The 230,686-nt window shown below is 50.5% G+C and carries 198 protein-coding genes, 1 pseudogene and 1 riboswitch (1 of these 200 only partly in view); of the genes and pseudogenes, 169 read left to right on the top strand and 30 right to left on the bottom strand.

The features are described from left to right. The first annotated feature begins 14 nt into the window (after positions 1–14). The 21 genes from NNL21_RS15850 (at position 15) to NNL21_RS15750 (ending at position 28,415) form a co-directional block, all read left to right on the top strand. Positions 15–812, top strand: coding sequence for an ABC transporter permease (locus NNL21_RS15850; protein ID WP_204818535.1), 798 nt, complete (start codon positions 15–17; stop codon positions 810–812). A 55-nt stretch (positions 813–867) separates the two neighbouring features. After that, complete coding sequence (locus NNL21_RS15845) at positions 868–1,860, top strand: aromatic acid exporter family protein (protein WP_204818236.1); 993 nt, start codon at positions 868–870, stop codon at positions 1,858–1,860. A gap of 179 nt (positions 1,861–2,039) precedes the next feature. Continuing rightward, a complete protein-coding gene (locus tag NNL21_RS15840) occupies positions 2,040–3,173 on the top strand; it encodes an FtsW/RodA/SpoVE family cell cycle protein (protein WP_204818235.1) in 1,134 nt (377 codons plus the stop codon). Between the two features lie 429 nt (positions 3,174–3,602). Continuing rightward, on the top strand, positions 3,603–6,824 hold the full coding sequence (locus NNL21_RS36255; protein ID WP_204818234.1) for a right-handed parallel beta-helix repeat-containing protein: 3,222 nt from the start codon (positions 3,603–3,605) through the stop codon (positions 6,822–6,824). A 320-nt stretch (positions 6,825–7,144) separates the two neighbouring features. Further along, on the top strand, positions 7,145–7,702 hold the full coding sequence (locus NNL21_RS15830) for an outer spore coat protein CotE (protein WP_204818233.1): 558 nt from the start codon (positions 7,145–7,147) through the stop codon (positions 7,700–7,702). A 186-nt stretch (positions 7,703–7,888) separates the two neighbouring features. Next, a complete protein-coding gene (locus NNL21_RS15825; protein WP_204818232.1) occupies positions 7,889–9,334 on the top strand; it encodes a putative amidoligase domain-containing protein in 1,446 nt (481 codons plus the stop codon). Positions 9,335–10,282: 948 nt separating this feature from the next. Further along, positions 10,283–13,072: a DNA mismatch repair protein MutS gene (gene mutS, locus NNL21_RS15820; RefSeq protein WP_204818231.1), complete on the top strand. Its 2,790-nt coding sequence runs from the start codon at positions 10,283–10,285 to the stop codon at positions 13,070–13,072. Positions 13,073–13,103: 31 nt separating this feature from the next. Then, complete coding sequence (mutL, locus tag NNL21_RS15815) at positions 13,104–15,194, top strand: DNA mismatch repair endonuclease MutL (protein ID WP_204818230.1); 2,091 nt, start codon at positions 13,104–13,106, stop codon at positions 15,192–15,194. Then, positions 15,191–15,961: a class I SAM-dependent methyltransferase gene (locus NNL21_RS15810; RefSeq protein ID WP_204818229.1), complete on the top strand. Its 771-nt coding sequence runs from the start codon at positions 15,191–15,193 to the stop codon at positions 15,959–15,961. Before mutL ends, NNL21_RS15810 begins: the two co-directional genes overlap by 4 nt. Next, positions 15,958–16,965, top strand: coding sequence for a tRNA (adenosine(37)-N6)-dimethylallyltransferase MiaA (gene miaA / locus NNL21_RS15805; protein WP_204818228.1), 1,008 nt, complete (start codon positions 15,958–15,960; stop codon positions 16,963–16,965). The genes NNL21_RS15810 and miaA overlap by 4 nt, the downstream gene beginning before the upstream one ends. Beyond that, positions 16,962–17,204 carry an RNA chaperone Hfq gene (hfq, locus tag NNL21_RS15800; protein ID WP_204818227.1) on the top strand — a complete coding sequence of 81 codons (243 nt, stop codon included), beginning with the start codon at positions 16,962–16,964 and terminating at the stop codon, positions 17,202–17,204. The genes miaA and hfq overlap by 4 nt, the downstream gene beginning before the upstream one ends. A 201-nt stretch (positions 17,205–17,405) precedes the next feature. Next, complete coding sequence (locus NNL21_RS15795) at positions 17,406–20,060, top strand: transglycosylase domain-containing protein (RefSeq protein WP_204818226.1); 2,655 nt, start codon at positions 17,406–17,408, stop codon at positions 20,058–20,060. Between the two features lie 23 nt (positions 20,061–20,083). Beyond that, a complete protein-coding gene (locus tag NNL21_RS15790; RefSeq protein WP_204818225.1) occupies positions 20,084–20,749 on the top strand; it encodes a peptidylprolyl isomerase in 666 nt (221 codons plus the stop codon). 202 nt (positions 20,750–20,951) lie between these two features. Further along, positions 20,952–21,509 (top strand): ribonuclease FAU-1 family protein, encoded by a 558-nt coding sequence (locus NNL21_RS15785; RefSeq protein WP_204818224.1) that lies wholly within the window; start codon positions 20,952–20,954, stop codon positions 21,507–21,509. Beyond that, positions 21,506–22,177, top strand: a complete 672-nt coding sequence (locus tag NNL21_RS15780; RefSeq protein ID WP_204818223.1) for a YdcF family protein — start codon at positions 21,506–21,508, stop codon at positions 22,175–22,177. The genes NNL21_RS15785 and NNL21_RS15780 overlap by 4 nt, the downstream gene beginning before the upstream one ends. Before the next feature lie 151 nt (positions 22,178–22,328). Continuing rightward, positions 22,329–23,330: an AAA family ATPase gene (locus NNL21_RS15775; RefSeq protein WP_204818222.1), complete on the top strand. Its 1,002-nt coding sequence runs from the start codon at positions 22,329–22,331 to the stop codon at positions 23,328–23,330. A 30-nt stretch (positions 23,331–23,360) separates the two neighbouring features. Then, positions 23,361–24,683 (top strand): GTPase HflX, encoded by a 1,323-nt coding sequence (hflX, locus tag NNL21_RS15770; RefSeq protein ID WP_204818221.1) that lies wholly within the window; start codon positions 23,361–23,363, stop codon positions 24,681–24,683. A 72-nt stretch (positions 24,684–24,755) separates the two neighbouring features. Next, positions 24,756–25,991 carry a methionine gamma-lyase family protein gene (locus NNL21_RS15765; protein WP_256555301.1) on the top strand — a complete coding sequence of 412 codons (1,236 nt, stop codon included), beginning with the start codon at positions 24,756–24,758 and terminating at the stop codon, positions 25,989–25,991. A 62-nt stretch (positions 25,992–26,053) separates the two neighbouring features. After that, entirely contained in the window at positions 26,054–26,464 is a 411-nt protein-coding gene (locus NNL21_RS15760) for a MerR family transcriptional regulator (RefSeq protein WP_204818219.1), read from the top strand. A gap of 30 nt (positions 26,465–26,494) precedes the next feature. Continuing rightward, positions 26,495–27,823 carry a type I glutamate--ammonia ligase gene (glnA, locus tag NNL21_RS15755; RefSeq protein WP_204818218.1) on the top strand — a complete coding sequence of 443 codons (1,329 nt, stop codon included), beginning with the start codon at positions 26,495–26,497 and terminating at the stop codon, positions 27,821–27,823. 109 nt (positions 27,824–27,932) lie between these two features. Continuing rightward, positions 27,933–28,415 carry an SRPBCC family protein gene (locus tag NNL21_RS15750; RefSeq protein ID WP_204818217.1) on the top strand — a complete coding sequence of 161 codons (483 nt, stop codon included), beginning with the start codon at positions 27,933–27,935 and terminating at the stop codon, positions 28,413–28,415. A 138-nt stretch (positions 28,416–28,553) separates the two neighbouring features. Here the strand turns inward: NNL21_RS15750 and lexA are convergent, their stop codons facing one another. Beyond that, positions 28,554–29,174: a transcriptional repressor LexA gene (gene lexA / locus NNL21_RS15745; RefSeq protein WP_204818216.1), complete on the bottom strand. Its 621-nt coding sequence runs from the start codon at positions 29,172–29,174 to the stop codon at positions 28,554–28,556. Positions 29,175–29,363: 189 nt separating this feature from the next. Between lexA and NNL21_RS15740 the strand changes: the two genes are divergently transcribed. From NNL21_RS15740 to NNL21_RS15720, 5 genes are all read left to right on the top strand, one after another. Further along, positions 29,364–29,738: a LysM peptidoglycan-binding domain-containing protein gene (locus tag NNL21_RS15740; RefSeq protein ID WP_204818215.1), complete on the top strand. Its 375-nt coding sequence runs from the start codon at positions 29,364–29,366 to the stop codon at positions 29,736–29,738. 104 nt (positions 29,739–29,842) lie between these two features. Beyond that, entirely contained in the window at positions 29,843–30,028 is a 186-nt protein-coding gene (locus NNL21_RS15735) for a DUF896 domain-containing protein (RefSeq protein ID WP_204818214.1), read from the top strand. Between the two features lie 41 nt (positions 30,029–30,069). Then, positions 30,070–31,056 carry an aldo/keto reductase gene (locus tag NNL21_RS15730; RefSeq protein ID WP_204818213.1) on the top strand — a complete coding sequence of 329 codons (987 nt, stop codon included), beginning with the start codon at positions 30,070–30,072 and terminating at the stop codon, positions 31,054–31,056. 64 nt (positions 31,057–31,120) lie between these two features. Continuing rightward, positions 31,121–31,642, top strand: coding sequence for a hypothetical protein (locus NNL21_RS15725; RefSeq protein WP_204818212.1), 522 nt, complete (start codon positions 31,121–31,123; stop codon positions 31,640–31,642). A gap of 27 nt (positions 31,643–31,669) precedes the next feature. Continuing rightward, on the top strand, positions 31,670–32,455 hold the full coding sequence (locus NNL21_RS15720; RefSeq protein WP_204818211.1) for an HAD family hydrolase: 786 nt from the start codon (positions 31,670–31,672) through the stop codon (positions 32,453–32,455). Between the two features lie 90 nt (positions 32,456–32,545). Here the strand turns inward: NNL21_RS15720 and mtnD are convergent, their stop codons facing one another. Further along, a complete protein-coding gene (gene mtnD / locus NNL21_RS15715; RefSeq protein WP_204818210.1) occupies positions 32,546–33,094 on the bottom strand; it encodes an acireductone dioxygenase in 549 nt (182 codons plus the stop codon). Between the two features lie 149 nt (positions 33,095–33,243). Between mtnD and metH the strand changes: the two genes are divergently transcribed. Then, the gene (gene metH / locus NNL21_RS15710; protein WP_204818209.1) at positions 33,244–36,702 is read left to right on the top strand and encodes a methionine synthase; all 3,459 of its coding nucleotides are present in this window, start codon (positions 33,244–33,246) and stop codon (positions 36,700–36,702) included. 127 nt (positions 36,703–36,829) lie between these two features. Continuing rightward, entirely contained in the window at positions 36,830–37,759 is a 930-nt protein-coding gene (rnz, locus tag NNL21_RS15705) for a ribonuclease Z (RefSeq protein WP_204818208.1), read from the top strand. Between the two features lie 26 nt (positions 37,760–37,785). Here the strand turns inward: rnz and NNL21_RS15700 are convergent, their stop codons facing one another. Further along, positions 37,786–39,651: a diguanylate cyclase domain-containing protein gene (locus tag NNL21_RS15700; protein WP_204818207.1), complete on the bottom strand. Its 1,866-nt coding sequence runs from the start codon at positions 39,649–39,651 to the stop codon at positions 37,786–37,788. Between the two features lie 302 nt (positions 39,652–39,953). Here NNL21_RS15700 and NNL21_RS15695 point away from each other — a divergent pair, with 302 nt between their 5' ends. The 13 genes from NNL21_RS15695 to NNL21_RS15635 all read left to right on the top strand — a co-directional run bounded on the left by NNL21_RS15695 (position 39,954) and on the right by NNL21_RS15635 (position 55,282). After that, positions 39,954–42,239: a DEAD/DEAH box helicase gene (locus NNL21_RS15695; protein WP_204818206.1), complete on the top strand. Its 2,286-nt coding sequence runs from the start codon at positions 39,954–39,956 to the stop codon at positions 42,237–42,239. Continuing rightward, the gene (locus NNL21_RS15690) at positions 42,236–43,621 is read left to right on the top strand and encodes a ribonuclease H-like domain-containing protein (protein WP_204818205.1); all 1,386 of its coding nucleotides are present in this window, start codon (positions 42,236–42,238) and stop codon (positions 43,619–43,621) included. Before NNL21_RS15695 ends, NNL21_RS15690 begins: the two co-directional genes overlap by 4 nt. Then, positions 43,618–44,712, top strand: coding sequence for a Gfo/Idh/MocA family protein (locus NNL21_RS15685; protein ID WP_204818204.1), 1,095 nt, complete (start codon positions 43,618–43,620; stop codon positions 44,710–44,712). Before NNL21_RS15690 ends, NNL21_RS15685 begins: the two co-directional genes overlap by 4 nt. Further along, positions 44,709–45,503 (top strand): 5' nucleotidase NucF, encoded by a 795-nt coding sequence (gene nucF, locus NNL21_RS15680; protein ID WP_256555273.1) that lies wholly within the window; start codon positions 44,709–44,711, stop codon positions 45,501–45,503. Before NNL21_RS15685 ends, nucF begins: the two co-directional genes overlap by 4 nt. A 104-nt stretch (positions 45,504–45,607) precedes the next feature. Continuing rightward, the gene (locus NNL21_RS15675) at positions 45,608–46,423 is read left to right on the top strand and encodes an Fpg/Nei family DNA glycosylase (protein WP_204818203.1); all 816 of its coding nucleotides are present in this window, start codon (positions 45,608–45,610) and stop codon (positions 46,421–46,423) included. Positions 46,424–46,429: 6 nt separating this feature from the next. Further along, positions 46,430–47,263 (top strand): deoxyribonuclease IV, encoded by an 834-nt coding sequence (locus NNL21_RS15670; protein ID WP_204818202.1) that lies wholly within the window; start codon positions 46,430–46,432, stop codon positions 47,261–47,263. 2 nt (positions 47,264–47,265) lie between these two features. After that, a complete protein-coding gene (locus tag NNL21_RS15665) occupies positions 47,266–47,568 on the top strand; it encodes a cyclic-phosphate processing receiver domain-containing protein (protein ID WP_305880822.1) in 303 nt (100 codons plus the stop codon). A gap of 72 nt (positions 47,569–47,640) precedes the next feature. After that, positions 47,641–48,426, top strand: coding sequence for an ABC transporter ATP-binding protein (locus NNL21_RS15660; RefSeq protein ID WP_204818201.1), 786 nt, complete (start codon positions 47,641–47,643; stop codon positions 48,424–48,426). Further along, positions 48,423–49,448: a 23S rRNA (cytidine(2498)-2'-O)-methyltransferase RlmM gene (locus tag NNL21_RS15655; RefSeq protein WP_256555272.1), complete on the top strand. Its 1,026-nt coding sequence runs from the start codon at positions 48,423–48,425 to the stop codon at positions 49,446–49,448. The genes NNL21_RS15660 and NNL21_RS15655 overlap by 4 nt, the downstream gene beginning before the upstream one ends. A 103-nt stretch (positions 49,449–49,551) precedes the next feature. Then, positions 49,552–51,210 carry a serine/threonine-protein kinase gene (locus tag NNL21_RS15650; protein WP_204818200.1) on the top strand — a complete coding sequence of 553 codons (1,659 nt, stop codon included), beginning with the start codon at positions 49,552–49,554 and terminating at the stop codon, positions 51,208–51,210. A 96-nt stretch (positions 51,211–51,306) separates the two neighbouring features. Next, on the top strand, positions 51,307–52,863 hold the full coding sequence (locus NNL21_RS15645) for an ABC-F family ATP-binding cassette domain-containing protein (protein WP_204818199.1): 1,557 nt from the start codon (positions 51,307–51,309) through the stop codon (positions 52,861–52,863). A gap of 362 nt (positions 52,864–53,225) precedes the next feature. Continuing rightward, positions 53,226–53,924: a response regulator transcription factor gene (locus NNL21_RS15640; protein ID WP_204818531.1), complete on the top strand. Its 699-nt coding sequence runs from the start codon at positions 53,226–53,228 to the stop codon at positions 53,922–53,924. After that, a complete protein-coding gene (locus NNL21_RS15635) occupies positions 53,921–55,282 on the top strand; it encodes a HAMP domain-containing sensor histidine kinase (RefSeq protein ID WP_204818198.1) in 1,362 nt (453 codons plus the stop codon). The genes NNL21_RS15640 and NNL21_RS15635 overlap by 4 nt, the downstream gene beginning before the upstream one ends. A gap of 93 nt (positions 55,283–55,375) precedes the next feature. Here NNL21_RS15635 and NNL21_RS15630 read toward each other — a convergent pair whose 3' ends face one another. Next, entirely contained in the window at positions 55,376–55,864 is a 489-nt protein-coding gene (locus NNL21_RS15630; protein ID WP_204818197.1) for a C40 family peptidase, read from the bottom strand. A 166-nt stretch (positions 55,865–56,030) separates the two neighbouring features. On the opposite strand from NNL21_RS15630, the gene NNL21_RS15625 reads away from it, so the two are divergent. From NNL21_RS15625 to NNL21_RS15605, 5 genes are all read left to right on the top strand, one after another. After that, on the top strand, positions 56,031–56,894 hold the full coding sequence (locus NNL21_RS15625) for a carbon-nitrogen hydrolase family protein (RefSeq protein WP_204818196.1): 864 nt from the start codon (positions 56,031–56,033) through the stop codon (positions 56,892–56,894). 3 nt (positions 56,895–56,897) lie between these two features. Then, the gene (locus NNL21_RS15620) at positions 56,898–57,572 is read left to right on the top strand and encodes a GNAT family N-acetyltransferase (protein WP_204818195.1); all 675 of its coding nucleotides are present in this window, start codon (positions 56,898–56,900) and stop codon (positions 57,570–57,572) included. A 35-nt stretch (positions 57,573–57,607) separates the two neighbouring features. Then, the gene (locus NNL21_RS15615; RefSeq protein ID WP_204818194.1) at positions 57,608–58,276 is read left to right on the top strand and encodes a GNAT family N-acetyltransferase; all 669 of its coding nucleotides are present in this window, start codon (positions 57,608–57,610) and stop codon (positions 58,274–58,276) included. Then, on the top strand, positions 58,276–59,076 hold the full coding sequence (locus NNL21_RS15610; RefSeq protein WP_256555271.1) for an MBL fold metallo-hydrolase: 801 nt from the start codon (positions 58,276–58,278) through the stop codon (positions 59,074–59,076). Before NNL21_RS15615 ends, NNL21_RS15610 begins: the two co-directional genes overlap by 1 nt. A gap of 450 nt (positions 59,077–59,526) precedes the next feature. Next, positions 59,527–61,497: an endonuclease MutS2 gene (locus NNL21_RS15605; protein WP_204818193.1), complete on the top strand. Its 1,971-nt coding sequence runs from the start codon at positions 59,527–59,529 to the stop codon at positions 61,495–61,497. 45 nt (positions 61,498–61,542) lie between these two features. Here NNL21_RS15605 and NNL21_RS15600 read toward each other — a convergent pair whose 3' ends face one another. Next, positions 61,543–62,184 (bottom strand): thiamine diphosphokinase, encoded by a 642-nt coding sequence (locus tag NNL21_RS15600; protein WP_204818192.1) that lies wholly within the window; start codon positions 62,182–62,184, stop codon positions 61,543–61,545. A 297-nt stretch (positions 62,185–62,481) separates the two neighbouring features. Between NNL21_RS15600 and NNL21_RS15595 the strand changes: the two genes are divergently transcribed. Both NNL21_RS15595 and NNL21_RS15590 read left to right on the top strand, forming a co-directional pair. Next, positions 62,482–63,165 carry a trimeric intracellular cation channel family protein gene (locus NNL21_RS15595; RefSeq protein ID WP_204818529.1) on the top strand — a complete coding sequence of 228 codons (684 nt, stop codon included), beginning with the start codon at positions 62,482–62,484 and terminating at the stop codon, positions 63,163–63,165. Further along, positions 63,162–63,656 (top strand): low molecular weight protein-tyrosine-phosphatase, encoded by a 495-nt coding sequence (locus tag NNL21_RS15590; protein WP_204818191.1) that lies wholly within the window; start codon positions 63,162–63,164, stop codon positions 63,654–63,656. The genes NNL21_RS15595 and NNL21_RS15590 overlap by 4 nt, the downstream gene beginning before the upstream one ends. Positions 63,657–63,751: 95 nt before the next feature. On the opposite strand, the gene NNL21_RS15585 is transcribed toward NNL21_RS15590, so the two are convergent. Next, positions 63,752–64,492, bottom strand: coding sequence for an alpha/beta hydrolase (locus tag NNL21_RS15585; RefSeq protein WP_204818190.1), 741 nt, complete (start codon positions 64,490–64,492; stop codon positions 63,752–63,754). A gap of 282 nt (positions 64,493–64,774) precedes the next feature. Between NNL21_RS15585 and pdhA the strand changes: the two genes are divergently transcribed. The 11 genes from pdhA (at position 64,775) to NNL21_RS15530 (ending at position 77,512) form a co-directional block, all read left to right on the top strand. Next, positions 64,775–65,842 carry a pyruvate dehydrogenase (acetyl-transferring) E1 component subunit alpha gene (gene pdhA / locus NNL21_RS15580; protein ID WP_204818189.1) on the top strand — a complete coding sequence of 356 codons (1,068 nt, stop codon included), beginning with the start codon at positions 64,775–64,777 and terminating at the stop codon, positions 65,840–65,842. A gap of 232 nt (positions 65,843–66,074) precedes the next feature. Next, entirely contained in the window at positions 66,075–67,052 is a 978-nt protein-coding gene (locus tag NNL21_RS15575) for an alpha-ketoacid dehydrogenase subunit beta (protein ID WP_204818188.1), read from the top strand. 76 nt (positions 67,053–67,128) lie between these two features. Continuing rightward, positions 67,129–68,484, top strand: a complete 1,356-nt coding sequence (locus NNL21_RS15570) for a dihydrolipoamide acetyltransferase family protein (protein ID WP_204818187.1) — start codon at positions 67,129–67,131, stop codon at positions 68,482–68,484. A 4-nt stretch (positions 68,485–68,488) separates the two neighbouring features. Continuing rightward, entirely contained in the window at positions 68,489–69,901 is a 1,413-nt protein-coding gene (gene lpdA / locus NNL21_RS15565; protein ID WP_204818186.1) for a dihydrolipoyl dehydrogenase, read from the top strand. A 170-nt stretch (positions 69,902–70,071) separates the two neighbouring features. Further along, a complete protein-coding gene (locus tag NNL21_RS15560) occupies positions 70,072–70,518 on the top strand; it encodes an acyl-CoA thioesterase (RefSeq protein WP_204818528.1) in 447 nt (148 codons plus the stop codon). Positions 70,519–70,570: 52 nt separating this feature from the next. Then, the gene (thyA, locus tag NNL21_RS15555; RefSeq protein WP_305880821.1) at positions 70,571–71,365 is read left to right on the top strand and encodes a thymidylate synthase; all 795 of its coding nucleotides are present in this window, start codon (positions 70,571–70,573) and stop codon (positions 71,363–71,365) included. A 17-nt stretch (positions 71,366–71,382) separates the two neighbouring features. Then, positions 71,383–71,883: a dihydrofolate reductase gene (locus tag NNL21_RS15550; protein ID WP_204818184.1), complete on the top strand. Its 501-nt coding sequence runs from the start codon at positions 71,383–71,385 to the stop codon at positions 71,881–71,883. 216 nt (positions 71,884–72,099) lie between these two features. After that, positions 72,100–73,587, top strand: a complete 1,488-nt coding sequence (locus tag NNL21_RS15545; protein ID WP_204818183.1) for a glutamate synthase subunit beta — start codon at positions 72,100–72,102, stop codon at positions 73,585–73,587. A 126-nt stretch (positions 73,588–73,713) separates the two neighbouring features. After that, the gene (locus NNL21_RS15540) at positions 73,714–74,037 is read left to right on the top strand and encodes a hypothetical protein (protein ID WP_204818182.1); all 324 of its coding nucleotides are present in this window, start codon (positions 73,714–73,716) and stop codon (positions 74,035–74,037) included. 49 nt (positions 74,038–74,086) lie between these two features. Next, complete coding sequence (locus NNL21_RS15535; RefSeq protein ID WP_204818181.1) at positions 74,087–75,220, top strand: glucosaminidase domain-containing protein; 1,134 nt, start codon at positions 74,087–74,089, stop codon at positions 75,218–75,220. Between the two features lie 12 nt (positions 75,221–75,232). Continuing rightward, positions 75,233–77,512, top strand: a complete 2,280-nt coding sequence (locus tag NNL21_RS15530; protein WP_204818180.1) for a DNA topoisomerase 3 — start codon at positions 75,233–75,235, stop codon at positions 77,510–77,512. A gap of 70 nt (positions 77,513–77,582) precedes the next feature. Here NNL21_RS15530 and NNL21_RS15525 read toward each other — a convergent pair whose 3' ends face one another. Next, a complete protein-coding gene (locus tag NNL21_RS15525) occupies positions 77,583–78,320 on the bottom strand; it encodes an HAD family hydrolase (protein WP_204818179.1) in 738 nt (245 codons plus the stop codon). Between the two features lie 125 nt (positions 78,321–78,445). Here NNL21_RS15525 and NNL21_RS15520 point away from each other — a divergent pair, with 125 nt between their 5' ends. Further along, positions 78,446–78,583, top strand: a complete 138-nt coding sequence (locus tag NNL21_RS15520; RefSeq protein WP_204818178.1) for a hypothetical protein — start codon at positions 78,446–78,448, stop codon at positions 78,581–78,583. A gap of 74 nt (positions 78,584–78,657) precedes the next feature. Here NNL21_RS15520 and NNL21_RS15515 read toward each other — a convergent pair whose 3' ends face one another. Next, positions 78,658–78,879, bottom strand: a complete 222-nt coding sequence (locus NNL21_RS15515) for a hypothetical protein (RefSeq protein ID WP_204818177.1) — start codon at positions 78,877–78,879, stop codon at positions 78,658–78,660. 149 nt (positions 78,880–79,028) lie between these two features. Here NNL21_RS15515 and NNL21_RS15510 point away from each other — a divergent pair, with 149 nt between their 5' ends. The 11 genes from NNL21_RS15510 to NNL21_RS15460 all read left to right on the top strand — a co-directional run bounded on the left by NNL21_RS15510 (position 79,029) and on the right by NNL21_RS15460 (position 89,632). Continuing rightward, positions 79,029–79,754 carry a phosphonate ABC transporter ATP-binding protein gene (locus NNL21_RS15510; RefSeq protein WP_204818176.1) on the top strand — a complete coding sequence of 242 codons (726 nt, stop codon included), beginning with the start codon at positions 79,029–79,031 and terminating at the stop codon, positions 79,752–79,754. A gap of 75 nt (positions 79,755–79,829) precedes the next feature. Beyond that, positions 79,830–80,441, top strand: coding sequence for a DUF3298 and DUF4163 domain-containing protein (locus NNL21_RS15505; protein WP_204818175.1), 612 nt, complete (start codon positions 79,830–79,832; stop codon positions 80,439–80,441). Between the two features lie 90 nt (positions 80,442–80,531). Continuing rightward, complete coding sequence (locus tag NNL21_RS15500) at positions 80,532–81,101, top strand: response regulator (RefSeq protein ID WP_256555270.1); 570 nt, start codon at positions 80,532–80,534, stop codon at positions 81,099–81,101. Positions 81,102–81,108: 7 nt separating this feature from the next. Continuing rightward, positions 81,109–81,399: a hypothetical protein gene (locus NNL21_RS15495; protein ID WP_204818174.1), complete on the top strand. Its 291-nt coding sequence runs from the start codon at positions 81,109–81,111 to the stop codon at positions 81,397–81,399. Positions 81,400–81,476: 77 nt separating this feature from the next. Next, complete coding sequence (locus tag NNL21_RS15490; protein WP_204818173.1) at positions 81,477–83,150, top strand: amino acid permease; 1,674 nt, start codon at positions 81,477–81,479, stop codon at positions 83,148–83,150. 221 nt (positions 83,151–83,371) lie between these two features. Then, on the top strand, positions 83,372–84,049 hold the full coding sequence (locus tag NNL21_RS15485) for an MOSC domain-containing protein (RefSeq protein WP_204818172.1): 678 nt from the start codon (positions 83,372–83,374) through the stop codon (positions 84,047–84,049). A gap of 164 nt (positions 84,050–84,213) precedes the next feature. Next, a complete protein-coding gene (locus NNL21_RS15480; protein ID WP_204818171.1) occupies positions 84,214–85,122 on the top strand; it encodes a polysaccharide deacetylase family protein in 909 nt (302 codons plus the stop codon). A 207-nt stretch (positions 85,123–85,329) separates the two neighbouring features. Further along, positions 85,330–86,337, top strand: coding sequence for a 2-oxoacid:ferredoxin oxidoreductase subunit gamma family protein (locus tag NNL21_RS15475; RefSeq protein ID WP_204818170.1), 1,008 nt, complete (start codon positions 85,330–85,332; stop codon positions 86,335–86,337). Positions 86,338–86,371: 34 nt separating this feature from the next. After that, complete coding sequence (locus tag NNL21_RS15470) at positions 86,372–88,678, top strand: thiamine pyrophosphate-dependent enzyme (RefSeq protein WP_204818526.1); 2,307 nt, start codon at positions 86,372–86,374, stop codon at positions 88,676–88,678. Between the two features lie 103 nt (positions 88,679–88,781). Further along, positions 88,782–89,075 (top strand): hypothetical protein, encoded by a 294-nt coding sequence (locus tag NNL21_RS15465; RefSeq protein ID WP_204818169.1) that lies wholly within the window; start codon positions 88,782–88,784, stop codon positions 89,073–89,075. A 41-nt stretch (positions 89,076–89,116) separates the two neighbouring features. Next, positions 89,117–89,632, top strand: coding sequence for a hypothetical protein (locus tag NNL21_RS15460; protein WP_204818168.1), 516 nt, complete (start codon positions 89,117–89,119; stop codon positions 89,630–89,632). 45 nt (positions 89,633–89,677) lie between these two features. Here NNL21_RS15460 and NNL21_RS15455 read toward each other — a convergent pair whose 3' ends face one another. After that, a complete protein-coding gene (locus NNL21_RS15455; RefSeq protein ID WP_204818167.1) occupies positions 89,678–90,688 on the bottom strand; it encodes a YpdA family putative bacillithiol disulfide reductase in 1,011 nt (336 codons plus the stop codon). Positions 90,689–90,876: 188 nt separating this feature from the next. On the opposite strand from NNL21_RS15455, the gene NNL21_RS15450 reads away from it, so the two are divergent. Then, positions 90,877–91,410 (top strand): ADP-heptose synthase, encoded by a 534-nt coding sequence (locus NNL21_RS15450; protein WP_204818166.1) that lies wholly within the window; start codon positions 90,877–90,879, stop codon positions 91,408–91,410. Positions 91,411–91,503: 93 nt separating this feature from the next. On the opposite strand, the gene NNL21_RS15445 is transcribed toward NNL21_RS15450, so the two are convergent. Beyond that, a complete protein-coding gene (locus NNL21_RS15445) occupies positions 91,504–92,055 on the bottom strand; it encodes a hypothetical protein (RefSeq protein ID WP_204818165.1) in 552 nt (183 codons plus the stop codon). 148 nt (positions 92,056–92,203) lie between these two features. On the opposite strand from NNL21_RS15445, the gene NNL21_RS15440 reads away from it, so the two are divergent. From NNL21_RS15440 to NNL21_RS15430, 3 genes are all read left to right on the top strand, one after another. After that, complete coding sequence (locus NNL21_RS15440; RefSeq protein ID WP_204818164.1) at positions 92,204–92,767, top strand: hypothetical protein; 564 nt, start codon at positions 92,204–92,206, stop codon at positions 92,765–92,767. 74 nt (positions 92,768–92,841) lie between these two features. Further along, the gene (locus tag NNL21_RS15435; RefSeq protein WP_204818525.1) at positions 92,842–93,864 is read left to right on the top strand and encodes a M42 family metallopeptidase; all 1,023 of its coding nucleotides are present in this window, start codon (positions 92,842–92,844) and stop codon (positions 93,862–93,864) included. A 111-nt stretch (positions 93,865–93,975) separates the two neighbouring features. After that, a complete protein-coding gene (locus NNL21_RS15430; RefSeq protein WP_204818163.1) occupies positions 93,976–94,569 on the top strand; it encodes a thymidine kinase in 594 nt (197 codons plus the stop codon). A gap of 39 nt (positions 94,570–94,608) precedes the next feature. On the opposite strand, the gene NNL21_RS36525 is transcribed toward NNL21_RS15430, so the two are convergent. Next, a complete protein-coding gene (locus NNL21_RS36525) occupies positions 94,609–96,537 on the bottom strand; it encodes a PAS domain S-box protein (protein ID WP_204818162.1) in 1,929 nt (642 codons plus the stop codon). A 280-nt stretch (positions 96,538–96,817) separates the two neighbouring features. On the opposite strand from NNL21_RS36525, the gene NNL21_RS15420 reads away from it, so the two are divergent. The 6 genes from NNL21_RS15420 (at position 96,818) to NNL21_RS15395 (ending at position 102,136) form a co-directional block, all read left to right on the top strand. Beyond that, a complete protein-coding gene (locus NNL21_RS15420) occupies positions 96,818–97,855 on the top strand; it encodes a Gfo/Idh/MocA family protein (protein WP_204818161.1) in 1,038 nt (345 codons plus the stop codon). 162 nt (positions 97,856–98,017) lie between these two features. Next, positions 98,018–98,347: a hypothetical protein gene (locus NNL21_RS15415; RefSeq protein WP_204818160.1), complete on the top strand. Its 330-nt coding sequence runs from the start codon at positions 98,018–98,020 to the stop codon at positions 98,345–98,347. A gap of 244 nt (positions 98,348–98,591) precedes the next feature. Beyond that, positions 98,592–100,565 carry an acyltransferase family protein gene (locus tag NNL21_RS15410; protein WP_204818159.1) on the top strand — a complete coding sequence of 658 codons (1,974 nt, stop codon included), beginning with the start codon at positions 98,592–98,594 and terminating at the stop codon, positions 100,563–100,565. A 159-nt stretch (positions 100,566–100,724) separates the two neighbouring features. Next, positions 100,725–101,222, top strand: coding sequence for a sugar phosphate isomerase/epimerase family protein (locus NNL21_RS36520; RefSeq protein WP_256555269.1), 498 nt, complete (start codon positions 100,725–100,727; stop codon positions 101,220–101,222). Then, on the top strand, positions 101,215–101,556 hold the full coding sequence (locus NNL21_RS15400) for an IolE/MocC family protein (RefSeq protein WP_256555268.1): 342 nt from the start codon (positions 101,215–101,217) through the stop codon (positions 101,554–101,556). Before NNL21_RS36520 ends, NNL21_RS15400 begins: the two co-directional genes overlap by 8 nt. A 13-nt stretch (positions 101,557–101,569) precedes the next feature. Further along, on the top strand, positions 101,570–102,136 hold the full coding sequence (locus NNL21_RS15395; protein WP_204818158.1) for an NUDIX domain-containing protein: 567 nt from the start codon (positions 101,570–101,572) through the stop codon (positions 102,134–102,136). 145 nt (positions 102,137–102,281) lie between these two features. Here NNL21_RS15395 and NNL21_RS15390 read toward each other — a convergent pair whose 3' ends face one another. Further along, a complete protein-coding gene (locus NNL21_RS15390) occupies positions 102,282–103,709 on the bottom strand; it encodes an NAD(P)/FAD-dependent oxidoreductase (RefSeq protein ID WP_204818157.1) in 1,428 nt (475 codons plus the stop codon). Positions 103,710–103,809: 100 nt separating this feature from the next. Continuing rightward, positions 103,810–103,909, bottom strand: a riboswitch (purine riboswitch). 382 nt (positions 103,910–104,291) lie between these two features. Here NNL21_RS15390 and NNL21_RS15385 point away from each other — a divergent pair. From NNL21_RS15385 to NNL21_RS15345, 9 genes are all read left to right on the top strand, one after another. Then, positions 104,292–104,807 (top strand): hypothetical protein, encoded by a 516-nt coding sequence (locus NNL21_RS15385; RefSeq protein ID WP_204818156.1) that lies wholly within the window; start codon positions 104,292–104,294, stop codon positions 104,805–104,807. 194 nt (positions 104,808–105,001) lie between these two features. Continuing rightward, positions 105,002–107,260, top strand: coding sequence for an AraC family transcriptional regulator (locus NNL21_RS15380; RefSeq protein WP_256555267.1), 2,259 nt, complete (start codon positions 105,002–105,004; stop codon positions 107,258–107,260). A 201-nt stretch (positions 107,261–107,461) separates the two neighbouring features. Next, positions 107,462–108,385, top strand: a complete 924-nt coding sequence (locus tag NNL21_RS15375; protein WP_204818523.1) for an ABC transporter permease — start codon at positions 107,462–107,464, stop codon at positions 108,383–108,385. A gap of 12 nt (positions 108,386–108,397) precedes the next feature. Then, the gene (locus tag NNL21_RS15370) at positions 108,398–109,297 is read left to right on the top strand and encodes a carbohydrate ABC transporter permease (protein ID WP_204818155.1); all 900 of its coding nucleotides are present in this window, start codon (positions 108,398–108,400) and stop codon (positions 109,295–109,297) included. Positions 109,298–109,419: 122 nt separating this feature from the next. Next, positions 109,420–111,132 (top strand): ABC transporter substrate-binding protein, encoded by a 1,713-nt coding sequence (locus NNL21_RS15365; protein WP_204818154.1) that lies wholly within the window; start codon positions 109,420–109,422, stop codon positions 111,130–111,132. Positions 111,133–111,170: 38 nt separating this feature from the next. Next, on the top strand, positions 111,171–112,415 hold the full coding sequence (locus tag NNL21_RS15360; protein WP_204818522.1) for an alpha-L-fucosidase: 1,245 nt from the start codon (positions 111,171–111,173) through the stop codon (positions 112,413–112,415). Between the two features lie 296 nt (positions 112,416–112,711). Then, positions 112,712–113,218 (top strand): metallophosphoesterase family protein, encoded by a 507-nt coding sequence (locus tag NNL21_RS15355; protein WP_204818153.1) that lies wholly within the window; start codon positions 112,712–112,714, stop codon positions 113,216–113,218. Positions 113,219–113,233: 15 nt separating this feature from the next. Continuing rightward, complete coding sequence (locus tag NNL21_RS15350; protein ID WP_204818152.1) at positions 113,234–114,634, top strand: aldehyde dehydrogenase; 1,401 nt, start codon at positions 113,234–113,236, stop codon at positions 114,632–114,634. 47 nt (positions 114,635–114,681) lie between these two features. Then, on the top strand, positions 114,682–114,951 hold the full coding sequence (locus NNL21_RS15345; RefSeq protein ID WP_204818151.1) for a hypothetical protein: 270 nt from the start codon (positions 114,682–114,684) through the stop codon (positions 114,949–114,951). A 125-nt stretch (positions 114,952–115,076) separates the two neighbouring features. Here the strand turns inward: NNL21_RS15345 and NNL21_RS15340 are convergent, their stop codons facing one another. Beyond that, positions 115,077–115,691, bottom strand: a complete 615-nt coding sequence (locus NNL21_RS15340) for a biotin transporter BioY (protein WP_204818150.1) — start codon at positions 115,689–115,691, stop codon at positions 115,077–115,079. A gap of 96 nt (positions 115,692–115,787) precedes the next feature. On the opposite strand from NNL21_RS15340, the gene NNL21_RS15335 reads away from it, so the two are divergent. After that, positions 115,788–116,630, top strand: a complete 843-nt coding sequence (locus tag NNL21_RS15335) for an energy-coupling factor ABC transporter ATP-binding protein (RefSeq protein ID WP_204818149.1) — start codon at positions 115,788–115,790, stop codon at positions 116,628–116,630. Further along, positions 116,627–118,315, top strand: coding sequence for an ATP-binding cassette domain-containing protein (locus NNL21_RS15330; protein WP_204818148.1), 1,689 nt, complete (start codon positions 116,627–116,629; stop codon positions 118,313–118,315). The genes NNL21_RS15335 and NNL21_RS15330 overlap by 4 nt, the downstream gene beginning before the upstream one ends. A gap of 37 nt (positions 118,316–118,352) precedes the next feature. Here NNL21_RS15330 and NNL21_RS15325 read toward each other — a convergent pair whose 3' ends face one another. Then, positions 118,353–119,267 carry an AraC family transcriptional regulator gene (locus NNL21_RS15325; RefSeq protein ID WP_204818147.1) on the bottom strand — a complete coding sequence of 305 codons (915 nt, stop codon included), beginning with the start codon at positions 119,265–119,267 and terminating at the stop codon, positions 118,353–118,355. Positions 119,268–119,434: 167 nt separating this feature from the next. Between NNL21_RS15325 and NNL21_RS15320 the strand changes: the two genes are divergently transcribed. Next, on the top strand, positions 119,435–121,186 hold the full coding sequence (locus tag NNL21_RS15320) for a glycoside hydrolase family 35 protein (protein WP_204818146.1): 1,752 nt from the start codon (positions 119,435–119,437) through the stop codon (positions 121,184–121,186). Positions 121,187–121,241: 55 nt separating this feature from the next. Here NNL21_RS15320 and NNL21_RS15315 read toward each other — a convergent pair whose 3' ends face one another. Further along, positions 121,242–122,066: an ABC transporter permease subunit gene (locus tag NNL21_RS15315; RefSeq protein WP_204818145.1), complete on the bottom strand. Its 825-nt coding sequence runs from the start codon at positions 122,064–122,066 to the stop codon at positions 121,242–121,244. A 1-nt stretch (position 122,067) separates the two neighbouring features. Further along, positions 122,068–122,976, bottom strand: a complete 909-nt coding sequence (locus NNL21_RS15310; RefSeq protein WP_204818144.1) for an ABC transporter ATP-binding protein — start codon at positions 122,974–122,976, stop codon at positions 122,068–122,070. 214 nt (positions 122,977–123,190) lie between these two features. On the opposite strand from NNL21_RS15310, the gene NNL21_RS15305 reads away from it, so the two are divergent. Beyond that, on the top strand, positions 123,191–125,152 hold the full coding sequence (locus tag NNL21_RS15305; protein ID WP_204818143.1) for an ATP-dependent DNA helicase: 1,962 nt from the start codon (positions 123,191–123,193) through the stop codon (positions 125,150–125,152). A gap of 218 nt (positions 125,153–125,370) precedes the next feature. Here NNL21_RS15305 and NNL21_RS15300 read toward each other — a convergent pair whose 3' ends face one another. Together NNL21_RS15300 and NNL21_RS15295 are read right to left on the bottom strand one after the other, a co-directional pair. After that, positions 125,371–126,117, bottom strand: coding sequence for a class I SAM-dependent methyltransferase (locus NNL21_RS15300; RefSeq protein WP_204818142.1), 747 nt, complete (start codon positions 126,115–126,117; stop codon positions 125,371–125,373). Between the two features lie 105 nt (positions 126,118–126,222). Beyond that, a complete protein-coding gene (locus NNL21_RS15295) occupies positions 126,223–126,588 on the bottom strand; it encodes a VOC family protein (RefSeq protein WP_204818141.1) in 366 nt (121 codons plus the stop codon). 277 nt (positions 126,589–126,865) lie between these two features. On the opposite strand from NNL21_RS15295, the gene NNL21_RS15290 reads away from it, so the two are divergent. The 14 genes from NNL21_RS15290 to NNL21_RS15225 all read left to right on the top strand — a co-directional run bounded on the left by NNL21_RS15290 (position 126,866) and on the right by NNL21_RS15225 (position 143,199). Continuing rightward, positions 126,866–127,555, top strand: coding sequence for a response regulator transcription factor (locus NNL21_RS15290; protein WP_204818140.1), 690 nt, complete (start codon positions 126,866–126,868; stop codon positions 127,553–127,555). Beyond that, positions 127,543–128,832 carry a sensor histidine kinase gene (locus tag NNL21_RS15285; protein ID WP_204818139.1) on the top strand — a complete coding sequence of 430 codons (1,290 nt, stop codon included), beginning with the start codon at positions 127,543–127,545 and terminating at the stop codon, positions 128,830–128,832. The genes NNL21_RS15290 and NNL21_RS15285 overlap by 13 nt, the downstream gene beginning before the upstream one ends. A 134-nt stretch (positions 128,833–128,966) precedes the next feature. Then, the gene (locus NNL21_RS15280) at positions 128,967–129,659 is read left to right on the top strand and encodes an ABC transporter ATP-binding protein (RefSeq protein WP_204818138.1); all 693 of its coding nucleotides are present in this window, start codon (positions 128,967–128,969) and stop codon (positions 129,657–129,659) included. Next, positions 129,656–132,181 (top strand): ABC transporter permease, encoded by a 2,526-nt coding sequence (locus NNL21_RS15275; RefSeq protein ID WP_204818137.1) that lies wholly within the window; start codon positions 129,656–129,658, stop codon positions 132,179–132,181. Before NNL21_RS15280 ends, NNL21_RS15275 begins: the two co-directional genes overlap by 4 nt. An 830-nt stretch (positions 132,182–133,011) precedes the next feature. Beyond that, a complete protein-coding gene (locus NNL21_RS15270) occupies positions 133,012–133,665 on the top strand; it encodes a futalosine hydrolase (protein ID WP_204818136.1) in 654 nt (217 codons plus the stop codon). Further along, entirely contained in the window at positions 133,665–134,513 is an 849-nt protein-coding gene (locus NNL21_RS15265) for a 1,4-dihydroxy-6-naphtoate synthase (protein WP_204818135.1), read from the top strand. Before NNL21_RS15270 ends, NNL21_RS15265 begins: the two co-directional genes overlap by 1 nt. Positions 134,514–134,521: 8 nt before the next feature. Next, entirely contained in the window at positions 134,522–135,559 is a 1,038-nt protein-coding gene (locus NNL21_RS15260; protein WP_204818134.1) for a LacI family DNA-binding transcriptional regulator, read from the top strand. Positions 135,560–135,986: 427 nt separating this feature from the next. Beyond that, positions 135,987–137,186, top strand: a complete 1,200-nt coding sequence (locus tag NNL21_RS15255; protein ID WP_204818133.1) for a Gfo/Idh/MocA family protein — start codon at positions 135,987–135,989, stop codon at positions 137,184–137,186. 21 nt (positions 137,187–137,207) lie between these two features. Then, the gene (locus NNL21_RS15250; RefSeq protein ID WP_204818132.1) at positions 137,208–139,181 is read left to right on the top strand and encodes an alpha/beta hydrolase; all 1,974 of its coding nucleotides are present in this window, start codon (positions 137,208–137,210) and stop codon (positions 139,179–139,181) included. A gap of 69 nt (positions 139,182–139,250) precedes the next feature. After that, complete coding sequence (locus NNL21_RS15245; RefSeq protein ID WP_204818131.1) at positions 139,251–139,988, top strand: glucosamine-6-phosphate deaminase; 738 nt, start codon at positions 139,251–139,253, stop codon at positions 139,986–139,988. Positions 139,989–140,233: 245 nt separating this feature from the next. Then, complete coding sequence (locus tag NNL21_RS15240; RefSeq protein WP_256555266.1) at positions 140,234–141,049, top strand: aminoglycoside phosphotransferase family protein; 816 nt, start codon at positions 140,234–140,236, stop codon at positions 141,047–141,049. A 155-nt stretch (positions 141,050–141,204) separates the two neighbouring features. Continuing rightward, positions 141,205–142,059 (top strand): sugar phosphate isomerase/epimerase family protein, encoded by an 855-nt coding sequence (locus tag NNL21_RS15235; protein WP_204818130.1) that lies wholly within the window; start codon positions 141,205–141,207, stop codon positions 142,057–142,059. A gap of 85 nt (positions 142,060–142,144) precedes the next feature. Continuing rightward, positions 142,145–142,642 carry a GNAT family N-acetyltransferase gene (locus NNL21_RS15230; protein ID WP_204818129.1) on the top strand — a complete coding sequence of 166 codons (498 nt, stop codon included), beginning with the start codon at positions 142,145–142,147 and terminating at the stop codon, positions 142,640–142,642. Between the two features lie 23 nt (positions 142,643–142,665). Next, positions 142,666–143,199 (top strand): GNAT family N-acetyltransferase, encoded by a 534-nt coding sequence (locus NNL21_RS15225; RefSeq protein ID WP_204818128.1) that lies wholly within the window; start codon positions 142,666–142,668, stop codon positions 143,197–143,199. A gap of 168 nt (positions 143,200–143,367) precedes the next feature. Here the strand turns inward: NNL21_RS15225 and NNL21_RS15220 are convergent, their stop codons facing one another. Beyond that, positions 143,368–144,060: a chymotrypsin family serine protease gene (locus NNL21_RS15220; RefSeq protein ID WP_256555265.1), complete on the bottom strand. Its 693-nt coding sequence runs from the start codon at positions 144,058–144,060 to the stop codon at positions 143,368–143,370. Between the two features lie 603 nt (positions 144,061–144,663). On the opposite strand from NNL21_RS15220, the gene NNL21_RS15215 reads away from it, so the two are divergent. Both NNL21_RS15215 and NNL21_RS15210 read left to right on the top strand, forming a co-directional pair. Further along, the gene (locus tag NNL21_RS15215; protein ID WP_204818126.1) at positions 144,664–145,089 is read left to right on the top strand and encodes an SRPBCC family protein; all 426 of its coding nucleotides are present in this window, start codon (positions 144,664–144,666) and stop codon (positions 145,087–145,089) included. Then, positions 145,089–145,442: an ArsR/SmtB family transcription factor gene (locus tag NNL21_RS15210; protein WP_204818125.1), complete on the top strand. Its 354-nt coding sequence runs from the start codon at positions 145,089–145,091 to the stop codon at positions 145,440–145,442. The genes NNL21_RS15215 and NNL21_RS15210 overlap by 1 nt, the downstream gene beginning before the upstream one ends. Before the next feature lie 198 nt (positions 145,443–145,640). On the opposite strand, the gene NNL21_RS15205 is transcribed toward NNL21_RS15210, so the two are convergent. Both NNL21_RS15205 and NNL21_RS15200 read right to left on the bottom strand, forming a co-directional pair. Next, entirely contained in the window at positions 145,641–146,297 is a 657-nt protein-coding gene (locus NNL21_RS15205; RefSeq protein WP_204818124.1) for a YwrJ family protein, read from the bottom strand. 15 nt (positions 146,298–146,312) lie between these two features. Beyond that, positions 146,313–147,644: an arsenic transporter gene (locus NNL21_RS15200; protein ID WP_204818123.1), complete on the bottom strand. Its 1,332-nt coding sequence runs from the start codon at positions 147,642–147,644 to the stop codon at positions 146,313–146,315. Positions 147,645–148,189: 545 nt separating this feature from the next. Here NNL21_RS15200 and NNL21_RS15195 point away from each other — a divergent pair. The 13 genes and pseudogenes from NNL21_RS15195 to NNL21_RS15135 all read left to right on the top strand — a co-directional run bounded on the left by NNL21_RS15195 (position 148,190) and on the right by NNL21_RS15135 (position 167,189). After that, on the top strand, positions 148,190–149,593 hold the full coding sequence (locus tag NNL21_RS15195; protein WP_204818122.1) for a sulfatase family protein: 1,404 nt from the start codon (positions 148,190–148,192) through the stop codon (positions 149,591–149,593). 330 nt (positions 149,594–149,923) lie between these two features. Then, positions 149,924–151,864 carry an ABC transporter substrate-binding protein gene (locus tag NNL21_RS15190; protein ID WP_204818121.1) on the top strand — a complete coding sequence of 647 codons (1,941 nt, stop codon included), beginning with the start codon at positions 149,924–149,926 and terminating at the stop codon, positions 151,862–151,864. A gap of 33 nt (positions 151,865–151,897) precedes the next feature. Beyond that, complete coding sequence (locus tag NNL21_RS15185; protein ID WP_204818120.1) at positions 151,898–152,896, top strand: ABC transporter permease; 999 nt, start codon at positions 151,898–151,900, stop codon at positions 152,894–152,896. After that, the gene (locus NNL21_RS15180) at positions 152,893–154,062 is read left to right on the top strand and encodes an ABC transporter permease (protein ID WP_204818119.1); all 1,170 of its coding nucleotides are present in this window, start codon (positions 152,893–152,895) and stop codon (positions 154,060–154,062) included. Before NNL21_RS15185 ends, NNL21_RS15180 begins: the two co-directional genes overlap by 4 nt. An 11-nt stretch (positions 154,063–154,073) precedes the next feature. After that, on the top strand, positions 154,074–155,084 hold the full coding sequence (locus NNL21_RS15175; RefSeq protein ID WP_204818118.1) for an ABC transporter ATP-binding protein: 1,011 nt from the start codon (positions 154,074–154,076) through the stop codon (positions 155,082–155,084). Positions 155,085–155,185: 101 nt separating this feature from the next. Next, positions 155,186–156,205: an ABC transporter ATP-binding protein gene (locus NNL21_RS15170; RefSeq protein WP_204818117.1), complete on the top strand. Its 1,020-nt coding sequence runs from the start codon at positions 155,186–155,188 to the stop codon at positions 156,203–156,205. Beyond that, a complete protein-coding gene (locus NNL21_RS15165; RefSeq protein ID WP_204818116.1) occupies positions 156,202–156,612 on the top strand; it encodes a hypothetical protein in 411 nt (136 codons plus the stop codon). The genes NNL21_RS15170 and NNL21_RS15165 overlap by 4 nt, the downstream gene beginning before the upstream one ends. A gap of 152 nt (positions 156,613–156,764) precedes the next feature. Next, positions 156,765–157,957: pseudogene (locus tag NNL21_RS15160) on the top strand (GntR family transcriptional regulator). A 214-nt stretch (positions 157,958–158,171) separates the two neighbouring features. Beyond that, positions 158,172–160,364: a hypothetical protein gene (locus NNL21_RS15155; RefSeq protein ID WP_204818115.1), complete on the top strand. Its 2,193-nt coding sequence runs from the start codon at positions 158,172–158,174 to the stop codon at positions 160,362–160,364. 56 nt (positions 160,365–160,420) lie between these two features. Next, positions 160,421–163,513 carry an alpha-mannosidase gene (locus NNL21_RS15150; protein ID WP_204818114.1) on the top strand — a complete coding sequence of 1,031 codons (3,093 nt, stop codon included), beginning with the start codon at positions 160,421–160,423 and terminating at the stop codon, positions 163,511–163,513. A gap of 139 nt (positions 163,514–163,652) precedes the next feature. Beyond that, the gene (locus NNL21_RS15145; protein WP_204818113.1) at positions 163,653–164,564 is read left to right on the top strand and encodes an ABC transporter permease; all 912 of its coding nucleotides are present in this window, start codon (positions 163,653–163,655) and stop codon (positions 164,562–164,564) included. Between the two features lie 12 nt (positions 164,565–164,576). Further along, positions 164,577–165,470: a carbohydrate ABC transporter permease gene (locus NNL21_RS15140; protein ID WP_204818112.1), complete on the top strand. Its 894-nt coding sequence runs from the start codon at positions 164,577–164,579 to the stop codon at positions 165,468–165,470. Positions 165,471–165,524: 54 nt separating this feature from the next. Continuing rightward, positions 165,525–167,189: an extracellular solute-binding protein gene (locus NNL21_RS15135; protein WP_204818111.1), complete on the top strand. Its 1,665-nt coding sequence runs from the start codon at positions 165,525–165,527 to the stop codon at positions 167,187–167,189. Positions 167,190–167,246: 57 nt separating this feature from the next. On the opposite strand, the gene NNL21_RS15130 is transcribed toward NNL21_RS15135, so the two are convergent. Beyond that, a complete protein-coding gene (locus NNL21_RS15130) occupies positions 167,247–168,152 on the bottom strand; it encodes a DMT family transporter (protein WP_256555264.1) in 906 nt (301 codons plus the stop codon). Between the two features lie 144 nt (positions 168,153–168,296). On the opposite strand from NNL21_RS15130, the gene NNL21_RS15125 reads away from it, so the two are divergent. From NNL21_RS15125 to NNL21_RS15090, 8 genes are all read left to right on the top strand, one after another. Continuing rightward, positions 168,297–169,823, top strand: coding sequence for an NAD(P)H-hydrate dehydratase (locus NNL21_RS15125; protein WP_204818110.1), 1,527 nt, complete (start codon positions 168,297–168,299; stop codon positions 169,821–169,823). Positions 169,824–169,908: 85 nt separating this feature from the next. Continuing rightward, positions 169,909–170,781, top strand: coding sequence for a sugar phosphate isomerase/epimerase family protein (locus NNL21_RS15120; RefSeq protein WP_204818109.1), 873 nt, complete (start codon positions 169,909–169,911; stop codon positions 170,779–170,781). Positions 170,782–170,993: 212 nt separating this feature from the next. Next, positions 170,994–173,486, top strand: coding sequence for a WG repeat-containing protein (locus NNL21_RS15115; protein WP_204818108.1), 2,493 nt, complete (start codon positions 170,994–170,996; stop codon positions 173,484–173,486). A 137-nt stretch (positions 173,487–173,623) separates the two neighbouring features. Further along, complete coding sequence (locus NNL21_RS15110; RefSeq protein WP_204818107.1) at positions 173,624–174,304, top strand: FadR/GntR family transcriptional regulator; 681 nt, start codon at positions 173,624–173,626, stop codon at positions 174,302–174,304. 124 nt (positions 174,305–174,428) lie between these two features. Further along, positions 174,429–175,766: an ABC transporter substrate-binding protein gene (locus NNL21_RS15105; RefSeq protein ID WP_256555263.1), complete on the top strand. Its 1,338-nt coding sequence runs from the start codon at positions 174,429–174,431 to the stop codon at positions 175,764–175,766. Positions 175,767–175,847: 81 nt separating this feature from the next. Next, a complete protein-coding gene (locus NNL21_RS15100; protein WP_204818106.1) occupies positions 175,848–176,729 on the top strand; it encodes a carbohydrate ABC transporter permease in 882 nt (293 codons plus the stop codon). Then, the gene (locus tag NNL21_RS15095) at positions 176,729–177,556 is read left to right on the top strand and encodes a carbohydrate ABC transporter permease (RefSeq protein WP_204818105.1); all 828 of its coding nucleotides are present in this window, start codon (positions 176,729–176,731) and stop codon (positions 177,554–177,556) included. Before NNL21_RS15100 ends, NNL21_RS15095 begins: the two co-directional genes overlap by 1 nt. 35 nt (positions 177,557–177,591) lie before the next feature. Further along, positions 177,592–178,779: a trans-sulfuration enzyme family protein gene (locus NNL21_RS15090; protein WP_204818104.1), complete on the top strand. Its 1,188-nt coding sequence runs from the start codon at positions 177,592–177,594 to the stop codon at positions 178,777–178,779. Between the two features lie 82 nt (positions 178,780–178,861). Here NNL21_RS15090 and NNL21_RS15085 read toward each other — a convergent pair whose 3' ends face one another. After that, the gene (locus NNL21_RS15085; RefSeq protein WP_204818103.1) at positions 178,862–179,818 is read right to left on the bottom strand and encodes a hypothetical protein; all 957 of its coding nucleotides are present in this window, start codon (positions 179,816–179,818) and stop codon (positions 178,862–178,864) included. Positions 179,819–180,039: 221 nt separating this feature from the next. Here NNL21_RS15085 and NNL21_RS15080 point away from each other — a divergent pair, with 221 nt between their 5' ends. The 13 genes from NNL21_RS15080 to NNL21_RS15020 all read left to right on the top strand — a co-directional run bounded on the left by NNL21_RS15080 (position 180,040) and on the right by NNL21_RS15020 (position 198,767). Continuing rightward, on the top strand, positions 180,040–180,555 hold the full coding sequence (locus NNL21_RS15080) for a C40 family peptidase (protein ID WP_204818102.1): 516 nt from the start codon (positions 180,040–180,042) through the stop codon (positions 180,553–180,555). A gap of 240 nt (positions 180,556–180,795) precedes the next feature. Beyond that, positions 180,796–182,139, top strand: a complete 1,344-nt coding sequence (locus tag NNL21_RS15075) for a sulfatase family protein (RefSeq protein WP_204818101.1) — start codon at positions 180,796–180,798, stop codon at positions 182,137–182,139. 60 nt (positions 182,140–182,199) lie between these two features. Continuing rightward, a complete protein-coding gene (locus NNL21_RS15070) occupies positions 182,200–183,651 on the top strand; it encodes a sulfatase-like hydrolase/transferase (protein WP_204818100.1) in 1,452 nt (483 codons plus the stop codon). A 283-nt stretch (positions 183,652–183,934) separates the two neighbouring features. Continuing rightward, entirely contained in the window at positions 183,935–185,230 is a 1,296-nt protein-coding gene (locus NNL21_RS15065; RefSeq protein WP_204818099.1) for a histidine--tRNA ligase, read from the top strand. A 270-nt stretch (positions 185,231–185,500) separates the two neighbouring features. Further along, positions 185,501–187,006 carry a glycoside hydrolase family 43 protein gene (locus NNL21_RS15060; RefSeq protein WP_204818098.1) on the top strand — a complete coding sequence of 502 codons (1,506 nt, stop codon included), beginning with the start codon at positions 185,501–185,503 and terminating at the stop codon, positions 187,004–187,006. A gap of 368 nt (positions 187,007–187,374) precedes the next feature. Continuing rightward, positions 187,375–187,506, top strand: a complete 132-nt coding sequence (locus NNL21_RS15055) for a hypothetical protein (protein WP_256555262.1) — start codon at positions 187,375–187,377, stop codon at positions 187,504–187,506. A gap of 327 nt (positions 187,507–187,833) precedes the next feature. Next, positions 187,834–190,854 carry an extracellular solute-binding protein gene (locus NNL21_RS15050; RefSeq protein ID WP_204818097.1) on the top strand — a complete coding sequence of 1,007 codons (3,021 nt, stop codon included), beginning with the start codon at positions 187,834–187,836 and terminating at the stop codon, positions 190,852–190,854. Further along, positions 190,851–191,765 carry a carbohydrate ABC transporter permease gene (locus NNL21_RS15045; protein ID WP_204818096.1) on the top strand — a complete coding sequence of 305 codons (915 nt, stop codon included), beginning with the start codon at positions 190,851–190,853 and terminating at the stop codon, positions 191,763–191,765. The genes NNL21_RS15050 and NNL21_RS15045 overlap by 4 nt, the downstream gene beginning before the upstream one ends. A gap of 3 nt (positions 191,766–191,768) precedes the next feature. After that, positions 191,769–192,626 carry a carbohydrate ABC transporter permease gene (locus NNL21_RS15040; RefSeq protein ID WP_204818095.1) on the top strand — a complete coding sequence of 286 codons (858 nt, stop codon included), beginning with the start codon at positions 191,769–191,771 and terminating at the stop codon, positions 192,624–192,626. 11 nt (positions 192,627–192,637) lie between these two features. Continuing rightward, positions 192,638–194,740 carry a YIP1 family protein gene (locus NNL21_RS15035; RefSeq protein ID WP_204818094.1) on the top strand — a complete coding sequence of 701 codons (2,103 nt, stop codon included), beginning with the start codon at positions 192,638–192,640 and terminating at the stop codon, positions 194,738–194,740. Beyond that, positions 194,730–196,994: a DUF5696 domain-containing protein gene (locus NNL21_RS15030; RefSeq protein ID WP_204818093.1), complete on the top strand. Its 2,265-nt coding sequence runs from the start codon at positions 194,730–194,732 to the stop codon at positions 196,992–196,994. The genes NNL21_RS15035 and NNL21_RS15030 overlap by 11 nt, the downstream gene beginning before the upstream one ends. Beyond that, entirely contained in the window at positions 196,991–197,842 is an 852-nt protein-coding gene (locus NNL21_RS15025; protein WP_204818092.1) for a carbohydrate ABC transporter permease, read from the top strand. Before NNL21_RS15030 ends, NNL21_RS15025 begins: the two co-directional genes overlap by 4 nt. After that, entirely contained in the window at positions 197,823–198,767 is a 945-nt protein-coding gene (locus tag NNL21_RS15020; protein ID WP_204818091.1) for a carbohydrate ABC transporter permease, read from the top strand. Before NNL21_RS15025 ends, NNL21_RS15020 begins: the two co-directional genes overlap by 20 nt. 58 nt (positions 198,768–198,825) lie before the next feature. Here NNL21_RS15020 and NNL21_RS15015 read toward each other — a convergent pair whose 3' ends face one another. After that, a complete protein-coding gene (locus tag NNL21_RS15015) occupies positions 198,826–199,872 on the bottom strand; it encodes a LacI family DNA-binding transcriptional regulator (protein ID WP_204818090.1) in 1,047 nt (348 codons plus the stop codon). A gap of 341 nt (positions 199,873–200,213) precedes the next feature. Here NNL21_RS15015 and NNL21_RS15010 point away from each other — a divergent pair, with 341 nt between their 5' ends. Further along, the gene (locus NNL21_RS15010) at positions 200,214–201,578 is read left to right on the top strand and encodes an ABC transporter substrate-binding protein (RefSeq protein ID WP_204818089.1); all 1,365 of its coding nucleotides are present in this window, start codon (positions 200,214–200,216) and stop codon (positions 201,576–201,578) included. 368 nt (positions 201,579–201,946) lie between these two features. Continuing rightward, entirely contained in the window at positions 201,947–203,320 is a 1,374-nt protein-coding gene (locus tag NNL21_RS15005; RefSeq protein WP_204818088.1) for an ABC transporter substrate-binding protein, read from the top strand. A 75-nt stretch (positions 203,321–203,395) separates the two neighbouring features. Here NNL21_RS15005 and NNL21_RS15000 read toward each other — a convergent pair whose 3' ends face one another. Beyond that, on the bottom strand, positions 203,396–204,559 hold the full coding sequence (locus NNL21_RS15000) for a cation:proton antiporter (RefSeq protein WP_204818087.1): 1,164 nt from the start codon (positions 204,557–204,559) through the stop codon (positions 203,396–203,398). A gap of 191 nt (positions 204,560–204,750) precedes the next feature. Here NNL21_RS15000 and NNL21_RS14995 point away from each other — a divergent pair, with 191 nt between their 5' ends. Then, a complete protein-coding gene (locus NNL21_RS14995) occupies positions 204,751–205,446 on the top strand; it encodes a hypothetical protein (RefSeq protein ID WP_204818086.1) in 696 nt (231 codons plus the stop codon). Between the two features lie 429 nt (positions 205,447–205,875). Here NNL21_RS14995 and NNL21_RS14990 read toward each other — a convergent pair whose 3' ends face one another. After that, positions 205,876–206,472 (bottom strand): YitT family protein, encoded by a 597-nt coding sequence (locus tag NNL21_RS14990; protein ID WP_204818085.1) that lies wholly within the window; start codon positions 206,470–206,472, stop codon positions 205,876–205,878. 216 nt (positions 206,473–206,688) lie between these two features. On the opposite strand from NNL21_RS14990, the gene NNL21_RS14985 reads away from it, so the two are divergent. The 11 genes from NNL21_RS14985 to NNL21_RS14935 all read left to right on the top strand — a co-directional run bounded on the left by NNL21_RS14985 (position 206,689) and on the right by NNL21_RS14935 (position 214,996). Next, positions 206,689–207,426 (top strand): GTP pyrophosphokinase, encoded by a 738-nt coding sequence (locus NNL21_RS14985; RefSeq protein ID WP_204818084.1) that lies wholly within the window; start codon positions 206,689–206,691, stop codon positions 207,424–207,426. A 148-nt stretch (positions 207,427–207,574) separates the two neighbouring features. Next, a complete protein-coding gene (locus NNL21_RS14980) occupies positions 207,575–207,838 on the top strand; it encodes a hypothetical protein (RefSeq protein WP_204818083.1) in 264 nt (87 codons plus the stop codon). 122 nt (positions 207,839–207,960) lie between these two features. Further along, complete coding sequence (locus NNL21_RS14975) at positions 207,961–208,881, top strand: aldo/keto reductase (RefSeq protein ID WP_204818082.1); 921 nt, start codon at positions 207,961–207,963, stop codon at positions 208,879–208,881. A gap of 130 nt (positions 208,882–209,011) precedes the next feature. Then, positions 209,012–209,629, top strand: a complete 618-nt coding sequence (locus tag NNL21_RS14970; protein WP_204818081.1) for an NUDIX hydrolase — start codon at positions 209,012–209,014, stop codon at positions 209,627–209,629. 125 nt (positions 209,630–209,754) lie between these two features. Next, a complete protein-coding gene (locus tag NNL21_RS14965; RefSeq protein ID WP_204818080.1) occupies positions 209,755–210,252 on the top strand; it encodes a hypothetical protein in 498 nt (165 codons plus the stop codon). A gap of 16 nt (positions 210,253–210,268) precedes the next feature. After that, entirely contained in the window at positions 210,269–210,922 is a 654-nt protein-coding gene (locus NNL21_RS14960) for a response regulator transcription factor (RefSeq protein WP_305880819.1), read from the top strand. Then, positions 210,915–212,030: a PAS domain-containing sensor histidine kinase gene (locus NNL21_RS14955; protein ID WP_204818079.1), complete on the top strand. Its 1,116-nt coding sequence runs from the start codon at positions 210,915–210,917 to the stop codon at positions 212,028–212,030. Before NNL21_RS14960 ends, NNL21_RS14955 begins: the two co-directional genes overlap by 8 nt. 83 nt (positions 212,031–212,113) lie before the next feature. After that, positions 212,114–212,683: a hemerythrin domain-containing protein gene (locus tag NNL21_RS14950; protein ID WP_204818078.1), complete on the top strand. Its 570-nt coding sequence runs from the start codon at positions 212,114–212,116 to the stop codon at positions 212,681–212,683. Between the two features lie 192 nt (positions 212,684–212,875). Beyond that, positions 212,876–213,523, top strand: a complete 648-nt coding sequence (gene mobA, locus NNL21_RS14945; RefSeq protein ID WP_204818077.1) for a molybdenum cofactor guanylyltransferase — start codon at positions 212,876–212,878, stop codon at positions 213,521–213,523. A gap of 104 nt (positions 213,524–213,627) precedes the next feature. Further along, on the top strand, positions 213,628–214,338 hold the full coding sequence (locus tag NNL21_RS14940) for a Crp/Fnr family transcriptional regulator (RefSeq protein WP_204818076.1): 711 nt from the start codon (positions 213,628–213,630) through the stop codon (positions 214,336–214,338). A 235-nt stretch (positions 214,339–214,573) separates the two neighbouring features. Continuing rightward, positions 214,574–214,996 (top strand): hypothetical protein, encoded by a 423-nt coding sequence (locus tag NNL21_RS14935; protein WP_204818075.1) that lies wholly within the window; start codon positions 214,574–214,576, stop codon positions 214,994–214,996. Between the two features lie 3 nt (positions 214,997–214,999). Here NNL21_RS14935 and NNL21_RS14930 read toward each other — a convergent pair whose 3' ends face one another. After that, positions 215,000–215,422, bottom strand: a complete 423-nt coding sequence (locus tag NNL21_RS14930; RefSeq protein ID WP_204818074.1) for a cupin domain-containing protein — start codon at positions 215,420–215,422, stop codon at positions 215,000–215,002. Positions 215,423–215,721: 299 nt separating this feature from the next. Between NNL21_RS14930 and NNL21_RS14925 the strand changes: the two genes are divergently transcribed. The 5 genes from NNL21_RS14925 to NNL21_RS14905 all read left to right on the top strand — a co-directional run bounded on the left by NNL21_RS14925 (position 215,722) and on the right by NNL21_RS14905 (position 220,622). Continuing rightward, positions 215,722–216,237, top strand: coding sequence for a DnaJ family domain-containing protein (locus NNL21_RS14925; RefSeq protein ID WP_204818073.1), 516 nt, complete (start codon positions 215,722–215,724; stop codon positions 216,235–216,237). Positions 216,238–216,338: 101 nt separating this feature from the next. Further along, a complete protein-coding gene (locus NNL21_RS14920) occupies positions 216,339–217,652 on the top strand; it encodes an ABC transporter substrate-binding protein (protein WP_204818072.1) in 1,314 nt (437 codons plus the stop codon). A 180-nt stretch (positions 217,653–217,832) separates the two neighbouring features. Beyond that, positions 217,833–218,480, top strand: a complete 648-nt coding sequence (locus tag NNL21_RS36510) for an effector binding domain-containing protein (protein WP_204818071.1) — start codon at positions 217,833–217,835, stop codon at positions 218,478–218,480. A 170-nt stretch (positions 218,481–218,650) separates the two neighbouring features. Further along, complete coding sequence (locus NNL21_RS14910) at positions 218,651–219,313, top strand: HD domain-containing protein (RefSeq protein ID WP_204818070.1); 663 nt, start codon at positions 218,651–218,653, stop codon at positions 219,311–219,313. A 67-nt stretch (positions 219,314–219,380) separates the two neighbouring features. Beyond that, positions 219,381–220,622: an MFS transporter gene (locus tag NNL21_RS14905; protein WP_204818069.1), complete on the top strand. Its 1,242-nt coding sequence runs from the start codon at positions 219,381–219,383 to the stop codon at positions 220,620–220,622. A gap of 90 nt (positions 220,623–220,712) precedes the next feature. Here NNL21_RS14905 and NNL21_RS14900 read toward each other — a convergent pair whose 3' ends face one another. After that, entirely contained in the window at positions 220,713–221,387 is a 675-nt protein-coding gene (locus tag NNL21_RS14900) for a lysoplasmalogenase (RefSeq protein WP_256555261.1), read from the bottom strand. 61 nt (positions 221,388–221,448) lie between these two features. Next, complete coding sequence (locus NNL21_RS14895) at positions 221,449–222,630, bottom strand: ATP-binding cassette domain-containing protein (protein ID WP_204818068.1); 1,182 nt, start codon at positions 222,628–222,630, stop codon at positions 221,449–221,451. Between NNL21_RS14895 and NNL21_RS37035 the strand changes: the two genes are divergently transcribed. After that, the gene (locus NNL21_RS37035; RefSeq protein WP_507176558.1) at positions 222,529–222,816 is read left to right on the top strand and encodes a DUF8580 domain-containing lipoprotein; all 288 of its coding nucleotides are present in this window, start codon (positions 222,529–222,531) and stop codon (positions 222,814–222,816) included. The genes NNL21_RS14895 and NNL21_RS37035 overlap by 102 nt on opposite strands. 245 nt (positions 222,817–223,061) lie before the next feature. On the opposite strand, the gene NNL21_RS14890 is transcribed toward NNL21_RS37035, so the two are convergent. Continuing rightward, entirely contained in the window at positions 223,062–224,282 is a 1,221-nt protein-coding gene (locus tag NNL21_RS14890; RefSeq protein WP_204818067.1) for a nitrate/nitrite transporter, read from the bottom strand. Between the two features lie 386 nt (positions 224,283–224,668). Here NNL21_RS14890 and NNL21_RS14885 point away from each other — a divergent pair, with 386 nt between their 5' ends. The 5 genes from NNL21_RS14885 to NNL21_RS14865 all read left to right on the top strand — a co-directional run. Next, the gene (locus NNL21_RS14885) at positions 224,669–224,869 is read left to right on the top strand and encodes a hypothetical protein (protein WP_204818066.1); all 201 of its coding nucleotides are present in this window, start codon (positions 224,669–224,671) and stop codon (positions 224,867–224,869) included. Between the two features lie 50 nt (positions 224,870–224,919). Next, on the top strand, positions 224,920–227,082 hold the full coding sequence (gene nirB / locus NNL21_RS14880; protein WP_204818065.1) for a nitrite reductase large subunit NirB: 2,163 nt from the start codon (positions 224,920–224,922) through the stop codon (positions 227,080–227,082). Next, a complete protein-coding gene (nasC, locus tag NNL21_RS14875) occupies positions 227,060–229,204 on the top strand; it encodes an assimilatory nitrate reductase catalytic subunit NasC (RefSeq protein WP_204818064.1) in 2,145 nt (714 codons plus the stop codon). The genes nirB and nasC overlap by 23 nt, the downstream gene beginning before the upstream one ends. A gap of 763 nt (positions 229,205–229,967) precedes the next feature. Next, positions 229,968–230,330, top strand: a complete 363-nt coding sequence (locus NNL21_RS14870; protein ID WP_204818063.1) for a GntR family transcriptional regulator — start codon at positions 229,968–229,970, stop codon at positions 230,328–230,330. Continuing rightward, a protein-coding gene (locus NNL21_RS14865) for an ABC transporter ATP-binding protein (protein ID WP_256555260.1) crosses the window boundary here: on the top strand, positions 230,330–230,686 show its start. It continues 519 nt past the right edge of the window; only the first 357 of its 876 coding nucleotides appear in the window; the start codon lies at positions 230,330–230,332; its stop codon lies off the right edge, out of view. Before NNL21_RS14870 ends, NNL21_RS14865 begins: the two co-directional genes overlap by 1 nt.

Here is a 230,686-nt window from a genome sequence, read left to right as displayed (position 1 = left end):
CTAACGAGGATTGGATGTCTGCGCTCTATCGCAGACATCTAGCCCGTTCACGGAAAACGGCATGGGCCGTTCGATCAACCCAAGGCTTGCTCCTGATTCTCTTCTTTGGCTTATGGGAGGCAGCCGGACGCAATCGCTGGATTGATGTGCTGTTGTTCAGCTACCCCAGCAAGCTGCTCGATCAGCTGTGGCGCACGCTGCTGGACGGATCGCTGCTCCCTCATACCGGCGTAACGGTGATGGAGACGGCTGTGGGGTTCGTGCTCGGCACGCTGCTCGGTACGGCTATCGCGGCGCTGCTCTGGTGGTTTCCCTTCGTGTCGCGCGTATCGGATCCGTATCTCGTCGTGTTGAACAGTATGCCGAAGGTTGCTTTAGGGCCGCTGTTTATCGTCGGCTTCGGGCCGGGGCTTATGGCGATAGTAGCCACGACCCTGTCCGTCACGGTCATCATAACGACGCTGTCGATCTATAATCGTTTTCGCGAGGTCGATGCGGGATATGTGAAGGTTGTCCGGCTGTTCGGCGGAACACGCTGGCAGACGTTCCGGCACGTGATTTTGCCGGATTCTTTCGCGACCATCGTCGCCACGTTGAAGGTTAACGTCGGACTTGCTTGGGTCGGCGTCATCGTCGGCGAATTTTTAACTTCGAAATCGGGTCTGGGTTATCTGATTATATACGGCTTCCAAGTGTTCAACTTTACGATTGTGCTGTCGAGCCTGCTCGTAATCGCGGTCGTCGCCACCGTTATGTACCAGATTGTCGCGGCTCTGGAGCACCGGTTGACGCGCAGACGCCGGGAACGGTAGGATAAAGGAAAAAGCCGGATGGTCCGCAATCGGACCGTGGAAAGGTAACCTGCCGATGGGAATACGTGTCATCAAGACAGCGCTCGCCGCACTTGCCGCGCTCTATACCGCTACTTATATGGGCCTCGAGACGCCGTTATCGGCGGGGCTGCTTGCTATTCTTGGTGTCGAAGTTACGCGGATGAAAGGCCTTAAGAGTGCCTTCGTCCGGTTTGTGGCTTCGGTGCTGGGACTTTTTTTTGCTTCCATTATATTCGCTTTACTAGGGTTTCACCTCTGGACGGTATCCTTATTTATTCTCATCGCATTTCCGCTGCTATCCCGCGTCCATTTAAAGGATGGCATTGTTACCAGCGCGGTCATCGTCTTCCATATCTATGCGAAGGGCGAGGTTACCGGGGCATTAATTAGCAATGAAATTATGCTGCTATTGATCGGTCTTGGCTGGGCAACGGTGATCAATCTGCTCTATATGCCGAAGGAAGACAAGCGGTTGAATGAGCTGCGGCATCTAACCGAGCAGAAGTTTGGCGAGATGTTCGAGCACATGGGGACAACGCTTCGTAATCCGTCTCATATCTGGAACGGTGAGGAGCTGCTTGAGGCTGGTGATGCTATTGAAGAAGGGCTGCGCCGCGCCGAGCTGAAGATGGACAACCGTCTTTGGGGTCAGGATATGAATACGGTCCGGTATTGGCAGACATATTTCGAGATGCGCCGTCAGCAGATGGATTCCATTCAACTGATGCTCGTGCAGCTATCGTTCGTCTACGAGAAGCTTCCGCATGGGGAGCTGGTTGCTGTCTTGTTCGAGCATTTGGCCCATGATGTGAAATCCGATGTCTATGAAGGGAACGTGGAACGGAGCTTGACGGATCTTGAGGCCCGTTTTCGCGTCATGGATCTTCCTGTAAGCCGGGAGGAATTCGAGGTTCGGGCGGCTCTCCTGCACGTTATGCAAGAGCTGGAGCGGTGCCTTGCCATCGCTAAGCGTTGGAAGAAGCATAAGAGAGGCATGAAGCAAGAGATTCGCAATCAGATTGTATAATCTGCCAAACTTTTTCTGCCATGAATTCGTTACTATATGAACATACCACTGTTGACCGTCATATCTGCCGAGGACAGCGCAGCTAATAAGCGGCCGGGACAAAAGAGCTCTCTCCCCGAGGGGGCTTTTTGCGTTATGCGATTATTTGGTGGTAGAGAATATAGAGTAGAGAGGTAGTCATGTTTAGCATTCGAAAATTTAAGCAGATCGATACCGTCATGTTATTTATTGTCGCTTGTTTGATTGGGATTGGCACCGTTGCGATTTATAGTGCTACCGAGGGTACCAAGTATGAGGGGCTTCATAGCAACAACATCATGCTGGCAGGCGCGCTTATCGTTCCGCTTTTACTAATCAGTGTTGTGGATTACCGGATCATCGTGAATAAATTTGCTTATGTTCTTTATGGAATAGGGATTCTTACGCTTGCGCTGGTTCTATTCAATGGAACGGACATTAATGGTGCCGAACGCTGGCTCTCCATCGGAAGCGTGCAAATTCAGCCATCCGAGATTGCCAAGATTACGACGATTATAATGGTCGCCCACATGCTGCACAAGCGTAACGGCAAGAAGCTGCGCTTACTGAAGGACATTGTTCCGATCTGTCTTGTTTTTCTGCTGCCAGTCTTATTCATTCTGAAACAGCCCGATCTAGGAACGTCTATTGTGTTTGTCGGTATGATGATCGGCATGATTTGGATGGGCAATATTCGCGCTTCCCAGATGATCGTTGCCATCATAATCGGCGTTGTGGTCGTCGGGACGGTCATTTGGATGTTCTATGCCAAGAACGAAACCTTATCCAAGGTTGTTAAGCCCCATCAGATGGCTAGAATTCAAACGTTTCTCGACCCTGCCAGCGACCCGGATAAGGCCTGGCATGTGGTCAATTCTAAGAATGCCATAGGCAGCGGCGCCATGCAGGGCGAAGGCTTTAAGAATGGCTTCTACATTCGGAACGGTTTTATTCCATATGCCTATTCGGACTCCATCTATGTCGTCATCGGAGAAGAGTTCGGCTTCTTGGGTTCCGCGGTGCTGCTGCTGCTCTATTTTGGCCTCATCTATCGAATGGTCCTGATTGCAGTCGAGAGCAAGCATTTATCGGGTTCGTATATTATTGTAGGCGTCATATGTATGCTCGTGCTTCAAACATTCGAGAATATCGGCATGCATATCGGACTGCTTCCGCTAACGGGGATTGCGCTGCCGTTTATCAGTTACGGCGGAAGCTCGCTGCTGACGAATATAATTGCGATCGGGCTTGTTCTCAGTGTGAAAATTCATCGAAACGAGTATGTGAGTGGATAAAACGCTTGCCTGCCTATACGCGCAAATAACAAATCAGCGGTTGTTGCTACAGCTCGCTCGTATAATGAAGCGCCCGCATCTCTTGAGCGGGCGCTTTTCACGTGCGTTCCAGAGGGGAGTTAACGTTGAAGCAGGCGGCGTACGTGCACGGAACCTTTTTTGAGCAATTATTGGCTGCTTAAAGCGTTTGACTATTTGCCTCGTAAACCCGAACCTAGTAGACAAACATACAATCGAAGAGAGCCCTTTATGCATATGAAGTAGAGTACACTGCCGATGACTAACAACTCTGATTCTAAGCCGGGGCATGAGGTATAGCTTGTATGCGCTTCCGACGTGAGCGGCGTCGGGCATAAATCGAAGCAGCCGTCCGGCAGACGGACGTTTCGCTGTATGCGGAATCATTATAATAGAAAGGAGTGGTAATCAATGGGAACGACGGAAACCAGAGTATATTTGGGCCCAACCTTACAGCAAGAGAATCTGTCCAAGTACACGATATTTATGGAAGGGATTCCGGCTAATCTACAAGAGTTATATAACGGATCGACCGACATTCAATTGCTGATCGTTGCGCTCTCCGATATGACATTGACAGAAATCGCGATCAAGACGTCCGGGACGACTCATAATGCTGCTTATCGAAGACTTCTGCATCTAGCTTCCAGCGGTACGATAGGCGATGGGGGCAGCGTCGAACCTGGAATCCCTGGTCCGCAGGGTCCGCAAGGTCCGCAAGGCGAGAAAGGGGCTACAGGCGAACAAGGGATACAGGGCGCTGCTGGTCCGCAAGGACTACAAGGTCCAAAAGGAGACAAAGGGGATAAAGGAGACCAAGGAGCAGCCGGTGCGACAGGCGCGGCCGGAGCGGCAGGTTCTGCAGGAATGACGGGTGCTGCAGGATCCAAAGGAGCGACAGGCATGACAGGAGCAACAGGAGCAACAGGAGCAACAGGAGCAGCAGGAGCAACAGGAGCAACAGGTACAACAGGTACAACAGGAGCAACAGGAGCAACAGGTCCCGCAGGTGCTGCTGGGGGGATTGGAGCTGCCGGTCCGCAAGGAATTCCAGGCCCTCAAGGAATCCCTGGGCCAAAAGGTGATCCAGGCACTCCTGGCAGCATAGGAGCGACTGGCGAGAAGGGCGACAAAGGGGACAAAGGAGATCCAGGGTCTGGCGGCACTGTTCTCATCAGCGAGAATATGGATGTACAGATCACGAATCTTACCGACGGCGATGCATTGATTAGTGAAAGCGGCATATGGAAGAATAAGCCGATTATTACTTCAGCTTCAAGTGCTTATGTGGTTGAGCTGCCGCGCTGGGGAATAACGGCTGGAATGCCGTCACCTCCTTATATCACTGCGGATTACACAAGGGCGATGGCCAACGTCACCGGATTGCAAAATGCTTTGAACTGGGCACGCTCGGCAGGCTACAGCGAAGTGGTAATGCCTTTAGATGTATATCCGATTTGTTACCCCACCGAGATCACGATCCCGAGCTACATGACATTCAACGCTAATGGCGCGACTTTCGACGTGATCTACGATTCGGATAGAAAGTCGCCGTACGATACGCGGACGACGACGGACTATTATAACTTTGGCGGCATTAGCTTCTCATTCCGCAACTGCAAGCATGCTCATATCGTGAACTTGAAGCTCATCGGCTGCCGCTTGAAAAGAAGCTTTGCCAACCCGAATGAACGTGCGTTCGAGCAATCCTACGGTGTGAAGTTTAATAAGGGTGCTCAATTCTGTTCCCTCCGCAATTCGGATATTGGGCATTACATGGGTGATGGCGTTATACTTATTAACTCGACCGAAAACTCTTATGTAGAATTTGCACAAGGACTCACGCTGCAGAACCTGGATTACACGACAGGATTGCCCATCGCTTCGACGAATACGTTGATCTCGAAACATCTTACGCTCCCAGCGGTTGTGCCGGACAACACGATCATGGTCACGGGCTCAGGGTACACACGTCAGCTGAACACGAATTCGAAAGAGATGGATATTTTCTTTTATACCTCTGCCGATCAATACATTGGCGCAGCGCGAAACAAGCGCATCTATACGCCAATCTCTGTTCCCATCAACGCCCAGAAGTACCGCATCAAATATTACGATGAGACAGACGTGAATAAAGTGTTTGACATCTGTATCAATTTTGGTGCTCCTACCAATCATTGCTCCGTCGAATACAACGATATCCATGACTCGCATCGCGGCGGAATACAGGGCGGCGGTTCGTATATGGTCATCGCCAATAACGTAATACGAGATAATGGGAAGTCCAATTATACGTTCCTTGATGGACGGCCGGGATTTAATGATCCAACAGCGTATGGAATTAATCAAGAAGATTCGTATGGGGACCGCTGTATTATCCGAGATAACCTTATCTATGGAAGCAACCAAGGGATCCTCGTTGGATGCTACTCCATTGAAATTACAGGCAATCATGTCTATAACGTTCCGGTGATGGGAATCAATTTGTACACGATGTTCAATGCTCGCGTGCAAGGTAATTTCTTATATAAATGCGGGATGGCACTGGGGATCATGACTTCGCACTTTAAAAATGCCACCGCTGTAATATCAGACAATGTAGTGGTTGGAGGGACGAACGGGTTCACGGCTACCTCGCCTGACGGATATTCCGTAATCCTGGAAAACAATACGTTTATTGATGTGAGCAATATTAATATTCCGGATAATGAGAACTACCTCTTCATGCGGAACCAAATCCGTTACACGAGCTATTACTCAGCAGCAATGCCGACACTCACATTTAATAGGGTCAAGGATTGCATCTTCTGGTCCGATAACACTGCCCAGTTCCAGCTCAACTTCAAAGTTTATGAGATCAGGGATTGTGTATTTACCAATTTCAACGCAAGGCTCTCCGGCCGTAATGGAGTTACAAGGAGCGAGGATGTGTTGGTTGCTTCCTGCGTCTTCAAAAATTGTCAGCTGGTGAACTATACGGTTAACGCGATTAAAGGACACACGGTGACGATACAAGAGTCTCTTCTTACCGATACCAAAGTCATAACCTTGAACACCAATCAACCTCTTGAAACGGCTGTAGTTCGTGTTGTTGATTGCGATATCGTTGCAAGCACCATCGACCATTTGTTGAGATGCGAATCCAACACCGTTAATAATATCACGATTCTGGAACGCAGCAGATTAACCATCAACAACGCAACATTCCTGCGCCTAGCCTTCAGTGCGGTTACCGTGAACGCCAATCTATGGTCCATCATCATCCGTAACTGCTTAATTAAATACACGGGGAGCTCGCCATTAGTACTGGGGTACTACAATTCCAAGAATCCAATTTTGAAATTTGTGTTTGCCGACAATACGCTAACGAATATCACGCTGCCTGCGCCAGATGCAGACAAGTTTGTTGGATATGACGATTCGTATAAATTCAAACGGTCTGCAGCCCTTCTAGCGGATGGAGCTGGCTTCTCAGCTACGATTACGCACAACCTCAACACCATGGAGCCGTTTGTCTTGGTTACCTCAGGTACAGCAGTCCTCCAGGCTGCTGTCGATATCGTGAATGCAAATACGGTCAAGATCAAGTATTCCACCGCGGCGACGGCTAACGTTACGGTTGTGAAACTATGACCATTCAATAAAGAGATGCAGTTCTCCATATAATTTCAAATTAGAAGCACCTTCGTTTGATTGTTCTTCGCGAAGGTGCTTCTAATGAATGCTGAGTGTCATACGTATGAAGGATGACACTCTTTATTTTGTGTAAAAAGACGATATTCACGCCGTTAACACTCGCTTTCATAGCACTCTAAATCGGTCGTCCTTGCGAGTAAACCCAGTAAAATCAACGTGTCCGCAACAATATATTTTTGTTCATCTTAGATTAATCAACAAATGCCTATGTCCTGCATACACTTTAATTGAATGATTGTATGGAGGAGGTTAAATCGATGACTATTGCAGATAAACAGCTTCAACGTAGAGAGATTATAACGAAAGCTGTCTGCGGCAAAGGTCGTAAGTTTTCCACAGTAACCCACACCGTTACGCCGCCTCATCATCCCACGAGCATCTTGGGCGCATGGATCATAAACCACCAATACGAGGCGGTGCGTTCGGGCGACGGGATCGAAGTAATCGGTACTTACGATATCAACATTTGGTATTCTTACAACAAAAACTCGCAAACCGACGTAGCAAAAGAAACGCTCTCTTACGTCGAGCATGTGCCGCTTTCTTACATCGATCCGAAGCACCGGTCTTCGACGGAAGAAGTGGCGGCCGAGTCAACGCAAGAGCCGAACTGCATCGAAGCGAATATTTCTTCGAGCGGAACGAGCGTCGTTATCCGGGTAGAGCGCGAGTTCGCGGTGGAAATGATTGCCGAAACGAAGGTGTGTGTCGCCGTATTTCCTGGCGGTATCGATGATCTGGACGGTAAGGACATCGACTACGGCGACGGTGATTTTGAAGATTTGGATCCGGATCTTCTCGACGACGAGCTGTAATTTTAAGGGCTACAGTCAGCGTACAGTATCGTATGCGGAAGCAGCACGGAATTCGAGGGCGGGAGCCCTCTTTTTTTTCGAAAAAATATTGCATACGCCCTTGCAGGCATACAAGGCCAGGGACCGGTCTTTTCATTGCCGATGAATCCTTGACCGCAGTAAGAACCATAGGCGGGCGATTCCTTAATGGCGGTGAAGACAATGAGCGTTACAGTCTGGTTATGGGGAGCTGTCAGAGAGGTCGCGGCGAATCATCCAATCGCTTGGGTGGATGGCGAGCCGGAATCAGGCGATGCTGTTGTTGTATGGGGAGCCGAGCCTCTGCCTGAGGGATGGCGTGATCATGGGCAGCCGTGGGTGCTTAACAGCGGGGCGTCCAGTTTCGCCAAGCTGGATGGAGCGGCGCTCAAGTATCGTCTGGAGCGTGCTGGAGCTGCTGTGGCAGAGAAAGAATCCGGAGCAGCTGCACGCCGCTCGAACCCTATAGCAGCCCGAGGCTGGAGCAACCGTAGGCGTCTGATCGTGAACTTATTTCAGCTTGAACCGGTAAGCATCGAGCTGGTACCGGCCACTGCTATAGGGGGGAGTGGGTACGGCGCTGCCCGGTTGCTGCCTTCCGATGTGCCGCTGTATCGCCGGGCGAGCAAGCTCTCTGTCAGGGCTTTGTATGCGGCGGGCCTGGATTGCGGCATCGTTGAAGCTGTGGTCCAAGATGACGGCAGCTGCTCCGTAACTTCGATTCGTCTGCCAGAAGATGGAGCGCTGAGAGCGGGAACGGTATGGCATACGGCACTGCGCAGGTTTACCGATGAGTGGCGAAAGCCAGGGGGGGTCGCTGCGAATGAAAGTGAATCTGGCATATTGCTTGGTGCAGACCCGGAGTTTCTGCTTGTGGCAGACAACGGAAAGGTCGTATCGGCATCGCGCTACCTGGAAGGCGGACATGGAAGCGGGTGTGACGCGGTAGTCATCGGCGGACGCGTGAGGTACCCGATTGCGGAACTGCGTCCTGCCCCGGCAGCTTCGCCTGACAGGCTTACCTCTCATATACGCCAGCTTCTCTTATTAACCTCGTCGCGAGTCACCGATCCATCGCTTCGCTGGCTGGCCGGGGGAATGCCGGTGCGGGGATTTGCGCTAGGTGGGCATATCCATCTGAGCGGCGTCCGCCTTACGAGCCGCCTTCTTCGCCAGCTCGACAGCTATGTTGCATTCCCGCTTTCTATGGTGGAGTCGGATGAGGACCGCAAGCGGAGGCCTCGTTATGGCGCACTTGGGGATTTCCGCAAGCAGCCGCATGGGGGCTTCGAGTACCGGACGCTGCCTAGCTGGCTTGTGTCGCCGATGGCCACGAAGGCTGCGCTTGCCTTGACCCTTCTCTGTGCTCTGGAAGGCGAGGCACTCACATACCTTCCCACGGATGAAGAACGGTTTGTAGAGGCGTATTATGCGGGCGACCTGACGCGTCTTCGTGCGTGCATCGACCCTCTTGCTTCCGTCATGGCTGGGACAGCTTCTTGGCGGAAGTTAAGTATATGGATTGAGCCGTTCCTGAACGCGATTCAACGCGGCGAACAGTGGGATGAACGGGCAGACATCCGCATCAAGTGGCGAATTCCCCCGTATGCGTAGAGTCGACATTGTACCTTTCAAGTCCTATGCGTTGCGGGGGAGTCGGAGGTTGGAGAAGCGCGCTTTTCGTCCAAGCACCGAATACATTTTGCGCTCCTGAGTCTGCATCCAGCTGTAACGCCTAAAAACGGCGTAACAGAGCGTGAATTTCCCGAAACGTCAGCTGTAAGACCGAAAATGTCTCTTACAGCGCCGGAATCGGAGATGCTGCATCTGAACGAGCATCTGTAACGCCTAAAAACGGCGTAACAGAGCGTGAATTTCCCGAAACGTCAGCTGTAAGACCGAAAATGTCTCTTACAGCGCCGGAATCGGAGATGCTGCATCTGAACGAGCATCTGTAACGCCTAAAAACGGCGTAACAGAGCGTGAATTTCCCGAAACGTCAGCTGTAAGACCGAAAATGTCTCTTACAGCGCCGGAATCGGAGATGCTGCATCTGAACGAGCATCTGTAACGCCTAAAAACGGCGTAACAGAGCGTGAATTTCCCGAAACGTCAGCTGTAAGACCGAAAATGTCTCTTACAGCGCCGGAAGCGGAGATGCTGCGTCCAAACGAACATCTGTAACGCCTAAAAACGGCGTAACAGAGCGTGAATTACCCGAAACGTCAGCTGTAAGACCGAAAATGTCTCTTACAGCGCTCGAATCGGAAATTCATGTTCTTCCCGTGCCCTTAGACACGATGCACACCTCTAACATAAACACTCCGACTGAAATCCCCCATCCATCCATCCATCCATTGCACGACCACTCGAAACCAACGAAACCAACGAAACGAGCATATCTCAATCTTACTGAAGCCAGCCCCTTTTATCCCGATAGACCGATGCTTCTTTTCCAGAAAGGGGCTCTTTCGTTCCTGCAACTCGCCAGCGTTTTCTGTTATAATGATATTCTGGTGTTTAGAAGGTTATCGTACGTTAATATGAAGCAGGAGGGGCGACATGGCAGCATATACCCCGATGATACAGCAGTATCTGGCCATCAAGGAGGAAGCAAAGGACGCATTCCTGTTCTTTCGATTGGGCGATTTTTATGAAATGTTCTTCGACGATGCGATATTGGCGTCGCGTGAGCTTGAAATTACATTGACAGGCCGCGAAGGTGGCGGAGAATCCCGTATTCCGATGTGCGGTCTTCCTTATCATGCGGCAGAAGGATATATTGCCCGTTTGATCGAGAAAGGCTATAAAGTTGCGATCTGCGAGCAGGTAGAGGATCCAGCGGCAGCCAAAGGCGTCGTCCGCCGCGAAATCATTCGCGTAGTCACGCCTGGCACCGTGATGGAGACAAAAGCCGTGTCGGACAAGGCCAACAATTTTATCGTTGCAGTCGCAAGCGGTAACGAGTCGTTCGGTCTTGCGGCTTGTGATTTGACGACGGGCGAGCTTTATGTCACTTCGTTCGCACGGTCAATTGACGTGCTGTCCGACGAGGTTAACGTCTATCATCCTGCCGAGATCGTCGGCGACGAAGAGGTGCTGGAGCTGTTGAAGCCGCTGGCTGCCGGTTGGAATCGTCCCGTGTTGTTCACAACTCGCGAACCTATGGATGCCGGCCGGTTGGCTCTGCAATTCGAGGAAGCGGAGCTTAAGCCGCTCTCACTGATACGCGAACGGGCGGTAAGCCTCCTGACTGGTTACCTGGACGAAACCCAGAAGCGCTCGCTTAGCCACGTACGGCGGATCCGCGTGTATGAGCCCAATCAATATATGATTCTGGATCCTTTCACGCGGCGCAATCTGGAGCTGACTGAAACGGTGCGCGACCGCAGCAAGAAAGGCTCGCTCTTATGGCTTCTCGATCGGACAAAAACCTCGATGGGCGCTCGTCAGCTGCGGCGTTGGATTGATAAGCCGCTGCTGTCCAAGTCGCCGATCGATGAACGGCTAGAGGCCGTGGACAAGCTGTACCGGGATTTAATCTTCCGCGATGAGCTGAGAAGCGAGCTTGGTGAGATCTACGATCTGGAGCGATTGGTGGGACGCGTGGCGTTCGGAAGCGCGAACGGCAGAGATATGAACGCATTGAAGACATCACTCCAGCATGTTCCGGCACTGGCTGCGCTTTGTGAGGGCTCGAAATCCAGCACGCTGCGCGAGCTAGTCGCAGGGGTAGACGACTGCGCCGACCTGGCCCATATGATTGAAACGGTCATCGTAGACGATCCGCCTGTGTCTGTGCGCGACGGCGGTCTGATCAAACCGGGCTATGACGAGTATTTGGATCAGCTGCGCGAAGCCAGCGTTAGTGGCAAGAAATGGCTGGCAGATCTTGAGCGTCAGGAACGCGAAGCGACAGGGATAAAGTCGTTGAAAATCGGATACAACAAAGTGTTCGGCTATTACTTGGAAGTGTCCAAAGCGAATTTACATATGCTTCCGGAAGGCCGCTACGAGCGCAAGCAGACGTTGGCGAATGCAGAGCGCTATGTAACCCCCGAGCTTAAGGAGAAGGAAAGGCTCATTCTCGAAGCAGAAGAGAAAATGGTCGATCTGGAATATGCGCGTTTCGTCGAGCTAAGGGAGCATCTGTCCGCGCATCTTCACCGCCTGCAGAAGCTCGCGGAGACCGTGGCCACGCTTGATGTTTATCAATCGTTTGGCACAGTCAGCGCAGAGCAGCGATTCGTGAGGCCAGAAGTAACGGATTCCTATAACTTCGTCGTGGATGAGGGTCGGCATCCTGTCGTTGAAGCCGTTCTGGAAGGTGCGCCTTTCATTGCGAACAACACCTCGTTAACGCAAGAAGAATGTTCCATGCTGCTTATTACCGGACCGAACATGGCTGGCAAGAGCACCTATATGAGGCAGGTAGCTTTAATCTGCATTCTTGCCCAGATCGGGTGCTTCGTACCGGCGAAGAAGGCCGTTGTGCCGCTGATCGACCGCATCTTTACCCGTATTGGCGCTGCCGACGACTTGATTGGCGGACAGAGCACCTTTATGGTTGAGATGAAGGACATCCAGACGATGACGGAGAAAGCAACGAGCCAGAGTCTGGTGATCATTGACGAGCTGGGGCGCGGCACTTCTACCGCTGAAGGGATGGCCATTGCGCAGGCGGTTATCGAGTTCGTGCATCACGAGGTTGGCTGCAAAGCGCTCGTCTCGACGCATTTTCACGAGCTGGCGCATCTGGAAGAGACTCTCCCGTCACTGGCTAACGCCTGCATGGCTGTGCAGGAGACGGGCGACAATGTCACCTTCCTGCGCAAACTCGTACCCGGGGCAGCCGGGAGCAGCTATGGCATCTATTGCGCGCAGCTGGCGGGATTGCCTCAGGGTATTATTAAGCGGGCATACACCCTGCTTGAATCGTTGGAGCAGCCTGCAGCAAGACAGGCGCCTGCTGGCGAAATTTCTGTGATCGGGAACAAAGCTGATGCCGCTTCTGCTGCCGGGAGTCTCGCGAAATCGAACGGAATACGGCTTCCGGGGAATGCCGCAGCCACGCGAACGAACGAGCTTAGCGATATGGCTCGTGAAACAGCGGTAGCCTATGAATCCTTCGAGGCTGAGGTCACTTCCTCTGCTCCGGAGGAGAAGAAGGAAGTCGTGCAGCTGTCGATCTTCGAGGAGACCCGCCCTGAGCCGGCCAAGCCGCGCAAAGCGAGTCCGAAAGCAGAGATGCTTGCTGATCAGCTCAAGCGTCTTGATTTATTTAACCTCACGCCAATGCAGGCCATGCAATGGCTCAATGATATGAAGCTTAAACTGCAGGACGACAAATGATATTGAATTCTTGGTCAGGGAGGACGCGTTAATGGGTAAAATAACAGTCTTGGACGAACAGCTTGCTAACCAGATAGCAGCCGGCGAGGTAGTCGAGCGTCCTTCTTCGGTCGTCAAGGAGCTTGTCGAGAATGCGGTTGATGCGGGCGGATCGACGATCGACATCACGATCGAGGAGGGCGGACTTACGCTCATTCGAGTCGTTGATAACGGTTCGGGTATCGAGGATGACGATATGAAGATGGCTTTCTTCCGCCACGCGACCAGTAAACTAAAAACAGGCAAGGATTTGTTTCGCATCGCGAGTCTCGGATTCCGCGGTGAAGCGCTGCCCAGTATCGCGGCCGTTGCGAAGGTGGAATGCCTCTCTTCACCCGAGACGACTGGGCTTGGCAAGCGTCTTGTGATCGAGGGCGGCAAGATCACCGTGTATGAAGACGCCAACACGCCGCAGGGAACGGATATTGCAGTGCGCGATCTGTTCTATAATACGCCGGCCCGGCTTAAATACATGAAATCGATCCAAACGGAGATCGGTCATATTGCCGACTTTGTTAATCGTTTGGCGCTGGCACATCCGGGCATTGCCTTTACGCTTAAACATAATGGAGGTCTGCTGCTCCGGACGCTTGGCAGCGGGGAACGGCTGCAGACATTCGCTGCCGTATACGGAACGAGTGCAGCCAAGGCCATGCTTCCTGTAGAAGGCGAGCATCCTGATTATGATTTACGCGGTTATATCTCCAAGCCTGAGCTGACACGGGCTAACCGGAATGGAATCACGGTTGTCGTCAATGGCCGCTACATACGCAGCTTTATCATTAATCAAGCGATCATGCAGGCGTATCATACGCTGCTTCCGATCAACCGGTTTCCGCTTGCCGTGCTCGAGTTTGGCATGCATCCCTCGCTGCTGGACGTCAATGTTCATCCATCCAAAATGGAGGTTCGCTTCAGCAAGGAACCGGAGCTGCGCCAGTTCATCGAAGAATGCATCGGGAACGTTCTTGGTCGACAGCGGCATATTCCCGGCCCGGCTCCCGCCGAACGCTCTAAGCCGTTGTTCGTACAGGATCAGATTTCGTTCCATCGGCCGGAACCTTCGTCCTCACCGGAAGCAGCTCCCTCGTCAAGTAGAGAAGACCGCAATGAAATGAAGCGTCCTTATTCAGATGTCAGAGGATCGACAAACGGTGGAATGGCTGGCGGTATACAGCAGCCGTGGCAAGCTAGCCGGCCAGCCGTACCGAAGGACGCAACCGAGCGGCTGTATGCGCCTCCGAATTTTACTGCGGATCCCCAAGCTGTGAGGGAAACAGCGGCGGGGGCAGCCTTCGTGGCAGATCCTGCGGCTTCGCAGCATCGTCAAGAGGATCCGTCATACACTGAGAATGCCACCACGGAGTCAAATGCCGCTATCACCGCTTCAGCAAACGGCGATCCGTCTTCATCACCGGATACAGTTCGTGATAGGACTACATCCGACAGTAATCGTCCTCCTGATGTCAATGGGGATTATGAGGCCCCGACGCCGACGTTTCCAGAGCTTTACTGGATTGGACAGCTGCACGGAACCTATATCGTCGCTCAGAACGAAGAGGGGTTATTTCTGATCGACCAGCATGCAGCCCATGAACGAATCAATTATGAGTATTTTCTGGAGAAATTCGGGCGTCCTGTACAAGCCAGCCAGCAGCTGCTCGTCCCGCTTACGCTTGAATTTACGGCGACCGAAGCGGCTGCCCTCCGTAATCGTCTTCCCCTGCTGCAGGATGCCGGTGTGGAGCTGGAGCCCTTCGGAGCCAATACGTTCCTCGTACGCGCCTACCCCGAATGGCTGCCGAGCGGCGACGAGCAGGCTGTCATCGAAGAGATGACAGAATGGCTGCTGGGTGAAAAGGGGGCGGTTGACATCGGCAAGGTGCGAGAGAAATCGGCGATCATGTGCGCGTGCAAAGCCTCGATTAAAGCAAACGACCGGATGACGCGAGAGGAAGGCGAGGGACTCCTCCGTAGACTGGCGGCTTGTAAACAGCCGTATACCTGTCCGCACGGCAGACCGATTGTTGTAACGATGACCACCTATCAGCTGGAGAAAATGTTCAAGCGGGTGATGTCATGATCGTTACGACAGCTCAGAAGCCCTCTGTCTCTCTCTACATGCATGCGAGGCAGCTGACCGCTGAGCTGGGAGGCCGGCTGGTGGAACGCAGGCAGGAGTCGTTGAATGGGTTGAAGCGGCGCTACAACGATAATTGCCTGCTCGTTGTCGATGAACGTGGGTTGCGCTACTACAACGATTCGGAGGAACCGCTATATTTTCACCCGAGCATGGCCTATGTTCGCGTCAAAAGACTGCGCAAAGGCGAGCGGGACCCGTTAATCGACTTGTCCGGCTGCGTGCCCGGCGACCGAATAATCGACTGCACAGCGGGGCTTGGCTCGGATGCGATCGTCTTCTCCTATGCGGCCGGACCGGCTGGCCATGTCACTGCACTCGAGAGCGAGCCTATACTCTGTACGGTGGTTCGCGAAGGACTGCAAACCTATGTAACCGATCACGAGGATGTTAACGATGCGCTAAGACGCATCGAAATGAAGTGTATGGGCCATAAACAATGGCTTCAAGAGCAGCCGGACAAGAGTGTCGATATCGTTTACTTCGATCCTATGTTCCGACAGCCGATACACGACTCTGCCGCGCTGCAGCCGCTGCGTGGACTGGCCAACAAAGAGGCGCTTGATGCGGAGTCGATTGCGCATGCCGTCCGCATCGCGCGCAAATCAGTTGTTCTTAAGGAGCACCGGGACAGCGGCGAATTCGGGCGGCTTGGCTTCGAACGCCGTCATGTCAATAAAATAGCCTATGGAGTGATTACGCTAACATGAGCAACGAAACTCAGCAGCAGGCCAAACCGAAATTGCTCGTGCTTATCGGACCAACGGCCGTCGGCAAAACCCGGATCAGCCTGGACATCGCGAAGGCGTGGAATGCCGAAATTATATCGGGTGATTCGATGCAGGTTTATCGGGGTATGGATATCGGTACGGCAAAGATCAAGCCGGAAGAACGCGAAGGTATTCCGCATCATCTTATTGACATCTGCGATCCTGAGGATCCGTTCTCCGTAGCGGATTTCCAGGAGCGCTGCAGGACTCTGATCGCTGACATCACAAAGAGAGGGAAGCTGCCTTTCATCGTAGGCGGGACGGGGCTGTATGTCGAATCGGTAGCCTATGGCTACGGCTTTGCCGATGGCGGCTCCGACGACGCCTATCGGGAAGAACAGCAGCGATTCGCCGATCAGTATGGCGCGCAAGCCCTGCATGACAAGCTGCGGGAGATCGATCCGGTCTCAGCTGACCGCCTTCACATGAACGATCAGCGACGCGTTATTCGTGCGCTGGAGATCTACCACTTAACCGGCATGACGCTGGCTCAGCAGCTGGAAGGACAGAAAAAAACATCCCCTTACGAACTTTGTATCGTTGGGCTGATGACGGATCGCAAACTGCTGTACGAGCGGATTAATCAGCGGGTAGACGCCATGCTGGACGCTGGACTCGTTGCCGAAGTTCAAGGTTTGCTCGATCGGGGGGTATCCGCTGGAGCCGTTGCCATGCAAGGTCTCGGCTATAAAGAAATCATTCCATTCCTGCAAGGGGAGTGTACGCTCGATGCAGCAGTAGAGCTGCTTAAACGCGATACGAGGCGCTATGCCAAACGTCAGCTCTCCTGGTTCCGGCACATGAAAGATATCACTTGGATCGATGTATTTGAAAATTTTCATGAGAATTTAAAGGCAATTCATGCTATAATAGCAGGAAAGTTTAGTCACGATCTTGAATATACTTCTAACCAATCTTTTTACGATGGGGGTAACGGCCAATGAACAAATCGATCAACATTCAGGATACGTTTCTGAACCAATTACGCAAAGACAGCGTCCCGGTTACAGTCTATCTCACCAACGGCTTTCAAATCCGAGGCGTCATTAAAGCATTCGACAATTTTACGATCGTTATCGACAGTGAAGGGCGCCAACAAATGGTGTACAAGCATGCCATTTCGACGTTCACCCCACAGCGCAACGTCTCGCTCATGCAGCAGGAACCAAACACCCAATCGTAACGCGTTAATCCGTCGTTTGAAACTTTTTTACTTCGTGTTACGTTTAATTGGATAGCGGCACGACAGAGCAACCCGCCCACGTGCAGGGTTGTTCTTTTCGTTCTGAGACACTTTTCGTTTCAGAGGACCGTTGCCCTGTGTACGAATAGGGTATAAATAGAGACGAGAGGTTATCTCGTCAACGCAGGAGGGGAGTCGGCTATGGCTGATGGACCGCGTACCACCAAGAAGAAACCCGCAGGAAAAGGCAAGAAGAAAAAAATGAACGGAAAGAAATTTATGGTCTGGCTGTTTTTCACGGCAGCCTTTGCCGTTGTATGCGGCATCATCGGGTATTTGCTCATTATCCTGAATGGAGAGCGCATTTTAACGGAAAATCAAGATAAATTCGTCATGGAAGAAGCTTCGACCATCTATGACGCTGATGGCAAGGAAGTTACTAAGCTGGCTCGCATCAACCGCGAGATCGTCGAATTCAATGAAATCCCCGTGCTGATGAGGGATGCTTTCATCGCAACGGAGGACCGCCGGTTCGAGGAGCACTCCGGGATCGATCTCTGGTCGATCGGCCGGGCACTTGTTAAGGACATCATCGCACGCAGCGCCGTGGAAGGCGGAAGTACGATTACGCAGCAGTTAGCCAAAAATCTGTTCTTGTCACACGATAAGACGTTCTTCAGGAAAGCGACGGAGGCCTCCATTGCCGTTGCGCTCGAGAACAAATATACCAAAGATGAAATTATTACGATGTATTTGAACCGGATTTACTTTGGCAAAGGCGCGTATGGGGTTAAAGCCGCGGCGAATTACTATTTTGATAGACCGCTCGATAAGCTGGAACTGTGGCAGATTGCAACTCTAGCCGGAACGCCGAAGTCTCCGAACAAATACAACCCGATCAGCAATCCGGAGAAATCGAAGGAACGGATGGCCGTCGTCCTTCTCTTGATGAAGGACCAGGGTTATATTACGCAGGAGGAGATGGACCAAGCCAAAGCAGCAGCGGAAAAGTATGAACCGCCTGCGAACAAGACCACCACAGTGGAAGAGCAGAAGTATTTGGCATTCGTCGATTTCGTTGTAGATGAAGCGGAACAACGGACAGGCTTGACCGAGGAACAGCTTCGCCTTGGAGGCTACAAGATCTACACGACGCTGAACAGGCAAGCCCAGTCCGTCATGGAGAAGGAATTCGAAGATAACGATAACTTCGAGAAAAGCGTCGACGAGCAGAAGGTGCAGGGCGCAATGATCATCGTCGATCACCGTAACGGGAATATCCAAGGTCTCGTTGGCGGCCGGGACTATGTGAATAAGGGGCTTAACCGCGTTCTGGTGCCAAGGCAGCCTGGATCGAGCTTTAAACCGATTACGGCCTATGGACCTGCTCTCGATACGGGCGACTGGTTCCCTTGGTCGAATGTTATGGATGAGAAGCGCTGCTATGGGAATTATTGTCCGAGCGATTCGAACAGGGTGAAGTATATCGGATCGATCCCCATGACCCAATCGATTAAAGAATCGCGTAATGCTTCGGCCGTCTGGCTGCTGAACGAAATCGGCGTTAAGACCGGGTTAAACTTTGCCGAGAAGCTCGGCTTCGAGCTGGATGAGAAGAACGACCGGAATCTCGCAATAGCATTGGGCGGGCTTACCACGGGTGTGACGCCGCTCCAGATGGCGAAGGCCTACAGTGCATTTGCCAATAACGGCGTAGAAGTCGATCCACATGCATTATTGAAGGTCGTTGGCAAGAATGAGGAAACCGTGTACGAGTATAGTGCACCATCGCCTAATAAGCTTATGGAGCCGAAGATAGCCGGTTATATGACCGAGCTGCTGCAAACCGTTCTCGAGAAGGGCGGTACGGGTACGGGCGCGCGAATCGACCGCCCTGTTGCCGGCAAGACGGGTACGACGCAGCACGGCATTCCAAACTATAAATCCAGCTACAACCGGGATGCTTGGTTCGCGGGCTACACGCCGGAATGGACAGGGATTGTCTGGATGGGCTACGATAAGACGGACAAGGAGCATCTGCTCAAGAAAAGCAGCTCCCAATCCGCAAAGCTCTTCGCTAAAGTGATGAAGGCTTCTATGAAAGGCATGCCTGTAACGAACTTCACGAAACAAAAGGATGCGGAAGAAGATAAAAAAACAGTTGGCAAGGTAACCGGATTGAACGCTGTATACAATACAGAGACGAAGATGGTGAATCTGACTTGGGCCCCCGTTGAAGGAGAAGGAATCACTTATAGAGTGTACCGGAAAGAAGCTTCCGAGCCGGAAGCGACCAGACTTATGGATGCACTGGATGCAGCGGGAACGGATGATATGAGTGTTCAGCCGGGTATGACTTATCAGTATTACGTTACGGCCTATGACCCTAACAATGAAGTGGAGAGCGCTCCTTCCGATAAATTATCGGTTGAGATTCCGGCGGAAGAGCTAACATTGCCTGAATTGCCATCAGAACCAGGTGAAGAAACACCGCCACCAGACGGCGGCGAGCCGCCGATCGAAGGCGGGGATCCTGGCACGAATCAACCGGGGAATGGCAGCGGGAATCCGAACAATGGCGGGTCGACACCTCCTGATGGCGGGAATCAGAATGGAGGCAATGGCAACAGCAACGGCAACGGCAACGGCAGCGGCAACGGCAGCGGTAACGGAGCGGGGGGCGATGGCGCGACGACCGGTCCGATCGACAATGGAAACGGATCGAATGAAGGGACTCCGCCGGCGAATAACTCGGGAACCGGCGGCAATCTGGAGGTACAGAACGTGCCGGGTCAAGAAACGCTGCCCAAGTCGGTGGATAATTCAACTTCTGCCGAAGGTGAGTTTGTAAATTAGCAGATAATTTTGGAGGTAACAAGATGCGTCTCAAGAAATGGTCGATGATCTTATTGGCTGCGACAGCTATGGTTGTGCTGGCCGGCTGCGGAACGAAAGCAGGAACGAATACAACAGCTGGAGGTACGAATAATACCGGCACCGAAGCAGGGGAAACACAGAAATCGTGGTCCAAGATGCCGGCGATGGCCATAGACGAGTCAAAGACCTACTTGGCTCACTTCAAAACAAGCAAAGGCGATTTTACGGCAGAGCTCTATGCCAAGGATGCGCCAAAAACGGTCAACAGCTTCGTCTTCTTGTCCAAAGAAAAGTTCTACGAAGGTGTGAAGGTACACCGTGTCATTGAAACATTCATGATTCAAACCGGTGACCCTAAGGGCAATGGAACAGGCGGTCCGGGCTACACCGTACCGGACGAGCTGAAGAACGGTCATACGTACGAAGAAGGAACGCTTGCAATGGCCAACGCCGGTCCAAATACGAACGGCAGCCAATTCTTCATCTGTACAGGGCCTGATTTGGAAGGGTTGAACGCCAATCCGAATTACTCGATCTTCGGTAAAGTGGTTGAAGGCATGGATGTCGTCCATTCGATCGCCAAAGTGCCCGTAGAAGCGGCTAACGGTGAGGTTAGCAAGCCCAAAGAAGAGATTACGATTAATTCGATCACGATTGAAGAAAAATAGGTACTACACACAACAAGGAGAGCGGCTAACGCTCTCCTTTGTTGATTAAAGTTTAGCATCAGCAAGAGGACAACTGGAGAACTTGGTTTATTTTATAGGCCTGCTGGAGATGGACGGTAAGTTGTGGTAAGCTTTTTTTAAACGATAAACGCCAACACATATCGATACGGTGATTGGGATCCTAATGGAAAGGTCGTACCGTATGAAAAGAAAATTTTCAGACCGAGCCAACTGGCGGCGTATCCTTCGGAAGAGCTACACATGCCTCACGATGGATGGCGACGAGTTTAGAGGACTTGTGACGCTGTATCGCATTCATGAATTACGCGAACCGCTTTGGAAAGAATACAATGGTCGCAGGCTATGCTTAGCAGACCGCGGGTATCTTTGGATGCAGCATTTTCCCAGGGGAGAGCACTTCGTCGTCACGACGATGTTCGACGATAAGAATCGTGTCGTTCAATGGTATATCGATATCTGCAAGACGCAGGGACTGACCGATCAGCAGGTTCCGTGGTTTGACGATCTGTACTTGGACGTCGTCGTGCTGCCGAGCGGGGAAGTGTTTCTGCTCGATGAGGATGAGCTGGAGGATGCCGTGCGACAAGGGTCAATAAGCAATAAGGACGCAGCGCTCGCCAGGAAGACCGCAGGGCGGCTGTTGTCAGCAATCAAGAGCGGCAGGTTCCGTTATTTCACGCTTAGCTTGAAGCATCGGAAGACGCTTGTTGCTCAGAATGGCGAGGTCGGCGAGTCATGAAGCCTGTTGTTAAACCACGAAGCAAACCGCGCAAACGCAAACGGTTTCGTGCGACTGCGCGATTGCTTCGCATCTTCGCTTGGGTAGTGGCTCTTGGCATATTCTGGTGCGGGTACCTGCTATGGATGATTAACAGCTATGATCCGCCCAAACCGATGCCAAAGGCTGATGCAGCAATCGTGCTAGGGGCAGCATTATGGGATAATAAGCCAAGCCCGGGTTTACAGGAGCGGCTTGATCATGCGCTGCAGTTGTACAAGCAGGGGACGGTCTCAAGTCTTATCCTGACCGGCGGTCTTGATCATAATGGATCTACGCTAACCGAGGCTGAAGGGATGCGGGATTATTTGCTTCAAAAAGGTGTGCCGGCTGAGAAGATGGTGCTGGAGAACGATGCCAGGAGCACCTATGAGAATTTACTCTTCAGCAAGCCGCTCGCCCAGCGCAACGGGTTCGATCGGCTTATTATTGTAACGCATGATTATCATGCGCCCAGATCGGCGGACATCGCCAATTTTATCGGATATAAGAATACCGTTACTTCCGGATTCAAATCGAAGGTGCTGTCTACCGCTTACAATCAGTCACGAGAGGTGCTCGCCTTTACGAAGTGGAAGATGGACGCTTTTCTCATGTTGATCGGAATTCGTTCCCCGAACAGTTTCTAGAAAGGTTGTTTCAGGGGCCGCCAAAACTGTTAATATGCCTCGTTTCGCTAGAATACAATGGATAAAGCGGCGAGTGCAAGTAGAGGATGGCGTGAGATTCACGCTTGCTTCGCAGCCGATAATGCGGATACGAGGGCAGGTGAACGAGCGGATGAACGAGCGTATTGTGTCTGCTGGTCAGACGGGCAGTGCGAGGCCATCACGTCAAATTAATGTAGTGCTGCGCAGTCACGAGCCTTTCGCATCTGGCAGCAGTGCTCAGGCGCAAGTGCAGCCTCAACTGGTAGAGAGTGAACCGGCGGTGGCCGTCAAGCCAGCGATATCCGGCGACCCCTTCGCGGAGATCAGCCGGGAGCTGGAGCCAATGATCGGGCTGGAGAACATTAAACTTCTTATCTATGAGATATTCGCGCTGCTGCAAATCAGCAGAATGAGGACCGACGCTGGATTAGCGGGCGGCTCACATGTATACCATATGATATTCAAGGGGAATCCCGGAACCGGAAAAACGACGATCGCGCGAATTGTTGCCAAGCTGTTCAACAAGATGGGCGTCCTGTCCAAAGGTCATCTGATTGAAGTAGAGCGGGCCGATCTGGTCGGAGAATATATCGGTCATACCGCTCAAAAAACGCGTGATCTTGTCCGGAAGGCGCTTGGCGGCGTCTTGTTCGTGGATGAAGCGTATAGTCTTGCGCGCGGCGGTGAGAAGGATTTCGGCAAGGAAGCAATTGACACGCTCGTCAAGTCGATGGAGGATCACCGGAATCAGTTTGTTCTCATCTTAGCCGGATATCCGCTGGAAATCGATCATTTTCTAATGACCAATCCCGGGCTGCCTTCGCGCTTCCCGATACAGATCGAGTTTCCCGATTATACGATCGATCAGCTGATCCAAATTGCGGAGCTGATGGCCAAGGAAAGAGACTACTGTTTGATGCCACAGTCGTTGTTCAAGCTCAGACAGCATCTGATGCAGGAGAAGACGGCTTCACTGTATTCATTCAGCAATGCGCGGTATGTAAGGAACACGATCGAGAAGGCGTTTCGTCATCAAGCGGTCCGGCTGCTCACCCAATATCCAAGCAACTCGCCGGGCAAGCAGGAATTAATGGCGATCCGGCCGGAAGATTTAAAGTGGGAATCGAAATAATAAGGTTGAGAAGGGGGTTCTTGTTGCTGGATGAGACAATCGACTTATGATACCGAAACCGGTCTTCGTGACAAGGCCGTGCTAATTAGTTTGGTTACGTCGTCTATTAAACGCGGATCGGTCGATCCGGAGCACTCGCTGCAGGAGCTTATCAGCTTAACGGAGACGGCCGGCGTGGAAGTGCTGACGACGATAACGCAGAATAAGGAAACACCCGATAGCAAGTGGTTTATCGGTAAGGGCAAGGTTGAGGAGCTTCGCGCAGTTGCAGACGAGCTGGGGGCGACGACGGCTATCTTCGACCAGGAGCTCTCTGGAGCGCAAGTGCGCAACCTGGAGCAAACACTCGATTTGAAGATCATTGACCGTACACAGCTCATTCTCGATATATTTGCTCAGCGTGCCAAGACTCGGGAAGGCATTATCCAAGTCGAGCTTGCTCAGCTGAGTTATCTGCTGCCGCGCCTGTCCGGACATGGGAAGAATCTTTCCCGTTTGGGCGGGGGGATCGGGACGAGGGGTCCAGGTGAAACAAAGCTGGAGACCGACCGCCGCCATATCCGCGATCGGATTTCGGATTTGAAAGCCCAGCTCGATGAAGTGGTGCGGCATCGCAAGATCTATCGCGAGCGAAGACGCAAGACGGGCGTACTACAGGTAGCGCTGGTCGGCTACACGAATGCAGGTAAATCAACGCTGCTGCGCGAACTGACCCAAGCAGACGTATACGTGGAGAATCAATTGTTCGCTACACTGGATCCGACTTCACGCACGTTGGAGCTCCCCAGCGGCAAAGAAGTCGTTCTCACCGACACGGTCGGTTTCATTCAGAATTTGCCGCATGATCTCATTGCCGCTTTCCGTGCAACATTAGAAGAAGTGAATGAGGCTGATCTAGTGCTGCATGTGGTCGACAGTTCCTCACCTATGCGGGATGAACAGATGGCCGTCGTACAAGATATACTCGGAGAACTAGGCGCCTCGGGCAAACAGCAGCTGACGCTGTACAACAAAATTGACCAATGCACGGGCGATTGTTCGGTGTTGCTTCCAACAGGGGGCAAGGACACGCTTGTCATGAGTGCCTATAATGCGGATGATCTCGAGCGGCTTCGTCAAACCATTCAAGATAAATTAACCGGTGATACGCTAACCTATATCTTCCCGGCGGAGCGCGGCGATTTGATTTCGCTTGCTTATCGGATCGGCGAAGTGGTTGGCCAGGAAGTAGACGGAGAATCCCTCCGCGTCACCGTAGACTTAAATAAACAGGATTATGAGGTGCATGGCTACAAGCTTGAAGCTTACGCCGAGCAGCATAGCAGTGTCCAACAAGCAGAGGAGCGAATATAGGCAGTGGAGCGGCAAGAACAGCATTCAGAGAATGAACAGACGCAATGGGAAATACTTACGGGCTTAGCGCAGGTGACCGAAGAACAGGTGTATGGTGTATTCCGCGATATGGATTCGGTATCGGAACGCAATCAATGGAAGGTGATTCGCGCCTTTCAGAAGCACCGTGTCAGCGATTATCACTTCAACGGCTCGACAGGTTATGGCTACAGTGACAGAGGGCGGGAGATACTGGATTTGGTCTATGCCGATGTATTCGGCGCCGAAGCAGCACTCGTCCGTCCGCACTTTGTATCCGGTACGCACACCATAAGCTGCGCACTATTCGGACTGCTCAGACCCGGCGATGATCTGCTCTATATTACCGGTCGTCCCTACGATACCCTTCACAAGGTAATCGGCAAGCCGGGAGATGGTACCGGCTCGCTGCAGGATTTTGGCATCGGCTACAAAGAGGTCGGTCTGAAGCAGGATGGCAGCGTGAATTGGGATGGGGTAGCCTCACTTATTAATGAACGGACGAAGGTTATCGGCATCCAGCGCTCACGCGGATATGATTGGCGCTCCTCGTTTACTGTTTCAGATATTGCCGAAATGGTTAAACGTGTCAAGGAGCTTAAACCGGACGTTCTCGTCTTCGTTGACAATTGCTATGGGGAGTTTACGGAGGAGCTTGAGCCGACAGAGGTTGGCGTTGATTTAATGGCAGGCTCGCTCATTAAGAATCCAGGTGGAGGGATCGCCCCTACGGGCGGATATGTTGCAGGCAAGCGCGAAGCGGTTGAGCTAACCGCTTTCCGCCTGACCGCACCGGGAATCGGTGGCGAAGTAGGTGCTACGCTAGGCACGCTTCGTGCGATGTACCAAGGCCTTTTCCTAGCCCCGCACATGGTTGGACAAGCACTAAAAGGCAGTGTTTTTGCGTCCGCCATGTTCGAGAAGCTGGGTTTCGTCAGCAATCCCCGCTGGGATGCTCCGCGTACGGATCTCATACAAGCCGTGAAGTTTACAGATCCCGAGCAGCTCATCGCGTTCGTCCAAGGAGTTCAACGGGCTGCTGCAGTCGATGCGCATGTCGTACCGGAGCCTTGGGACATGCCAGGGTATGAGCATCCTGTCATAATGGCTGCCGGCACCTTCATGCAGGGGGGAAGCTTGGAGCTATCGGCCGACGCACCCATCCGGGAACCTTACATAGCCTACATGCAGGGTGGCTTAACTTACGCCCATGTTAAATTCGGTGTTCTGAACGCTTTGTCCACATTAGCAGAGAGAAAGTTGATTGTAATTAAACCTTACATAACTTGACATGTTTATCGTTGGGCGGTACAATAGGTTTATATTACAGACACTGGAAGGTTGATGGGGACATGGGTGACGAAATACGCAGAAATATGGCGCTTTTTCCGATCGGCATCGTCATGAAGCTAACGGATTTATCTGCTCGACAAATTCGTTACTATGAACAGCATGAATTGATCGTTCCGGCGCGAACCTCCGGCAATCAGCGGTTATTCTCTTTTAACGATGTCGAGCGCTTGCTGGAGATCAAATCGTTAATCGAGAAGGGCGTTAATATAGCCGGTATTAAACAAGTTATGAATCCCGTAACGAGGGAATCGGAAGAAGCGACCGTCGTCAGCGAGCTGTCGGAAGTGAAACGGCGCGAACTGTCTGAAACCCAACTACATCGCATGTTGAAGCAGCAGCTGCTGGAGAAACGTCCCGGCAAAGCATCGATGATTCAAGGTCAATTGTCCCATTTCTATACAAAGAAATAATATTTTATAGTATTCAGAGGAGATGAACCCATGAGCTACACTGCAGAAGATATCAAGCGTATTGCCAAGGAACAGAATGTCCGTTTTATCCGCCTACAATTTACTGACTTGTTGGGAACGATCAAGAACGTAGAGATTCCAATCAGTCAATTAGAGAAAGCACTCGATAACAAAATGATGTTCGATGGATCTTCCATTGAGGGTTACGTTCGTATCGAGGAGTCCGATATGTACCTTTATCCGGACCTCGATACGTGGGTTGTATTCCCATGGGTAACGGAAGATCGCGTTGCACGGTTGATCTGTGACGTTTATATGCCGGATGGCACGCCATTCGCAGGCGACCCGCGCGGTATTCTGAAGCGGGTGCTTAAGGAAGCCGAAGAGCTTGGCTTTACGGCTATGAACGTTGGTCCAGAGCCTGAGTTCTTCCTATTCAAGACAGACGCCAAAGGCGAACCAACGCTGGAACTGAACGACCAAGGCGGATATTTCGACTTGGCTCCTACTGATCTAGGCGAGAACTGCCGTCGCGAGATCGTACTGACCCTGGAAGAAATGGGCTTTGAAATCGAAGCCTCCCATCATGAGGTTGCACCAGGTCAGCACGAGATCGACTTCAAATATGCGGACGCTATTAAAGCGGCCGACCAAATTCAAACCTTTAAGCTTGTCGTTAAGACGGTTGCCCGTCAGCATGGCTTGCATGCGACATTCATGCCTAAGCCGCTGTTTGGTGTTAACGGCTCTGGCATGCACTGTCACCAATCCCTATTCCAAGGCAAGAAGAACGCCTTCTATGATGAGAACGACAAACTCGGCTTGAGCCAAACAGCTCGTCATTATATGGCCGGAATTCTCAAGCATGCACGCGCATTCGCCGCTATTACGAATCCAACGGTGAACTCCTATAAGCGTCTGGTGCCTGGTTATGAAGCGCCGTGCTATGTAGCCTGGTCAGCAAGCAACCGCAGCCCGATGATCCGTATTCCAGCGTCACGCGGCCTCAGCACGCGCATCGAGGTTCGCAATCCGGATCCAGCTGCCAACCCATACTTGGCTCTGGCAGTCATGCTTAAAGCGGGTCTTGACGGTATTCAGAACAAGCTGTCCGTACCGGCTCCAACGGATCGCAACATCTATGTGATGACCGATGAAGAACGGATTGATGAGGGGATCCCTAGCTTGCCGCTTAACCTGAAGGAAGGTCTTGAAGAGATGCTCCGCAGCGAAGTGATCTGCGACGCGCTTGGCGACCATGCTCTTGCCCATTTCTACGAGCTTAAAGAAATCGAGTGGGATATGTACCGCACCCAGGTTCACCAATGGGAACGCGATCAATATTTGACACTGTATTAGTATAAGCCATCCCTTGCGCCTCCTAGGTGCGGGGGATTTTCTTTGAGCAGCAGTTTCAACGTTCTATCAAAATGCTTGCCGAGATTATGTCAATGAAGGAGGAACGCTTATGTTAGCCGTAATTAGTAAAGAGGATGATCGTTATCTCGTCCGGTTCGAACGTGATCTCCCGAATTCCGTTGAGCAGGTTTGGGCGTGGCTGACAGAGAACGATAAGCTTGTCCAGTGGTTCACTGAGCTTCGGGTTGAAGAGCTTCGAGAAGGCGGCTTCATGAAGTTTGATATGCAGGACGGAACGTTCGAAGAGCTTGAAATCATCGAGCTTAAGCTTGGGTCAATATTGGAGTTCACGTGGGCAGAAGATCGAGTTCGATTCGAGCTATACCCAGAGACGGGAGGCTGCCGTCTTGTGTTGATCGAGAAGATAAACAAGATTACGAATCATACCCCTAAGGATATCGCCGGTTGGGACGTATGTTTGGACGTTATCGAAGCACTGCTGGATGGCCGGGCAATAGCGTCCAGAAAGGATAGTTGGAAAGTAAAGTACGAGGCGTATGTACAAGTTTTTGAGAAGCTGACACCAAACTAACCGAATTAGCACTTAACCTGTTGAAATGTGTGCATGAGCCTTGCGGTTTTGATGATGTCGTTCATGAGCATAAAAGAAGGGGCTGTCCACCAATCGCTTATGCAGCGGTTGGTGGACAGCCCCTTCGTGTTGCGGGACCTAGTGAATGTCCCGAAAAAGTCCGATGACTTTGCCCAGAATGGTGACGTTTCGTAAACGGATAGGCTCCATGCTAGCGTTCTCGGGCTGGAGTCGGATGTGATCCTTCTCTTTGTAGAATGTCTTCACGGTTGCTTCATCGTCTTCTGTCATGGCCACAACGATATCGCCGTTGCTTGCGGTTTGTTGTTGGCGGACAATAACATAGTCCCCGTCATGGATACCGGCCTCGATCATACTTTCACCCATGATGTTCAGAATGAAGACGGTATCGTCTCCCACGCGATCGGCCGGCAGCGGGAAGTAGTCTTCGATATTCTCCATTGCGGTAATTGGCATACCAGCCGTGACTTTACCGACGACAGGTACTTTTGCGATAGCAAGAGGGAAAGGCAGATCTGTCATGTCCTGATCCAAAATTTCAATTGCCCTTGGTTTGGTGGGATCTCGCCGAATCAAACCTTTCTTCTCCAATCGGTCCAGGTGGCCGTGGACGGTTGAGCTTGAAGCAAGTCCGACCGATTCGCCGATCTCACGAACGGAAGGCGGGTAGCCCTTCTCCCGAACCTCGGTCTTAATGAATTCAAGTATCGCCTGCTGGCGGTTGGAAAGTTTCGACACCGGAATCACTCCATAAGTTCATTTGTGTCAAATTATAACACAGAACCGGAGTTCGTACAAACATAAGTTCGAGAAACAGAGGTTCGTATTTTCATGGGAACAAATGTTCCAAAAGTGATTGACACCAAACGAATGTTCGTGTTATTCTAATTTCAGCAAGAACAGAACAAACGTTTGGGGTGCTGAGATATGATGACAACAATTTCTTCTTATAATTATAATAAAGACCGAGTGAATGCTAGCAACCGAGTGAAACGGCCTGCCAATGAGCGTCGTGTTGAGAGAATGATGCTTCGTCTGGCAGTAGTAAGCGTGTTTTTCATCCTATTATTCTTTGGCCTTACCTTAATGAAGGGCCTTGCCAGTGGAGGGGAACCTGCCGCACCGATGGCAGGAGAGAAGGTCATTGTTGTAGGCGCAGGAGACACCTTATGGAAGATAGCTGGCACCGTCCGCGAGAGCGGTGACGATTTGCGGCGCATCGTATATGACTTGAAGGAGCGCAATCAACTCACCAGCAGCATGCTTAAAGTAGGTCAAACCTTAATCGTACCGGCGGACTAAGAGTCCGCCGTTTTTTTGTGCTTTTCTTGACAATGGGACTTTAAAAGTGTCAAAGTAAAGAGTGGAATATAGGTGCTTGGGAACACAGGAAGGGAGTCTTTGCGTTGGAGAAATTAATCGCAAGAATCAATGAATTGGCAAGGAAACAAAAAACGGTCGGGTTGACGGAAGAAGAGACACTCGAAAGAGCAGAGCTTCGGCGTCAATATTTAGACAACTTCAAACGAAACTTCCGCGTCCAGCTGGATAGTATTACAGTGGTTGATAATGACGATAGCGTGAAGCATTAATTAAAGCCTTCGAACACAAGCCAACAAGGAGGGGATTTGGCATGCAATACCGACTATTAGGACGAAGCGGGCTAGCTGTCTCCGAGCTATGTCTTGGAACGATGACTTTCGGCAATACAACGAATGAAGCAGATTCCATTGAAATGATGAACCGTTTTATGGAGAAGGGCGGGAACTTCTTAGATACGGCTGATGTCTACGTATCCGGCCGTTCCGAGGAAATCGTCGGCAAAGCAATAAAAAACCGCCGCTCAGAGGTCGTTCTAGCTACGAAGGTGCGTATGAATACCGCTGACCACCCTAATGGTGCCGGTATATCCCGTAAGCATATTATGGACGGAATCGACGCAAGCTTGAAGCGTCTGCAAACGGACTATATTGATTTGTATCAGGTTCATGTATGGGATCATGCTACACCGATCGAGGAAACGCTTCGAACCTTGGATGATCTGGTTACATCCGGGAAGGTACGCTACATCGGTTGTTCGAATTTCTTTGCCTGGCAGCTCATGAAATCGCTCGCTTGCAGCGATGCCAATCGTTATGTCCGGTTCATATCCATTCAGCCGCAGTACAGTCTGGTTAGCCGCGAGATGGATCGGGAGATGATGTCGCTATGTGCGGAAGAGAATGTGGGGATCATCCCATGGGCGCCGCTGGGCGGAGGCTTTCTGACCGGCCGCTATACGCGCGAGGAACCAACGGAGGGACGGCTTACCTCCAAGGTAGGTGAGAGCTCGTGGGCTTTAAGAAACACGGAGAAAAACTTTGCAGTACTGGATGCTGTGTCGGATAGCGCGCGGCAATTGGACAAGACACCATCGCAGATTGCGCTAAGGTGGCTGCTCCAACGGCAAGGCATTACATCGCCGATATTCGGGGCCCGAACACTAGAGCAGTTCGAAGATAATATGGGGGCCATTGGGTGGTCGATGCCGCAAGAATTGTGGGATGGGCTGGATGAAGTAAGCTCGCTGCCATCCGAATATCCGAACCGCTTTATCGCCAAGTTCGCCAGACCTTATTAAGGCAAGTATAATGGTATAATACTTGTATTACCAGTTAGGTTACATATGATTAGGAGGAACACCATTGTCATCGCGATCTTGGGAACGGAAAGTCCGTAAGAATCAAACTCAGCTCAACAAGCAGCGTAAGAAGCAAGGACAGGCGCCGCTGAACGTCAACACGTCGTCAGCACCGAAGATGGATGTCTATAAAGGCAGAAGCATTATCATGCCGGCCTTCCTTATTCTGTTCACGGCATCCTTCGTGATGTTATCCACGACGTCGGGCGCATACAAAACGTCCGGCTCGCTTTATTGGATTACAGTGGGCTGCTATATTTTACTGGCAGGCTTGTTTATTCTGAGACGCCCCTACTTGGCAGTCGGCAAAGACTTTGTCAAAACGCGTCGTTTCGGCGGCGACCGAACGTTGTATGCCGGCTCGATCAAGGCGATTAACGTACAATCGGGCAGTATCGTGATTGAACAGGTGAAGGGGACCAACTGGGTGTTTACGCGGTTGATCAACCGTTATCCGACCGACCTAATGGCAGAGCGTCTGCGTACATTCGCGTCTGCGAACAACATTACCATCAACGAGAAATAAATGACGACTGGAGTGGGCAAAAGCAATATGGCTAAGAAAGCGGTCTTATTCGATTTGGATGATACGTTGCTATGGGATGACCGCAGCGTAAAGGAAGCATTCCAGGCAACATGCGAAGCAGCGGCGGCGAAGACGGGGATCGATGCTTCGGCTCTTGAAGAGGAGGTTCGCCGGGCAGCGCGTGAATTGTACGAAACCTATGAAACGTTTCCCTTCACAAAAATGATCGGAATCAACCCCTTTGAGGGGCTATGGGCAAATTTCACGGGTGGAGAACAAGAGGAGTTTCGCAAGCTGCAGAAGCTTGCACCCGGGTACCGCCGGGATGCGTGGACAAGAGGGCTTCGGGCGCTAGGAATTAACGATGAGCAGCTCGGTGCTGAGCTGGCGGAGCAATTTCCGGCAGAACGCCGCAGTCGGCCGATCATATACGAAGAAACATTCCGTGTGCTGGACAAGCTGAAGGGTCAATACAAGCTGCTTCTGCTTACCAACGGATCACCAGATTTACAGAAAGAGAAGCTCGATGGTGTTCCGGAGCTAATCCCGTATTTTGATCATATTATAATTTCCGGTGAATTCGGACAAGGTAAGCCTGCTGCTCCTATATTCAAGCATGCGCTTGAGAGGCTCGGGATCGAGCCCGAGGACGGAATTATGGTCGGCGATAAGCTGACGACGGATATACTTGGAGCGAATACGATCGGGATGACGTCAGTCTGGATTAATCGTCATGGTATGCAGCGCTCGGATGAAATCATTCCTAGCCATGAGATTACGCATCTGGAAGAATTACTCCCACTGCTTGTTTAGAGAAATAGAACCAATACAAAACCCGCTCTTCCATCGCCTTATTGCGAAGGAAGAGCGGGTTTTGTGCATGAGACATCGAATATAATCGTATTATGCCTTCGATTTCTGGAAGGTCGGGTCGTCGAACGGCTGTGCGATCCAGCCTTCAGTTTCAATAAAGAGGCGAACCGCCACGATTTGCCGGTTATCCATTAACGTGAAGAAGTGCGGCTTATGCTCCGGTACGGAGATGACGTCTCCAGCTGTAAGCTCAACGTCGAAATAGCCGACATCGTCCGTACCTTTAATGATGAAGATGCCGCGGCCAGCCGTAATTGCGCGTACCTCGTCTTCTGTATGGGTATGGACTTGTTCGAATTTGACAAGCAGCTCATTCAGATTTGGGGTTGCATCGGACAATGCGATGATATCCCATGTCAGATATCCGCGGCGCGAAGCCAGATCACGGATCTCCGAGTCAAATGTCGATAAGATTTGTTGTTTGTCTTCGTCGCTCAATATGAATTTCTCCTGAAGCTCGGCGGGCAGCTTGGCAGGATTCCAATGCTCGTACAAAACCTCTTGTTTCTCTAGAAAAGCGCGGACATTCTCCTCGCCTTGGATCCGTTCATCCGTGTTGCGAACGCGAATTTCAGCCATCCCAAATCCCTCATTTCCAATATTCTTATTTCCGATAAGGATAATTATAATATAAATCAAAAAGACTGTCGACATTAGAACCTTTTCACCTGTTGTCGATTCTGTTAGACTAAGGATTAATGATTTTTTTGACGGAAGGAAGTACGCGGATGATGAAGCCAACCATACAAGAGTTAATGAAACAACGTATATTGATCCTCGATGGCGCAATGGGAACGATGATTCAGCAGCGCGATTTGACGGATGCCGACTTCGGCGGAGAAGAGCTCGACGGCTGTAACGAGATGCTTGTATTGACCAGACCGGATGTTATTCGAGATATCCATGAGGAATATTTGGCTGCCGGCGCTGACATTATTGAGACGAATACATTCGGGGCGACAAGTGTAGTTCTCGCCGAATATGACATATCGGACAAAGCGCGTGAAATTAACTTAGCCGCGGCATTAATTGCGAAGGAAGCAGTGGATAAATTCTCAACCCCAGAACATCCGCGATACGTCGCAGGCGCATTGGGCCCTACAACGAAGACGCTGTCCGTAACAGGCGGCGTAACGTTCGATGAACTGGTCGAGAGCTATTATGAGCAAGCGGTTGCACTTATCGAGGGCGGCGTAGACGTTCTGCTCCTCGAGACCTCCCAAGATACGCTGAACGTGAAAGCAGGCAGCATTGGGATCCGCAAGTCGTTCGAAACGACGGGAAAAGAGCTTCCGATTATGATCTCCGGCACGATTGAGCCTATGGGTACGACCCTCGCCGGCCAGAATATCGAATCCTTCTATATCTCGCTCGAGCATTTGAATCCGATATCCATGGGACTGAACTGTGCGACGGGACCAGAGTTCATGCGCGACCATATTCGCTCCTTGTCGGCTATATCCAGAGCGGCCATCAGCTGTTATCCGAATGCCGGACTTCCGGATGAGAACGGTCAGTACCATGAATCACCGGAATCGCTTGCGCGTAAAGTGGCTGCATTCGCGGAACAGGGCTGGCTCAACATCGCCGGCGGATGCTGCGGTACGACGCCCGAACACATCCGGGTTATGGCGGAGACGCTGGCCAATTATGCGCCACGCACGCAGATGGGTGATCATCCACCGGCCGTATCGGGTATTGAGACGGTATACATCGAAGAAGACAACCGCCCGATCATGATTGGCGAACGGACGAATATCTCCGGCTCCAGAAAGTTCAAGCGGCTGATCAAGGAAGGGAAGTTCGACGAAGCTTCCGAGGTTGCGCGTGCGCAAGTGAAGGGCGGCGCGCATATTATCGACATCAACCTTCAAGATACGGATATCGACGAAACCTATGCGGTCAACGAGTTTCTGCCGCAGGTTGTGAAGAAAATCAAAGTACCGCTTATGCTCGACTCTACCTATGACGAAATCATTGAGCTGGGGCTCAAATATTCCCAAGGTAAGGCGATCATCAATTCGATTAATCTGGAGGATGGAGAGTCTAAGTTTGAGAAGATCCTCCCGCTTATTCATCGCTATGGCGCTGCAGTCGTATGTATTCTCATCGATGAGCGCGGACAAGCGGTTACCCGCGAAGCCAAGATGGAAGTGGCAACAAGGTCTTATGAGCTGTTGGTTCATAAATATGGGATGAATCCGGAGGATATTATTTTCGATCCCAACATGTTCCCGGTCGGCTCGGGAGATCCGCAATATATCGGTTCTGCCGTTGAGACGATCGAAGGCATTCGCATGATTAAGGAAAAATATCCAAAGGCCAAGACGATCCTAGGACTCAGTAACATATCCTTCGGCTTGCCGGATGCGGGGCGTGAGGTGCTCAACTCCGTGTACTTGTACCACTGCACGAAAGCAGGTCTTGATTACGCCATCGTAAACACGGAGAAATTAGAGCGTTACGCTTCCATCTCCGAAGAGGATCGCAGACTGGCAGAGGACCTGATCTACAATACGAACGATCAGACGCTCGCCGCTTTCGTTGCCGCATTCCGCGACAAGAAGATCGCTAAGAAAGAGAAATCATCGAATTTAACGCTCGAAGAGCGGTTAGCTTCGTATGTCGTCGAAGGCACGAAGGAAGGGCTCATACCCGATCTCGACTTAGCCTTGAAGAAATACAGCGCCCTTGATGTGATTAACGGGCCATTGATGCGAGGCATGGAAGAAGTAGGCCGATTGTTCAATAACAATGAGCTTATCGTAGCGGAGGTGCTGCAGAGCGCCGAGGTTATGAAAGCATCGGTATCCTACCTGGAACCGTTCATGGAGAAGAACGAATCCTCCGTGAAGGGGAAGATCATACTTGCTACAGTCAAAGGCGATGTACATGATATCGGTAAAAACCTGGTTGAGATCATTCTATCCAATAATGGTTATAAGATCATCAATCTCGGCATCAAGGTACCGCCGGAGCAGCTCATTGAAGCCTATCGGAAGGAAAAAGCAGACGCCATCGGTCTATCCGGACTGCTCGTTAAATCAGCTCAGCAAATGGTCATTACAGCCCAGGATTTGCGCGCAGTGGGCATTGACGTCCCGATCATGGTTGGCGGGGCAGCGCTGACTCGCAAATTCGCGAATACGAGAATCAGCCCGGATTATGACGGCCTTGTCTTATACGCGAAGGACGCCATGGATGGCTTGGATATTGCCAACAAGCTGATGGATCCTGCCCATCGCCGGGTTTATGAAGAAGAGCAAGCCGCGTTCAAAGCAGCGGCAATCGCCGTATTGGACGAAAAACCGTCGGCACCGGAAGTGCTAAGCACGGTTCGTTCGAAGACATCGACGGATGCGCCGGTTTATCTGCCGCCGGACATGGATCGACATGTTCTGCGTAACGTTCCAATTCCGCACATCGTTCCTTACGTGAACATGCAGATGCTGCTTGGGCATCATCTGGGCTTGAAGGGCAGAGTCGAGCAGCTGCTTAAGGAAGGCAATGAGAAGGCGCTGCAGATGAAGGAAACGGTGGATGGCATTATACAAGAGGCAGTCACAAGCGGTATTATTCGCGCACACGGCATGTACCGGTTCTTCCCGGCCCAATCGTCGGGGAACGATGTTATCATTTACGATCCGCAGGAGCCGAGCCGTGAAATCAAGCGGTTCTCGTTTCCGCGTCAGCAGGTCGAGCCGTTCCTCTGTCTGAGCGACTACTTAAAATCGGTCGACAGCGGCGTGATGGACTACGTAGGCTTTCTCGTCGTAACCGCAGGGGAAGGGATTCGCGAGCTTGCTAACGAATGGAAGGATAAGGGTGATTATTTACGATCGCATGCCCTTCAATCCGTTGCACTCGAAATAGCGGAAGGACTCGCGGAACGCGTCCATCATATGATGCGCGACACATGGGGGTACCCGGATCCGGATGATATGACAATGAAGCAGCGGCTGCAAGCAAGGTATCAGGGCGTTCGCGTATCGTTCGGCTATCCTGCATGTCCGAATCTGGAGGATCAAGAGCCGTTATTCGATCTGTTGAAGCCGGAGGATATTGGTGTTCAGTTGACGGAAGGTTACATGATGGAGCCGGAAGCATCCGTTTCTGCGATGGTATTCTCCCATCCAGAAGCGCATTATTTCAACGTGGAGAAAGCGGAGAGACCGGAGAGAACCTAATTCGGGTCGATATTTACCCTGCATCCATGCATACGAAACGCTGCCATTGCATACCCTCCAAAACGCGGGATTCATTTTGCGTCTTGGAGGGTATTGCTATACAGACACCGGAGGTGGAAAAGGAACGATGCATATTCAATTTCTCGGAACGAGCGCCGGCAGGCCTACAAAGTCACGCAACGTTACCTCGGCCGCATTCGTGCATTCCGAGCCGGCCAGCGGCTTCTGGCTGTTTGACGCCGGCGAAGGCACGCAGCAGCAGATGTTTGGAACCAAGCTCAAGCTCAATAAGCTTGAAAAAATATTTGTTACGCATTTACACGGTGATCATATCTATGGCTTACCTGGATTATTAAGCAGCCGTTCCTATTTCGACGGAGCCGGACCGCTTGTCATGTACGGCCCCCCAGGTCTGCGGGCATTCATTGACGGAGTGTTTATGCATAGTGGAACCTACTTGGAATATGAGCTGACGGTGACGGAGATCGGGCCGGGCGTTATTATGGATGACGGTCATTATAGGGTGACAGCAGACGAATTAGTTCACAGGCTTCCTTCTTTTGGCTACCGTATTGAAGAGTCAGCGCAGAGCGGACAGCTTGATCTGGAACAATTAGCAAGAAGAGGGGTAGAGCCCGGACCGGCATATGGCAAGCTGAAAAGGGGCGAGGATATCATACTCCCTAGCGGTGAGCTAGTTCGGTCCGCGGAAGTCGTAGGTCCACCCGTACCCGGTCGTATTGTGACTATACTCGGGGACACCTGCCCTTGCGAGAATGGGATCGCACTTGCCAGGAATGCGGATCTGTTGGTTCATGAGGCTACCTTCGAATCGGGGATGGAAGAAAAAGCGACGGCTTACGGTCATTCGACGGTAAGGCAAGCCGCGCAAATTGCTGCTGATGCTGGCGCTAAGCAGCTTGCATTGACCCACTTTAGCTCCAGGTACGACGATGAAGCGATTACAGAGCTGATTGCCGAAGGCCAGAAGCTGTTTCCGAATATCGTAGCGGCTTACGATTACATGGAACTCCCGGTCCCAAGGCAATCGTCGTAGCGGATAGCCGGCGGGGCAGCGTTGACTTACCCCGCCATAACCGTTACAACCTGGTTACGCCCTTCCAGCTTTGCTTGGTACAAGGCTTTATCCGCCAGCTCAACGAGGCTTTCACCGGTTGATAAAGGGGAAGGGGTAATCGTAGCCACCCCGATGCTGACCGTGACGACAGTGGAGATTAACGATTTTTTATGGGGGATTCCTATATCCCTTACTGCCGTACATAACATTTCTCCGAATGCTCGTGCTGCTTCCGTGGTCGTCTTAGGGAGCAAGCAGACGAATTCTTCTCCTCCATAACGCGCGGCGAAATAGCCGTGATCTGCAGCAATTTGATCCAGAACCCCAGCTACCTTCTTCAAACAGGAATCCCCGACCTGATGGCCATAGGTGTCATTAAAGGCTTTGAAAAAATCAATATCGAGCATGATGACGGATAAGGGTACGGATTGATGTGCAGCTTCTGTCCATAACCTGCTGTACCGTTCATCAAAGCTGCGGCGGTTCCGAATTCCCGTCAATCCATCAAGCTTGGACAGCTTGCGGAACATTTCTTTGGCCTGCATGAGCCTGCCTTCGGTCTGTTTGCGCGCTGTCGCATTGCGGATAATGCCGCTGTAATGCATGAGGCCTCCCGTCTCCCAGCTGCTAATCGCAACTTCAATAGGGATCATGCTCAGATTCCGGTGCAAGCCTTCGAGCTCGATGGTTTGTCCAATTCCGCTCATCGTTTCATTGACCTTCGCATGCTCGAGCTGTTCGAGCAGCTTTGCCTTGTCGGAATCGGCAATGATAAAGCTGAAAGGAAGCCCCGCCGCTTCTTCCTCGGCATATCCGAACAAACGCTCCGCCCCCGTATTCCATAGCTCGATGTTTCCTTCATGATTAGCCACAATAATCGCATCATTGGATGAATGCATGATCGCATTGAACATGCTCTCCGATTCCTTCAGCGACATCATCAAGCTGATGAGAGGAACGACCTTCAAGATCGTTTCCAAGTCTTTGTCCTTGAAGTGACGCGGATATCGGGATGCAAGGTGAATCATGGCAATCGTCTTATCCTTATACACAATCGGAACATAGATTGAAGAGCGGATTCGCCGTTGATACTGCAGGTCTGCAGAACCTTCCGGACGGTTCTCCAGCCAATCCGGATAGCTCGCGATCTGGCCGTTCATGACCCGCTGGTGAGCGGAGAAATCCGTCAAGTGATGGGACCGGTTGATCATCATATATTCACCATCTACATATTGACAGACGCTCTTGCAATGATTATGGCTAATTAATACGATGCTGCCGGCTGAGCAGCGAAAGAGATGGATCATTTCTTTGAGGCTCGTGACATAGATGTCCGGAGCATCCGGTGATTGCCTGAACTTCTGGGTGAGCTCGCTTATGAAGGCGTTCACGCTGAAATTTTCGCTGGCCTGCTCGTAATAACGAATGAAGGCGGCTGTGAATATCGAGCTTATTGCTAATAAGGGAAGCAGCGATTGAAGAATAGGGCCGGCGGATGCACCGAGCAGATATAAGAACATGGCTGCGACGATTAAGAGGATCCAGGCTGTCCCGAAAGCCCATTTGTGCCAATATCGGCCAACTCTAGTGAATATAAGGCCGGCACCGACACTCATGATGATTGCGCCGATTGAAGCCGTCACGGAGGCAGAATAGATACCGCCATAAAAGAGGATCCGATATAAGGAGATGACGACAGCGGTCACGATGGCGGAGGGAATCCCGCCGAAATGTGCTGCGATCAAAATGGGAATTTGACGGATATCGATAATCACATTTTCGTCGAATCGGACGCTGAATATCATTAATAACAGGCTGTGAACACCCTGCAGGAAACCGAACCGAAGCTTGCCTATTGTCGAGCTCTTCATCAGATTATGCCGACTGCGGTAAGCGATGCTGAAGAGAAACAAGAACGAGACGAGGATAGTAATGTCTGTGATGAGGTCTTTTAAGATAAAAAGACCCTCCTTTCGAGATGAATGGTGCAATATCGACATATTACGACTGGCAAAAGATATGTATTCGACAAATTCGGCGGGATTCCTTCAAACATTTTCCATACCAATTTTCCAGCCGTTTTATAGCGGATTGCCGACCTTCTTGCATTGCGGACCGAACATGCATTCTGTACAATAGAGACAGTATATGTTTACGAGGGGAGTACGAGAACATGAACCGGTGGACGGGTAAAACTTCCGGTTTGGACGAGTGGCTGCAGATCCTTCGGCAGCAACCGGATATTATGGAGAATGTCACGCATTGGCATACGATACCGCCGCGTGCAGCCCGGACGGCTGCTATGTCCAAGGACATCCATCCGAAGCTGGCTGAGGCACTTGCGAGCCGGGGCATTCGAGAGCTGTTTGTTCATCAAGCCGAAGCGTATGAAGCGGTTCGCAGCGGCAAGCATGTCGTAACGGTCACACCTACGGCATCCGGCAAGACCTTATGCTATAACCTGCCGGTGCTTCAATCTCTGCTTGAGAACGATAGCGGCAGAGCGCTTTATTTATTTCCAACGAAGGCACTTGCTCAGGATCAAGTGGCCGAGCTGCAGGAGATTGCCGCAGCAATGGACGTAGATCTCAAGAGTCATACGTACGATGGCGATACGCCGCCTACCGTACGACAAGTCATTCGCAATGCGGGGCATATTGTAGTTACGAATCCGGATATGCTTCATTCGGCTATATTGCCGCACCACACCAAGTGGGTCAAGCTTTTCGAGAATATCAAATATATCGTAATCGATGAAGTGCATTCCTATCGCGGCGTGTTCGGCAGCCATGTCGCGAATGTGATCCGGAGACTGAAGCGGATTTGCCGATTTTATGGATCGAACCCGCAATTTATTTGTGCTTCTGCGACGATTGATAATCCCCGTGAGCACGCGGAGCGGCTGATCGGCGAAGAGGTTGCCCTTATCGACAATAACGGAGCCCCGGTGGGAGAGAAGAACTTCGTCTGCTATAACCCGCCGGTTGTGAATAAGCAGCTGGGCATACGCCGCAGCAGTGTGCTGGAATCACAAAAGCTGGCAGCAATGCTGCTGCGGCAGGGCGTACAGACGATCGTTTTTGCCCGCAGCCGGGTCAGGGTTGAATTATTGCTCACGTATTTGCAGGAGCTGGTGAAGGATGAGCTGGGCACGAAGACGATCCGCGGATATCGGGGCGGTTATTTGCCGCAGCTCCGGCGCGAAATCGAACGGGGGCTGCGAAGCGGCGAAATCCGCGGAGTCGTGAGCACGAATGCGCTTGAGCTTGGCATCGACATCGGTCAGCTGCAGGCATGCGTGATGAACGGGTACCCCGGCACGATCGCCAGCACATGGCAGCAATCGGGGCGGGCGGGCCGAAGACAAGGGACCTCCGTGACGTTCCTCGTCGCCAGCAGCAATCCGCTCGATCAGTATATGATTCAGAACCCGGACTTCTTCTTCAATCGACCTCCGGAGCGGGCGTTGATCCACCCGGACAATCTGCTCATTCTGATCGATCATGTGAAGTGTGCGGCTTACGAGCTGCCCTTCGAAGCGGGAGATAAGTTCGGCGAGGAACGGCTTGAGGATATGCTGGAATTCCTGGTTGAGGAGAAGGTGCTGCACCGTGTTCAAAACCGTTGGTATTGGATGGAGCAATCCTTCCCGGCACATGGGATCTCACTTCGTTCTGCCGCGCAAGAAAACTTCATCATTATCGATCTCACGAATGGCAGCCGCGTGCTTGGCGAGGTTGACCGGTTCAGTGCGCCTACGCTTATTCATGAGGAAGCCATCTATATCCATGAAGGTGTTCAATACCAAGTGGAGAAGCTTGATCATCCGGAAAAAAAAGCGTACGTGCGCGAAGTGGATGTCGACTATTATACGGATGCCAATATGGCGGTTGAGCTCAAGGTACTGCATGTCGACAAGGAGCATCAGTACGGTGAGCTGCTTCGGCAGTACGGAGAAGTAACCGTGAATGCAAAGGCAACGATTTTCAAAAAAATCCGTCTTCGTTCTCATGAGAACATCGGATCTGGGCCGATCCATCTGCCCGAAGAAGAGCTGCATACAAGCGGGTACTGGTTCTCGTTCAGCGAGGAGGCTGCTGCACGGAAGAATACGAATGATATGCAGCAGGCGCTTCTCGGTCTGGCTAATGTCCTCGTACATATCGCGCCGCTCTACTTGATGTGCGATCCGCAGGATATTCGAGTGGTGCCGCAGGTCAAGGCTGTACACACCAAACTGCCAACGATATACTTCTATGACCGTTATCCGGGCGGGATCGGGCTTAGCGAGCGGCTGTTCGATGTGCATGAAGAGCTGCTGAGGCAAGCCAAGACTCTCATTCGAAACTGTACGTGCCTGAGCGGCTGCCCGGCATGCGTAGGTCCGATTGAGGAGGTTGGCCTGCTCGGGAAATCATTGGCGCTGGATCTGATCGAACAGACGGAGGTGCCCTCATGAGCGGACTCCGTGATCGAATGCTGCGTCTTCGCGGCGCTTCGTCGGCTCAACCCGTTCAGATTGAACCGGCGGAACCAATGGAGCCGGCGGAATCAGCTGATCCGGATCCGGATGATTCCGCAGTCAATGGCGGCAGCCTCAAGCTGTCGCCGGAATGGGATGAGCTTGGCGTGGCTATCATGACAACCGAAGAAGGCGAATTTTTGCTTCGGGAGACACGCTACCCGATCGATTATCGGCATGGCGTTCATGGTCTGGACGAGCTTCAGGAAGCGGCGGCAGGATTGACAGCCTTCCAGCCGAGAAGCATCCATGCACCGGGAAGCCGTGCTTCCAGGCCTGCAGATGAAGCTGGCCTTGTCCAAGAGTCAGGGCCTAAGGTACATCCGGAACGCATCCTATTTCTTGACCTTGAGACTACCGGGCTCGGCGTGGGTACGGGCAACGTGCCCTTCATGGTCGGTCTCGGCTATATGTCCCATGGCAGCTTCGTTGTGGAGCAGATGCTCATAAGGCATCCAGCTGAGGAACGGGCCATGCTGGCGTATCTCTGTGACAAACTGACCTCCTATACCCATCTTACGACTTATAACGGCAAAACCTTTGATTGGCCGGTACTGCATAACCGGTTTATTCTGAACGGATTTCGCCATTTTAAGTGGGAGCCCATTCATATCGATCTGCTCCACCCGTCAAGAAGCATTTGGCGCAATACACTGGTCTCCTGCAAGCTGAGCCATGTGGAGGAAGAGCGGCTGGGGATTGCGCGTGAAGACGACGTGCCGGGCTCGCTTGCTCCGGCTATCTATTTTCAATATCTTGCCGATGGCGATCCGAAACCTCTGCATGGGGTGTTCCGCCATAACGAGATAGACATGGTATCGCTTGCGTGTCTGGCCATTCGGTTCGGTCATCTGCTCAGCGATGGATTGGGAAGCCGTGTTCCTCATCCGGAAGGCGCCGAAGAACTGCTGCGTACGGGATTATGGCTTGAGAAGATGAAGGGTTCCGGGTGCGCAGAGCCGCTATTCGAACGGTTGATGAACGATAACCACGCACCGCCGTCAGTGCTTCTCGCACTTGCGGAAAGAGACAAGAAATGTGGAAATTGGCCGCGTGCTGTGTTATTGTGGCAGAAGGTTGTGTATGCGGCGGAGCTTGCGGTCTGGCCCGGTTGGGGAGCCCATATCGAGCTTGCCATGTACTATGAACACAAGACGAAACAGTTCGATTCGGCGCTGTCGCTTGCCGAGGAAGCACTTGCCCTTGCATTGAGGCGGTATTCCGGCATGCGGCTTGATGCGAAGCGGCGAGCCGAGGTGGAGGGGCTGCGCAAGCGTGTCGACCGACTTCGGACGAAAATAGGGAGGCTTTCCGGTTGAAACCAGTACGATTTGCCATTCTAGGCTTTGGTAATATTGCAAAAACACATATGACAGCGCTTCGCGCGCTGCCTATTATAAAGAAAACGCCTGTCATTCCAGTATTGGATACGCTTGTAACCCGCCGGCCGGATGTCCATGCCGCACAGGCGGAAGCGATCGGCTTTCGTCGTGTAACGGCATCTACGCAAGAAGCGGCGGCTGACGAGGCCGTGGATATTTTCGATGTCTGTACGCCTAATGCGAACCATTATGAGGATGTAACGGAAGCGATTCAAGGAGGCAAGTCCATTTACTGCGAGAAGCCGGTAACGGAATCTTACGATAAATCCCGCGAGCTGGTTCATCGCATGAATAACAGCGGGAGCGTGGCGTTAGAGCAGCTTGCATTCACTTACCGGTATCATCCTGCCGTCATGCGGATCAAGAAATGGCTGGAGGAGGGCATCATTGGCGATGTCCTGCAATGCAAAGTGTCCTACCGCCGTTCCGGATACTTAAATCCGGATCGGCCGATCACCTGGCGGCTACAGAGCGGCATGTCCGGCGGCGGTGCGATCAGCGATCTGGGCGTTCATGTTCTGGACCTGATCCGGCATTGGTTTGGCGAGCTGGTTGACGTTCGCGGAAAAACGAATGCGTATGTGAAACAGCGTCCGGATGAAACGGGAGCGTTAATTAATATCGATGTCGACGATTGGGCAATGATGCACTACACCACTACATCCGATGTGAGCGGGATCGTGGAAGTGTCAAGAATTGCGCTCGGGTCCGATGCCTATGATATCCAAATCGTCGGTACGCGCGGCTCGATCACATGCGATCTGGAGCGGCAGCTGGTGCCGCATGTACATTTATTGAAGGGCGGCATTCCTGTTCTGCCTGTACCCGAAGCCCTGTCGCTTCTTCCAGATGACAAAACGACCATGGGCATTGCCGTGGATACACATTTTGCAGCATTGAATCATTTCCTGTGGCGTTTCGCTGATGAAGACCGCTGGCCGGGCTTGGCGCCTTCTATGGCAGATGGCGTTGAAGTCGAGTATTGGATCGACCGGGTGCTGCAAGAAAACAAAGGGTGGACATCGTGAGCCTAACCATGCCGTCCGGAGGCCTTCTGATTGATTTGGATGGGACGCTGTACCATGGTAATAACATGATAGAAGGTGCAGACACGCTCATTCGCCACCTGCAGCAGCGGGAAATCCGTTACCTGTTCGTGACGAATAATTCATCCGCAACGGCAGAGGTTGTGGCGGATCGTCTTCGGGCCATGGGGATTCCTGCATCTGCAGATGATATCTGCACGTCCTCACAAGCAGCGGCTGCTTACATAGCACAGGAACTGAATGCCCCCCGCGTGTTCACAGTCGGCGAGGACGGACTGCGTGACGCGTTGACGAAGGCAGGTCTGCAATTGGTAGATGATCAGCCTGATATCGTCGTTCAAGGGATTGACCGTCAGCTAACGTACGAACGTATCGCGGCTGCCGTTCGACATATCCGCGATGGGGCTGTATACATATTGACGAATCCAGATGTGCTGCTGCCATCGGATACGGGACTTATACCTGGAGCCGGTTCGATATCGGCGATCCTGCAGAAGGCATCGGGCGTAGAGCCTGTTATTATCGGCAAGCCTTCCGCTATTCTGATGAATTACGCTTTAGAACGTCTTGGGCAGAAAGCTGAGGATGTGTGGGTTATCGGAGATAATCCCGCAACGGATATTGCTGCAGCAAAAGCGAGCGGATGCCGGTCGGTGCTTGTTCTCACTGGTCTGGCTTCGGAAGCGAATTACCAGAAACTGCTGGAACAAGCGGGCTGTGCAGCAGATGAGATCATTGCAGATTTACACCAGCTGATCAGATGGTTGGGTTAATCGGGATGAGCGGCCTCATTGTAAGACAATATAATGTTAATGCGACTGCATTCAAGCCAACCACGGATGTCTAGCGTGGAGCTTGACGGGAAGGGTGAGATCCCATGCCGGAATGGCCGGAAATGGAAAATTATCGCAAGCAATTGGCAGCAAGAATCGCCGGCCAACCTATCATCAGCGTTCAGGTGACGAGGCCGAAATCCATTAATGTGCCGCTCGAACAATTTCAAGCCGAGCTGCTTGGCAGAACGGTATGGTTTGTTGAACGACGCGGGAAGATGCTCGTATTTCATCTGGATAGCGGCAAACGGCTGGTGCTGCACTTGATGCTGGGAGGCCTTATTCAGTTCGGCCCGGCAGGCGAACAGCTGGAGCGCACCGTTCAAGTTTCGATCGAGTTCCCTGTGGGAGAGATGCGCTTTATAGGTTTGCGTCTAGGCTACGTTCATCTGTTGACGGCCAAGGAAACGGAAGTGCTGCTCGGTAAGCTTGGTCCAGACCCCTTCGATAAACGGCTCACCTTAGAGAAATTCACTCAACGCTTTGCCGGTAAGCGAGGTACATTGAAGTCGACCCTGGTCGACCAACAGGTCATCTCGGGGATCGGCAACTGCTATGCGGATGAAATCGCATTCGAAGCCGGAATCCGTCCGGATGCCCGGGTATCGGAGCTGGATCCGCAAGCATGGGAGAGGCTCTACTCAGCAATGCACGAGGTGCTGATAGATGCATTGTCGCATGGCGGGTACATGGAGATGCCTTTAACGGCAGACGATACGCTGACAGGTGGATATAATGAACGATGCCGTGTATATGACCGGGGTGGAGAAAGCTGCTCGGTATGCGGCGACACGATTGTACAGAGTGAAATAGGTTCCCGAAAGATGTTCTACTGTCCAACATGTCAAAAGGAGCGGTAAACAACAATGCGAACCGGCTGCCATGTATCGACCCGTGGAGGCTACCTTGAAGCAGCAAAAAGAGCTTCCCGGCTGTACGCGGAAGCATACCAATACTTTCCGAAGAATCCACGGAGTCTTGCCCGGAAAGTAATCGACCAGACAGATGCGGGAAGGTGCGCGGCATATTGCGGTGAACATGGAATCGTCTCGATCGCCCACTCGCCTTATCCAACCAATGTCGCTGCCGAAGATCCACAGCAGCGCGAGCGTACAGCGGAATCGCTGCTGAACGATTTGGCTATTGCCGAAGCGTGCGGCTCTATTGGCGTCGTCGTTCATTTTGGCGTATACAAGGGCAAGGATCCGCTGGAAGGCTACCGCAATGCAGTCAAGACCCTGAGCGCGGTTACGGCGCAATGGGACGGGAACGCCAAGCTGTTGATCGAGAATCAGGCCGGGGAGCATACGTTTATGGGAACGACAATGGAGGAGCTGGCGCAGATCCGAAGCCTATGCCACGCACCGCATAAGATCGGTTTCTGTCTTGACACCTGCCATCTCTTTGCAAGCGGGGTTTGGGATGGAAGTCCTGAAGCAGCTTGGTTGGAGACAGCCGTAAGGTTGAATGTGATGGAGCATATTCTTGCCATTCATCTGAACGACTCCGTCCACCCCTCTGGGGCGAAACGCGACAGGCACGCGGTGATCGGAGAAGGTTATATTGGTGAAGCGGGATTAAGATGGCTGCTGCAGCATCCGCTGCTCCGAGACGTACCTTTTATATTGGAGACACCAGCTGGAGTTGATGGGACCCACAAGGCCCAGCTCGAGCTGGTGCGGAAGTGGGGAGGGGCCTGATCATGAACATATACTTGGATGATTATAGGCCTTGTCCCAATGGCTTCGTTCTGGCTAAGAATGTAGAAGAATGCATCGCTTTGTTGGAACATGCGGAAGTCGAGATTCTGTCTCTCGATTATGATTTGGGCTGGGGCCGGCCGACTGCAATTGAGGTCGTTCATTATATCGTGGAGAATAAACGGTTTCCAAAGACGGTCTACTTACATACATCAAGCCCGTCAGGACAAATGCAGATGTATCAGCTGCTTGCTAAGCATGCGCCGACGCATGTTGCGATTCATCTCGGCCCGATGCCGATATAGATATCCGCTGCCACAAATGTGGGATGGATACGTGAATGTATTGGAACTACGTATAGATTTGGGGGAAGGGCAATGATTCGATTACAACATATATTTTTTAAACGCGAGGAACGGGAGATCCTGCAAGGTATTGATTTGAATATTCAGGAAGGCGAGCATTGGGTCATCTTGGGGCGAAACGGGTCTGGCAAGACCTCTCTGCTGGAAATGATGACCGGCTATATGTTTCCGTCCTCCGGAACGATCGATGTGCTCGGCAATCGCTTTGGCGAGTGTGATGTACGAGACGTTCGTAAAGAAATCGGCTACATCAGTCAGTCCATTATTGAAAAGCTGACGCTGTACGATCCCGTATGGGAGGTCGTGGCTACCGGAGAATACGCGTTTCTGCGCTTCTATCAGGAGATTGACGAGCAGGTGCGTCTCAAGGCGCTGCGTCTCATCGATGAGGTTGGCCTTGGACATGTAGCGGAGCAATCGCTGGGTTCTCTCTCGCAAGGCGAGCGTAAGAAGATCTTGCTGGCCCGGGCATTGATGAGCAATCCCAAATTGCTTATTATGGACGAGCCCTGCGCAGGGCTTGATTTGCATGAACGGGAGAAGCTGCTCATTGATTTGGGAAGACTTAGAGACCGCGGTATAACGGTTATCTATGTGACTCACCATATGGAAGAAATTATCCCGCTCTTCACGCATGTCGCACTGCTCCATGAAGGACGGATGGCAGCGGCAGGGCCGAAGCATGAGGTACTGACTAGCGAGATATTGAGCAAAGTTTATGACTGGCCCGTGGAAATCGAATGGTCGTATGACAGACCTTGGATACGGGCAGCCGCAGTAGGAGGAGAACGGGTTTGACGCAGTGGATATGTACGGCTAACCATGGATTCGCCACGTATGCAATGGAAGAGCTTCGCAGGCAATTTGATGGCGTGAAGATCACACAACTCACCGCAGGCGAAATCTTTATGATCGATATTCCGCTCAGCAAAGAGGAAGTGCTTGATCGCATACGGGAGAATGAGCCCATATTTCTCCGACATCTGCAGTCGGTGGAGCGTGTGCTGCCCATCCACGGGAATGCGGATGATTTGCAGGCTCTGGGTGATCTTGTCCGTTCTTCACGTCTCCGATGCGAGAATAAGACGATCGCTGTACATTTGCGCCGTGGAGATGGCAGTCCGTTTCCGTATTCGGCATCCGATACGAAAGCAGTCCTCGATGCTGTACTGACGGAGACGGGAGGGGAACCTGTCGTACAATCCCCGGAGCTGATCCTGTCTATCTTTGCAGGCAAGGAGCAGCTTTATGTAGGAATGGGAACACCGGAAGAGCAGCTGTCCGATTGGCCGGGCGGAGCCATCCGGTTCCAACGGGAGGAAGGACAGATTTCCCGTGCAAAGTTCAAGCTGCTGGAAGCGGAGCGGGCATTCAAGCTGCACTTTGCCGATTTCCGCGAAGCGCTTGATATCGGTGCCGCTCCAGGGGGCTGGACGAATCTTCTCCTGGAACGGGGGCTGTACGTGACGGCGGTTGATCCGGCGAATCTGCATCCAAGTCTCAAGAATCATCCGAGGCTGACCTATTGGAAGAAGAATGCATCGGAGGTTAAGCTGAAGCCAGGCACGTTCAACCTGTTGGTATGTGATATGAGCTGGAGTCCGATGCAGATGTGCAAGCTCCTTCTCGACCTTCATGAAGTGCTGCAGGGCGGAGGAACCGCAATCGTCACGGTCAAGCTCATGCATAAGAAGCCGCTGCAAACGATTCGCGATGTGTTGGCCAAGCTGGAGACCGTCTTTACGGTCAAAAAAGCGAAGCAGTTGTTCCATAACCGGGAAGAAATAACGGTGTACTTGGAGAAGAAAGCATATTTATAGTCCAATAATTGAAGATGATGACGGGAAAGCATCCCGAATTCAGCAGACCTGAAGGTTTGCGGATTCGGGATGTTTTTTTGTTGCTGGCGATAAGGGAGGCTGTATGATGAGCGTAGAAGAAGCAGCGCGATATGCCATAGGAGACTCAGTCGGTGGAGGGCGCTATCGCATAGTTGGACTGATCGGGAGAGGCGGAATGGGAGAGGTATATGCTGCAGAAGACAGCAGGCTCCAGGGAAAGCTGCGCGCCTTGAAAGTGAACCGGCCGCCATCGGAGGACGGATTATTCCAAGCCGAGGAGGCGGGGATGCTCATGCGCTTGAACCATCCGAATTTACCGCTGATCGTGGATTATTTCCCTCCTGACGCTCAAGGCGCTGAGATACTCGTTATGGACTTTATTGATGGTGTGAACCTGCAGACGCACTTGAAAGAGAATAAGGGTTATATGGGTGTGACTGAAGTGATCCGGACAGGCTTGCAGCTGTGCCGGGCATTGATCTATCTCCATAACCAATATCCGCCCATCATCCATCGGGATCTGAAGCCGACCAATGTGATGATTGATCGGAATGGCCAGGTCCGTCTCATCGATTTTGGAATTGCCAGGCGGTATAAGGCGGGAGGCGGTCAGGATACCGTGCAGCTGGGAACACCAGGCTTCGCGGCACCGGAGCAGGAGGGCGCCCGCCAGAGTGACGTTCGTACCGATATTTACGGGCTCGGCGCGCTGCTTTATTATTTACTTAGCGGCGGACGGCCTCCAACGGCCTTCTCCGATTCCACTGCGCAGCTGCCAGCTGCGATTCCGAAGTCATTGCAATCCATGATTGGACGGATGCTGGAGCGTAACCCGCTGTATCGTTATCCTTCCATGCAGGAGACGAGCGATGCACTTGAAGCCTGCTTGGATTATCATTACGCACATCAGGTCCAGGAACAGCGTGGTGAGCCGTATAGTTCTGCAGCGGCTCGAGGTGACGGACATAAGAATCATCCCTCTAACCTACCCAAGCACGATAGCAAGCAAGCCGCAGAAACTCGAAACAAACTGCTTCATATCGTGATTGCTTCGATCGCGCCTGGCAGCGGAGGTACTTTCGTGGCAATTACACTTGCTAAGCTGCTCGGAAAACGCGGGGTGCAATGCGCCGCATTCGAGCATCCGTCACTAATGCCGGAATGGCATTCGCTGCTCGATTGCGGGCGGGCTTCCCAGAAGCGTGTGTCGGCTTACGATGATGCTGCTCCCGACCCCCGATATGCGCGTTATAGGGAAGACAATGTATTATGGCATATGCTGCAGAACGAACCGGCCAATGCGTCGGTGGACGATAAGCTAAAGTATCGGCTAATGTTCGAATCCTATCCTCATCTGACCAAAGTAACCGATGTCTCGGCCCAATGGATGGATCCTCAGATGGAGTCGCTCGTATTATCTGCAGATGTGCTGCTGTTTGTCGCAGATCCTAATGCATACAAATGGACGGCTGCTCGCTTGGCAGCGGCCGAGAGGATCCGGTTCGAACGGGCGGCCTTAAGCCTATCTACCTACTGGCTGGTCAATAAGGACATGAAATTTCCCGAGAGATCGGAATGGCTGTCACTGCTTCCAACCCAGCCTATTGCTGCGATTCCCCAGCTTCCGATAGAGGAGTGGATGCATCTGTTGTGGCAAGGGAGATGGCTGACCTCCGACAGAGGGCTGCTATCGGTCATGGAGAAGGCGTTCCGTCCTCTGATGCGCAAGCTTTTTGAATGAAGTTGACACAAGTGAGGAATACCTGTGATACAATGGAACGCGAGCGACTTAAAAACGCGATTTAAATGAATTAGATAGAGAAATGGAGCCGCGAACATGAGCTTACTAACAGTAGAAGATTTAAACCATAATTTTGGCGACCGCACGTTGTTTAAGAATGTTTCATTCCGCCTTCTTGCAGGCGAGCATGTCGGATTGGTCGGTGCCAATGGCGCAGGCAAATCGACATTGATGAATATTTTGACCGGGAAGCAATTGAAGGATGACGGCAAAGTCGAATGGACGCCGAAAGTCCGCTACGGCTACTTGGACCAGCATACGAAGCTCGTCACGGGCAAGACGATACGTGATGTACTCAAGGATGCGTTCCTTCCCCTACTTGAATTGGAGACGGAGCTGGGTGACATTTCACTGCAGATGGCGGATGCCGATCCGGACAAGCTCGAAGAGCTGCTCATTCGAATGGGCGAAATTCAAGAAGAGCTGGAGATCGGTGATTTCTATTTAATAGATGTGAAGGTTGAAGAGATGGCGAACGGACTCGGGTTGAATGCAATCGGTCTCGACCGGGATGTATCCGCGCTAAGCGGCGGCCAGCGCACCAAGGTGCTGCTAGCGAAGCTGCTGCTTGAGAAGCCGACCGTCTTATTGCTGGATGAGCCTACGAACTATTTAGATGAAGAGCATATTACGTGGCTGACCAACTACCTGAAGAATTATCCGTATGCCTTCATGCTCATCTCCCATGACACCGGGTTTATGAATGAGGTTGTTAATATCATTTATCACCTGGAATTTGCTAAATTGACGCGTTATTCCGCAAACTACGAGAAGTTTCTGCAGATGGCGGATATTAATAAGAACCAGCATATTGATGCGTATGAGAAGCAGCAGGAATACATCAAGAAGCAAGAGGATTTCATTCAACGGAATAAAGCGCGCTATTCGACAAGCGGACGCGCGAAGAGCCGCGAGAAGCAATTGGAAAGAATCGAACGGATCGACCGTCCGGACGAATTAATGAAGCCGACATTCGGCTTCAAAGAAGCGCGCACAAGCGGTAAGACCGTATTCGAAGCGAATGAGCTCGTCATTGGTTATAATCGTCCGCTGCTGCCTGCTATGAATATGCTGATCGAGCGCGGGGACAAGATCGCGATCGTCGGATGCAATGGTGTCGGTAAATCAACATTGCTCAAGACCATTCTCGGTCTAATTCAGTCGCTGGACGGTAAGGTATACCGCGGCGATTATCTCCACCCCGCGTATTTCGAGCAGGAAGTGAAGGCTCCAACGCTTACTCCGCTGGACGATGTATGGAACGAATTCTCCAACATGAACCAGCACGAGGTCCGTGCGGCACTAGCCAGATGCGGGTTGAAGAACGACCATATCACCCGGGCGCTAAACCAGCTGAGCGGCGGCGAACAAGCGAAAGTACGTCTATGCAAGCTGATGCTGCGTGAAAGCAACTGGATCGCCTTTGACGAACCGACCAACCACTTGGACGTTGTCGCCAAGGCAGAGCTCAAGCGCGCGCTGCAGGCTTTCAAAGGGACCATCATACTCGTCTCCCACGAACCGGATTTCTACGAAGACTGGGTAACGAAGGTGTGGGATGTTGAAGCCTGGTCGATGCAGAGTACCCAATAATCGCGCGATATAGAAGACGCATGAAAGAACCGTCTCAAGATTGAACCTATACAAAGCAGCATGGACGGCGGCAGCGCTGTTTCTCATGCTGCTTGTTGCACATTGGAAGTAGTTTGGCAAGGAACGGGCAGACTAAAGGCAGAATAATTATCCGTGGCTTCGTACGCCGCGGCCTATGAAGATAATGCTAATCGTTATGAGTAACGATCAGCCCATATGGGGCGGGATAACGGTCAATCATGCATAGAGATGAGAACGGTATGCTGCAAGGGCGGTCATGCTTGAAAATGAATGGGCTGTTCATTATGATTGGGGAGATGAATCCCATAAGCGGATCTGGAGAGAAGTGGGTGGACAACGAGATGAAAGAACGCATACTTGTTATAGAAGATGAAGATAGCATCGCCCGAATTCTACAGCTGGAGCTTGAACACGAAGGTTATACGGTAGGCAGAGCAGCCGATGGGCGCTCAGGATTGGAGCAGGCCAGCTCAGGAGAATGGGATATGGTTCTGCTTGACGTGATGCTCCCGGAATTGAATGGTGTGGAGGTTCTGCGCCGCCTGCGTCAGGCGGGGAATCCGATACCCATCATTCTGCTGACAGCTAGAGATACGATTCCCGATAAAGTCAGCGGCTTCGAGCATGGTGCTAATGATTATATAACCAAGCCCTTTGCAATGGAAGAGCTTCTTGCACGGGTTCGCAACCTGCTTCGAATATTTGGACAGCAGCCTCGGGAAGCAGAGAGTCCCGATGTACTGAAAGCTGCCGATTTATCGATTGAATTAAGAACGCGTAAGGTTTTCCGCAAGGATCTGCCGATCGAATTAACGCCGCGCGAATTCGAGCTGCTTGTTTATTTGGCCGAGCATAAGAATGAAGAGAAATCCCGTGAGGATATTTTATCCGAAGTGTGGGGCTATGATTTCATCGGCGAGACGAATCTTGTGGACGTCTATATTCGTTACCTGAGGCAGAAGATCGATAAAGGATATCGTCACAAGCTGATTCATACGGTTCGTGGAGTTGGTTATATGTTAAAGGAGCCTGACGCATGACACTGCGCAGGAGATTTACTTTTTTTACAATATTTTGGTTAATTTTCATCCTCATTTTGTTCAACATTTTCGTCTATTTATTCGTTATAAAGATAACGATGCGAAGCGAAGAGCAGCTGCTGACGAACAAAGTGAATATTTTGCTTGAGGATCCTCGGATTGACGAACCGACAGGGCTTACCGACCCCGACCTGCTCATGGATTACTATAATGTAAACGAATTGATCCGTATTGTCACCCCTGACGGGAAGACGGTAAATGAGCAGGGCTCCGATCCCGAGCTGCTCGCATTCAAGACGGAATTCAGCAACCAGTTTGACACCGGCATGCTATCCATTGAAGGACGACGGGTCATCTATATGGAAGTACCGCTTTATAGCACCGGAAAAGTGATCGGGAAGCTGGAGCTGTACAGGAAGCTAACGCTGCTGGACAGCTATCTGCAAATCCTCGTTATCGCGCTTACGATCACAAGTGCCGGGGCGATTCTCTTCGCCATATTCGGAACCTACTGGTTTACGTCCAGGCTGACCTCGCCCATTCAGCATATGGTGCAGACGATGCGTGAGATCGATAGGAGCGGCAAGCTTCGGAAGATTGAATTAAGCGGGAAGGATCAATCCGCAGAGCTTGAACAGCTGGCCCGGGCGTTCAACCAGATGATTGAACGGCTTGACCGCACGTTTGCACGCCAGAAGCAGTTTGTCGCAGACGCTTCCCATGAGCTGAAGACGCCGCTAACCGTTATCTCCAGCTATGCCAATATGCTGAGCCGATGGGGAAGAGACGACGTCAATGTAAGGGATGAAGCGATCGAGGCCATCGGGAAGGAATCGAAGCGGCTGCAGAATTTGACCAAATCCATGCTCATGCTGGCCGAAGCGGAGCAGGAGGATTGGCTGAAGCTGGAAACCTTCGATCTCGTTCAGTTGGCTGACGAGACGGCGGACATGCTGCATGCAACGTTCCAGCGGATGATTCGCGTGCATACGCCCAAGACAGACGTGAAGCTCAGCGGCGATAAAGATAAAATCAGGCAGCTGCTGGTCATTCTGCTGGACAATGCAATTAAATACAGTAAAGATCCAATTGATATCACGCTGAGCGTTACAAAGGGCAATGTGCGCATGTCCGTATCTGATAAGGGCGTAGGTATACCTGAGAACGATATGCCGCATCTGTTCGAAAGATTCTTCCGGGTCGATGGCGCTAGGAGCCGATCTACCGGCGGAGTAGGTCTAGGACTCTCTATTGCGAAGCGGATCGTAGATCTGCATAGCGGTCAAATCGATGTATTCAGCAAACCGGATCAAGGCACGACGATCTCGATCGTGCTCCCGCAAAAAAATAAAAGCTGATCCCTCTATTGCCGGTCGCCGTCAGAAGGTTGACGGCGATTCAAAGCAATAGAGAAATCAGCGAATTGGAATTCGTATTGATGTGATTGGCGACTAAGAAACACGACGAGCTGTCACGTAGTGCGAGCTCCAGTGCGAAGAGTTCAGTTTCGAGAACTTAACGCCACCTGCTCCATAGGTGTGGAGAATTTTGTTGTTACCCGCGTAAATTGCAACGTGTGCAATGCTTTTGCCAGATCCTACACGGAAGAAGACGAGGTCGCCCTTCTTCAGATTGGAGCGTGAGACGTAGTATCCAACCTTGGATTGGGATTTCGAGGTGCGGGGCAGTTTAATTCCGACTTTCTTATAGACAAATTGGGTGAACGAGGAGCAGTCGAATGCAGACGTTATTCCGCTCCTAGCACCGAAGCGGTATGGGACCCCCAAATAATTGTCACCGATGCTGATGATACGGTTTGCTTGTGAAGCTGTAGCAGCCTCAGCCTTAGGAGCTTGTCCGATTGCGATCGTCGTAAATCCGATGATAGTGCTTAGAGTTACGGCAACCAATTTGCGAATAATGGTGTTGTTCTTTCTCATGATGTTATATTCCCTCCATTTGTTCTGGTCATTGGTTCGAGTATCACTATAACAGATCCTAAACCGCCTAAACATTACCAAAGAGAACAAAAAATGAGCGTTATCAAGGATTGTATCCGCTTTATTAGAATACGATGAGAATTTTTTAATCAGGAGTGAGCAGGAATTGAATTTACGTGTAGCAGCTGTCCAATATAAACTAGAAGACATAGGCGAATTCAAGCAGTTCGCTGATCAGGTTACGCATTACATAAGGAATGCTTCCGAATATGGAGCTCAATTCGTACTCTTTCCGGAGTTTATGACGACTCAGCTATTGTCTATTGGAGACGATCAGGGGCAGCCGCTAGCCATTGATCGGTTATCCTCTTTTACGGAAGCTTATTTGAAGCTATTCACCAAGCTTGCGGCGGATTATGGCATGCACATAATCGGCGGCACGCATGTGATAGAAGACGGGGACGGCAAACGCCGCAATGTTGCGCATTTGTTCTATCCAGACGGCCGGGTCAAGACGCAAGCGAAGCTCCATATGACTCCGACTGAGAAGGAAGAGTGGGACATGGCTCCCGGTGACTCGCTGAATGTGTTTGATACCGAATTCGGGACGATTGCTATGCTGACCTGCTACGATATCGAATTTCCGGAAATCGTGCGTATGGCGAGAGCTAAGGGAGCCGACATTATCTTCTGTCCATCCTGTACGGACGATCGTCACGGGTTTTACCGCGTCCGTTATTGTTGTCATGCCAGAGCGGTGGAGAATCAAGTTTATATCGTAACAACCGGTACGGTCGGAGCGCTGCGCAAGGTAGATTTCATGCGTGCAAACTTTGGTCAAGCCGCCGTGATCTCGCCCAATGATATCCCGTTCCCTCCTGCAGGTATTCTAGCTGAAGGCATCATCAACGACGATATGCTCGTCGTTGCCGACCTGGATGTCAAGCTTCTGGCCGATGTAAGAGCAGCAGGATCTGTCACAACGTGGAGAGATCGACGGACAGATCTGTATCCAGACTGGGAGTCGTAAGCGATGTACAAGCAGATGTTCGTTTATGCGGCAGGCAAGCCGTTACTTGTTACGTTACGGAACTATACAAAGGCAGACATAGAAGGTATGATCGCGATTCAGAAGGAGAGCTTCCCGCCGCCGTTTCCACCTGAGCTCTGGTGGAACGAGGCGCAGCTCCGCGAGCATGCGCAGCGGTTTCCTGAGGGAGCGCTATGTGCAGAGGTGGACGGACAACTTATTGGTTCGATGACCGCTTTGCTTGTCGGCCATGAAGCCGTAAGCAGTACGCATAGCTGGGAGCAGATAACGGACAGCGGCTATATCCGCAATCATAATCCCGAAGGGGACACCCTCTATGTCGTTGATCTCTGTGTCATTCCCGCGTATCGTCAATACGGTATCGGCAAATGGCTCATGCTTACGATGTATGAGGTTGTCGTTCATCTGCATTTGACCCGTTTGCTTGGCGGCGGACGTATGCCTGGTTACAAGCGCTATGCAGACCAGCTAACGGCTCAGGAGTATCTTGAGCGCATCATTTCGGGTGAGCTGAAGGATCCGGTTCTCTCCTTCTTGCTTCGCTGTGGGCGCATGCCGGTCGGCGTAGCCGAGCACTATCTTGAAGATGAGGATTCGTGCGATTATGCTGCTTTAATGGAGTGGAGAAATCCATTTATCGGGCAGCAAACCATTTAAGCCGATCAATTAGGTCTAGGGAGGAACTATCGTTCATGGAATACACGCGTATTCAATCAATTAACGATCCATTATTTGCGAAGCTGCATCAGCTGATGCAGACCGTCTTTCCGCCAGAAGAAGTGCTTGCTTATGAGAAATGGGAGGCGCCGCTACAGGATGAAGGTATCCATGTATATGCTGCCGTCCATGAAGGCGAAGTCGTTGGTGCGACTGAATACCGATATTACCCGAGTATGCTTGTCGCGATGACCGATTTCACGATAATTGGCCGTCCTGCAATGGGAATCGGACGTTTCCTCATGCGCAATCGTGAGCGCGATATTGCAAGACTAGCCGCGGCAAGCGGTACGGAGCCGATCGGCATGTTCGCAGAAATCTATAATCCCATCACGGCTGATTACCATTTCGGGGGCGTAACGCCTATGAACCCGTATGTGCGCCGCGAGGTTCTATCCCATATTGGCTATAGACGTCTTGATTTCCCTTACATACATCCATCATGGGAAGAGAACGGAGAAGCTGTGTCGGGGCTCGATTTATGTTTCCTTTCTTATGATGAGAAGCTGCCTGGATTGCCGTCGTCACTGGTTACGGCCTTCCTGACCGAATACTATTCCGCGCTTCCCAATAAACCGGACGCATGGCAGTATATGATCGACAACGTGAGTCAACAAGAAACGATTGCACTAGAGCCGTTCTGATGCCGTTAGATGAAACGATTATGACCACAACGATTACATTCTGGGGTACAGGCGATTCGATGGGCGTACCCCGCGTATACTGTGAGTGCGATGTATGTGAGGAAGCCCGCGACAGTGGATTAAACCGCCGGATGCGATCGCTGGTTCATCTGAGCGGGCCGGATCTTGGTACGATGCTGATCGATTGCGGGCCTGATTGGCGCAGCCAAATGGAAGCAGCAGGACTTCGGAGAATCGACCGGATCCTTCTGACCCATGCACACTTCGATCATATCGGCGGATTGGCGGAATGGGCGGATATGTGCCGATGGCTCGGGGTGAAAGGAGAGGCGATCGCCAAGCCGGATGTAATTGCGGACATTCAGTCGCGATTTCCTTGGCTGAGCCGGAATATTCAATTTACGCCGATCGAGGGTCCCATCACGATGGGCAGGTGGCAGATTGATTGCTGGAAAGTGAATCATGGGAAGAACGGCTATGCCTATGCGTTTCATTTCTCGAACGCTTTAACCGGCAGGTCATGGGTGTATTGCTCGGACGCGATATCGCTCACCGACGAACAATTAAAGCCGTTGTATGGCCTTAATTTATTAATTCTTGGGACGAGCTTCTACGAGGAGCCGTTCCCCATCGGAACACGTTCGGTCTATGACGTGAAGGAGGCACTGCTGCTGCTGGAGCAATTGGAGCCGGGTCAGACGGTATTCACGCATATGTCGCATGATATCGATTTGAGACGTGATTATCCGTTGCCCTCCAACGCGTGTTTTGCGGTATCCGGCATGAAGGTCATGATTTGACTCGCGATATAATGAGAAAGATATGGAGCAAGTCGCTTGACGTCCGCGATGGAAACACATATTATGTAAGTATCTGAATTGTAAGGGGAAATTTTAATGTTTGTCGGTGTTCTTAACTCGTAATTAGATATTCGATTGTGACGAATGCAGCCATGCTTGTCCCGCATCTGGGATAGGTTTATTTTATGCTATTCGTCGGGTTCGACTCTGGGTTAAGAACATGACGGTTTCCGCCTGCAGACGGCAAATCCGCGTGCTCTTCGAGCACGCTTTTTTTATGCTTCAAAACGATTATACGCGAATACTGCTCAGCCGCGCCTTCAGGGATCGCCGCCGTATTCGATGTATATATCGGTTTGTTGCGTTGCCGTACTACACAACAGGAATGGAATGCGCATGCGCTTTCCGTTCCTGTTTTTTTATTTTATGCCCTTAAGGAGGCTAACAACGATGAACGAAGCCAGCTTGAAACGATTGGAATACGACAAAATTAAAGGGAAGCTGCTTGAATTTACGGTTTCGCCCGAAGGACGAACGCTGGCAGAACGCCATAAGCCAACAACTAATGAGGCGACTGTACGCGCATTAATGAAGGAAACAGAAGAAGCGGCACAGCTGCTCGCTACCGGGGCAAGCGTGCCTTTGTCCGCCATGGAAGGCATGGAAACCTTCTTCGCTTTGTTGGGAAAAGGAAAGATATATTCCGAGCAGGATTTGGGCCATCTGAGCGCCTGGTTAGCGGCCGTTGCCCAGATGAAACGCTATATGGATGCCAAACGGCAGATCGCGCCAACGATTAGCAGCTATGCCGATTCCATGCACGATTGTCCGGAGCTTCGCAAAGAGCTGGACCGCTGTATCCGGCATGGCCAGCTAACCGATCAAGCCAGCCCGGCACTTGCTGATATCCGCAGACATCTGGCGGCAGCGGAAGATCGGATTGAGCGCAAGCTGAATCAGACGCTGGGCAAGTATAAATCAGCCCTGCAAGAGCAGTTAGTCAGCAAACGCAATGGGCATTATGTCATCCCAGTCAAACGCGAGCTGCGTAAACAGGTGCCGGGGACGGTGTGGGATGAATCGTCCAGCGGTCAGACTTTATTCGTTGAGCCGGTTGATATTGCCGGGCTGCAAGCCGAATGGCAGATGTGGAAGGCCGAGGAGGAGCGTGAACGGACTGTCATCTTGTCCGAACTTTCCGAGTATGCGGAACAATATGCCGATGGGCTCCGATGGAATGTAGAGGCGATGGCTTCATTCGACTTTATCTTCGCCCGTGCGAAGCTCTCGCGAACCTGGGATGGCATTGCGGTGACGATAACCCAGATTCCCACGATCAAGCTGGTGAATGCGAAGCATCCGCTTCTAGGGAGCGAGTGCATGCCGCTTAATGTGTCGATTGGCGGTTCATGGCGGCAGCTGATCATTACGGGTCCTAATACAGGCGGGAAAACCGTGACATTGAAGACCATCGGTTTGTTTGCGCTGATGGTTCAATCCGGACTGCTCGTGCCTGCCGGCAAGGGTACAGAACTGGGAATCTTTCATCATGTACTGGCTGATGTTGGTGACGGGCAAAGTATCGAGCAATCGCTCAGTACATTCTCTGCTCATATGGCCAGCTTGAAAGAAATGCTGGACGCAGCGAACGACCGGTCGCTGCTGCTGCTCGACGAACTGGCGGCCGGCACAGATCCAGGTGAAGGTATTGCGTTGTCCATTGCCGTATTGGAGGAGCTTCTACAGCGGGGATCGCTGGTGGCGGCAACGACGCATTTTAATGAAATTAAACGTTTTGCGGCCGAGACGGAGGGGTGTACCAATGCCCGGATGGCCTTCGATGCGGAAACATTGAAGCCTCTGTATCAGCTCGAGATCGGTGAAGCCGGGGACAGCTATGCGTTTGCCATTGCGAGAAGATTCGGTCTGCCGGAACGAGTCGTCCAACGTGCCGAGGCAAGAGCGGCAGCGTTCGGAACGAACCAGCGGCTTCAGCCCGAGTCACCTGCAATCCCCGCATGGAAGGGGGGCGGGGCGAAGCGCGCGCAAGCTAAGCCAAGTGAAGTTAAGAAGAAAGAAGCAGTCAACGAATCTGAGGATGAGGCGGGGGCTGCGGTGCAGCGGTCGTTTCAAGTCGGGGATTGCGTCTGGATTTATCCGTTGAAGCGCAGCGGAATTGTGTATAAGCCAGCCGACGAACGGGGAGAGGTCATTGTACAGGTACAGAAGCAGAAATTAAAGTTTAACCGGAAACGGCTGGCGCTGTACATTGGATCGGAGAAGCTGTACCCTGGGCAGGATTATGACCTCGACATCGTATTCGAAAGCAAACAAAATCGGAAGGCGAGAAAACAGATGGGCCGTAAATATGTTCCGGGGATTGAAATTGTTACGCCTGCAGAGGGCGACCCGGAGCGCTGATAGCGCCCGGGGTAAATTGTGATCTGGGCTCCAATGGAAATATCGTTAATCGCGGCTCTCAATGACCAGAAGCAGCCCTTCGCGGATCCGGACAACGCCCTGTGCCGCAACGATTGCATTGCTGATTCCCAGTGATTGACCGATTTCCAAGGTGGCTTCATGAAGAGGGTATTGAAAGCCTTCCAAAGTAATCCCGCGAACAACACTCGTCAGCGGGAGCAGTGAAACATATGGGAACATGCTTCGTTGAAGCACGAGTTCGTTTGCGGTCATGCGAATCGTATTATGCTCGTCCATAATAACCATGGGGACCCCATGTTCATACGCAGTGCGGAGCAGATGCACGTTAGCCAAGGAGTGATCGAAGCGCGTTCCGAGTGCACCCAGCATTACAATTTCCTTTGGTTGCATGGCAAGGGCGACCTGGAAAGCGAGTTCCGTATCCGTGTAATTCTTGTCGATCGGATCGAAATCCTGCGTCGTATGACTAGCTTCGCGGATCGCTTTCAACTGCTCCGGCGATACCGAATCAAAGTCGCCTAACGAGACGTTGGGACGCAGCCCGTTCTGCGTGAGGAACAGGGCGCCGCTATCCGCACCGATCAGAAAATCCTCATTCGTGATGATGTCCAGCGCCCATCCGCCCAATTGGCCGCCGGTAAAGATAAGAATGCGGCTTGTATTCATGAAGCAATCATTCCTTTCTGCATAGCTTACTTAGGTCAGTATACTCGGGACGACTGGGATTGACCAGTCTGTCCTTGCACGTATTCGCATAAGGAGCAGCTAGGCCGACAACTGCGGGAACGAAGGCTAGTGGAATAGGTTTTCACCGTTTCAATAAAATGCACTCTTGCGCATTTCCGCTGCTCATGTCTAAAATGAGAGAGGTTAAAACTATGGACCCGTTCGGTTACCTGCTGCGAATGGCTGCAGGGAACGGAATGAGCAGGCGGAGGCACATCAGTGAACTGGCACTTGGACATGGACGTGTTTACGGTCTTCAGCATTATTGGCACGATCGCTTTTGCAGTGAGCGGCGCTATTGTTGCGATGGAGGAAGAATACGACATTCTTGGCGTGTATGTGCTTGGCCTTGTAACTGCTTTTGGTGGAGGAGTCATACGTAACCTGCTGATCGGTGTACCCGTAACAACCCTATGGACGCAAGGTCTGCTGCTTAAGACCGCAGTCGTAGCGATGACCATAGCCTTTATTCTTCCCGTCAGATGGATCAAGTACTGGCGGCGAAGTGAGGCCTTCTTCGATGCAATTGGGTTATCGGCCTTTGCGATCCAAGGCGCGCTGTATGCAACGGGGAAGCATCCGCTTAGCGCTGTTATCGTTGCAGCGATGCTGACTGGCATTGGCGGGGGCATGATCCGCGACGTATTGGCCGGGAGAAAGCCGCTTGTGCTGCGGGATGAAATTTATGCAGTATGGGCTATGGCGGCGGGGGCAGTAATCGGACTTGGATGGTTTAAAACACCAGTGGAGCTGTTGATACTATTTGGTATCGTGATTGCGTTCAGAATGCTGTCCGTTCATTACAAATGGAGATTGCCAAGACGCTCATTGAAATATGCGCTTGCCCAATCGATCCATGCAGGAGAACAGCAGTCTGCCGCAGCAGTGGAAAGCAACGAAGAGAAAGGAGACCACTCATGATTTCGGTATTATTCGTATGTCTCGGCAACATATGCCGTTCTCCGATGGCGGAAGCGGTGTTTCGGCATCAATTGAAGTCACAGGGACTTGAGGACGTCATTAAAGTCGATTCCGCGGGAACGGGTGATTGGCATCTAGGCAAGGTGCCGCATGAAGGAACGAGGGGCTTGCTCGATCGTCACGGCATCTCATATGAAGGGATGAGAGCAAGACAAGTACGTCTGGATGATTACAGCGATTATGATTATATCGTGTGCATGGACACGAACAACGAGCGGGATGTTCGTCAAATGTTAGGCAGCCGCTGCGACGGACATGTGAAGGTGTTCAAATTTATGGATTTACTGCCTGAAAGAAAAACAGCCGATGTTCCGGATCCCTACTACACGGGCAACTTTGAGGAAGTGTACGAGCTTGTATCGGAAGGATGTGCAAAGCTGCTGGAACGTACGGTGGAGCAGCTGAAGCAGCTTAAACCGGCCGGCAGATAAGTTTTGCAATTATTGTAGTAATCTTGAATAAGAAGACCGCTGCATCCCACAGGCGAATAAAAGCCTAAGGATGAAGCGGTCTTTTGCTTGTTTCATTACACCTCTGCCTGGAAAAAGGCTTTCAGTGAAGCGGGTATATGCTTCTGCCAGAAGCCCCAGACATGCTTTCCTTCATGTTCGCCGTATTGGATGGAAGCACCTTTCTCTTCAAGCAGCTGTTTCATCGCTCTGTTCAGCTCAACGAAATTATACGTGCCAGTGTCCGTTTCGAATGCGGTCTCCTGCAGGCCGACGATCATAAACAGACTCATATAATCTGCACGGCCGCTTTGAGCGGTAATCTCCTGTGAAGCGGGGTAGAAAGCGCCGGAGAGCGAGATAATCCTGTTGAACAGATTCGGATAGCGCAGCGCAATATGGAGCGAGACCGTTCCGCCGAGCGAATCGCCTGCCAAGACACGATGCTGCACCTCGCGTCTTACCGGATAGCGGGACTCGATGTAAGGGAGAAGCTCTTCCGCGAAGAACGTAACATAGCCATCATGCCTCTCGCCGTCCGGGGCATATTCCGATGTACGCTTTTTCTTATCCACATCGACTCCGACGATAATGAAGGGTTCCATCCCCTCATCGAGAATCAGCTGATTGGCAATCGTGGCAACGCGCCCGAAATTGAAAAAATCTTCACCGTCCTGGCAGAAGAGGACGGGGTAACTGAGCACTTCATTATATCCAGGGGGCAGAAATATGCGCAGGTCACGCTCGCCTTCAGGAAGAATCTGGCTCACTACAGAATCTTTGACAATCGTACGTTTTAAATAGCGTTGATCGGTCATTCTAAATTTCTCCTCTCGGTGTTGAATGCTTTCCTCCGGATAAGGGTAAACAAAAGGAAGGAATCAACTGCCGTTATTGTCGAATCCATGTCATTGTACTATTCTGTACTAGTGAAAAAATAGTGCTGTTACATATACAATTGAGACGATAGATTCGTGAAAACTGTGAAAAATCAAAGGTTTTGACTATTTTATGCTTTGACCATTAAGGTTAAACAGGGTTATAATCATTCTATAACAGAGACACTCGCACTTTCAAATATTTAACTGAGGTGAACGTAGATGAGCAAGCTTCCTTACGAAGTACAGACAGAACCGGTTCTACCGCTTACTGTTCTGTCGGCAGAAGGTGAAGTCGTTAACCCGGATTTGATGCCGAATTTGTCGGATGAGCAACTGAAAGAATTAATGTACCGCATGGTTTTCACACGAGCTTGGGACGAACGTGCAGTCAATTTGGGACGTCAAGGCCGTCTTGGCTTCTATGCGCCGGTATCCGGACAAGAAGCTTCGATGATTGGTAGTGAGTATGCCCTAAATAAAGAAGATTTCGTATGTCCTGGTTACCGTGACATGCCTCAGCTCGTTTGGCATGGACTTCCGCTTTATCAAGCATTCCTATATTCCCGCGGCCATCAGCATGGCGGCCAAATTCCTGAAGGCGTTAATGTATTAATGCCGCAAATCATTATCGGCGCTCAAATTTTGCATGCTACCGGCGTTGCAATGGCGTTTAAGAAACGCGGAGAGAAGCGCGTCGCAATCACTTATACAGGTGACGGCGGTTCTTCCGAAGGCGATTTCTATGAAGGTATGAACTTTGCAGGTGTGTACAAACTGCCTGTTATATATGCTGTTCAGAATAACGGTTATGCCATTACGACACCATTCGAGAAGCAAACGGCAGCACTTTCGATCGCACACAAAGCGGTTGCGGCCGGCATCAAAGGTGTTCAGGTTGATGGCATGGACGTTCTAGCTGTATACAAAGCGGTATCGGATGCAGCCGAACGCGGACGCAACGGGGAAGGCGCAACGCTCATCGAGATGCTTACCTACCGTTTCCGCCCGCATTCCATGGCGGACGACGCGACTAAGTACCGGACGAAAGATGAAGAGAATGAATGGGCTCTTAAAGATCCTCTTTCCCGTTTTGGCAAGTTTATGGAGAAGAAGGGCTTGTGGACCGAGGAAGATACGGCTCGCGTAAAAGAAGAAGCAAAAGCAACGGTCAATGAGCATATCAAGAAAGCCGAAGCAACCGAAAAAATGACAATCGCGGGTCTCATCGACTCCATGTACGAAACAACGCCGCAATATCTGGAAGAGCAAAAAGAGGATTTCAAATAAATGATCCACAGCAGCCGGCGCCTGCCGAACCTTGTATGCGCTTGGCTGTTTTGTTCGCAGAGAACATGCAGCTTGACATTATTTAATTGCTGATGCTTCTGAAGTGAGTTTTTGCTCGATGGATTATTAGAAGCTTGGCTTCACAAAAACTTGGCATGTGCTTTCCGCGGCTGCTGCGTTAATGGATCGGGGAAGCATGCCTTCACAAAACTTTCAGGAGGAACCAACGAACATGGCACAGATGAATATGTTGGAAGCGATCCGCGACGCGATGCGCGTCGAATTGAAACGCGATTCGAATGTTGTCGCCTTCGGCGAAGACGTGGGGAAAGTCGGCGGTGTATTCCGCGTCACCGAAGGTCTGCAGGAGGAATTCGGCGATGATCGCGTGTTTGATACGCCGCTGGCTGAATCCGCGATAGCCGGTATGGCAGTAGGCATGGGGATTCAAGGTTTCCGCCCCATTGCCGAGATACAATTTGTAGGCTTTATCTATGAAGCGCTGGACCAAATGTTTGTTCAAGCGGCACGGATGCGTTACCGTTCCGGCGGCCGTTACAATTCACCAATCGTATTCCGCACGCCGTTCGGCGGAGGCGTTAAAGCAGCCGAGCTGCATACCGATTCACTCGAAGGGCTAGCTCTTCAAACACCGGGCATGAAGGTTATCGTGCCTTCGAACCCTTATGATGCCAAGGGCCTGATGATTTCGGCGATTCGCGACAATGATCCGGTCTTCTTCATGGAGCATCTTAATCTGTATCGCGCGTTCCGCGCAGAAGTGCCTGAAGGCGAGTACACAGTTCCGATCGGCAAGGCAAACGTCGTTCGCGAAGGCTCCGACGTGACGATCATTGCTTACGGCATGATGGTTCATACAGCGGTTAAAGCTGCTGAAGAGCTGGAGAAACAAGGCGTTCATGCCGAAGTAATCGATCTGCGCACCCTGATGCCGCTCGATATCGATACGATCGTAGCTTCCATTCAAAAAACGAATCGTGCGATCGTCGTTCAAGAGGCACAGAAGACCTCAGGTGCGGCTGCTGAGATCATTACACAAATCAATGAGAAGGCTATTCTTCATTTGGAAGCCCCTGTACTTCGTGTGGCGGGTCCGGATACGATCTATCCGTTCGCACAAATTGAGGATCAATGGCTTCCTACACCGGCCCGTATAATCGCGGCAGTAAATAAAGTAAGGGAATTTTAATTTCTAATCTGCTTGTTACGATGCGGTGCATGAGCGAACGTAGGCGTTGCTTGCGAAGAATGAGGAGGTAGCGTAGGTGGCTAAATTTGAATATAAGTTTCCGGAGCTGGGCGAGGGGCTGCATGAAGGCGAAATCGTCAAGATGCTTATCAAGCCGGGTGACAGTGTAACGGATGACGATATTATTATGGAAGTTCAGAACGATAAGGCCATTGTTGAGGTTCCTTGTCCGGTAAACGGCAAGGTGCTCGAAGTGTTCACGAAAGACGGACAAGTGTGCCATGTCGGCGATGTTGTGGCGATTATCGATGCTGAAGGCGACTTGCCGGAACAGGATACTCCTGCAGTTGATCAAACTGCAGCCGAAGAGAAGTCCGCGGCGCAAGGCGGAGCGGAGATCAAGGGCGGTGCGCCAGAGGCGAAAGCGCCGGAGAGCACACCAAGTCAATCTCCGAAGGCTGACCAGGCGAAAGCTGAAGGTCCCGTACTTGCAACGCCAAGCGTTCGCAAATACGGACGCGAGAAGGGCGTAGAGTTGGCTTCCGTGAAGGGCACAGGCAAGAACGGACGCATTACGCGTGAAGACATTGATGGGTTTGCGGCTGGCGGCGGCGCTTCTGCGGTATCGGCTGACTCGCAGCCGGAAGCGGCGGCAGAACAGAATACGGCTGCACCTGCAGAAGGCGCTGGCCAGACGAAGGCAGCAGCTGCGCCTTCAGGCTCAGCTTATCGCCCAGAAGAGCGTGTTCCGTTCAAGGGAATCCGCAAAGCCATCGCCAATGCGATGTCCAAGTCGGTTTACACGGCTCCGCATGTTACGCTTATGGATGAAGTTGACGTTACCGAGCTCGTTGCGCTGCGTGCCAAGTACAAGCCGCATGCCGAGAAGAAGGGCGTTAAGCTGACTTACCTGCCATTCATCGTGAAGGCGCTGGTTGCCGCATGCCGCCAGTTCCCGATTATGAATTCGACGCTGGACGAGGCTAATCAAGAGATCGTCTTGCGTAAATACTACAATATCGGAATCGCAACCGACACGGATAACGGCTTGATCGTACCGGTCATTGAGGATGCGGACCGCAAGAACATCTATATGGTGGCAGACAGCATCCGCGATCTTGCAGCACGCGGCCGCGAAGGCAAATTGTCCGCGAACGAGATGAGAGGCAGTACGATTTCGATTACCAATATTGGATCTGCAGGCGGCATGTTCTTCACGCCGGTCATTAATTTCCCGGAAGTGGCGATTCTTGGCACCGGACGCATTACGGAGAAGCCAATCGTCCGCAACGGAGAAATTGTCGCAGCACCTGTAATGGCATTGTCGCTCAGTTTTGACCACCGTCTCATTGACGGCGCAACGGCACAGAATTTCTTGAATCAAATCAAACAGCTGCTGGCTCAACCAGAGCTGTTCATCATGGAGGTATAACCCAATGGTAGTAGGAGATGCTTCACTGGACATTGATACTCTAGTCATTGGTGCAGGACCTGGGGGATATGTGGCGGCCATTCGTGCCGCCCAGCTCGGTCAAAATGTACTTGTCGTGGATAAACAATATGTTGGCGGCGTATGCTTGAATGTAGGCTGCATTCCTTCCAAAGCGTTAATCTCGGCTTCTCATCAATATGAGTCGATTAGCCATGCGGATTCCTTCGGAATCACGGCTTCCGATGTGAAAGTGGATTGGAACAAAGTGCAGGACTTCAAGAACGGTGTTGTTAAGAAGCTGACAGGCGGCGTAGCTTCACTGCTCAAGGCGAACAAGATCCAATATTTCAACGGCGAAGTCATGTTCATTAACGAGAACGAAGCTCGCGTATTCAATGAACAGGAAGCGCCGCGTTACCGCTTCAAGAACTGTATTATTGCGACGGGCTCCCGTCCAATCGAGCTGAAAGCATTCCCTTACGGCGGCCGAATCGTATCTTCGACAGAAGCGCTGTCCATTCCAGAAATTCCGAAGAGCCTGGTCGTGATCGGCGGCGGTTACATCGGCGTAGAGTTGGGTCAAATGTATGCACGCTTCGGTACGAAGGTAACCGTAATCGAGGGTTCGGATGCTATCCTTCCAGGATTCGACACCGATATGTCCTCACTCGTTGCGAAGAAGCTCAAAGGCGCGGGCGCTGAGATCGTAACCGGCGCGCAAGCAAAGAGTGCGGAGCAAACGGACAAGGACGTAACGGTCACTTACACCGTCAAAGGCGAAGACAAGCAAGTGACGGCTGACTACCTGCTTGTAACAGTCGGGCGCCGTCCGAATACGGATGGCGAGCTGGGTCTTGATCTGATCAATGTAAAAATGACCGATCGCGGCATGATCGAGGTTAACGAACAATGCCAGACGAGCGTTCCGCACATCTATGCGATCGGCGACATCATCGCAGGACCTGCACTTGCTCACAAAGCGATGTACGAAGGCCGCGTAGCTGCAGAAGCTATTGCGGGACAACCGAGCACAATCGATTACAAGTGCATTCCGCTCGTTGTTTTCTCCGATCCTGAGCTGTCGAGTGTCGGTTACACCGAGAAGGAAGCGAAGGAGCAAGGCCATAACGTTAAGGTTGGCAAGTTCCCGTTCAACATTAACGGTCGCGCCCTATCGTTAGGCGTCAAAGAAGGCTTCGTTAAGCTTATTGCTGATGCGGACTCCGGTCTGGTGCTTGGCGCGCAAATCGCCGGCATTGAGGCTTCCAACATGATTGCCGAGCTTGGTCTCGCAATCGAAATGGGAGCGACGCTTGAAGATCTCGCATTAACGATTCACGCACATCCAACACTGGGTGAAATCGTATTGGATGCGGCCGAGATGGCGCTTGGACACCCGATTCACGCCATTAAGTAAGAAGCTAGCACACAGACTTTCAGTCAGAGGTCACGACGCTGCATAAGCGCTCGGGCCTCTTTTCACATTCAGAAGTTGAATTGGACAGCTTTCGTATATTAATGTGACAGAGGGAGAGGGGGCTAATGATTTGACTAGTTGCGAAACCGGCAAGTGAATCGCGGACGGTGATGACACAGTTGATTTTCCCCGAGGATGCCAATATCCATGGAACGATGTTCGGTGGCAAGGTCATGGAGTATATGGATAAGACAGCGGCAATCTCCAGCATGAGGCATGCCAGAATTCCAGTGGTAACGGCTTCTACGGACAGCATTGATTTTATCGGGCCGATTCGTGTTGGTGATGCCATTGAGATCGTCTCATTCGTAACATGGACGCACAACAGCTCCATGGAGGTCTATGTGAAGGTACAGTCGGAGAACGTATACTCGGGGGAGAAGACAACAGTGGTAACGGCCTTCTTCACTTTCGTGGGATTGGATCCCTCTGGAAAGCCGACCAGAGTCCCTCCAGTTATGCCGGAAACGGATGAGGAAAAGTCGCTCCATGCCTCGGCCCCAAGCCGTTATGAGCAGCGCAGACAGCGAAAACGGGACAGACAGAACAACGCATAAATGATATGATAGTATGTACGGATTTAAGCTTTCTAGAGAGGGGCAATTGTGGTTGAAAGCGTATTTGGACCTGTTACAAGACGTACTAGACAATGGAGCGGAGAAAGAAGACCGGACAGGAACGGGTACGTTGTCGGTCTTCGGTCGTCAGCTCCGATTTGATTTAAATAACGGCTTTCCGCTTGTGACAACGAAGCGGGTTCATGTGAAATCGATCATTCACGAGCTGCTATGGTTCCTGAAAGGCGATACCAATGTAGGCTATTTGCAGGATAATGGCGTGCGCATCTGGAATGAATGGGCAGATGAGAACGGTGATCTGGGGCCTGTCTATGGCTCGCAATGGCGGGCATGGGAAGCGCCGGATGGCCGCAAGATCGATCAGATCGCCGAGGTTGTCGCTTCCATTAAGCGCAATCCCGATTCGCGCCGCCATATCGTCAGTGCTTGGAATGTGGCGGAGATTAACAATATGAAGCTGCCTCCGTGCCACTTTGTATTTCAATTCTATGTAGCAGACGGCAAGCTTTCCTGCATGATGACGATGCGTTCCTCCGATACTTTCCTTGGTCTGCCGTTTAATATAGCGCAGTATGCCATTCTGACTCATATGATTGCCCAGCAATGCGACCTCGGAGTGGGAGAGTTTATTTATTCCGGCGGCGATGTGCATATCTACAGCAACCACATCGAGCAAGTGAAGCTGCAATTGGCACGTGAGCCTTATCCGCTTCCGCAGCTTATCATCAAGCGAAAGCCGGATTCGATATTTGATTATGTGTACGAGGACTTTGAAATCGTCAATTATCAGCATCATCCCACGATCAAAGCAGATGTCGCGATATAGAGAGGAGAATGCGGTATATGTCCATAACGTTAATCGCCGCGATGGCCAGCAATCGGGCTATTGGACAAGATAACAAGCTGCTGTGGCGTCTACCGTCGGAGATGGCCCATTTTCGCCGATCCACTACGGGAAAGACCGTACTGATGGGACGAAAAACCTTCGAATCGCTTGGCCGTCCGCTTCCTAATCGCCTTAATGTAATCCTTACCCATGATCAGAATTTTGTATCTGAAGGCTGTGAAAGTGTTCATTCGGTGGATGAAGCGCTTCGGAGATACAACAATGAGGAAGACGAGCTGATGGTGATCGGGGGCGCGGAGATCTACAGCCAATTCCTTCCTTATGCTGATAAGCTGCTGCTTACCGAGGTAGAGGCCGAGATCGCAGGTGATGCTTTCTTCCCGGCTGTGCCGGAATCGGAATGGTCCATTGAAGGCAGCGAGCCTCACGTTGCCGATGAGAAGCATGCTTACAATTTTTGCATTCGAACGTACAGGCGAACAGCGCCAAATCACTAAGGATGCGAGCCGGAATTGAAAACTCTGTAGGTCATTAAGTGCAAATGATTATACGGAAAATCCATTTATCGAATCGGGCTGAATTGCTACGATATTGTATACGAGATATACTTGGAAGCAGTCATTATCTTGATAATTGAATGGATTCCCGTTATCGTATCTTATAGAGTAATTGCACGAGGTTAACCGGGGAAACTGGATGGAGGATAAGCGATCATGTCTACACCTACTGGATTTATGGACTACAGACGCGAATTGCCCGCTGACCGCGATCCGCTGGAGCGGGTTAAGGATTGGGAAGAATTTCATAAGCATTTCAGCGAGGATCAACTGCGTACTCAAGGCGCACGCTGCATGGATTGCGGCACGCCCTATTGTCATACAGGCATCGAGCTTCCCGGAGGCACATCTGGCTGCCCGGTCAACAATTTGATCCCGGAATGGAACAATTTGATTTACCGCGGCTTATGGCGCGATGCATTAGACCGTTTACACAAAACAAATAACTTTCCTGAGTTTACGGGACGAGTATGTCCGGCGCCTTGCGAGGGCTCATGTACAGTGGGGCTGATTGGTGACGCCGTCACGATTAAAACCATCGAACAAGCTATTATTGACAAAGGCTTCGACGAAGGCTGGGTTGTCCCTCAACCACCACAGGTTCGCACGGGCAAGCGTGTAGCAGTCGTCGGCTCCGGACCGGCAGGACTCGCTTGCGCGGCACAGCTGAACAAAGCAGGACATCACGTAACGGTGTATGAACGCGCTGACCGAATCGGCGGGTTGTTGACGTATGGGATTCCTGCCATGAAGCTGGACAAGAAAGTCGTTCAGCGCCGTGTTGATTTGCTCGAAGCGGAAGGCATTGAATTTGTGACGAATACCGAGATCGGTAAAGATATAAAGGCCGAGCAGCTTGTGAGCGACTTTGATGCGGTCGTACTCTGCGGAGGCGCGACAAAAGCGCGTGAAGTAGAGATTGAAGGCCGTCAGTTGAATGGGATTCATCTGGCAATGGATTACTTGAACGGCTCGATTAAGAGCTACCTGGATTCGAACATGACGGATGGGAATTACATCTCGGCTAAAGACAAAAACGTGATCGTAATCGGCGGCGGAGATACCGGGACTGACTGTGTGGCTACAGCACTTCGTCACGGCTGCAAGTCGATCACGCAGTTCGGAACCCATGCAAAAGCTCCATTGGAGCGTGACATGGTGAACAACCCTTGGCCGCAATTCCCGAATGTGTACACGCTTGACTATGCCCAAGAAGAAGCGCGTGCCATCTACGGTGAAGATCCTCGAGCATTCTCCGTCCTGACGAAGAAATTCGTTGGCGATGAGAACGGCAACGTGAAAGAGCTGCACACCGTACAAATCGAACGGACCGTTGACGAGACGGGTCGCAAAATCTACAAAGAGATTCCAGGCACCGAGAAAGTCTGGCCGGCCGATATCGTGATGATCGCCGTCGGATTCGAAGGACCGGAGAAATTGCTGATCGATCAGCTTGGATTGGAACAGGATCGTCGTTCCAACGTGAAAGCTGCGTATGGCAAATACACGACCAGCCTCGATAAAGTATTCGCTGCAGGCGATATGCGCCGCGGACAAAGCCTGGTTGTATGGGCGATTAACGAAGGCCGCGAAGCTGCGCGTGAAGTGGACCGTTATTTAGTGGGATCAACCATGCTGCCATAACCGGCAAATTGCGTTATACTATAGAAAGAACGAGAAGCGCCTTCGGGCGCTTTTTGTATGAGCATTCAAGAGGGTCAGTCATACGGCTCATACAAAGATAACGGAATAAAGGGGAGTTATCCTGGCATGATTCAATACGGATCGGATCGCGTCTATGAATTGAAATTTAATGCGTTCTACCCTAGGCTGGAGCGGCGCAATGATCAGTGGGTGGATATTGACTTGAAGCTGGCGCTGGCTCCAGATACACCGGCACCTGCCGATACAACGGATTTGACCGCGCTAGTCATCTGTACGGTGGGTGGGATTATTGCACAAATCGTTCCGCTCGATGAAGGCTGCGACTGTGAATTTCAATTCACAGCCGATGAGAAGGCGCAAATTGCGGCTTATATCGAGAGTGCGAAGATTCAAGCCGCCATCGCCAAACTGTCCTTACCGGCCGGATAAAAGATGTGGTAAAATAAGCATACCTTGATCAGGGTTGGAGGGCTTATCGATGCGGAGTGAAAGCGCCCTTGTACTGACGCCGACCGATATTCACAACATCCGCCGTTATGTTCAGCAGAAATATGCCGATCTGCCGAAGGAGCGGCATGCCGAGATCATAGACGATGCGATGAGACGAATCGTTCTCAAGCAGATCCCGGAATTTCCATCAGAGGTCAAGCATGCGCTGACCGGTAAGCTGCTGCAAGAAGTCGTTCATATGCAGCAGCGTGCCGTAGGGAATGATCATATTTTCGCAGCATGTCTGACTTTGGATTTGACGGACTCTGGACTGTCTGAACCGCTCCATTCATGGACCGAACAACGGCTGCAGAGCAGCATCGCAGCAAGACGGTTTCATGAGCTCGTTCAAGAAGCGCTAACGAGCGCCGATGCGGGCGACTGTATGGATTCAGAAAAGATATGGAATGCTTTTCGCAGCCGTATTCGAAGCGATGCTCCTGTCGGACTAGCAGCTGAAGAGGAGCCAATGGGCAAGCTCGCTGATATTGTTCCGCTTCCGGTCATGCGCAGTCTCAGGCTGAGGCCGATCGGGTATGCGCTGCTGTCCTCGCTTCTCGTTCTGGGTATGCTTGTGTATGCATGGACGATTTACCGTCCAACTGCGCCAGCTAAGCCGCCGTCGTCAGCTGTCTTGAACCCGCCTGCCGCGCCGCTGCCTGCTAAGCCGGAGGATGGGCTTCCGCTCGAGCTGCGCTATCAGGATGTCAACCGCCATAAGCTCGCTGACTACCTGAAGGCGAAGAACTCCTTGCTCGTTGAACATTCCTATATGGAAACGATTATTTCGGTGGCAAAGAAATATGATATTCATCCGCTTCTATTATTTGCCATTACCGGGCAGGAGCAAGGCTTCATACCTAAAGACCAAAAACAAGCAAAGAAAATCGTCAACAACCCGTTTAACGTTTATAACAGCTGGCGCAAATACAACACAACATTAGAGGAGTCGGCCAGCATTGCGGCTCGTACGGTCAATCGTTTGAGTAAGGCGCGACCCGCGGATATGAATCCGTTCACGTGGATTAACCGGGAGTATGCCGAGGATCCGAACTGGTGGAAGGGTGTTAGCAGTCTATTCACCACAATGAAGCGCCAAGTTGGGACAAGCGCAGAACAGTAAAGAGGCGATTCGTTGAAAACATTAATCATTGCAGAGAAACCGGATATGGGTCGCACGATCGCGGCAGTTATCGATCCGAAGGCGCAGAACAAACGCAGCTACCTCGAAGGGGAGCGGCATATTATAACCTGGGCGATTGGCCATCTGGTCAGTCTGGCTGAGCCCGATCAATACGACGCCAAGTACAAACGTTGGAATGAATCCGATCTGCCCATCATTCCAGAGCAGTTCAAGCTTTGGCCGAATCCGCGGACGAAGGATCAGCTGAAGACCATCGGAGAGCTGGCCAAGCGCTGTAACCGCCTCGTCAATGCATGCGATGCCGGGCGCGAAGGGCAGCTTATTTTTCATCTCATCCGCCAATATTTGAAGCTGGCACAACCCGTCGATCGGCTCTGGATTTCGGATTTAACTCCCGAGACGATTCGGCGGGGGTTCGATACGCTGCGCAGCGATGGGGATTATGACCCGCTGACAAGGGCGGCTCGTGCGCGCAGCGAAGCGGATTGGCTTGTCGGGATGAATGCCTCGCGTGCATTCACGATCCGCCATCGGACGCTGCTGTCGGTCGGCCGCGTACAGACTCCGGTTTTGGCGCTGCTCTATGACCGCCATAAAGAGATTACGGCATTTAACAGTGAAACCTATTTTATCGTACAAGCCCAATTCGCACAGCATGACTTCAGCTATAAGGGAGTTTGGCAGGGCGATCGCATCACGGATCGGGAGAAAGCGGATGTCTTAGCCAATAAGGTGAAGGGCAAGCCCGGCCGAATCATCAGCTATGAGACGAATGAAACGAAGGAGTATCCGTATCGGCTGTACGATTTGACGCTTCTGCAGCGTGAAGCGAACGGGAAGTTCGGTTTTCCGGCGAAGAAGACGCTTGATATTGCGCAATCGCTGTATGAGAAGCATAAAGTGATTACCTATCCGCGTACCAGTTCGAACTACGTCACCGAAGAGACGATTCCCGTGATGGGTAATGTCTTAAACATGCTGAAGCAAACCTCATACGGCGAGCTGGCAGCAGGAGCGGACCGCAGCCGGGTGCACAAAGGGAATAAGGCCGTGTGCAATCCGGCTAAAGTCGAGGATCACCACGCCATTCTGCCGACGCCGAAGCGTCCAGGCTCCTTAAGCTCGGATGAGCAGGCACTCTACGATATGATCGTGCGCCGGTTCCTGTCGCATTATTATCCTCCAGCTGTGTATAACAATCACGAAGTCATGACGGAGGTAGAGCAGGAGGTCTTCCGTACACGGGCGAAGGAGCAATTGGATCCGGGCTGGCGTGTCGTGTTAAGCGGAGATGATTCCGAACCGGCGAAATCGAAGAGCCGTAAGAAGAAGGGGGAAGAGCAAGCCGATGAGCAGGAGGACGAGCTAGAGCTAACCGATCGTCCCTTCTCCGTCGATGCTTCCCAGCCAGTGCACTGTGAGAACGCCCAGGCCATCGAGAAGGCCACGACACCGCCTAAGCCTTATACGGAAGGCACGCTGCTTAAGGCGATGGAGGGGGCCGGCAAGTCGATCGAAGATGATGATCTTCGAGAAGCGATGAAGCAGACCGGTCTGGGTACACCCGCGACCAGGGCAGCGACCATCGAGCGATTGAAGCAGGTCGGTTATATTAAACCGACAGGCAAACGGCTGGAAGTGACGACGAAAGGGTGCGCGGCCATCGAGCTGATCCGCGGGGCAGGGGTCGATCTATTGGCTTCGCCCGAGATGACCGGACGATGGGAGCAGAGGCTGCATCAAATCTCCAAGGGCGAAGCATCCGATGAGCAATTCATGCTCAAGGTCAAGCAGTTTGCTGAGATGATCGTCGGCAAAGTGAAGCTGCAGCGCCCAGCGGAAGCCAGTTTATTCGGAGATGCCGAGGAGCAGAAGAGGAAGGGCGGCAAGGGTGCCGGCACCACGAAGCGTCCTAGCGCGAAACGCGAGAGCAGTCCTGCCCGCTCCCCTAAAGCGGCGGCTCCTAAGTCTGCAGATCATTCGGGCACGCCAGCCGTCATCGCAGCTTGTCCTCGCCCTGGATGCGGAGGTACGCTGATTGAAGGCAAGAGGGGCTTCGGCTGTATCCGGTTCAAGGAAGGCTGCTCATTCGTCATCTGGAAAGAGCAGAACAGCCGAACAATAACCGCTGCGATGGCCAAAGCGTTAGCCACAAGCGGAGTTACGCGTAAGCAGTCCTATAAGACGAAGGACGGTCATACGCTCTCGGGCAAATGGAAGCTGACTGATCCTGTCAAGGGAACGATTGAATTTAACGAAATGAATGAATAGAGCTTAATATCCGAATAAGGCTTGATCCGCTTATACAATGCGGATCAAGCCTTATTCGGTGTGGATATAGCTAAGAACGTTCTTTCAAGTAATCGTGGATGGTCTTCGGCACGTCGCCAAGCTGATCCAAGGTGAAGAAGGCGCCTTTGGGGATGACATCGATCCCTGTGATGTTGTAGATCCATTCGGCGTCACTCTTCATATGAATGGCATGGATGCCCGCCGTTAAAGCAGGGACAACGTCCGTCCGGATGGAGTTGCCGATCATCCAAGTGGAATTACGGTCAAACCCGCCTGACGCCAGAATGGTTTCCATCGCCTCAATATTCTTGTGAGAACGGACATAAATACGCGATCCGAAATACTGTTCGAGGTTCATCTGTTTAATCTTGCGTTCTTGTATGAGCAGCTCGCCGCCGGTGTAGAGATGAAGCTCGTGACCGTGACTAGCAAGCTTATCCAACGTTTCTTCCATCATCGGGTAGGGCTCCACTTGATGCTCATATACGCTTCTGCCAAGCTTCCACAAATAATCTTCTTCCAGAACGGAGCGGGCACGATCATACATGGAGGAGAAATGCCTGTATGTCGTTACGAATGATTGAGGGAAGTGCTCGCTCTTGAAACCGTCCGCATGGATGCCTGCGAGATCGATCTCTGTCTGTTTGTCGCGAATGGCGCTCCCGCTAAGACCGTAACCCTGGAACCAAGCGATCATCGACTCAACGAATTGATCGACAACCGAATAGAAATATTTGTTACAGTAGATGAGGGTATCGTCCAAATCAAATAGTATGCTCTGCTTCATCAGGGGTATAGCTCCTTTATGCTTGTGATTCCGCTGTCTTCTCAATCTACAGCATACGTTAGCCTCCGTCAAATCGAATAATGTCGGGCATCCCAACAAATAATGTAATCGGAGGTGAGTCTGCTATGCCTTGGAATAAGAGCGAGAAGAAAGAAAATCGGGGAACCGAGTCCAGTATCAAGGAGCCTGCAATAACATTAACGCCAGAGAACACCGCAAACCGTCCGCCGAGTCTTAATGGCATTAACAAGCAGCAGTCCTAAGACAAGGGCGGGAGACGTAACAAGCATAAGCGCGCGTCGTCCGGAATACGGAACAACGCGCGCTATGTGTTAGGTTAAGCATATTTATCCAACTTATCGTGAAGATCCTGTTTAATAAAGGCAATACGTCTGCGAACGTAGAAATCATAGCTTTCCCCTTTCAGTTCCTTGGGGGTAATCACCTCCTCCGCCGTGTTGTCGATAATCGTGAGTTTTCCGTCCGAATAAAACTTAAACGTCAAATCCCGGAACGGGCGATGCCGTTCAATAAATCGATAGTTTTCACAGTTGCGCAAGATGATTAGCCTCCTTCGAAAAAAAAGGAATATAGAACAGGTGTTCTTATAATTATTATACCAAACATTTGTTCGGATGGAAACTATTATTTGTTTCCCTTAAACTAGATTGATAGACTGCCATTTCCGAAGGATAAAGGAGCGCCTACATGATTAGAGTGTCCGAATTATCAATGCAAATACCCGGCGGCCCGCGTGTACTGTCGGGAATCAGCCTTGACATCCAGCCAGGTGAATTTATTGCGGTAAAAGGGGCAAGCGGCAGCGGCAAATCAATGCTGCTTCGCTGTCTCGCTTTGCGGGAGAAGTGGAGCGGTGGACAATATATTGTAGATGATGTGGACATCTTCAAGAGAGGCTTTGCGGGCAAGATGAAAATTCGCCGCGAAATGGCTTATCTGGAGGAGAAACCGTCACTCATTCCGAACCGTACCGCATTGAAAAACGTATTGATTGGAGCAGCTTACCAAACCCCAATGTGGCGAAGAGTAACGGGTATGGTGCGCAGTGATGATTATATGGGCGCGATGGATATGGTTGAGAAGGTAGGACTGCTGGAGAAGGCCCATCAGAAGGCGGACAAGCTAAGCGGCGGGGAGAAGCAGCGGATCGCGATCGCCAGAGCGCTTGTTCATGGCGCGAAAACCCTATTAGCCGACGAACCGGTGTCCGGTCTTGACCCGCATGCCGCGGAGCAGGTTCTATCCGATCTGAAGCGGATGTGCGAATTGCAGGGCATATCCGTCATTGCTGTCATGCATCAAGGGGATTGGGCCGAGCGCTTCGCCGACCGTATCATCGGTTTGAATAATGGTCAGCTTGTCCTTGATATCAAGGGCAGACGGATGACCGAGAGGGAGAAAATGCTGCTGTAAGCGGTTTAGCGTGTCATTCATGTTGACAGCAGGCATACAATGGAACATCAACCTAAATAGGCAGGTGTCCGTTCTATGGCATTCCAATTCCCGGCGATTGTCCACCCCTCCCGCGTTACGTTTCCGAAAGCGGAGCTGTGGCTCCCCATCGTAAGCGGTCTGCACAACACGGCGGCCCAGAACGCTATCAATGAAATGATTCGGCAAACGGCAGGTCAGCTTGTCACGGATCAAGGATCGTTGGATGATCCGAGATCGGAGATGCAAGGTTATTTTGAAATCAAAAACAATCAGAAGAACGTGCTCAGCCTCTCTCTCTTTAATTATGCCTATACCGGCGGGGCTCACGGCCTTACACTTCAACAATCGCTTACTTTCGATATTGGAAGCGGTAAATCCTACACGCTTGCCGAGCTGTTTAAGCCAGGAAGTCCTTATATCAGCAGATTATCGGATTTAATCAAAGAGCAGATCGAATCGCGTCAGATCGCAACGCTTGATCCGTTTACTGCCATTCGTCAAGATCAGCCTTTTTACATCGCTGACCGCTCCCTTGTCATTTATTTTGCCCTGTATGAATTGACTCCTTATGCATTCGGATTTCCGTATTTTCCGATCTCGGTCTTCGACCTGACGGATATCATCAATCCTAACGGTCCATTAGCCCCGATGACCGTCAACAATTAATCAGGGCTCGAAATTGTTAGGCAGAAGGATGTCATGATGCAGGCGTTGAAGCAAGGGGAGTAACCTTAGTTAGAGGAGCCCTCTACGACTATGATCTATATGCTCATTGGAATACCGGCTATTATTATCGTTATCTTGCTCATTATCTTGCAACAGCGCCGGTTGGAGCGTAACAAGCCGATAATAATCCGCGAGCCACTGTTCGAATTCAATTCACCCTTCAATCCTCCGGTCGAGCCGGGGGAAGACTTCTCGGAGGACACACAGCTGCTTCAGAATGAAGGCGTTCAATCCGATTACACGGTATTGATCGTCGATGACCAGCCTGCTATACGAATGCTGCTGCGCGAGCTATTCGAGCTTGAAGGTATTGCTGTCTATGAAGCTCCGCATGGCCGGACTGCGATCGAGCTTGTTAAACGCGCACCTATTGATTTCATCCTGTTGGATCTAAAAATGCCGGATATGGACGGGATCGAAGTGCTTCGTGCGATACGGGAGATCAACACCGATGTTCATGTCGCGATGATAACCGCATATGGAGATCCTGATAAATTGGATACCGCGAAGCAGCTCGGAGTGCTTGCTTCCTTTACGAAACCGTTCGATATCGATATCGTGAAGAAATTCGTGTTGGCCAAGATGAAATCGGAAGGGTGATGAATCGTTGCGTGCACGACAATGGATCGGTGTGGTTGCCCATGTGCTCCTGGGATTCCTCTTTCCTTACGTGTTCATCGGTTCCATTATACTTATTAACGGATTCATGGCACCATCCACACCTCAGCAGAAGGTGACGGGAACGATTATAGCGCTTGTGTATACGATTGTATTGGTTATTGTGAATTGGCTGACGCTCAAAGGTCTCAAGAAGCGGGCTCGAACGACTGCCATTCTCATCCATATCGCTTCATTTGCAGGCGCCGGCCTGCTGATGTTTATGTCGCTCCGCTGGTAATTTACCAGTGGAGCTTTTTTTTGTGGTGATGATAGAAGACTCGTTCACATACAGTCAAGTATGGGGGTGAGGTTGTATTGGCTGTCATTATCGGTTTTTTGCTATTCATTGCGATCTGTGGCCTTTCGGTCTTCATCGGCTTCATCGCTCACAAGAAGCAGCGGCTATCGCTCCATCAGTCGCTCGCAGCGCATACGTCCTATGTTCGTTTCATGCAGGACAAACAAGATCTGAACAGGCTTGGGATTGCGCAGCAGCTAACCCGTTCGATGAACGGGTTCTCGGCATTCGGCTTGTCCTTCACCAATATGTCGGTCATTGGAGGCGCAGCCTTCCTGATGGCACCTGCGGTGGCAGCGGGAGGCCCGTCCGTGGTAGGCTTCGGCTGGCCGCTGATCGCGTTATGCTCACTCTTGGTCGCATGCTCGCTTGCTTCTCTGGCTTCTGCCGTACCGACCGCCGGTGGTTGCTATCATTGGTCCTCCGCCTATGGCAGCAGACGCATGAGTCTCATATCCGGGTGGCTGCACGCCGCCGGTTCCATTCTATTGCTGGCGGCGACCAATTTAATAGTGGGAGCTTGGTTAAATGACATCCTTGCAGCCATATTCGGCTATGAACCTCGGTTGTGGATGCTTTGGGCAATCGTAATATTGATGTATATCACGCAAGCGGCAGTGAACCTCTACGGTACGTCCTCGCTGGGCCGCATATTCTCCGGCTCCTCGTGGCTGCAGGCAGCGGTGGTGATAGGAACCATTGTTGTACTAGCAGTTTCGCAATGGCCGGGGCTTTACCCGCTGGAGATCCTCTTTCAGGCGAATCATCCACTTGAATCAACAGCCGGCAGCCAGTCCACTTCTTCCTTCATGGTGGGATTGCTTCTGCTGGCGCGGATGTTTCTTGGGGTTGGCTGCGCAGGCCACGCAGCGGAAGAGACAGTTGATCCCAGGATCAATACGCCGTGGGCCATCTACTTGTCTGTGGTATACACATTTATTTTCGGATTCGTGTTGTTTGCCTTCCTGCTTATGCATTATCCGTCCGCAGCTGGCAGTCATACGTCATGGTTTGTGCTGACAGAGTGGCTGCTTACCTCCTGGAAAAATTGGGAATGGATCGTCAAACCGGTTGCAGCTGCATTAATCGCATGGGTAGGCTGGAGCAGCGGGCTAAGTTCGATGACGACCGGATCACGCATGTGGTTTACGATGGCAAGAGACGAATCAGTCCCGCTGTCACTATGGTTCGCTAAGGTATCGGAACGTTTCCGGACCCCGGCTTACGCTGTTCTGTTGATAACCGGATTGGCTTGCCTCGTGAGCGCACCGGCTCTTATCTCAATGGCCTGGGGACATGAAGCAAGTCCGGCTTTCATTCAGCTGCTTGCCCTCAGCTTAAGTGCGCTGCATCTTGCCTATGCCGTACCGATTGCCTTGAAGTGCTATGCCAAATGGAAAGGAGGCGCCCCGTTGCCTGCTGGTCCGTGGCAGTTGGGACGCTGGGGTCTGCCGCTTGATGTCGCGGCTCTCCTATGGTTGATAACATCGGGCATATGCGCTCTCGTACTCGTGGATAAGCTGATTCTGCTCTATGCTTCAACAGTCTTGGTTCTGATTCTCATTGCTGTTGAAATCAAAGGTCGGGAGTGGAGCAAGAAGGGGCCGCTAAGAGCAGTAGGCACGGTTAAGTTTAGTAAACGCACAGTGGATGAAATGATTCGAATTGAGCGAAAATTTCCACAATATTAATTTCCCAAAAAAACACCCGTTATTTCCCGGGGCAACGCAGAAACCTACAGAAATTGCATGCTTTCGACATGGCAATTGACACTTTAAAGCAATATTCGTACACGTTTTTTACAATGGTTTAACGTCATTAAGTAAAAGGTGTAAAGAATGATGAATGATTTGCGAATCACATGACCCGCGCCTATAATTAGGACATATTTATACGGGGAAGTGATTGGGAAATGACGAAAGCCGGGAAATTGGTGTCGCTTAATGTGGCTATGCCCATTCAAGTCAACTACGGTAGCAAGGAAGTGATCACAGGGATCTTCAAACAGCCTGTCCAGAAGCGTCTGCATCTTGGGATGCTGGGGTTATCTGGAGACGGGCAGGGAGATCTCGTGAATCATGGAGGAATGGATAAAGCGGTATGCGTCTATTCGGAGCAGCACTTTCCATATTGGGAGAAAGAGTGGGGGCATGCGCCGGAAGCGGGGGCCTTCGGTGAAAATTTCACGGTTACCGCGATGACGGAGGAGCAGCTGCATATCGGGGACGTGCTGCATATCGGCGGAGCCGTCGTTCAGGTCAGCCAGCCAAGGCAGCCATGCTTCAAGCTGGCAATGAAGCATGGCCGGCCTGAGCTGACGCTTCAGGTACAAAGCAGCGGGTACACCGGCTATTATTTTCGCGTACTGCAAGAAGGCGATGTGGGATGCGGGGATGAGATGATCTTGGAGAATCCGCATCCTGCGGGCGTAACGATTGCCGAAGCGAATCGTGTTATGTACCGGGATAAGAAGGATATCGCCGGCATTCGAAGGCTTCTGGACATAGACGAGTTGTCGTCAAGCTGGAGAGAGACACTCACTTTGAGGCTGAAGAAGATAGAAGGGGAAGAACAAGCCAGCGCGAGATGAATTAGCAGCGATAAGATTAGAATGGGTATGAATAGATAGCCTATCGCCATATACATCAGAGTGAGAGTCATTGAAGGCAGGGAGCATGCCCTAAGGGCGTTCCTCATCTGGAAATGACGGTTGCGCGGCGGCAGATTGCTGCTGCCGTAAAGGAGGCCTCCTATATGTCTACGGCATTGGCGCTTGGTTACGGCCCGCAGGATCGGCTTCTAATCGTGAACGCCGACGATTTCGGATTATGCCATTCCACGAACCTTGGCATTGAACGACTGCTTGTCGATGGCGTCGTTTCTTCAGCTACGATAATGATGCCCTGCGGCTGGGCAAGAGAGGCAGCGTTATGGAGCGCGCGGCATCCCCATCTCGACGTCGGTGTTCATTACACCTTTACGAGCGAGTGGGATGCGATGAAGTGGGGACCGGTATACCGGGGCGGACCGACATTGTCGCTGGTAACGGCAGAAGGTTATTTTCAGCGGGATGTCAAACGGTTTGAGAGGCAGGCTGCGGCTTCAGAGGTTCGCTGCGAGCTTGCCGCTCAAGTGGAAATGGCTTTAGAGCTCGGCGTGAATGTAACTCATGCCGATAATCATATGGGAAGCTTATACGGCCTTCAATTAGGCCGTCACTTCTTGGTTGAAGTGTTTGAGGTTTGTGCTCAATACGGACTTCCATTCCGCCTGCCGAGACATCTGCTGCTTGAGAGCGGACAGGTAGCGCCGCCAGTGCTGGCGAAGCAGGCGCGCGAGATGGCGGAGCTGGCCGATTCGATGGGTGTCATCGTGCTCGATTATTTGCTTGGTCTTCCATTCCGGGCTGCGCCTGGTGAAACCTATGACGTAATGAAACAACAAATGTTAGGGATCTTAGGCAATCTGCACCCCGGAGTAACCGAGATTATTCTGCATCCTTCGCTTGTTACGGAGGAGCTGACCGCATTTCATGGCGCACCGGACCGGCGCGGTATGGAGATGGAGCTATTCCGGGACCCGGATATAAGGCAGAAGCTGCAAGCCGAAGGGATCATTCCCATTCGATGGCGGGATCTGCGAAATCTGCAGCGGCACGATTAGTATCTTGTAAGTGCAAGTCACAAGTCGGATGCGTTTAAATACAATAGAAGTAGACCGTTAAACACATTGTAGACTGCTTGCGGTACAGCAGGTCCAATGTGTTCTATTTTTCGTACAAGAAGTCTATTCGCGATTGTATAATAATGGTATACTGATTGTTGTGAATTTATAAAGAATTCAGACAATTAGGGAAAGGGAGTGGGAGGATTGACGGTTCTTCCAAAACAAAACGAGCTCGGATTTTTCGAGATACGTCTAGAGTCGATCGGTGGACTCGGAGCCAATCTGGCAGGCAAGATGCTGGCAGAAGCAGGCGTAGTTGGAAGCGGTTTCAACGGTGTGAGTTTTTCTTCCTACGGTTCAGAGAAGAAGGGTTCTCCAGTAAAGGCGCATATCCGGTTTTGCGATTTGGAAACGAACATCCGGGATACAACGCCGGTAGAAAGACCGCATATCGTCGGTATTTTCCACGAAAATTTATCCAAGACAGTCAATGTCATCAGTGGTATCTACGAAGACAGCGTTGTACTCGTCAACTCCTCCAAAACGTCGGAACAGCTCAGAGAGAAGATGAAGCTTCTCGGCGGTACCATCGCGGTCGTCGATGCAACAGGTATTGCACTCGAAGAGAAGAACCGCGTCAACATGGCGATGCTGGGCGGTCTGTTCCGGCTTTGCGACTTCCTCGACTTTGAACATATGAAGGTTATTATTCGCAAATCCCTTGAGAAGAAGTATCCCCAAGCCGTTGAACCGGCTCTGCGTACCTTCGTACGGGGATATGATGAAGTCCAGTCTCAAACCTTTGCGCTTCCCGAAGGGAAGTCCATGCCCTTGCCGACACGCTGGGATATTCCCGCGCTTGGTTATGCCACACAGCCGATGGGCGGGATGATTATCAATCCCGGCAATAGCGTTCTGAAGGATTTGAGCATATCTAGAGAAGGTATGATGCCTCATTTCGATGAAGACAAATGCATTCACTGCGCAGCATGCGATACCGCTTGTCCGGACTTCTGCTTTGTATGGGAGGAGCAGCCTGACAAGAAGGGCCGGCTGCAGATGTTCCTGCAAGGCATCGATTATCAGTACTGCAAAGGCTGTTTGAAGTGTGTCGTCGCATGTCCGACGGAAGCGCTCCAATCCGAGCGCGAGACGGACGGCTATGGCGAAGCGAATCGCGTGCCGCACCGATTCAAGTGGGCAAACGGGTGACTGTAAGCAAGCGAAGGGAGAGTGTAAAGAAACAATGGCCATCGAAATCAATAAGGAAGTAAGCCGTGGCAAGGTTGAACAGCGGATGGTGTATGAATCCGGTAATGAAATGGCTGCTTATGCCGCGCATCAGATCAATTATCATGTCATGGGATATTTCCCGATATCGCCTTCGACGGAAGTTGCGCAGTTCTTGGATTTGATGAAAGCAAACGGGCAGCATGACATCAAGCTGATCCCTGCCGATGGTGAGCATGGCTCTGCAGGGATTTGTTATGGCGCCTCAGCAGCAGGCGGCCGTGTCTTCAATGCAACGAGCTCCAATGGTTATTTGTACATGCTCGAGCAAATGCCGGTTCAGTCCGGAACTCGCTTCCCGATGGTTATGAACTTAGTTTGCCGTTCCGTGTCGGGTCCGCTTGATATCCATGGCGATCACTCTGATTTGTACTTTGCACTGAACACCGGCTGGCCCATCTTGATGTGCCGCGACCCGCAGGCCGTGTACGACATGAACATTATCGCACTGAAGCTTGCGGAGGATCCCGAGGTTCGGCTGCCGGTGCTGGTTGCATCCGATGGTTACTTCACTTCCCACCAGAAGCGCCGCGTCCAGACCTTCGCTGAACGCGCAGACGTGCATGCTTTCATCGGCGAGCAACCGCCGCAAGGCTACCTGCACGTATTGGACCGCAACAATCCCATTACGGTCGGCCCTTATATGAATGAACCTGATTATATTAACAACTGCTATCAGCAATCGGTTGCGATGTACAATGCCGCTCATGTCTTCGACCGTATCCGCCAGGAATATGAGGTACTGACAGGACGGGATTACCCGCTGCTTGATCTGTACCGGATGGAAGACGCCGAGGTCGCGGTTTTTCTGATGAATTCCGCTTCCGAAATTATCAAGGATGTCGTCGACCAGCTGCGTGCCAAAGGAATTAAGGCAGGCTCTATTGCGCCGAACATGATTCGTCCATTCCCGGCTCAGCAAATCGCGGAGGCACTCCAGCATGTGAAGGCGGTGACGATCGGAGATCGTGCCGATTCCTACGGCGGACATGGCGGGAACATGACCAATGAAATCAAAGCGGCCTTATTCACGCACGGCAACCCCGGCACGCTTGTAATCAGCCGGATTTATGGACTCGGCGGTAAAGATTTCTATGCCGAGGACGGCCACCATCTGTTCCAGCTGGCATTAGACGCAGCGGCTTCCGGGAAGGTTGATGTGCCATTCGATTATTACGGCCATACGCCGGGAGATCCGGAGAAAGCGCCAAAACGCGTATTGGAGCCAATGAAGTACGAAGATCTGAAGACGGGTCTGATTACAGTGGATCGCGAGGAATCGACCGGCAAGCTGAAGGTTAAGCTGCCGCCGATCAGGCAGCTGATGAAGAAGCCGAAGCGGCTGGCACCGGGACATGGCGCTTGTCCGGGCTGCGGTATTTTCTCAGGCCTAGAGCTGTTCTTCAAAGGCATCGAGGGCGATATCGTCGCCTTGTACCAGACCGGCTGCGCGATGGTTGTGACGACCGGATTCCCTTACTCGTCGCATAAAGCCACCTATATTCACAACCTGTTCCAGAATGGGGCAGCTACACTGTCAGGCGTCGTCGAGATGTTCTGGGAGCGCAAGCGCCGCGGCGAGCTTGATCAATACGGACTGCAGGATGACTTTACATTCGTCATGATTACCGGTGACGGTGGCATGGACATCGGTATGGGTCCGGCGATCGGCAGTGCGCTTCGCAATCATAAGATGATCATTCTCGAATACGATAACGAAGGCTATATGAACACGGGTGCCCAGCTCTCGTATTCCACACCGCTTGGCCACCGCACCTCGACCTCGAACGTGGGCAAGCATCAGGGGGGGAAGTTGTTTCATCATAAGGATACCGCTCAAATAATGGCGGCAACGAATATTCCGTACGTCTTCACGGGTTCAGAGTCCTTAGGCCAGGATTTGCTCCGTAAAGCTGCCAAAGCGCAATATTATGCGCAGAACGTAGGACTGGTGTACGGCAAAATATTGATCAGTTGTCCGCTGAACTGGCTGTCGGAAGAAAAGATTGGCCAGACGCTCATTGATGAAGCGGTCAATACTTGTTTCTTCCCGATGTACGAGGTGGAGAACGGCGTTACGACGATCACCTATAATCCGGAAGAGAAGGGAAAACGAATTCCGCTGGGGGATTGGCTGAAGAACATGGGCAAGACGAAGCATATGACAAGGCCGGAATATGCCGAAGCCTTGAAGATGTTCGAGGATGAAGTCGACCGCCGCTGGATGCGGCTCAAGGCGAAGCACGATAACCCCTATTTGTAGAGCATCCTACATCCATACAAGCGATGAACACGGGGCGCAGCCAGTGAGGCGGCTGCGCCCCGCTCCCTTGTCACCGCAAAGTTCCGATAAGGAGGGATCAGAGTTGCCATGCGTACTCCGTCACCGGATAACTGGTGATATAGCTTGCGGTTTTCTCCGTAATTCGTATGACCTTGAATATTTCGGCGCGTTATGGTGGGAAGATAAGGAAGATGCGGAACGGGAGAGAATCGATCAGCTGGTCCAATCCGGATACGAGCATGAATCGGATTGGGCAATCGTTGAGGTTGGGGAAGACCGGCTCAAGCTGTTTAACGTCAAGCTGAACAATGACAGGCGCAAGCGAATTCGATTCGAACGCGACGGAACGATAACCGTACATAAAGTAAATGTCTAAAGTCGCCTTCGTTCATACAAAGGAGGTGAGCATAGCCGGGTATGAATACAACGCAATATGAATATTTCCTTCAGTTGGACCAGCTTCATGATGATGCTTCTGCCGCAGAGTTTGGCAGGAAGCTGAGGTCGGACGGCTTCACGGCGGTACGGCGGTTTCTGGATGAATTTCGCGATTATTTAAGGCTGTTCGCAGATGAGGCAAGCGAACGAGCGGCAGAGCTGCTCTACCGTGCCCAGCGGGTGCTGCCGAATCCGGGGCATGTAAGCCCTTCTTGGACGGATGTCTGGAAGGAGTTCGACAGCATCATTCGAACAAAGACCTATGTGCTGGACTCGATTCCCGCTTCGGCTCGCGATGGAGAATGGCAGGTTCTGCTAGATAATCCCCATTCGAATCAGAATATTGCCGTGTACCCGGGCTTGTCTTTCATGGAAGCAATCTACATGTTTGCTTATTTTCGCTCGGATCTGACGCTTAATGAATATATTCGCCTGCAAAAAATCGACACGGTGCTCACGTTCACTGGAGCGGATCGTGCAGGTTTATCGGATTGAAAAAAGGTTTTGCTGCCGGTAGATAGCGGGCAGCAAAACCTTTTTTCATGAGGAGGATGGGGGCGTGTACGTGTTGACCCGCTCCGAGTCGATCAGATGGGCTGCAATTTTCCGGCCATGGAATCTGCCCGTTTCGATGAAAATTTCGTTCGCTTCCCTTTTGGATGCGACGACGCCAGCGAGATAGATTCCCGGGACGTTCGTCTCCATCGTATTTTCGTTGAAAGTCGGGTATCCTTCAGGCTCGATCGTCACGCCGATCGACGTAAGAAAAGCGCGATCGGGGTGAAAGCCGGTGAGCGCTAGAACGAAATCATTGTCGATCTGCACGGTACCCTCCGGGCTCTCGATCGTCACCGAGCGGGAGTCAATGGCAATGACGCGGGATGAAAAGCGCATGTCGATCCGTCCTTTATTGACCAGGCTCTCGAATGAAGGTCGGACCCAAGGCTTGATGCTCTTGGAATATTGTTCGCCGCGGTAGACAACCGTGGCGTGCGCGCCGACACGCTCAAGCTCCAATGCGGCATCGATCGCAGAGTTGCTTCCTCCGATGATGGCCACTTTCATGCCGGTATAGGGATGAGCTTCTCTGAAGAAGTGGCTGACTTTATCGAGATCTTCGCCCGGGATGCCAAGCTCGTTGGGATGATCAAAGTATCCGGTAGCGATAACAACCGCTTTCGCCTGGTAGGACAGCTGCTCACCGTGCCGGTTAAGGCTTGTCAGCTCGTACATGCCGCCAGCTAGCGGTGTAATGGAGGTGACAGCCTCATAGGCGTTTATTCGAACCTGACGTCTTAGCGCTACATTACGGTAGTAATTGAGCGCTTCTATACGGGAAGGCTTGTCATTAGCGGTCGTGAAGGGGATTCCCCCGATTTCTAGAAGCTCGGGCGTACTGAAAAAGTGCATATAGGTTGGATACTGAGAAATAGAATGCACGACATTCCGCTTCTCTATTATAAGCGCGTCCACGCCGACCGCTTGTAGTTCGATTGCAGCCGCAAGACCGCACGGTCCGGCGCCGATAATGATGATTTGTTCGTCAGTCATGGACGAGATACCTCCAAAAATTAGGATAAAACGCTTGCGCGGCGAATACTTGCAGCCAATGAAACATATCTATTCTAGCACAATTACGCAATCAATTCTCATTGCTTACGCATTTGGCTCTGTGTACAAGCGGCGTTATGATGTATAATAAACGCATATTCATGATACATCAACGAGGGGGAGATAGAATGCGACGGCGCTTTGTTATTGAAGCCGTAATGGTAGCCACGTATGGACAATTGCTCGTGCCAAGCCGGCCGGTCGATTTTGTCTTGCCATATTCGACAATCTTAGAGCTGTACGATATGAAGGACGGCGCGGAACCGGTTATGGACAATCCGGAGGATGACGCGCATGTCAAACAAAAAATAACCGAGCTCATCGCATTCTTCGAGGATCCGTTCAATCGCAAAAAGATCGAACGCGCTCTGCAGATGCCTTGGCGTGAAAGCTCGCCGCTCCTGTTGAACGATACGATTCAATTTACGGTTGTTCATGCGGTAGATAACGCTCATTATGGAGAGTACTTCGACCCGATCGAGACCGAGCTGCTGCTCACGTCGCTCAAGCTGGAGGTACCGCTGCTGTCCGACCAATTCGAATTTCAGGATCGGCTCATCGAAGCAGAGGTGCCCGTGCAAGTATACGATATCGAGGATTATGAGTTTGCTGTTGAAGAAGGTATTCCGTCTGCTGGATGGGAGACTACCCGGGACCGATAAGGTGCGTCAAGACCCCATTGCAATTGCAAATAACCCGCCCGGGCACGTAGGCCGAGCGGGTTAGCTTCGTTTGTTCAGCATAACAGTCGATAACTAACATAGAGCGAATAAGATTTGGAAGTCGGGTATGAGGCAAGGGTTTAGGAACGGATAGCAATAGCCGATGACGAAGCCGAATAAATTGGTGATCGGCCAGATGAGAAAGACATCATTGAAGGTAAAGGCCAGCGACCAACGATTGTAGCAATAACCCTGCAGCACGCGTTCATCGGAATATCTGGGAGAACCTGATCCAAGCTGTGCGAATTGGACGGCTTGCTGAAAGGATTGAGGGCGCTGTTGGATGAAGTTTTGCAGGGTTGCAGGATTGCTCTTTAACAAATTATATAGAAATATCATATCTGCGGGCGGCTGAAAGTTGGGTCGCGGATGTTGTCCGAGTATTGTAACCAGGTTGTCCTGCGACAGCTGAGACGGAACGCCTGGCTGCATGGGAGGGGACGGAAGGGGAAAGGTTCCCTGCTGACCGCCGGGGAATGGAAGCGGCATGGTTCCCGGCTGCGGAATTGTACCGGGCTGTATAGGCGATAATGGGAAGGAACGGATCGTAGCTTGCCCGTTCGATGATTGGCATTTACAAGACATGAATTGACACCCTTCCTGTTGACCTTAATGCTTCATAGTATGCGATATCCGCCTAAAAGTGCAGGTATGCAGCGTATGGTATAATCAAAGCAGATCATGACAAGAGCGTCATGCGGCACACCGGAATAAGCGTAATGAAAGGACGATTATGAAAAAACTGCTTATCGCTTGTATCGTCATTCTCTTGATCCTAATCGTGGCCGTATTCGGTGCATTATGGTATGTATCCCCAAGCGAAACGCTCGATCTAAACTATAAAGAGGTGCCGCTCAAAGAGCGTTCGCTCGATATGGTACGCCGTCTAACTCCCGAGCTCGTATTGACCGAGGATGATGTGAATCAACTAGGGAAGGCTGCGCTATCAGGGCAGACGGAGTATCAGCCCGGTGTGGTCATTACCGGTGCCAAGTTTCGCTTGGCCGGGGACCGGCTGGTTGCCGATGTGAATGTCAAGTTGAAGGACCGGATTCCGCTCGGACTCACACTCACTTACCGGCTTGAATGGAAGGAGCCGGATCTCATCGCGAGAATTGAAGAGGCGAAGCTGAAGGATATTACGATTTCGAATAAATGGTTCGATGATGTCTTTATCCCGCTTGGCAGTTATCTTCCGGGTCTGCTCAAAGTGGATCAAATCCACATTGGCGATGAGAAATTGACGATTACCTTTCGAAAGCCGACACTTCCAGAAATGCGGAAGCTGCTCGAATAATTAAGGTCGTTCATAAAGAAAGGGGCATACATCCATTGTCTACACCTTTACAGCCAAAGCTTAACGAGCGCTACATGCTTGATCTACTCAAGCGGCTCCTTCAAACGCCAAGTCCAAGTGGATACTGCATGCACATTATGAAGCTGCTCCAGGATGAGGCGGCCAAGCTCGGCTATCAGATGGAGTCGACGCCCAAAGGCAACGGGATCCTAACCATTGACGGAGCCGCTGACGGCGGTGCGACCGGTCTATCTGCGCATGTCGACACACTGGGCGCGATGGTGCGGTCCATAAAACCCAATGGCATGATCCGGTTTACGCCGATTGGCGGCTACGCCATGCACACCATTGAAGGGGAATACTGCCTCATTCATACACGTGACGGAAGAAGCTACGAAGGAACCGTGCTCTCTACGAAGGCATCCGTTCATGTCTATCCGGACGCTAGGGATTGGAAGCGGGAAGAAGCGAACATGGAAATTCGCATCGATGACAAGGCAGCCACGAAGGAGGAGGTCGAGCACCTGGGTATCTCTGTAGGCGACTTCATCTCCTGGGATGCCCGGACGCGTATGCTGCCGAATGGGTGGATCAAGTCCCGCCACCTGGACGACAAAGCCAGTGTAGCTGCGTTGTTTGGCTTGCTGGAATGGATGAAGCGCGAAGGTCAAACACCGCCAAGGCCAATTAAGCTCATCATATCCACATATGAAGAGGTGGGGCATGGCACCGCCTACCTGCCGCCTGATATAACGGAGTTAATCGCGGTAGACATGGGGGCTATGGGTGATGATCTTTCGACCACGGAGCGAGATGTATCCATCTGTGCGAAAGACTCATCAGGTCCATACGATTACCACATGATGACGAAGCTGATCGACCTGGCGAAGCGTGAAGCAATTCCTCACGCGGTTGATATCTATCCTTTCTACGGATCCGATGCATCAGCTGCTCTCCGTGGAGGAAGCAATATCCGGGCAGCCCTGATTGGTCCAGGCGTACATGCTTCCCATGGGATGGAGAGGACGCATCGGGACGCAGTCGTGAATACGGCTGCTCTGCTTATTGCCTATATCATGGAGCCGATAGACGCCTAAGTTAATGTTAGCTCGTTCGTTCCGAGCTAGGCCTGTGCGTTTGGACGATGTCAATGTGACGAATCTCTTGTATAATAGCTGCTATCGACTTCAAATCAGGAGGCACGATCATTGGCACATCTTTATTACAAATACGGCACGATGAACAGCGGCAAAACATTTGAAATTATTAAGGTCGCCCATAACTATGAGGAGCAGGGTAAAGCGGTCCTCATCTTCTCGCCCGCAGTCGATACCCGGAGCGGGGAAGCGCACATCGGATCGCGCGTAGGCTTCAAGCGGCCTGCAATTCCTATCCAGGAGAATACCGATTTGTTCGAAAGCGTCCAATCTTATCAGCCAGCTCCCGGACCGAAACAAATTTATTGCGTGCTGATTGACGAAGCGCAATTTCTGATGAAGCATCATGTGCTGGAATTAACCCGGATCGTAGATGAATTGAATATTCCGGTGATGGCTTTCGGGTTGAAGAACGATTTTCAGAACCAGTTGTTCGAAGGCAGTTATAATCTGCTCGTACAGGCAGATAAAATCGAAGAGATAAAAACCATCTGCTGGTACTGCGACCGCAAAGCCACCATGGTGATCCGATTTCGTGACGGTCAGCCGGTGAATGAGGGGGAGCAAATTCAAGTCGGGGGCAACGAGGATTATAAGCCGGTATGCCGGCGTTGTTATAACGAGGCTTTTCATAAACAGAGTTGAGCGCCCCCTAGGAGGCGCTCTTTGTTTTGTTATGATGGGCTACAAGTCTTCCCGTACCCGATTGAGGGTCTTCTCTATGATATCGGAGACAACTTCAATACTGACGGGTTTACTGACGTATTCATCCATGCCGGTAGCTATATATTTCTCGTAATCACCTTTAATGACATGCGCCGTGACGGCCACGATATAGGGCATTCTCTTGGACGTTAACGATTCCTTGATCATCCGGGTAGCTTCGACGCCATCCATCTCCGGCATTTGAATATCCATGAAAATAATGTCATAAGGAAAGCGTTTGACCGCCTCAACGGCATCTTTTCCATTGGAGACGACGGTTGCGTTGTATCCAAGCTTCTCAATCATTTTTTTCAAAACGATCTGATTCACTTCATTATCTTCCGCGATCAGGATTTTTATCGAGTTATCGTTACTATTGTCGGAATAGGAGGATAGATCGGACGATATGGAGTCCGCATGGGTGTCGCATTGAAAGTTGGCCGTAAATATAAACGCGGATCCGGGTTGATCTGTACCGGGTTCATACCAGATTTCCCCTCCCAAGAGTTGAACGAGCTTGCGGCAAATGGCTAAGCCTAGTCCGGTTCCCTCGACCTTGCGCGTCATATAATTATCCACCTGATAAAAAGGTTCGAATAAGTGGACAACCTTCTCCGGAGGCACACCGATGCCTGTATCCCGTACCGCAAATTGAAGGCTCACGGTATCCTCGGTTTGCTGCTTACAATCGACCGTGATCGATACCGCTCCATTAAGCGTGAATTTTATTGCATTGCTGAGTAAATTCATAAGCACTTGTTTTAGCTTTGCAACATCCCCATGAACAAAATCGGGAACCTGAGGACAGACGGACGTCATCACCTCTAAATTACGTTGAAGGGCTTTCGGCATGATAACGTGGAGTGTTTCGGATATAATGCCCCTCACGTTGAACGGTTCCTCAATCAATTCGGCTTTGCCGGATTCGATTTTGGAGAAGTCCAGAATATCATTAATGATCATCAGAAGGGTGATGCCGCTTTTTTTAATAATTTCAACGTATTCATGTTGCTCGGAGTCCAAATTCGTCAGCAAGAGCAGGTCCGTCATTCCGATGACACCATTCATGGGCGTGCGGATTTCGTGACTCATCATAGCCAGAAATTCACTCTTCGCTTTATTCATCTTTTCAGCGGCTTCCTTTTCAATAATCAGCCGTTTTTGTTCCGTCATGTCTTTCGCGATGATGTAATAACCGACCGTTTTGTTCTGAATGATAATAGGAGCCAGCGTTGCCAGTACTTCGACCTCGTAACCGGATTTACTTTTTATAAAATTAATCGATTTTTCAACATTGCTATAATCGGTTGAAACGGATAGCACGCTGGCCAGATTTCTTTCGCCAATTAATCGGGAAATTCTCGATCCTACCAGTTCTTCAATCTTATATCCGGTGAGGTGCTGGGCCATTTGGTTTCCATTGATAATCTTGCCGTCCAGCCCAAATGAAATAATGGCATCGTGGTTGTATTTTTTTAATGAGGTGTAACGCTCAATGCTTTCCTGCAGCTTGTTCTCCGCAAGCTTGCTCTTCGTAATGTCGATGATTTGTTTAATATAGAACAAAGGCTTTCCATCTTGTTCGTCGCGTATAAGCGAAACATGCAGAGAAGTCCATATGGTATCTCCATTCCGCTTCTGGTAACGTTGTTCGACTTCAATCTGAGAATGAACGCCATCCCGAAGTTGTTTCAATTTGTTATCGTATTGGCTTGCATCCTCAGAGAAAGTCAAATCTGCCGTCGTAAGCGTCTTCAATTCCTCCGCGGTATACCCAAAAATCTTCACCAGCGCCGGATTAACGTGCACCCAATGCTGATCCAAGGTTACTAAAGCAATGCCGACCGGAACATTCTTATAGACATGCTCGTATAAAGCCTGCTGATCAAATAATTCGATATCCTGCACACGCTGCACCCCCTATGATCTATTATTATACGACACCCTCATTATCGTTTCTATGCGATGATCGAAGAGAGAGTTCTCTATCGATATCAATGAAACACCCAATACATAATAACCTTATCCGAATAAACTAAAACTCAAAAAACCAAAATTATTGGAAAGCGCTGCAGGTACAGCGAAATCGCGAGTGATCTGCTGTATACGGACATCAAAATAAGGGTATCCAAAGCAGGGTAAATATGGCATTATGAGAGTGAAAATATATCAATAGGGAGTGATTGCGTTGACAGCTAGCGTTAAACTGCGCGGTGCGGTAATCGGTTATGGCGGAGCCTTTAACATGGGCAAGCACCACGCCTCTAAGATGATGGGTTCTGGAATCGATTTTGTAGCGGCTTGTGACTTGGACCCTGCCCGGGCAGAGCAGGCTAAACAGGATTTTCCTGATATACGGGTGTTTACGAATGTTAGCGAGCTGTTGGCGCAGCCGGATATCGATCTTGTTACGGTGATTACACCTCATAATACACATGCACCGCTCGCTGAACAAATTCTTGTAAGCGGTAAACATTGTATTCTGGAGAAGCCGATGTGCATTCGTGCCGAGGATGCGGATAAGCTGGTGCAGCTGGCATCTCAAAGAGGGCTCATGCTCTCCGTGTTCCACAATCGCCGCTGGGACGGCTGGTATTTAACCGTAAAAGATTTGGTTAACCGCGATCTCATCGGGGACATCTTCCATATGGAAATGTATATGGGCGGATACAGCCAGCCCGGTACCTGGTGGCGCTCGAGTAAGGAAATATCCGGCGGCATGTTTTACGATTGGGGTGCGCATTATATCGATTACCTGCTTGGCCTGGTTCCGGGGAAGGTTCAATCCGTGCGGGGGTACATTCATAACCGGGTATGGCATGACGTGACGAACGAAGATCATATCGAAAGTCACATTCAATTCGAAAGCGGTGCAGCTGCGCATGTCGAAATGTCATCCATAGCTAGAGCAGGCAAAGCCATGATCCGCATTCTGGGCACGAAAGGCGCTGTCGTGGTTAACAACATCGGGGATAGCCAGATGACCCTGTATTCGGAGGTTAATGGTCTTAAGATTGAAACGAGCGTACCCTGCCTGAAGGAGAATCATGATGCGTATTATCATAACATCGCCGATCATCTCTATAATGGGGCAGAGCTGATCGTCAAGCCCGAGGAAGCAAGGCGCGTCATCGCTATTCTCGAGACGACAGAGCTCTCTGCGTTAGCGGGCAAGGAACTGGAGCTTCCGTATGAAATCAGCCTTCAAGAAGAACAAGCTGTATAGATAGATTCGGTTTATATAAATGGACGAGAAACGCCATTCCTGAGATGGCGCTTCTCTTTTTTATTTTCCGGGGCTGCATGCTTAAAGAGGAACGCAGCTGTTTAATAACCAGTACGACAGAAAAGTCGATAGCTGATCAAGCTGATAAGGGCGGTGAATGCAATGACAATTCATTATTCATTAGACTGTTCGACAATTACGATTCTGGTGAAGCAGGTCGAGGAAGACAACGGCGACCGTTACAATGTCAACATTCAAAGTAACAGTAATCCGCTTAGCTTCGGTAACACGCTGTACGCGGCTTCTACACCAGAGGAAGCGATACAAATTGCCGATCAGCTCTGCACGTTCTATTCGATGGCCAGAGAAAACGGATACATTCTTGAAGGGAAAATCTTTACCAAACCCGACAAAGCCGATATTCTAGCTGAAGATGTGCTGGTACAGCGAAGAGGCAAGGACGAGTTACAGGCTTTATTGATGTCGGATTAAATAGAAATACGGGAAATTAACGCAGGGCTTCTACGGAAGTCCTGTTTTTATTTGCGCGGAAGAGCTTCTGGAGCAGGAATGCCGTGGCGTTACTAATTTGTAAACCATCTCTTCTCCGGACGTGATAAAGTGGGAACGAACTTAACATCCACGAATCACGGAAAGGGCGCAGAACATCATGATCCGCAGCAGAAAGACTTCAAGAACAGGACGACGATCGATTAAACAATCAGAGAAAGTGATCATGCAGCCCGGAAACGCAGGTGCGAATAAACGGCGTTACATGCCAGGGCTTGATGGACTGCGGGCTATAGCCGTGTTGGCCGTGATTTTCTATCACATGAATCTAGGCGCAGTCCCAGGAGGCTTCCTGGGTGTAGGCGTATTTTTTGTTTTATCCGGTTATTTGATAACGGATTTGCTTGCCTCGGAGTGGCGGCAGCAGGGGCGCATTGATTTAAAGAGCTTCTGGATCAGGCGCTTCCGCCGGCTTCTTCCGGCACTGGCCGCGTTTCTTATGACCGTGACGGCATGGACATTATTCATGAACACCTCGCAATTGCTCACATTACTTGGCAATGTCCTCTCGGCAGCCCTTTACATAAATAACTGGTGGTTAATCTTCCATCAGGTATCGTACTTCGACAGCTTCGGCCCACCCTCCCCGGTAGGACATCTGTGGTCCTTGGCGGTTGAGGAGCAATTCTATGTGCTGTGGCCGTTCCTCATGCTTCTCGGCTTTCGGTATGTGAAGCGCCGCGGCCGGCTGTTCGGGCTTATTCTTGCGGGAGAAGCGGCTTCTGCGGTCGCGATGGCCGTGCTCTATGTGCCTGGATCTGATCCTAGCCGAGTTTATTATGGAACGGATACGAGAGCATTCGGTCTATTGATCGGAGCGGCGCTTGCGATTGTATGGCCGAGCGCGAAGCTAACCGAAGCTTCAGAATCCCGTTCAAGGCGTACAATCGACTTGATTGGCGGAGCGGGGCTGCTGACAATTTTAGTGATGATCTGGCGCGTCAGCGAGTTCGATGCGTTTCTATATCCGGGCGGGTTTGTCCTGTTGTCAATTGCAGCTGCAGCTGCCGTTGCGGCGCTTGCGCATCCGGCGAGCAGGCTCGGTTTATTACTGAGCTGGAAGCCGTTAAGGTGGCTGGGCACGCGCTCATACGGGTTGTATTTGTGGCATTATTTTGTTATTTGCATAACGAATCCAGTTATCCATACCGGTGGAATCAATCCAGCCCTGATCGTCATCCAGTTTATCTTAAGTATCGGATTTGCAGAGCTGTCGTGGCGCTTGGTCGAGAACCCCTTTCGCAGCGGTAAAGCGAGGCAGATGTGGACGAACATACTTAAACGGACTATTCTGAGCCATCAAGCGAATCATCGGAGAGCTTCACACCGGTGGAGAGCGGTTGCTTGGACGATGCCGCTGCTTATTATCATGATCCTTATTGCAGTCAATCGGGATCTTATCATTCATGTGAGCTCAGCGACGTCCATAACCGATAGCGATACGGTGCAAATTCCAGGTGCGTCCACTGAAGGCGTGAGCCGCCCGAGCGGACCGGAATATCAGCAGCAGCCGGATATCGGCCGGGTTGACACCGATGGGAACGAGGGAAGCTCCAGGAAGGAAGTAACGGATAAGACTGAGGTTCCCATTCCTGTAGATAACAGCAGTGAGCCTGAGGCTATGGAGAAGCCTGACAGCTCGGAGCTGCCAGGTAATGCAGAGAAGCCAAGCAGCATTACGGCAATAGGCGACTCTGTCCTGCTGGGAGCTGCATCGGAGCTGGAGGAGCTCCTGCCGGGCATCATTGTGGATGCAAAGATCGGACGGCAGCTGTCACAGGCAGCAGAAGCGGCGGCAGAGCTTAAGGCTAAAGGGAAATTGGGCTCGCGGGTTATTATTGAATTGGGAACGAACGGCCTCTTCACGAAGAAGCAATTAAGAGCGCTGCTGGAATCGCTTCAAGACGCTCATCAGATCATCCTGGTCAATACCCGGGTGCCGCGCAAATGGGAGCAAGCTGTTAACGATACTTTGAAGCAGGTGGCTGCTGATTATGCCAACGCTGTGGTTGTCGACTGGTACAAGGCAAGCATGGGGCATGATTCCTATTTTCAGAAAGACGGCGTCCATCTAAAGCCCAAGGGTGCTAAGGCCTATGCAGCGCTTATTGCCAGCGCGGTTGGTCCGATTACCGAATAAACCGTAGTTTCCATCTCAGGCGAGCGGCTCTATTCGAAGCCTTAATTTATATTGTAACTTAACCCGCTAGCGTAGTATGCTTCAGATGTGGGACACCTTGGACAGCGAGTCATGGAATTGCCGTATGCCATATTAGGAAGGTAAGGAGGGATCACACCCGTGCCTTATTTATCGTTAACGACCTGGAGCCTGCATCGACATCTCGGCCCGCTGCGTTGGACGCGCTGGGTAGCGGAGAGCAAAACGCAAGCTGTTGAAATCCAGCACCAGCCGGAAACCGTCACGCTGCTTGAACTGCCCAGCGTCCTTGAGGAGAAAGGGTTTTCCGCTGTGGAGGTTTGCCATTTTCATCTGCCCGAAACCAGTGAAGACTATTTTAGCAAGCTTCGAGCGGCCGTGCAGGCTGCCGGAATTCGGCTTTACTCGTTGCTGGTGGATTACGGCGATATTTCGAGCAGCGATCCTGAGCGCAGGAGCGCTGATATCGCATTCATGAAGCAATGGATTGATTACGCCTCGGCAGCGGGTGCGGAGAGAGTCCGTATCATTGCAGGAGATGCGGATCCCGCCGACCAAGAAGGCTTCGACCGGGCAGCCGGCGCGCTGTTGGAATTAATCCGAATACGCTTCGGACCGCGGGGTTCGGATCGTGACTGAAAACTTTCATCCTCTGGCCTCGACGGCGGATAACTGTTTAGCTCTGCTGGACAGGTGCGGGGATAGACTTGGCTTCACATCCGACTTCGGGAATTTCAAGGGTCCAGATAAGTATGAGTCACTGTCACGGACGGTTCCTGCAAGCGAGTCGATTCACGCCAAAGCAGTGACGGATACGGCGGGCATGCCGGATGGAGATGAATTTGTACGCTGCTTGGAGATCGTGAAGCTTGCCGGCTACGAAGGTCCGATAACGCTTGTTTACGACGGTCCTGGCGACATGTGGGAAGGTATTGAGAGGGTAAGGGCGTTAGCTGCTCCTTATCTGACATAACGGGGGAGAATGAATGGACGTTAAATTTTGTATGACTTGCGGTTCGCCGCTTGTACTGCGTGATGTTGACGGTACGATGAGAATGGCTTGCTCCGATCTTGAATGTAAGTTTGTTCACTGGGGCAATTACAGCATCGGAGTCGGTGCGTTGGTTGTGAAGGACGAGAAGGTTCTGCTTGTCCGCCGGGCGCAGGAGCCCGGGAGAGGCTACTGGACCAACCCAGGCGGGTATGTGGAGCAAACAGAGTTAATCCATGAGACCATACGCCGGGAGGTTATGGAGGAGGCCGGGATTGATGCTGTCGTAACGACAGTCGTTGCTTTTCGCGATCAACCCCGGATGATTCATAATGTCTATATTGCCTTTGCCATGGATTATGTAGGCGGAGAGCCGGTTCCAGATGGCATTGAAGTAGATGCAGCCGGATTCTATAGCCTTGAAGAGATGGCATCCATGAACGTCGCCGGGTTTACCAAATGGTTGGTCCATATTGCGCTGCAGCGCAAATCGGATGGACTTACGTTCGATGATAATCCAATTGTTCCGCTTGATGGATACGGCTTGTTCCGAGCCGAATAATGATTCTTACAGCATGATAGCGCAGTTCAGCAGCATGCAGCGGTCACAAACGAGCGTAAATAACCAACATTGAACGAGCTGTCTATACAGCGAGAAAAGCCGCCTAGCTGCGGCTTTTCTTGTTGTAGTAATGAACGCGATTAGGCTATCGATTCATCATACTGCGGGCAATCCATATTCCCGCAGCGCCCGCTTGTGCCAAGCCCCTTGTAATACCGGCGCCATCGCCCCCGCAATACAAACCGCGAATCTCGGTCTCAAGCGATGGGGACAGCTTCGGCCTTGCAGAATAGAACTTAGCCTCAACGCCATAGAACAGTGTATGCTCGGAAGCTATGCCAGGCGTCACCTTCTCCAGTGCCTCGACCATCTCAACCAGGCTTCTCATCGTATTGTAGGGCAGCACGAGACCGAGGTCTCCGGCTACGGCTTCTTTGAGCGTCGGCTCCAGGAAGCCTTCCTGTATGCGGCTTACCGTAGAACGGCGGCCGCGTAAGATATCCCCGTATTTCTGCACGATAATGCCTCCACTCGACAGATCGTTAGCTCTCTGACATATTTCTCGGGCATATTCGTTCGGTTTGTCGAAGGGTTCCGTAAATTTATGCGATACGAGCAGGGCGAAATTCGTGTTGGACGAGCCGAGCGCCGGATCCTTATAGGAGTGGCCGTTGGCTGCCATAACGCCGCTATGATTCTCAACCACGACATGGCCGGAGGGATTACTGCAGAATGTACGGACCCGCGTTCCGACAGACGTATTGTAGATGAATTTCCCCTCGTAGAGATGCTCGTTAATTTCACGCATGACGACATCGGACGTTTCAACGCGAACGCCCACGTCCACTTGGTTGTTGTACATCTTCAATCGGCGTTTCTTCAGGATATCCGTAAGCCAGGACGACCCGTCCCGACCTGGCGCAATCATCACCGATTCGGCTTCGAGCAGACTGCCGTTCTTCAATAGGATCCCTGTTATTCGGTGTCCGCCATCCTCTTTGACCGTGGAGATATCTTCGACCTCGGTTTTGAACGCCATTTCAACTCGCGGCTTTAAATACTCATAGATAGACTGCAAGATTTCAAGATTCTGTTCCGTACCCAGATGGCGCACCTGCGCGCGAAGGAGCTTCAAGCCTGCAGCATACCCTCGCTGCTCAATGCTGCGAATCGTCTCGGTTGTCGGATCCGTGATCGCAGTCGTGGCACCATGCTGTAAATTAAGTTCATCGACATATTGAATCAATTCGAGCACTTTCGAGGGCGCCAAATAGTCAGTCAGCCATCCGCCAAATTCAGTCGTAATATTAAATTTTCCGTCGCTGTAAGCACCCGCGCCTCCGAAGCCTGCTGTAATGGAGCAGGCAGGCAAGCAGCCTGCGTAATCCTTCCTTCCCCCTGGCGGAGGACAGAGCTTGATCTTCTCTTCCAGGATCGGACAGCTTCTCCGGTAGATGTCATGTCCCTTATCCACGAGCAGCACTTTCCAGTGCGGTGCCTTGAGTGTTAATTCATAACAAGCGAATATGCCGGCCGGACCGGCTCCTACCACAATGACATCGTATTTGCTCATCGTACTTGTCGTTCCTCCTCGATGGATATCGTTTCGTTGTCGCACCTGCCCCGCAACAGTAAACGCCGAATCGAAAAAATTCCCGGCAGTCAAATGGGTATGCGAAAGGCAACCCATTCGTAGCCAGGAATTTAAGGTTCCCTGTAGAAACCCCCAAACCTTATCTTTGAGGATATACGAACAGACATATCGTGTCAGTGCAATGAAATCGTAACGCACAAAAGCGAATGTGTCAACGGGTGTTTGTCTTATCATTCGCCTTTAATCCTCTATCATCCTAGTAAATGGATCAAATAAACTAGTTTAATGTCGTAAAGGCGAACGATGTATTTTATAGAGTTAGCAATTTGTGGAACATAGCAGGAGTCTAGTAACAGGAGCGTTGATTAGCGGATGCTGCTGAAAGCATTTCTTTAATATTTGTAACCTTTTTGAAACAAATTGGGCTCGAGCATCGTTTATAGTTATAGCAGGGTAAGAAATGACTGGATTACCGTTTCATATCGCTCTGGGAAGTATAAGGAATGAATAACAGGCATCACAGAATGAACATCGGATGGATGACTAAAGGAGAGGTTCAATATGAAAAAAGCTAGTTTAAGTGTCGGTGTTGTAGGATTATGTTTGTTATTCTTTATTGCAACCGCATATGCAGTCGGTAATGACGGATACGAACCGGTCGTGAAGACAGCCGATACCAAGACCGCTTATATCCATCATATTGATCATAAGAACGGTAAGGTCATGTTTAGTGTCGATGATATTGAATGGTATGAAGGCGCAGAAGCCGACAAAGTATTTCTCGAGCGCGAGCCGGATTCCGGTGAAGAGGGTACGCCGGACGGTTACTATATTGTGAATGATTCGGAAGAGCTTCACGCACTCGAAGTTGCTCCCAATGCTCAGGTCGTCATGCAGATCTTCGATAAGAACGGCAACATCGAAGATGTGAACACGGAGTGGAACCAGGCTGTAACCCTCACGGAGTTTCTACAGATCTTTAACAATAACGAAATTGTCGACGTAAGCCAATATCCATTTCATCTGACGATTCATAACGGCAAAGTCGTGAAGATCATCCAGCAATACCTTCCATAAGTGAGCTATTATAGAAAATCACCAGAATTTACAACCGAACTCGCATCCGCGAAGTTCGGTTTTTTGCATGTTGGGAGTAACAACCTTGATCGAAATAAAGGATTTTCCGTTTCATTCTACGAATAAGTAAAATAATCGTTTTTTTGCGGGACTCCATCATTTTTATTCTATATATATACAAAAGGAGGCAAAGGATGAAGGAGAAGGGACAAAAGATGGGTAAAACATGGTTTTACCGGCTGCTGCTTTCATACATTCCAATCTTTTTTATCGTGATTACCTTCATCTTTTTCATGTTTTTCCAAATGCTGAGCGAACAGAACCGCAAGGAAGCGCTAAATGCGAATAAAATGCTGTCACTGCAGGCGATGCGCCTCATCGATACGTCACTTAAGGCGATCGATAATATGGTAATGCTCGAAATTATAAACAATAAAGAGTTGAACCAGTTCTTCAACAGCCAAAAGGTTGATAACGCTTACGTCAATATTAGTGCCGTTAAGAAGATGAAAGACATGATCACATCCTATCCGCTGATCGATTCGATCTATTGGGTTCGCCATCAGGATCAGTTCGTCCTCAGCGATGCGACAAGCGAATACTTGAACACCTATATCGACAATGCGTTTATTCAACGCTACATGAATTCAACCTCGAAGAAATGGACGGACATGAGAAGCTTCCAGCAGTTTTCCGTCATAGACGGCAAGCAGGTGGTTAGTCTCGTACGCGGCGTCCCATTCATAACGAATGAGAAGGGTCTCATTGTCATTAATGTGTCTACAGAGTCTCTTCGTAAAATGATTGCGGATCTCTATGATCCCAAGGTGAGCTTCATCCGGGTTAAGGATGCTTCCGGCAACGCATTGTTCAAGGAAGCCGAATCTACCGAATCCGCGAAAGTGTATTCGCATTATGTGTCGAGCTATTCCGATTGGTCCTATGAGAGCGGACTTGTCAATGGCAGAGTCGTTCACTTGATCTCCTCGCTCAACACGGTTTGGCTCATTGTGGGATTCGGGATGATCGTCATCGGATTTCTGTGGATGATTATCGTCTCCAGACGCAATTACAAGCCGCTGGAGCAGATTGTAGGTCGACTGCGCGGTTACACGCTGCCGCTATCAGGGGGCCTGGTCAAGGAAGGCCGGATCGATGAATTCCGATTCATTGAGACCGCGCTTGAGAATATTATGGAGCAAGCCAATCAATATGAGCAGAAGCATAAGGAAGATCTCCACCTGCGCACTCGTTATCTGTTCCATAAGCTCATCGAAGACCGGCCGGCGCTAACGCTCGACGACTGGAAGGAGGAGGCGTCTAAGCTGCGGCTTCCTCACCCGTCTAGAAGACAGGTGATGGCCATCATCGAGATCGATAAGTATGGCGAATTCTGCAATCAATATTCGAGCCAGGATCAGATTCTATTGAAATTCGCGCTGCGCAGCACCGTTCAAGAGATGGCCGCGCAGCATGATTGCTTGCTGTGGACCGAATGGACATCGGCGTCCCAGTTGTGTGCGATGGTATTTGAGCAGAATGAGGATGAAGAAGAGGAAGAGCGGCGAACGCTCGACTTGTTTCTTGACGTCCGCAGCTGGATCCAGCAGAACATGAAGTTTACGATTACAATCGGTATCGGCCGGCCGGCCAAGCAGCTCGGCGATATTTCGAATGGCTTCAAAGATGCGGTCGAGTCGTTGAAATATAAAATTATGCTGGGTGACAACAGCGTTATTACCTATAAACAAATTTTGAGTACGGGGCAGGCAGAGGTGTTCTCGCATCTGAGCGCAATCCGCTCGATCGTGCAATCATTTCGTCTGCTTGAAGAGGATTGGGTACAGAAGTATGACGATCTGTTCCAGCAGCTTAATCAAGGATTGCTGAACAAGGATGAGATCGTCAACCTGATGGATTATTTGATCTACGTGCTTGGCCGGGAAATGGCGGCGATCAGCAAGGACGCTCAGGAGCTCTGGGAACAGGAAGGCCAGAGGCAGCTCAGCAGATGCATTGATGACAGCCACTCCTTGGAGCAGATGAGGGAGGAGACGAAGCGCGTGTTGTCAGAGCTTGCCGCTGCACTGCAGGAAGCTCATCATCAACGGCAGCATACCTCTGTCATCCGGGATATGCGAAAGCTGATCGAGGAACAATTCGCGAATCCGAACATGTCGCTTGATTTTTTAAGCGAACAATTCGGCTTGAACGCCAAGTATGTCAGTAAGCTCTTTAAAGAAGAAACCGGTCAGAAGTTCGTTGATTTTCTGATCGATATCCGGATGCGGCAGGCACAGCTATTGCTTACAACAACGAATTGCTCCGTGCAGGAGGTGGCCGATCGCGTCGGATACACGAGCGCCATTTCATTCGGACGCGTATTCAAGAAGATTGCCGGGATTTCCCCTAGTGAGTATCGCGAAGATGCATCCAGAAGGCTGTCCGGTTGAATTTAGTTGGCATGGTGAAAATAGTTTAGTCCTGCGCGCAGCCCCGGAATCTACCGGGGCTGCGCCTTTTCATGGACATTTGCGAAAACAGTTTTGCCGCCGATTCTTGTTTATTGCCGTAATCGCTTTCACGGATCAGAATGGGTAACAGGCAGCGGAGAACCGCATCCTAAGGCGAAAGGAGATGAGCGCTTGTCTAGTATGCAAGCAGCACCAGGAGCATCTGGAGCATGGAGAAAGGTTAAACGTCATTGGCAGCTGTATCTGGTCATTCTATTACCGGTTGTGTACTTGATTGTCTTTAAGTACATTCCCATGGCAGGCATCGTCATCGCATTCAAGGATTACAACGTCATTAAAGGAATATGGGGAAGCCCGTGGGCGGGAACCCGGTATTTCAGCCAGTTCTTTGATTCCCCGAATTTCTGGCTGTATATGAAGAATACGCTGGGCATCAGCCTATACGGCTTGCTGATCGGCTTTCCGGCGCCTATCCTGCTTGCGCTGGCGTTGAATGAAATCCGTAACGGGCTGTTCAAGAAGAGCGTTCAGCTCGTGACATACGCCCCTTACTTCATTTCTACAGTTATTATGGTTTCCATTCTTATTGTCACGCTCTCGCCGAATGTAGGCATCATAAGTAAATTATTTGCTCTGCTCGGCGTAGAGAATACGAACTTCATGGGTATACCGAGCCTATTCAAATCAATCTATGTCTGGTCGGATGCGTGGCAGTTTACCGGGTATGGCGCGATCATCTATATTGCCGCACTAGCCGGGGTCAACCCTGAGCTGTACGAATCTGCAAGAGTGGACGGTGCATCCCGCTTTCAGAAAATCTTGAACATCGATATTCCAAGCCTTATACCGGTTTCTGTGATCCTGCTTATTCTCAACCTGGGCAATGTCATGAAGCTCGGCTTCGAGAAAATTTACTTGATGCAGAACCCGCTGAACCTTAGCACGTCTGAAGTTATTTCCACTTATGTGTATAAGGTCGGTCTGTTAGGGTCTAGCTTCAGCTTCTCGGCGGCGATCGGATTCTTCAACTCGGTCATTAATCTCATCTTGCTTGTTACCGTCAATTACATCGCCAAAAAGCTGTCCAGCACGAGCTTGTGGTAGAAAGGAGTTCACATGGCAAGTCAAACCGTCATTCGAGAATCGCATGGAGATCGCTTATTTCTATTTGGGATATATCTTTTCCTAACGGTCATTTTTCTCATTGTTCTTGTTCCGCTGCTGTATATTTTCAGTTCTTCATTCAGCTCGCCGCAAGCCGTCATATCGGGGAAAGTATGGCTGTTCCCGGTTGATTTTACACTAGAAGGGTATAAAGCCGTCTTTCGCAATCCACAGATCTTAACCGGTTATGCGAATTCGCTCTTCTATGCAATCGTCGGTACATTCGTTAATGTAGTCCTGACTGTTATGCTGGCTTATCCGCTCTCCAAAAAGACGTTCTACGGCCGTCAATTCGTTATGCTGCTGCTCGTCGTGACGATGCTGTTCGATGGAGGGCTGATCCCGTATTACTTGCTTGTCAAAGATCTGCACTTACTCGATACGCGCTGGGCGATGATTCTGCCAGGGGCAATCGCGGTATTCCAAGTGATCGTAGCCCGTACATTCTTTCAAACGACGATACCCGATGAGTTGTCCGAAGCGGCCGAGCTGGACGGATGCAGCGATATCCGGTTCATAACGAGCATTGTACTGCCGCTGTCGAAACCGATCATTGCCGTCATGACGCTTATGTACGCCGTAGGACATTGGAACGCCTATTTCGATGCGCTCATCTTTCTGCGGTCGGCGGAGCTGTTTCCGCTGCAAATCGTGCTGCGCAACATTCTCATTCTGAACACGATCGATCCGTCGATGGTATCGAATGTCGATCAAATGCTCGCGCAGCAGGGGCTCAAAGACCTGCTCAAATATTCGCTCATCGTTGTTGCCAGCGCGCCTGTATTAATGATTTATCCGTTTGTACAGAAGCATTTTGTCAAGGGCGTTATGATCGGATCGTTGAAAGGCTAAAATGTCATTCATTCTTGCGGGAGGTGATGCAGGAACAGTCGTAATACCGGTGCAATTCGCAAGTCAAGTTCGGAATCAGCTCTGGGAGACACACATAAAACTTATCATGGAGGAGTCATACGATGAAAAGATGGAGCAAAAGATGGACAGGCATGCTGGGTATCGTGCTAAGCTGTTCGCTGCTGATTAGTGCCTGCAGCTCGAATACGGAGAATGCTCCGGATAATGGAGGCCAAGCAGAGGGGAACTCGGCGACGGGGAATGGAGGGAATACGGAGCTGTTCTCGCCGGTAGGTGAATACCCGATTGTGACCAAGACGATGAAGCTGAAGATGTTCGCCCCCCAATTTGCCAGCATCGAGAACATGGATACAAATGCATTCACCACGTTCGTCGAGAAGAAAACGAATATCGATATTGAATTTGAGCTCGTTCCCGATAATGCTCTCAACGACCGCAAACAGCTTATGCTGGCCAGCGGCGATTATCCGGAAGTTATCCTGCACGGCAACCTGACAAAGGAAGAGCAGATGAAATACGGCAAGCAGGGCGTATTTATTCCGCTTAATGATCTCATCGACAAGTATGCGCCTAACTTCAAGAAGGCGATGGAAGACATTCCTTACTTGAAAAGCTCTATAACCGCGCCGGACGGCAACATCTATGCGCTGCCGCAGATCAATGAATGCTACCATTGCGATTATGCGATGAAGCTGTGGCTGAATAAGGCATGGCTGGATAAGCTGGGCCTCAAGATCCCGACTACAACAGAGGAATTCTACAATGTGCTTAAGGCTTTCAAGGAGAAGGATCCGAACGGCAACGGGAAACCGGATGAAATTCCGCTTACGGGTTCGGATGAAATGTGGGCAGGCAACATATCCGCTTTCTTAATGAACGCCTTCATCGTGGACGATTATACCGAGAAGAGCAATGGTACGTTCCTGTCCGTTAAAGACGGCAAAGTCGATATGGTGGCCAATAAAGAGGAATGGAAGCAAGGCTTGCTGTACTTGAACAAGCTGTACAAGGAAGGTCTGATCGACCCGGCGGCCTTCACACAAAATGCCGATGCCATTCAGCAGCTGGCTAACCGCGAGCCCGATAATATTATGGGCGGCCTGACCACGGCGCTGATCAGCTATGCGCACAGCCCGGATGACCAGCACCCGCGGCATAAGGAATATGTAACAGTACCGCCACTGAAAGGACCGGACGGTCTGCAGCAGACGATTTATTTTGCCGGTATCAGCAACTCGCAATTTGCCATTACGAACAAGGCAACGGAGGAGCAGCAAATTGCGGCCATTCGCTTTGCGGACTATCTGTATACAGAAGAAGCGATTGTTCTCCAGGAGCATGGTCCCGAAGATAAAGGCTGGCGCAAAGCGACAGACGGTGAATTGGACATGAACGGCAAGCAGGCGAAATACACGGCGATCCAGCCAACAGAGAAGAAGCCAACGCATAATGACGGCTGGGAGCAAATCGGTCCATCTCTGCGGACGTATGATTACCGTAATTCATGGATGACGCCGCAGGATCCGTTAGCACAAGATGGGTATGGTACGCGTCTGCAGAAGGAATCGGAGAAATACGAGCCGTTCAAGACGGATACCACTTACCCGAACGGCGTCTTTATCGCGCTGGAGGATGCGGAAATCGCCGCTCAGCTCCAAACGACGATCCGGGATTACATCAAATCCAACATGGCGCAATTCATCACAGGCTCCAAGAGCATCGAGAAAGAATGGGATTCTTATGTGAAGGGCTTTGATGGGCTGCAGATCGATAAATATATGGAAATCTACCAAAATGCGCTTGCAGTAAAGTAAGTGATCAAAGCTTCCTTGAAAGAGAGTGAACCTTGACTATGAATGAAATCGGATTGGCTATACCATCTAAACAGCAGCTGGCTTGGCAGGATATGGAGTTCGGTATGTTCATCCACTTCGGCATCAACACCTTCTGCGACCAGGAGTGGGGGGAAGGGACCGATTCACCTGATCGGTTCAATCCGACCCTTCTGGATGCCCGCCAATGGGCAAGAACGGCTAAGCAGGCGGGATGCAAATATGTCATCTTCACAGCCAAGCATCATGACGGTTTCTGCCTGTGGTCGACGAAGACGACGGATTATTCGGTGAAGTCGAGCCCGTGGAAGAACGGCCAAGGCGATGTTGTGCGCGAGGTGTCGGACGCTTGCCGTGAAGAGGGCCTGAAGCTGGGCTTGTACTTGTCGCCATGGGATCGGCATGAGCCTTGTTATGCCGACAAGGCCGCCTACGACGACTTCTATGCCCAGCAGTTGACTGAATTGCTGACGCAATACGGCTCCTTGGTCGAGGTATGGTTCGATGGAGCCGGCTCGCAAGGACGAGAGTATGACTGGCCGCGTATTATCGGGCTAGTGAAGGAGCATCAACCCGATGCGATGATCTTCAACATGGGTTCTCCAACCATTCGTTGGGTCGGCAATGAAGACGGGGTTGCGCCGTATCCTTGCTGGAATACGGCGGAGACGGCCAGAGAAAGCATGTTTACGAGCGATATGCTGACATGGATGGAAGGGACGCCAGCCTGGGTACCGGCAGAATGCGATGTGCCGATTCGCAGCAAGCACTGGTTCTGGCATCCCAATGACGAGAGCAGCCTTCACAGCCTGGCGCATCTGACGGACTTGTATTACCGGTCAGTCGGCCATGGCGCGACACTGCTGCTTAATGTAGCGCCGGATGATCGGGGCCTGCTGCCAGACGCTGACGCACAGCGGATCATCGAGCTGGGCGATGAAATCTCCCGCCGGTTCGGTACACCGATTGCCTCGACGACGGGAGAAGGATCAGATGTGATTCTGAAGCTGGACCGCGTACAGCCTGTCGACCATGCCATCCTTATGGAGGACATCGCACATGGCGAACGTATTCGGGAGTATGTACTAGAAGCGAAGTGCGGGAATGAGTGGGTTGAGCTTGTGAAGGGAAGCGCCATCGGTCATAAGAAAATCGACCGGTTTGAACAAGTGGATACGGACGAAATACGCTTGCAGGTTACCAGCCATGCGGCGAAGCCGATTATCCGTAGCTTCGAGGCTTTTCTCGTAGGCAAGGAGCAGTAAGAGCGGAACTTAGGAAGAGGGCGGGTTTCCCTGAAAGCGGGGGATTCCCGCCTTTTTGCTATAGCCCGGCATGTAATCGGAGAAAGCTTGGTTTGAAGCATTGCTTGTCGAGGTTATAGGAATCGGACAGTGTATTTTTAACGAAGATGGATAACGAATCGGTTGTTACCGTATATTTTAAAGATAGAATATGAACGTAAGAAGGGCAATGGGCAGCGCAGAACGAATGATTCTGGATAAGCGATTAGACGCATACAAGCATACACGCACTTTGGAGATAATGGAGGTCGTGAGGGATGAAAATCATCGTCGTAGCCGATACGCATATGCCGCGAATGGCGAAGAAGCTGCCCGATCGGTTATTATGGGAATTGAGAGATGCGGATACGGTCATACACGCAGGTGATTGGACGCAGCTATCCATCTACGAAGAGCTGGCAGCCCATGCTCCGACTGTCGGGGTAGCAGGAAACAACGATGGCCCCGGCATCATCAAGCTGTTTGGCTATCGGAAGCAGCTCGAATTCGAAGGGCATCAGATCGGCATCGTGCACGGCCATGGGACTGGCAAACGGATCAATACCGAGCAGAGAGCGCTCGATTCGTTCAAAGGGACAAGCGTAGATGTCATCCTCTTCGGACATTCGCACATCCCGCTGCAGAAACGGGTAGGAAGCGTGCTCCTGTTCAATCCCGGCTCGCCGACAGATAAGCGGAGACAGCCGCGCTATTCGTTCGGAGTCCTACAGCTCAATCCAGGTGCAATAAAGGCCGAACATATTTTCTACGATGATAAATCTTAGCTAAGGGGTGTGTTCATGAGTCTGCCGCTGGTCCGTGAATGGACAGAGCCTGAAATAGAAGAGATTGTCAAGATGCAGAAGCAGTATTACACCAGTATGGAGACGAGGTCCGTTTCCTTCCGCCGCGCGCAGCTGCAGCGGCTTAAGGAGGCTGTTAAGCGCAGCGAGGAAGAAATATTAGCCGCCTTGTACAAGGATTTGAACAAATCTGACGTAGAAGCCTTTACGAGTGAAGTCGGTCTCGTCTATCAAGAGATTAATTTAACCCTGAAGCGGCTGAAGAAATGGACAAAGCCCAAGCGGGTGAAAACCGCGCTTACCCATATCGGATCCAAAGGCTGGCTGCAGCCCGAGCCTTATGGGACCGTGTTAATTATTGCTCCTTGGAACTATCCGTTTCAGCTCGTAATGGCTCCCCTGATCGGCGCGATAGCCGCTGGAAACACGGCCGTTATTAAACCATCGGAGCTGACGCCCCATGTTTCGAAGATAATTGCCAAATTAATCGGCGACTTTTTTGCACCGTCCTATCTAGCCGTTATCGAAGGCGGTCTGGAAGTCAGCCAATCGCTCTTGAAGCAGCCGGTCGATTATATCTTTTTTACCGGGAGTACGGGTGTAGGGAAAGTTGTGATGGAAGCCGCTGCCAAGCAGCTTATTCCGGTGACGCTTGAACTGGGAGGGAAAAGCCCTTGTATCGTCCATAAGGATGCGAATGTGAAGCTGGCTGCCAAACGGATCGTGTTCGGCAAATTTATGAATGTCGGGCAGACGTGCATTGCGCCGGATTACTTATATGTGCATCGATCGGTGAAACCGGAGCTCGTGCAAGCGATCCGGGAAGCCGTCGAGTTATTCTATGGAACGGATCCGGTTCAACTGGACCGCTATGGGAAAATCGTAAACGGGAAGCATTTTAACCGGCTGCTCGCCTATCTGAAGGACGGATCGATTCTCTATGGCGGAACCTATAATGAATCCCTCCATAAAATAGCCCCTACCTTGCTGGATAAGGTGAGCTGGGCGGATTCTGTCATGCAGGATGAGATATTCGGGCCTATACTGCCTATATTGGAGTATGAAGATTTGCAGGAAGTCATTCATACGATCAACAGCCATCCGAAACCGTTAGCCCTCTATGCGTTCACGGACAGCCCGGAGATACAGGAGCGCATTACATCAAGTATTTCCTTCGGCGGGGGCTGCATTAACGATACGCTCATGCACATTGCGACACCGCATCTTCCTTTCGGCGGAGTGGGCGGGAGCGGGATGGGCAGCTACCATGGGGAATACAGCTTTCAAACGTTCTCCCATTATAAGAGTATCTTGAAACAAACCAATTTGTTCGACTTAAGCTTCCGATACCCGTCGTCTAAGAATAAGCTGGGGCTCATAAAGCGAATTATGAAGTAAGGCAGCTGATTGGAGCAGCACGATATCGTAAACGAGGAGGAAGAAGAATGGACAATGCGGAGAACGATGCGAAAAAAAGATTAGAGGAGATGGAACGGGAGCTTGTCGAACGTTTGACATCCGACGAGCTGGACGTCGTTGAGCGGAAGCGTAAGGTAAAGGCGAAGCTTTCGCCCAAATATGAAATCCGCATTCAAACGAAGCATGATCCGATTGTCGAGGAAACGAAGCTGTACCGGGAAATGGCCGAGGAGGTTGACAACCGGTATGAGCGGTATATAAACCGGACCGAATCTGAACGTGATAAGAGCGAGTAGATGTTAAGTCGCTGCAAAGCTAACAAGCAAGAAGGACACGTGCAGTAACAGCACGTGTCCTTCTGTATGGGTACAGCTCGAATATGGAGGGTTTCCATCGTTGCTATTATGCGGAATTGTGCGTTCTAGCGGAGCTTCGGTAGAAACGGACGCAGGGTCCGAATGAGAAGCGCGGAGACGACTGCCTTAATCGCATCTCCTGGCAAGAAAGGATAAGAAGCTGCGGCAAGCGCGTCCGCGAAGCTCAATTCCGGCTTCCGGGCCATCCATGCAACGCCGCTAATATGTACCGCTATTACCCCAAAAACGATAATACTTATCAGAAGAATCATAACTTGCTTGCCGTTCAGCTGCTTCTTATCGCGGAACAGACGATCGCTCACCCACCCGATCAGCAGGGCGGCAAAGGGGAACATCCAGATGAAGCCCGCAGTAGGACCGAGCAGGAGCGATAATCCGCCATTGCCGTGTATGAGCGGCAGGCCAGTCGCCGTTAAGAGAACAACCAGTGCGATGCTCCAGAATCCATATCTCGCGCCTAGCAGGCCGCCGGCGAGCATGACGGCTAGAGTCTGAAGCGTGAAGGGAATCGGTGTGAACCATAGCGGAATTATGATGGAGCTGAAGGCAATGAATAAGGCGGCGAATAAAGCGGTGAAGACCATTCCCCGTATCCAATGAACAGGCTGGGCTTGCGAATTAACTGCCTTGCGTGATGGTTCAGTTGTTGAAGTGGTCATTGTCAAATCTCTCCTCGAATGTTAACCTATATTTACGGAGGTGGTTAACAATTAGTATTTTATCATGGGATTATCAGGTTGGGAAGAGGGAAATTCGTGAGAAAACCGATTTTATCAGAACCTCTAGAGTTGTCGGACTTATCCATATATGGATCTTCTGAAGATTCCAAGCGGATCATCGGACCTATTAGCTTGACTGTCGCCCAAGGAGAGTGGTTGAACCTGGTGGGGGTTAACGGCAGCGGCAAAACGACGCTAGCCCGGCTGCTGGCGGGGTTAACCATGGAGGGGGCTGCCGGGGAGTGGAGTCGAGGCTTTGCCGGAGATATGCCTTCTCCCTATGTCATGCAGCAGCCAGAAGCCCAGCTGTTCGGAGAAACGCCTCGCGAAGAGGTTCACTTTGCCCTGGAATGGCTTGGAGTCTCGGCGCAGGAAATTGCTCCGCGGGCAGATCGGATCCTGCAAGAAACGGGCTTGCTTTCATTAACGGATTGCACATGGGATCAGCTGTCCGGCGGGCAGCGGCAGCTTGCGGCCGTGGCTGCCGCGGCTGCTGGCGAAGCGCCTTTGATCGTCTTTGATGAAGCGACCTCGATGCTGGATGATCGGTCGAGCCGCAGGGTTCAGCAGTTGGCCCGATCCTTGCACGGGAAGGGGACGGCTGTTGTCTGGGTAACGCAGCGGCTGCATGAGCTTGAGCCATCCGCTCGTGTCATAGCCATGTTAGGTGGAGGAATCCAGTATGACGGCAGGGTTCGTGAATTTCTATATGGGGACGAGTCCCGCGATCCTGCGGCAGGAACAGCTCCATGCGAACGCTGCGGTCTTCGGCTGCCCTATTTGGCCGCGCTTGGCGTGGAGTTGAAGCGGCTGGATCGAGATGAGTCTCCCAGTCCGGTAACCGTCGATGAATGGCGGAGGGTGCTGAATTTACTATGAGTGAACAGAGAATGCCCTTAACGATCCAGGGGCTGAAGGGATTGGATGGCGGGCTGCAGCTGCAGCAGGGGGAAATAACCGTATTGATGGGCCCGAACGGTGCCGGCAAAACAAGATTCATGGAAATTGTAGCTGGTATGAGACCGGTAGAAGAATGGCAAATCACCTACGGCCAGGAGAAGCTATGGGTGCAAGCGAATGGGAATTCCCGTAAGAGAAGAAGAAATTCTGCCGCTTTGCTCGCTTACAGCTACGCCTGTCAAGCACCGGAAGAGCAGCTGTTCGCCCGATCCGTTGCAGCAGAGCTGGATTATGTTCTGCAAGCCTACGCGCTTCCTGAGGCGGCCAAGGAGCAGCGGATCGATGATGCGTTAAGGGCTGTCGGGTGGGATCGGTCCTGGCTGCAGCGTGATCCGTACCAAATGAGCGGCGGCGAACGAAGGCGCGCGGCACTTGCTTGCATGTTCGCGGTCCCAGCTTCTTGGCTGCTGCTGGATGAGCCGACAGCAGGATTGGATGCAGCGGGCCATGCTTTGCTGGCGGAGCAGTTGAACCAATGCAAGGCTGGCGGGCAAGGTGTGCTGCTTATTTCGCACGACAGCGATTGGGCCCTTGCTTTAGCCGACTCCATTCTGCTTATGCGATCTGACGGCAGAATGCTTCCATGCAATCGGGATGAGATTCTTGCGAATCCAGGACTGCTTGAGCAGTCTGGCATGACGATCCCCGATTGGCTAATAATCGTGCATGAGATGTGGAAGCGGGGAGTACCATCGGATGAGGTATGGGACCCTGCCAAGCTGGCAGCGGCAATGAGAAGGCTCGGAATTCCTATGACCAAACCAAAGGCCTTTGAAGTGGTTGAATACCAATCCCGTTCCATATCTGAGTCAGAAGGAACGCAGGCGCCGGATCGCCTGCATTCGGCTTCGCAGAAGCGACGATCCCCATTAACCGCTTTCGACCCGCGGTCCGTATGGCTAGCCTATATATTGCTCACGACAGGCATGTTCATGCAGAGAACCTGGTCCGGTGTCGCATGGAGCGCTCTTCTGGCCGCACTGGCGGTCGCGGCAGCCCGAATTCCGCTTCGTCGTTGGCGCGGCCCGATACTTGCACTCGGTATGTTCGCCATTATTCTTTCATTCATGGCTGGTTTGGTTGAGAAACAGACGGGCGGATCGTTCTGGAGCTGGGCGTCGTTTCTGGACTCGCTCCTAACCTTATCGCGTCCGTGGCTTGCGATGTTGATCGGGCTCGGTTTACCCTTGGTCATTACACCGCTGCGGCTGCGGCGATCCCTGGAGCAGTTGTTCTCCTATCGAGGGCGGGTCCCGTTATGGGGACAGAAGATTATACTGACCATTACGCTGCTGCTGCGGTTCATCCCTGTACTTCTCTCCGAGTGGGAGCGTTTCTCCCGTATCTCCATTGCCCGCGGGAAAGTGACCCGCCGGTCATGGCGGGGGGCGGCTGGCCGGCTGCGCGATACTTCGATTCCATTTATGCTGGCGCTATTCCGTCTAGGCGAACATGTTGCCAATGCCTTGGAAAGCCGGGGTGTAGGAAAGCGCGGTTACCCGGAGACTCGGATCACCGAGCTGTGGCAGCGGCGTGACAGTATTCTGATCGCCAGCTGTCTGGTTCTATCGGCTTTCTTATGGTGGTGGTCCATTATATCGTAATGATCTGGAGGGCCCGTTTCTATAGGTCCTCCAATTGTTATTCCATCTGTTGTGGATCCACCCCTCGGAACTGATTGGGCGACTGTTGGGTCCAGCGGCGAAATTGTCTGGAGAAATGGCTGATCGAGTGAAAACCGAGCTTGTCGGCAATATCGCCGACAGACATGTTCGTCGTGGACAGGAGCTCCTTCGCTTTGGCAAGCTTGACCCGGCTGACATATTGGCGTGGTGAAATCCCATAGACCTGTTGGAAGACCTTCGAGCACTGACTCAGACTGAGATTAAGGGATTGCGCGACATTCGCAATCGAAGCATCCGAGTATTGCTGCTTGTTCAGCTGCTCCTCGATCGTATGTGCCAGATCCAATGTGAAGGCAGATACGCGGCTGGCCGGGAAAGCCGGCTTCGTATCCTGCTCTTTCTTCCGATTCCGCAGAATGGTCAGAACTTCATGAATAATGAGCAGGATGTTTGCTTGAATAAATAACTTATCTTCGAAGGAGATTTCGATATATTGCTCTTCCGAAGCTGCAGCTTGTTCAACCGCCGGCATGCCTTGTCCCATTAACTGCTCCAACTTCTTAACGCATATCATGAGGTTCTCGTGCTCGGCATCTGAACGGGCTATATAGTTGTAAGGCGAGCTCCCGAGACGCTTGCGGGTTTCTTGATCATCGATGTCGAAGTGGACATTGAAGAAGGCAAAGTCCTGCGAAGCGCTGTTATGCATGCCGTGCTTGACGCCCGATTTGATCAGCAGCCAATCCCCTTTATAGAGCGTAACCGTGGTTTGATTGACAGCTACATTGATTTCGCCCTCCATGCAGCACAGGAGCTCGAACAAGTGATGATGGTGCTTCGGATACTGCCAGGAAGGCGGCTTTATTCCGAAGTGACACCCTATGATATGAAGGGTGTTCGTTGTATTGGGGAATCTGAATAAAACATCCATCGCTCGCATTCCCTTCAGGTATTATTGAATAGCAGCAGACGCCTATCCTAATACTACAGTTTCGGCGAAAAAGGTCAAATATAAGGCGGGTTTGGTTATTGAGCTCCGGCGCATCCTTCATTACGATAAAAGTGTTAAAGATTTATTATAATGGACAGGGGTTGAAGATGTTGCGCGCATTCGATGTTGCCGGTAATACCTTCATGTTGAACGGTAGTCCGATTCGGTTAATTGCTGGAGCTATACATTATTTTCGTGTCATTCCTGAATATTGGAAGGATCGGCTGCTGAAATTAAAGGCAGGCGGGTTCAATACGGTCGAAACTTATGTGCCTTGGAATCTGCATGAACCCGAGGAAGGGCAGTTTAATTTCGAAGGGCTGGCGGATATTGTCCGGTTCATTGAAACTGCAGGTGAATTGGGACTGCATGTCATCGTTAGACCTAGTCCGTATATATGTGCAGAGTGGGAGTTCGGCGGCCTTCCAGGATGGCTGCTGGCGAATTCGGACATTCGGCTGCGCTGCATGGACCAAGCTTTCCTGGACAAAGTCGATGCCTATTACGATGTGCTGCTTCCCAAGCTGAAGCCGCTGCAATGTACGAATGGCGGACCGATTATTGCGATGCAAATCGAGAATGAATACGGCAGCTACGGGAATGACACAGACTATTTGACTTATTTGCAGAAGGGCATGGAAAGCAGAGGAATCGATGTCCTCCTGTTTACATCCGATGGTCCCGAAGATTCCATGCTGCAGGGCGGCACGGTACCCGGCGTGTTAGCTACCGTGAATTTCGGTTCACGAGCAGAGGAATCATTCGATAAATTACGCGAGTACCAACCGGACATGCCCCTCATGTGCATGGAATATTGGAATGGCTGGTTCGATCATTGGCGGGAGGAGCATCATGTTCGCGGTGCGCAGGATGTCTCGCAAGTGCTGCAGGATATGCTGGACCAGAACGCTTCCGTCAATTTCTACATGTTCCATGGGGGAACGAATTTCGGCTATTACAACGGTGCTAATCATTCCCATGAGTATGAACCGACAATCACGAGTTATGATTACGATTCACCTCTAAGCGAGGATGGAGAGCCGACGGAGAAATTTTACGCAATCCGTGATGTCATCCGTACGTTCACGGGCCAGGAACCCGCATGCGAACTCCCTGAACCGCTCCCGAAGCGGAGCTATGGCGAGGTTCGCTTGAGCGAGAAGGCAAGCCTGTTCGGTCATTTGGAGCAGCTGTCCGAGCCGGTGAAGCGGACTTGTCCAGATCCGATGGAGAAGTTGGGGCAGAGCTTAGGGTTTATTCTGTACACCACGCACGTATCCGGACCGCGTCCGGAGATGGAGCTGACGATTCAAGACGTGCATGATCGCGCACTTGTCTTCTTAGACGGTGCCTACATCGGGGTTGTGGAACGGTGGAATCCTAAATCGATACCGGTTCGTATCCCTGCTGGCGGAGCCAAGCTGGAGATCCTGGTAGAGAACATGGGCCGTGTTAATTACGGACCTTATCTGAAGGATTATAAAGGAATCACCGAGGGCGTACGTTTGAACAATCAGTTCCTGTTCGGCTGGACGGTCTATCCGCTGCCATTGTCCAAAGCAGATGCCCTGAACTATGAGCCGGTTACAGCCGAAAGCCAGAACGGTCCGACTTTCTACAGAGGTACGTTTGAAGCTCAAGAAACAGCGGATACGTTTATCCGTTTGGACGGCTGGGTTAAAGGAAATGTATACATCAACGGCTTCCATCTGGGACGATACTGGGAGGCCGGTCCCCAGAAGACGCTTTATATTCCAGGGCCGCTGCTTCGCCAAGGCGTGAACGAGATCGTCGTATTCGAGCTTCATCAGACAGCTGATCCGAAGGTATCGCTCGTCGATAAACCGGATTTAGGTTAAGAACAAGAAGAACCGCTGCGGAAGCATGCGGTTCTTCTTGTATTATTGTATATGACTAATGAATCTGCTTCTCGAATAACAGGCTGCGGCTGTTCATTCGGGCAATCTGCGGGAGAAGGGCGAAGCAGAGGAGGATCAGAACCCCGCCGATCCCGACAAGAATGAGCGGGCTTATAAGCATCAAGCCGGTCATTTGACTGATCACCAGCATGATGACAGGGAGGACGATCAAGCCGGACATTTGCTGTGCGGCCTGAAAGGTCTTAACCCGGGCTGAGATGATGGCATTCAGAAGAATGCTGACCAGCGTGAATGCAGGCACAAGCCAAACAATGGCGATGATCCAGTTCATGCTGGGGAAGAGAAGTCCCTCGAACATGGTGTACGTCATCGTATCCACGACAATGCCAAGCAGAATAAATCCGCCCAGTGTCACGGTATAGGAGGGAATGAACGAAGCCAGTATTTTTCCGAGAAACAGGTCCTTAATACGAATAGGGGCGAGCAGCAGACTCTCCAGTGTGCGCCGTTCCTTCTCTCCGACGAAGCTGTTGGCGGATATGACACTGGACGTAATAATGGGAAGCATCAGGAAGAGCGGCAGGAGCATATAATTGATCGCAAAATAAATGATTTGGGCGTTCACATCGGTCTGGGCGCTTAAATTCATCGAACCTGCAGGAAGCTTCTCGATAAGCTTACGGATCATATCCTCTGTTGATCCATTCATCCCTCCGTATTTGCTGGCGAGTATAATGGCTAGAGGCAGCACGATGCAGAATACGATCGGTATGATGACCATAGCCAGCCACACCTGCATGTTCGATGTGATTTGGCGGATATCCTTGATAGCAATAGCCTGGATGACTTGCCAGTTCATATTACGCATGCTCCTTTCGAACTTCGAAGTAGAGAGATTCCAAATCCCGGTTCACGATTTCTGCGGAGTGTACCCAGTTGTCTGCAAGAATCTGCCGGAGCAGGGCGGGTATGGCGTCTTTGCCGGGAAGCGAGAAGCGCAGCCGGTTCAAGCCTTCCTTGCGGACCGGATAGCCAGCGTATCGATCACCTGCCGGTAACATACCGGTTTCGACGACAAGCTCCACACTCTTCATATAGCGGTTCTCGATCATGGAACGCGTTCCGGTTACGATGGTGCGGCCCTTATCCATGAAAATATAGGTGCTGCAGACCGTTTCAATCTGGTGAAGCACATGGGAGCAAAGGAATATCGTCGTACCATCGCGTTCGTTCAGTTCCAGAAGGGATTTCATCACGAGACGGATCCCTTCGGGATCCAGACCATTCGTCGGTTCATCCAAGAACAACAGCTTGGGTTTATGAAGCAGCGCCTTGGCTAGCGCAAGCCGTTTCTTCATTCCGGTGCTGAACGTTCCTGCCGGCTTGTTGGCGTGCTCGGTCAGATCGAAGAGCTCCAGCAGCTCCCGGACCCGCGATTTGTCCTTGACTTGATACAGCTTGGAGAAAAACTTCAGATTGTCCACCGCACTCATATCATGGTAGAGTCCGGCGCCTTCCGTCACGATTCCGCTGATCCTTCGAATATCGTCGCCATCCGCTAGAGGATTCATGCCGGCGACGGACATGGAACCGCTATTTTGTTCGATAACCCCGTTCAACAAACGAATCATCGTCGTTTTTCCGCAGCCATTGGGTCCGAGCAAGCCTACGATGGCGCCTTCCTCGACCGTGAAAGACATCCCGTTCAATACGGGACGGCCGTCGAAGCTTTTATGAACATCATCAACTTGTATAAATGCCGCTGTCATGGTTACAATCACTCCTAATCCACTGTCGATCAGCAATATGACGCTTGAAGAGGCGGAATTGTTCAATTGGATTTTTTATTCTTTTAGTATGAGGCTGATAACCCGTTATTATGGCAAAATTATTTTGCTATTCGATGAGGATCATGTGATAATAAGTTCTTGTCTATGATTGACGTTCGGATTATTGATTATGATGGTTTGGAGGAAAAGACTCGTGGAGCGGTATCCTTTTGAATACGATCATACCCGGCCTTTTAGTCAGCAGGTCAGCGACTGGGCTGCGGATGTGTTTTATGACATTCTTCCCGAGGCTGGCTTCGAAGTGCGGGATGAGCAAATTTATATGGCCTTTCAACTTGAACGCGCATTCTCCGAGAAACAAGTAATCTTCGCCGAAGCGGGCGTCGGAACGGGGAAAACGCTCGTTTATTTGTTGTACGCGATTTGTTATGCCCGCTATACGCGCAAGCCTGCCGTTATCGCATGTGCGGATGAATCCCTCATTGAGCAGCTGGTTAAGCCAGGTGGAGACATCGCGAAGCTGAATGAATATTTGAATTTGACTATCGATGCAAGACTCGGAAAATCGCCAGATCAGTATGTGTGCTTGGTTAAGCTGGATACGGCCCGTTATGGCTATGAAGATACTGCCTTATATAAGGAGCTCTACGGTGAGCTGCCGGAATTCGTCAACACTCCCGCCGCGATGCAGTCATTCTATCCGTACGGGGACCGCAAGGATTACCCTCATATGACCGACGAGCAGTGGGATCGAATCGGATGGGATACGTTCCAGGATTGCTTCGTCTGCGAGAAGCGCCATCGGTGCGGACAAACGCTCTCGCGCGATCATTACAGACGTTCGGCCGACTTGATCGTATGCTCGCATGATTTCTACATGGAGCATCTGTGGACTTATGAGGGGAGAAAACGGGAGGGGCAGCTGCCGCTGCTGCCGGAGCACTGCTCCGTCGTCTTTGACGAGGGCCATCTGCTCGAATCCGCGGCCCAGAAAGCGTTGACGTACAAGCTCAAGCATGTCGTATTCGAAGAGCTCATTACCCGTCTTCTCAAAGGCGAGGTGCGGGAATCGCTCGCGGTGCTGATCGATGAAGCGATTGATCGCAGCGAATCGATGTTCAATGTGCTGGAGAATCAAGTGGACGCCATTCCCGGCTCGGAACGGAAGCGCGTGCTATTGAATGAGCAGCTGCTGCAGGAAATACGCTTCTTTCAGGAGATATTGACTTCAATCGAAGAAGAGCTCGTATTTGAAAGCGAGCTGTATACGTTGAACGATTATCAGCTGCGCATTGTGGAAGAGCATATCGAGATGATGCAGAAAGCGCTGAGCCTCTTTCAGCATTCGGATAAACTGATCTGCTGGGCAATCGAGAGCGTGACCGGGCTGACGCTGGTCATCATGCCAAGAACGGTGAAGGAAGTGCTGCAGGAGCGGGTATTCTCTACGCGAATGCCGATCGTATTCTCCTCGGCCACCTTGTCTGTAGAAGGTTCCTTCGATTATGTAGCGGACAGTATGGGGCTGGACAAGTATTTATCCTTCTCTGTCGATTCCTCGTATGATTATGCGGAGCAAATGAAGGTGTTTATGCCAAAGTGGCCGTTTGGGGGCACATTCTCGGAAAAAATGAAAACTGCGGTTAGCATGCTGGTGCGTACGGACGGCAGAGCCCTGATCCTGTTCCGGACCAAGGATGAGCTGCAGCAGTTTAAGAAGGAAATCGTCCATTATCCAGAGTGCGAAGGAATGCGCTTCGGATTTGAAGGGGACAAAGAAATCAGCCATCTGATCGAAGCGTTTCAGCATGATGAACAGAGTGTCCTGTGTGCGGTAAGCCTATGGGAGGGTCTTGATATTCCTGGACCATCGTTATCGAACGTTATCCTGTGGTCGCTTCCGTTCCCGCCGCAGGATCCCGTCTTTATGGCAAAGCGCCATAGCGTGAAGAATCCGTTCGAAGAGGTGGATCTGCCCTATATGCTGCTCCGCCTCAAGCAGGGTATGGGCCGGTTGATTCGTTCGCGCGGTGACCGCGGAGTCATTACGATACTCTGTGAAGAACAGCCTCAGCTAGAGCTGCTGCGGGAGCATATTAGCGGATTGCTGCCGGCTGGAGTGCAGCTTCAGGCTTCAATCGATGAGGATGAATGAGCAGGTTAAACCAAGCAGAGGATATGATGTTCTTCGTTTCAGGACATCGATCCTCTGTTTTTATGATACCCGCCTATAGAATCAGATAATGCTTGTTCTCATGCATCTTCCTTCGTATGTACTTATAGATTTTACAGCCTGCGATTAAGATCAGAACAACCGCTCCTAAAGGGATCAGCTTCTCAGGCGATCAAATACTCGCATTGCGCACCTCGGGCCTATATTTTTTGGCATTTAATAATAAGGGTAGTCGGAAGAAGCTTAGCTTTGTCGTAGGAATACCATCGATTCGCCTGCCACTCTAGGGGGTCTTCGGGTAAACGAACATCCTCAATCACATAGTCGATCTTAAACCCCTGATGGATTAACGCATTCAAATATGTACTAAGCTTAACCTGCTGCATAATCGCTGGAAGCTGCCATGCTTCGTGATCGTAGGGACCTTCTTCGTGATAGGATTTATGGATGACAAGCTGATCGTCCGAGAGCCGGGCGCGATTGTATAGCGGGTGCTCCCAGCTGAAGATGAATAGCCCGCCTTGTTTCAAATAGGTATGAACATTGGTGAAGGTCTGCTGCAAATTCGTGGTCCATCCCAGAGCAAAGATGGAGTAAACGATGTCATAATAGTTATGCGGCAGACCGGGATCCTGCTCCATCGGAGATTCAATTAAGGTGACGCTGGAGCTGCTGCTCGCCAATACTTTCGCCGCTGCTTCTAATTGTTTCGGGGAAAGATCAACGCCCCAAAGCTCACCGGCGCCTTGTTGGTCCATGTACAGCAGGGAGTGACCGCTGCCGCAGCCTAATTCCAATACTTTGCAGCTGGTGACATCCCCGAATAAATGCAGCTCATCCTCCCGGGGTGCATGAGGGCCAAATTCAGGAAGCGAGGTTCTCCCGAAAAAACGCTCCGCCGCGGCATCCCAGCTCGTTTTATTTAATGTAAGTGTGTCTGTATTCATTCATAGCAGCCTCCAGTATAAGGTGATCATTTTATATATTATGCACGTACCATAATTTACCTTTATGGTTGGTGAGCCTTTTCATAGGTCGACTATCTTCTTTGTTTATTTTCCAACTAAAACTACAACATTACCGTCCGGCGCTTCCATGACCGCGACGTGGCCGGATTCAGTTGCGAATGGCGTTCGAATCCATTGGATTTCCCGGTTGTTGCTTAATTCGGCATGGGCTTGACGTACGTCATCCACCAGGATTTCAACCTCGGTGAATTGGTTAACGGGGTGGTTGCTTAAGACAAGCTCAGAGCTATCTTGCCGGGGAAATTTCAACCCGATTACCGACCAGATGGATCCATCCTCGAGAGTCCGCTCGATCCTCCAATTTTCCGTTAATCCCATTGAAGTGTAGAAAGCAAGGGATTTCCCGATATCATTTGTGTGCATACAAACGCATTCCAGCTTTTTAAACATTGGAAGCATCTCCTTTATTCATGGCGTGGGAACGAATGTTCCCTCTAAGAGATCGTACTACTCCTTTCGTTTAAAATCAACCATATCCTTCCTTTTTAGATTCTAAGATTGGTTTGCGTTATACTAGTTAAAACTTCAAAGCTCTTCAAGGCTCATAATCAAGCACATCAAGTCTCGAGAGTGAACACATGATTGTCCGCGCTTCACGATATAGAGCATGCCTTATAGATTCATGAATCGACCATGTTTCGCTGACATTTAGGAGGGACTCATAATCTTGAGTACACGTATTTTATTAGTTGAGGATGATGAATCCCTTCATCGGGGCATCCAATTCACGCTGCAGCAGGAAGGATTCCACGTGCATAGCGCCCATAACCTTGCTGAAGCAAGAACCTGGCTCGTAGAGGATGACATCCATCTTATCCTGCTTGACGTGCAGCTGCCGGACGGGAATGGATTCGACTTCTGTACCGACATCAGGAAGAGCTGCGATACCCCGATTATATTCTTGACGGCAAGTGACCAGGAATTCGATATCGTCCGAGGCTTGGATCTTGGCGGCGACGACTATATCACGAAGCCATTTCGTTTGCGGGAGTTCCTGTCCCGCGTTCATGCTGTTCTAAGACGCCGCTATCCGATAAGCCGCGAGAAGGATAAAACCGTTCTAACAGCGGGCGGTCTTTCCTTGAATGTTGGGGAGATGCGCCTGGAGAATAACGGACAAGAGATTCCGCTAAGCATCACGGAATTTCGGCTGCTGAGCTTGTTCATGACTCATCCCCGTTCTGTGTTATCCAAAGACCAAATCATTGCTCATGTGTGGCCGGACGGAGTGGAGGTGCTCGATGACAACACAGTCGCAGTCAACATCCGCAGGCTGAGGGAAAAGATCGAACAAGATAAGCAGAACCCGCAATTCATTGTCACAGTGCGAGGTGCAGGGTACCGATGGAACGGATAGAGGAATCGAGCTCCGGGATTGCCCGTATGTGGCGAAACCCGTTCGTACGGAGCCTTGCTGTATCGCTAGCTGTCCTGTTGGTTATGGCCATCGTATCGATCATCCTGTACAGCCACTACTCAACGGAAAGACTGAAGAAGGATTGGCTGGATAAAGAAGCCGCTATGCTGGGAAGTCTGGCCAGTGAGCATCCTGAATGGGGAGAGCAATGGCTTCAACAATTAGTGGAAACGGACCCCCCGTCACCTGAAGCCGTGGCTGAAGGCCGTGAGATGATGGAACTCTATGGGATCAATACCAAGTTCAAGGCCCAGTGGCTTCCGATTCTAGGTGATTACCAATCACGGACACTCTGGCTAATGTTAAGCGGAACCGTTGGATTTGCACTCCTTACCGCCGTACTGCTGTACCGGGCCAGCAGCAGGCAGCTTAGAGAAATACGGAGCCTTGCCGTCTCATTGGAGGACACGGTGAAGCATAACCGGCCGTCAGCCTACCGGATTTACGATGAAGGCGAACTGGGATTACTGGCAAATGGCGTTCAGGAGCTTACGCTGCGGCTTGGGGAAACGATCGATCAGCTGCACAAGGAGAAGATCTTTCTCAAAGATACGGTTGCGGATATTTCCCACCAATTGAAAACCCCATTGGCTTCCTTAATGATCTACGTCGATTTGCTTCAAGGTGATCAGGTCGATGCCCAGCATACGGCCGAATTTCTGAGAACATGCCGGCGCGAGCTGGATCGAATGGAATGGCTCATCCTTGCTTTGCTCAAGCTTGCCCGCTTAGAAGCGGATGCCTTGGATATGAGCATGAAGGATGCGCCTCTTGCGGATACCGTCAAGCGGGCTGTGAATCCAATGGTTCCATTAGCGGTGAATAAGCAGGTCACGATAAGTATGGAAGAGTCTGATTCGAGTGTGTTTATTGCCCATGATCCCCACTGGCTGACGGAAGCGCTTGTGAATATCATCAAGAACGCGGTAGAGCACAGCCCTGCCGGGGGGACAGTTAAAGTCGGATGGGAGGTAACCCCCGTATTCATCCGCATGTATGTCAAGGATCAGGGGCGTGGAATCGATCCGCAGCATCTTCCTCATATTTTCAAGAAATTTTACAGAAATTCTTCTGAGGGCAGCGGGGTCGGTCTTGGTCTGCCGCTCGCCAAATCGATAGTCGAGAAACATGGTGGAATACTCTCTGCAACCGCTGAGCCAAGCGGCGGCACCCTCTTTCAGCTAACGCTGCCGCTGCATCCGTTCCCAGCTCAATAGACAAGCTTACAGAACTGTAAGCGGATGCCCCACTTTCCTGTAAGGTTGCCGCGATATACTGGGTTCGTTGCAACAAATGTAGGCGGGATCATCTCTGCCTCTAATGAATCCGATAATCAGGAGTGGAGTCATACATGAATGTCATTAGTGTAGATGGACTAAGTAAGTCTTATGGCAAAGGAACAACACAGGTCAATGCTCTCCATGATGTAACCTTCTCCATCAATCAAGGCGAGCTCGTCGCCGTTGTCGGCGCGAGCGGATCTGGCAAGAGCACCCTGCTGCATATGCTGGGGGGGCTTGATAAGCCGAGCGGCGGATATGTCCACATTGACGGCGAGAATTTATATGAGCTGAAGGAGAAGGAGCGGGCGGTATTCCGGCGCAGAAAAATCGGGTTTATCTTTCAATCGTACAACCTCATTCCTGTCTTGAACGTGGAAGAAAACATTCAATTGCCCTTGCTGCTTGATCACCGTCAGCCGGATAAAGCCTATATCCAGGATCTCATCCAGACGCTGGGGCTGCAGGAGCGCCGGAAGCACTTGCCTTCCGAGCTCTCCGGAGGGCAGCAGCAGCGGGTAGCGATCGGCAGGGCGCTTGCCTACCGCCCTGCCATCGTGCTGGCGGATGAACCCACCGGCAACCTGGACAGCCGAAACGGACAGGAGGTCATTGAGCTCTTGAAGCTCGCCGTGCGCCAGTATCATCAGACGGTCGTCGTCATTACCCATGACATGAATGTAGCCGCAGAAGCGTCACGCGTCCTGACACTGCAAGACGGCAGGCTCCTCAGCGATACGAGCAGCAATGGGAGGGGCGTATGAGAAGCTATGGCGCAATGGCAGGACGGTATCTGAAGCAGCAGCGCAAGAAATCGGTCTTGACCATCATAGGCATTATCCTGTCTGTCGCTTTGATCAGTTCCTTGGGGACGATGGGCCAGGCATTGAAGGATAACATGATCCTCAATACCAAATATGAGGAAGGCTCCTTTTACTTTGGTTATAGCAAGCCTAGCCCAGAGTTGTATAAGACGCTCCAGAAACATATACTGATCGATCAGCTTGGCGTTTATCGCGCCGGTAACGAAATCCCGCTTACCGATGAGTATTCTGTTAAGCTCAGTACAGCAGATGAAGAGGGCTTCAAGCTTCTTCCGATTCATCTCTATGAAGGCCGGCTGCCTGCGGCAGATCATGAGCTCGCCGTAGAGCAATGGCTCCTCGACAAGCTGCCGGGGACGCCAGGGCTTCACGGATCGACGCAAATAGAAGGTCCGGACGGGAAGACCCGTAATTACGAGATTGTGGGTGTACTGAACAATCAGAAGAGGAGTCAGTCCAAAGGCTCGTCCGAGGCGTTCACATATGCCCCTTCCGCGAACACGGCTATCGATTCACAAGCGATGGTGCTCCTCACGCTGAAACCGGAAGTCGATATTAATCAACAAGTTGAAGATTTTAAGAAGCTGAACGACAGCTTGTTTACCAATCATCAGCTGTTGGCTCTTATGGGCGAATCGGCTGACGGCAATCTTAATCTGACGCTAGCCATTATCTTCGGCACGTTGATTGGCCTTGTCGTACTCTCGACGGTCGCTGTCATTTACAATGCTTTTCATATCGCCGTAATCGAGCGGATCCGGCAGTTCGGGCTGCTCCGCACGCTGGGCGCTTCTCCGGGACAAATCCGCAGCTTGGTTCTTCGTGAAGCGACCATGTTATCTGCTATCGGGGTTCCTCTGGGCTTGTTGATCGGTTGGTTCGGCATGTGGCTTGTGCTCTGGCTGATGACACAGAGCGGGATGAAAATCATGATGATGGAGACGTTCGAGCTCACCTTCCATTGGTGGATCATGGGTGGGAGCTTCGTGATCGGCTTCGCGGCCGTCTATATAGCGGCATGGCTTCCTGCCCGCAAAGCTTCAAGCGTGTCCCCGGTTGAAGCTGTCAAGGGTGCCGGCAGTATTGTAAGGGAATCCTACAGGCGCGTGCGTATTCCTTCGCTTCTTGGCCTAATGGGCATCGAGGGCCAGATGGCCTCGAACAATATTCGCCGCAATCGAACGAAATTCCTGATAACGACGTTCTCAATTGTCATTAGTATTACGCTGTTTATCTCGTTTCATTATTTTACAAGTCAAGCCTTGACCATAACGACCACGACGAACGAGGACGATCGGATCGCTTTCCAACTCAATACCAATCTGCTCGTCGACGACACTGGCAAGCCGAATGTCGTGTCTGACGAAGCGATGAAGGTGATTGGCGGTCTTCCCGGCATTCACGGAGTATATGGTATTTATCAAAGCTTTGACTTTCAAATCGTTGTACCCGAGCCGGTGCTTAAGAGCGATTTTGTTGAGAAGACGAACATGGCGCTTGAGCGGGTGGATACGAACCTTATCCTTTATTCGGATCTATTCTTGTATGATGAGGCAAGATTAAAGGAAGCCTCGAAGTACTTGCAAAGCGGAACAGTTGATCCGAAGCTGTTAGCCGATCAGGACGGGGTCATCCTGGTGCAGACGGTCAAACCGTTAACTACAGATGGCAAGAAAGAAATCATGCCGATTACGCGTTACAAGGTAGGCGATAAGCTGACCATCATGACGGAGTATTCATCTGAGCCTGCAAAGCAGCAGATTCGCGAGGTTACGGTTGCTGGTATTCTTACTCAATCCCCTTTCGGTGCGCCTTACCAAGAGAATACATTGGTCATGATTGCCGCAAAACCAACCATTGCCAAGCTGATGGAGGCAAGGACCGGATCGGCTGACGATGCCTCCGCGATGACCGGTAGAACGGGTCTTGAGGTCGCGATGAAGGATGGGGCCGATCCCGAGCCTGTGAAGCAGAGACTCGAAGAGCTCTCTCGTACGATACCGGGAAGCCGGCTGGTCGATATTGCCGAGGAGCAGAAGGAAACGCGTAATTTCAATCTTCAGATGAAAATTTTCGTCTACGGCTTCTTGATCATCATTGGCGTAATTGGAAGCTTGAATATTATCAATACGGTACAGACGAATTTGCTGCTAAGACGCAAAGAAATCGGTTTGCTGCAAGCAGTTGGGATGACGATGGGGCAAATCCGCCGCATGGCATCCTTGGAGGGCATGTGGTTCGGAGTCATCGGCAGCTTCTGGGGGATCTTGCTAGGTGTGGGCTTCAGCTACTTCTTGTACCTGCAGCTATCCAGCGTTCAGGGCTTCCCGTTTGAATTCCCTTGGGGAGCTCCACTTGCCGCATGCGGTGCCTCATTGCTAGTCGGGATGATTTCGGTGCAAGGCCCGCTCAGCCGAATGGAGAAGGCAAATCTGCTTGAAGAGCTGCGTGAAGAAGCTTAATGGATTAAAAAAAGAAGGGTAACCTTACTGCTCATGTCCGGCAGGGGTTATTCTTCTTTGCTATTTCGGGGATCGATGAGAGTGGATTGCTTAGTGACGGACATCTGTGTAGCTGTTATGATCTTCTCAATCAATACATACTAGCTGAGGATTCAAGGGGATATCCAAGCTGATCGAAGTATTGTCTGGTGATGGTCACAGGTTTATACTGATTCGGTACTTACCATTGATGAGTATTCAAGAGTTGAGTTGTTATATCTGAATGCAATCAAAGCATTTATGAATGAATTACTGATCCGTTCAGTAGAGATTGAAATGCTGACGAAGTGGAATGACGAACTTATCGTAACGAGAAATCGATTCTTACACGACTGAAATGAAAAATTTGTATGATCGGATAGAGGAAGGCGATGGGTTAAATCGTACGGAGACCGCCATTCTAACACAGCTTGCGCTTAAAGAAGAACTGGGCTGCAGGATAAAGGGGAAATCACAATTCTATGTACACTTCGGATATGACTATTATATGTATATCGGCAGTGTGAAACCGTGTGATCATGCCATACATGAAATTAGAAAATCCGGTTTGTTTATAGAAGAATATGAATCACCCTATCAAGAAGATGATGAATAGGAAGGAAATGATCACTTGTGCGTATGAATGACTCCATGGGCTGCTCTTGTTGAGTCTATAATGTATTTCGTGTAAACTTTCCTTTAGATTATTGATTTATGGCCAGCATGATTTCAAATCTCACTTACTCGGATTGATAGAGGCTCGATTATGACACATTAGCAACTGGCTCACTAAGCTGTTAGGAGATTATGGAATGAACAAAACAAACTCAAGGATTCTCATCGTAACGTCAGTATCGGCTGAGCGGGATGCGGTACTGCGCGGGCTTCAGGGCGCAGATCGATTTGATGTTATAATTGGCGGTGTTGGAACAGCGGCTGCAGCCGCTAGTACCGCGACTGCACTGGTGACGGGGAAGTATGAGCTAGTTGTGTGTGCAGGTATCGGAGGCGGCTTTGCAGATCGTGCCGAGATAGGCTCACTTGTCGTAGCCAGCGAAATTATTGCCGCAGATTTGGGTGCGGAGACGGCTGAAGGCTTCTTAAGCTTGGACGAGCTTGGTTTCGGATCTGCTCGATCCGAGGTTGAACATAACGCCGGAATACGACTCATTCACGCCTTGCAAAAGGCGGGACAGCCGGTAACGTCGGGTCCTGTGCTGACCGTAACGACGGTGACGGGAACGGCTGCAACAGCAGCGGTTTTAATGGAGAGGGTGCCTGGTGCATCGGCAGAAGCGATGGAGGGTTATGGAGTCGCAGCTGCATGCCGGCTTCAAGGTATTCCTGTGATGGAAATTCGCGCCATATCGAATGCGGTAGGACCGCGTAATCGCGATGCATGGCGAATCGGAGACGCGCTGCAAGCCTTGGAAGCCGCGAGCTCGCTATTCATGGAGGTATTATAATGAACATTGCTTATTCCCCTTGCCCTAACGACACTTTCGTATTCCATGCATGGGCGCATGGCCTGGTACCGGGTGCACCAGAGTTGAACGTTACGTATGCAGATATCGATATTACGAACCATTTGGCAGTTCGGGCTGAAGGACCGGAGGTTCTCAAAATCTCCTATGCCGCCTTGCCTTGGGTGCTGTCAGAGTATGCATTGCTGCCATGCGGCGGCGCACTAGGAAGAGGCTGTGGACCGCTTGTACTGACATCTGGCCGTATGGGAGATAGCGGCGACCCGGCGATCCTGAGCGGCAAACGCGTAGCTGTGCCCAGTGAGCGGTCAACCGCTTATTTGTTGTTCCGGTTATGGGCGGCTCAGCAAGTACCAGGGAGCATCGGCGAGATCGTCGTCATGCCTTTTCATGAGATTATGCCCGCGGTTCGAGACGGCTTGATCGATGCCGGACTCGTCATACACGAAGCAAGATTTACCTACCAGAATTATGGTCTATCGCTTCTGACGGATCTAGGCAACTGGTGGGAATCCGATACCGGGCTACCCATTCCGCTAGGCGCGATTATCGCCCGGCGGTCGCTCGACTTGGAGGCAATCACGAAGTGGACACGTGCATCAGTCGAATATGCATGGGCAAATCCGAAGGCTTCGCAGCAATATATTATGGACCACGCTCAAGAAATGTCACCCGAGGTAGCTCAGGCACACATCAATTTGTATGTTAATGAATTCACGGCAAACCTGGGTGAGAGCGGGTATGGAGCGGTTACCTCCTTACTGACGCGTGCGGCGCAGGAAGGGCTTGTTCCCGAAGTGGATCTATCCGCACTGCGGCTCGGAAAGTGAGTAATCCTGTGAAAAGACCCATCACGATTCATGATATTGCCAAGCTGGCAGAGGTTTCTTCTGCGACGGTCTCCCGCGTATTGAGCGGAAGCGATTATCCGGTGAGTGCTGCAACGAGAGAAAAGATACAGCGAATCGCCAAGGAATCGAACTATATTCCGAATATGCTGGGCAAGCAATTGAAAACAAATTCTAGTATGACGATTGGCGTTATTATCCCTTCAATTAGCAATCCCTTTTATTCCTCGGTCATTCTTGGCATCGAAGGGATCGCTCGTCAGAAAGGGTTCCACGTCATTGTTTGCAATTCCCTCCATGATGCTGCACTGGAGCAGGAATATTTGAAGACGATCGCAGAGAAGCAAGTGAAAGGGCTCATTATTTCATCCATCGGAAGCGATCAGGCTATGCTTCAGAAGCTGATGGATACGGGGATGAAGGTGATCGCCATCGATCAGAAGGTCGATGGGGAGGGCATAAGTCAGATCGAATTCGATTACCGCAAGGGCGGGTATATGGCGACGAAACATCTGCAATCCATGGGACACCGGAAGATTGGCTATGTCACCTCGCAGCTGGACAGACCGAGCCGTAGAAGCATCTATCAAGGTTACGAGGAAGCGATGAGAGAATTAGACCTTGAGCCGTTAACAGCTGAATCGGCAGAAGATGATGTGTACAACAGTCTGAATGAATTCAATATGGGCAAGAAGTTAGCGGGTAAGCTGTTGGAAGCTGTCCATCCGCCTACAGCCATATTTGCGTGTAATGATGTGATGGCCTTTGGTGTCATTAATGAGCTCTCACTCCGCGGATTACAGGTTCCAAGGGACATGTCGGTGATCGGGTTCGATGGCATTGAATATGGACAAATGATCCATCCGCCACTCACCACGATCAAGCAGCCCGATTACGAAATGGGGAGAATGGCCTGCAGTATGCTGTTGGATTTGCTCAATGGGGAGACAAAACCGGTGTACGACGTTGTGCTGCAGCCTCAATTGTTAGAACGTAGCTCGGTTGCCGATGTGCAATCCAAACCATAAGCGTATATTACGACCGGTATTGCGGCTGCAATACCGGTTTTATTTTATTTATAAGGATTTTGCATGCTACTCCGGCATTCATCGCAGTTTAGGTTTGCTGTACGCTCATTTCCAGTATCCAGTACAGTGCAGTATCTAGTCTGAGGTCGCCTCAACGCTTGCTTACCAGGTATGTAGGGGATAAGGAATTGGAGCCTATTATAGTAATCGATTACTTATTCGATAGAAATTCACTTCGTTTCCGGTGTCGGAACCCGGAGTTGAAGCGTTGTTATGTGTGAAAATAGTCAATAACACAATCGATCCATAAATTCATCTCCAAAATTCTCTGTTCAGAAAAGGAAATGATATGCTATAATGCGGCTATAGTAATCGATTACTGTTGGTATACTGCAACCAATGTTCTGGATAAAAGGGGGGGTTATCAGTGAAAAAATATGTGCTCGTCGGTGCAGGCTCCAGAGCTCTGCATATGTTTGCCAAACCGATGTCAGAGGAATGGAAGGATGTGATCCAATTCTGCGGTGTGTATGACACCAACCGTATACGAGCAGATTTGCTGAGTGCAGAATGCGGTTATGTCACAGTGTTTGATAATTTCGATCGAATGCTGGTGTCCGTAAAGCCCGATGTTGTCGTCGTGGCAAGCGCAGACTTTACCCATCACACCTATATCATTGCAGCGCTGCGTGCGGGCTGTGACGTCATTACCGAGAAGCCGATGACTATCGATGCCGAGAAATGCCGGGAAATTCTTGAAGAAGAGCGCCGCAGCGGACGTAAGGTTACGGTTACCTTCAATCTCCGGTTTGCGCCGTATTTTGCTAAGATCAAAGAGCTGGTCGCCTCCGGAGTCATCGGGGACGTGTACCATGCTGCGTTAGAATGGCATTTGGACCGGAGTCATGGGGCCGACTACTTTCGCCGTTGGCATTCGGAGATGGCAAAGAGCGGAGGGCTGCTGGTTCATAAGTCGACGCATCATTTCGATGTCATGAACTGGTGGCTCAATAGCAAGCCTGCCGAGGTTCATGCTTTCGGCTCCAGAAGAGTATACGGACCAACGCGAGCGAAGAGAGGTCAGCGGTGCCTGTCTTGTTCCTATACATCCACCTGTGAGTTTTATATGGATCTATCCGATCACCCCTTCATGGAAAAGTATTATTATCAAGCGGAAAGTGAAGACGGTTACATACGGGACCGCTGCGTCTTTCATGATGAGATCGACATTTACGATACGATGTCCGTCCAGGTTCGTTATGACAGCGGAGCATTACTAACGTATTCGCTGGTGGCCTATAGTCCGTATGAGGGCTGGCGAGCCACCTTGAATGGGAGTGATGGCCGGATGGAGCTCATCCAAGGCAAGGAAAGCCGGATCCGGATCATCAAGTTGGATGGGACCCTTGAAGAGGTCGAGGTTCCATCTGATGAAGGGAACCATGGCGGTGGCGATGAAAGGCTTCTCCGAACGTTGTTTGAAGGAAGTATCAATGATCCGCTAAGTCAGCAGGCAGACAGTTATGCGGGAGCGTTATCCCTGCTCATCGGTCATGCTGCTAACCGCTCGATCAAAGAAGGCGTACCTGTGCAGATTGATGATTTGCTTCCCGTTGTTGCTTCATAACCAGGAATGGAGGAGTCGGAGATGACCACTTTATCTGATCTTGAGCATTATATTTGCACGCTGTACGATACGAGGGATCAATTCAAGCGTCATATCTTTGACCGTGCGGATCTGGCATTTGCCGAAGGGGATCGTGCACGGGATCAGATTCACACGACAGAACAGCTGATGGCCAGAAAGGCTGAGATGAGGCGCTTATTTCTAGAGTCGGTAGGCGGATTGCCTGCAAGCGGGGCTTCTTTGAATGCAAGAACAACGAATGTGGTGGAGGGTGACGGATTTCGGGTTGAACATGTTGTGTTCGAATCGAGGCCGGGCCATATCGTGACTGCGAATTTATATATGCCCGTTACCAGGGAAGCAAGCTGTCCAGCAGTTCTGTTTCTATGCGGACACGACCGTGAGGCCAAGCATAGTGAACGCTATCACGCCGTGTGCAGCAGACTTGCGCTTACTGGATTGATTGTGCTGGCAATCGATCCGCTCGGGCAGGGCGAACGTCTAAGCTATCTGCCGCAAGACGGGCGCGTGGAAGATGCGATCTGGGGGACGCAGGAGCACCAGCATGCAGGCGCACAATGTCTGCCGCTCGGACAGGGCTTGGCCCGATATTTTGTACATGATGCGATCCGGGCTGTCGATTATCTGACCGAGCGACCGGAGGTTGACTCCGCACGGATCGGCTTGACGGGCAACTCCGGTGGAGGAACTCAGGCGTCGATGCTCATGATCTGCGATGACCGCATCGCTGCAGCCGCTCCGGGAACCTTCATCATGAACCGCCAAATCTACATGCACGCAGGCGGTGTCCAAGATGCGGAACAGATCTGGCGAGGATTAACGGCGCACGGATTCGATCACGAAGATATTCTGCTTGCATTCGCTCCCAAGCCGCTCGCCGTCCTTGCCGTGACCTACGATTTCTTCCCGATCGAAGCGACGCGGCGGACAGTCAGCCGCGTCCGGAGGTTCTGGGAGATGCATGGCAGGAGTGACCAATTGCTGCTGATCGAGGATGAATCCTTGCATCGGTATACGGATAAATTGGCGGAATCAGCGTCGGCTTTCTTCTCTGAGCATCTGCTTCACCGTAAGCTGCTTCGTGAGGATCCTAACCCGCGATTGATTCCCGCGAAGCAGCTTCACTGTACCAAGAGCGGTCAGGTGTTAGCCGACTGGAAGGATGCGAGAACGGTATGGCATGAGAACGCCGACACGGCCAAGGAGCTGGAGCGAATCCGGTCGGAACGCCATTCGGAAACTGCCAAGATGAACGGGATCGGGTGGCTTAAAGAACGAGTATTTGCTTACCGTGACCCATGCAATCTGAATCCCCGCCGCGTGCATCTCGGCCTTACAGAGGATGGTCTCGCTGTGGAATATGTGCTTTGGTGGTCTCAGGCAGGGATGATGAACAGCGGGATGATATTTCGAAGCGAAGCCGCGGCCGATGAGCGGGGACTTCCTCTGACAGTAGCCGTATGGGAGCGTGGAACGGAAGCATTGAATCAACACAGGGAATGGCTGATCGGCTGCTGCGCCGCAGGAAAGGCCGTTCTTGTGCTGAACTGCAGCGGCGTGGGTCCACATTCTCCTTATCCGATTTATGGCAGCCCTCCACTAGCGTTCTATGGCGTTATGCATAAGCTTTCCGACGAGCTGCTCTGGTTGGACGACAGCTTGACCGCGATGCGGGTGTTCGACATCATTCGCTGCCTTGACTTGGTTGATCATATCCAAGTGCAGCAGGCCGGAGCCGTTGATATGTATACAGATGGCCGTACGAATCTATATGTACAGCTAGCCGCGGCATTGGATGCAAGGGTCGGGCGTATTGAACAGACCCATTCCATCGATAGTGTGGCAGAATGGGTTAGTGCTTATGACTACGATGAGGAAGACGCGATGAGCTATATTTTACCGGGCATGCTGCACTATTTTGATCTCCCTGAGCTGGAGCGATGGCGTCATGAGGAGCCGCAATCAACATCTTAGATTGATCCCAACAGCCCGTTAGATGACAGAACGATATTCTATATAACCTACCAGGGAGGTAAAATCACGATGCAAATTCATATATTGGACAATGCCGACCAACTCGGACTCGAGGCTGCGCGTGCCTGTGAAGCTGCGCTTAAGGAAATCATTGCGGAGAAGGGTTGGGCACGCATCGCTCTCTCTACGGGAGCCTCGCAGTTCGAGTTTCTGAAGCATTTCACTAGACTCGATATACAATGGGACAAGGTGGAGATGTTCCATTTGGATGAATATATTGCGCTTCCGGAGGAGCATCCCGCTAGCTTCCGCAAATATTTGAAGGAGCGATTCCTAGCGCATGTGAACATCGGCCAATATTGGCTTGTCGATGGAGAAGGCGATGTCGGAGAAACGGTACGCCAACTGAATGAGGAAATCGCTAAAGCTCCGATTGATCTGGCATTGATCGGCATTGGAGAGAACGCGCATATTGCGTTCAATGATCCGCCTGCCGATTTTGACAAGGCAGATCCGTATCATATCGTCAATCTGAATGAAACCTGCAAGCAGCAGCAGGTGGGAGAGGGCTGGTTCGCTACGTTGGAAGATGTGCCCAAGCAAGCGATCAGCATGTCCGTCAAGCAAATTATGAGAAGCTTGCGAATCATATCCTGTGTACCTCGACAAGCGAAGGCGAGAGCCATCGGCATGACGCTGCGGTCGCAGCTCGATCCTAACTGTCCTGCGACGATGTTGAAATCGCATTCGAATTGGCAGCTGTACCTGGATAAGGATTCCGCATCCGAAATATACGTGCCGGTGTAAACGGGCAAGATATCCCCGCTGTCAGATAAGTTGTTACCGCTGGAGCCGATCGGCTCCAGTTTTTTTATGCCTTACCATCCTTCTCTTCCAAGCAGGCCATTCCATATGTTACTATGAAAGGAATAAATAAGAGGAGGCGATTGTTCGTGGAAGAACAGGTATCAGCTCGGGCGTTTACTATTAGGGGGAAGCGCATAATTGCCCGTCAACCCGTGTGACCCCCGCTAATTTGGAAGGGGATTCATATGAACAACCCAAATCATCAAGAAAATGAAATGAACCCGGTCGAGAATGAGACCGTCCTATCTACCGTTAAGTCGGTTTCCCGCCAAGGAGACGTTGTGTTACGGCCTGCGGGGGAATGGACCCCCCATATTCATGCATTATTAGGTCACCTAAGAGAACATGGCTTCTCGGCCGCACCTGGCATCGTAGGCAGCGGAACCGATGCGTCTGGCCGCGAGACTCTTGAATACATTCAAGGGGAATTCGTACATCCCGCCCCTTGGAGTGATGAAGGTCTTGTAGAAGTCGGCCGGCTCGTACGCCGTCTTCATGATACTGCGGCATCATATACGCCTGCGGAGAACGCGGTATGGCAGCCTTGGTTTCTTCGCGGCATAGCCGGTAACGGCCGTCAGATCATCAGCCATGGCGATATTGCGCCTTGGAATATGGTGACGAAGGATGGGCTGCCGATCGGTCTTATTGATTGGGAATTCACCGGTCCCGTCAATTCGTTGGCGGAGCTGGCGCGAGTCTGTTGGCTGTTTCCACAGCTTGACGACGAGGATGTCGCAAGCCGCGTGGGCTTGCCGTCTCCAGAGATAAGAGCTCGGCAGCTGCGGCTTCTTCTAGATGGATACGGACTAACTCAAGAAGAGCGGAGAGGCTTCGTCGATCTCATTATCGAGGTTGCCGTTCGCGAAGCGGCTGAGGAAGCCGTGGAGGCCGATGTGAAGATGGAGAGCGAAGGCCCGCTATGGGGTCTCGCTTGGCGAATTCGCGCAGCTTCTTGGATGCTCCGTCATCGCAGTCTGCTGGAAGATGCCCTTAAGTAGGAAGGCTATGAGCATACAATCGTAAACGCAACTTATAACCCCACTGTGATGACTGACACTGTTCAGATGTTGCAATGGGGTTCTTTTACACGCTGGAATCCGGACTCTCTGCCGATAACCTTAATTGTCGATGGGAAGGAGATACAGTATTTTGAATGGGGAGTGAGATCGGTATGTTCTCTTATAGCGCGACACAGTGGATTTTTGGCAAGGAAGAGCTCGAAGCAAGCTTTGAACGGCTGCGCAAGTTCGGATACGATGGTATCGAGCTCGCAGGCGAGCCGGGATCGACCGATCTTGGCAAGGTTAGGCGGTTGATGAATGAATCTGGACTTGCCTGCACATCCATTTGCGGAATTTATTCCGCAGACCGGGATCTGTCGCATCATGACCCTGCTACAAGAACCGCAGCCGTTCAATATGTGAAAGATTGTGTGGATATGGCTGCGGTGCTGGGAGCGAAAATTGTCATTGTTGTCCCGACTTCTGTTGGCCGGACAAGCCCGCTTACGAGCTCCGGACAGGAATGGAAGCTGGCGGTCGATAGTCTGCGTCATGCGGGAGCGTATGCGGCAAGTAAAGACGTGTATTTGGCGATTGAGGCGCTTAATCGTTTCGAAACATATTTAGTTAACAGGCTTGAGTCAGCCAAGCAATTGGCTGAGCAGGTTAACCACCCTCATGTTGGCATTATGGCGGATCTGTTTCATATGAATATCGAGGAGCGGGATCATGTGCAAGCTCTTCGGCAAATCGCTTCTCGTCTCGTTCATGTTCATATTGCGGATAATACCCGGGAAGCGGCTGGGCTGGGACAGACGGATTTCACCGAGGTCATCCGAGCATTAATTGAAATCGGCTATCGGGGGGCGCTTACGATGGAGTTTCTGCCTCCAGTCTCGAATCCATATTTGGCTGCGGCAAGTATCGGGTCAAATGCTGTTTTTGATGATTATGCACGGCAATCCATTGGACATCTGAAAGAAATTGTATCGAATCTGACAGAATAGCTGAGGAACCGGCTAAGAAAGAATGTATAACCTGTAACCCGTGACAATAGGATGTACCGTAAGCTTGAATAGGTGGTGTGTAGGCATGATTGTTCCCGCGATCGTCAACACGCAGATGAATCTCATTCAAGAGGACGGATGCACGGTCATCCGGGCTGTACAAGCGAATGAAGGCCATACCGTTATTCTCTATACGGGGCAGAGCGGGTATGATATTTTTGCGCGAATTGTATATCAAACAGGTGTTACGACCAAACGGTATCAGAATGATCTTGCCATGTTCATTCAGAAGAAACCGCGCGAGCATGCATGGCGGCTCCTGTACATCCGAATACTTGGGGACAAAATCAACAACGGTTACGGCACGATCATGATGAATCAACTGTTAGACAACGCTAGACAGAAGAATATCGATTATATCGACGGGCATATGCAGGCCACCGATAATAAGGAGCATGATGCAAGACTGTACCACTTTTATACCAAATTCGGCTTCACCATCGATTCTGAGCGTAATATTGTATGGAGAAAAAGCGGTCATGACGCTCCAAACAGCCATGAGTGGTATAATGGACAGGACTAACACACTCATGATGGAGGTACTTCATGAACGAATATCGCATCATTAACGATCGCGTCAATCAGGAGGCTCGTGCGTCGCAGGCGAAGCCTGAGGATGCGGCAGCCATACTCGAACTGCTCATTCAAACCGCAAAGTGGCTGAGAAGCAAAGGATCGCATCAATGGAGCGGATTGCTGGAGGGCAGAGATAATCATGACACAACAGGGTCGATTTCCCGCGGCAATGTTTTTATGTGCAAGCATGGCGAATTCCTAGCCGGTATCATGATCCTTCTTCCGGAGCCTAGCGAATGGGATCGGAGGTTATGGGGCGATGAGGGGCATGAAGGTGCGATTTACTTGCATCGGCTTGCCATCAGCCGCGATCATGCAGGCAAATCGCTCGGTCAGGATATGATGCGATGGGCAGAAGAAGGGATCCGATTCCAGGGTAAGGATCGGATCCGATTGGACTGTATCGCGGATAATCCGGTGTTGAACGACTTCTACAGCCGGATCGGTTACGAATTCAAGGGACAGGCTCCCGGCGGATTCAATCGGTTTGAAAAATTACTGTAATCGACAGCCCGTTTACGATGATGATTACGTCGTTGATGGGCTGTTTTCGTTGATCTTTGTATCAAGCTGCTACATCAACAGACGTAACAGGCGTATCACTTGCATGCAAAAGAAGATCGCCGCCTCCGGCTTTCATTCCAGGCGAAGGCAGGTTGATTTTTGAGAGAACTATTTCGGCGATACGGCGCGAATGACACGCACTTGCTTTCGCTGTACGCTCGATAACGGCTGAACATAGGCAAAGTTCCCCTTAGGAGCAGCGCCTTTAACGGCACCTGCCTTGAAAACACCTGCACCTGCAGGGGCGGCTACCCGCAAACCAAAAGTCGACAAAACGCTTGCTATCGGGGTACTGATCGAACGAGTGCCACTTCCGGCAAAGTTCAAAGCAGCCGCAAATCCCCCGCTCATCCATACAGAACCGGAATCGCCTGGAAGGGATATGTTATTCGGTCCTGCCAGTACGGTCTGATTGCGGAATTGCAAGAAGGCCCCGCCAAGCTCAGGGTACGGTCCGACGTTCACTTGCATACCGATACTTTCGACAGTACCGAAGACAAGGCCAGTTGTACGGCCTGATTTATAAAACCGGTTTCCGACAGCATAACTGTTCAAATTACCACGGGGCGTAATCAATTGGCCCGTTGTGCTGACCAAGTATCGCGGATTCAGAAGAGAGTTTGACAAAGGCTGTGCTATCGCGGCATCCATGAAGTTAGGACCGGTTAAATTAAACGGAACAAACTGCACGGACCTGCCGACTACATCATTATTCAGTTGGCCTCCATCCGCTGGTCCCGGTTGAAGAATCGTTGCGGAGAATTGGTTATCTTGAATAATAACGTGATTATTACTCAACATATACAATTGGTTATTCCTGATTACGATGAGACCGCAAGTCCCCGTAGACCCGCCAGTCCCTCTGAACCTGCCGATGCTTGTACCCCCTGGCACCGGGCGGATTCTACTGCGGAAAAACGCTGCGCGCACTCTCTTAGCCGGCGCCGACATACGTCGAGACATTTTTACTTTCGGTGGAGCTGATTCATGCGGTTTGAAGGGGCCGGATGAAATAAATCGAACTGGAATTTTTGATCCGATTGTCCTTCCGATACTTTTGTTAATTTCCGCAGTGACGATGTTCTTTTTCGTGTATACGATAATTGCCGCTCCACGGGAGGGTTTATCGGGATCCGCATACCCGACACCGATACCTCTAACCTCAGGCCTTCGAAGCATTGGGGAAAGCCTTCTGTTTTGTCTTAAAGCCTCATAAAAAGTCGCCATCAGCATTCTCCTTTATGGGGGATGCTATCAACATATGGCGAAGCTTCAACGTTGGACTCCTTTGTTAGCCTATCTTGACACGAAACCTATTGGTGTCATATTATTAATACGAAACCAAAAGGATGCATATTAAACATCCATGTAAGAAAAAATGATCTAGAGAGGAAGCGAATTCGTATGAATAATAATCAACAAACTTTACCTGACATTCGTCAGACCTTGATTCTCAAAGCGCCGATCCAGAAGGTATGGGATGCCGTCGCTACATCGGAGGGCATCGCGGCCTGGTTCATGCCCAACAATTTTCAACCGATTGATGGATATGAATTTATACTTGAAGCAGGACCGTTTGGTAGCTCTCCTTGTAAAGTAACGGAAATCAATCCGCCTCACCGGCTATCATTCAAGTGGGGCAAGGATTGGACCCTTTCCTTCGAATTAGTCGAGCTGGAAGGTCAAACCGAGTTCACGCTTATCCATTCAGGCTGGGATGTGGACAAGGTTACTGAATTCGGTGAATCCCATGAGCGGGTACGGGAGAGAATGTCGCAAGGCTGGGGCGGTCTGCAGAAATCCCTCGCGGCCTATGTCGAGGGGAATTAATGAATGCGTCGCCGCAAAAGCATGACGTGTTCCAAGCCATAGCTGATCCTACTCGACGGAGCCTATTGAAGCTGCTTGTGGATCAAGAAATGCCGGTTACTGTTATAAGCGGGCATTATCCGATGAGTCGGACAGCCGTATCCAAGCATCTTCGGGTATTGGCTGAAGCAGGTCTTGTGAAGGAACGGAAGGTCGGACGGGAGACGCGTTACAGACTTGATCCGGAGCCTCTCCAGGAGCTAAAACGATGGCTTTCCTATTATGAACGCTACTGGGAAAATAAGTTATCTGCGCTCCAAAGGTTTGTCGAGGATGACGACTCGAATCCGGGAATACGTGAACAAAGCCCCTAACCGAGAGGTTATGGGCTCTGCTCAAATCGCCTCCTTTTTGCAGTTTAGTTAATTACCCATTCTTTATCGATCCTTTTCTCATAGAATAAGGTGTGCATTGATCTCTTTTCCGGGACCTTCCAAGTGGAGGTCTCTTTTTTTGAGGGTGTGGACGTTCTTCCTTAATCAATTGAAAAAGGTGCATCCTGACTTCCGTATTCATGGCAGATACAACGACTTCAGATGCGCAACATTCCAGTACATCGGATTGCCGTTGGCATCAATAAACGTGATCGTCCCAGAGCTTACCTGTTGAATGAAACCGATCGTATGGCCGAGATCGAATACGGCCAGGTTACCCTCGATTCGCTTGCATTGCTCTTCAAACGTAGGCGGCAGCGGGCTGTTGTACGGCTTAACCGCAAGGGACATACGGTCTAGCGAATAGGGAACATGATGAACCGGATAAGGAATCAGCCATTTCATATGATGCAATGAGACATGAATTTGCTTGTATACTGGAGAGTGAAGAACCAAATAATCTTCCATGACGGCAGTTAGGTAGCCATGCATGGGAACATGTCCGCTAACATTCAATTCCAAGAACAGCCCCATTGCCTGATCGAGAATATCTTTCATCGAGATATTCTCGTTCTCGTATTCCATCGGCAGCTGCGGCGCCGTGCTTGTTTCCTCGTTATCGGACAAGTCGGCTTTGATTTGATGCACATGGACGCGGGGGATATAGAGATATCGTTCTTGGTGAAGAAGAACGATGATATCAGAACCCGCATCGACCAATTTTCCTGATAGCCTTACTTTTCCGGATAGATCAACGAAAACCTTCTTGCTTATTAAGGCCTGGAAATCCTTCAACTTAAATCCCTCCTATTAGAATAACCATGAAACCCAGTAGGACAAGAACACGAGGGTGAAGATGACGGTAATCGGCACGACAACAGCGGTTACCTTCAAATATTGTCCCCAGCTGATCTTAACGCCGCCTTTTCTAACGATATGCATCCACATTAAAGTAGCCAGGGTACCAATTGGCAGTAGAAGCGAACCAATATCGCTGCCGATGACGCTTGCCAAGTATGAAATTTTTAATGTGAGCGGCTCCAGCCCCATGCTCATTAAGGTAATCGTTCCTACCATTAATGCCGGGTGATTGTTGAATAAATTGGACAGTACGCTGATCACGACCCCCATCCAAACACTTGCATTCAGCAAGCTTCCTGACACAATCGGTTGGAGCACGTGAATGAGCCATTCGGTCAAACCGATGTTATTCAGTCCGTAGATGATGACATACATACTGAAGGCGAAGATAAGGATATACCACGGCGTTTTACGCAGCATATCGGCAGGGGATATTTTCAGATAATACCAACGCCATGCAAGCAGAAAGGACGAGCCGATGACAGCCATTAAGGAAACCGGAAAATGAATATAGGAGGCTACGAACAGACTCACGCGAACGGCGAAAACGAATATGAGAATATTGCGCATGAATTTGTTGCGGTTTTCCTTCAGCAGTTTTTCTTTTAACGGATGCCCGCCAGGTGCTAGATTCCAATGTGCGGCTTCAGGCAGTTTCTTCGGAAGCACCCGATAGAAGATTAGAAACAGAAGCGCCGCAAGAAGGATTAAACCTGAAGTCGCGGGGACGAACATCATGGCTGAGTGCATGTACAAATCCATATGAACGATTTTCAATGCGATTAGATTAACGATATTGCTTACTCCGATCGGGGCGCTGGATGCAGTGGCGATTAAAGCGCCGGATATTAGATAAGGTAATTTCTGATGGTTTTTCAGTCCCATATTTTTCAGCAGGAGCAGTAAAATCGGTGTTGTTATGAGAATACTGCCATCATTGTTCACGAAGAGTGTCATGAGAAAGCAGAATAGATTCGTGAGCCAGAAGAGCCGTATTCCCGATCCTTTCGCCTTCTTGGTCAGAATTTCGGCTGCCCAGCTGAAGAATCCGAAGCTTTCCAATACGATCGCCATGACGATGGTCGCCATGATCGTCACTGCTGCTCCGCCAATTGTTTCAGTTATTTTTTCCAAGTCCATCAGAGAAACACTGCCACTGAGGAGCACGAAGAACGCGCCGATTGTTGCCGGTATCGCTTCGTTAACGGTAGGACGCCAGAATATAAAGCCGATTGTTAAGAGGAAGGAGCATACGGTTACGATAACCATTAAATCGTGCATGATTAACCTCTTTTCCAGGATAGAAGTTAGCTTTCTATTTCTCTAGCTGCGGCTTTTTTCCGTTATTCTTGCTTATTCGTTCTCGCTACCTGACCATGATTTCCCCCTTCATATGGATTTAAGATGCGGTAATGTAATGTATATATACGTGTAGGACACATAGCTCGTACTGGTCAATATCCCTAAATCTATTAAATTCTGCTCCTATCATTCATTGGTATCTATCTGCTCATGATAGATGACGAGAATGGATATTCGCCTTGTTGTGGAACGAATTAAGGCAGCTATAGGGTCGATAATGGCAAAATTAGAACTAATAAACAAAATCCGATTGACATAATCGGAATAAGGTTTTATAGTAGGTTTAATTCTTAGAAATCATGTCTTCTGGATCACCAGGGACGAAGGAATTATGGAACTTATTCTGAATATCCAGTCGACCATTTGAATGGAGACACCGGTCATCGCAACCTTTGCGAAACCAGGTGTCTTTTTGTTTTTTTCTACGATGATTTGCGCTGGTTTTGAAAGGAGAAATATCGCGGATGGCAGTGAAACCCAATATTTTATTCATCTTATCTGATCAACACCGGTACGATTGTATCGGCTCCAGCAGGGATTATCCTGTGAAGACGCCGAATCTGGATCGCCTCGCCGATGATGGAATCCGGTTTACGAACGCCTACACGCCGATCCCTCTGTGCTGTCCCGCAAGGCAAAGCTTATTGAGCGGCGTTCGGCCGGAGAGCTTCGAGTCCTTCTGGAATGCGGATCTGGTTCCAAACAAAGAATTGGAGCCGACTGCTTACACATGGCCGAAGGAGCTTCGCGATTCCGGATATCGAACGGGTTATGTGGGAAAGTGGCACGTAAACCAGGACTATTCACCAGCCTTCTACGGCTTTGACGACTATGTGGGGGAGCATGATTACCGTCTGCACCGGCAGGAAGCCTATCCAGAGGCGGAATTTACGAATGGCTATATCGGAGAGGTTGATCGCGTGGCACTGCAGGATACAAGGACTCATTGGCTTGCAAGCCGGGCAGTAGAGCTGGTCGAGCAGTATACGGCCGAAGATAAGCCCTGGCATATTCGGCTTGATTTTCCCGAGCCTCATCTGCCCTGCCAGCCGCATCAATCGTACCTCGATCTCTATGAAGGGGAGGTCATACCGGAGTGGCGCAGCTTCTCGGAAACATTCCTCAACAAGCCTTATATCCAGAAGCAGCAGCTGCTGAATTGGCGAATCGAGGACTACACCTGGCAGGATTGGGAACCGATTGTCCGCCGGTATTATGCGATTATTAGTCAGATGGACGCGGCGATCGGCATGGTGCTCGACAAGCTGCGAGAACTCGGTATTGAGGACAACACGATCGTGGTCTATACCTCGGATCATGGAGATCTGTGCGGGGGCCATCGCATGATGGATAAACACTATATTTTGTACGACGACGTGGTTCGTGTTCCGTTCATCATGAAATATCCACGCTCGATCCATACCGGTCAGACAAGTGAGCAGTTTGTCTATAACCTGCTGGATTTGCCGCCGACGCTGCTGCAGCTGACCGGCTTGCCTGCGAAAGCATTCTTTCACGGCCAATCCTTGGTTCCCTTGTTCGAAGGCGATCCGCCTGAGGATTGGAGGACGGAAGTGATCTCGACCTATAACGGGCAGCAGTTCGGTTTGTTCAACCAACGCATGATACGCAGCAGCCATTGGAAGTACATCTGGAACCTGACTGATATTGATGAGCTGTATGATCTGCTGAATGATCCAGACGAGCTTACCAATGTAATCGGCGAGAAGGAGTACGAGGAGACATTATCAGAGCTTCGGCAGAAGCTGTACGCGGAGCTAAAGCAGCATCAGGATCCTTTCCTGCGCTTGGATTACTGGTTGAAGGGGCAGCTCTCTGAAGGCAGAAAGCTATCTGCCCGTGCTTAATGATCTACTGCAGCAGAAACATGCTATTTCGAAGATAATGAGCTTCAGAAAACGAAGCGTATGCTTACGAAGTAGTTTTCTTGCGATGATTAATCGAAGGAGTAAAGCTTCAGAAAACGAAGCGTATGCTTACGAAGTAGTTTTCTTGCGATGATTAATCGAAGGAGTAAAGCTTCAGAAAACGAAGCGTATGCTTACGAAGTAGTTTTCTTGCGATGATTAATCGAAGGAGTAAAGCTCCAGAAAACGAAGCGTATGCTTACGAAGTAGTTTTCTTGCGATGATTAATCGAAGGAGTATAGCTCCAGAAAACTTTAGGAGGAGAAAATATTGAAAAAAATCACGCCCTATTTGCTTGCAGTCTCACTCATGCTTGTTACCGTATTGACCGCTTGCGAATCGACTGGGGTGAACACGCCAGTCTCAGATTCGGAAGTGGTGAAGCCCGCAGATTCAGCTCAGCCCGCTGACCAGCCTGTTCAAGCGCAGGGGAATACGGCCGACTATAAGCAATCCCCTTTCTTGGACGGGAAGGGCCTTCCGCCGGTGCAGGACAGACTGCCGAAGGAACCGAAGCTGACCAATGAGCTCCCGAAGGACGCGTTGGACTACCAAATCGGTACGTATGGCGGCACCCTGCGCACGGTTCGCACTGACGTCATCTCCGACTCGGATCTCTTCATTATCGAGAATGAGCCGTTGGTTAACACGCCTGGCGTGCTGGGTGAAGAGATTACCCCCAATGTGGTGCAAAGCTATCAAGTCAGCGACGATCAGCAGGTATTCACGTTCATGCTGCGGGAGGGGCTGAGGTGGTCGGACGGCAAGCCTGTAACGATCGATGATGTGAAGTTCGCTGTTGAAGACGTTCTATTCAATAAGGAGCTGACCCCGACCCTCCCGTTATGGCTGGTCTCTTCCTCGGATGAGACGGGCAAACCGTTCACCTTCGAGGTTGTCGATGAGCATACATTTAAGATCAGCTTCGATAAGCCTTATGGAGGATTTCTGATCCAGCTGGCCGTTCAAGGATGGAAGGGCTATACCGATTTTCTAAAGCCCAAGCATTATCTGCAGCAGTTTCATGTGAAATATACCCCGCTGGCAGAGCTTGAGCCCCTCATTAAATCCGCCGGATTTCAGCCTGGAGAATGGGTGAATCTGTTTGTCTCCAAGGATGTGCTCAATAACGAGATTACGCAGCCCAAAGCGGTGGGCTTCCCGGTGCTCTCCCCCTATATCCAAGTGAAAGCGGGCGATGTGATCGAGTTTGAGCGGAACCCGTATTACTTTAAGGTGGATTCAGCGGGAAATCAGCTTCCCTACATCGATAAGCTCCAGAGCACACTCGTGCAAAACATCGAAATGGTGAATTTGAAAATATTAGCCGGAGAGGTCGATCACTCCTATGAGTTCATCTCGATTCCTAAAGTCCCACTGCTTAAGGAGAATGAACAGAAGGGCGGTTATAAGGTATATATCAACAATCTGCACCGGACAGCGAATGACATCCATTTGAATCTGACATACAACGATCCCGTATGGCGCAAAGTGGTGCGGGATGTAAGGTTCCGCGAGGCGCTGAATCTGGGCTTGGACAAGAACGAGATCGTGGATACGGTATTCTATGGATTCGCAAAGCCATCGGAGATTGAGAGCATCGAGCATAACGTGGAGAAGGCCAATCAAATCTTAGATGAAATTGGACTGAAGAAAGGTGCGGATGGCCTGCGGTTAGGTCCGGACGGAAATGTATTCACGATCCCGTTCGAAATATCTTCTGCGAACAGCGATTATATTGTATTGGCACAGCTGGTGGCGGAGCAATGGAAGCAGCTTGGGCTGGATGTGACGCTTAAGCAAATCGACGGCGCTCTGTGGACAACGCGCAATAAGGCGAATGAACTGAAAGCAACGATAGCCTTCACTCCCGGGCCCGTACAATGGGCGCGCACGGAATGGGGGCAGAATACATGGGCTCCGTTGTGGGATCAATGGTGGAATTCCGGCGGCAAGCTGGGTGAAGAACCGCCGCAGGAGGCGAAGGATTTATTCCAGGCTATCTTCGCTCTGCGTGAACTTTCGCTGGAGGAAGCGCTTGTGAAACGGAATGACATCCGTACGAAGATCGGCGATCAATACTGGTATTTCATTCATAGCGAGGACATCGCCGCACCGGTAGCTGTCAATGCCCGAATCGGCAATATTAGCGATAAAGGCTGGGGAATTGCCCAGAATTTTGCCGGAGAACAATGGTTCTTTAACAAGTAACCGGACTTACCGGACAAAAAAGGATGACACCGGATGCTTCGTTACATCTGTAATCGGCTGCTACAATTAATACCAATTCTATTCGCCATTAGCCTTATTGTCTTTATAATCATTCAACTGCCTCCGGGTGATTTCTTAACGACGTATGTGGAGCAGCTCCGTTTGACCGGAACGGAGGTTGCGGACAGCACCATTGCGAATCTGAAGGCGCAGTATGGACTGGATCAGCCGCTGTATGCCCAATACCTGCTGTGGATGAAGAATATGATCCTGCATGGGGATCTGGGAACATCGATTCAGTGGAACATGCCGGTTTCCGAAGTCATCGGCGACCGGCTGATGCTGACGATCATCATCTCGCTCATCTCGCTCATTGTCGTATGGGCGATCGCAATCCCAATTGGAATTTATTCCGCGACGCATCAATATTCCTTCGGGGACTACTTCTTCTCTTTCATTGGCTTTATTGGCCTGGCTGTCCCCGGCTTTCTGATTGCGCTCATTCTCGTGTATATCGTCTTTACCCAAACGGGCGTTTCCATTACAGGGCTGTTCTCCCCGGAGTATCAGGGGGCGCCGTGGAGCTGGGATAAGGTATGGAACATGCTGCCGAGGCTCGCGATACCCGTTGTTATTATCGGGATGTCCGGAACGGCCGGTCTGATTCGCATTACACGCGGCATGCTGCTTGACGAGCTTTCGAAGCAGTACGTGATTACGGCCCGTGCGAAAGGAGTAGCGGAGCAGAAGCTGCTGTTCAAATATCCCGTACGCATGGCGATCAACCCGCTCATCAGCACTATCGGCTGGACGCTGCCAGCATTAATCTCAGGCGAGGCGATCGTGTCGATCGTATTAAATTTGCCGACGACCGGTCCTGTGCTGCTCAAAGCGCTCATGGTTCAGGATATGTATCTGGCAGGCAGCTTCCTGCTTATATTGAGCGTGTTGACTGTATGTGGCACTTTGATATCCGATATTTTGCTCGCCGCACTTGATCCTCGCATCCGGTTTGGAGGGGTGAACCGATGAGCTCGGTCATGAGCAGAATGAGGCGAGGCATCCGGCACGGCCTTATTCGCCGAAAGTCACACGAACCCCGAATGGACACAAAGGAGGTTTACGAGGCCGCTTCCCAGTGGCGGCTGATATGGTGGAAGTTTAAGAAGCATAAGCTGGCCATGATTGCAGTTCCCGTACTACTGCTGCTCTATCTTATGGCGGCATTATGCGACTTTATTAGTCCGACTCTTCCGGTAACCCGGTTCGCGGATTATAAGAATGCGCCGCCTCAGAAGATCCGCTTCATCGATGAAAGCGGGTTCCATCTTCAACCGTTCGTCTATGATATGAAGCAGCAAACCGATAAGGAGACATTCCGAAGGAGCTTCACGACGGATACGACCAAGAAGTATCCGATTCAATTGTTCGTTAAGGGAGAGCCGTATAAGCTGCTAGGGCTATTTCAAACAGATGTGCATTTATTCGGTAATGAACAAGCGCAAGCGCCGATCTTCCTGATGGGGACAGATTCGCTCGGCCGTGATTTATTTACCCGAATCCTGTACGGGGCGCGTATTTCGCTTTCGTTTGGCTTGGTTGGCATCCTGTTAACGCTCGTACTTGGACTCCTAATGGGCGGTATATCCGGGTATTTGGGCGGGTTCGTCGATTCATCCATCCAGAGGCTGATCGATCTGTTGGTTTGCATCCCGACCATTCCCTTGTGGATGGCGCTTGCCGCCGCCTTACCGCGAAGCTGGACCCCGCTGCAGCTCTACTTCGGGATGATCGTCATCTTCTCCGTTATTGATTGGACCGGTCTGGCACGTGTAGTCCGGGGGAAGGTATTGGCTCTTCGGGAGGAGGATTTCACAATGGCGGCCAGACTCTCCGGCGCGAGTGATATGCGCATTATAACGAAGCACCTGCTTCCGTCGTTCTCGAGTTACATTATCGTCAGCACATCGCTGGCGATTCCGTCCACGATCCTCGGCGAGACCGCGCTCAGCTTCCTCGGACTGGGACTTCAGCCCCCGGCTGTGAGCTGGGGGGTACTGCTCCAGGATGCGCAGAATTTGCAAACGTTAGCCTACCAGCCATGGTTATTATGGCCAGCGGCTTTTCTCGTCGTCACAGTCCTGATGTTCAATTTCTTGGGTGATGGGCTGCGCGACGCAGCTGATCCCTATAAGTGAGGTGAATTCGCATGAGCGAAGAGCATGAAGTCCTTCTGCAAATCAAACAGCTGAAAACACACTTTCACTTGGATGAAGGGATCCTGAAGGCGGTTGATGGCATCGATCTGACGATCAAAAAGAAGCGAACCTTGGGTATCGTCGGTGAAAGCGGCTGCGGCAAAAGCGTCACGTCGCAAGCAATCCTGCGCCTCGTGCCGGAATTCGCCAAGCTGGAAGGGGAGCTGCTGCTTCATCGCACAAAGGGGAATCAGAAGGGGGAGCAAGTGGATCTGGCTCAGCTACCGCTAAGGAGCAAGGCGCTTCGCGAAATTCGCGGCGGGGAGATTGCAATGATCTTTCAGGAGCCGATGAAAGCCTTCTCGCCGATTCATACGATTGGCAATCAGCTAATGGAATCCATCCTGCTGCATCAGAGTGACAACCGCAAAGAGGCCAGACACATCGCCTTAGGTACGCTCCGAAAGGTCGGGATGTCCAATCCGGAGCAGCGCTTGAATGAATATCCGCATCAGTTATCAGGTGGAATGCGGCAGAGAGCGATGATCGCCATGGCCGTCTCCAGCAATCCCTCCCTGCTCATTGCCGATGAACCCACGACCGCATTGGATGTTACGGTACAAGCGCAGGTGTTGGATTTGCTTAATGAACTCAAAGAAACGGTAGGTACTTCGATCGTCTTCATTACACATGACTTGGGAGTAATTGCAGAGATGTCGGATGAAGTCGCTGTTATGTATCTGGGTAAGGTTGTGGAATACACGGATGTCGACACGTTGTTCCACGGCGCCCAGCACCCCTATACGGAAGCGCTGCTTGGCTCCATTCCTTCAATCTCCCGGTCAGGGGCAAGGTTGGACACGATCGAGGGGACGGTGCCGTTCCCGATGAATTTGCCAAGCGGCTGCGGATTCTATTCACGCTGCAAGAAAGCGGTGGACGGTGTGTGCAACGTGGCCGACATCCCGCTAGTGGAGGTTAGCGAGGGCCATTATGTGAGATGTCTATTGGCGGGACAATGAGAATCCGGGAACAACAGCGATCGGAAGAACATTCTGCCTGCGCAGCTGCTTTTAGTTGTTTGTATAGAGCGAATTCAAATTATAATTTCAGGAGTGATTCCATGGATAGCGGCAAGCGGATCCTGGAGGTCCGGTCATTACGCAAGCATTTTCCAATCCAACGAGGATTCTTCCAAAAGACTGTCGGACAGGTTAAAGCGGTCGATGATATCCATCTGCATATCGATGAGGGCGAGACATTCGGGCTGGTAGGGGAATCGGGCTGCGGCAAATCGACGCTCGGCCGTGCTATTCTGCGTGCAATCGAACCGTCATCGGGCTCCGTGCGATTCAAGAATCGCAGCGGGGGAATCGTCGAGGTAACGGAATTGGACCCCAAAGAGCTGCGTGCTCTGCGTAAAGACATGCAGCTGGTCTTTCAAGATCCCTATTCCTCGTTAAATCCGCGCATGACGGTGCTGAACATTGTGGGGGAGCCGCTGCTGTGCAACCAGATCGCCAAAGGAGATCAATTGCGTGAGCGCGTGAAGCAGCTCATGGAGATGGTCGGGCTCGACAGCAGACATCTGGAGCGATACCCGCATGCCTTCAGCGGAGGACAGCGGCAGCGAATCGGAATCGCGCGCGCTCTGGCGACCGAGCCCCGGTTCCTTGTCTGCGATGAAGCCGTTTCTGCACTCGACGTGTCGGTGCAAGCTCAAATCTTAAATTTGCTGAAGGAACTGCAAGAGCGATTCAAATTAAGCTATTTATTCATTTCTCATGATCTTGGCGTTATCCGCCACATCTCGGACCGAGTCGGCGTCATGTATGTCGGCAAATTGGTGGAAACGGCTCATACGGAGGCGTTATTTACCCGTCCGATGCATCCTTATACGGAAGTATTGATGGCCGCCAAGCCGATACCGGATCCCCGTAAGAAGAAGAGAAAGGCCGTTCTGCCTGGAGAGATTGCGAATCCGGCTAAGCCGCCGGAAGGCTGTTATTTTCATCCTAGATGCCCATACGCAGCACCCGTCTGCAGCGAGAAAGCACCACCATGGACCGAAGTGGAGGAAGGGCATTATGCAGCCTGTCATTTTGCCGGACAATTAGATTTGCAGGGGGCAGGCGCTTCATGACGAATGTGCTAAGTTCAGTCTCGTTACTGTTAACTTTGTTCATCTTCATCTTTCTCTTCTTCTATTGGTTTGCCAATCGGCTGGTAAGAACGGTAATCGGACGTAAACACGAAGCGTTGGAACGCATTCATCTTACCGGCGATGTTCCAACCGGGTGGACCGAGCGCTACAGGCGCCGGCTGCAGGAGCTGGAGCTGCAAGGAGCAGAACCGGCCCGCTGCGAGAAAGTAAAACGAAAGGCCGAGCGAGCGGTCAAGATGAAATTAAGACGGCTGGAGAAGTATACGAGAAGGTCGGGTCTTATACGCGACGAGGACATACGTGAAGTACTGCTTGAAGATCTGGAAGCCCTGCGTAACGGCTGGATGGAATTACCGATGCCACCCGAGAGGCATTTGCAGCCATAATGTTTCAGAAAGGTTATATAGAAGTCTGGTGCATTACAGGTCCAGGCTTCTTTGTTTTTTCGATTTCCATAATAAAGTTATCATAAAGGTATTGAAAATATTAGGTTTAATATATATATTGTATATATTATAACAAGAAACCTGGTGAAGTGATGAATTCAATAAACCGTGTGCCGCTGTACAAGAAGATTCAAGATTATGTACGCGAGTTGATTCAATCCGAGAACCTTGCTGCCGGAGACCGAATTCCTACAGAGAGGGAGCTGATGGAGAGGTTCCATGTCAGCAAAATCACCGTCGTTAACGCCTTGTCGGCTCTTGCTGCTGAGAATGTGATATCACGCGTCCGGGGGAGGGGCAGCTTTGTCGGGAGTCTTCCGGAGGAACCGCCCGCCGATAAGTATGACCTCGTGATGGATACGGAGAAAATCACTATCAATGAGTCTGCGAATGATTCGCAAAAGAGCCCGTGATAGGAAAGGCCGGCAACCGCATGATAGGCGTGATCCTCCCCTTTATTCATGATTACTTCGCCATCCGGTTAATTCACGGGATTCAACGAGCAATTAGGGAACATGGCTATAGGAGCATGATCATGCTGTCGGAGGGACGAGTAGAGAAGGAGAAGGAAGCGATCCAATCGATGAAGGATGTCGGGGCGGAAGGGCTCCTTATATTCCCGGTCGATGACCAGCAATACAACGAAGAGATTCTGAGCATGAAGCTTAGTCATTTTCCATTCGTCTTGATCGACCGTTATTTGCCTGGTGTGGAGACGAATTATATCGCTTCGGATGGGAAGCTCGGGATTGCAAAGGCGGTCGAGCATCTATGGCAGCTTGGGCACCGGGAAATCGCGATTTGTTCCGATTCGCCTCTTCAAACCGTTACCGTACAAGAACGGCTTGAAGGCTATATGGAAGCGCTTAAGGAGAAAGGGGCTCTTATTAATCCGGCCCATATGATTACGGGCTTCCGGCTCGATAATGTGAAGGATTCATTGACGCATCCGTTGTACCGGTATATTCGGAACCGGATGGCTACGGCTTATATTACGCTTAATGGTGAGCTTGGCGTCCATATTTATCAGATGGCCGAACGTGCAGGGCTCAAGGTGCCAGAGGATTTGTCTATCGTGACCTTCGACGATCCGACTTCCATTGTAGAAGAGTTCAGCATCTTTACGCACATTAAACAATTCGAGCAGGATATCGGATATAAGGCGGTTAAAAGGCTGCTTGAAGTGATTGATGGACGGAGAGAGAACGCGAGAGCGGGTTTCAGTAAAATGCTGCTGGAACCGGAGCTTGTCATCTGCCGCACCACAGGCCCGTATTTGAGCTGACGTCCCGCTCTTCTGTGCATCGGATTAGCCATACAGGATCCCTAACATATTTTTGTTTAGAAATATATATATTAGGGTATTAAATCAAGCGGACATTAGTATATTTTATATTGACATATTAAATATATAATATTATATTATATTTGTGATGATACATGTTCCACTCACTTCACTTTTGAAGCACCCGTAAACATTCGAAGAGGGGGTTTTGGACATGGTCCGAAATCGAAGCGAAGAGCGAACTGGTTTTCAAGAAAGTGGTCCTTACCATCCTTCTTATGATTTGCAGGCCGACTTTGTCATGGTTTACGGTATCGACGATAAGATGCCTCAGCGCATTCAGCAGTGGCGTGAGCACGGATATATTGTACATTTGATGACCGGAGTCGCTTGGGGACAGTATCAAAGCTATTTGAATGGGGATGTTGATGGTCGCCGTCATTGGGATGAAGCCCAGACTGATCGAAGCGGAGAACGCATCATTCATGGCGTTACACCAGATATTCCATATATGGTTCCGACCATTTCGTATACGAATTTCTTGGCTAGCCGAATCCGCCTTGCAGTCGATGCCGGTGTGGAAGCGATTCACCTGGAGGAGCCTGAGTTTTGGGTGAATGGGGGATATTCCGAAGCGTTTAAGCGGGAATGGAGATTGTATTACGGGGAGACGTGGATACCGCCGCACTCAACGCCTGATGCGCAGTATCGCGCCTCTAAATTGAAAGCGTTTTTATACACGCGCAGCTTGGACCGATTGTGCAGTGAGATGAAGGATTATGCGTTGACGGCGTATGGACGGGATTTGAGGTTCTACGTACCGACGCACAGTCTAATCAACTACACCCAGTGGAGAATTGTAAGTCCGGAATCGCGGCTGATCGAGCTGCCATCCGTGGACGGCTATATCGCTCAGATTTGGACGGGAACGGCTAGAACCCCGAATGTCTATCAAGGCGTTCGACAAGAACGGACCTTTGAGACAGCCTACCTCGAATATGGCATTATGCAGGAGCTCGTAAGAGGAACGGGCAGCAGAATGTGGTTCTTGCACGACCCGATCGAAGACAATCCGAATTATACATGGTCGGATTACCGGGTGAATTACATCCGGACCGTTACGGCTTCACTGCTGCACCCGGCCGTTTCGCATTATGAAGTGGCTCCATGGCCGAGACGGATTTTTCAAGGGAAATATCCTTCCGACGAGGATAGCGGAAGTCGGATCAACATTCCGCAAGATTATGCAACAACGCTTCTGAACGTGATGCATACGCTCGGCAATATGGAGCAGGACCATGTAATTATGGAAGACTCAACGGAGCACATCGGCATTCTGCTTGCAGATTCTGCGATGTTCCAGCGTATGAAGATCGGCGAAGCTGAGAATGTTGTCCAGAGCAAGTATGACGGAACGGATTCCTCGGCACTGGCGTCTGAAGACGATCAGGAGCTGCTTGATTTCTCGCCTTTCTACGGTTTGGCATTGCCGCTGCTCAAGCATGGCATTCCCGTGCGCCCGGTACAGCTGGACAATGTCCGCAGATTCGCTCATTACCTGAAGGATTATCGCGTCCTGCTGCTCAGCTACGAATATATGAAGCCTGAATATCCGGATCTCCATTATGCGTTGGTTGGATGGATCCGTGACGGTGGAGCGTTGGTTTATGTCGGGGATGATTCAGATCCGTATCATACGGTCCGCGCTTGGTGGAATGAAGGGGATATGAAGTATTCCTCGGCACGCGTGCATTTGTTCGAGCAGCTGGGCTTGGCTGGTGAGGGGGCTGGCGTGTATCGGGCCGGCAAAGGCGTGGTTAGCTACTTAGCCCAATCGCCCGATAGCTGTGCAAGCTCCGTGGAAGGCGCAGACGCTTTGCGGCAAATCGTGATCGAAACGCTTGAGCTGCTCGGCGACCCGGATTACCGCTGGCTGCCAAAGCATTATTATCAGATGCGCAGAGGACCTTATCTCATCGCATCGGTATTGACGGAATCGATCGCGGATACACCGCTTCAAGTTACCGGACCGGTGATTGATCTGTTCGATCCAACGTTATCGATCTCGCAGGACATTCAGGTTCATCCTGGGGAGCAAGCGTTCTTATACGATATAGAGGCGGGCCGTCCGCCATCCGGCGAAGTCGCATGTATAGCGGCATCCTCACGGATCGAGTCCTTGACCGTTAGCGAGTCAGGCTTCTCCTTTGGAGTCAAGGGCCCTGAAGGGATGCCTGCGGTTGCGCGGTTGTATTCCCCTCATGAGCCGGTAGCGGCAGAGCTTTCAATCAATGGTCTGATTGAAGCTATTCCCTATGAATGGGACGAGGCGACAGGAACGGTTCTATTGAATTACCGGCACATTAGCGGCGCTGATGTCGTCGTCAATGTGAAATGGACGTTGTGAGCGTCATTAAGATGTTAGGAATGATTTCATTTTTGCGCTGAAGAAGGAGACCCCTTATGCCATACGAAACTGTGAAGCCGGAGCAGCTGAAGACACTGCTTAAGAAGCTTGAGGAACACATCTATAAGCCGCTTGAAGATTTGAAGGTTACCGCATGGGTAACGAAGGAGCCGGTAAGCTACGAAGAGCGTTTGACAGGTCAGAAGATTGAGCTTGCAGCCGGAGATCGCTGGGGCCAACTATGGGATTGCGCCTGGTTCCATTTTGCGGGCAAAGTGCCGGACACAGCGAAGGGCGCGAAAGTCGTATTGTTAATCGATGTGAATGGCGAAGTATGTCTCGTCGATAACGAAGGGACGCCGGTACAAGGGTTGACGAACATTAACTCCGAGTTCGATTACGAGCTGGGACTGCCGGGCAAACGGGTTGTTCACATAAGCGCATCGTCGGCCGGAGGCGAAACCATCGATCTGTGGGGAGACGCAGGCTGCAACGATTTGTTTGGCCGATACCGCAGCGGTACGCTGAAGGAAGCTGTCATTGCGATCTGCCGTGAAGAAGTAAGGCAGCTGTACTATGACGCAGAGGTGCTGCTTGAAACTGCGGAGCGGCTGCCGGCTGGTTCGGCGCGCAAGGAACGCATACTGAAGGTATTGTACGATGTTTCGTTGAATTTGACGGAAATTACGGATGATCGAGTCGCAGAAGCGCGGCGTCTGCTCGGCGAGCAGCTAGCCAAGCAGGGCGGCGATCCCGTTCTTACCGTCAGCGCCGTCGGTCACGCGCATATCGACCTTGCTTGGCTCTGGCCGATCAGGGAGACCATTCGCAAGGGGGCGCGGACATTCTCGACAGCGCTGCGCATGATGGAACGCTACCCGGATTACGTATTCGGAGCCAGTCAGCCTCAGCTGTACGATTGGATGAAGCAGCATTATCCGAAGCTGTATGATCAGGTTAAGGAACGTGTGAAGGAAGGCCGCTGGGAGCCGCAAGGTGCGATGTGGGTCGAGTCGGATACGAATGTGCCAAGCGGAGAATCGCTTGTCCGCCAGGTGCTCTATGGAAAGCGGTATTTCCAGCAGGAATTCGGGATGGAGATGAAGTCGCTCTGGATGCCGGACGTGTTCGGTTACACCGCGAGCTTGCCGCAAATTCTGAAGAAATCCGGCGTGGATTACATGATGACGCAGAAGCTGTCCTGGAGCGTGTATAACAAATTCCCGCATCATACGTTCATGTGGGAAGGCATTGACGGCTCGAAGGTGCTGACGCATATGCCGCCGGAGGATACGTATAACAGCCCTGCGGCACCGCGATCCATTGCGAAGGCGGAAGCCGAATATCTAGACAAGAATGTGTCAGACAAATGCCTCGTCCTGTTCGGGATAGGCGACGGTGGCGGCGGTCCGGGTGAAGAACATCTGGAGCGGCTCGCCCGCGAGAAAAATCTGCTCGGCTTAAGCCCTGTTGTACAGGAGCCGTCATCGGCCTTCTTCGATAAGTTAAACGAAGGCTTGGACCGTTATCAGTCCTGGCGCGGCGAGCTGTACCTGGAGAAGCACCAAGGCACCCTGACGAGTCAGGGACGGAGCAAGCGGTTTAACCGCAAGCTGGAGAAGGCCCTCCGTGAACTGGAATTTGCGGCGACGCTGGCAGGTATTTACGTAACTGACCGTGACGGTAAAGATGCACAGTATCCTGCTGGCGAGCTGGAAGAGATCTGGAAGGAAGTGCTGCTGTATCAGTTCCATGACATTCTTCCGGGGTCGTCCATCAAGCGAGTATACGATGAATCGCTGGAGCGATACGCCATTCTTGAGGAGCGGGTCGAGCAGATCATTGCGGATATGTATGGCTCATTGGCAGCTCAGCTGACAGTTCCAGGACAGGCGGAGTCACCGGTTGCTATCTTCAACTCCTTGTCGTGGGAACGTGATGAGTGGTTGAAGGCCGGCGGAAAATGGATGCGCGTTCGTGTGCCGTCGATGGGTTATGCTGCAGCGTCCAGTCATGCATTGTCGAATATGGAAGCGGCTGCTGCTGTGGAGACGGCAGAAGCGGACGCAGCCTTCGCCGAGCTTCGGTCATCGGCCACAGAACGCAGCATGGAGAATGGCCTTCTGCGCGTAGTATTCGGAGATGATGGTTCGATCATCTCGATCTTCGACAAGGAGCATCAACGCGAGGTTGTTGAACAGGGAGCAAGTGCAAACGCGCTGCGTATCTATCATGACGAAGGCGATGCATGGGATTTCCGCCAGGACTACCGCCAGACCGGCGGGATGAAGCTCAATCTTATGGAAACGCGTGAATACACGGACGGCCCGACAACAGGTCTCATTCATACCTATCAGTTCGGTGAATCCACCTTGACGCAGAAAGTGATCATGACCCAAGGCAGCCGGAGAATCGACTTTGAAACCTCGGTGGACTGGAAAGAGTCGGGCAAAATGCTTCGTACTTCATTCCCGGTAGATGTACGGTCCGAATCGGTAAGCTGCGAAATTCAATTCGGCTACCTGAAACGGCCAACGCACCGGAATACGATGTGGGATTACGCCAAAGACGAAATATGCGCCCATCACTGGGTTGATCTGTCTGATCCGGATTATGGCGTCGCACTGCTGAATGACAGCAAATACGGTCATCGCGCGGAGAGCAATGTGCTCGATTTGAACCTGCTGCGCAGCCCGTCGTACCCTGACCCGGAAGCGGACCGCGCGGAGCATACCTTCACGTACTCGCTCTACCCGCACAAGGGTAATCACGTACAGGCGGAGATCTACAAACGGGGCTATGAGTTGAATGTCCCTCTACGGACGGTCTCGATTGCGGCGAATGCGGCGAAGAATGAAGATAAGGGTAAACTGGCGGCATTGCAGTCGTATCTGCAGGTCAGCCATCCGAATGTGATGATCGAAGCGGTTAAACAAGCGGAGGATAGCGATGATGTGATCGTCCGATTGTATGAAACGGCAGGGGCGCATGCCAGAACGAAGGTGCAAACCGGATTTGATCTCTCTGAGGCGTGGTTAACGGATCTTATGGAAGACACGATTGAGCAGCTGGAGTTAACGGATGGAAGCGTGGAAATCGCGTTTACACCGTTCGAAATCCAAACACTGCGGCTTCGGGTGAATCGATAGAAGACGCTTGATTTCTCTGTTCAACGAAATGACAAACTAGATTCTACAGGTGGATAGGCTTATGCTTTCGAAGGAAGTTATGCCCCATATTTGCTCCTTCGAAAGCGAATATCCACAAAACTTTTAGGAGGTTGGATGTATGACAGGATCCCCGCTGCGGAAGCGTCTGTGGCAGCATAAAGCATTCTATTTGTTCTTGCTGCCTGGGGTTGTCTGGTTTTTCATCTTTTCTTACGTCCCGCTGTACGGTGTTCAGGTGGCCTTCCGAGACTTTACGTTCTCTGGGGGCATCACCGGAAGCCCATGGGCCGGATGGAAATATTTCGAGCAATTCTTCAGCTATTATCAGTCGACGGATATTATCCGCAATACGATTATCATCAGCTTAATGAAGCTGCTAATCGGTTTTCCGATGCCAATCATTCTTGCCATACTGCTTAATGAAGTGACGAAGGTTAAATTTAAGAAAACTGTGCAAACGCTTTCGTATCTCCCTCATTTCGTATCTTGGATCGTAGTCGTTACCTTAATGCAGCGTCTGCTTACGCCTGCTGGCGGTCCGGTAAACGAAATACTGGGTTGGTTTGGGGTCGAGCCCATCCAATTCTTGAATAACACGACGTGGTTTTACCAAATTATTGTCGGTTCGGATATTTGGAAAGGCATCGGATGGAGCTCCATTATCTACATGGCCGCAATCGCGGGCGTGGATCAGCAGCTCTATGAAGCAGCCAAGATCGATGGCGCAGGCAGGTTCAGGCAGATCTGGCACGTTACGCTGCCGGGTATCCGCAACATTGCTGTCATTCTGTTCATTCTATCGACCGGCAGCCTGATGAGCGCTGGATTCGAGCAGCTGCTGCTCCTGAATGGACCGGCAACGGCCGCTATCGGCAGTGTCTTGGATGTTCATGTTATCAACTCCGGTTTAAGCCAAGGGCGTCTAAGCTACGCGGCAGCGGTCGGATTATTCCAAAGTCTCATTGCATTAATTCTGATCGTGACCGTCAACCGAATCGCTAAAAAAGTCAGCGATGTATCTCTTTTCTAAGGAAGTGATGCGATGAAACGCTCGTTCTCTCTATTCTCAATCATCAATTATGCCGTGCTCGCACTAGTCGGCTTTACGATGGTATATCCCTTCATCTACATTCTGGCTTATTCCTTGAATGACGGGAAGGATTCCATGATGGGTGCCATCTATTTCCTTCCGCGTAAATTCACATTGGAGAACTATGCCGAGGTATTTGAAAACGCGAAAATTTGGCAGGCCTACAAGATAACGCTGCTGAGGACGGTTGTAGGCACGATACTGCACGTGCTGCTATGTACAATGATGGCCTATGCGCTTGCTCGGAAGTCGCTTCCAGGAAGAAACTTCTTCGCATTCTATATCTTTCTTCCAACAATCTTCAGCGCAGGCTTCATCCCGTATTTCATTACACTCAAGCAGCTTGGCTTGATCAATAACTTCTGGGTTTATGTGATTCCGTTCTTGTTTAACTTCATGCACATTGTTATTATCCGCACGTTCCTGCAAGGGATTCCCGAGGAGCTGGAGGAATCGGCCAAGATTGACGGCTACGGCGATTTTCAAATCTTCTTTAAGATTATCCTGCCGTTGTCAGGTCCAGTACTTGCTACGATCTCCTTGTTCATCGGCGTTACGCATTGGAATGACTGGTTTTCGGGCACATACTACGTGTCGAATAAGAATTTGATTCCTGTACAGACGCTGCTGCAAGAATTGCTGACTGAAGCGGAGGCCCTGTCTTCCTCCATGCAGCGGGCGGCGCAAAGCGGCGGACAGACCATCAATACGAGTGCAGCCGGAGCGACGCCGGAATCGATGCGAATGGCGCTCTTGGTCATCACGGTTTTCCCAATCTTATGCGTGTATCCGTTCTTGCAGCGCTACTTCGTCAAGGGCGTTATGATTGGATCGGTAAAAGGATAATAGCTCTATGTTCGAGCTTTATCATATAAATCAGGATCAACGGGAGGGGTTAGCATGGCTAAGAAAGGACTCAAAATCGCTTCGATTTTGCTTGCCGCCACGCTTCTGAGCGGTTCGCTCTACGGCTGCAGCAACAACGGCAATTCGTCTAACGGAGGATCGTCCGGTAACGGTGGCGATGGCAAAGACAAGGTGGTTACGCTTAAGGTACTTCACAACTGGAACGGATCAACTGGCGCGGATGTCGATATGACTCCTATAAGCAAAGTGATCGAAGAGAAGACTGGTGTGAGGGTGGAATGGGAGTATACGAAGGGCAGCGAGGTTGAGAAGGTCAATCAGATCTTCACGACCGAAGAGCTTCCGGATATTTACACCGGCCCGGCTTGGGGCGGCGAGCTTGATGTCATTATCAAAGCGGCTAAGGAAGACCAGCTGGTCGATCTATCCGACAAGCTGGACAAATATCCGAACCTCGCGAAGCTGGTAGCCGAAGAGAACGTTCCTCCGGCACTATACGAGAAAGCCATTAACGCTTATGACGGCAAGAAATACCTGCTTCTGCAGAACCAGCCTGCAACCGACAAAGACGGAACTGACTGGCTGTACGGCTTCTATGTTCGCAAGGACATCGCGGAGCAAGTAGGTGTCGATCCGCAATCCGTTAAGACGAAGGATGACTTGTATAACCTGTTCAAAAAAATCAAGGATGCCAACCTGAAAGCTAACGGTCTTCCCGTTATCCCGTTCGGCGGCTTCCATAACGGCTGGGCTGTCGGAATCGGCAACTCGATGTTCTACCCGACCGACTACCTAGATAAAGGCGACGGCACCCTGGAACACGTCTTCTTCAATAAAGCCTATGAAGACTATACGTTGTACTACCGCAAGCTGATCTCTGAAGGTCTGCTGGATAACGAAGCTTTCACCCAGACAGATCCAATCGCGAACGAGAAAATCAAGCAAGGCCGCGTCGCTGTTCTGGCAGCGCATTACCCAGCCATTCTGGACGCTTCGAAGGATTATGTTAAAGCGAACCCGGGCAGCGATTATGTACCGGTTGGTCCTCTGGAACGCGCAGGAGCCGCAGCTGACCGCCCGGCAGATCTGAATATTCAAGGCAACAACGTAACCGTCATTCCGAAGAAATCGAAGAATGTTGATGCAGCGCTTAAACTGCTTGATTTCCTTGCATCTGACGAAGGATTCCTGCTTACGCGCTATGGCGTTGAAGGCGTCCATTGGGAAATGAAGGACGGCAAGCCGGCTGCGAAGCAAGAGTATTTCGATAAGTTCACTGCAGATACGTCAGGAAAGGTACGCAAGAACGAAGGCATTAGCATTGGCTTCGAATCGATCGCTGGACGCGACCAAATGAATTCGCTTGGCAGCGGCGATATCTGGGCCGATCAAGAGCGTAATGCTGCGATGGACAATGCGAGAAAAATTCTCCGTCCGAACGGTACGGCAATCATCTCCGCCTTTAATCCAGGCGATGTCATAGCCAAATCACCTCAGTGGGAGATGCTGAAGCCTTCGATGGATAAAATTGGCGATGCTTGGAAAGAGGCGGTTTATGCCAAATCTGACGATGCAGCCATGAAGATCATCAATGAATTGCGTGATCAAATTAACAAAACGGGTTACCCGGATGCGATTCAATTCGTGAATGCGGAGCTGAAAGGGAAAGAAGTCGTTAAATTCGGCATGCCGAACTAATTCATTTCTTGTAAAGAAGGGAGAGCCGTCAAGAACAGGCTCTCCCTTTGTGTTCGTTTAGGTGGATAAGGAGGTATCGGGGGTTGCCGCCGTTTGTTCCGAGCGCATATAGAGTAGTAATCCTGCGATTACGAACACGCCTCCGACAAGCTGGAATCCGGTCACCATCTCCCGGAACAGAAGCATACCGAGCAGACTTGCGCCGATAGGCTCAGCAAGAACGGTCATAGAGATGGTGGTCGCTTTGACATACTGCAGCAGCCAGTTGAAAATCATATGGCCGAAAACGGTAGGTACAATGGCGAGGAGGAGAAAAATGCCCCATTCTTGAGCCGGGTAACCGGTCATCGGAGTATCCAAGGCGAGATTATAGAGGCCAAAGCAAATAAAGGTGATGATAAATACGATCAAACTATATAAGTAGGAGGAGACTCTCTTCAATATACGTTTGGCGATGAGCATGTTGACGGCGACAGCAAGCGTGCCAAGCAGCGATAAGGTATCGCCGTAGACTGCCGTTTGCGATAAGCTTACATCTCCGGAACCGACGAAGAATATGCCGAGCAAGGCGATAAACATCCCGAGAAGCGCAAATCCATTTGGTTTATCCTTGAATACGAAATAAGCGCCGATCATGACGAATACAGGCTCCATCGATAAAATGATCGTAGAGCTGGCGATGGATGTATAGGTGAGCGATGCCATCCACAGCAGAAAATGAAGAGCCAGGAAGAAACCGGCCGCACCGAGTAAGAGCCAATCCTTCACGCTAATCGATGCGATCGCTCTAAGCTGCTTAAGGCCGAATGGCAGCATGAGGACTACCGTAAAGAGCATGCGGTACATACCTTGTACGGCGACAGGCGCATCGGAGTATCGCACCAGAATCGGTGCGAAAGAGATGGCGGCCATCCCTACGAGCAGCGGGATAATTGGTGAGACCGGAGGAGATGTTGTTTTCACTTCGAATTTCCTTTCTTGTTCCGATTACAGCTACCATATTGTACTTCCGACTATGTTAAAGATCAATAAGGAGGATCGTACCTTGATTTTCCATATGGAATTAGGCAGTATGGTAATAGCAGCTTGTTCGAAAGGGGCGATGTGATGTTTGTCTTGACAGCGGATGAGATGAGACGAATCGACTTCGATACTATAGAACGGGTAGGGATACCTGCCCTCGTTCTGATGGAAAATGCAGGCCGTGCCGTGGCGGAAGAGATTGCAGAGCTGTCGGAGACCGTTGGACGAAGGTGGCTCATTCTGGCCGGTAAAGGAAATAACGGTGCGGACGGACTCGTTGCAGCCCGCCATCTCCAGGATGCCGGCTTAACCGTGACGGTTCTATATGCCGACGATCCGGCATTGCTGAGGAATGAAGCTGCCGTGCAGCGGAATATTGCAAGCCGGATTGGCCTTACTTACTCACAGTATAACGGGAATACAATCAATTGGAAGGACTATGATGGAATTGTTGATGCACTGCTAGGTACGGGCTCGAAGGGAAAGCCCAGAGAGGCATATGCCAACCTTATAGGACTGGCCAACGACAGCGGCAGGCCGATTGTCGCAATCGACATCCCAAGCGGGCTTGACGCAGACACCGGTGAAGCTGGTGAACCATGCGTGCGAGCCATGCGTACCGTAGCCTTAGGATTCAAGAAGCGTGGCTTGCTACAATATCCCGGAGCTGCTCATGCAGGCGATGTGACCGTACGCAAGATCGGCATACCGCCGGGATTGGCTGAGCAGCATGGCGTGCGTACGTATGAAGTGGATAAGGAGGTATTAAAGTCGCATATCGGTATCGATCCGTCTATGGAGAGAGCAGCAGACACCCACAAAGGAACCTACGGCCATGTGTTGGTCGCAGCGGGAAGCAAGGCGATGAGCGGAGCCGGGCTGCTGTCTGCAACCGCAGCGCTGCGTGGAGGCTGCGGTCTTGTTAGCTGGGCTGTGCCGGAGAGTCTCGTTCCAAGCCTCATGAGCAGACAGCCGGAATTGATGCTTGCAGGCGTCGCAGATGAGGGATGCGGCGATTGGACTAAGGCTGATCCGCGAGAGCTGCTCTCGCTTGCGCAAGGCAAGCAGGCGCTCGTCATAGGGCCTGGCATGGGACGATGGGAAGGGGACGGCGCGTGGCTGAGAGCCATATGGGAGGGGACTGAAATCCCGCTCGTAATCGATGCGGATGCATTGAACATGATCGCCGATGCAGATGACTTTGCGTCATGGGCGGTAAGACAGGCGCCAACTGTATTGACCCCTCATCCTGGCGAGATGGCGCGTCTAGCAGACTTAAGCACACGCGATGTTCAGCGTGACCGTATTGAGGCAGCAAGAGGATATGCAGTGAAGCACGGGGTGACCGTTGTTCTGAAAGGAGCGCGAACGGTCTGCGCCGCTGCGGAGGGAGAAGTCTATATTAACGTAACCGGGAACGCCGGGATGGCAACAGGCGGGGCGGGAGACGTGCTCGCGGGTGTAATCGGCTCCCTGCTTGCTCAAGGGCTGACGGGAAGGCAAGCCGCCGTATTGGGCGTCTATTGGCATGGGGAAGCTGGGGACCGAGCGGCGGCTAGGCGGCAAGCGCCCGGCTCCTTGATTGCCGGCGATATAATAGCGGAGCTCTAATACAACGTATGCAAGCAGAAGCCCGGATTATGAAGCGTGTATGATGAGCTGAACAACCTTTACTATGATGATATGGAGGGTTCTCATGAAACTAGGATTAAGCACGTATAGTTTGCTTTCGGCAATCAAATCGGGTGAAATGTCGGTGCTGGGCGTGATTGATTGGATTAAGGAAAACGGCGGGGAGCATATGGAAATCGTACCGTACGGCTTCACCTTGGTCGATAATTTAGCTCTGGCTGACGACGTTAGGGACAAGGCTGGGGAAACAGGTATCGCATTATCCAACTACTCGATGCCCGCGAATTTCGTGCAGGAAACGGAGCGTGAATTCGAAGGGGAGGTTGACCGCCTCAAGCAGCATGTCGATTTGCTGGACCGGATGGGCATCCGCCACATGCGTCATGATGTGACCGCGTTTACACTTCCGCCGGAGAAGATGACGATCCGTTACTTTGAGGATGCTCTTCCGCAGATCATTGAAGGCAGCCGGAGAATCGCGGATTATGCCGCAAATTTCGGAATTACGACGACGATTGAGAACCACGGCTTCAGTGTCCAGCAGAGTGATCGCGTTCAACGAGTTCTTCAGCTTGTTGACCGTCCGAATTTCAGAACAACGCTCGATGTCGGTAATTTTCTGTGCGTTGACGAGGATCCGCTGGTTGGCGTCAAGCGGAACTTGCCCAATGCGTCCCTCGTTCACTTCAAAGACTTCTACATTCGTCCTTATTACCGGTACCCGGGAGGCGGCGATTGGTTTCGGTCGGCCAATGGCAATTATATGCGGGGGGCCATCGTCGGACAAGGCGACCTGCCAATTCCGGAGATCGTCAAGCTCATCAAAGCATCAGGATATGACGGTTATGTGACGATTGAGTTCGAGGGCATGGAAGATTGCAAAGTCGGCTCCAAGCTGGGGATGGACTATTTGCGACAGCTTTGGGATGAAAGTTAAACACCTGTTCTCATTGTAACCTTAACTAATTTGAACAGATCGATGATCTGAGCAACAATCGGCAGTCGCCTGATGGTGACTGCTTTTTTGCGTTATGTTTATCATTCAGTGCCTTCGGATAGGGGCATATCTGCGTCATATTTGCATACGATTAGGCGAAGTTCATTGTTGCGGAAGAACAAGAGAATAGCATGCATGTAGGAGGTGAATGGATGTATAATATTCGATTCAATTTGGAACAATTTGTACGTCCCTATTTGCCTGTTGGGGCGGAAATCGTCACGATTGCACAGCCGCGTCCTCATCCGGCAGTAATCACGGTAGATTTGGATAACGACCGGACATCTGAAATAATCGCGATTTACCGCCTTCAAGGTGAGCAGTACTTGCTCGTTCTCCAATTGAGCAAAGACGGCTGGAAAGTTCTTAGTCATGTGAAGGGAACCGGATATGGAGTAACCGTGCTGCAGGCGGCGAATGTAACCGGAAGCGGGGGAGAACAGGTGCTCGTCGGGTGGCAGCTCGGTTCCATTTGGTCGAAGCTGTCCCTCTATGAGTGGACGCGGGAGGGACTTCGCGATGCAGCGCCAGAGGATGCGATCTTCAGCTATATGGATGTTTTTGAGCTTCCCGCCGAATTCGATGCACATGGCAGAGCCTACATAGCTTTGTGGCAGCATGATACCGGAGAAGCATATCGTGTGAGCGTGGTGCGCTGGGAGAATGGAAAGCTGGTGCCTGCATCTGAGGCAGATCGTTACTATTATCCAAAAGTAGTCCATTATTACGAGCGCCTGGTTCGACTGCATCCCACCTATCGTTTCTATTGGTACTATCTGGCGGACGCGCAATTGAAAGCGGGCCAACCCGCGGCTGCACTTCAATCTGTACGAGTGGCACTCCGTATTGAACAGCTATATCCATCGAATGATGAATTGGTCCGATTAGAAGAGGAAATTACGAAGCATCTGGAGCGTCACAAGGCAATCCGTCGTGATGTGGGGCTTTTTCCTGCTCCAGTGAAAACAGCGAATGGAACTAGATGGGGCTATATTGATCGAAGCGGCAGCATGGTCATTCTTCCACAGTTCGAGGAAGCGGATGTCTTTCAACCCAATGGTCTGGCCATTGTACGCCTAGACAATGCTGCTGGCCTGATCGATGCATCGGGCGTATTTGTCGTGAAGCCGATATACGATTATATCGGGCCCTTCATGGAAGGCAGGGCGGTCATTATTGACTCCGAAGGCTTCAAGCTCATGGATCCGACCGGCCAGATCGTCACGAAGAGAGCATACTCATATATCGCTAACTTGCATGAAGGCAGAGCGATGTTCTACATCACGGATAAAGAAGGAAATAGTCTGTACGGGTACTTGGATGGGAACGGCCGTGAAGTCATCCCCCCGCAGTTTATGGAAGCAGGAGATTTCGATCGTGGGAAAGCGCTAGTGAAGCGGACAGACAATCAATTTGCTCTTATTGGGCTGGACGGGGCACAATTAGCGGCCTTTTCCTATGCGAACGTAGGTCCGCCGGGTGATGGTCTGCTTGCTTTTCAGCAGCAAGAGAATGGCAAGTATGGCTATATTGACGAGCAGGGGAATATAGTTATAAAGCCTGCATTCGTGTATGCGCAGCCCTTCCGGAATGGCAGGGCAGTCGTGAATACGAGTGAAGATTACCATTCGCAATACGGTCTTATTGATAAACAGGGGACATTCGTCATCGATCCGGTATACAATGAAATCAGGCAGCTTGGGGAGGGGCGGCTGGCGCTGGGGAAAGCGATTGATCCTTCGCAGCCGTTTATTGGCTCTACCTTTGCCATTGCTGATCTGAACGGGAAGCTGTTATCCGATTTTATCTACCTTGATATTGGCGATTTCAAGAACGGCCTTGCCTCGGCAAGCGACCGGAATCAGACCTATTGGATTGATCACAGCGGACACGCGGCGCCAGGTTATCCTCGCTTGAACGGTAGTGGAACCTTAACGATGATAGATGGACTCATTCAGGCAAACGTTGATCGACGATTATCCTACTTGGATCAGGCAGGCCGGGTAATTTGGCGGCAAAACACGATTATTCCACTTCGAGAGCCTTATCGGGTAAGGGAAGAGAAATATAATCCAAACCGAGATTATTTGGTGTATTACCCGCAGGTGGAGGGGATGGCGGATCTGGCGGCGCAGCGGGCAGTTAACGATAAGCTGAAGGAGCTGTCTCAGGTCAAGCCGGTCCCAGGGAATATACAATTGGACTATTCCTATAACGGCGATTTCGACGTCGCGTTCTTCAAGAAGGATTTGCTCGTTCTTGAGCTGACCGGCTACCGCTATCCGTTTGGCGCCGCACACGGTATGCCAACCAAGCTGTATACGCATATCAATCTGGTAACCGGCCATATATTCGAATTGAAGGAATTGTTCAAGCCCGGCAGCGATTATGTCAAGGTATTGAGCGATATCATTGGCTTGCAAATCAAGGAGGATCCGCAATATTCCTATGTCTTCCCGGGAACGTACAAGGGGATTCGGCCGGATCAACCCTTCTTCGTATCCGAGAATGCGCTGCATCTCTATTTTGAGCCGTATGAAATTGCACCTTATGCGGCGGGATTTCCGACCTTTAAGATCCCGTTCGCAGCGATCATGAATATCATTGCGGTCGATGGACCGTTCTGGAATTCATTTCATTATTGAATGGAGAGTGCCGGCTGCTAACGCCGGCGTTTTTTTGGTTGCGGTTATATTGTATATATTGACATGGTATAAATAAAGACCTATGATTATACCTGTCTGATAGGGGTAAAGCTATTCTACAAAAGGGGACAACGACTTTGGGGAAAATAAAAAAAGTTCATGTTCACGAATTAGTTTCCAAGGAAATTCAAAACTACATCAGCGAGCATCAATTGAAGGAAGGGGACAAGCTGCCTTCTGTGGAAGAGATGACGAATATGTTCGGTGTTGGCCGTTCATCCCTTCGCGAGGCGCTCCGCTATCTGGAGGCTGTTGATATTGTCAAAGTAGAGAATGGCAAAGGGATTTTCGTGAACGATGTGAATATGTTCCGCTTTACCGGCAAATTTAAAATTGAGAATGAAAAGCGGTTTCTCCTTCATGTTCTGGAGGTGCGCCGGGCTCTTGAGGGGAAGTCAATTGAGCTGGCCGCGAGGCGTATTACCCCTGCCCAAATCATTGAACTTGACCAATGCTTGAAGGAATACAAACGGCTGAAGGAAGCCGGGAAGGACACCTCCCAGGTCGATCTTGCCTTCCACCGGATGATTATTAAGGCATCGGGAAATACGATTCTTGAAAGTGTGCTTCATTCGATTTCGGGTATGTATGAGAAGTTTTTCAACGAGCCGCTCGGTGAAAAACAGTTATTTGACGAGACGTATCCCTTCCATATTACGATGTATGAAGCGATCGCCAAGCATGATTGGGTTGAAGCTGTTGCCGAATTTAACAAGATGATGGACTGCATTGAAGAGCTTATCAAGGCTTATAACTAAATATTATACATAATGAACCTAATGAACATAAAAAATGAATTGACATTTGTGAAAATACTTCCTTATAATTAACCTATCAGACAGGATGACTGTATGATAATAATGCAATGGGGGAATGCATCACATGCGTAGACATGGAAGAAAGACGGTAGGTCTCTTGCTGTCGGGTGTCATGATGTTAAGTGTGTTGGCAGGCTGCGGCGGGAATAATAGTACCGATGGTGAAAGCGCTAACGGCGGAGGTAAAAGCGATGGAGAAACCGTAAAGCTTCGTATGGTTGAGAGCTTGACCAGCCCGAAGAGAACGGAATTGCTTCAAAAGATGATTGATCAGTTCGAAACGGAGAATCCAACGATTCAAGTTGAGCTGATCTCTCCGCCGTTCGACCAAGCCGATAACAAAATCAGGACGATGCTGGCCGGTAAGCAGGACCTGGATGTCATGGAAGTCAGGGACTTGAACGTTGCTGAATTCGTCAATAACAAGTACACCGAGCCATTGGATGCTTATGCGGCCAAATGGTCCGATTATGCCACGGTTACTGCGACAGCGAAATCAGTCGGTACGGTTGGCGAGAACTTGTATTTCATGCCTAGCGGCCTCTACTTGCGCCAAATGTTCTATCGGCAGGATTGGTTGAAAGAGAAAGGCTTGGAAGTTCCGGAAACATGGCAGGAGCTGGTGGATACGGCTGCTGCTTTGACGGACTCGTCGAAGAACCGTTACGGATTCTCTTTCCGCGGAGGTCCGGGATCTAACGGAACTACCGATACGATGATCCTCAGCTACAATGGCGACAACGTGAATTTGGATGATTCTCAGTTCACGAAGGATGGCAAGACGATTTACTCCACGCCAGAAGCGAAGCAAGCGATGGAACTGTACATGAAGCTGTATAAAGAAGCATCACCTCCGGATTCCATCAACTGGGGCTTCTCCGAGCAAGTTCAAGCCTTCACTTCAGGTGTGACGGGAATTCTGCTGCAGGATCCGGACGTGATCCAATCGTTGCAGCAAAGCATGGATGAAGGTACTTGGGCAACAGCTCCAATGCCGAAGGGTCCGAACGGTAAAGCGTTGATGGCTGCCGGCGCTTCTGGTTGGGGCATACCGTCTTATTCCAAACATAAAGAAGAAGCCTGGAAGCTGATCGAATTTATGTCCAGTCCGAAGCAGAATACCGCTTTCTCCAAAGACTATGGTCTGATTCCTGTTCATACGGCAGCAGCGGAAGACGAATTCTTCAAGACAGGCCCTTACAAAACCTTGCTCGATATGGGTAACCAGCCGGATGTGTTTGTCAGCTACAAGCCGGCATTCCAATATCCAGGCACTGGCCAATGGGGTCAAGTTAGCGCAGAGTCGCAGCAAAGCTTCTTGCTTGGCAAAACATCGCTCGACGACCTCCTGAAAAAATGGGATGAGTATTGGGCTAACGAAAAGACCAAGATGCAGAAATAGTTTCATGACTAACGCGATCGTGATGGGCGGCTAACCGCTGACCATCACGATTTTCATTCAAGAAGAAGGGGTGCAGCCATAATGAACAACCGGAAGCTTTTTATCGTCCTAAGTCTGGTGCCGGCACTGCTGCTTGTTCTGGTCTTCACCTGCTATCCGTTCTTTAAAGGAATTGTGATGGCTTTTCAGGAGTATAAGCTGTTCGATTTGAACAACGTTCCGTTCGTCGGTTTTGATAATTTTAAAGCCGCATTCGATGATCCGAAATTTATGCATGCCTTAACCAACAGCGCTTATTGGGTATTCGTCTCTCTTTTCTTCCAATTTGTTATTGGCTTTGCGCTGGCCTTGCTCCTCAAGAAGCCGTTTCGGGGACGGGGTATTTATCAAGGCTTTGTCTTCTATTCATGGGCGCTATCCGGCTTTCTGATCGGCATGATTTGGAAGTGGATTTTCAATTCCCAGATGGGTCCGGTTAACGATATCTTGATGCGCCTTGGGATTATTGATGAAAGAATTGGTTTTCTGTCCGATCCCAAATGGGCCATGGTTTCCGTTATCGTCGCCAATGTATGGTACGGGATTGCTTTCTTCGCGATCATGCTGCTGGCAGCACTTCAGTCTGTACCCGGCGAATTGTATGAAGCGGCCGATATGGATGGTGCGGGCACGGTCCGCCAGCTATTCAGTGTAACACTTCCGTACATTATGCCTACGGTTATTACCACAACGCTGCTTAGAGCGATCTGGATCTTCAACGATCCGACGATTATATACGGCATGACGAACGGTGGACCGGCAGGAAGCACACATGTCTTATCCTCCTTCATGCTGGACAAAATCATCTATGCGGGTGACTATGGCGCTGCTTCGGCAGTAGGGGTCATCATGATCGGAATCTTACTGCTCTACACCATTTTCTATCTGTCTGTCACAAGATCTGAGAAAGTGGGGGATTTCTAATGAAACGATTTACGTTGATCGGACTGAAAGGAATCGTCCTTGCTCTATATTTTATCGTCATGGCATTCCCGCTTTATTGGATTACGATTACATCACTCAAGCCGCAGAAGGATATTTTCTCGGTTCCGCTTCAGTACTGGCCGAAAACACTCACACTGGACAACTATGTTAATATTTTCAAAATATCTAAATTCCATGTGTATTTCGCGAACAGTCTGATCGTCGCGATTACAGCAGCGGTAATCGTCATGATTATCGCCATACTGGGTGCCTATGTCATGGCCAGGTTCACTTTCCGTGGACATCGGCAGATCATGCTGGCATTCTTCGCTACGCAGATGCTTCCTGGTTTCATATCGTTGGCACCTTTGTATCTGATGATGTCGGATATGCAGCTGATCAATAACCGGTTCTCGCTGGTCTTGATGTATACCGTAACGCTGATCCCGTTCTCGACGATTATGCTGCGAGGCTTCTTCCAACGCATTCCATCGAGTCTGGAGGAAGCGGCGATGATTGATGGATGCTCGCGTTTCACGGCGCTGCTGCGGATCATCATGCCGGTCATGCTGCCGGGTATCGCCTCGACATTCATATTTGCGTTTGTGCAGAACTGGAATGAGTTGTTTCTAGCCGTCATGTTTATTGATTCGGAGCCGCTGAAGACTTTGCCGGTTGCGATGAATTCGTTCATTCTTAAGTTCGACGTCAATTGGGGGGCAATGTCAGCAGGTACCGTATTGTCGGTTATCCCGACCGTATTGTTGTTCGCGATTGCACAAAAATTCATCGTATCGGGCTTAACACAAGGAGCAGAGAAGGGATAGAATTCGTGAGCTGCTGATAGAGGGGATTTGAGAGCATGGCACAGGAAGAGAAAGAAGGATCATCGGTTTATACGACGGTATCCTATGATCCGACAGATACAAGACATCACGGCGCAATATCCGTGCCGGTTTATCAAAGCAGTTTATTCGCATTCGAACGATACGACCAATTCGATGCGGCATTCAGTGATTTGTTCAGTCATCATGTCTATTCTCGCGGAAACAATCCAACGGTGGAATACTTGGAGCGGAAGCTAGCCGAGCTGGAGGAAGGCGAAGCGGCGCGCTGCTTTGCCTCGGGGATGGCGGCGATTACCTCGTCGATCATGTCTTTGGTCCGGAGTGGCGACCATATCATCTGCGTCAACCAAGTATATGGACCGACGAAGGAGTTTCTTGGCTCCTATTTGAGCCGCTTTGGCATTGAAACCACGTTCGTCGACGGTCGCGATATGGTGGCGTGGCAAGCTGCCATACAACCGAATACGAAGCTGTTCTATCTGGAAAGTCCAACGACGATGATGTTTGAGCTGCAGGACCTCCGAGCATGCACGAGTATGGCTAAGAGCATAGGAGCTGCAACGATTATCGATAATACGTGGGCGACGTCCTGTTACCAGAAACCGCTGTCTATGGGGGTCGATCTGGTCGTTCATTCCCTCACGAAATATGTTTCCGGTCATAGTGATTGTGTCGGTGGCGCCGTTATTGGTTCCAAGCGGTTGATCGACCAGCTTAGCCATCATGAATACATGCTCTTCGGCGGAATCATGGCGCCTCAGATTGCTGCGCTCTTAACAAGAGGATTGCGAACGCTGCCTCTTCGGATGCAAAGACATGAAAGCAGCGGTCTGATTGTTGCAGCACATATGGAGAAGCAGTCTTACGTGCGCAAGGTGAATCATCCGGGTCTTGCGTCACATCCTCAGCATGATCTGGCTTGTGAACAGATGACAGGCTACAGCAGTTTGTTTTCCTTCGAGGCTGACCAACCTGTAGAGCTGCTGAAGGAATGGGCAAATCGTCTGCAATATTTCAAAATCGGAGTCAGCTGGGGCGGTTTCGAGAGCTTGGTAACCGTCAACTCGATTGGCGGGACGCAATCTCATTCATCCATTGTCCGGATCTATGTGGGACAGGAGAATCCGGAGGATTTGATCCGGGATATCGATCAAGCCTGGCAGCAAATCGGACAAGGCAGCACACAGAACAGTCCTTTATAGAGGGCTGTTTTTTTATCTGGAATAGAACAACAGCCCCCTTATCCTTCATGTTTGAAGGGCAAGGGGGCTGTAGTTAGTTGGTTTATTGTATAGGTACGTTTGCCTTGCGGAATTTCTCTACCTCTGCAGTCAGCTTATAATTCTGATCCGCAAGTAATTTCATGAATTTATCAAGTGTTGTCAGGTAGGCGCTGGATTCAGGTTTATTCCACTGCAAGATCAACGAGTACCCTTTCTTGGCATTTGGTTGGATGACCTTTGTATCATAGTCGAACAGCGGGGTATTATTAACGCCGTAGAACGTGAGGATCTTGTAGCTGTTGAACAGTTGTTTTACTTGAGCGGTCCGATTGGAGGAAGGGAATTGCTTCACGAATCGTTCCTGTGACAACGCGCGGTTAACCAATTCCTGATACCCGATCATGAGTGCGGCATCCTTCATATTTGCTTTCTCGGATTCCACGGTCATGATATCCATGTATGCTTTGATATCCGCGGTTACATAAGCATTATATTTCTGCAGAGTCGCGTAACGAACGACCGGGAAGTAGAAGCCCTCGGCCGTCTCGAGCTTAAATCCGCTGTCTGCAGCTTCCTGCAGCAATGCTTTCAATGCTTTATCATTCGTGCGTTTGATAACGTCAGCAAAGTTGTCACCGTATTTGTACACCTTATTGATTTTCGCTTGTACCGAGGTTTTGCCGATCCGATCAACCATGGACGGTAGTGCTTTCTTCACCGCATTTTCCAAATGCAGTACCATAATCGTCGCTTGATACGTCGATACTTCGTCAATATGATCATTGAGGTAGCTGATTGCCTTCGGAAGCTTGCCGGACTTAAGCAGCGCTTCATATTGATTGACAACCTTTGTTGCTGCCGTGCTGTCCACAGCGGCTGTCTGGCCGACAGAAGCGGTTGGTTGATTAGCTGCTGCACTCGCGCTTGCCGCGGTAGCCGAACCGGCTTGAAGGGTAAGAGTAAGAGCGGCAAGAGCTGCCAGAGCAAGGGATTTTGAACTCATAGGAATGGTTTTCATTAGAAATCTCCTCCATCATGCAAGAATGAAATTTTGTTGGTTTGTACTCATCCTATATTAACCGCAACTTGTTTCCATAAAATCAATACTTGTTTCAAACTCGAAAACAATCGTAAACGACTTCCACCAAATGGATGATTAGGGTTTTCTTATAATCGGCTTGTCTTAGCAGCAGCCATGTTATACTTTCCCCACATCAACCAGGGGAGGCTACACCAAGAATGAAACCAACCATGATTCGTAAAATGATCCTGAGCGCTGCATGCTTAAGCGTCGTATTGTCAGCCAGCCTTGTTTCTACACCGTCCGTCCAGGCGGCGACTGCCAGTGTACAAGCATCGGTATCATCCACACAGAAAGCCAATACAATCGTATCCTACGCGCAATCGCTTAAAGGCAAAGTGAAATATAAATTTGGCGTAAACAATCCTTCGAAGCTGATTTTCGACTGCTCATCCTTCACGAAGTTTGTGTACGCTAAGCAAGGCGTATCCCTAAAATGGGGTTCTGTCGCACAAAGCAAGCAAGGCAAATACGTCAGCAAAAGCAAACTGAAGAAAGGCGATCTCCTCTTCTTCAGCGTAAGTACACCCGGGAAAATCAATCATGTAGGTATTTACATGGGGAATGGGAAGTTTATACATAATACCACGGGATCCGTTAAGGGTATTGCGATAAGCGACCTTAACTCTTCAAACTATAAGAAACGCTACATTACGGCACGTCGCGTGCTTTAATGAACGGAATCAGGCCTTGCTCTTATGACGGAGTGAGGTCTTTTTTTGCTTTGCAGTACGTTGACCTTGACCTGTTATTCATTTCCATATAGGACATGTGAAAACCTCCTTGTATCACTAATTTTGACTACACTAAATATTGGCAACCTACTATAATGGTTGTGCAGCGAGAAGAATTGTAGAAGCTCTGATGGAAGGAACGGAAATGAATCTTCTTGAAGTGACAGGAGGGAGAAGACAATGGGGAAAAAACCGAATGTAATTGTTGTATTCAGTGATCAGCATCGGGCGGATGCTACAGGTTATCGCGGAAATCCGGATGTCCGGACACCGTATATGGATCGATTGGCTGCAGAAAGCGTGGATTGTACAACAGCTGTGGCGGGCATTCCCGTTTGCTGCCCCTCACGCGCTTGCCTCATCACAGGACAATATCCGCTTACGCATGGCGTGTTTGTCAATGATGTGAACCTAGGTAACGATGCGGTTTCGATTGGGGAGGCATTCAAGCAAGGGGGATATCGAACGGCGTATGTAGGAAAATGGCATCTTGACGGTCATGGACGGAGTCAGTTTATTCCGAGAGAGCGGCGTCAGGGCTTCGATTATTGGCGTGTGCTGGAATGCACACATGATTACAATCATTCCTTCTATTACGGAGATCAAGACAAGAAGCTGAAATGGGATGGGTATGATGCAGCTGCACAAACCCAGGATGTGATTAACTATATTCGCGCTTCACAAGAGTCCGAACAGCCTTTCCTGCTGATGCTGTCTTGGGGGCCGCCGCATAATCCTTACGATACAGCGCCGCAGGCGTTCAGAGATATGTATGATCCAGCCGCCCTCACCCTCCGTCCCAATGTTCCCGATGAATGGAGCGGCATGGCAAGAACAGATCTATCCGGATATTATGCCCATATATCCGCACTGGATCATTTACTTGGACAATTGTTAGATGTATTAGAAGAGGAAGCGATAGACAACGATACTGTCTTCGTATATACATCCGACCATGGAGACATGTTAGGTTCGCATGGCGAGGTGCGGAAACAGAAGCCGTGGGATGAATCGATACGGGTGCCATTGTTGATCCGCTACCCTGCGATGCTGGGCAAAGCCGGCAAGAAAATTGCAGCGCCAATCAATACCCCGGATCTAATGCCTACATTGCTGGGATTATGCGGTCTTGAAATTCCGGGTACTGTAGAAGGCAGCAATTATTCCGCTGTCTTGCAAGGTGTAGGGCCTGAGCCGGAAGCTGCTTTACTTACATGTGTCCATCCATTCGGTGAATGGCATCGTGGAGCAGGAGGAAGGGAATATCGCGGCATACGCACGACTAGATATACATATATATGCGATTTAAACGGACCTTGGTTGTTATTTGACAATGAAACCGATCCATACCAAATGAATAATTTGTGTTCCACGGAAAGTAACCGGGAGCTTCAGACAAGTCTGCACCATTTGTTGACTGCGCTACTAATGAAACGTGGAGATGAATTTCTGCCAGGCGATCACTACTTACAAGAACACGGCTACATCACAGATGAGACGGGAACCGTTCCGTACACAGATTAATGTTGCTCGGCAGGATGTAACTGGGTCAAAGGCTCAGAACTACGATTTGGGAGGATCCCCATGAGCGGAAAACCAAATTTATTGCTTATTATGTGCGATCAATTACGGGCGGATGTACTGGAATGCTACGGGAACAGCTTTGTACAGACGCCAAACATCCGCAGATTAGCGGAGAGCGGAGTCTGTTTCGATCGAGCCTACAGCCAGACACCGGTTTGTGTTCCGGCACGTCATGGATTAATCGCAGGCGTCAATCCCTTCGAGCTCGGTTTAGTGGATAATTCCTTGAGCTTCGAGGACATACGCCACCCGCTGCCGGAATTGATCCGAAGCCAGGGGTATGCAACATATGCAGTAGGCAAAATGCATTTTCACCCGGTTCGCAAGCATTATGGATTTGACCGTATGCTGCTGTCGGAAGAGATTGCTTCGCACATCCAAGATGATGATTACTTGCTCTATCTCCAAGAGAACGGCTTCGGAGATGTGATCGAACCGCATGGGAAACGCAGTGAGCACTATTATGTGCCGCAGCAATCCGAGCTGCCGGAAGAGCATCACTCGACAGCTTGGACAGCATCGCGTACTTGTGAGTTAATCCGCAATAACCGCAATCGTCCGTTCTTTATCTTCTCTTCCTTCATAAAACCGCATCCGCCGTTCGATCCTTGTGTTCCATATGATCGAATGTATCCGGAGTCCGCTATTCCGATGCCGGTCCGTCAAGAATCGGAGAAGCATCCGGACGACTACTCAATCTGGACTCAGAACGATTATAAGGTCAATGGGATAGATAATGTCAGTGACGACGACATTCGTAAGATGCGTTCGTATTACTATGGGTCCGTGACGCAAATCGATAAGCAAATAGGCGTAATTCTGGATACGCTGGAGGAGACCGGACTGCGCGACGATACGTTAATCATATTGACTGCGGATCATGGTGAAATGCTAGGCGATCATTATGCCTTCGGCAAACGGACCTATTATGAGTCCTCGACCCGAATCCCGATGATCGTCAGCTGGCCGAATCAAATCCCGCAAGGGGAGCGTCGAGAACATCTGTCGATGCTGCAGGACGTATACGCTACATTCATTCAAGCAGCAGGCGGCGCGCTGCCGCTTGAATCATCGGGCAAGGACCTGACAGCGGCATGTCAGGACCCCAACATACCATCCCGTGAACGAATCATTGCTGAATACGGCCAAGGTCGGGCAATGAAGTTCATGCTGCGATGGGGTGATTTCAAATATATTTACCATGCGAACGGGGAACGGGAGAATCTGTTTCATTTAGGTCTGGATCCGAATGAGCTGCACGACATTGCAGATGACCACCGGGAGATCTGTTCTTCATGCCGCCAACAGCTTGTTGAATATTACAAGGGCTATAGCTTCCAAGAGGCGTTAGATTGCGACAGTCTGCGAAGCTTCCCTTACGAACAACCGGTAGCCAACGGATATATAAATCAATATCCTGCTTGGCCGCAAACCCTTATCCAGGACACATAGCGGCATTGCATATATGAGAACAAGGCCCGGTCTGTCCTCATTGTTGCATAACCCGCAGGAAGTGGATATAATGAATGCAATCATGAACGAAGGAGTCGAGCATATGTCTGTCTGTCTGTTCGTACAACTTCATCATCACAAGCAGCGTTAGCACACCTGAATTTTCATTCAGGGGGGCTAGCGCTAATCGCGTTGGCCTCCCTGCCGCATATGAATGCGCGCGGGACCTAGAGGTCCGGCGCGTTTTTTATTTTGCAGGATAACACAAGAAAGGGTGGCTAACATGCAAAATGTAAAAGGAACATTCGACTATTGGGGAAGCGAGCAAGCGCTTCGTCTTCACGTGAGACGGGAGCTCGAGGGGATGTTCGAGCTGTACGATTTTGACGCCATGGAAACTCCGATACTAAGCGAACAAGAGCTGCTGGCATCCAAATACGCGGGCGGTGACGAAATTCTGAAAGAGATGTATCAATTGACGGACCAAGGCAAGCGAAGCCTTGCTCTGCGTTATGACCTTACGATTTCGTTTGCTAAGGTTGTCGCCATGAATCCCGGTATGGAGCTGCCGATCAAACGGTATGAAATGGGCAAGGTATTCCGTGATGGACCGGTAAAACGGGGGCGTCTGCGTGAATTTATGCAATGCGATGCAGATGTAGTAGGTATCGAGGGTCCCGAAGCGGAAGCAGAGCTAATGCAGCTCGCGGTTGATGTCTTTCGCCGATTGGATATAGGAATCGTTATCCGCTGGAACAACAGACTTTTTCTCAGCGAGCTGCTAGTACGTATCGGTGTTCCATCTGACCGGATGCTAGCCGTGATGCTAACTTTAGATAAAGTAGCGAAGATCGGAATAGACGGTGTGAGCGCCGAGCTCCAGCAGCATGACTTGAGCGGGTCAACGCGAGCGGCTATCGTTGCTCTCATTCGTCAAGACCAGATTAGCTGCGAGCAGCTTGTCTTGCAGTATGGACTTCAGAATAGCGAAGGGGCAAAGGAAGTTGCTGCCCTGCAGTTTATTCTGGATCAGACCGGACTAAACGGGACGTGTCAATTCGATCCATTTCTTTCCCGTGGATTATCCTTCTATACAGGAACGGTCTATGAAATATTTGATGTGACGGGGCGTTATCATTCAAGTCTTGGCGGCGGAGGACGATATGACGCGATTATCGGCCAGCTGGTGGGAAGGGGGGATATGTCCTACTATGCGGTTGGACTATCATTCGGAATCGAACCGATCATGGAGATGTTAATGGAACGTGAAGAGGTGGCCGAGGAAAGAACCGTTCTCCTTGTCCCCATAGGTGATATACGATCGGAAGCATTGAAGGCTGCCGCGACTTTGAGGAAGGCAGGAATTCGCATTCGTATCGATTGGAGCCGCCGCAAATTGAAGAAGTCACTCGCCACAGCAGCTGCAAAAGGAATGCGATTCGTCCTTCTTCTCGGTGAAGAAGAGGCGAATCAAGGATGCATTCGCTTGAAGGACATGTTCGAATCAACAGAATTCGTTATGACGATAGAGGAAATTGGACACATAATGAAGCAAAAACAAACAAAGATTATACCTTAGTAAATTAAAGTATAGTTTGCATGGGTTTCAACGCCTAGAAAAGTATAAAAAATCCGCTCGCAGAGCGGATTTTTTACCGGGATCAGGAAGGAACGGTAACATAAGTTACTACCAATAAGTTGAATTTGCTTATTTTTGAATGTCTTTTTTTACCTAAGCTTGACCAAAAGGTTATTGTCATCGCGAAAATTTCGTTGTAGGATAGAACTACAAATACAATAAAAACGTTTTTTGTAAACGCTTAACTAACCCGATAAGGAGTCCATGCAAATGAGTTTCACTAACCCCATACTAACAGGATTCCACCCGGATCCTAGCATTTGCAGAGTCGATGATAATTACTATCTGATCACAAGTACGTGTGAATATTTTCCGGGCGTACCCATTTATCACAGTAAAGACTTGACGAATTGGCGCCATATCGGTTATTGCTTGACAAGGGAAAGTCAGCTAAGCCTCGGCGCAGCGGCAAATTCAGCGGGTGTCTGGGCGCCGACGCTGCGATATTACGATGGACGATTCTACATGATTACAACAAATGTAAGCGATGGCGGTCATTTCTACGTCTATACAGACGATATTTACGGGGAATGGTCCGATCCGATATGGGTGGCAGGCAAGGGGCATGATCCAGACCTGTTCTTTGATCAAGACGGTAAAGTGTATTTCTCTAAGCATAACGGTCATGATGGCATTGCGCTGTGGGAAATTGAAATTGAGACAGGTACGTTGATGGGTGAACCGACAAGCTTATGGAGGGGATATGAGGATAAGCAATGTGAAGCGCCCCATCTGTATGCAATCAACGGCATGTATTATTTGATTACGGCAGAAGGCGGTACCTGGAGAGGTCATATGGTTACTGCCGCCCGCAGTAAGTCCATCAGAGGTCCATTTGAAAGCTGTCCGCATAATCCGATTCTTACTCATCGTTGTTTGATTGGTCACCCCATTCAAACGGTTGGACATGGTGATTTGATACAAGCCCATAATGGTTCCTGGTGGATGGTTTTTCTCGCCACTCGAACGGTAGGGTATTTGTTTCACCATCTGGGCCGAGAGACGTTCCTTGCTCCTGTCACATGGGATGAAGAGGGCTGGCCGATTGTGAACAACGGCGATCCGATCGAAATCGAGATGACAGCGGACTGCCTTCCCCAGCATCCATGGCCGGATGTATCGACGCGTGATGACTTCGACAGCATTAGCTTTAGTCTGCAGTGGAACTTTTTACGCGGCAAACCCGATGAGCGTATTTCGTTAACGGATCGTGAGGGCTGGCTCACCTTGCAAGGAGAGCTGGAGCCGATGGGACGTCCGGGATTCCGAACCTTTGTTGGAAGAAGGCAGCAGCACTTTGAATGCTTAGCGGGAACCAGGCTCGAATTTGACGCAGAAGAGGATGGGGTGGAAGCAGGGCTTACGGTCTATTCCAACGAGCGTCACCGGTACGATCTTGCGGTTACTCGAGCGGATGGGATTAAGAAGCTGATCATTCGCAAAACGATTGGAGACATAAGCGTAATAACGGTCAGCGAGGAACTGGATGAGGGCATTGTGCAATTATATGTGAAAGCACATGAACGCGAGTACCAATTCGGATTTGGGATGGATGGACAGTCTCCAAAGTGGTTAGCCACTGGGATGACTCAATATATGTCAGGCGAGGTGAGCGGTTCCTTCACCGGTGTATACTTCGCCATGTATGCAGCAGGGAATGGACAACAGCAATCGGGCCATGCTTATTTCGACTGGTTCGATTATTGTCCTTTGTAATAACGGATTGCAAGAGGCCTCTACTTTGGTTGGAAGTGAACAAACCCATACAAGTAGCAGGCCTTTTTCTCACAAAAAAAGGGATAAAACGTTTTATATGTATTCCGGCTGTTAAGAAATCTTATTGAAAACGCTCTTATTTGGTGTTAATATAAGTTTTGCGTAGTAATATATGTATATAGAGGTATATTTTCCGCCAATTGCTCTTTTTAATAAAAACGTTTTTATTAATGCCTTCAAATTCGTCCCCTTAACGTCATGTGAATTACGAGCGTGCAGTCACCCACTTCTACATATAAACTTCAATTGATTGTAAGCGGATACAAGTGGGGTGATTTACATACACTTTTATTAAGGAGTTGTTCTACATGGAGAAGCAAACGGACCGTATGAATGATAGCTCGAAATCTCATCGGCCGTTCAAGAGGGAAGCCGTTCTGGCGCTGCTGTGGCGATTTCCAAACGGAGAAGGGAGAGGAGCGGCTGCAACAATTCAATGAATTCGACGCAAGAGCATATATCCCCGATGCCGAACCATAGTGTCAGGGTAATGAACACAGATGCAAGGGTATCCTAATAATTCCAGGCTCCATACATAGTAATATTGTTTATGAAATCGGCTTTGTAGGCCAGTTAAAATGGAAGCGCTTTAATTGGATGTTCTGGGATAAAGGCGATATTGAGTGAGCGAAAAGTTATCAATATCGCTGCAAAACGGATGTCGAGCGATTCATCCGTAGAATATCAGCTGCTACCTTCCGGCTTGGCGGATTAGCCGTTGCTAGGCATCCGAAGCAGCGTTCACCCTGAATAGGAGGAGAAAAACGATGGCACAACCCGTGTATGCCCAAACCGGAAACAAACCCAGCTTTCGGGTTAGCAAACGTACTCTGTGGATCGCCGGTACGCTAGTTATTCTGATCATCGGATTCTTGCTGTTAAATCGGCCGACACCGAAAGGAACCCAGTTCCAAAGTCCGGCAAGCCTAGACACGTTAGAAGAGTCGCACTTTAGCGAGGAAAGCCGGATTAACAACGAAATTCCGTATGGGCGGGTACTGGCAAGTTATGAGAAGAGCAATTATACCGATTATGATGGCGAACCAGTCAACGTCGCTGGTCAGCAGTACAGCGCCTCGTCCGGCGAGGTTAGTAAAGTAAACGAGCTAGGCAAAGAGGCCGTAGCAACGGATGGCCAAGACAGTTGGGTAGAGTGGACAGTGGACATACCCGTCAGTGCGATGTACCAGATGGATCTGGAATATCTGCCTCTCGACGGAAAGAAGTCGAGCGTTCAGCGTTCTCTTCTCATTGATGGCAAGCGTCCCTTCGAGGAAGCCTCCATCTTCACCTTCCAACGTTACTGGAAAGAAAGCAGCGAGCTTAAATTCGATAACGAAGGCAATCAAATTAGGGGTGTTCAGGAAGAAGTCCGCGAATGGCGGATCAGGCCGATGGAGCAAACAGAGAAATTCTACCGGGAGCCATATCGTTTCTACTTAGAAAAAGGGCAGCACACGATCCGGATAACGGATGTCCGAGAACCGATGGCAATCGCTTCCCTGACGTTGAAGAAGCCTGTTCAATTGCCTGACTATGCATCCGTATTGGCGGGTTATACAGAGAGAGGGTATGCCGATAGCGATGCGGATGTCATTCATGTACAGAGTGAAATTCCGAAGGAAGCTTCTGAATTGTCACTTCGCGCTGAATGGAATGATGATTACCATTCGGAACCTAAATCAGTCATGAAAACCCGCTATAACGTGCTTGGCGGGGGAAGATGGAAGTCGGGCGGACAAACGGTCACTTGGGAATTTGAAGTGCCAAAGGACGGTCTATATGAAATTGCCTTCCGTTACGCCACTCCGGTACACAATCAGGTGCCGCACAGAACGATTCGAATTGACGGTGAGATCCCGTTCAAAGAAATGGAAGAGTATGCGTTCCCATACATTCGTGGATGGCATGCAGACGCCATTATGGATAAAGACAATAAGCCCTTTAAGTTCTATTTGGCCAAAGGGAAGCATGAGATCAGCATGACGACGACAATAGGCTCGATTCGTCAAGCGATTATGAATATCAATGAATCACTCGGCGATATTTCACTGCTTAGCACACAGGTCGTTAAAGTAACCGCATCTTCCAAAGACGCGAACGGTAAAATTACAGTCGACCGAAATCAGGACTGGAATTTAGAGAAGGTCATTCCTGATGTGAAGGAACGTCTGCAGACCGCGATCGATGTTTATGAGAAGAGCTACGAGCAATTAAGAGAAGTCAATGGCGGCATTATGCCTTCCTTCGGTCAGCCCCTGCAAACGGCGATCAGTTTATACAAGGGCATGCTCAAGGACACGGAGACGATTCCATATAAGCTTAACGAGCTTGGCACTGTCCAAGGGGCATTGGGTAATGCGATCGAAAGCATGAAGGAGCAGCAGCTCTTCGTCGATTATATGGTCGTTGCACCGCCTGGAACAGATTTACCGATCGTAAATTCAACTTTTGCCCAAAGTATGGGTTCCAACATGCAGCGTTTTATTGCTTCCTTTAGAGATAAAGACTCTATCGGTATCGATGGCAACGATAAAGTTCTCAAGGTTTGGGTAGCGCGCGGCCGCGAATGGGTGGATATCATCAAGACACTCGTTCTGGAGGACTTCACACCGCGTACCGGCATAAAAGTTGAAATCAACACCGTCCCGCTTGCATCGGAGCACTTGCTCCTGCTTGCTTATACAGGCGGCAAAGCACCGGACGTCATGCTGGGCGTTGCGCAGGGCATACCGGTTGAATTCTCCATCCGGGGAGCGATTATCGACCTGAATACGTTCCCGGATTCCAAGGAAGTAGCGGATCGTTTCGTTGATCAATCCTTGGTACCGCTTGAATATGACGGCGGGTTATACGCACTCCCCGAAACCCTGGACTTCAGTTTATTGTTCTACCGGACGGATGTGCTGGAGCGCATCGGGGCCGAAGTTCCGCAGACATGGCAGGATGTATATGCGCTGCTGCCTAAGCTGCAGGAAGAAGGAATGGAGTTCTACTACCCTGCAGGTGTAGCAGGATATACGCCTTTCTTGTTCCAGAATGGCGGCATGTTCTACACGAATGACGGTTTGAAATCCGCTCTTAATGAGTCTCAAGCGCTTACGGGCTTTAAGAACTGGACGAATCTGTATAATAACTACAAAGTGCCGCTTCAAGCCGACTTCTATCAGAGGTTCCGCAACGGCGAGATGCCAATTGGGGTAGGCAATTATGATTTCTACGTAAGGCTGGCGACGTCAGCTCCAGAGCTGAACGGACGCTGGAAGATGGTCCCTATGCCAGGCGTAATGAAAGAGAACGGCGAAATTGACCGGAGCGCTTCCGGAGCGGGAGCAGCGACTACGGCTTTAATGATGGAATCTACGAAGCATAAAGACGAAGCATGGCAGTTTATGAAATGGTGGACGTCGGAAGAGATGCAGGTCCGTTATGGATCCGAGGTGGAAAGTCTTCTGGGTGTCGGTTCGAGATGGAACAGCGCTAACCTCGATGCTGTCAAAGGGATGTCCTGGAGCCGTGAACAGCTGACGGCCATTACGGATCAATGGAAATGGCTGAAGGAGCAGCCGGTTGTATTGGGCGGCTATTACACGGCACGTCACTTGACAAACGCATGGAACAAAGCGGTCCTGCTTGGCAAGAATGAGCGGATTGCGCTTGAAGACGCTGTAAAAGAGATCAATAAAGAACTTGTCCGCAAACAAGATGAGTTCAATGTTACTCATTCCGGTAAGCAGAACAACGCAGGGTCGAAAGACAAAACCGCGGAAGGAGAACAACGGCCATGATAGCTTACCGATTCAAAAACCTGATGAAAGAAGTGTGGAGATGGCGGGTTTCATACCTGCTTCTCTCCCCGTTCTTCATATTATTTGCCTTATTTATTATCATTCCGACCGTGACATCGACCGCGCTCAGCTTTACGTACTACAATATCCTGCAGCCTCCGCATTGGGTAGGCTGGCAGAACTTCAAGACGCTTCTTGTCGATGACGAAATTTTCATCACATCGTTGATGAACACGTTATATTTCGCTTTGATCACAGGTCCGGTCGGATATGTGCTCGCCTTCTTGTTCGCATGGCTGATTCATCAAATTCCAAAACGCTTCCGAACGTTCTACACAACGATTTTCTATGTCCCATCGTTGACGAGCGGTGTCGCGATGGCCGTCGTATGGCTCGTATTGTTCGCCAATGACAGCTATGGCTACTTAAATAGCTTCCTGATTCAAGCAGGGGTAATCGATGAACCGGTCCAGTGGCTGCAGAACGTGAAATACATTATGCCGGTTGTTATTATCATTTCCCTGTGGATGAGCTTGGGCACGGGCTTTCTAGCCTTTCTCGCCGGTTTCGAGACCATCAACACGGAATTGTACGATGCCGGTAAAGTGGATGGGATTCGGTCGAGATTCCAAGAGCTATGGTACATAACGATACCTGCGATGAAACCGCAGATGCTATTCGGCGCCATACTCTCCGTCGTTGGCTCGTTTAAGGTCGGTGAGATAAGCAAGGCGGTTGCCGGATTCCCGAGTCCGCTTTATGCAGGCCATACGGTTGTGCTTCATTTGCAGGATTATGCTGTTCTCAGGTATGAAATGGGCTATGCCGCTGCAATCTCGGTCGTGCTCTTTATCTTGATCTACGGAATCGGAAAACTGTGCTTTGCGGTTTTCTCCTCGAAAGGAGAGTAGCGGATGCTCAAGAAAAGGTTCAAATTCAAGAAAGACTACAGCCTCTTCTTCATTATTTTGTTTCTGTCCGGGCTGGGGCTGTTCATGATGCTTCCGCTTGTCTTCTTGGTAAGCACAGCGTTTAAGCCATCAGAGGAGCTGTTCATTTATCCACCGCGCTTCTTCGTGGAAAATCCAACGCTGCAGAACTTTAAAGATTTGTTTCTCGCTATGGCGGGTGACCAGATCCCGCTTTCTCGTTACTTTTTCAACAGCTTGCTTGTAAGTTGTATTACGGTATTCTTCACTGTACTGCTCGGTTCACTGGCGTGCTATCCATTATCTAAGCATAAGTTTCCGGGTAAAGACCAAATTTTCGGCTTGATCATTGTTTCCCTCATGTTCGCGCCGGAAGTCGTTGAGATCCCAAGATATTTGGTCGTCTCCTACCTGGGCTTAATGGATACTTATAGTGCCTTAATCCTGCCTTCGCTTGCATTCCCGATCGGATTGTTTCTCATGAAGCAGTTCATGGACCAGGTGCCTGACGAGATCTTCGAAGCCGGACGAATTGACGGCGCAAGCGAATGGACCATGATGTGGCGTCTTGCTCTTCCGCTCATCCGTCCAGCATGGGCCACTGTAGTCATCCTAGCATTCACCGCGATTTGGAATGATGCGGGCTCCTCGGCATTGTTCACGCAATCGGAAGAGATGAAGACGCTTCCGTATTACTTGTCTACGGTTAACGGTCAGGGTGTAGCCAGAGCAGGCGCCAACGCAGCGGCGACCTTTATTCTGACGGTACCGACGGTTCTTATCTTTATCTTATTTCAGCGTCAAGTCTTGTCGACGATGGCCCACTCGGGCATCAAATCCTAGGAGGGCGGAATATGCATCAGCTGATTCGAAAAATCGCGTTTTCGTCTATCGTCGCCATATTTGTAGCTGCAGTTATTCTGCCGGCTGCGGCGCTGGCCAAGACACCTTATCCGAACTATTATATTAGCCCTGACAATTTCTACCTCAAGGTGCCTGCACCTTATGTGCCGGATGGATTCATCTCGTTTGACGATAAGCCCGAGGGGGGCTTGAAGAAAGCACAGGATTTATTCATTGATAAGAATAACAATCTCTATATATCGGATACAGAGAATAAGCGGGTTATTAAGACGGACAGCAACGGTAATATTCTGAAGCTGTTCGGCGTATCGGAAGATACTTCCGATCCGGGTATACTGGGCTCTCCACGCGGTGTGTTCGTCGATGAAGAGGGCATGGTTTTCGTTGCCGATACCGGCAAGGAACGCATCGTTCAGTATGACGAGGATGGCCGGTATGTGAAGGAATTCGGCAAGCCTGACTCCGTATTGCTGGGCGCCGATTTCAAATACCAGCCGACCAAAATCGTCATCGACTCCCGCAAATATTTCTATGTCGTCAACCAAGGCGATCAGAAGGGCCTGATGATGCTGGACTCAGAAGGCGGCTTCCGGGGTTACTTTGGGGGCAACCGGGTCGAAGCCACGTTCGCAACGACACTCATTCGGCTCCTATATAACAAGGAGCAGCGCGCGGGGTCCTACGTGAAGCTCCCATACTCGTTCAACAATGTCTCGATTTCACCTGACGGCTACGTATATGCTTCGACAACCGGTTTGAGCAGCAATCAGATCCGGAAGCTTAACGCGGTTGGCGGCGATGTGTATCCGGCAGCGGGTTACAATTTCAAGGACAGATCGTTTGATTATGACAGCCTTCAGCAGAACTTCACGGACGTTGCGGTTGATGCGGATGGCAACATGACAATTATCGATAAGTCCTATGGCCGGATGTACCAATATGATGTTTCGGGCCGGATGCTATACGCCTTCGGAAGTAACGGCATCGGCAAAGGGCTGTTCGGCGTCGTCACAGCCATAAGCGTGGACAATAACGGATATTTATACGCGCTTGATGAGCTTCGCGGCGGCATACATAAATTCCGTCCAACGGAATTTACCAAGCTTGTTCATAAGGCGAACAGCTTCTACAACGAAGGGAAATACGAGGAATCGTTCGGACCTTGGGAAGAAGTGCGCAAGCGCAATAATTTCTATGAGCTTGCCCTCGTCGCAATGGGACAGACCAACCTGCGTCAGGAAGAATACGCGCAAGCGATGGATTATTTCAAGAATGCTTACGAAAAAACCGGTTATTCGGATGCGTTCTACGAATTCAGGCGTCTATATGTGAAGGAACACTTCGATTTCATTGCCACCAGTATTATCGTTGTGCTAGTCGTGCTCTTCCTTCTGTTCAAGTTCCGCAGCAGAATGAAAATTCGAATGTCCGACAAGACAAGGAAAATTGCAGTCATACGTGCGTGGCTGGCCACCTGGCGGTTCATTAAACTGTCGTTCCGTGTGATGACTAAGCCGTTCCTTGGCTTCGAGGAACTCCGATATGAGGATAAGGGTCGCTGGAAGCATGCGTTTATCCTGATCGGGCTCTATGTGGGTGCCAACATCCTGAACATCTTTATCGTGAGTTACCTGTATGAATCCATTCCGATCCAATTCGTGGATTGGCAGCAGGTCATTCTGTTCCCATTCCTGTATTGGGTGATATTCAGTACGGTGAACTACATGCTGACAACGATCATGGGCGGAGAAGGCCGGTGGCGCGACGTATTTATTGCGACGGCGTATTGCTTCACACCATACATCTTCTTCTCGATTCCGCTTACTCTGTTGACTCATGTTCTGACATTCAAGGAAGCCAGGTTTTATGACTTATTCGACTTGGTTCTGTTGATCTGGATGGTCTTCCTGTTCTATGTCAATGTCAGAGAAACGCATAGCTATGAAACCGGGCAGGCTGTCGGCGTTACGCTGCTTACTGGAATCGGCAGTGTCATTATGATCGGACTCTACCTGGTCCTTTATGGCCTTGGGCTAAACGTGATTGATTTCGTAGAACAAGTTGCGAGGGAGGCGTTCTTTGTTGGCTCATAAATGGATAACTCCCAAACGTATCGGGAATATCATCAAGATCGTCGTCGCCCTGATTCTGATCGGCTGGTTTATCTGGTGGATTAAGCCGACAGGGGAGCTTGATTTGCAGTTCTCTACAAATAAAGAAATTACCTATACGCATGCTGCAAAACCCGATGGCGGCGAGCTGCCATTGAGCGGCGGTATGAAAGTGGTTGCAGATGACGGCAATCTGGAATTGTCCGTGGACCTGGAGAGGCAGCTGTTCGCAATCCGCGACAAGCAATCCAATGTTGTATGGACCAGCAGTCCGGACGTAACCGGCGATGCGAAGATTAACGAGATCACTGGAGCGATGGTTTCTTCTCCGTTCATCTTTTCCTATACCAATAACCAGAAGGAAGCTGTCATCTCGAGCATTATGAAGGAAAAGGCGACGTGGAAGGCTTATACCATTCCTGGCGGTGTACAAGTCAAGTACGATATCAAAAGCTTGAAAATCGCGTTCACAGCAGAATTTGTGCTGGAGGACGGAGGGTTCTACATCAATCTCCCCGTGGAGGAAATTGTAGAGAAGGATATCAATAAACTGGTTTCAATTCAACCGCTCCCCAATTTCGGAGCCGCCAAGCAAGGTGACGACGGTTACATCATCGTCCCGGATGGAACCGGAGCGCTTACGTATTTTAATAAATCGCATACCCAAAACGATAAACGCGGATATTCGCAGTGGATTTACGGCGTAGATCCTACATTCGATCCAAACTATGGACCTAACAACAATGAACAGGTCCTGGTGCCGATTGTAGGTATGGTCAAGAAGGATGGCGGATATTTGCAAACGCTTGAGAAAGGCTCTGAGGATGCCAAAGTGTTCTCGCTTCCTCCAGGGGCAGCGAATTTAGAGTACTACCGGGGCGGATTTGAATTATTTATCCGCAAAAGCTACGTGACGCGGTTTGGCGAAGTTGGCGCTTCATTTACCCGCTACGAGAAATCGCCGATTATGACCGATCGTTCCATACGCTATGATTTTGTTTCCGGTCCGGATGTGACCTACACGGAATTAGCGGATAAAGTGAGCGATCGCTTCATGCCGATTCTTACAAACGAAAAAGCATCGAACCCGCCGCTCATTCAATTGTTTCATGGGGTAGAAAGCCGGGGTGACAGTTACTCTAAACGGCTGGAGACGATGACGACCTTCGATGAAGCACGAATTATTCTCGAGAAGCTGCAAAGCGAAGGCGTGAATAACATGATCGCCGAATTGAAAGGCTGGTATCAGAACGGCTATTACGGCAATCTTCCTAAACGCTTCCCGGTAGAAGGCGACTTCGGCGGCGAGAAGGGGTTGAGAGATCTCCTCAGCTGGACCAAAGAGAAGGGTATCGAAACGTCGCTGGAGGATAACTTGATCGAAGTATTCCGCGGCGAGAAGGTTGTTAGCTTACGTACCGATACCATCCGCAAGCCGGATAATGAACAATATATACTCCGGCCTGAAGGACCGACGGGATGGTATCGTTGGAGAACGGAGAGGCATTGGCTCAATCCTTATGTCATTGATGAAGAATACTTCGAAGACGATATTGAGAAGCTCAAAGACATGGGAGTGACAAGTGTCAACTATCGTCATTTCGGCGAGAAGCTCATTAGCGATTATAATTCTCACGGGCCGCTGCGGCGCGGAGAAACGAAAGCGTTCTTCGAGAGCTGGATCAATAAGACGAAGGAACAGCTGGGAAGTGCCGGTGTGTATTACGGGAATGCTTACGCAGCGAAGGCTGCGGATCGTGTACTCGATATCCCGCTCAGCACATCCAATGATTACATGCTGGACGTTCAGGTTCCTTTCCTTCAAATCCTTTACCATGGTAAGCGCCCTTATTATTCGAAAGCGATCAATCGCAGCGACGACCCGACGCTGGAGCTGCTAAAGTCCATCGAGTATGGCGCTATACCATCCTTTGAATTGACTTACCGGGAGACGACGCAGCTGAGGTATACAGACTATGATCTTTTGTTTAGCTCCAAGTATACGGACTGGCTTTCAACGATTAAGAAGGCCTATACCGCTTGGGAAGAAGCAATAGCACCTGTAGCCGGGCTGGCAATCACCGATCATGCGGTGATCACGAACGGCGTATTCCGTACGACATATAGCGACGGTACGGAAGTATGGACGAACTACAATGAACAGTCGTATAGCGGCGAAGGCATGACGGTGAAGCCGCTGGATTACGCGGTTCGCAAGGGCGGAGGTGCCAAATGAGTAAACGAAGAGGATACAGCCTGGAGCGCCGCAAAGTAACGGAAGGCTATTTATTCGTTTCGGTATGGGTCATCGGCTTCCTCGCTTTCACGCTATACCCGTTGTATATGAGCTTGAAGATCAGTATGACATCTGGAAAAATCAGTGACATATTGAACGGTGAGTTCGTGGGCCTGGATCATTATAAAAGAGTATTGACGGACGCAAGCTTCAGTCAGGTTTTCGTCGATCAAATTTTGAAATCATTAATGGATGCCCCGATCATCTCGATCTTCGCGCTGATCGCAGCGGTGCTCCTTAACGGAGATATTGTTGGCAAGCGTTATTTTCGAGCGGTTTTCTTCGCTCCGGTTATCATCAGCGGCTTGATGATCCGGATCTTGAATTCCCAGGGAGCCGCTGACTTCTCGATCTTTCAAGAGCTGGGTTCAAGCGCTTTGCTGATCAGCGATATTATCGGCGAGGATACCTTCGCTCGGATGGGAACATTGCTCTGGCGCAGCAGCGTTGAAATTCTGATCTTTCTTGCCGGCCTCCAGTCGATTCCGCGTTCGCTGTACGAAGCGGCGGAGATGGACGGAGCAACTCCGTGGGAATGCTTCTGGAAGATCACGCTGCCGACGATCTCGCCGATCGTATTGCTTTCTATTATTTACGCAACGATCGATTCCTTCACGGAACCGGACAATCAGATCATGGGGTATATCCGTGAAAGCACCATCACCAGATTGGACTTCTCTTACGGTGCAGCAATTAGCTGGATGTACTTCTTAGTTATTCTGCTTATTATCTTAATCATCTTTTACGTGGGAAGGAGGGTTACTGTCAATGAAGGATCTCAGCGTTAAGCTCTCGAAAGCCACGGGAATGCTGCAAGAAAACAATGTCGGCAAACGCTATACGCAGAAGGGAAAGAATCTCGCATTAAAGATCTTCTCGTATATCGTTCTTATTGAACTAGGCTTCATCTTCCTGCTGCCGCTGCTGTTTATGGTTAGCACATCGACCAAATCGCTAGCCGATCTGCTTGATTCCAGTGTCGTGTGGCTGCCGAATGGCGTGTATTGGGATAATTTCGTCGTAGCGTACAATAATCTTAATTTCGCCGTTACGCTCAAGAACAGCTTCATGATGGCGATCCTGCCAATGATCGGTCAAGTGCTTTCCTGTGCGATTGCAGGGTATGGCTTAGGGCGTTATCAGTTTCGCGGATCGAAGCTGATCTTTGCTCTTGTACTGCTCTGCTTGATCATTCCTCCCCAAACGATCATTATTTCGCTTTACTCACTATTTTCGGAGCTGGAATGGATCAACACCTATCTGCCATTTGTCGTTCCGGCATTCTTTGGCCAAGGCTTGCGCGGGGCATTGTTCATGCTCATCTTCACGCAATTTTTCAAGGGGCTGCCGAAAGAGCTGGATGAAGCGGCTCGGATCGACGGTGCAGGAGCGATTCGCGTATTTCTGACCGTCATGCTGCCACTGGCAAAACCGGCCATGTTCGTTGTCGCGATGTTTTCGCTTGTATGGAATTGGAATGATAACTACATGGCGTCATTCTTCGTGAATTCACCAGAAATGCGCCCGCTTTCGACTCAGCTGGACAGTATGAATGGCACATTCAATATGGGCGGAGGCGTTGAGAACGGACTTAATGAAGCGGTTATGATGGCTGGCTGTATCCTCGTTGTGTTACCACTATTCATTGTTTATATTCTAGGGCAACGTTACTTAGTAGAAGGTGTAGAACGAACGGGCTTGGCAGGGGATTAACACATGGCATAAGAAAGATCCGAATCGCCAAACGGCGATTCGGATCTGCAATGCCGGATCATTCCTCTACACTTGTCTCTTGTTTGCCGCCACAGCTGCCCCGGACGACGAGCTCGGCCGGTATAATGATATGCTGGGTTTGCCGTTCCTTCTTGCGCCCAATCATCTTGAACAGCAGCTTGGATGCCTCGCGCCCGATACTGAACAGATCGGTGCGTATGGATGAGATATCATGGTTCTCGGCTAACTGAGAATTCTCGAAGCTTACGATCGCGATGTCGCCGGGTACGATGAGGCTGCAAGCCATTGCGCGCTTCTTGATTCCGACGGCTTGTATGTCGCGGCCTGCGACAATCGCAGTTGGAGGATCCTTCAGCGATAAGAACCGATCAAGCGCTTCAACGCCGCTTGTTTCCCGGTTATCTCCGATATGGAAATAATGATCATTATACCGGATGTTATTGTCCTTCAAGGCTTCTTTGTAGCCTTCAAAGCGGTCATCCGCAAGTAAGTAATGAAGAGGTCCAGGGCTGACAAATCCAATCTTGCGATGGCCCAGCTTGATCAAATGCGCCGTATTGCGGTAACCGGCTTCGAAATTATCGATATCGACGGTGTCAATCGGTTCGTTATCGAAGAAGCTGCCCATAAATACGAATGGAAACTTCAACTTAATGAGTTCGTAAATCGGTTTGTAATTACGCGTCGGATTGAAAAAAAGGATTCCGTCAACCGCTCTCGTATGAACCAAGGACATCATTTTACTTGCATCATCATCGTCCTCGTTTTGTTCCCAAGCGAGCAGCAGGTTATAATTTTTTTCGTCGATCGACTCACCGATACCTTGAAGCATGTCATTGATTAAATTGTTATCATGAAATGTAAAAATGTTTGATTTGGGATGTGGGACGTAGAGACAAATGTTACCGGATTGTCTTGTTACTAATCCCCGGGCCGAACTGCTTGGATGGTAATTCAAGCGTTCAATGACCTCCATGATCCGCTTCTTCGTCTCGGGAGCCACAGGACCCGTGCCATTGATAGCGAAAGACACCGTGGAAATACTCACTTGGGCTTCTCTCGCGATATCTTTGATGGTCGCCATATTTGTAACCTCATTTTGCGATAAATTAGGTAGAATAAAACGTTTTAAGAACTACTATAGTTATAACATGTATGAATCGGCAATTAAACCCCACCTGATTTAGCATAAGTATATAAAAACGTTTTATATTGATAAATTCAAGGTATTATGGTATTATTAGGGACATCTAGCGGGATATTTTTTATAACGATAAAATGCAAGGGCTTACATTACTTTTTGTGGTAATTTAACTGAAGGGTGGTGGTTTTCTACAAGAATCAGTATTGCATTTTACAAAAACGTTTTAATTCGTTTTGCAATGATTCTTATTCTTAGTTAACCCATCGAGGAGGGGCAGTCCAATGCACGCAATTACTAGAAAAAGTTTATTGATTGCATTAATCGCTATTATTGCTTTTACGCTTGCAGCATGCAGCTCGGGGAACAACGAAAACAAGAATAATTCGACACCACCGGCAAACGAAGGGACTACTAACGAAACGAAGGAACCAGAAGCTGAACCTCCTGTGAAGAAAGATCCTGTTGAGCTGACTGTAGGTTCATGGGCTAGCGAATCGGAACAGAAATCGGTTGAAGACTGGTTTGCTGCCTTCCAGAAGACTCATCCGCATGTAACACTTAAATATATTGCGCTTGAAGGCGATCCGGGTGCAACGGCGCTGACAATGGCGGCTTCAGGCAATATGCCAGACGTTGTCTGGTTAGCGGATGCTCATGTTCGTTCCTTCTACGAGCAAGGTGTTGTCGCACCGCTTAACGATGCATTCGACCGCATGAGCGTCGATCTGAATGATGTCAACCCAGCGATGCTGAGCTATGGCGCGATCGATGGTAACTATTACTTTGCTCCACGTGACCTTAGTCACATGGTCGTGTTTACGAACAAGACCTTGCTTGAACAAGAAGGTATCCCGATGCCTACTGATGGATGGACATGGGATCAATTCGTGGATATCGTCAAACAAGTAACCAAGAAGAATGATGCTGGCGAAACGACGCAATACGGCGTTGATTTTAACTTTAACTGGCTGCCGAACTATATCGCATTCGCCCAAGCTGCGGGTGGAGACTATTTAAACCGTGAGACCATGAAGCTTCAATTCTCTGATCCTAAAGTCATTGAAGGTTTGAATATGTATGCGAATCTAATCAAAGAAGGCTATGCACTCAATCCATTCACACCGTCACCGAATAACTTCGCCGAGGGTAAAGCTGCATTCTTTTTCCATGTAAGACCAGGTGCCAACTCTGTTAAAGATTGGGCTAAAGCGAAGAACTTCCAGTGGGATGTCGTTACCCTTCCTGTTACACCTGTCAAGTATGCAGTCGGCTCCGGAACTTCCGGCTATGCTGCTAACGCGAAATCGAAGCATCTGGAAGAAGCGACGGATTTTGTTGCCTCGCTGCTTACCGCAGAACCGCATAAAGCATTCGGTATGGCAGGCAACGCTGTACCGGTCTTGAAATCATTAGTCAGCGATCCATACTGGAGAAACATTCCAGAGGAAGGCAAGAATGACGATGCCTATATTGCGCATCCGGAGAACGATGTAGGTCGTGATACGGATGTATTGCTGCCAGCAGCAGCAGGTTCTAAACTGTCTAATCTGCTAGCCGATGCATTCATCAAGTATTTCAACGGCCAAGCTTCGCTTGAGGATGCATTGAAAGTCGTTGACGAACAAACCAACGCACTACTCAAATAGTTATTTACATTGACGAAGCTGCAGCAAGTGAAAACAGAGGCATCATACACCAAGAAGGATGAGCAGAATAAGATCGCTGCTCATCCTTCTTTTTCATATTCATATAAATAATCATCCGCACACAAACTCAAAGACCAACATGAAAGCTTTATCACACAAATTATTATTCCAAATGAAGAGAGCTATACTGTCATAATAAGTATATTGTGGTAATATATAATTGTGAAATGTAAGTGCTTACATTTCTGTGGTTACAATCGCTATTATGGGTGGTGGTCCAGCCTTTAGAATTAGAGGCTATATAACTAAAAGCCTATAAAAACATGATTGTGTTACTGTTTATTTATTTTCCGAGGAGGGGTAGTACGATGCAGACAATTACGAGAAAAAGCTTATTGATTGCATTAGTAGCTATTATCGCTTTTACGCTTGCAGCATGCAGCTCGGGTAACAGTAAAAATGAACCCCCAACGAATACACCGCCAAATAATAGCAATACCAATGAGCCTACTAACACCGATAAGGAGCCGGAACCGCCTGCAGAAAAGAAAGATCCTGTTGAGCTGACTGTTGGCAGCTTTGGCAGTGAGTCAGAGCAGAAATCGGTGGAAGATTGGTTTGCAGTCTTCCAAAAGACGCATCCCCATGTAACGCTTAAGTATATGGCGCTTGAAGGCGATCCGGCCAACACTGCGATATCCATGGCAGCATCAGGCAACATGCCCGATGTCGTGTGGCTATCAGATGGTCATGTTCGTACTTTCTACGAACAAGGAATTGTAGCTCCGCTTAACGATGCATTTGACCGTATGGGTGTCGATCTGAATGATGTTAACCCAGCGATGCTGAGCTATGGTGCGATCGAGGGCAACTATTACTTTGCTCCGCGCGACCTTAGTCATATGGTTGTTTTCGCGAATAAGACATTGCTTGAGCAAGAAAGTATCACAATGCCTGCCGATGGATGGACATGGGATCAATTCGTTGATATCGTGAAGCAAGTAACGAAGAAGAATGATGCCGGAGAAACCATGCAATACGGCGTTGATTTTAACTTCAACTGGCTGCCAAACTACATTGCATTCTCACAAGCTGCCGGTGGCGACTACTTAAACCGAGAAACCATGAAGGTTCAATTCTCCGATCCTAAAGTCATTGAAGGATTGAATATGTATGCGAATCTGATCAAAGAAGGCTATGCCTTTAATCCATTCTCAGGTTCACCTAACACATTCCATGAGGGTAAAATTGCATTTTACTTTGGAGTAAGACCGCACGCGAATTCAGTTAAAGATGCTGCAAAAGCTAAGAACTTCCAGTGGGATCTTGTTACGCTTCCTGTAACACCTGTTAAATACGCAGTCGGTTCGGGAACTTCCGGCTATGCTGCCAACGCAAAATCGAAGCATCTGGAGGAAGCGACTGATTTTGTTGCTTCTCTGCTTACTCCCGAAGCTCACAAAGCTTTCGGCTTGGCAGGGAATGCTGTGCCACTCTTGAAATCCTTAGTCAGTGATCCGTATTGGAGAAACATCCCGGAAGCAGGCAAGAATGATGATGTCTATGTTGCTCATCCGGAGAATGATGTAGGCCGTGATACCGACGTGCTGCTGCCTGCAGCGGCGGGTACGAAAATTGTAGGCTTGCTTGGCGACGCATTCTCCAAATATTTGAATGGTCAAACCTCGATAGAGGATGCTTTGAGGGCCGTAGATGAACAAGTAAACGCACTGATAAAATAAACATCGTTCATACAGCGGTAAATAGATCACCAATCAAAAATGGTTGAGCAGAGAAACTCTGCTCAACCATTTTTCTTATATTTTGCCGCCCATTGTTTTCTTCAGCAAGAAAGGGGTGACCAGGGTCGTAATAATGACGGCTATGACGAGTACGGTAAAATACTTCTGCTCCAGCAGCCCGGCCTGAAGGCCGATCGTAGCGATAATTAATGCGACCTCTCCGCGGGAAACCATCCCTGAACCAATCCCGATTGAGGAACGGGTAGAGAATCCGGTCAAGCGGGCACCGATCCCGGAACCGACCAGCTTGGTTAGAATTGCGACTATGGTAATAACAATCAGCAGCCAGATTTGATCGCCGATTCCCTTGAAGGAAACCGAGAAACCGACGCTTACGAAGAAGATCGGAACGAAGATCGTGTAGGCAATGGGCTCCAGCTTATGCTCAACTTCCTCTTTATAATTCGTTTGCGAGATGGCAAGGCCTGCCGCGAAAGCGCCAATGATGCCGGCTACGCCAAATTGTTCCGCGACATAAGCGAGGAAGAAGCACACAATGAGGCCGGCGCTTATGACCGACTCCGTTACGCGAAGAGGCGCCAACCATCGCATGACCCATTTAATCCCCTGCCATATGAACAAGCCTACGAGAAGGAAGAACACGAATTTCTTCCCGACGACTAAGGCCAGATTCACATCCTGACCGCCGAAGATACTCATGACGAATGCAAGGAGAACGACTACCAGGATATCGTCAAGTATGGCAGCGCCGAGAATGGTTGTGCTTTCGCGGCTCTTTAACAGACCCAAATCCTTGAGTGACTGAACGGATATGCTGACTGAAGTAGCCGATAATAGCAAACCCAGAAATACTGAATGCGATGTTTCCATTCCGATTGCAAGTCCAATAAGGTATCCGCCTAGGAAGGGGAGAATGATGCCTCCAGTGGCAACGGCCAATGAAGATTTGAAGGAACGCTTCAGATCATCCATGTTCGTCTCAAGCCCCGCCATAAACATAAGCATCAGCACGCCGATTTCACTCAGTTCATCAATAATAGTGGAGTTGGTCACCCAACCCAGCATTGCAGGTCCGATGATAATGCCGATCAGCAGCTTACCCACAACGGCTGGTTGGCCGATCCGGACACTCAAGTCGCCCGCAAGCTTTGTAGCCAAAATAATAATTAAGATGGTTAAATAAAACATAACATTCCCCCTGTGCGTTCTCAATGACATGACTATTTTACCCAAAAAAGACAAAAAGGAGCCTGCGGTGTGCAGGCTCCTCCAATTAAAACGTATTGTGTTTTTATAAGTAATGCTTATATTATAGCACAGCGTCCTGAAGGGGTAAAGGGGTTTCGCACCCCCGAATACAGGATATTATTTTCGTGAATAATGGGGAATAGAAAGGAGTAGAAGTCGATATGCGAATATTACTGAAGGTTATTCTAATCGTAACGGCCATACTTATTATTTCTCATCAGGACGCTTATGCTGCCGATCTATCACCGAAAGCCCGGGCGAGTCTCCAGCGTTTAATGAAGGAAAGCCGCAGTCCGTTAGAAGTGTACTGGAACGACACGATGAACACGCCTTCTATACTGAAGGGCGAATTGTCGAGGCCCTCGAAGCATACGCCTGAATGGATTGCTTATAAATATTTGAATAAAACGAAAGCGCTGTACGGTATACAATTTCCAAACCGGGATATGAAGATAATCGGGGTGGATCGCAGTCATTCCGGCCGCATTCGTGTCTCTTTGCAGCATCTATTGTATCGAACGCCTGTCTGGGGGGACAGCATGATGATTGAGATCGACGATGATGGCGTCATCCGTCAGGTGCAGAGCCGGATTCATCCTTATATGGAGAAAAAACTCTTTTATCGTCCGATGCATGCTTCCGTTTCGTTCAAGAAAGCGGCTGCTATTGCAGAAGATGTATTTCAAAAACGGGAGGTGGCCGTCGAAGAGATGGACATCATAACCTATTACCTCCCTACGCGCCCAGGAACTCCGCTAATCTATGCTGTCATGGTTCGAAATCAGGATACCGGCGTGGAGACTACCTTGTTTATTCATGCCGTGACCGGGCGTGTGATCGACCCCAATCCATTATAAGGACCTCTAAGACAAGAGGAGCGGAGGTCTACTAGTGAGCTTACTGCCACTAGCCCGGCGGCAGTGAGGTGTGCCCTGTTACCGCGTAGCTTTCCAGCCATCGAATCGCGAAAGTACTTAATGTCATTAATCGTACAAGCGTGGACGAGGTCGCAGCGTCTGACTTCTCGCCATTAGGTGCTCGATTTAACCAAGCGCGTATGATTGTTTTATCCGCTTCTGAACCGTTTGTTCATGAATAAACTGATGCGATAAAACGCGAGGAGCGGGTGATAAACGGCTTGCAAGGAAAAGCAGCATTCGAGCTGCTGATGCCAAGATATGATTTTGCCCAAATCGTGTTAGAGTAAACGTAGAAGCAGCCAATAAGCAGGAACAAACAAAGAAGATGAATCCGCCGATTCATCTTCTTTGTTATATCTTATGATTCTAGTGGGCAGCATCCGGCATATTCAAGGTGCATAATCCGGTGGTTACCCCACCCGCGGCGATAGTCAACAAGGAAAGAATAAACGTATCCTCGGGGAGAAGGAGTGCCCCTGCGCTGACAATGATACCGTCCATGATGAAAATCATAACCCCGATATTCATTGGTATAAACCGCGAAATATAATGCGCGAGCAGATCTAACCCGCCTGTGCTGCAGTCGAACCTTAGCATGATGCCCAGACCAAGACCGATCAGAGCACCTCCCAGGATCGACCGGGTGATCGGCGTCCATTCAATATAATAAAGAAAATAGTAATGATACGGCTCGAGCAGATCAATCAGATAACTGGAGAGCAGCAGACCGATCACACTGGTATAGATCGTCTTATGGTTATGGCGCCATATGAAAACAAAGATCGGAATGCTCAGAAGCAGCATGACCAGCCCGACTTTTATTTTAAACAAGTAATTGAGAATGAGCGAAATTCCGATTAAGCCGCCGTCCAATACCTTTAATGGCATTAAGAAAAAATTAATGGCGATGGCGATGAGGAAGCTGCCGCTAACGATCGCTGCTATTTTGGGTAGCGTGAGCATGGTAACCTACCTGCCTCCTGTATGGGCTGTCCTATATATATGCTTGTTCGATGTGCATTCATGACGATTTCGAAGGAATTCCTATATAGAGCCTAACTTACAATCAACAGCTTTATTAGGTATAATATACGAAGCATTGGAGGACTGAAGACCATCCTGCGGTGTAAGAAGCTTATCCGCACCCGTGGAGTTCAACCATAGAAAGGGAATTTTCGAATGAACACTCAACAATTGGATCAATTGAAAAAGATGCGTAATGAAATCACACGATTCATGCTCAAATACAAATTTGCTTTGGAAGAGATGGAGACGAAAATTGAGATTCTAAAAGAGGAGTTTCAATCCCTTCACGATTATTGCCCGATTGAGCATACGAACACGAGATTGAAAACGCCGGAGAGCATCATGAAGAAGCTGATTCGTAAAGGCGGAACCATTGCGATTGACTCGATCGAGGAATATGTCAAAGATATTGCCGGACTGCGAATTACCTGCTCATTCATATCGGATATCTACCGGGTAAGTGAGATCCTGCAGAAGCAAAGCGATTTGAAGATTCTTCAAGTCAAGGATTATATCAAAAACCCCAAATCCAATGGATACAAGAGCTTGCACTTATTAATCGAAGTCCCTGTATTCTTATCCGATCGGGTAGAGAACGTATGTGTCGAGATTCAAATACGAACGATCGCGATGGACTTCTGGGCAAGCCTGGAACATAAAATTTTTTACAAATATAATCGTTCCGTCCCCCAGCATCTGCTCGAAGAGATCAAGGAAGCGGCGGATACGGCAAATGCGCTTGATCAACAGATGGAGCGATTGATGCAAGAGGTTCAATCGATCAAAGATTTGCAGCATGAGGATACGGAGAGAGAACTTAGGAGCATCACCATTAATAATCAGAAGTTTAACCTTCCCGAAGCATTATTGGAGATATTAGGGAAAGAATAAGACAGGAATTCCGGTAGCTGTCTGCACAGTTCGAACATAAGAACGCCTTGTCGATAAATAGTTGATTACAGTGGCATGAAGTGACAAACACCGCAGGCTGGATCTGTTAGCATAGAGTTCATCTCACTGAAAAAAGGGAGCTGAACTGATGCAGCGCGTAATGGATCAAGTGTTTGAGAATGAAACGATTGTTTTTGATGGATTTCATTTTATTGGATGTTCGTTTATAAACTGTATTCTAATCATTACCTCGGGTACCTTCGACTTCGATCGCTGCTCGTATCGTGGATCGACCTTCTATGTTGACCCTAGTCTGTCGATCTTTGATGTGAAGCAGTCCCTATATGAGGATGCAGATCTCCATTCGCTCGAAGAAAGCCACAGTCTAGATGTCGTCGAAATTCAACGATGAGTGGACGGCACTACAGAAATAAAGGGTTTCAACAGTCATTATCGAATTATTAGGCAGAGCGCCTTCAACGGTGGTCTGTCTTTTTCATGCATCGAAGTAAATGGTGAAGGGAGAGTTTCTTCATGAAGTATCGCAGACTTGGCAAAACAGAGCTTCGCGTTTCCATTATTGGCGTAGGCACCTGGCAGTTCGGCGGCGAATGGGGCAAGCAGTTTACACAGGAGGAAGCAGATGCGATATTGGACCGGGCATCCGAGCTCGGAATCAATCTCATTGATACGGCGGAGTGCTACGGCGACCATCTGTCGGAGCAATTCATCGGCAGCTATCTGTCGCGGCGTAACCGGGATCAATGGGTTGTCGCAACGAAATTCGGCCATCACTTTCATGAACGCTTCACGAGAACGGACAATTACTCGGCAGATGACGTCGTCAATCAGCTGGATGCTTCATTGAAAGCACTCCAGACGGAATATATTGATTTGTATCAGTTCCACTCCGGACCTGATGCGGCTTTTGATAATGATTCCTTATGGACCGTGCTCGATAAACAAATTCAGGCTGGTAAAATACGGCATCTTGGTACTTCCATCGGGAATAATGGCAACATCCATCAGACGAATGCTTCTACCGAGGTGGGGTCACAAGCAATTCAAGTGGTCTATAACCGGTTAGACCGGGTGCCTGAAGAGGAAGTATTCGTCTCTTGCGAGCGGCAGGACTTAGGTGTTCTCGCACGAGTGCCGCTGGCGAGCGGCTATCTTAGCGGCAAATATAAGCCTGGCGCTGTCTTCGATGCAACCGATGTGAGGCATCGCCATGATAAGGAGATTACCGAGCGCAAGCTGAAGGAGGTTCAGCGGATCCAGCAGGAGGAAGTGCCGGCAGGAGTCGATATGGCCTCGTGGGCGCTGGCTTGGTGCTTGAAGCATCCAGCTGTTACGGCAGTAATTCCGGGCTGCAAAAACCCCGAGCAGGTGACGGCTAACGCTAGAGCTGCCGAACTGACAGAGGATGATCATCCGCAAACCTGGAACCGGTAAGCATCCGCATAGCCGGATCGGATAACCCGCTCTCAAGAGCGGGTTATTTCCGTATACCCTAGCGTTCTCTCTTGAGAGCCGACTTGAAGGGTGCAGTATACCAGAGGATAAGATGAAGGAGGGGGAAACAGTGGAGCCGAAATGGTTGGAATGGGTGAAGCAAATCCAGTCTATCGCTCAGATTGGGTTGACATATGCCAAGGACCCGTATGACGTTGAACGATATGAAGCGCTTAGACAGCTGAGCATTGAGATGGTGTCTACTTACACGTTCATGGAGAAAGAGCAGGTTGAGCTTGTTTTTGCTAATGAAAAGGGGTATGCCACACCTAAGGTGGATATACGCGGCGTTGTTTTTCATCAAGGCAAGCTGCTTCTGGTGCGTGAAAAAGGGGATGGAGCCTGGGCATTGCCTGGAGGGTGGGCGGATATCGGATATTCCCCCTCGGAAATAGCTGTGAAAGAGATTAAAGAAGAATCCGGATTTGATGTCAAACCCGTTCGGCTGCTGGCTGTCATGGATAAAAAGAATCATGATCATCCGCCTGAGCTCTACCATGTGTATAAGTTCTTTATCGAATGCGTTATCATCGGCGGAGAAGCAAAGACTGGCCTGGAAACAAGCGGTGTGGATTTTTTTGATGAACATCACTTGCCTGAGCTGTCGTTGGAAAGAAACACGGTGAAGCAGATTCAGACGATGTTTGAATTCTTACATGATACTGGCAAAAGTGTCATTCTTGATTAGAACGAAGCGCATGCTCCAACCCCCGAACCGCATTTCAGGGTATTCCCCGACTTACAAGCAATGGCTGATTCGATACAATAGAAGGTATAGAACGGGTCGGGTGTATCACGAAGGGACGGGAAAGCATGAGTACGACACTTGTTGAATATGGAAGCCGGGCGGATCTTCTGGAACGGTTTCGGATGGAGACGGGAAGTCAATTCGCCGCGCTAGCAGAAGCCCTCAGTTTACAAGGAACCATGAAGTGGACAATCATTCTCGGTAATCGTAATGATCGTGTCGCTCTGATGACAGTCAAGGCCGGGTCAGGCTTAGCGGGCATGGCTAGACGTCTTGGCATCATGTGTCATTCCCGGCGAGGCAAGCTCGGTAATCATTCGGTACCGGAATGCCCTGTTATGTTAGCGGAGCAGCTGCAGGAAGCGGCTGCATTCCCGATCGTCGCAGCAGGCTTAAGAGCGACCGCAGGTGTCCTGTATATGGGCAGGCGATCGGGGGAGGAGTATGCCTCTTCGGATATTGAAGCCGGCTTGCGTTATGCAAACGCTCTCTCATCCCAACTGAATCCAGCCTTCCCAGCAGGTGATAGCAATTGCTATAATGAGGGGAATAACGTTCATTGAACCGGGGTGTGGAAGATTGATTTCAATTATCATTGTGGATGATCATGCTGTGGTCCGTTCCGGACTGAAGCTCCTCTTAAGCGAGAAAGAAGATATGACGGTCGTTGGCGAAGCATCCGAGGGTGATGAAGCCATTGCGCTAGCCGGGCAGCTGCGGCCTGATGTTGTATTGATGGACCTGAGCATGCCGCATGGGAAAGACGGACTTACGGCAGCGAAGGAACTCAGCCAGATTCTCCCGGATACTGCGGTCCTCATCTTAACGATGCATGACGACGACGAGTATTTGTTCCGGGCCATACAGGCCGGAGCCTCCGGCTACGTATTGAAGAGTGCGCCCCACGAGGAGCTGGTGACCGCAATACGAACGGTGGCGGGGGGGAACGCCTATTTATATCCAACCGCGACGAAGCGGCTCATGAGTGAATATATGGATTGTTTTCAGGCAGGCAGCAATCAAGACCAATATGATACGCTGACTACGCGAGAGAAGGAGATTCTCTCCCTGGCTGCCAAGGGCTATGCGAACAAAGAAATAGCCGAGCAGCTCTTTATTAGCGTGAAGACGGTGGAGACCCATAAGAGTAATGTCATGGAGAAGCTTGGGCTGCGTTCAAGACCGGATCTGATTAAGTACGCGGTGAAAAAGGGGCTGTTGAATTATGAATAATTCATGGGACCGCACCGAGTCGGAATTAATTGGACCTCGTGTCAAAGGTCTGCTCGCACGCATCGAGGAGCAGATCGGCGATGAGAATTTCCGCCATGAGCTCAAACACTCTCTGAAGCAATTGGCTGATGTCAAATTTGCTCTCGATGAATCCTCAATCGTCGCCGTTACGGACCGGAAGGGCAAAATCATCTATGTGAATAATAAGTTTTGCGATATATCCAAGTACAGCCGGGAAGAATTGATTGGGAAGGATCATCGTATTATCACTTCCGGCCATCATACGAAGGAATTTATGAGCACCCTTTGGGAAACGATCCTATCCGGTAACGTATGGACTGGCGACATCAAGAATCGGGCAAAGGACGGGAGCTATTACTGGGTTCATACGACGATCGTTCCCTTTCTGGATGCGCAAGGACTCCCCTATCAGTTTCTGGCAATCCGCAATGAGGTGACGCGGCTGAAGAAGGTCGAGGAGGATTTACAGCACATGATGGCGCAGGTGATGCGCATTCAAGAGGAGGAACGGCGCAAGTTTTCACGTGAGCTTCATGACGGAATCGGACAAAGCTTGTTCTCGCTCCTCATTCAGATTGATCGAATCTCATCTGCCAAGGATGCGGGTGAAGAGAATATGGTACAGCTTCGGAACCATATCGTCGGGATTATGGAGGAGGTAAGGGGCTTGGCATGGGAGCTTCGCCCTTCGGTATTGGATGATCTCGGCGTTGTTCCTGCAATTCGATCGTATATCGACAATTATAGTGATCATTACGGTATACAAGTGAAGCTCGAGTGCAGCCTTCGCAACCGGCTTCATGCGCAAGCAGAGACGGCCGTCTACCGTATTATTCAGGAAGCGCTCACCAATATTGCCAAATACGCGGACGTCTCTGAAGCGGAGGTGTCCATAACCGAGTCCGATACGGAGGTTGTCGCGCGAATTGCTGATCGGGGCGCTGGTTTCGATACAACCTCAAGAAGCAGCGGCGTTGGGTTATTCAGCATGGAAGAACGTGCGAGAGTTGTCGGGGGCCGATTTGAGCTGACCTCCGAGCTTGAGCGTGGCACGGTCATTACATTCACAATCTTGAAGCAGCTGTGATTAATCTCACAGCAGTTCAGCCAGACATCGCGTACAGTATTCTCAAAGGGTTTGTCATACCAAGCTGAGGGGGATACGTAACGATGATGAGGATGGAGGCTGAACTGGAGCCATTAGATTCGGCTAGAACGAGTGCATTCCTTATGCTGGTTATTCAATTGAAGACGGATCATGATTGCTTGAAGGAGAAGGTAGACGCCTTATATGAACGGAGTATGAGTGCGGCAGCATCCCCAATGTCCTCTACGATGTTCCAGACACTGGAGCAGCTCCGTTCTGAATCTGCCCATCTCGTTAGTGAGCTGGATCGCCATGCGAAATGGGAGGATCAAGAGCTGTTTCCGATTATTACGAGCTACTTCAAGAAGAAAATCGAACCGACGATGATGCCGTCCATCTGGGTGCTCGAGAAGGATCATGAGCTCGCGCTTCAATTCTTCGATACGTTCTTGGAGCTCAGCGGCTCCATGCTTAGCATGCTGAAGCGGGGAATGGAACGATACGATGTCCACATGGCTCAGCAGCTTAAGCAAGCCACGGATCATTTAACGCAAGGCTGCCTGATTTTGAAGGGGCATTTTCATATGGAAGAGGACGTCCTGTTCCCGCTCGTAGGTGAAATACTAACGGATATCGATTATTTATTTTCTTAGCAGGCTGTTGGTTGATGATAGGCCAGTCCATGAGTAATTCTCATAGGCTGGCCTATTTGTTAATGATCTTCATCGTTACGATGTGATGAAGATCATAGCCCGTCAAGGCGGTTACCTTTACCATTAGATCAAGAAGAGTGAAAGAGGTTACATTCCGTTGCGGTGGAAGCGGCGTAGAAGGGAGCGATGCCTTTGCTGTCCGGTATCATATTGGCAGGCGGGGATAACCGGGGGATGGAAGGGAAGAATCGGGCACTGCTAGAGCTCGGTTCAAAGACGTTTCTAGAACGACAGTTATCTGAGATGCGAAAGTGCTGCAATGAATTGATTATCGTCACCAATGATCCCTTTCCGTTCATGAGAGTGGTTGATCGGGAGGTGCGAATCATTACGGACTTTTACCCGGGTAACGGTGCTGTTGGCGGCATACATGCAGGCTTGGCATTAGCGAAGAATCCATATATCTGGGTCGTTGGCGGTCATATGCCCTTTATATCGGCCGCGGCAGCCCAGCTCATGCTGGCATCGATGGCGGATGGCTGTAATGCTGCAATTCCTAGCGTTGCGAACCGTGTGTACCCGCTCCATGGATTGTATAAGAAGCAATGCTGCGAAAGTATTGAAAGGCTGATGGATACAGGCAGCACCTCGATCGCAGCTCTTCTGGATGCGCTTCAGTGGTGTGAAGCGGGGGAGAATGTGTTTCAGATGAATCAAATCGACTGCCGGTTTGTTGTTGAGGTCCACACCCTGGTGGATTACGAGCGTCTGGTGAGGGAATCAGAAGCGGTGAATCGTGAAGCTCAACCGGATATTTCGCTATCTTCCTCCTGGACGTAGGGGAATACCTAAGGCAATTTTCAGTGAAGTCCCCGATATCCTTTCCCGCTTACCCGCGTTATGATAGAAGCAATTAGATCGAACGGGAAGCGGGGAATGCTCAGATGGAAGCATTGAAGAATCGGGTAGAAGGAATCGTTCCAGTCCTATCGGAAGAGAGCTTAATTAAACTGGAGAGCATCATGTATACGCGAAGCTTGGAGAAAGGATCGTTCCTGTTCCGGGAGAGCGATCCTGCAGACAAATTGTTTTTTATCAAACAAGGACGGGTACGGACAACGAAAACATCCGACAGCGGAAGAATATTGACGATGTATCTTCACCAGCAAGGGGATTTGATCGGTCAGATGGATCCCTTTCACGATTCGGTTCACAATTTCAGCGCTGAAGTGACCGAGAATAGTAAGATCGGAATTATTCAACGGAAAGACCTGGAGGTTCTGTTGTGGCAGAATTCCGATCTGGCGCTTGAATTCATGAAATGGATGGGTCTTATGCATCGGATGACACAGACCAAGTTTCGCGATCTGATGATGTTCGGCAAAACGGGAGCTCTCTGCTCGATGCTGATTCGCCTTAGCAATTCTTATGGAACGACGAAAGACGGCCGCATTCATATTGAACTCAAAATGAACAACACCGAGATGGCGGATATGATTGGCGCAACCCGAGAGAGTGTCAACCGTATGCTCGGGGATCTGAAAAAGGAGCATGTTCTCGAAATTCATGACGGTTGCGTCATTATTAATGACATTAATTACTTGCGTGACGTCTGTCATTGCGAGAATTGTCCAAAAGAAATCTGTAGAATGTAAATTTAACCCCATTAAGTATCCGACAGACCCCGAACCTCCGCCACGTGCGGCGATTGGTTCGGGGTTAATTTGATTTTCTATACGCAACAAAAAATTCATCCTGCACGTCTCTAGCATAAAAGGTGGTGCAGGTGTGAAAAAGTGGATATTGATATGCTTTCTGCTGATGGTACTTTTCCCATCTACTAGCTCAGCTCTAGACTGTGCGTACAACGAAAGAACACTTGAGGAGGAAATGGAGCATTATGACGGTGTAATACTAGCATCCGTTGTGAAAGTGGATCAAGGCAATCCTAGCAATCTGCTTCATCTGGAGGTCATAGCCAGCTACAAAGGGGTCGTTACAGATCCGCTAATCGTGAAAGAAAATTCCACTTGGGGCCCATCACTCGGAAGTAGTGGAACAGGCGGCAAGTATCTGTTCTTTCTGAAGGAGTCGCCCAGTGGATGGGAAATTCCATTATGCGCACCCTCCATGTTAGAAGCCGATGCATCGGCGGGAGAACTCGCTTTTCTAAGCAGCCAAGAAATTTCGGTGAAGCGTACTGCTCCCGAAGACCCACAACCAACTTCGTGGACGTGGATTGCCCTATCGATTGTCATCGTAGGTGCCATCGCGGTGCTCGGGGTCAGGTATGTGAAGAAACGCCAGAGGTGAGCGTCAGTCTAACTCATTACGGTTCCAGATATCGTCTAGTTCAGGGAGAAGAACAACGCTTTCTTGCTCGTTCGGATCCGTACGGGCGATTATGACAGTACAGGATTCGGAGTCACTTGGATTATAGGGCAGGTGAGGAGTTCCCGCAGGAATATAGACAAAATCGCCAGCGTCAATTTCCATATGCTGCATCAGGTTTTCTCCGTACCACATGGCAGATTTGCCTTGAATGACATAAATAGCGGTTTCATGATTTTCGTGAAGATGTGCTTTCGCACGGACTTCTGGAGGAATCGTAAGCAGATGCATGCAGATTCCTTCGGAGCCGACGCTTTCCTTCGATATCGCCTCTCCGTAGTCCAACCCTTGCTTACCACGGTATATTCTTGTAGACCGAACGACTCTGCACCTGCGCTGTGTATTCATCTCTTTATTGCACCTCCGAGGTTAATGAAGCATTACCACATGATATGAAGGAGAACATGGAAAAGACCGCCGATATGGCCGGAAGCTCATGCATTCTGAAGGCACATGATAGCTCATTCCTTCTCATTCGTTCCGATTGGCAGCAAGTTGGACTGTTCATGGAATCTACATAGGTTTGCCCTCACGACAAAAGGGAAATTTAGTAAAATATAAGAGAGGAACCACGGTTATTCGGGAGGAAGCTTTCCGATTGTTGTGACTTTGATACCCAATGAAAAGTCTAATGAGGTGATGAGTGGATGTTTCTATGGTTCAAGAAGAACGGCAATAAACATCAACAAGTTAACCCCGACCCCCAAGACAATCAAACAGTAACAGCTAAACCTGATCCAATGGGCATAACCGAAGAGGATATTGAGCATGAGCTTGCAGTAAGTCCCGTCCAATTCTGGAATTCCGGCAGCTCTGCCCAGGATTGGATTGGAGAGATGTACAACGAGCAGCTGAAGAAAGGCGCTTTCGATCATTTGCCCGGTAAAGGCGAAGCCATTGAAATTTCATCCGGCGATGTTATGAGCGGCATACTCAAGCATGCCAATGTCCTGCCCGATTGGCTAACTCTTCAGCATGAAATAAGGGATCAAATCCATCTTCTTATCCGTTCCAATCCAAAGGATGAGCATACATGTATTCAAGAGCTTCAAGCAATAAATAAGAAAATCAGGTCATACAATCACAAGGTGCCGAGCACCATTTTACAGAAACGGCAGATCACCAGGGATAATATGGAGCAGCAGCTGCAGCTCTGGCTGTAATCGAAAAATTCATACTTGGTTCACATCCTCCCCCTCATAATGAAGGTATCGAGGTCAATCCTGGCTCTCGTAAAATTCAATGATGGAAGCGGGGGAGGAAGATGGGAACACGTAAGTACGGGAGGCATTTCGTCTGGCTAATTTTGATCATTATGCTAATGGCCGGATGTACCTCAAATTCTTCGGTTAACAAGGAGGGAAATGAAGGAGAAGGCAGTAACGCAAGTATGGAAGGCCACGTTAAAGTGTTATATGAATGGCCGCAGGATGAATCGTTGTATGCTCGAATCGTTGAAAGCTTCAATAAAGAATATCCGAACATTAAGCTGGAATTTATCCGGTCGCAAGGCGGGGATTATCTGAACGTTCTGGTGGCATCCGGCGAGGCACCCGATATCGTGACATCGAGTCCCAATACACCCAATTGGATTGCCAACGGACTCATTAAGGAATTATCCCCATATATGGAAGCGGATCCGGATGTCCATAAAGAACTATTTTATGAACCGGCCTATTCACGGCATGCTGCTGCGGATGGCAAGATATGGGGTCTCCCTTGGCAGGTCGATCCAAATTTCGTTCTTGTATATAATGAGGCCATCCTACAGCAGTATGGGATAACCGAGATTCCGAAGATGAATAGTTTAGCGGAATTCGGAGCCTTCCTACAACAATTCTGGATTGTCGAGAATGGTCAGCAAGTGATGACTACGATTCTGCCGCATGAAACCTTCGGTGCATTGAATACCCTGCAGACCTATGCTTATCTAAACGGTGCGACAACGGAAACCTTCTATGATCCTGCAGCCAAGAAGGTCAATTTCAATGATCCATTAATCGTGAAAGCATTGGAATTTCTAGTGGAATTCAAACGAACCCATATCGATGACCAGCGAATGAGCAAACTGAATGCGACTCTTCCGGAGGGCTCCAGCCGAATATTGAGCGATAAAGCTGCCGTAGATATCGCAATCACCGGCTGGGTGGAGGATTGGGTCAAGCAAAATCCGAATCTGAAGTTCCAATCGATGCCCGCCGATTCGTTATGGCTTGGCGGCTCTGGATTGAACATGGTCGCAAGCAAGGAAGATAATAAGGCCGCGTGGATCGTCATGAAGTGGCTTACCTCCAGCAATGCGGGAGCGGCGGCATTAACGAATTCGAATTTTGTATCCGGCAAAGTCGCCAACCCTGTGATGGAAGAAAAGGTCGGTAAGGATCCCGTATGGCAGGTGACGCATGATATCTTGACGAATGCCAAGCGAAGTCATCTCGAATCATGGGTACCTGTCGACTTCTCGAAGGAATTTAACGAGAAATGGCAGGAGGTTATCTACCAAGGGACGTTGGAACCCAAGGCATTCTTGGATCATATGACAACATATATTCAAGCTCTTATTGACGAAATGAAGTAGCGAGGGTTATAGGAGATAGTGGGTTAGAGTCGTACCAACGGGTGCGGCTCTATGTTTATTTGAGGCGATTTCTGATAATTTCGAGCATATGACCAGAGTGTCATTTGTGATAAATTATAGAAACTAGTCCAGCATACAACCCCGACAAAACATCAGATACGATCATGGAGGTGAGATTTTGTGATTCGCAGAGTCAGGAGATTCCACGATAGCGGCAGGGAAGATGAACAGGATGGAATTCCCGAGAGCTATCGGCCAAGCCGAGTGACGAAAGCATTCAAAGTAGTTCAAGGAAGCATGGCGGATGAAGTTATGGAGGTGGTAACCATGAATGAAGGTCAGGCGGTAATCACCGTCATCGAGAGGCCGATGATGAAGGCGGTTGTGCGGAGGACGCTGCAAAGTCAGCGGGATGTAAGGCAGGCATGGCAGGAAGTTGAACTGGGGATGATGAATCATCCGGATGTCCTCCATAAGGAGCAAGGCCTCGTGTTTATTCCGGAATGGCAGTGGGCAGCAGGTGTTGAGACGCTCTGGGTAGGCGTGGAGGTCGGATCGCTGGATCATGTTCCCGAAGGATTCGAGATAATTACAATACCATCCAGGACATTTGCGAGAACGACAGTATGTGGAGACCGCGGTCAAATGGACCGTACCTATGCTGCCATATGGAGCTGGTTTGATACGGCAGGTTATGAACGAGATATGAGTGAAGGATCCTATGGGTATGAACTCAATCGGCTCGCACCGGTCAATCCGTTTCATATTCCCGCGGATGAAATCAATCATTTTGATTTCGACGTCTACGCGCCGATTATTGCAACTTAATCCTTTCTCAAGCTGCCGCGGCAGCTTTTTTTAATATAGTGGAGCAAAAATCAGGAAATTCTTTTACAATGGTTAATAGGTTTAATGCCACATGAGGCTCTAGTAGATCCTCCCCTAAGTATTAGGATGATTTATGGCCGCGGAGTAGAGGGAAGAGGAGGCAATTAGGAATGGAACAGCACGAAGCAGATCGCAGGGAGGTCTTAAGCGAGGCTGAACGTTTTGCCAAGTCGGTGCTTGAGCATGATCGAACCGGTCATGATTGGTGGCATGTTCACCGAGTCGTCAAGCTGGCCGAACGAATGGCCCCCGAAGAAGGGGCAGACGTCTTCATATGTATACTGGCCGCATTGCTGCATGATGTTGCGGACGAGAAGCTTAACGAATCTAAGGAGCTTGGACTTCGAAAGGTTGGCGAATGGCTCGCGACCCAACCGCTCGAGGTGGAGGAAGTGGAGCATGTTATGGAGATTATCTCGACCATGTCCTTTAATGCAGGGTCGAATCCTCCGATGCGTACGTTGGAAGGAAGAGTGGTCCAGGACGCGGACCGGCTGGATGCGATAGGAGCCATTGCGATAGCGAGAACCTTCGTGTATGCGGGATGGAAGGGGGATCCTATCCATGATCCGGAGCTGCAGCCGCGACATGCGATGACGCCGGATGAGTATCGACATGGGAAGAGCTCGGCAATCAATCATTTTCATGAAAAGCTGTTAAAGCTCAAGGACCGGATAAACACGGCCTCCGCCAGACGGATCGCAGAGGAACGCCATCGTTATATGGAGCAGTATGTGGAGCGTTTCTACCAGGAGTGGGAAGGCAACGCCTGAACCGTAGATAACGAGTACAGTAGGCAAAATCTCGAAACTTAACGTATGGGATAGGAGAAACAACTTCATGATGCCTCTTAGTAAAAACATGAATCCGGCTCGGCCCGTGACATTAGTCGCGATTGTAACCGCCCTAACCATATTCGGGGACGCTATGCTGTATGTGGTGCTTCCAATCTACTGGAAAGAGGTAGGACTAACGGCGCTCTGGCAGGTGGGCGTGCTGCTTTCCATTAATCGCTTCGTTCGTCTCCCGTTGAACCCGTTTATCGGATGGCTATATAACAAAATGTCGCTTCGAACGGGCCTTCTCGCTGCCGTTCTTCTGGGAGCCTTCACAACAGTGGGCTATGGAATTTGGAAGGGGTTCGCCGCCTGGCTCGTTCTTCGTTCCTTATGGGGCATTGCATGGTCATTGATGCGAATAGGAGGCTATTTGACGGTCATCAACTACTCGGACGATACGAACCGCGGATACTTGATGGGGAAGTATAACGGGTTATGGCGACTGGGGAGTATGGTCGGTGTATTGTTCGGCGGTGTATTGACGCCCGTATTCGGCTTTGAATTCATGTCCATCTTTTTTGGTATATTAGCTTTTATCGGCGTTCCGCTTATTCTGATTTCGATTTCATCCAAGGCCAAGAAATATGGCTCTTCTAACATTCCGTCCGCACAGGAAAGCAAAGGCATATGGTCAAAGCCAGTTACGAAAATGATCATCTGCGGACTATTGATTTCGCTGCTGCATGCCATATTCGGCTCCACTTTAAGTCTGGTCATTGACCTTAATCACTCGGGTACGGTATGGCTGTTCGGGATATTAATAACCAGCACTGCGTTGGGCGGAATCCTGCAAGCGGTTCGCTGCGCGTGGGAGCCATTCTTGGCAACGTGGTTCGGGCACCGCTCTGATGGACCAAGAGGAAGGCTTCCATTATTTATCCTCTCCTTGGTTGGGGCTGCCGCAGGGTATGCGTTAATGCCATGGCATATGCCGATCTATGCTTGGATAGCAATCGTCATATTCATTATGGTGACGATGACGGTCACGTCGACGCTGATGGACGCGATGGCGACAGACGTTGCTCGGCAATCATCTGTAATTGCGGTCATGACGGTCTATTCGGTCTCGACCGATCTGGGGGCGGCGATAGGGCCAACACTGACATTCTGGGTGATCGATGCTCAATACGGGATGCAGGCGATCTTTATCGGTTCTGCTGCTGCTTTTCTATTAATCGGATTATGGTATCGCAGGGAGCTGCTCGAACAAATGCATACCGCTATGCTCAAAATATATAAATAGTAACGATCATCGACCGTTCTTCCGAGAATGAGAGTCTGCATAACAAGAACAACCGGCTGCATAAGCGCAGCCGGTTGTTCTTGTTTCTTCTTACCCTTTGGCGTGATAAACCGAGGAATGAACCGTGTTGGTGTTCGTTGTCCGCGAGCTATGGGCGATAAGAAACTGAGCAGCGTAATAGGTGGTCATGATGAGTGGTCCAGAGTAAGAGACATCGGAGATAAACATGTTCCAGGATAAGATGGAATCCGAAACCATGAATAACAGACTGCCTATAATCGCCCACGTATTCCCGGTCATGATCGCAGACCAGCCCATCAATGATATGACGATGAGGTAAGCGAGAACAGGTGCGATCAATCCCTCTTTGCCATCATGAACCAGCGCTGACACGAGCTGCATACTCATAAATACCGCGAATGCCGTAATAGGAATGATCATCAAGCACCTCGATTTAGAAAAACGCCATCTGCTGAAGAATGCGGATAAATAGAACAGATGCCCGATTAGAAAGGCTGTTAGTCCGATAATGAACCATTGCAGAAGACCATCACCCAGCATACAAAAGAACAATCCGGTCAGAATGACCCCATGATAGCGATTTCGATTACGATCCTCAGGCATTCGCAGGTAAGTGTAGAGAATAATAAGCCACATTGGAATTAATTTGAACAGCATCTTGACCGCATGCGGATCGGCGGGAATGAAGAAGATGTAAATCACGCCCATCAACGTAATGAGTGCAGGCAGTCCATACTTTATCAAGGAAATCGCTCCTCACTCCTTCGAATATGATAACTGCCTATACATATTCGTTATGCCGTGGTCAAATTCCTTGAACGGGACGTTCCTCATTCCACAATAGACGCATTTCCTCTGAATGAGCCAGCAGCTCAGTTAACGTACCTTGAGCCTCAATCCGGCCGCTCTTCATGATGATGATGTGATCCGCCCGCTGCAGGGCAGCCTTACGATGGGATACGACTAAACAAGCCGCGTGTGGAATACGGTAAATTCGTTCCCATAGCTGCTGCTCGGTTGTCACATCGAGTGCGCTCGACAGGTCATCGAATACAAGCACTTCCGGCTCTCGTATGAACATTCTGGCGGCCGCTGCTCGTTGAACCTGGCCGCCGGACAGTTTGACGCCTCTCTGCCCGATTACCGTGTCTAAACCATGCTCAAGCGACGCTAAGTCTTTATTCATAACCGAGGTATGAATGGCTCTGTCTAGAAGCCCGTCTGCTAGACTCATTCCAAGGCTAATATTATTTATCAGCGTATCACTAAATAAATGAGGCACCTGTGACGTGTAGGCTGTTCTCGGAGGCACGAAGAAGGCAGCGGGGTCTGTGACCGTGTCGCCGTTCCACAGGATGTTTCCGGACTGGAGCGGCAGCAAGCCAAGCACGGAACGAAGCAGCGTCGTTTTTCCTGAACCGATTCGTCCAGTTACTACAGTGAAACTGCCGGCTTTCAGCTCAAACGTGATATCATCGATTCCTCTGCCAGTGGCTGGATAATGATAGCTTAGCCCTTCAGCGGACAGGGATCGGAAGGGGGTATTCTTCTCCCGTTGCTCTTGATCGGGAATAGGCATATCCCCTCTGAGATATAAAGGATGATGCTCGGTGAGCTTGCTATCGGATGTGCCTTGAAGCAGTCTGTGCATACGCTGGAATGAAATACCCGTCTGATGCAGCAGGGATAAAAAGCGGCCAAAGAATGCCGTGAAGTCGGTTACGAATGCCAAATAATAGACGAACATGGCAAAATCACCAACGGTTAGCTCATTTCGCTGCATGGAGGATGCCCCAAGTAATAGAATAAGCCCGGTTCCGATATTAACGATGTTAGAAAAAACCGAATTTAACAGGTTGGAAAATAAATTGTCCTTCAGTGCCGTTTGCCTGCGCAGTTGATTCAATGCTCGGAACCGCTCAATAATACGGTCTTGAGCACCGGCCAATTGGATAAGCTGAACGACATCGAACATCTCCCCAACCATGCCGGTAACTTTTCCTGTCGCTTCTCGACAGTCTCGAGTGGTGAAGGGATTTACGATTATATCGTGTGGCAGTCAGAAACAGGCGACGCTTTCCTGTTCCGTCTTCACAATCCAAAAGGCGAGGAAGCTCCGGATTTTGCCGCTCCGGTCTTCGTTTCGTTATCTACTGTTCAAAGCGATTCATAGTGAACGAGGTTGGGATTTTAAGGGCTATGACCCGTTGCGTACTCCCATCGTACCGAGGCGCTTTTCTTTTTGCAAAGGCGGAATTAATCCATCTATGAGGGGGAATTATCTCATTACGATATGATTGATAAATATATGATTGCCAGCACGTTATTGCATTACTGGAAGCAAGCTGAATAGGGCATCCATTCCGGCTTGAAGGCCGAGCGGAATGGATGCTCCTTTTCGTGATGAGCTTAGGATGCTTAGCTGATCGATTCTGCCTTTGCAGTGCGGCCTTGTTCACTCCAGGTTTTCTTCCAGGAGATCTGGACGATTGTAAGCAGGACGAGGCTGCCTATCACGATACCGCTAAGAATCAGGAAGCCAGGCGCATAGGATCCCGTCGATTTGTACAGGCTTCCGAGAATGAGCGGAAGCGCGTAGCCGCCTAATCCGCCGGCTGCGCCGACGATACCGGTAACTATGCCGATTTCGTTGCCGAATCGCTGCGGTACGAGTTGGAATACGGAACCATTGCCTGCCCCCAGGCACATCATGCCAACGAAGAGCAGAACAATAACCAGCGTGAGCGAAGGGAGCAAGGAGACGGAGCCGAGCATGACTGCCGCGCCGGCGTACAGAATGGTTAGCACCCGAATGCCGCCGATCCTGTCGGATAGGACACCGCCGATCGGCCGGAAGAAGCTGCCTGCGATGACGCAGATTGTCGTGAAGTCGGCCGCGCGAACGGCCGATAAGCCGTATTGCGTGTTGAAGAAGATTGTAAGATAGTTGGACAGCCCTACGAAGCCGCCGAACGTAACCATATAGAGAAGGCAGAACAACCAAGCGTCTTTATGACGGAGTATCGTCGCGTAATGGGATAGCTTCTTGGGCGCAGGACGGGTCGGGCTATCTTTGGCGAATATCGTAAAGACGATGAATGATATAAGGATCGGAATAAGCGCCAGTCCAAATACGGTCTCCCAACTGCCGAAATGCTGGGCGATTCGGTTGGCGAACAATGTTGAGAAAACCGTACCGCTGTTGCCTGCACCCGCGATTCCCATTGCAAGACCTTGATGCTCCTTCGGGTACCATTGACTAGCCAGCGGCAAAGCGGCGGCGAACGAGGCTCCGGCGATGCCGAGCAGCAGAGCAACGAGATACATCTGTCCGAGAGAGTCGACGAACTTCCAGCCCCAGACGAGCGGAATTGTTGTCAGCAGCATGCCGAGTTGTCCAGTCCGCTTCGGTCCGATGTAATCGGTCAGGAAGCCTAACGCAAGCCGCAGCATCGATCCGCCGAGAATGGGCAGAGCAACCAGATTCGCCTTCTGCACCGGATCCATCGGATAATCCTTCATAATGATGACGATAAGCGGGCCAATCAGAACCCAAATCATGAAGCTCATATCGAAATAAAGAAACGCGCTGAATAGTGTAGGTTTATGACCACTCTTCCAGAAGCTAGTTTTATCCATTTTTGTTCGCTCCTCCCGTTTTTGCCCGCTTATCGCGGGAAATCCAATAGGCCGCACTCCTCCCTAAGAAGGAATGCGGCCTCGTCGCCAAAACGGCGCCACGCCTTTGTGCGCACCGGTTATATTTCGGTCACAACATTGTGAACCCAAATAAAATTATATGAAGGTGTCAAACTAATGTCAATATACATAACATAAAAATAGGTTATACCTTCTATAATGTTGAGGTATCGATTGATAAATGTTATATATACTTACATTTCGGCTTGACACTTTCATCGACATTAATTAATCTATATTCAACAACGGAATACAAGAGGCACAATGAAGTGCTCCGCAATTAGGCAATGATGCCCGTACCCTTGCAGTCAAGGGGCGGGCTTTTTATGTTTCATTACAGATACAAGAGGGATCGTGATACTGATCAGGAGCGGGACCGGGCGGATTGGATCGTCATGACGGGCGGTACCCAGTATTGGAACGTACGACTGCATCAAGAAGGCATTGAAGCTTGCCGGGACAAAATCGATTTCGTCAAAATTTCCGTCCCGGAACGCCCGCCTCTGCTTATCGATGTGGAGCCATGACGTGGGTCGCCTTGTACGTACTTTGAATGTGAAGGGAGAGACTGAACGCCATGGGCAAACTGAAGCTTGTCGTTATCGGGAACGGGATGGCCGGGGTTCGCTGCGTTGAGGAAATCTACCAAATATCGCCTGATATATATGATATTACTATAATCGGCAGCGAGCCGAGCCCGAACTATAACCGCATCATGCTTTCCAAAGTGCTGCAAGGGGACGCCTCCTTCGAAGACATCATTCTAAACGATTGGGATTGGTACAAGGAGCGGGCAATTCGGCTGCTCGCAGGTCAAGTGGCTGCTCGCATAGATGTAGTTGGCAAGAAGGTGGAGACTGCATCGGGGGTCATTGTCGAGTATGACAAGCTCATTCTCGCAACAGGCTCTTCGGCGTTTATTCCTCAAATAACCGGCGCAGGCAAGCCAGGTGTCATTGCGTTCCGCAGCTTGGAGGATTGCCGGCGAATGGTAGACGCCTCGCGTTCCTATCAGAAGGCGGCCGTCATTGGCGGCGGGCTGCTCGGATTGGAAGCGGCGCGGGGGCTGCTTAACTTAGGGATGGAGGTTCAAGTCGTTCAAAATGCCTCGTTCTTGATGAACCGCCAATTAGATCGGATGGCTGCGGACATTCTGAAGTTTGAACTGGAAAAGCAAGGCATGCGCTTTCTGTTCAATAAGCACACGGAGCGAATTGTCGGCCGCAAACGTGCGGAAGGCATCTTATTCTCGGATGGAACTCGCTTGTCAGCCGATTTGATCGTTATGGCGGTTGGGATCAGGCCGAATGTCGAGTTGGGGAAGTCAGGCGGCATACACACCAATCGGGCTTTCGTTGTGAGCGACTACATGGAAACGAACGTTTCGGACGTATTCGCAGTGGGAGAATGTGCGGAGCATGACGGTATCGTCTACGGCCTGGTTGCCCCGCTGTATGAGCAAGGCAAAGTGTTGGCGAAGGTACTATGCGGCAAGAAGACGGAGCCTTACCGCGGTTCGGTGCCTTATGCGCAGCTCAAAATATCCGGCATTGACGTGTTCTCAGCAGGCAGCGTGAACGACAGTGAGGCCGAGACGGCTTACCAGCTCTATGACCGCACCAGGAACGTCTACAAGAAGGTTACGATGATCGACGGGAAAATAGCGGGAGCGGTTCTGTACGGAGATATCTCGGAAGGCAATACGCTGCTCGGATATTTAAAGCGCAGAACCGATGTGTCAGTGCTCTCCAGGGCAGGAGCATCTTCCGCTTCGAACGGTGGGGCGGACGAGGCCGCGGCCTCCATGTCGGATCAGGAGACGGTGTGCAACTGCAACGGCGTTACTAAAGCGGTGATTGTGAAGGCGGTTCGAAGCGGCGGGCTACAAACTCTGGCTCAGGTTAGAGAGCGAACCAAAGCGTCAGGCTCGTGCGGTGGCTGCAAGCCGATGGTGGCGGCGATTATCGAGCTCGCCTTGACAGGCGGAGAGGCAGAGGAGGAACCTCGGGTATGCGGATGTACATCGCTTGGTCATTCAGCTCTGAAGGAGGCGCTGAAACATAGTAAATATTCGAGTGCTAAACAAGTGATGGCTCATCTCGGCTGGAACAGGGAGGGCGGCTGTGCGGTATGCAGACCGGCCATTATTTATTATCTCGGTGAGGTGGAAGCAGCGGGGGCGGAGGTTGGCTCGAATTACGACGAGGCAATCAATGGGTATGGGTTGCGTATAAAACTTGGCTCGGGCGTCGAATCCGGCTCCAGCGAAGCTCGCCGAGTCGAGTGGATCGGAGCGGAGCTCGAGGGAAGGCTGGAGCTACACGCAATGCCGCATCCCGTAAGTGTGGCGATTGTTTCGGGCATCAATGGAGGAGTTGGATTGCCAGTGCGCGATGTCGGGATTGCCGAAGCCCCGGCGGGATGGGAGGTTTACGCTGGCGGCCACGCGGAGTATCCGGTCAAGCAGGCGCAGCTGATCGCGGCCGGGTTGACGGTCGAGGATGCCTTAGAGCTTGGCGTCACATGCTTGCTATGGTATGGGGATTCTGCGTTTTACCGCGAACCCGTCTGGAAGTGGTTGGAGCGGCAGGGTATGCTTGCGGTTCGTGAGAAGTTACTCGATCCGGAAGCACGGGATGAATTGCAGAGCCGCAGGTTCGAGGAATGGCCCGTCAAGGCGGTGGCTGACGGAGCCGGAAGAAGAGGGGGGCGCATCCATGGCGTCGAGAGATCAAGTTGACCAAGATACGGGTAGAGAAGGCATCACGGAGCTAGCAACACAATGTCCGTTCTGCAGCGTCCAGTGCAAGATGACGGTCATGGTAGAGTGCGGATCATCCGCTGGACGTCCCGCGATCCGCGTCGAAGGTACTATGAATGCCGCATCTGAGGGGCGGCTATGTGTGAAGGGGATGAACGCACATCAGCATGCGAATAGCCGGGAACGGCTGCAATACCCGCTTGCGAAGCGGGACGGCGAGTTCATACGCATCACGTGGGAGGAAGCATTTGCGACGATTCAAGAGCGGTTAACGACCATTCAGCAAATACATGGAAGGGATGCAGTCGGTTTATATGGTGGAGGATCGCTGTCGAACGAATCGGCGTATCTCCTCGGCAAGTTCGCCCGGGTGGCCCTGCGCACTCGATATATCGATTACAACGGCCGATTTTGCATGTCCGCTGCTGCTTCCGCTGGCATGAAGACATTCGGGATCGATAGAGGGCTAACGAATCGTCTGGCCGAAATTCAGGACGCTGAATGTCTCATTCTCGCCGGAACGAACATTGCGGAATGTCAGCCTACACTGATGCCTTATTTTACGCGGGCGAAGGATAACGGAGCGTTCATCATCGTGATCGATCCGAGGGAGACGGGAACATCTGCGTTAGCGGATGTGCATCTGAAGGTTAAGCCTGGCACGGACGCCGCCCTTGTCAACGGTATGCTCAAGATCGTGATGGATGAAGGTCTTGTGGATCAATCCTTTATCCGCAAGCGGACGAAGGGATTCGAGGAGCTGAAGCACCATCTCGACGGGCTCGACTTGGATGCGGTCTCTGTGCTGTGCGGTGTGGATCGGGCTAGCATCAGGCGAGCGGCGCTGGCGTACGGCCGTGCGTCGACAGGGATGATCTTCACGGCAAGGGGTGTCGAGCAGCACGTCGATGGCCATATGACTGTGCGGAATTTCTTGAATCTGCTTCTTGTTACAGGCAAGATCGGACGACCGAGCTGCGGTTACGGAGCGGTCACTGGTCAAGGGAATGGGCAAGGAGGCCGGGAACACGGACAGAAGGCCGACCAGCTTCCGGGCTATAGGCTTATTGAGAACGAGCAGGATCGCGAATATGTAGCCAGCGTCTGGGGAATCAATCCTGCAGAACTTCCCGGCAAAGGCGTGTCCGCTTACGAGATGATGGAGCTCATGCATGCCGGGGACATTCGGGGACTGTTCGTGATGGGCTCGAATCCAATCGTCTCCAACCCGAACGCCGGGCTTGTTGAGGAAGGGTTAGAACGGCTCGAATTGCTCGTAGTAGCCGATATATTCCTGTCAGAGACGGCAAAGCTGGCCGACATCGTGCTTCCGGTCACTTCCTATCTCGAGAACACGGGGACGATGACCAACCTCGAAGGCAGGGTACTGCTTCGGGAAGCCGCCCGTGCGGCGCCTGCTGAGTCGAAGCACGATTGGCAGATGCTGTGTGAGTTGGCGGCAGGGCTCGGACAAGGAGAGCGGTTCGCCTTCCGATCGGCGGAGCAAATCTTCGAAGAGCTTCGAATCGCAAGCCGCGGGGGGATCGCTGACTATTACGGGATTACGTATGATCGTTTACGCCGGGAAGAAGGGGTCTATTGGCCATGTCCCTCACTTGAACATGAGGGGACGAAGCGATTGTTCGAGGAGCGGTTCGCACATCCGGACGGCCTTGCGGTATTCGCGCCAGTGGATAACCGACGACCAGAGGAAGAGACGGATGTGGACTATCCGCTCATCTTAACGAATGGGCGCGTCCTGGAGCATTATTTGACAGGCGTACAAACGAGGAGAAGCCCATCCCTCGCCGCACGGGCAATCGAGAACGTGATGGAGATTCATCCGCGTACGGCCCGCAAATACCGGATCGAGGACGGTGCGCTCGTGAGGATCGATTCCCGTCGCGGAACGGTAGTTGTACGCACTCGGGTTACCAGCAAAATTCGCGAAGATACCGTGTTCGTCCCTATGCACTGGGGCGGCATTCAGAACGTGAACCGATTGACCAATCCGGCACTCGATCCATTCTGCCGTATGCCAGACTTCAAGGTTAGCGCCGTAAGGTTGGAGCCAATTACAGGAGAAGAGGGCCGTCCATGAATGGATGATGTATTATTTATCTGCTAGTTGTCACGACATCACTTCATGCGCGAATTTAACCCATATACATCGGTTTCCACCCGAACGGCAATTTCCATCAATACAAAAAACACCTCATCGATGCATGGATTGAACTGTGCCTAAAGTAGATGGCTCCTGTATTCGTCAAGGAGTCATCTTTTTTATCCCGCTTGCCCAGATGCACGCGTCTTCTTATCGGTGGAAGTCCGTTCAGTTCACCGGAGGGACCAAGCTACATTTTATAAGCATCATCCCATGGATTGTAAACAAAAGCCTGACAACGCTCGATACCTTGAACATTCCGAGTTACAACGATTAGGTTACGTGCAATGGCCGTAGCTGCAATCAGACTATATTGAAGAGCAAGTTCGGCGAGACCAAGTGAAGGTTCGGGCTTGGTCGTATTCAAGCACGCCTTGCGAAGACCAACCAAACCGTAATTGCTCAACAATTTCTGGTCATGAATTTGGAGCGCAACCACCGGATTCATTTTCGCTTCATTTTAGGATGGTTTCAACTACAAACGCAGGGTGTGTTGAATTGATCATTCAGTAAGCCCTAATAGATCGCATCGCCGATTTAGCGGCGGGCGCATTCGGCATCCTTCTGCCTCTTCATGAGGTAGAGGTTTTTTTTCGCTTAATTGGGCCGCAGCGGTTATAGACAATCAATTCAAAGTCATGTATAGTTGTATACACGAGTAATCAACCATTCAACGTCACATTCAGAAATGAGGTCCTTGATGAAACCGACATTGGATGAATCCCAACCAATCTTTCAACAGATTGCCCAAATGATCATGGACGAGATTGTGGGGGGAGAATTGAACGAAGAGGAACAAATTCCTTCCGAAAATGAATTGTCGCGCTTCTATAACATCAACCGGGCGACAGTACGCAAGGGTCTTCAGGCTTTGGTGGATGCTGGGATTATTTATAAACAGCGAGGGATAGGCATGTTTGTAAAGAGCGGAGCGAAGCTGCAATTGTTGAAGGATCGTCAGCGTCACTATCGCGAACAGTTCGTCCTTCCCTTGTTGGAAGAAGCGAAGAGAATCGGATTAAGCAAGGAATCGGTCGTTCAGTTGATTCTGGAGGAGGATTGATGATGATATACGTAAACGAAGTGGCGTATTCGTACGATAACGTTCCCGTTCTCGAAAAAGTATCGTTCGAGGAGAAGGAGCCGGTGATCGCTGGGCTGTGGGGGCGCAACGGGGCCGGCAAAACAACGCTGATGAGACTACTAGCCGGTCATCAACGGCCTCATGGCGGAACGGTTCATGTTATGGGATCGGCACCTTACGGTAACCCGTCGGCAGTTCAGCATGTTTGCTACATGCAGGAGGATCATCCGTTCAGCATAATATGGACGGTGCAGGATGCGCTTCGTTTCGGTCGATATTTCAATGCCAATTGGGATCAAGCTACGGCAGACCGTCTGGTCGAAACTTTCAGATTG

Source organism: Paenibacillus mendelii, from assembly GCF_024498075.1.
Taxonomy (GTDB): Bacteria; Bacillota; Bacilli; order Paenibacillales; family Paenibacillaceae; genus Paenibacillus_Z; species Paenibacillus_Z mendelii.
The sequence above is the reverse complement of the archived record's forward strand: the minus strand, read 5'-3'. Positions and strand labels throughout refer to the sequence as shown.

Bases quoted from the DNA above. Each gene is read 5' to 3' on its own strand.
- NNL21_RS15850 (WP_204818535.1), top strand. From the start codon at position 15: ATGTCTGCGCTCTATCGCAGACATCTAGCCCGTTCACGGAAAACGGCA.
- NNL21_RS15845 (WP_204818236.1), top strand. From the start codon at position 868: ATGGGAATACGTGTCATCAAGACAGCGCTCGCCGCACTTGCCGCGCTC.
- NNL21_RS15840 (WP_204818235.1), top strand. From the start codon at position 2,040: ATGTTTAGCATTCGAAAATTTAAGCAGATCGATACCGTCATGTTATTT.
- NNL21_RS36255 (WP_204818234.1), top strand. From the start codon at position 3,603: ATGGGAACGACGGAAACCAGAGTATATTTGGGCCCAACCTTACAGCAA.
- NNL21_RS15830 (WP_204818233.1), top strand. From the start codon at position 7,145: ATGACTATTGCAGATAAACAGCTTCAACGTAGAGAGATTATAACGAAA.
- NNL21_RS15825 (WP_204818232.1), top strand. From the start codon at position 7,889: ATGGCGGTGAAGACAATGAGCGTTACAGTCTGGTTATGGGGAGCTGTC.
- mutS (WP_204818231.1), top strand. From the start codon at position 10,283: ATGGCAGCATATACCCCGATGATACAGCAGTATCTGGCCATCAAGGAG.
- mutL (WP_204818230.1), top strand. From the start codon at position 13,104: ATGGGTAAAATAACAGTCTTGGACGAACAGCTTGCTAACCAGATAGCA.
- NNL21_RS15810 (WP_204818229.1), top strand. From the start codon at position 15,191: ATGATCGTTACGACAGCTCAGAAGCCCTCTGTCTCTCTCTACATGCAT.
- miaA (WP_204818228.1), top strand. From the start codon at position 15,958: ATGAGCAACGAAACTCAGCAGCAGGCCAAACCGAAATTGCTCGTGCTT.
- hfq (WP_204818227.1), top strand. From the start codon at position 16,962: ATGAACAAATCGATCAACATTCAGGATACGTTTCTGAACCAATTACGC.
- NNL21_RS15795 (WP_204818226.1), top strand. From the start codon at position 17,406: ATGGCTGATGGACCGCGTACCACCAAGAAGAAACCCGCAGGAAAAGGC.
- NNL21_RS15790 (WP_204818225.1), top strand. From the start codon at position 20,084: ATGCGTCTCAAGAAATGGTCGATGATCTTATTGGCTGCGACAGCTATG.
- NNL21_RS15785 (WP_204818224.1), top strand. From the start codon at position 20,952: ATGAAAAGAAAATTTTCAGACCGAGCCAACTGGCGGCGTATCCTTCGG.
- NNL21_RS15780 (WP_204818223.1), top strand. From the start codon at position 21,506: ATGAAGCCTGTTGTTAAACCACGAAGCAAACCGCGCAAACGCAAACGG.
- NNL21_RS15775 (WP_204818222.1), top strand. From the start codon at position 22,329: ATGAACGAGCGTATTGTGTCTGCTGGTCAGACGGGCAGTGCGAGGCCA.
- hflX (WP_204818221.1), top strand. From the start codon at position 23,361: ATGAGACAATCGACTTATGATACCGAAACCGGTCTTCGTGACAAGGCC.
- NNL21_RS15760 (WP_204818219.1), top strand. From the start codon at position 26,054: ATGGGTGACGAAATACGCAGAAATATGGCGCTTTTTCCGATCGGCATC.
- glnA (WP_204818218.1), top strand. From the start codon at position 26,495: ATGAGCTACACTGCAGAAGATATCAAGCGTATTGCCAAGGAACAGAAT.
- NNL21_RS15750 (WP_204818217.1), top strand. From the start codon at position 27,933: ATGTTAGCCGTAATTAGTAAAGAGGATGATCGTTATCTCGTCCGGTTC.
- NNL21_RS15740 (WP_204818215.1), top strand. From the start codon at position 29,364: ATGATGACAACAATTTCTTCTTATAATTATAATAAAGACCGAGTGAAT.
- NNL21_RS15730 (WP_204818213.1), top strand. From the start codon at position 30,070: ATGCAATACCGACTATTAGGACGAAGCGGGCTAGCTGTCTCCGAGCTA.
- NNL21_RS15720 (WP_204818211.1), top strand. From the start codon at position 31,670: ATGGCTAAGAAAGCGGTCTTATTCGATTTGGATGATACGTTGCTATGG.
- mtnD (WP_204818210.1), bottom strand. From the start codon at position 33,094: ATGGCTGAAATTCGCGTTCGCAACACGGATGAACGGATCCAAGGCGAG.
- metH (WP_204818209.1), top strand. From the start codon at position 33,244: ATGATGAAGCCAACCATACAAGAGTTAATGAAACAACGTATATTGATC.
- rnz (WP_204818208.1), top strand. From the start codon at position 36,830: ATGCATATTCAATTTCTCGGAACGAGCGCCGGCAGGCCTACAAAGTCA.
- NNL21_RS15700 (WP_204818207.1), bottom strand. From the start codon at position 39,651: ATGAAGAGCTCGACAATAGGCAAGCTTCGGTTCGGTTTCCTGCAGGGT.
- NNL21_RS15695 (WP_204818206.1), top strand. From the start codon at position 39,954: ATGAACCGGTGGACGGGTAAAACTTCCGGTTTGGACGAGTGGCTGCAG.
- NNL21_RS15690 (WP_204818205.1), top strand. From the start codon at position 42,236: ATGAGCGGACTCCGTGATCGAATGCTGCGTCTTCGCGGCGCTTCGTCG.
- NNL21_RS15675 (WP_204818203.1), top strand. From the start codon at position 45,608: ATGCCGGAATGGCCGGAAATGGAAAATTATCGCAAGCAATTGGCAGCA.
- NNL21_RS15670 (WP_204818202.1), top strand. From the start codon at position 46,430: ATGCGAACCGGCTGCCATGTATCGACCCGTGGAGGCTACCTTGAAGCA.
- NNL21_RS15665 (WP_305880822.1), top strand. From the start codon at position 47,266: ATGAACATATACTTGGATGATTATAGGCCTTGTCCCAATGGCTTCGTT.
- NNL21_RS15660 (WP_204818201.1), top strand. From the start codon at position 47,641: ATGATTCGATTACAACATATATTTTTTAAACGCGAGGAACGGGAGATC.
- NNL21_RS15650 (WP_204818200.1), top strand. From the start codon at position 49,552: ATGATGAGCGTAGAAGAAGCAGCGCGATATGCCATAGGAGACTCAGTC.
- NNL21_RS15645 (WP_204818199.1), top strand. From the start codon at position 51,307: ATGAGCTTACTAACAGTAGAAGATTTAAACCATAATTTTGGCGACCGC.
- NNL21_RS15640 (WP_204818531.1), top strand. From the start codon at position 53,226: ATGAAAGAACGCATACTTGTTATAGAAGATGAAGATAGCATCGCCCGA.
- NNL21_RS15635 (WP_204818198.1), top strand. From the start codon at position 53,921: ATGACACTGCGCAGGAGATTTACTTTTTTTACAATATTTTGGTTAATT.
- NNL21_RS15630 (WP_204818197.1), bottom strand. From the start codon at position 55,864: ATGAGAAAGAACAACACCATTATTCGCAAATTGGTTGCCGTAACTCTA.
- NNL21_RS15620 (WP_204818195.1), top strand. From the start codon at position 56,898: ATGTACAAGCAGATGTTCGTTTATGCGGCAGGCAAGCCGTTACTTGTT.
- NNL21_RS15615 (WP_204818194.1), top strand. From the start codon at position 57,608: ATGGAATACACGCGTATTCAATCAATTAACGATCCATTATTTGCGAAG.
- NNL21_RS15610 (WP_256555271.1), top strand. From the start codon at position 58,276: ATGCCGTTAGATGAAACGATTATGACCACAACGATTACATTCTGGGGT.
- NNL21_RS15605 (WP_204818193.1), top strand. From the start codon at position 59,527: ATGAACGAAGCCAGCTTGAAACGATTGGAATACGACAAAATTAAAGGG.
- NNL21_RS15600 (WP_204818192.1), bottom strand. From the start codon at position 62,184: ATGAATACAAGCCGCATTCTTATCTTTACCGGCGGCCAATTGGGCGGA.
- NNL21_RS15595 (WP_204818529.1), top strand. From the start codon at position 62,482: ATGGACGTGTTTACGGTCTTCAGCATTATTGGCACGATCGCTTTTGCA.
- NNL21_RS15590 (WP_204818191.1), top strand. From the start codon at position 63,162: ATGATTTCGGTATTATTCGTATGTCTCGGCAACATATGCCGTTCTCCG.
- NNL21_RS15585 (WP_204818190.1), bottom strand. From the start codon at position 64,492: ATGACCGATCAACGCTATTTAAAACGTACGATTGTCAAAGATTCTGTA.
- pdhA (WP_204818189.1), top strand. From the start codon at position 64,775: ATGAGCAAGCTTCCTTACGAAGTACAGACAGAACCGGTTCTACCGCTT.
- NNL21_RS15575 (WP_204818188.1), top strand. From the start codon at position 66,075: ATGGCACAGATGAATATGTTGGAAGCGATCCGCGACGCGATGCGCGTC.
- lpdA (WP_204818186.1), top strand. From the start codon at position 68,489: ATGGTAGTAGGAGATGCTTCACTGGACATTGATACTCTAGTCATTGGT.
- NNL21_RS15560 (WP_204818528.1), top strand. From the start codon at position 70,072: ATGACACAGTTGATTTTCCCCGAGGATGCCAATATCCATGGAACGATG.
- NNL21_RS15550 (WP_204818184.1), top strand. From the start codon at position 71,383: ATGTCCATAACGTTAATCGCCGCGATGGCCAGCAATCGGGCTATTGGA.
- NNL21_RS15545 (WP_204818183.1), top strand. From the start codon at position 72,100: ATGTCTACACCTACTGGATTTATGGACTACAGACGCGAATTGCCCGCT.
- NNL21_RS15540 (WP_204818182.1), top strand. From the start codon at position 73,714: ATGATTCAATACGGATCGGATCGCGTCTATGAATTGAAATTTAATGCG.
- NNL21_RS15535 (WP_204818181.1), top strand. From the start codon at position 74,087: ATGCGGAGTGAAAGCGCCCTTGTACTGACGCCGACCGATATTCACAAC.
- NNL21_RS15525 (WP_204818179.1), bottom strand. From the start codon at position 78,320: ATGAAGCAGAGCATACTATTTGATTTGGACGATACCCTCATCTACTGT.
- NNL21_RS15520 (WP_204818178.1), top strand. From the start codon at position 78,446: ATGCCTTGGAATAAGAGCGAGAAGAAAGAAAATCGGGGAACCGAGTCC.
- NNL21_RS15510 (WP_204818176.1), top strand. From the start codon at position 79,029: ATGATTAGAGTGTCCGAATTATCAATGCAAATACCCGGCGGCCCGCGT.
- NNL21_RS15505 (WP_204818175.1), top strand. From the start codon at position 79,830: ATGGCATTCCAATTCCCGGCGATTGTCCACCCCTCCCGCGTTACGTTT.
- NNL21_RS15500 (WP_256555270.1), top strand. From the start codon at position 80,532: ATGATCTATATGCTCATTGGAATACCGGCTATTATTATCGTTATCTTG.
- NNL21_RS15485 (WP_204818172.1), top strand. From the start codon at position 83,372: ATGACGAAAGCCGGGAAATTGGTGTCGCTTAATGTGGCTATGCCCATT.
- NNL21_RS15480 (WP_204818171.1), top strand. From the start codon at position 84,214: ATGTCTACGGCATTGGCGCTTGGTTACGGCCCGCAGGATCGGCTTCTA.
- NNL21_RS15470 (WP_204818526.1), top strand. From the start codon at position 86,372: ATGGCCATCGAAATCAATAAGGAAGTAAGCCGTGGCAAGGTTGAACAG.
- NNL21_RS15460 (WP_204818168.1), top strand. From the start codon at position 89,117: ATGAATACAACGCAATATGAATATTTCCTTCAGTTGGACCAGCTTCAT.
- NNL21_RS15455 (WP_204818167.1), bottom strand. From the start codon at position 90,688: ATGACTGACGAACAAATCATCATTATCGGCGCCGGACCGTGCGGTCTT.
- NNL21_RS15450 (WP_204818166.1), top strand. From the start codon at position 90,877: ATGCGACGGCGCTTTGTTATTGAAGCCGTAATGGTAGCCACGTATGGA.
- NNL21_RS15445 (WP_204818165.1), bottom strand. From the start codon at position 92,055: ATGTCTTGTAAATGCCAATCATCGAACGGGCAAGCTACGATCCGTTCC.
- NNL21_RS15440 (WP_204818164.1), top strand. From the start codon at position 92,204: ATGAAAAAACTGCTTATCGCTTGTATCGTCATTCTCTTGATCCTAATC.
- NNL21_RS15435 (WP_204818525.1), top strand. From the start codon at position 92,842: ATGCTTGATCTACTCAAGCGGCTCCTTCAAACGCCAAGTCCAAGTGGA.
- NNL21_RS15415 (WP_204818160.1), top strand. From the start codon at position 98,018: ATGACAATTCATTATTCATTAGACTGTTCGACAATTACGATTCTGGTG.
- NNL21_RS15410 (WP_204818159.1), top strand. From the start codon at position 98,592: ATGCAGCCCGGAAACGCAGGTGCGAATAAACGGCGTTACATGCCAGGG.
- NNL21_RS15395 (WP_204818158.1), top strand. From the start codon at position 101,570: ATGGACGTTAAATTTTGTATGACTTGCGGTTCGCCGCTTGTACTGCGT.
- NNL21_RS15390 (WP_204818157.1), bottom strand. From the start codon at position 103,709: ATGAGCAAATACGATGTCATTGTGGTAGGAGCCGGTCCGGCCGGCATA.
- NNL21_RS15385 (WP_204818156.1), top strand. From the start codon at position 104,292: ATGAAAAAAGCTAGTTTAAGTGTCGGTGTTGTAGGATTATGTTTGTTA.
- NNL21_RS15380 (WP_256555267.1), top strand. From the start codon at position 105,002: ATGAAGGAGAAGGGACAAAAGATGGGTAAAACATGGTTTTACCGGCTG.
- NNL21_RS15375 (WP_204818523.1), top strand. From the start codon at position 107,462: ATGCAAGCAGCACCAGGAGCATCTGGAGCATGGAGAAAGGTTAAACGT.
- NNL21_RS15370 (WP_204818155.1), top strand. From the start codon at position 108,398: ATGGCAAGTCAAACCGTCATTCGAGAATCGCATGGAGATCGCTTATTT.
- NNL21_RS15365 (WP_204818154.1), top strand. From the start codon at position 109,420: ATGAAAAGATGGAGCAAAAGATGGACAGGCATGCTGGGTATCGTGCTA.
- NNL21_RS15360 (WP_204818522.1), top strand. From the start codon at position 111,171: ATGAATGAAATCGGATTGGCTATACCATCTAAACAGCAGCTGGCTTGG.
- NNL21_RS15355 (WP_204818153.1), top strand. From the start codon at position 112,712: ATGAAAATCATCGTCGTAGCCGATACGCATATGCCGCGAATGGCGAAG.
- NNL21_RS15350 (WP_204818152.1), top strand. From the start codon at position 113,234: ATGAGTCTGCCGCTGGTCCGTGAATGGACAGAGCCTGAAATAGAAGAG.
- NNL21_RS15345 (WP_204818151.1), top strand. From the start codon at position 114,682: ATGGACAATGCGGAGAACGATGCGAAAAAAAGATTAGAGGAGATGGAA.
- NNL21_RS15340 (WP_204818150.1), bottom strand. From the start codon at position 115,691: ATGACCACTTCAACAACTGAACCATCACGCAAGGCAGTTAATTCGCAA.
- NNL21_RS15330 (WP_204818148.1), top strand. From the start codon at position 116,627: ATGAGTGAACAGAGAATGCCCTTAACGATCCAGGGGCTGAAGGGATTG.
- NNL21_RS15325 (WP_204818147.1), bottom strand. From the start codon at position 119,267: ATGGATGTTTTATTCAGATTCCCCAATACAACGAACACCCTTCATATC.
- NNL21_RS15320 (WP_204818146.1), top strand. From the start codon at position 119,435: ATGTTGCGCGCATTCGATGTTGCCGGTAATACCTTCATGTTGAACGGT.
- NNL21_RS15315 (WP_204818145.1), bottom strand. From the start codon at position 122,066: ATGAACTGGCAAGTCATCCAGGCTATTGCTATCAAGGATATCCGCCAA.
- NNL21_RS15310 (WP_204818144.1), bottom strand. From the start codon at position 122,976: ATGACAGCGGCATTTATACAAGTTGATGATGTTCATAAAAGCTTCGAC.
- NNL21_RS15300 (WP_204818142.1), bottom strand. From the start codon at position 126,117: ATGAATACAGACACACTTACATTAAATAAAACGAGCTGGGATGCCGCG.
- NNL21_RS15295 (WP_204818141.1), bottom strand. From the start codon at position 126,588: ATGTTTAAAAAGCTGGAATGCGTTTGTATGCACACAAATGATATCGGG.
- NNL21_RS15285 (WP_204818139.1), top strand. From the start codon at position 127,543: ATGGAACGGATAGAGGAATCGAGCTCCGGGATTGCCCGTATGTGGCGA.
- NNL21_RS15280 (WP_204818138.1), top strand. From the start codon at position 128,967: ATGAATGTCATTAGTGTAGATGGACTAAGTAAGTCTTATGGCAAAGGA.
- NNL21_RS15275 (WP_204818137.1), top strand. From the start codon at position 129,656: ATGAGAAGCTATGGCGCAATGGCAGGACGGTATCTGAAGCAGCAGCGC.
- NNL21_RS15270 (WP_204818136.1), top strand. From the start codon at position 133,012: ATGAACAAAACAAACTCAAGGATTCTCATCGTAACGTCAGTATCGGCT.
- NNL21_RS15265 (WP_204818135.1), top strand. From the start codon at position 133,665: ATGAACATTGCTTATTCCCCTTGCCCTAACGACACTTTCGTATTCCAT.
- NNL21_RS15250 (WP_204818132.1), top strand. From the start codon at position 137,208: ATGACCACTTTATCTGATCTTGAGCATTATATTTGCACGCTGTACGAT.
- NNL21_RS15245 (WP_204818131.1), top strand. From the start codon at position 139,251: ATGCAAATTCATATATTGGACAATGCCGACCAACTCGGACTCGAGGCT.
- NNL21_RS15240 (WP_256555266.1), top strand. From the start codon at position 140,234: ATGAACAACCCAAATCATCAAGAAAATGAAATGAACCCGGTCGAGAAT.
- NNL21_RS15235 (WP_204818130.1), top strand. From the start codon at position 141,205: ATGGGGAGTGAGATCGGTATGTTCTCTTATAGCGCGACACAGTGGATT.
- NNL21_RS15230 (WP_204818129.1), top strand. From the start codon at position 142,145: ATGATTGTTCCCGCGATCGTCAACACGCAGATGAATCTCATTCAAGAG.
- NNL21_RS15225 (WP_204818128.1), top strand. From the start codon at position 142,666: ATGAACGAATATCGCATCATTAACGATCGCGTCAATCAGGAGGCTCGT.
- NNL21_RS15220 (WP_256555265.1), bottom strand. From the start codon at position 144,060: ATGTTGAGTAATAATCACGTTATTATTCAAGATAACCAATTCTCCGCA.
- NNL21_RS15215 (WP_204818126.1), top strand. From the start codon at position 144,664: ATGAATAATAATCAACAAACTTTACCTGACATTCGTCAGACCTTGATT.
- NNL21_RS15210 (WP_204818125.1), top strand. From the start codon at position 145,089: ATGAATGCGTCGCCGCAAAAGCATGACGTGTTCCAAGCCATAGCTGAT.
- NNL21_RS15200 (WP_204818123.1), bottom strand. From the start codon at position 147,644: ATGCACGATTTAATGGTTATCGTAACCGTATGCTCCTTCCTCTTAACA.
- NNL21_RS15195 (WP_204818122.1), top strand. From the start codon at position 148,190: ATGGCAGTGAAACCCAATATTTTATTCATCTTATCTGATCAACACCGG.
- NNL21_RS15185 (WP_204818120.1), top strand. From the start codon at position 151,898: ATGCTTCGTTACATCTGTAATCGGCTGCTACAATTAATACCAATTCTA.
- NNL21_RS15180 (WP_204818119.1), top strand. From the start codon at position 152,893: ATGAGCTCGGTCATGAGCAGAATGAGGCGAGGCATCCGGCACGGCCTT.
- NNL21_RS15175 (WP_204818118.1), top strand. From the start codon at position 154,074: ATGAGCGAAGAGCATGAAGTCCTTCTGCAAATCAAACAGCTGAAAACA.
- NNL21_RS15170 (WP_204818117.1), top strand. From the start codon at position 155,186: ATGGATAGCGGCAAGCGGATCCTGGAGGTCCGGTCATTACGCAAGCAT.
- NNL21_RS15165 (WP_204818116.1), top strand. From the start codon at position 156,202: ATGACGAATGTGCTAAGTTCAGTCTCGTTACTGTTAACTTTGTTCATC.
- NNL21_RS15155 (WP_204818115.1), top strand. From the start codon at position 158,172: ATGGTCCGAAATCGAAGCGAAGAGCGAACTGGTTTTCAAGAAAGTGGT.
- NNL21_RS15150 (WP_204818114.1), top strand. From the start codon at position 160,421: ATGCCATACGAAACTGTGAAGCCGGAGCAGCTGAAGACACTGCTTAAG.
- NNL21_RS15145 (WP_204818113.1), top strand. From the start codon at position 163,653: ATGACAGGATCCCCGCTGCGGAAGCGTCTGTGGCAGCATAAAGCATTC.
- NNL21_RS15140 (WP_204818112.1), top strand. From the start codon at position 164,577: ATGAAACGCTCGTTCTCTCTATTCTCAATCATCAATTATGCCGTGCTC.
- NNL21_RS15135 (WP_204818111.1), top strand. From the start codon at position 165,525: ATGGCTAAGAAAGGACTCAAAATCGCTTCGATTTTGCTTGCCGCCACG.
- NNL21_RS15125 (WP_204818110.1), top strand. From the start codon at position 168,297: ATGTTTGTCTTGACAGCGGATGAGATGAGACGAATCGACTTCGATACT.
- NNL21_RS15120 (WP_204818109.1), top strand. From the start codon at position 169,909: ATGAAACTAGGATTAAGCACGTATAGTTTGCTTTCGGCAATCAAATCG.
- NNL21_RS15115 (WP_204818108.1), top strand. From the start codon at position 170,994: ATGTATAATATTCGATTCAATTTGGAACAATTTGTACGTCCCTATTTG.
- NNL21_RS15105 (WP_256555263.1), top strand. From the start codon at position 174,429: ATGCGTAGACATGGAAGAAAGACGGTAGGTCTCTTGCTGTCGGGTGTC.
- NNL21_RS15100 (WP_204818106.1), top strand. From the start codon at position 175,848: ATGAACAACCGGAAGCTTTTTATCGTCCTAAGTCTGGTGCCGGCACTG.
- NNL21_RS15095 (WP_204818105.1), top strand. From the start codon at position 176,729: ATGAAACGATTTACGTTGATCGGACTGAAAGGAATCGTCCTTGCTCTA.
- NNL21_RS15090 (WP_204818104.1), top strand. From the start codon at position 177,592: ATGGCACAGGAAGAGAAAGAAGGATCATCGGTTTATACGACGGTATCC.
- NNL21_RS15085 (WP_204818103.1), bottom strand. From the start codon at position 179,818: ATGAAAACCATTCCTATGAGTTCAAAATCCCTTGCTCTGGCAGCTCTT.
- NNL21_RS15080 (WP_204818102.1), top strand. From the start codon at position 180,040: ATGAAACCAACCATGATTCGTAAAATGATCCTGAGCGCTGCATGCTTA.
- NNL21_RS15075 (WP_204818101.1), top strand. From the start codon at position 180,796: ATGGGGAAAAAACCGAATGTAATTGTTGTATTCAGTGATCAGCATCGG.
- NNL21_RS15070 (WP_204818100.1), top strand. From the start codon at position 182,200: ATGAGCGGAAAACCAAATTTATTGCTTATTATGTGCGATCAATTACGG.
- NNL21_RS15065 (WP_204818099.1), top strand. From the start codon at position 183,935: ATGCAAAATGTAAAAGGAACATTCGACTATTGGGGAAGCGAGCAAGCG.
- NNL21_RS15060 (WP_204818098.1), top strand. From the start codon at position 185,501: ATGAGTTTCACTAACCCCATACTAACAGGATTCCACCCGGATCCTAGC.
- NNL21_RS15055 (WP_256555262.1), top strand. From the start codon at position 187,375: ATGGAGAAGCAAACGGACCGTATGAATGATAGCTCGAAATCTCATCGG.
- NNL21_RS15050 (WP_204818097.1), top strand. From the start codon at position 187,834: ATGGCACAACCCGTGTATGCCCAAACCGGAAACAAACCCAGCTTTCGG.
- NNL21_RS15045 (WP_204818096.1), top strand. From the start codon at position 190,851: ATGATAGCTTACCGATTCAAAAACCTGATGAAAGAAGTGTGGAGATGG.
- NNL21_RS15040 (WP_204818095.1), top strand. From the start codon at position 191,769: ATGCTCAAGAAAAGGTTCAAATTCAAGAAAGACTACAGCCTCTTCTTC.
- NNL21_RS15035 (WP_204818094.1), top strand. From the start codon at position 192,638: ATGCATCAGCTGATTCGAAAAATCGCGTTTTCGTCTATCGTCGCCATA.
- NNL21_RS15025 (WP_204818092.1), top strand. From the start codon at position 196,991: ATGAGTAAACGAAGAGGATACAGCCTGGAGCGCCGCAAAGTAACGGAA.
- NNL21_RS15020 (WP_204818091.1), top strand. From the start codon at position 197,823: ATGAAGGATCTCAGCGTTAAGCTCTCGAAAGCCACGGGAATGCTGCAA.
- NNL21_RS15015 (WP_204818090.1), bottom strand. From the start codon at position 199,872: ATGGCGACCATCAAAGATATCGCGAGAGAAGCCCAAGTGAGTATTTCC.
- NNL21_RS15010 (WP_204818089.1), top strand. From the start codon at position 200,214: ATGCACGCAATTACTAGAAAAAGTTTATTGATTGCATTAATCGCTATT.
- NNL21_RS15005 (WP_204818088.1), top strand. From the start codon at position 201,947: ATGCAGACAATTACGAGAAAAAGCTTATTGATTGCATTAGTAGCTATT.
- NNL21_RS15000 (WP_204818087.1), bottom strand. From the start codon at position 204,559: ATGTCATTGAGAACGCACAGGGGGAATGTTATGTTTTATTTAACCATC.
- NNL21_RS14995 (WP_204818086.1), top strand. From the start codon at position 204,751: ATGCGAATATTACTGAAGGTTATTCTAATCGTAACGGCCATACTTATT.
- NNL21_RS14990 (WP_204818085.1), bottom strand. From the start codon at position 206,472: ATGCTCACGCTACCCAAAATAGCAGCGATCGTTAGCGGCAGCTTCCTC.
- NNL21_RS14985 (WP_204818084.1), top strand. From the start codon at position 206,689: ATGAACACTCAACAATTGGATCAATTGAAAAAGATGCGTAATGAAATC.
- NNL21_RS14980 (WP_204818083.1), top strand. From the start codon at position 207,575: ATGCAGCGCGTAATGGATCAAGTGTTTGAGAATGAAACGATTGTTTTT.
- NNL21_RS14975 (WP_204818082.1), top strand. From the start codon at position 207,961: ATGAAGTATCGCAGACTTGGCAAAACAGAGCTTCGCGTTTCCATTATT.
- NNL21_RS14965 (WP_204818080.1), top strand. From the start codon at position 209,755: ATGAGTACGACACTTGTTGAATATGGAAGCCGGGCGGATCTTCTGGAA.
- NNL21_RS14955 (WP_204818079.1), top strand. From the start codon at position 210,915: ATGAATAATTCATGGGACCGCACCGAGTCGGAATTAATTGGACCTCGT.
- NNL21_RS14950 (WP_204818078.1), top strand. From the start codon at position 212,114: ATGATGAGGATGGAGGCTGAACTGGAGCCATTAGATTCGGCTAGAACG.
- NNL21_RS14940 (WP_204818076.1), top strand. From the start codon at position 213,628: ATGGAAGCATTGAAGAATCGGGTAGAAGGAATCGTTCCAGTCCTATCG.
- NNL21_RS14935 (WP_204818075.1), top strand. From the start codon at position 214,574: ATGGAGCATTATGACGGTGTAATACTAGCATCCGTTGTGAAAGTGGAT.
- NNL21_RS14930 (WP_204818074.1), bottom strand. From the start codon at position 215,422: ATGAATACACAGCGCAGGTGCAGAGTCGTTCGGTCTACAAGAATATAC.
- NNL21_RS14925 (WP_204818073.1), top strand. From the start codon at position 215,722: ATGTTTCTATGGTTCAAGAAGAACGGCAATAAACATCAACAAGTTAAC.
- NNL21_RS14920 (WP_204818072.1), top strand. From the start codon at position 216,339: ATGGGAACACGTAAGTACGGGAGGCATTTCGTCTGGCTAATTTTGATC.
- NNL21_RS14910 (WP_204818070.1), top strand. From the start codon at position 218,651: ATGGAACAGCACGAAGCAGATCGCAGGGAGGTCTTAAGCGAGGCTGAA.
- NNL21_RS14905 (WP_204818069.1), top strand. From the start codon at position 219,381: ATGATGCCTCTTAGTAAAAACATGAATCCGGCTCGGCCCGTGACATTA.
- NNL21_RS14895 (WP_204818068.1), bottom strand. From the start codon at position 222,630: ATGGTTGGGGAGATGTTCGATGTCGTTCAGCTTATCCAATTGGCCGGT.
- NNL21_RS14890 (WP_204818067.1), bottom strand. From the start codon at position 224,282: ATGGATAAAACTAGCTTCTGGAAGAGTGGTCATAAACCTACACTATTC.
- NNL21_RS14885 (WP_204818066.1), top strand. From the start codon at position 224,669: ATGTTTCATTACAGATACAAGAGGGATCGTGATACTGATCAGGAGCGG.
- nirB (WP_204818065.1), top strand. From the start codon at position 224,920: ATGGGCAAACTGAAGCTTGTCGTTATCGGGAACGGGATGGCCGGGGTT.
- nasC (WP_204818064.1), top strand. From the start codon at position 227,060: ATGGCGTCGAGAGATCAAGTTGACCAAGATACGGGTAGAGAAGGCATC.
- NNL21_RS14870 (WP_204818063.1), top strand. From the start codon at position 229,968: ATGAAACCGACATTGGATGAATCCCAACCAATCTTTCAACAGATTGCC.